203 protein-coding genes (2 of these 203 cut by a window edge) are annotated in these 230,686 nt (G+C 65.4%); 93 read left to right on the top strand and 110 right to left on the bottom strand.

All coding sequences use genetic code 11. From position 1 onward, the window contains the following. From DOM45_RS15400 to acuI, 11 genes are all read left to right on the top strand, one after another. Positions 1–155, top strand: partial view of a Bug family tripartite tricarboxylate transporter substrate binding protein gene (locus DOM45_RS15400; protein WP_110601894.1) — the final stretch only. 793 nt of this gene lie to the left of the window's left edge; the window shows 155 of its 948 coding nt (coding positions 794–948); its start codon lies beyond the left edge, outside the window; it ends in the stop codon at positions 153–155. After that, entirely contained in the window at positions 152–628 is a 477-nt protein-coding gene (locus DOM45_RS15395) for a tripartite tricarboxylate transporter TctB family protein (protein ID WP_110601893.1), read from the top strand. Before DOM45_RS15400 ends, DOM45_RS15395 begins: the two co-directional genes overlap by 4 nt. Positions 629–655: 27 nt before the next feature. Continuing rightward, positions 656–2,137 carry a tripartite tricarboxylate transporter permease gene (locus DOM45_RS15390; RefSeq protein ID WP_110601892.1) on the top strand — a complete coding sequence of 494 codons (1,482 nt, stop codon included), beginning with the start codon at positions 656–658 and terminating at the stop codon, positions 2,135–2,137. A gap of 3 nt (positions 2,138–2,140) precedes the next feature. Then, positions 2,141–2,944 carry an amidohydrolase family protein gene (locus DOM45_RS15385; protein ID WP_110601890.1) on the top strand — a complete coding sequence of 268 codons (804 nt, stop codon included), beginning with the start codon at positions 2,141–2,143 and terminating at the stop codon, positions 2,942–2,944. 531 nt (positions 2,945–3,475) lie between these two features. Next, on the top strand, positions 3,476–4,462 hold the full coding sequence (dctP, locus tag DOM45_RS15380; RefSeq protein WP_110601889.1) for a TRAP transporter substrate-binding protein DctP: 987 nt from the start codon (positions 3,476–3,478) through the stop codon (positions 4,460–4,462). A gap of 17 nt (positions 4,463–4,479) precedes the next feature. Beyond that, the gene (locus DOM45_RS15375; protein WP_157958449.1) at positions 4,480–5,034 is read left to right on the top strand and encodes a TRAP transporter small permease; all 555 of its coding nucleotides are present in this window, start codon (positions 4,480–4,482) and stop codon (positions 5,032–5,034) included. Beyond that, entirely contained in the window at positions 5,034–6,329 is a 1,296-nt protein-coding gene (locus DOM45_RS15370; protein ID WP_110601886.1) for a TRAP transporter large permease, read from the top strand. Before DOM45_RS15375 ends, DOM45_RS15370 begins: the two co-directional genes overlap by 1 nt. A gap of 3 nt (positions 6,330–6,332) precedes the next feature. Then, on the top strand, positions 6,333–7,268 hold the full coding sequence (locus DOM45_RS15365) for an SMP-30/gluconolactonase/LRE family protein (RefSeq protein WP_110601885.1): 936 nt from the start codon (positions 6,333–6,335) through the stop codon (positions 7,266–7,268). Positions 7,269–7,317: 49 nt separating this feature from the next. Continuing rightward, entirely contained in the window at positions 7,318–8,457 is a 1,140-nt protein-coding gene (locus DOM45_RS15360; protein ID WP_110601884.1) for an alpha-hydroxy acid oxidase, read from the top strand. Positions 8,458–8,699: 242 nt separating this feature from the next. Further along, positions 8,700–9,335, top strand: a complete 636-nt coding sequence (acuR, locus tag DOM45_RS15355) for an acrylate utilization transcriptional regulator AcuR (RefSeq protein WP_110601882.1) — start codon at positions 8,700–8,702, stop codon at positions 9,333–9,335. Between the two features lie 62 nt (positions 9,336–9,397). Then, complete coding sequence (gene acuI, locus DOM45_RS15350; protein WP_110601881.1) at positions 9,398–10,387, top strand: acrylyl-CoA reductase (NADPH); 990 nt, start codon at positions 9,398–9,400, stop codon at positions 10,385–10,387. A gap of 224 nt (positions 10,388–10,611) precedes the next feature. Here the strand turns inward: acuI and DOM45_RS15340 are convergent, their stop codons facing one another. From DOM45_RS15340 to DOM45_RS15315, 6 genes are all read right to left on the bottom strand, one after another. Then, positions 10,612–12,063: an aspartate ammonia-lyase gene (locus tag DOM45_RS15340; RefSeq protein ID WP_240612420.1), complete on the bottom strand. Its 1,452-nt coding sequence runs from the start codon at positions 12,061–12,063 to the stop codon at positions 10,612–10,614. Between the two features lie 298 nt (positions 12,064–12,361). Next, a complete protein-coding gene (locus DOM45_RS15335; protein ID WP_110601879.1) occupies positions 12,362–13,126 on the bottom strand; it encodes an SDR family oxidoreductase in 765 nt (254 codons plus the stop codon). 46 nt (positions 13,127–13,172) lie between these two features. Continuing rightward, a complete protein-coding gene (locus tag DOM45_RS15330) occupies positions 13,173–14,003 on the bottom strand; it encodes a carbohydrate ABC transporter permease (protein WP_110601878.1) in 831 nt (276 codons plus the stop codon). Further along, entirely contained in the window at positions 14,000–14,896 is an 897-nt protein-coding gene (locus DOM45_RS15325; RefSeq protein ID WP_240612419.1) for a carbohydrate ABC transporter permease, read from the bottom strand. The genes DOM45_RS15330 and DOM45_RS15325 overlap by 4 nt, the downstream gene beginning before the upstream one ends. Positions 14,897–14,899: 3 nt before the next feature. Next, positions 14,900–16,333: an ABC transporter substrate-binding protein gene (locus DOM45_RS15320; protein ID WP_110601877.1), complete on the bottom strand. Its 1,434-nt coding sequence runs from the start codon at positions 16,331–16,333 to the stop codon at positions 14,900–14,902. Positions 16,334–16,387: 54 nt separating this feature from the next. Then, positions 16,388–17,434: an NAD(P)-dependent alcohol dehydrogenase gene (locus tag DOM45_RS15315; RefSeq protein WP_110601875.1), complete on the bottom strand. Its 1,047-nt coding sequence runs from the start codon at positions 17,432–17,434 to the stop codon at positions 16,388–16,390. A 614-nt stretch (positions 17,435–18,048) separates the two neighbouring features. Between DOM45_RS15315 and DOM45_RS15310 the strand changes: the two genes are divergently transcribed. The 3 genes from DOM45_RS15310 (at position 18,049) to DOM45_RS15300 (ending at position 21,347) form a co-directional block, all read left to right on the top strand. Beyond that, entirely contained in the window at positions 18,049–18,972 is a 924-nt protein-coding gene (locus tag DOM45_RS15310) for a helix-turn-helix domain-containing protein (protein WP_110601874.1), read from the top strand. Between the two features lie 190 nt (positions 18,973–19,162). Next, on the top strand, positions 19,163–20,410 hold the full coding sequence (locus tag DOM45_RS15305) for a CynX/NimT family MFS transporter (RefSeq protein WP_110601873.1): 1,248 nt from the start codon (positions 19,163–19,165) through the stop codon (positions 20,408–20,410). 97 nt (positions 20,411–20,507) lie between these two features. Next, complete coding sequence (locus DOM45_RS15300; protein ID WP_110601871.1) at positions 20,508–21,347, top strand: inositol monophosphatase family protein; 840 nt, start codon at positions 20,508–20,510, stop codon at positions 21,345–21,347. Positions 21,348–21,492: 145 nt separating this feature from the next. On the opposite strand, the gene DOM45_RS15295 is transcribed toward DOM45_RS15300, so the two are convergent. Then, on the bottom strand, positions 21,493–22,566 hold the full coding sequence (locus DOM45_RS15295; protein WP_110601870.1) for an SDR family oxidoreductase: 1,074 nt from the start codon (positions 22,564–22,566) through the stop codon (positions 21,493–21,495). Positions 22,567–22,751: 185 nt separating this feature from the next. Here DOM45_RS15295 and DOM45_RS15290 point away from each other — a divergent pair, with 185 nt between their 5' ends. The 7 genes from DOM45_RS15290 to DOM45_RS15260 all read left to right on the top strand — a co-directional run bounded on the left by DOM45_RS15290 (position 22,752) and on the right by DOM45_RS15260 (position 30,377). Then, positions 22,752–23,708: a LysR family transcriptional regulator gene (locus tag DOM45_RS15290; RefSeq protein ID WP_110602114.1), complete on the top strand. Its 957-nt coding sequence runs from the start codon at positions 22,752–22,754 to the stop codon at positions 23,706–23,708. 42 nt (positions 23,709–23,750) lie between these two features. Next, positions 23,751–24,200, top strand: a complete 450-nt coding sequence (locus DOM45_RS15285; protein WP_110601869.1) for a MarR family winged helix-turn-helix transcriptional regulator — start codon at positions 23,751–23,753, stop codon at positions 24,198–24,200. A gap of 91 nt (positions 24,201–24,291) precedes the next feature. Next, on the top strand, positions 24,292–24,720 hold the full coding sequence (locus DOM45_RS15280; RefSeq protein ID WP_110601867.1) for an organic hydroperoxide resistance protein: 429 nt from the start codon (positions 24,292–24,294) through the stop codon (positions 24,718–24,720). A 258-nt stretch (positions 24,721–24,978) separates the two neighbouring features. Then, positions 24,979–26,370, top strand: coding sequence for a C4-dicarboxylate transporter DcuC (dcuC, locus tag DOM45_RS15275; protein WP_110601865.1), 1,392 nt, complete (start codon positions 24,979–24,981; stop codon positions 26,368–26,370). Positions 26,371–26,407: 37 nt separating this feature from the next. Further along, positions 26,408–27,781, top strand: a complete 1,374-nt coding sequence (locus DOM45_RS15270; protein WP_110601863.1) for a lyase family protein — start codon at positions 26,408–26,410, stop codon at positions 27,779–27,781. A 98-nt stretch (positions 27,782–27,879) separates the two neighbouring features. Further along, on the top strand, positions 27,880–28,848 hold the full coding sequence (locus DOM45_RS15265) for an alpha/beta hydrolase-fold protein (RefSeq protein WP_110601861.1): 969 nt from the start codon (positions 27,880–27,882) through the stop codon (positions 28,846–28,848). A 317-nt stretch (positions 28,849–29,165) separates the two neighbouring features. Further along, the gene (locus DOM45_RS15260; protein ID WP_205909478.1) at positions 29,166–30,377 is read left to right on the top strand and encodes an OprD family porin; all 1,212 of its coding nucleotides are present in this window, start codon (positions 29,166–29,168) and stop codon (positions 30,375–30,377) included. Between the two features lie 39 nt (positions 30,378–30,416). Here DOM45_RS15260 and DOM45_RS15255 read toward each other — a convergent pair whose 3' ends face one another. Both DOM45_RS15255 and DOM45_RS15250 read right to left on the bottom strand, forming a co-directional pair. Beyond that, complete coding sequence (locus DOM45_RS15255) at positions 30,417–31,364, bottom strand: LysR family transcriptional regulator (RefSeq protein ID WP_162302632.1); 948 nt, start codon at positions 31,362–31,364, stop codon at positions 30,417–30,419. Positions 31,365–31,488: 124 nt separating this feature from the next. Beyond that, on the bottom strand, positions 31,489–31,866 hold the full coding sequence (locus DOM45_RS15250; protein ID WP_110601856.1) for an RcnB family protein: 378 nt from the start codon (positions 31,864–31,866) through the stop codon (positions 31,489–31,491). 205 nt (positions 31,867–32,071) lie between these two features. Here DOM45_RS15250 and DOM45_RS15245 point away from each other — a divergent pair, with 205 nt between their 5' ends. The 3 genes from DOM45_RS15245 to nfsA all read left to right on the top strand — a co-directional run bounded on the left by DOM45_RS15245 (position 32,072) and on the right by nfsA (position 34,718). Next, complete coding sequence (locus DOM45_RS15245) at positions 32,072–33,274, top strand: MFS transporter (RefSeq protein WP_110601854.1); 1,203 nt, start codon at positions 32,072–32,074, stop codon at positions 33,272–33,274. 92 nt (positions 33,275–33,366) lie between these two features. Continuing rightward, entirely contained in the window at positions 33,367–33,915 is a 549-nt protein-coding gene (locus DOM45_RS15240) for a DUF924 family protein (RefSeq protein ID WP_110601853.1), read from the top strand. Between the two features lie 80 nt (positions 33,916–33,995). Then, positions 33,996–34,718, top strand: coding sequence for an oxygen-insensitive NADPH nitroreductase (gene nfsA, locus DOM45_RS15235; RefSeq protein ID WP_110601851.1), 723 nt, complete (start codon positions 33,996–33,998; stop codon positions 34,716–34,718). Between the two features lie 13 nt (positions 34,719–34,731). Here the strand turns inward: nfsA and DOM45_RS15230 are convergent, their stop codons facing one another. Next, complete coding sequence (locus DOM45_RS15230; RefSeq protein WP_110601850.1) at positions 34,732–35,334, bottom strand: LysE family translocator; 603 nt, start codon at positions 35,332–35,334, stop codon at positions 34,732–34,734. Continuing rightward, on the bottom strand, positions 35,331–36,086 hold the full coding sequence (locus DOM45_RS15225; protein WP_110601849.1) for an alanyl-tRNA editing protein: 756 nt from the start codon (positions 36,084–36,086) through the stop codon (positions 35,331–35,333). Before DOM45_RS15225 ends, DOM45_RS15230 begins: the two co-directional genes overlap by 4 nt. A gap of 127 nt (positions 36,087–36,213) precedes the next feature. Between DOM45_RS15225 and DOM45_RS15220 the strand changes: the two genes are divergently transcribed. Beyond that, the gene (locus tag DOM45_RS15220; protein WP_110601847.1) at positions 36,214–37,611 is read left to right on the top strand and encodes an aminotransferase-like domain-containing protein; all 1,398 of its coding nucleotides are present in this window, start codon (positions 36,214–36,216) and stop codon (positions 37,609–37,611) included. 32 nt (positions 37,612–37,643) lie between these two features. On the opposite strand, the gene DOM45_RS15215 is transcribed toward DOM45_RS15220, so the two are convergent. Beyond that, positions 37,644–38,108, bottom strand: coding sequence for an Lrp/AsnC family transcriptional regulator (locus tag DOM45_RS15215; protein WP_110601845.1), 465 nt, complete (start codon positions 38,106–38,108; stop codon positions 37,644–37,646). A gap of 143 nt (positions 38,109–38,251) precedes the next feature. Between DOM45_RS15215 and DOM45_RS15210 the strand changes: the two genes are divergently transcribed. From DOM45_RS15210 to DOM45_RS15195, 4 genes are all read left to right on the top strand, one after another. Beyond that, positions 38,252–39,694, top strand: coding sequence for an aminotransferase class V-fold PLP-dependent enzyme (locus DOM45_RS15210; protein ID WP_110601843.1), 1,443 nt, complete (start codon positions 38,252–38,254; stop codon positions 39,692–39,694). Positions 39,695–39,751: 57 nt separating this feature from the next. Further along, on the top strand, positions 39,752–40,324 hold the full coding sequence (locus tag DOM45_RS15205; RefSeq protein WP_110601842.1) for a histidine phosphatase family protein: 573 nt from the start codon (positions 39,752–39,754) through the stop codon (positions 40,322–40,324). 108 nt (positions 40,325–40,432) lie between these two features. Further along, a complete protein-coding gene (locus tag DOM45_RS15200) occupies positions 40,433–41,644 on the top strand; it encodes an ABC transporter substrate-binding protein (protein WP_110601841.1) in 1,212 nt (403 codons plus the stop codon). Between the two features lie 26 nt (positions 41,645–41,670). Next, on the top strand, positions 41,671–43,779 hold the full coding sequence (locus DOM45_RS15195; protein ID WP_240612418.1) for a TonB-dependent siderophore receptor: 2,109 nt from the start codon (positions 41,671–41,673) through the stop codon (positions 43,777–43,779). A gap of 30 nt (positions 43,780–43,809) precedes the next feature. Here the strand turns inward: DOM45_RS15195 and DOM45_RS15190 are convergent, their stop codons facing one another. The 3 genes from DOM45_RS15190 to DOM45_RS15180 all read right to left on the bottom strand — a co-directional run bounded on the left by DOM45_RS15190 (position 43,810) and on the right by DOM45_RS15180 (position 46,917). Beyond that, entirely contained in the window at positions 43,810–44,595 is a 786-nt protein-coding gene (locus DOM45_RS15190) for a carbon-nitrogen hydrolase family protein (protein WP_110601839.1), read from the bottom strand. Beyond that, positions 44,588–45,640: a dihydroorotase gene (gene pyrC / locus DOM45_RS15185; RefSeq protein ID WP_110601837.1), complete on the bottom strand. Its 1,053-nt coding sequence runs from the start codon at positions 45,638–45,640 to the stop codon at positions 44,588–44,590. The genes DOM45_RS15190 and pyrC overlap by 8 nt, the downstream gene beginning before the upstream one ends. A 68-nt stretch (positions 45,641–45,708) precedes the next feature. Further along, the gene (locus tag DOM45_RS15180) at positions 45,709–46,917 is read right to left on the bottom strand and encodes an MFS transporter (protein ID WP_110601835.1); all 1,209 of its coding nucleotides are present in this window, start codon (positions 46,915–46,917) and stop codon (positions 45,709–45,711) included. 173 nt (positions 46,918–47,090) lie between these two features. Here DOM45_RS15180 and gmk point away from each other — a divergent pair, with 173 nt between their 5' ends. The 4 genes from gmk to DOM45_RS15160 all read left to right on the top strand — a co-directional run bounded on the left by gmk (position 47,091) and on the right by DOM45_RS15160 (position 51,199). Beyond that, the gene (gene gmk / locus DOM45_RS15175) at positions 47,091–47,753 is read left to right on the top strand and encodes a guanylate kinase (RefSeq protein ID WP_110601833.1); all 663 of its coding nucleotides are present in this window, start codon (positions 47,091–47,093) and stop codon (positions 47,751–47,753) included. Between the two features lie 193 nt (positions 47,754–47,946). Further along, the gene (gene rpoZ / locus DOM45_RS15170) at positions 47,947–48,204 is read left to right on the top strand and encodes a DNA-directed RNA polymerase subunit omega (RefSeq protein ID WP_075561565.1); all 258 of its coding nucleotides are present in this window, start codon (positions 47,947–47,949) and stop codon (positions 48,202–48,204) included. A gap of 113 nt (positions 48,205–48,317) precedes the next feature. Continuing rightward, positions 48,318–50,480 (top strand): RelA/SpoT family protein, encoded by a 2,163-nt coding sequence (locus tag DOM45_RS15165; RefSeq protein WP_110601830.1) that lies wholly within the window; start codon positions 48,318–48,320, stop codon positions 50,478–50,480. A 329-nt stretch (positions 50,481–50,809) separates the two neighbouring features. Further along, positions 50,810–51,199: a RidA family protein gene (locus tag DOM45_RS15160; RefSeq protein ID WP_110601828.1), complete on the top strand. Its 390-nt coding sequence runs from the start codon at positions 50,810–50,812 to the stop codon at positions 51,197–51,199. A 36-nt stretch (positions 51,200–51,235) separates the two neighbouring features. Here DOM45_RS15160 and DOM45_RS15155 read toward each other — a convergent pair whose 3' ends face one another. Next, positions 51,236–52,204 (bottom strand): AraC family transcriptional regulator, encoded by a 969-nt coding sequence (locus DOM45_RS15155; RefSeq protein ID WP_110601826.1) that lies wholly within the window; start codon positions 52,202–52,204, stop codon positions 51,236–51,238. 484 nt (positions 52,205–52,688) lie between these two features. On the opposite strand from DOM45_RS15155, the gene DOM45_RS15150 reads away from it, so the two are divergent. The 3 genes from DOM45_RS15150 to thpR all read left to right on the top strand — a co-directional run bounded on the left by DOM45_RS15150 (position 52,689) and on the right by thpR (position 57,769). Beyond that, positions 52,689–53,870, top strand: coding sequence for an efflux RND transporter periplasmic adaptor subunit (locus DOM45_RS15150; RefSeq protein WP_110601824.1), 1,182 nt, complete (start codon positions 52,689–52,691; stop codon positions 53,868–53,870). Positions 53,871–53,974: 104 nt separating this feature from the next. Then, the gene (locus tag DOM45_RS15145; RefSeq protein ID WP_110601822.1) at positions 53,975–57,157 is read left to right on the top strand and encodes an efflux RND transporter permease subunit; all 3,183 of its coding nucleotides are present in this window, start codon (positions 53,975–53,977) and stop codon (positions 57,155–57,157) included. An 87-nt stretch (positions 57,158–57,244) separates the two neighbouring features. After that, on the top strand, positions 57,245–57,769 hold the full coding sequence (thpR, locus tag DOM45_RS15140) for an RNA 2',3'-cyclic phosphodiesterase (protein ID WP_157958448.1): 525 nt from the start codon (positions 57,245–57,247) through the stop codon (positions 57,767–57,769). Positions 57,770–57,789: 20 nt separating this feature from the next. Here thpR and DOM45_RS15135 read toward each other — a convergent pair whose 3' ends face one another. From DOM45_RS15135 to DOM45_RS15065, 15 genes are all read right to left on the bottom strand, one after another. Then, on the bottom strand, positions 57,790–58,437 hold the full coding sequence (locus DOM45_RS15135) for a DapH/DapD/GlmU-related protein (protein WP_110601819.1): 648 nt from the start codon (positions 58,435–58,437) through the stop codon (positions 57,790–57,792). A gap of 59 nt (positions 58,438–58,496) precedes the next feature. After that, positions 58,497–59,252 carry a phosphonate metabolism protein PhnP gene (gene phnP, locus DOM45_RS15130; protein ID WP_110601818.1) on the bottom strand — a complete coding sequence of 252 codons (756 nt, stop codon included), beginning with the start codon at positions 59,250–59,252 and terminating at the stop codon, positions 58,497–58,499. Further along, positions 59,249–59,806 (bottom strand): ribose 1,5-bisphosphokinase, encoded by a 558-nt coding sequence (gene phnN, locus DOM45_RS15125; RefSeq protein WP_110601816.1) that lies wholly within the window; start codon positions 59,804–59,806, stop codon positions 59,249–59,251. Before phnN ends, phnP begins: the two co-directional genes overlap by 4 nt. A 228-nt stretch (positions 59,807–60,034) precedes the next feature. Further along, positions 60,035–61,183 carry an alpha-D-ribose 1-methylphosphonate 5-triphosphate diphosphatase gene (locus DOM45_RS15120; protein WP_110601815.1) on the bottom strand — a complete coding sequence of 383 codons (1,149 nt, stop codon included), beginning with the start codon at positions 61,181–61,183 and terminating at the stop codon, positions 60,035–60,037. Beyond that, positions 61,180–61,932 carry a phosphonate C-P lyase system protein PhnL gene (phnL, locus tag DOM45_RS15115; RefSeq protein WP_240612417.1) on the bottom strand — a complete coding sequence of 251 codons (753 nt, stop codon included), beginning with the start codon at positions 61,930–61,932 and terminating at the stop codon, positions 61,180–61,182. The genes DOM45_RS15120 and phnL overlap by 4 nt, the downstream gene beginning before the upstream one ends. A gap of 166 nt (positions 61,933–62,098) precedes the next feature. Beyond that, positions 62,099–62,908: a phosphonate C-P lyase system protein PhnK gene (phnK, locus tag DOM45_RS15110; RefSeq protein ID WP_110601814.1), complete on the bottom strand. Its 810-nt coding sequence runs from the start codon at positions 62,906–62,908 to the stop codon at positions 62,099–62,101. After that, entirely contained in the window at positions 62,905–63,738 is an 834-nt protein-coding gene (locus DOM45_RS15105) for an alpha-D-ribose 1-methylphosphonate 5-phosphate C-P-lyase PhnJ (protein WP_110601812.1), read from the bottom strand. The genes phnK and DOM45_RS15105 overlap by 4 nt, the downstream gene beginning before the upstream one ends. Position 63,739: 1 nt before the next feature. Further along, entirely contained in the window at positions 63,740–64,864 is a 1,125-nt protein-coding gene (locus DOM45_RS15100; protein ID WP_110601811.1) for a carbon-phosphorus lyase complex subunit, read from the bottom strand. Then, positions 64,864–65,520 (bottom strand): phosphonate C-P lyase system protein PhnH, encoded by a 657-nt coding sequence (phnH, locus tag DOM45_RS15095; protein WP_240612416.1) that lies wholly within the window; start codon positions 65,518–65,520, stop codon positions 64,864–64,866. Before phnH ends, DOM45_RS15100 begins: the two co-directional genes overlap by 1 nt. 32 nt (positions 65,521–65,552) lie before the next feature. Further along, positions 65,553–65,993, bottom strand: a complete 441-nt coding sequence (gene phnG, locus DOM45_RS15090; protein ID WP_110601810.1) for a phosphonate C-P lyase system protein PhnG — start codon at positions 65,991–65,993, stop codon at positions 65,553–65,555. After that, a complete protein-coding gene (phnF, locus tag DOM45_RS15085; RefSeq protein ID WP_157958447.1) occupies positions 65,990–66,802 on the bottom strand; it encodes a phosphonate metabolism transcriptional regulator PhnF in 813 nt (270 codons plus the stop codon). The genes phnG and phnF overlap by 4 nt, the downstream gene beginning before the upstream one ends. Positions 66,803–66,980: 178 nt before the next feature. After that, a complete protein-coding gene (gene phnE, locus DOM45_RS15080; protein ID WP_110601807.1) occupies positions 66,981–67,775 on the bottom strand; it encodes a phosphonate ABC transporter, permease protein PhnE in 795 nt (264 codons plus the stop codon). 94 nt (positions 67,776–67,869) lie between these two features. Beyond that, a complete protein-coding gene (gene phnD, locus DOM45_RS15075) occupies positions 67,870–68,913 on the bottom strand; it encodes a phosphonate ABC transporter substrate-binding protein (RefSeq protein WP_110601806.1) in 1,044 nt (347 codons plus the stop codon). A gap of 62 nt (positions 68,914–68,975) precedes the next feature. Further along, entirely contained in the window at positions 68,976–69,800 is an 825-nt protein-coding gene (gene phnC, locus DOM45_RS15070) for a phosphonate ABC transporter ATP-binding protein (protein WP_110601804.1), read from the bottom strand. A 277-nt stretch (positions 69,801–70,077) separates the two neighbouring features. Then, positions 70,078–70,956, bottom strand: coding sequence for an NAD(P)H-binding protein (locus DOM45_RS15065; protein WP_110601803.1), 879 nt, complete (start codon positions 70,954–70,956; stop codon positions 70,078–70,080). 136 nt (positions 70,957–71,092) lie between these two features. On the opposite strand from DOM45_RS15065, the gene DOM45_RS15060 reads away from it, so the two are divergent. Then, entirely contained in the window at positions 71,093–72,013 is a 921-nt protein-coding gene (locus DOM45_RS15060; RefSeq protein ID WP_110601802.1) for a hydrogen peroxide-inducible genes activator, read from the top strand. After that, positions 72,010–74,088 carry an ATP-dependent DNA helicase RecG gene (gene recG, locus DOM45_RS15055; protein WP_110601800.1) on the top strand — a complete coding sequence of 693 codons (2,079 nt, stop codon included), beginning with the start codon at positions 72,010–72,012 and terminating at the stop codon, positions 74,086–74,088. Before DOM45_RS15060 ends, recG begins: the two co-directional genes overlap by 4 nt. 30 nt (positions 74,089–74,118) lie before the next feature. On the opposite strand, the gene DOM45_RS15050 is transcribed toward recG, so the two are convergent. After that, positions 74,119–74,583, bottom strand: coding sequence for an Lrp/AsnC family transcriptional regulator (locus tag DOM45_RS15050; protein WP_110601799.1), 465 nt, complete (start codon positions 74,581–74,583; stop codon positions 74,119–74,121). 168 nt (positions 74,584–74,751) lie between these two features. Here DOM45_RS15050 and DOM45_RS15045 point away from each other — a divergent pair, with 168 nt between their 5' ends. Further along, positions 74,752–75,795 (top strand): zinc-dependent alcohol dehydrogenase family protein, encoded by a 1,044-nt coding sequence (locus DOM45_RS15045; protein ID WP_110601798.1) that lies wholly within the window; start codon positions 74,752–74,754, stop codon positions 75,793–75,795. Positions 75,796–75,900: 105 nt separating this feature from the next. Here DOM45_RS15045 and yccS read toward each other — a convergent pair whose 3' ends face one another. Continuing rightward, complete coding sequence (gene yccS / locus DOM45_RS15040; RefSeq protein ID WP_240612433.1) at positions 75,901–78,123, bottom strand: YccS family putative transporter; 2,223 nt, start codon at positions 78,121–78,123, stop codon at positions 75,901–75,903. Between the two features lie 318 nt (positions 78,124–78,441). On the opposite strand from yccS, the gene DOM45_RS15035 reads away from it, so the two are divergent. Together DOM45_RS15035 and DOM45_RS15030 are read left to right on the top strand one after the other, a co-directional pair. Beyond that, entirely contained in the window at positions 78,442–79,515 is a 1,074-nt protein-coding gene (locus DOM45_RS15035; protein WP_110601795.1) for an Lnb N-terminal periplasmic domain-containing protein, read from the top strand. 15 nt (positions 79,516–79,530) lie between these two features. Further along, positions 79,531–80,415: an oxygenase MpaB family protein gene (locus DOM45_RS15030; RefSeq protein ID WP_110601793.1), complete on the top strand. Its 885-nt coding sequence runs from the start codon at positions 79,531–79,533 to the stop codon at positions 80,413–80,415. On the opposite strand, the gene DOM45_RS15025 is transcribed toward DOM45_RS15030, so the two are convergent. Beyond that, complete coding sequence (locus tag DOM45_RS15025; protein WP_110601792.1) at positions 80,406–81,308, bottom strand: LysR family transcriptional regulator; 903 nt, start codon at positions 81,306–81,308, stop codon at positions 80,406–80,408. The genes DOM45_RS15030 and DOM45_RS15025 overlap by 10 nt on opposite strands. Positions 81,309–81,539: 231 nt before the next feature. Between DOM45_RS15025 and trpB the strand changes: the two genes are divergently transcribed. The 4 genes from trpB to DOM45_RS15005 all read left to right on the top strand — a co-directional run bounded on the left by trpB (position 81,540) and on the right by DOM45_RS15005 (position 85,138). Continuing rightward, complete coding sequence (trpB, locus tag DOM45_RS15020; RefSeq protein WP_240612415.1) at positions 81,540–82,751, top strand: tryptophan synthase subunit beta; 1,212 nt, start codon at positions 81,540–81,542, stop codon at positions 82,749–82,751. After that, the gene (gene trpA, locus DOM45_RS15015; RefSeq protein ID WP_110601789.1) at positions 82,748–83,623 is read left to right on the top strand and encodes a tryptophan synthase subunit alpha; all 876 of its coding nucleotides are present in this window, start codon (positions 82,748–82,750) and stop codon (positions 83,621–83,623) included. Before trpB ends, trpA begins: the two co-directional genes overlap by 4 nt. A 130-nt stretch (positions 83,624–83,753) precedes the next feature. Continuing rightward, the gene (locus DOM45_RS15010) at positions 83,754–84,461 is read left to right on the top strand and encodes a pirin family protein (RefSeq protein ID WP_110601788.1); all 708 of its coding nucleotides are present in this window, start codon (positions 83,754–83,756) and stop codon (positions 84,459–84,461) included. Between the two features lie 77 nt (positions 84,462–84,538). Further along, positions 84,539–85,138: a YceI family protein gene (locus tag DOM45_RS15005; RefSeq protein ID WP_240612414.1), complete on the top strand. Its 600-nt coding sequence runs from the start codon at positions 84,539–84,541 to the stop codon at positions 85,136–85,138. A gap of 106 nt (positions 85,139–85,244) precedes the next feature. On the opposite strand, the gene DOM45_RS15000 is transcribed toward DOM45_RS15005, so the two are convergent. The 3 genes from DOM45_RS15000 to DOM45_RS14990 all read right to left on the bottom strand — a co-directional run bounded on the left by DOM45_RS15000 (position 85,245) and on the right by DOM45_RS14990 (position 87,376). Then, entirely contained in the window at positions 85,245–85,601 is a 357-nt protein-coding gene (locus tag DOM45_RS15000; protein WP_110601786.1) for a hypothetical protein, read from the bottom strand. 128 nt (positions 85,602–85,729) lie between these two features. Then, a complete protein-coding gene (locus DOM45_RS14995) occupies positions 85,730–86,005 on the bottom strand; it encodes an HU family DNA-binding protein (RefSeq protein ID WP_035472794.1) in 276 nt (91 codons plus the stop codon). A 168-nt stretch (positions 86,006–86,173) separates the two neighbouring features. Continuing rightward, entirely contained in the window at positions 86,174–87,376 is a 1,203-nt protein-coding gene (locus DOM45_RS14990) for an NAD(P)/FAD-dependent oxidoreductase (RefSeq protein WP_110601784.1), read from the bottom strand. 221 nt (positions 87,377–87,597) lie between these two features. On the opposite strand from DOM45_RS14990, the gene DOM45_RS14985 reads away from it, so the two are divergent. The 6 genes from DOM45_RS14985 (at position 87,598) to DOM45_RS14960 (ending at position 94,083) form a co-directional block, all read left to right on the top strand. Then, complete coding sequence (locus tag DOM45_RS14985) at positions 87,598–88,080, top strand: chorismate lyase (protein WP_110601782.1); 483 nt, start codon at positions 87,598–87,600, stop codon at positions 88,078–88,080. An 83-nt stretch (positions 88,081–88,163) separates the two neighbouring features. After that, positions 88,164–89,057: a 4-hydroxybenzoate octaprenyltransferase gene (ubiA, locus tag DOM45_RS14980; protein ID WP_110601781.1), complete on the top strand. Its 894-nt coding sequence runs from the start codon at positions 88,164–88,166 to the stop codon at positions 89,055–89,057. Positions 89,058–89,202: 145 nt separating this feature from the next. Beyond that, positions 89,203–89,892, top strand: coding sequence for a phosphate regulon transcriptional regulator PhoB (gene phoB, locus DOM45_RS14975; RefSeq protein WP_110601779.1), 690 nt, complete (start codon positions 89,203–89,205; stop codon positions 89,890–89,892). Positions 89,893–89,900: 8 nt separating this feature from the next. After that, on the top strand, positions 89,901–91,238 hold the full coding sequence (gene phoR / locus DOM45_RS14970; RefSeq protein ID WP_110601778.1) for a phosphate regulon sensor histidine kinase PhoR: 1,338 nt from the start codon (positions 89,901–89,903) through the stop codon (positions 91,236–91,238). Between the two features lie 229 nt (positions 91,239–91,467). Beyond that, positions 91,468–93,138 carry a methyl-accepting chemotaxis protein gene (locus DOM45_RS14965; protein WP_240612413.1) on the top strand — a complete coding sequence of 557 codons (1,671 nt, stop codon included), beginning with the start codon at positions 91,468–91,470 and terminating at the stop codon, positions 93,136–93,138. A 96-nt stretch (positions 93,139–93,234) separates the two neighbouring features. Further along, the gene (locus DOM45_RS14960) at positions 93,235–94,083 is read left to right on the top strand and encodes a M23 family metallopeptidase (protein ID WP_240612412.1); all 849 of its coding nucleotides are present in this window, start codon (positions 93,235–93,237) and stop codon (positions 94,081–94,083) included. 12 nt (positions 94,084–94,095) lie between these two features. On the opposite strand, the gene DOM45_RS14955 is transcribed toward DOM45_RS14960, so the two are convergent. The 10 genes from DOM45_RS14955 to hexR form a co-directional block, all read right to left on the bottom strand. After that, positions 94,096–95,154 (bottom strand): siderophore-interacting protein, encoded by a 1,059-nt coding sequence (locus DOM45_RS14955; RefSeq protein WP_110601774.1) that lies wholly within the window; start codon positions 95,152–95,154, stop codon positions 94,096–94,098. A 176-nt stretch (positions 95,155–95,330) separates the two neighbouring features. Continuing rightward, positions 95,331–95,942: a superoxide dismutase gene (locus DOM45_RS14950; RefSeq protein WP_110601772.1), complete on the bottom strand. Its 612-nt coding sequence runs from the start codon at positions 95,940–95,942 to the stop codon at positions 95,331–95,333. Positions 95,943–96,240: 298 nt separating this feature from the next. Beyond that, the gene (gene cysZ, locus DOM45_RS14945; RefSeq protein WP_110601771.1) at positions 96,241–96,969 is read right to left on the bottom strand and encodes a sulfate transporter CysZ; all 729 of its coding nucleotides are present in this window, start codon (positions 96,967–96,969) and stop codon (positions 96,241–96,243) included. 290 nt (positions 96,970–97,259) lie between these two features. Then, complete coding sequence (gene phoU / locus DOM45_RS14940; protein ID WP_110601770.1) at positions 97,260–97,994, bottom strand: phosphate signaling complex protein PhoU; 735 nt, start codon at positions 97,992–97,994, stop codon at positions 97,260–97,262. Between the two features lie 171 nt (positions 97,995–98,165). Then, positions 98,166–100,406, bottom strand: a complete 2,241-nt coding sequence (gene uvrD / locus DOM45_RS14935; RefSeq protein WP_110601768.1) for a DNA helicase II — start codon at positions 100,404–100,406, stop codon at positions 98,166–98,168. 111 nt (positions 100,407–100,517) lie between these two features. Then, positions 100,518–101,084, bottom strand: a complete 567-nt coding sequence (locus tag DOM45_RS14930; RefSeq protein WP_110601766.1) for a ZapG family protein — start codon at positions 101,082–101,084, stop codon at positions 100,518–100,520. Positions 101,085–101,425: 341 nt separating this feature from the next. Next, positions 101,426–104,809 (bottom strand): error-prone DNA polymerase, encoded by a 3,384-nt coding sequence (locus DOM45_RS14925; protein ID WP_110601765.1) that lies wholly within the window; start codon positions 104,807–104,809, stop codon positions 101,426–101,428. Further along, positions 104,806–106,230 (bottom strand): Y-family DNA polymerase, encoded by a 1,425-nt coding sequence (locus tag DOM45_RS14920; RefSeq protein WP_110601763.1) that lies wholly within the window; start codon positions 106,228–106,230, stop codon positions 104,806–104,808. Before DOM45_RS14920 ends, DOM45_RS14925 begins: the two co-directional genes overlap by 4 nt. 4 nt (positions 106,231–106,234) lie before the next feature. After that, the gene (imuA, locus tag DOM45_RS14915) at positions 106,235–106,846 is read right to left on the bottom strand and encodes a translesion DNA synthesis-associated protein ImuA (protein ID WP_110601761.1); all 612 of its coding nucleotides are present in this window, start codon (positions 106,844–106,846) and stop codon (positions 106,235–106,237) included. Between the two features lie 195 nt (positions 106,847–107,041). Continuing rightward, positions 107,042–107,899, bottom strand: coding sequence for a transcriptional regulator HexR (hexR, locus tag DOM45_RS14910; protein ID WP_110601759.1), 858 nt, complete (start codon positions 107,897–107,899; stop codon positions 107,042–107,044). Positions 107,900–108,115: 216 nt separating this feature from the next. Between hexR and DOM45_RS14905 the strand changes: the two genes are divergently transcribed. Next, entirely contained in the window at positions 108,116–108,304 is a 189-nt protein-coding gene (locus tag DOM45_RS14905) for a PA3496 family putative envelope integrity protein (RefSeq protein WP_110601757.1), read from the top strand. A 132-nt stretch (positions 108,305–108,436) separates the two neighbouring features. Here the strand turns inward: DOM45_RS14905 and DOM45_RS14900 are convergent, their stop codons facing one another. From DOM45_RS14900 to DOM45_RS14880, 5 genes are all read right to left on the bottom strand, one after another. After that, positions 108,437–109,783 carry a sodium-dependent transporter gene (locus DOM45_RS14900; RefSeq protein WP_110601756.1) on the bottom strand — a complete coding sequence of 449 codons (1,347 nt, stop codon included), beginning with the start codon at positions 109,781–109,783 and terminating at the stop codon, positions 108,437–108,439. A 214-nt stretch (positions 109,784–109,997) separates the two neighbouring features. Beyond that, positions 109,998–111,827, bottom strand: a complete 1,830-nt coding sequence (locus DOM45_RS14895) for a protein kinase domain-containing protein (protein ID WP_110601754.1) — start codon at positions 111,825–111,827, stop codon at positions 109,998–110,000. A 9-nt stretch (positions 111,828–111,836) separates the two neighbouring features. After that, positions 111,837–113,552 (bottom strand): dihydrolipoyllysine-residue acetyltransferase, encoded by a 1,716-nt coding sequence (locus DOM45_RS14890; RefSeq protein ID WP_110601752.1) that lies wholly within the window; start codon positions 113,550–113,552, stop codon positions 111,837–111,839. Between the two features lie 8 nt (positions 113,553–113,560). Next, positions 113,561–114,538, bottom strand: coding sequence for an alpha-ketoacid dehydrogenase subunit beta (locus DOM45_RS14885; RefSeq protein WP_110601751.1), 978 nt, complete (start codon positions 114,536–114,538; stop codon positions 113,561–113,563). Beyond that, positions 114,535–115,743: a thiamine pyrophosphate-dependent dehydrogenase E1 component subunit alpha gene (locus tag DOM45_RS14880; RefSeq protein ID WP_110601749.1), complete on the bottom strand. Its 1,209-nt coding sequence runs from the start codon at positions 115,741–115,743 to the stop codon at positions 114,535–114,537. Before DOM45_RS14880 ends, DOM45_RS14885 begins: the two co-directional genes overlap by 4 nt. Before the next feature lie 307 nt (positions 115,744–116,050). Here DOM45_RS14880 and DOM45_RS14875 point away from each other — a divergent pair, with 307 nt between their 5' ends. From DOM45_RS14875 to DOM45_RS14850, 6 genes are all read left to right on the top strand, one after another. Continuing rightward, on the top strand, positions 116,051–117,217 hold the full coding sequence (locus DOM45_RS14875) for an acyl-CoA dehydrogenase family protein (protein ID WP_110601748.1): 1,167 nt from the start codon (positions 116,051–116,053) through the stop codon (positions 117,215–117,217). Further along, positions 117,214–118,044 (top strand): enoyl-CoA hydratase, encoded by an 831-nt coding sequence (locus DOM45_RS14870; RefSeq protein ID WP_110601746.1) that lies wholly within the window; start codon positions 117,214–117,216, stop codon positions 118,042–118,044. Before DOM45_RS14875 ends, DOM45_RS14870 begins: the two co-directional genes overlap by 4 nt. Then, entirely contained in the window at positions 118,041–119,204 is a 1,164-nt protein-coding gene (locus DOM45_RS14865) for an enoyl-CoA hydratase/isomerase family protein (RefSeq protein ID WP_110601744.1), read from the top strand. The genes DOM45_RS14870 and DOM45_RS14865 overlap by 4 nt, the downstream gene beginning before the upstream one ends. After that, the gene (locus DOM45_RS14860; RefSeq protein ID WP_110601743.1) at positions 119,191–119,961 is read left to right on the top strand and encodes an SDR family NAD(P)-dependent oxidoreductase; all 771 of its coding nucleotides are present in this window, start codon (positions 119,191–119,193) and stop codon (positions 119,959–119,961) included. The genes DOM45_RS14865 and DOM45_RS14860 overlap by 14 nt, the downstream gene beginning before the upstream one ends. A gap of 190 nt (positions 119,962–120,151) precedes the next feature. Beyond that, positions 120,152–121,342 carry an acetyl-CoA C-acyltransferase gene (locus tag DOM45_RS14855; RefSeq protein WP_110601742.1) on the top strand — a complete coding sequence of 397 codons (1,191 nt, stop codon included), beginning with the start codon at positions 120,152–120,154 and terminating at the stop codon, positions 121,340–121,342. Positions 121,343–121,397: 55 nt separating this feature from the next. Beyond that, positions 121,398–123,143 (top strand): AMP-binding protein, encoded by a 1,746-nt coding sequence (locus DOM45_RS14850; RefSeq protein ID WP_110601734.1) that lies wholly within the window; start codon positions 121,398–121,400, stop codon positions 123,141–123,143. A gap of 24 nt (positions 123,144–123,167) precedes the next feature. Here DOM45_RS14850 and DOM45_RS14845 read toward each other — a convergent pair whose 3' ends face one another. Next, on the bottom strand, positions 123,168–123,593 hold the full coding sequence (locus DOM45_RS14845) for a hotdog fold thioesterase (RefSeq protein WP_110601732.1): 426 nt from the start codon (positions 123,591–123,593) through the stop codon (positions 123,168–123,170). Positions 123,594–123,898: 305 nt separating this feature from the next. On the opposite strand from DOM45_RS14845, the gene DOM45_RS14840 reads away from it, so the two are divergent. From DOM45_RS14840 to DOM45_RS14805, 8 genes are all read left to right on the top strand, one after another. After that, complete coding sequence (locus tag DOM45_RS14840; RefSeq protein ID WP_110601731.1) at positions 123,899–125,296, top strand: GntP family permease; 1,398 nt, start codon at positions 123,899–123,901, stop codon at positions 125,294–125,296. 4 nt (positions 125,297–125,300) lie between these two features. Continuing rightward, a complete protein-coding gene (locus tag DOM45_RS14835; RefSeq protein ID WP_110601729.1) occupies positions 125,301–126,992 on the top strand; it encodes an acyl-CoA synthetase in 1,692 nt (563 codons plus the stop codon). 31 nt (positions 126,993–127,023) lie between these two features. Then, on the top strand, positions 127,024–127,491 hold the full coding sequence (locus DOM45_RS14830; RefSeq protein WP_110601727.1) for a MaoC family dehydratase: 468 nt from the start codon (positions 127,024–127,026) through the stop codon (positions 127,489–127,491). Positions 127,492–127,638: 147 nt separating this feature from the next. Next, positions 127,639–128,808: an isovaleryl-CoA dehydrogenase gene (locus DOM45_RS14825; protein WP_110601725.1), complete on the top strand. Its 1,170-nt coding sequence runs from the start codon at positions 127,639–127,641 to the stop codon at positions 128,806–128,808. A 9-nt stretch (positions 128,809–128,817) separates the two neighbouring features. Continuing rightward, complete coding sequence (locus DOM45_RS14820) at positions 128,818–130,425, top strand: carboxyl transferase domain-containing protein (protein ID WP_110601723.1); 1,608 nt, start codon at positions 128,818–128,820, stop codon at positions 130,423–130,425. A 4-nt stretch (positions 130,426–130,429) separates the two neighbouring features. Beyond that, entirely contained in the window at positions 130,430–131,260 is an 831-nt protein-coding gene (locus DOM45_RS14815; protein WP_110601721.1) for an enoyl-CoA hydratase-related protein, read from the top strand. Further along, positions 131,257–133,422, top strand: a complete 2,166-nt coding sequence (locus tag DOM45_RS14810; RefSeq protein WP_110601720.1) for an acetyl/propionyl/methylcrotonyl-CoA carboxylase subunit alpha — start codon at positions 131,257–131,259, stop codon at positions 133,420–133,422. The genes DOM45_RS14815 and DOM45_RS14810 overlap by 4 nt, the downstream gene beginning before the upstream one ends. A gap of 1 nt (position 133,423) precedes the next feature. Further along, complete coding sequence (locus DOM45_RS14805; RefSeq protein ID WP_110601718.1) at positions 133,424–134,335, top strand: hydroxymethylglutaryl-CoA lyase; 912 nt, start codon at positions 133,424–133,426, stop codon at positions 134,333–134,335. A gap of 63 nt (positions 134,336–134,398) precedes the next feature. Here DOM45_RS14805 and DOM45_RS14800 read toward each other — a convergent pair whose 3' ends face one another. The 9 genes from DOM45_RS14800 to pdxY form a co-directional block, all read right to left on the bottom strand. Further along, the gene (locus tag DOM45_RS14800; protein ID WP_110601717.1) at positions 134,399–135,094 is read right to left on the bottom strand and encodes a class I SAM-dependent methyltransferase; all 696 of its coding nucleotides are present in this window, start codon (positions 135,092–135,094) and stop codon (positions 134,399–134,401) included. A gap of 173 nt (positions 135,095–135,267) precedes the next feature. Then, positions 135,268–135,813, bottom strand: coding sequence for a hypothetical protein (locus tag DOM45_RS14795; RefSeq protein ID WP_110601716.1), 546 nt, complete (start codon positions 135,811–135,813; stop codon positions 135,268–135,270). Between the two features lie 52 nt (positions 135,814–135,865). Continuing rightward, positions 135,866–136,252, bottom strand: coding sequence for a tautomerase family protein (locus DOM45_RS14790; protein ID WP_110601714.1), 387 nt, complete (start codon positions 136,250–136,252; stop codon positions 135,866–135,868). 221 nt (positions 136,253–136,473) lie between these two features. After that, entirely contained in the window at positions 136,474–137,694 is a 1,221-nt protein-coding gene (locus DOM45_RS20105) for a HEPN domain-containing protein (protein WP_157958446.1), read from the bottom strand. Between the two features lie 194 nt (positions 137,695–137,888). After that, positions 137,889–138,326 (bottom strand): hypothetical protein, encoded by a 438-nt coding sequence (locus tag DOM45_RS20100; RefSeq protein ID WP_157958445.1) that lies wholly within the window; start codon positions 138,324–138,326, stop codon positions 137,889–137,891. 529 nt (positions 138,327–138,855) lie between these two features. Continuing rightward, complete coding sequence (locus DOM45_RS14785) at positions 138,856–139,239, bottom strand: nuclear transport factor 2 family protein (protein ID WP_110601713.1); 384 nt, start codon at positions 139,237–139,239, stop codon at positions 138,856–138,858. Positions 139,240–139,309: 70 nt separating this feature from the next. Beyond that, positions 139,310–139,711, bottom strand: coding sequence for a MerR family transcriptional regulator (locus DOM45_RS14780; RefSeq protein ID WP_110601712.1), 402 nt, complete (start codon positions 139,709–139,711; stop codon positions 139,310–139,312). A 184-nt stretch (positions 139,712–139,895) separates the two neighbouring features. Then, positions 139,896–140,783 (bottom strand): DUF72 domain-containing protein, encoded by an 888-nt coding sequence (locus DOM45_RS14775; protein WP_110601711.1) that lies wholly within the window; start codon positions 140,781–140,783, stop codon positions 139,896–139,898. Further along, positions 140,764–141,636 carry a pyridoxal kinase PdxY gene (gene pdxY / locus DOM45_RS14770; RefSeq protein ID WP_110601709.1) on the bottom strand — a complete coding sequence of 291 codons (873 nt, stop codon included), beginning with the start codon at positions 141,634–141,636 and terminating at the stop codon, positions 140,764–140,766. Before pdxY ends, DOM45_RS14775 begins: the two co-directional genes overlap by 20 nt. 186 nt (positions 141,637–141,822) lie before the next feature. On the opposite strand from pdxY, the gene mltA reads away from it, so the two are divergent. Then, the gene (mltA, locus tag DOM45_RS14765; RefSeq protein WP_110601708.1) at positions 141,823–142,947 is read left to right on the top strand and encodes a murein transglycosylase A; all 1,125 of its coding nucleotides are present in this window, start codon (positions 141,823–141,825) and stop codon (positions 142,945–142,947) included. Positions 142,948–142,993: 46 nt separating this feature from the next. Here the strand turns inward: mltA and DOM45_RS14760 are convergent, their stop codons facing one another. Continuing rightward, entirely contained in the window at positions 142,994–143,563 is a 570-nt protein-coding gene (locus DOM45_RS14760; RefSeq protein ID WP_110715281.1) for an HdeD family acid-resistance protein, read from the bottom strand. Positions 143,564–143,666: 103 nt separating this feature from the next. Between DOM45_RS14760 and DOM45_RS14755 the strand changes: the two genes are divergently transcribed. Then, a complete protein-coding gene (locus tag DOM45_RS14755; protein ID WP_110601706.1) occupies positions 143,667–144,596 on the top strand; it encodes an oxidoreductase in 930 nt (309 codons plus the stop codon). A 4-nt stretch (positions 144,597–144,600) separates the two neighbouring features. On the opposite strand, the gene DOM45_RS14750 is transcribed toward DOM45_RS14755, so the two are convergent. From DOM45_RS14750 to DOM45_RS14725, 6 genes are all read right to left on the bottom strand, one after another. Next, the gene (locus DOM45_RS14750) at positions 144,601–144,795 is read right to left on the bottom strand and encodes an SDR family oxidoreductase (protein WP_240612411.1); all 195 of its coding nucleotides are present in this window, start codon (positions 144,793–144,795) and stop codon (positions 144,601–144,603) included. Between the two features lie 183 nt (positions 144,796–144,978). Next, entirely contained in the window at positions 144,979–146,640 is a 1,662-nt protein-coding gene (locus DOM45_RS14745) for a BCCT family transporter (protein WP_110601704.1), read from the bottom strand. Beyond that, positions 146,637–146,843: a hypothetical protein gene (locus DOM45_RS14740; RefSeq protein WP_110601703.1), complete on the bottom strand. Its 207-nt coding sequence runs from the start codon at positions 146,841–146,843 to the stop codon at positions 146,637–146,639. The genes DOM45_RS14745 and DOM45_RS14740 overlap by 4 nt, the downstream gene beginning before the upstream one ends. Before the next feature lie 202 nt (positions 146,844–147,045). Then, positions 147,046–148,119: an FAD-binding oxidoreductase gene (locus DOM45_RS14735; protein ID WP_110601702.1), complete on the bottom strand. Its 1,074-nt coding sequence runs from the start codon at positions 148,117–148,119 to the stop codon at positions 147,046–147,048. 1 nt (position 148,120) lies between these two features. Continuing rightward, a complete protein-coding gene (locus tag DOM45_RS14730) occupies positions 148,121–149,365 on the bottom strand; it encodes an aromatic ring-hydroxylating oxygenase subunit alpha (protein WP_110601700.1) in 1,245 nt (414 codons plus the stop codon). A gap of 105 nt (positions 149,366–149,470) precedes the next feature. Beyond that, positions 149,471–151,513: an NADH:flavin oxidoreductase gene (locus tag DOM45_RS14725; RefSeq protein ID WP_110601699.1), complete on the bottom strand. Its 2,043-nt coding sequence runs from the start codon at positions 151,511–151,513 to the stop codon at positions 149,471–149,473. 221 nt (positions 151,514–151,734) lie between these two features. On the opposite strand from DOM45_RS14725, the gene DOM45_RS14720 reads away from it, so the two are divergent. The 3 genes from DOM45_RS14720 to DOM45_RS14710 all read left to right on the top strand — a co-directional run bounded on the left by DOM45_RS14720 (position 151,735) and on the right by DOM45_RS14710 (position 154,183). Next, positions 151,735–152,382, top strand: a complete 648-nt coding sequence (locus DOM45_RS14720) for a TetR/AcrR family transcriptional regulator (RefSeq protein ID WP_198651690.1) — start codon at positions 151,735–151,737, stop codon at positions 152,380–152,382. A gap of 113 nt (positions 152,383–152,495) precedes the next feature. Then, positions 152,496–153,245, top strand: a complete 750-nt coding sequence (locus DOM45_RS14715; RefSeq protein WP_110601696.1) for an electron transfer flavoprotein subunit beta/FixA family protein — start codon at positions 152,496–152,498, stop codon at positions 153,243–153,245. Between the two features lie 11 nt (positions 153,246–153,256). Beyond that, the gene (locus tag DOM45_RS14710) at positions 153,257–154,183 is read left to right on the top strand and encodes an electron transfer flavoprotein subunit alpha/FixB family protein (protein ID WP_110601694.1); all 927 of its coding nucleotides are present in this window, start codon (positions 153,257–153,259) and stop codon (positions 154,181–154,183) included. A gap of 194 nt (positions 154,184–154,377) precedes the next feature. On the opposite strand, the gene DOM45_RS14705 is transcribed toward DOM45_RS14710, so the two are convergent. After that, positions 154,378–155,562, bottom strand: coding sequence for an S-(hydroxymethyl)glutathione dehydrogenase/class III alcohol dehydrogenase (locus DOM45_RS14705; RefSeq protein ID WP_110601692.1), 1,185 nt, complete (start codon positions 155,560–155,562; stop codon positions 154,378–154,380). A gap of 254 nt (positions 155,563–155,816) precedes the next feature. On the opposite strand from DOM45_RS14705, the gene DOM45_RS14700 reads away from it, so the two are divergent. After that, positions 155,817–156,902 (top strand): CobW family GTP-binding protein, encoded by a 1,086-nt coding sequence (locus tag DOM45_RS14700; protein ID WP_110601690.1) that lies wholly within the window; start codon positions 155,817–155,819, stop codon positions 156,900–156,902. On the opposite strand, the gene DOM45_RS14695 is transcribed toward DOM45_RS14700, so the two are convergent. The 11 genes from DOM45_RS14695 to kdpA form a co-directional block, all read right to left on the bottom strand. Beyond that, positions 156,895–158,673 (bottom strand): ABC transporter permease subunit, encoded by a 1,779-nt coding sequence (locus tag DOM45_RS14695; RefSeq protein WP_240612410.1) that lies wholly within the window; start codon positions 158,671–158,673, stop codon positions 156,895–156,897. The genes DOM45_RS14700 and DOM45_RS14695 overlap by 8 nt on opposite strands. A gap of 13 nt (positions 158,674–158,686) precedes the next feature. After that, the gene (locus DOM45_RS14690) at positions 158,687–160,300 is read right to left on the bottom strand and encodes an ABC transporter substrate-binding protein (protein ID WP_240612409.1); all 1,614 of its coding nucleotides are present in this window, start codon (positions 160,298–160,300) and stop codon (positions 158,687–158,689) included. Further along, a complete protein-coding gene (locus DOM45_RS14685) occupies positions 160,297–161,109 on the bottom strand; it encodes an ABC transporter ATP-binding protein (protein ID WP_240612408.1) in 813 nt (270 codons plus the stop codon). The genes DOM45_RS14690 and DOM45_RS14685 overlap by 4 nt, the downstream gene beginning before the upstream one ends. Positions 161,110–161,267: 158 nt before the next feature. Continuing rightward, entirely contained in the window at positions 161,268–162,119 is an 852-nt protein-coding gene (locus DOM45_RS14680) for an ATP-binding cassette domain-containing protein (RefSeq protein WP_240612407.1), read from the bottom strand. 194 nt (positions 162,120–162,313) lie between these two features. Further along, positions 162,314–164,143: a glutamine--fructose-6-phosphate transaminase (isomerizing) gene (gene glmS / locus DOM45_RS14675; protein ID WP_110601686.1), complete on the bottom strand. Its 1,830-nt coding sequence runs from the start codon at positions 164,141–164,143 to the stop codon at positions 162,314–162,316. 17 nt (positions 164,144–164,160) lie between these two features. Then, positions 164,161–164,931 carry a DeoR/GlpR family DNA-binding transcription regulator gene (locus DOM45_RS14670; protein WP_110601684.1) on the bottom strand — a complete coding sequence of 257 codons (771 nt, stop codon included), beginning with the start codon at positions 164,929–164,931 and terminating at the stop codon, positions 164,161–164,163. A 242-nt stretch (positions 164,932–165,173) separates the two neighbouring features. Beyond that, positions 165,174–165,878 (bottom strand): response regulator, encoded by a 705-nt coding sequence (locus tag DOM45_RS14665; RefSeq protein WP_110601683.1) that lies wholly within the window; start codon positions 165,876–165,878, stop codon positions 165,174–165,176. A 57-nt stretch (positions 165,879–165,935) separates the two neighbouring features. Next, positions 165,936–168,686, bottom strand: a complete 2,751-nt coding sequence (locus DOM45_RS14660; protein ID WP_240612406.1) for a sensor histidine kinase — start codon at positions 168,684–168,686, stop codon at positions 165,936–165,938. A 70-nt stretch (positions 168,687–168,756) separates the two neighbouring features. Continuing rightward, positions 168,757–169,368, bottom strand: a complete 612-nt coding sequence (kdpC, locus tag DOM45_RS14655) for a potassium-transporting ATPase subunit KdpC (RefSeq protein ID WP_110601680.1) — start codon at positions 169,366–169,368, stop codon at positions 168,757–168,759. Positions 169,369–169,400: 32 nt separating this feature from the next. Then, entirely contained in the window at positions 169,401–171,467 is a 2,067-nt protein-coding gene (kdpB, locus tag DOM45_RS14650) for a potassium-transporting ATPase subunit KdpB (protein WP_280951691.1), read from the bottom strand. Between the two features lie 74 nt (positions 171,468–171,541). After that, positions 171,542–173,236 carry a potassium-transporting ATPase subunit KdpA gene (gene kdpA, locus DOM45_RS14645; RefSeq protein ID WP_110601678.1) on the bottom strand — a complete coding sequence of 565 codons (1,695 nt, stop codon included), beginning with the start codon at positions 173,234–173,236 and terminating at the stop codon, positions 171,542–171,544. Positions 173,237–173,496: 260 nt separating this feature from the next. Between kdpA and argE the strand changes: the two genes are divergently transcribed. Both argE and DOM45_RS14630 read left to right on the top strand, forming a co-directional pair. Beyond that, positions 173,497–174,669, top strand: a complete 1,173-nt coding sequence (argE, locus tag DOM45_RS14635; protein ID WP_110601675.1) for an acetylornithine deacetylase — start codon at positions 173,497–173,499, stop codon at positions 174,667–174,669. Further along, complete coding sequence (locus DOM45_RS14630; protein WP_110601674.1) at positions 174,666–175,778, top strand: DUF1615 domain-containing protein; 1,113 nt, start codon at positions 174,666–174,668, stop codon at positions 175,776–175,778. Before argE ends, DOM45_RS14630 begins: the two co-directional genes overlap by 4 nt. A gap of 215 nt (positions 175,779–175,993) precedes the next feature. Here DOM45_RS14630 and glmU read toward each other — a convergent pair whose 3' ends face one another. From glmU to erpA, 18 genes are all read right to left on the bottom strand, one after another. Then, a complete protein-coding gene (glmU, locus tag DOM45_RS14625) occupies positions 175,994–177,370 on the bottom strand; it encodes a bifunctional UDP-N-acetylglucosamine diphosphorylase/glucosamine-1-phosphate N-acetyltransferase GlmU (protein WP_110601672.1) in 1,377 nt (458 codons plus the stop codon). Positions 177,371–177,531: 161 nt separating this feature from the next. Further along, entirely contained in the window at positions 177,532–177,957 is a 426-nt protein-coding gene (locus tag DOM45_RS14620; protein WP_110601671.1) for a F0F1 ATP synthase subunit epsilon, read from the bottom strand. A gap of 29 nt (positions 177,958–177,986) precedes the next feature. Next, positions 177,987–179,366 (bottom strand): F0F1 ATP synthase subunit beta, encoded by a 1,380-nt coding sequence (atpD, locus tag DOM45_RS14615; RefSeq protein WP_110601669.1) that lies wholly within the window; start codon positions 179,364–179,366, stop codon positions 177,987–177,989. 81 nt (positions 179,367–179,447) lie between these two features. Continuing rightward, positions 179,448–180,338 (bottom strand): F0F1 ATP synthase subunit gamma, encoded by an 891-nt coding sequence (gene atpG / locus DOM45_RS14610; RefSeq protein ID WP_110601668.1) that lies wholly within the window; start codon positions 180,336–180,338, stop codon positions 179,448–179,450. Positions 180,339–180,419: 81 nt separating this feature from the next. After that, complete coding sequence (gene atpA, locus DOM45_RS14605; protein ID WP_110601667.1) at positions 180,420–181,964, bottom strand: F0F1 ATP synthase subunit alpha; 1,545 nt, start codon at positions 181,962–181,964, stop codon at positions 180,420–180,422. A 16-nt stretch (positions 181,965–181,980) separates the two neighbouring features. Next, positions 181,981–182,523: a F0F1 ATP synthase subunit delta gene (locus tag DOM45_RS14600; protein ID WP_110601665.1), complete on the bottom strand. Its 543-nt coding sequence runs from the start codon at positions 182,521–182,523 to the stop codon at positions 181,981–181,983. A gap of 11 nt (positions 182,524–182,534) precedes the next feature. Next, entirely contained in the window at positions 182,535–183,005 is a 471-nt protein-coding gene (locus tag DOM45_RS14595) for a F0F1 ATP synthase subunit B (RefSeq protein ID WP_110601664.1), read from the bottom strand. 67 nt (positions 183,006–183,072) lie between these two features. Then, positions 183,073–183,321 carry a F0F1 ATP synthase subunit C gene (atpE, locus tag DOM45_RS14590; protein WP_011508579.1) on the bottom strand — a complete coding sequence of 83 codons (249 nt, stop codon included), beginning with the start codon at positions 183,319–183,321 and terminating at the stop codon, positions 183,073–183,075. A 74-nt stretch (positions 183,322–183,395) separates the two neighbouring features. After that, on the bottom strand, positions 183,396–184,262 hold the full coding sequence (gene atpB / locus DOM45_RS14585; protein ID WP_110601663.1) for a F0F1 ATP synthase subunit A: 867 nt from the start codon (positions 184,260–184,262) through the stop codon (positions 183,396–183,398). Between the two features lie 3 nt (positions 184,263–184,265). Beyond that, positions 184,266–184,676, bottom strand: a complete 411-nt coding sequence (locus DOM45_RS14580) for a F0F1 ATP synthase subunit I (RefSeq protein ID WP_110601661.1) — start codon at positions 184,674–184,676, stop codon at positions 184,266–184,268. A 234-nt stretch (positions 184,677–184,910) separates the two neighbouring features. Continuing rightward, the gene (locus DOM45_RS14575; protein WP_110601660.1) at positions 184,911–185,825 is read right to left on the bottom strand and encodes a ParB/RepB/Spo0J family partition protein; all 915 of its coding nucleotides are present in this window, start codon (positions 185,823–185,825) and stop codon (positions 184,911–184,913) included. Positions 185,826–185,853: 28 nt separating this feature from the next. Continuing rightward, a complete protein-coding gene (locus tag DOM45_RS14570) occupies positions 185,854–186,621 on the bottom strand; it encodes a ParA family protein (RefSeq protein WP_110601659.1) in 768 nt (255 codons plus the stop codon). A 111-nt stretch (positions 186,622–186,732) separates the two neighbouring features. Continuing rightward, complete coding sequence (gene rsmG / locus DOM45_RS14565) at positions 186,733–187,380, bottom strand: 16S rRNA (guanine(527)-N(7))-methyltransferase RsmG (protein ID WP_110601658.1); 648 nt, start codon at positions 187,378–187,380, stop codon at positions 186,733–186,735. Continuing rightward, positions 187,377–189,272: a tRNA uridine-5-carboxymethylaminomethyl(34) synthesis enzyme MnmG gene (gene mnmG / locus DOM45_RS14560; protein ID WP_110601656.1), complete on the bottom strand. Its 1,896-nt coding sequence runs from the start codon at positions 189,270–189,272 to the stop codon at positions 187,377–187,379. The genes rsmG and mnmG overlap by 4 nt, the downstream gene beginning before the upstream one ends. Before the next feature lie 749 nt (positions 189,273–190,021). Continuing rightward, complete coding sequence (locus tag DOM45_RS14555; RefSeq protein ID WP_110601655.1) at positions 190,022–190,813, bottom strand: amino acid ABC transporter ATP-binding protein; 792 nt, start codon at positions 190,811–190,813, stop codon at positions 190,022–190,024. Next, positions 190,810–191,478, bottom strand: a complete 669-nt coding sequence (locus tag DOM45_RS14550; RefSeq protein WP_110601654.1) for an amino acid ABC transporter permease — start codon at positions 191,476–191,478, stop codon at positions 190,810–190,812. The genes DOM45_RS14555 and DOM45_RS14550 overlap by 4 nt, the downstream gene beginning before the upstream one ends. A 136-nt stretch (positions 191,479–191,614) precedes the next feature. After that, the gene (locus DOM45_RS14545) at positions 191,615–192,376 is read right to left on the bottom strand and encodes a transporter substrate-binding domain-containing protein (protein ID WP_110602105.1); all 762 of its coding nucleotides are present in this window, start codon (positions 192,374–192,376) and stop codon (positions 191,615–191,617) included. A 132-nt stretch (positions 192,377–192,508) separates the two neighbouring features. Beyond that, entirely contained in the window at positions 192,509–192,862 is a 354-nt protein-coding gene (gene erpA / locus DOM45_RS14540; RefSeq protein ID WP_110602104.1) for an iron-sulfur cluster insertion protein ErpA, read from the bottom strand. 260 nt (positions 192,863–193,122) lie between these two features. On the opposite strand from erpA, the gene DOM45_RS14535 reads away from it, so the two are divergent. From DOM45_RS14535 to DOM45_RS14515, 5 genes are all read left to right on the top strand, one after another. Then, positions 193,123–194,877, top strand: a complete 1,755-nt coding sequence (locus DOM45_RS14535; protein ID WP_425353338.1) for a chloride channel protein — start codon at positions 193,123–193,125, stop codon at positions 194,875–194,877. A gap of 132 nt (positions 194,878–195,009) precedes the next feature. Next, positions 195,010–195,837 (top strand): bifunctional hydroxymethylpyrimidine kinase/phosphomethylpyrimidine kinase, encoded by an 828-nt coding sequence (thiD, locus tag DOM45_RS14530; protein WP_110601652.1) that lies wholly within the window; start codon positions 195,010–195,012, stop codon positions 195,835–195,837. A gap of 2 nt (positions 195,838–195,839) precedes the next feature. Then, positions 195,840–196,547 carry a thiamine phosphate synthase gene (gene thiE, locus DOM45_RS14525; RefSeq protein ID WP_110601651.1) on the top strand — a complete coding sequence of 236 codons (708 nt, stop codon included), beginning with the start codon at positions 195,840–195,842 and terminating at the stop codon, positions 196,545–196,547. A gap of 10 nt (positions 196,548–196,557) precedes the next feature. Continuing rightward, positions 196,558–197,847, top strand: a complete 1,290-nt coding sequence (hemL, locus tag DOM45_RS14520) for a glutamate-1-semialdehyde 2,1-aminomutase (RefSeq protein ID WP_110601650.1) — start codon at positions 196,558–196,560, stop codon at positions 197,845–197,847. Positions 197,848–197,878: 31 nt separating this feature from the next. Further along, positions 197,879–199,441 (top strand): bifunctional aminoglycoside phosphotransferase/ATP-binding protein, encoded by a 1,563-nt coding sequence (locus tag DOM45_RS14515; RefSeq protein ID WP_110601648.1) that lies wholly within the window; start codon positions 197,879–197,881, stop codon positions 199,439–199,441. Positions 199,442–199,504: 63 nt separating this feature from the next. Here the strand turns inward: DOM45_RS14515 and DOM45_RS14510 are convergent, their stop codons facing one another. Next, positions 199,505–200,035, bottom strand: coding sequence for a LuxR C-terminal-related transcriptional regulator (locus DOM45_RS14510; protein WP_483435966.1), 531 nt, complete (start codon positions 200,033–200,035; stop codon positions 199,505–199,507). A 579-nt stretch (positions 200,036–200,614) separates the two neighbouring features. On the opposite strand from DOM45_RS14510, the gene rdgB reads away from it, so the two are divergent. The 4 genes from rdgB (at position 200,615) to DOM45_RS14490 (ending at position 204,145) form a co-directional block, all read left to right on the top strand. Continuing rightward, on the top strand, positions 200,615–201,247 hold the full coding sequence (gene rdgB, locus DOM45_RS14505) for an RdgB/HAM1 family non-canonical purine NTP pyrophosphatase (RefSeq protein WP_110601646.1): 633 nt from the start codon (positions 200,615–200,617) through the stop codon (positions 201,245–201,247). Beyond that, positions 201,244–202,416, top strand: a complete 1,173-nt coding sequence (gene hemW / locus DOM45_RS14500; protein ID WP_110601644.1) for a radical SAM family heme chaperone HemW — start codon at positions 201,244–201,246, stop codon at positions 202,414–202,416. The genes rdgB and hemW overlap by 4 nt, the downstream gene beginning before the upstream one ends. A 108-nt stretch (positions 202,417–202,524) precedes the next feature. Then, on the top strand, positions 202,525–203,205 hold the full coding sequence (locus DOM45_RS20410; RefSeq protein WP_110602101.1) for a YiaD family glycine zipper/OmpA-like lipoprotein: 681 nt from the start codon (positions 202,525–202,527) through the stop codon (positions 203,203–203,205). Between the two features lie 88 nt (positions 203,206–203,293). Next, positions 203,294–204,145, top strand: a complete 852-nt coding sequence (locus DOM45_RS14490) for a 23S rRNA (adenine(2030)-N(6))-methyltransferase RlmJ (RefSeq protein WP_110601643.1) — start codon at positions 203,294–203,296, stop codon at positions 204,143–204,145. A 42-nt stretch (positions 204,146–204,187) separates the two neighbouring features. On the opposite strand, the gene ggpS is transcribed toward DOM45_RS14490, so the two are convergent. The 5 genes from ggpS to DOM45_RS20240 form a co-directional block, all read right to left on the bottom strand. Then, a complete protein-coding gene (ggpS, locus tag DOM45_RS14485; protein WP_110601641.1) occupies positions 204,188–206,467 on the bottom strand; it encodes a glucosylglycerol-phosphate synthase in 2,280 nt (759 codons plus the stop codon). A 144-nt stretch (positions 206,468–206,611) separates the two neighbouring features. Further along, complete coding sequence (locus tag DOM45_RS14480) at positions 206,612–207,907, bottom strand: MFS transporter (RefSeq protein WP_110601640.1); 1,296 nt, start codon at positions 207,905–207,907, stop codon at positions 206,612–206,614. Positions 207,908–208,115: 208 nt separating this feature from the next. Then, positions 208,116–209,195, bottom strand: coding sequence for a lipoate-protein ligase LplAB (gene lplAB / locus DOM45_RS14475; protein WP_110601638.1), 1,080 nt, complete (start codon positions 209,193–209,195; stop codon positions 208,116–208,118). 68 nt (positions 209,196–209,263) lie between these two features. Then, complete coding sequence (locus tag DOM45_RS14470; RefSeq protein WP_110601637.1) at positions 209,264–210,163, bottom strand: PhzF family phenazine biosynthesis protein; 900 nt, start codon at positions 210,161–210,163, stop codon at positions 209,264–209,266. Between the two features lie 43 nt (positions 210,164–210,206). Continuing rightward, complete coding sequence (locus tag DOM45_RS20240; RefSeq protein ID WP_205909476.1) at positions 210,207–210,440, bottom strand: DUF1127 domain-containing protein; 234 nt, start codon at positions 210,438–210,440, stop codon at positions 210,207–210,209. Positions 210,441–210,634: 194 nt separating this feature from the next. On the opposite strand from DOM45_RS20240, the gene DOM45_RS14460 reads away from it, so the two are divergent. Continuing rightward, positions 210,635–212,071 (top strand): aminotransferase-like domain-containing protein, encoded by a 1,437-nt coding sequence (locus DOM45_RS14460; RefSeq protein ID WP_205909475.1) that lies wholly within the window; start codon positions 210,635–210,637, stop codon positions 212,069–212,071. 80 nt (positions 212,072–212,151) lie between these two features. On the opposite strand, the gene mnmE is transcribed toward DOM45_RS14460, so the two are convergent. From mnmE to rpmH, 4 genes are all read right to left on the bottom strand, one after another. Further along, entirely contained in the window at positions 212,152–213,543 is a 1,392-nt protein-coding gene (mnmE, locus tag DOM45_RS14455) for a tRNA uridine-5-carboxymethylaminomethyl(34) synthesis GTPase MnmE (RefSeq protein WP_110601634.1), read from the bottom strand. 144 nt (positions 213,544–213,687) lie between these two features. Beyond that, positions 213,688–215,376, bottom strand: coding sequence for a membrane protein insertase YidC (yidC, locus tag DOM45_RS14450; RefSeq protein WP_110601633.1), 1,689 nt, complete (start codon positions 215,374–215,376; stop codon positions 213,688–213,690). A 105-nt stretch (positions 215,377–215,481) separates the two neighbouring features. After that, positions 215,482–215,865, bottom strand: coding sequence for a ribonuclease P protein component (gene rnpA / locus DOM45_RS14445; RefSeq protein ID WP_110601631.1), 384 nt, complete (start codon positions 215,863–215,865; stop codon positions 215,482–215,484). Positions 215,866–215,876: 11 nt separating this feature from the next. Next, on the bottom strand, positions 215,877–216,011 hold the full coding sequence (gene rpmH / locus DOM45_RS14440; RefSeq protein ID WP_019019264.1) for a 50S ribosomal protein L34: 135 nt from the start codon (positions 216,009–216,011) through the stop codon (positions 215,877–215,879). Between the two features lie 605 nt (positions 216,012–216,616). On the opposite strand from rpmH, the gene dnaA reads away from it, so the two are divergent. The 8 genes from dnaA to DOM45_RS14400 all read left to right on the top strand — a co-directional run bounded on the left by dnaA (position 216,617) and on the right by DOM45_RS14400 (position 227,829). Further along, positions 216,617–218,095 carry a chromosomal replication initiator protein DnaA gene (gene dnaA / locus DOM45_RS14435; RefSeq protein WP_110601628.1) on the top strand — a complete coding sequence of 493 codons (1,479 nt, stop codon included), beginning with the start codon at positions 216,617–216,619 and terminating at the stop codon, positions 218,093–218,095. A gap of 166 nt (positions 218,096–218,261) precedes the next feature. Further along, entirely contained in the window at positions 218,262–219,365 is a 1,104-nt protein-coding gene (dnaN, locus tag DOM45_RS14430; protein WP_110601626.1) for a DNA polymerase III subunit beta, read from the top strand. 221 nt (positions 219,366–219,586) lie between these two features. Continuing rightward, positions 219,587–220,672 (top strand): DNA replication/repair protein RecF, encoded by a 1,086-nt coding sequence (gene recF / locus DOM45_RS14425; protein ID WP_110601624.1) that lies wholly within the window; start codon positions 219,587–219,589, stop codon positions 220,670–220,672. 19 nt (positions 220,673–220,691) lie between these two features. Then, on the top strand, positions 220,692–223,106 hold the full coding sequence (gyrB, locus tag DOM45_RS14420; protein ID WP_110601622.1) for a DNA topoisomerase (ATP-hydrolyzing) subunit B: 2,415 nt from the start codon (positions 220,692–220,694) through the stop codon (positions 223,104–223,106). Positions 223,107–223,542: 436 nt separating this feature from the next. Continuing rightward, positions 223,543–224,835: an ABC transporter substrate-binding protein gene (locus tag DOM45_RS14415; protein WP_205909474.1), complete on the top strand. Its 1,293-nt coding sequence runs from the start codon at positions 223,543–223,545 to the stop codon at positions 224,833–224,835. A gap of 54 nt (positions 224,836–224,889) precedes the next feature. Continuing rightward, positions 224,890–225,795 (top strand): carbohydrate ABC transporter permease, encoded by a 906-nt coding sequence (locus tag DOM45_RS14410; protein ID WP_110601620.1) that lies wholly within the window; start codon positions 224,890–224,892, stop codon positions 225,793–225,795. Beyond that, on the top strand, positions 225,792–226,667 hold the full coding sequence (locus DOM45_RS14405) for a carbohydrate ABC transporter permease (protein ID WP_110601618.1): 876 nt from the start codon (positions 225,792–225,794) through the stop codon (positions 226,665–226,667). Before DOM45_RS14410 ends, DOM45_RS14405 begins: the two co-directional genes overlap by 4 nt. 7 nt (positions 226,668–226,674) lie before the next feature. Next, positions 226,675–227,829, top strand: coding sequence for an ABC transporter ATP-binding protein (locus tag DOM45_RS14400; protein ID WP_110601616.1), 1,155 nt, complete (start codon positions 226,675–226,677; stop codon positions 227,827–227,829). A gap of 33 nt (positions 227,830–227,862) precedes the next feature. Here DOM45_RS14400 and DOM45_RS14395 read toward each other — a convergent pair whose 3' ends face one another. Continuing rightward, positions 227,863–229,299 carry an aminotransferase-like domain-containing protein gene (locus DOM45_RS14395; protein WP_110601614.1) on the bottom strand — a complete coding sequence of 479 codons (1,437 nt, stop codon included), beginning with the start codon at positions 229,297–229,299 and terminating at the stop codon, positions 227,863–227,865. Positions 229,300–229,477: 178 nt separating this feature from the next. Between DOM45_RS14395 and DOM45_RS14390 the strand changes: the two genes are divergently transcribed. Beyond that, positions 229,478–230,686, top strand: the 5' portion of a protein-coding gene (locus DOM45_RS14390; RefSeq protein ID WP_110601612.1) for an APC family permease. It continues 213 nt past the right edge of the window; only the first 1,209 of its 1,422 coding nucleotides appear in the window; its start codon is at positions 229,478–229,480; its stop codon lies beyond the right edge, outside the window.

Genomic DNA, 230,686 nt, shown 5'->3' with positions numbered 1-230,686 from the left:
ACGCCTTCACCCAGGCTGCATCATCGGATGCCTTCGCCAAGGTCATGAAAAAGCTGAACCAGCCGGTGCGGCTCATGTCCGGCGAAGCCCTGGAAGCGGTCATCGAGAAAAACCTGACCGACTACCGCGAACTGGCCAGCGAGCTGAAAAGATGAAGCCCGGCATCGAGTCATCTCAAGAGAACGCCGATCGCCGCGTCGGAGTGCAGACGCTGATCACATCGGGGCTGCTGCTCGTCGCCCTGGCTGGACTGTTCACGCTCACTTCCCAGGTCACTGTCTTCGATTTCGGCGACAGCGGCCCGGATGCCCGCTTCTTCCCTCGGCTGGTCCTTGCGCTGCTGGCCCTGACAGCCGGCTTGCGGCTATGGCGCCACCGCCACGCGCTGGAAACCGCGCTGGGTTCGGCCAGAGACTGGAGCCGGACGCTGTTCGCGGTCGTGCTGATCGGCGTCGCCATCGCGGCGATGAACCTGGTCGGCTTTCTCGCCAGCGCCGCGGTGGTCGGCATCCTGCTCTCCTGGCTGCTGGGCGAGCGGCGGCTTTCGCTGAGCGTGGTCCTGCCGCTGGTCGTCGCCGCGCTCGTCACGCTATCTGCCCGTCAGCTCTTGAACCTCCCGCTCCCCTGAATCCAGGCCATTCGAAGAGAACCCGTCATGCTGCTGGACGCCTTCTACGCACTGCTCGATGTGTGGGTCTTGATCGCCGCCGTGGTCGGCGTCATCGCGGGGATCGTGATCGGCGCGATACCCGGACTGGGGCCCACCATGGCCATCGCGCTGCTGATTCCGGTGACATTCACGATGTCGCCGATTCCTGCCCTCATCCTGCTCCTCGGGGTCTACCAGGGAGCGATCTTCGGTGGCTCCATCTCGGCGATACTGCTCAACGTACCGGGCACCCCGTCGTCGGCCGCAACCGCACTGGATGGCCATGCGATGGCGCGCCGGGGCAAGGCGGGCGAGGCGCTGCGCATCGCGCTCTATGCCAGCGTCTTCGGCAATGTCTTCAGCTGTCTCGTGCTGATGCTCCTGGCACAACCGCTGGCCTCCCTCGCCCTCGATTTCGGCCCCGCCCAGATGGCGGCGCTGATGCTCTTCGCGCTCGCCATCATCGTGCTGTTCGGCGGCGGCTCCATCCTCGATTCGGCACTCATGACGCTCGTCGGTATCGCCGCCGGCATCGTGGGGCTGGATCCGATCGAGGGTCTGCCCCGGTTTACCTTCGGCAGTTTCGCCGCCGAGGATGGCTTGCAGCTGATCCCGGTCTTGATCGGCCTGTTCGCGATGTCGGAAGTGCTGCTGCAGGCCTTCGGCGGCCATCGACAATCGCGCCCGCCGACCAAGGTGGGCAGCGTTTCCGGCCATGTCGGAATACTGGCGATGTGGCGGATGCGGGTGACACTACTTGTGTCATCGCTTATTGGCACCTTCGTCGGCATCCTGCCCGGGATCGGCTCGACGGTACCCGCCTTCGTCAGCTACGGCTTCGCGCGCTCGCGCTCGAGACACAAGGAGACCTTCGGGCAGGGCGAGCCAGAGGGGGTCGCGGCTCCCGAGGCGGCCAACAACGCCGTCACTGGCGGGGCGCTGGTGCCGATGCTCTCCCTGGGCATCCCCGGAGACGCGGTCACGGCCGTGATCCTGGGCGCCTTCATGCTGCAGGGACTGACACCCGGGCCGTTCCTGTTCCAGCACCACGGCGTCGAGGTCTACGCGATCTTCGAGGCACTGATCCTGCTGTCGATCCCCTGCGTCCTGTTCGGCCTGATGATGTTCAAGGGCGCCGTTCACGTGATCAAGCTCCAGCCTCGCCACCTGTTTCCGGCCATCGCGATTCTGGCCATCTTCGGTGCGTTTTCCGTCAACAATTCGCTGTTCGACGTTGGCGTCATGCTCGGCGCCGGTGTGATCGGCTTCCTGTTCCGTCGCTGCGGTTTCCCGCTGCCGCCGCTGCTGATCGGACTGATCCTCGGCCCCCCTCTCGAGGAGAGCCTGCGGCAGGCACTACTGACCAGCGGTGGCAGCGTCGATATCTTTCTGGACTCGCCAATCGCCCTGGGGCTTCTGGGTGTCACGGCGCTCTGTGCGCTGGGCGCCTCGTTACAGCGTCTTCGCCATCGACGCCAAGGAAACTGACCCATGCCGAACCACTCGTCGACGCCGCTTCGATGCGACTGCCATATTCATGTCTTCGACCGGGACAAGTCCTACGCCTCCTCGACCTACCAGCCTCCCGGCAAGGGCATCGAGGCGTTCCGCGCCGAGGGCATGGTGCGGGGAATCGGCCGGGCGGTGCTGATACAGGCCTCCATCGATGGTACGGATAATCGCTATCTGGTCGAGACGCTGCGTGCCCAGGCCGGCATCGAGCTGAGGGGCGTGGCGGTCATCGACGAGCAGACCGAGGGCCTCGACGATCTTGCCGCCGCCGGCGTACGCGCTATCCGGGTGCAGGACAGGACCCGTCTGGGTCGGAACGATCTCGACCGGTTGCCGGTGCTCGCTCGACGGGCGGCGACCATGGATTGGCACGTCGAGCTCAATACCGAGCCTGCACGCTATGGCAGGCTGCAGGCACTGATGGCCAGTTTGCCGGCAGACCAGCCCCTGGTACTCGACCACTTGGGTCATGTATCGCCACACGACATCGAGCATCTCGCCGGCCTGAGCCGCCTGCTCGACACCGGCCGCGTCTGGATCAAGCTTGCGCCGACGCGCGTCAGCCAGTCCCCGGATCGCTACGATGATCTCGCCCCACTGGTGCATCACCTGGCAGGGCGCTACCCCGATCGGTGTCTCTGGGGCAGCGACTGGCCCCATGTGATGACGACGCCACCGCTGCCCAGCTCTTCGGCCATGGTCGGATTTCTCGAGCGTGAATTGACCAGCGCTCAATTCGAAGCCTGCTTTTCGAGTAATCCTGCCGCTCTTTATCGATTCTAGGCACTGCCTGAAAAGTACTGTGCTCGCCCATGCGGCGTTAAAAATCGGCTCAAAATAATCATTTACACCCCGTAAACTCCGCGTTTTCGCCGATTTTTGCCTTGCCTGGCCTTCGCTCGTCGACTTTTCAGACAGCACCTAGCGTCGCCGTTCGGATCGATTTCAGCAGCCTGGAATGGCATTCGATCCGACGACGATATCCCGGACATTTCGTCTCGGGCCTGCAGGCATCACGGTTTTCATCGGCCCTGTCGACTCTCGTCTCGAGACCAAAGTTCTATAGACAATTCTCCTTTATAAGCAGCGGTTTAAGTGAAAAATAACTAATCACGACAACCAGAAAAACGCGCTTTAGTGCCATCAGTATTTCATGTTCACTTTGAAAAAGTGGAGGCGTTCAAAGCGAGTCATCTCTCCCTGAAATTCGCCTCGATCACGCTCGCGGCCAGAACCTATTTCCTGACCGCCGCTGGAAACTCGCCACCCGGCTTTCCCTCAAAGAGCGCCGACCGACACCAGGAAGGACAACTCATGAAATCTCTCAAGAATCGCCTGCTATCGAGCTTGATACTGCTGGGACTCACGGCAGCCGGCACGGCCCACGCCACCAATTGGACCGGATACACCTACTCCTCCGTTTCCACCACGGCCGCCGTCAAGGGGATGGAGCGGATCGCCGACCGTGTCGAGAAAGAGACCGACGATGATCTGTCGATCACCCTCCACCTGGGAAAGACCCTGCAGATCGCCTCCAGCGACATCACCCAGGCCACCGGTGATGGCATCGTCGACTTCGCTGCGGACCTCTACTCCTCGGGCAACGTGCCGATCGCCCGCATTCTCAGCCTGCCGCTGCTCATCAACGACGATGAAGAGTGGAACGAGGCCTACGCCGTGATGAAGCCCTACCTGAAAGAGGGGTTCGCGCAACAGGGCGTCACGTATCTCGGCAGCTACCGCTATCCGCAACAGGTCATCTTCACGAGCTTCGAGGTCGATTCACTCGACGATCTCTCGGGCCACAAGATCCGCGTCACCTCGCCGGAGCAGGGCGCCTTCGTCGAGGCTTTCGGCGGGTCGCCGATCACGCTCTCCGGTTCGGAGGTCCCGACGGCGCTGGAGCGCGGCGTCATCGATGGTGTGCTGACCGCCAGCGCCGGCGGGGCGAAGAACTGGCATGAATTCCTGCCCTACAACTACCGCCTGCCGGTCAATTACGCCTTCAGCGCCATCATCGCCAACACCTCGTCTCACGACGACCTCGATCCGGCGACTCGCGACACCCTCGACAAGATCGTCGATGAAGAGACCCGCCAGATCACTCGCGATTTCATCGCGGACGAAAAGGTCCAGAAGCAGAACCAGGCACAGGCGGGCATGACGATCGTCGAGGCGAATCCCGCGGATATTCGCAGGGCGCAGGAGGCCATGGTGCCCTGGTGGCACGAGTGGGCCAAAAAAGCGGGACCTGACCATGAGAAGGCCTTGGCCGAGGTGTTGAAAGCACTCGGTAAGTGAACCCAGGAGTCATGACGATGAGCGAAGCCCATTCGCACGAAATCTCTTCGCAAGCGCCCTCTTCTCGGACGCCGCCCGGGCCGGCATCGGCCGGCTCCGTTTTCGACATCGTGGCGTCTCTCGTCCGAGCGATTGCGGGCGTCGCGCTGGTTGCACTCGTGGCGCTGGTCGCCGCGGAGATCGTTTCGCGCTTCTTCTTCAGCTATTCGCTGCGAATCGTCGAAGAGCTTGCCGGCTATCTCGTCGTCGGGCTGACACTGTTCGGCGCGAGCCTGGCCGTGAGGAAGAACAGTCTGTTCCAGGTCGGTTTTCTGTTCGATGCGCTTCCGCGGTCCCTGCGCCACGGGCTGAACCTGTTCTATCTGGCGCTCTCGTTTGCCGTTTGCAGCGTGTTGATCTGGTACACCGCCCAACTGGTGATGAGTTCCTACCAGCGCGGCAACGTGGCGCCCACCTTCCTGATGACGCCACTCTGGATCCCCCAGCTGGTAATGCCGGTCGGGCTCCTCTTCGTTGCCGTCTTCATCGTCGAGCGCGGGCTGGTCGCCTTGCGCAACGGGGGACGTGACTGATGGATGCGCTCATCGCCTTTGGCGTGCTACTGATTCTGATCGTCGGCGGGTTGTGGGTTCAGTTTGCCGTTGGCGCCGCCTCGCTGATCTATCTCTGGCTGATGAAAGGTGCCGCCGGGTGGAAGGCGCTCGGGCTGGTGAGCTGGGGCGCCGCCAACAGCTTCACCCTGGCGGCGATCCCCCTGTTCATTCTGATGGCGGAAATCCTGCTGGCCAGCGGCCTGAGTGGACGCCTCTACAACGGTATCGCGCCATTCATGAAGCGCCTGCCCGGAGGCTTGCTGCACACCAATATCGTCGGCAGCGGTGTCTTCGCCGCCGTGGCCGGCGGCAGCGCACCGACGGCCGCGGCCATGTCCACCGTCGCCCTGCCGGCGCTGACCGCACGCGGTTACGACCGACGCCTGGTCGCCGGCTCTCTCGCGGCGGGTGGCACGCTGGGGATCCTGATTCCGCCGTCGATCACCATGATCATCTACGCCACCTTCACCGAGACCTCGATTGCCAAGCTGTTCGCGGCGGGCCTGGTGCCCGGTATCCTGCTCGGCGCTTGCTACAGCCTGCTGATCATCGCGCGCGCACTGGCGAAGCCCAACCTCGTTCCCAAGGATACCCAGCAGCGCCAGTTCAAGGATTACCTGCGGGCCGCCTCCGACGTCTTTCCGTTCACGCTGCTGATCGCCTTCGTGCTGGGAAGCATCTATGCCGGTGTCGCCACGCCGACCGAAGCCGGTGCGCTGGGCGTCATCGGCGCAGCGCTGATCTCCGCGCTCTACGGTAAACTCAACGTCGCGATGCTGAAGTCGGCGCTGTCACGCACGCTGACGATGAGCGGCAACGTCCTGTTCATCGTCTTCATCTCCATGCTGTTTGCCTATGCCACCGCGCTCTCCGGCGTGGGAGAGGCGCTGGTCGATCGTGTCGCCGACGCGGGTCTGTCCCAGTTCTCGCTGCTGCTGATCCTGATGGTGGTGTTCGCCATTCTGGGCTGCTTCATGGAAGGGCTCGGCATGATCGCCATCATCGTGCCGGTGATATTCCCCACCCTCATGGCGATGGGTGTCGACCCGGTCTGGTTCGGCGTCTTCGTGGTGATCCTGGTCGAGCTGGGCCAGTTGACGCCGCCGCTCGGGGTCATTCTTTTCGTGGTGGCCAGTTCGGATTCGAAAACCCGGGTCGAGGACGTCGTCATGGGCGTGCTGCCCTTCTTCGCCATCATCCTGGCGTTTCTCGTCCTGCTGATCGGGTTCCCCGATATCGCACTGTGGCTACCCAATCTGACTGCCGGAGGTTGATCCATGGCGTTCCCCCACCCCGATCCCATCCTGATCGAAGCGGACGTCTTCACCACGCTGCCGCCCGCGCTTCGCCAGACCGGGAAGCCTTCGCCCTGGGCCGACAAGAACCGGCGCGGCGCGGCAGTGGACAGTTTCATCGAAGGCCCCTCTTTCGATCTGGCGGGCAATCTCTGGTTCGTCGACATCCCCTTCGGCCGAATCTTTCGTGCCTCCCCCAGGGGTGAAATCGAACTGATCGCGCAGTACGAGGGACAACCCAACGGCTTGAAGATCGATGCCAAGGGTCGGATTTTCATCGCCGATTTTCAGCACGGCATCCTGATGCTCGACCCTGACACGGGCAGTGTCACCACCGCACTGGGAGACGCCGATTCGGAAGGGTTCAAGGGCTGCAACGATCTCCATTTCGGCCCCGACGGCATGCTCTACTTCACCGACCAGGGCCAGACCGGGCTGCAGGACCCCAGTGGCCGCGTTTATCGCTGGGACCCCGACAGCGGCCGACTGGACTGTCTGATCGACAAGGTTCCCAGCCCCAACGGCCTGGTGCTGGACAAGTCCGGCCACACGCTCTATGTCGCCGTCACCCGAGCCAATGCGGTATGGCGACTGCCGATCTCCCGGAGTCAGCGCGTGGTCAAGGCCGGCCTGTTCCTGCAATTCTCCGGTGGCCGCGCCGGCCCGGATGGGCTGGCGCTGACGAGCGACAACGGCGTCGTGGTGTGCCAGACCGGCATGGGGCTGGTCTGGGTTCACGATGCGCTCGGCGTTCCCGTCGCCGTGGTCAGGTCGCCGAAGGGGCTGGGCACCACCAACTGTGCCTTCGGCGGCCCCGAGGGCCGGACGCTCTACATCACGGAGTCGGATTCCGGTTCGATTCTGTGCGCCGAGTTGCCGGTTTCCGGTCTTCCCATGGCTTCAGGCTGGGGGCAGTAGTGCCCGCCCGCATGCCCATAGCCTATCTGTACAGGTCGGTCCCAGCGCGATGATCCTCAATCTCGACGACTATGAAATCGCGGCCCGACGCCGCCTCCCGCGCCCGCTATTCCAATATGTCGCGGGTGCGTCGGAGACTGCCGCGGCACGCGAGGACAACCGCGCCGCGCTCGACGAGCTGAAGCTGGTGCCGAGGGTGCTTCGCGGCGTGGAGGGCCGGACCCTGCGGCAGCGGCTGCTGGGAGAAGAGTGGGCGGCGCCCTTCGGCATTGCGCCGATGGGCATCAGCGCGCTGATGGCGCTTGACGGCGACAACGTCGCCGCGCGAGTTGCCGACCGCGAAGGCATCCCCTACGTTCTGAGCGGTTCGTCTCTTACCCGCCTGGAAGAGGTCATCGAGACCAACCCCCGAGCCTGGTTTCAGGCTTACGTGCCCGGCGAAGAGGATCGGATCGAGGCGCTGGTGGCGCGAGTCGCCGCGGCGGGCTACCGGACCTTGGTCCTAACCGCGGATACGGCCGTGCTGGCCAACCGGGAGAACAACCTGCGTGCCGGCTTCTCCACTCCGCTGCGCTTCACGCCCCGACTGTTGTGGGATTTCGGCATCAAGCCCCGCTGGCTGCTCACCACTTTCCTGCCGACGCTCCGGCGCCGGGGCATGCCACATTTCGAGAACTCCCACGCCCAGCGCGGCGCGCCCATCGTCTCTCGCCAGGCGGCGCGGGACTTCGGTCGCAAGGATCACCTGAACTGGGACCACGTCCGTCGAATTCGAGACCAGTGGAAAGGCAAGCTGGTCGTGAAGGGAGTGCTCTCCCATCTCGATGTCGCGCTAGCCCGAGACATCGGTTGCGACGGCGTCGTGCTGTCCAATCATGGCGGTCGACAGCTCGATCACGCCATCTCCGCGATCCGAGCGCTACCGCGGGCCAAGGCCGAGGCCGGCCACATGGCCATCATGGTCGACGGCGGCATTCGGCGCGGCACGGATGTCGTCAAAGCCTTGGCGCTCGGCGCCGACTTCGTCTTCATCGGGCGTCCCTTTCTCTACGCCTCCACCATCGGGGGCGAAGGGAGTCTGGGCGGCGCGGTTCAGATCATGAAAAACGAGATCTATCGTGACCTGGGTCTGCTGGGCTTACGCTCGACCGGCGAAACGCGTTCTTCTCCCGTGCTGCATCAAACCTGAGAATCACGCCCTCCAACGCCCGATGCTGGATGGTTACCCCTGTCTGCCCGGACCTGGTCTCGGGCAGCCCGCCGTTCAAGCGTCCGGTGACCGGTTTCACGCCAGCGGCCTCCGGGCGAAAGAAGTCCACGCCGGGATCGGCGTGTCTCGATGCGCCGGCACAAGGGAGCCATGGCGAGTCGCCAGATGTCGATGACGATCCGATTTTGATATTTGGAGACGACCGGTCTAAATTGGATTCCATGCAGACGCCAACGACCCCCAGCAAACGCCGCGGCCGCCCACCGAAGGTGGCGCGCACCAACCCGGACACCCGGGACGCCCTGATTCGGTGTGGCGTCGAAGTGCTCACCGAGCAGGGATTCGTCTCGACCGGAATCGATGGCGTGCTGAAACGGGTCGGCGTGCCAAAGGGCTCGTTCTATCACTACTTCGACAGCAAGGAGGCGTTCGGTCACGCCGTGCTGTCACGATACGCCGACTATTTTGCTCGCAAGCTCGACCGCTGGTTGCTCTCTTCCGAATTGCCGCCCCTCGAACGGCTCCGCCGGTTCACCCAGGACGCCCAGGAGGGGATGGCGCGCCACCACTATCGGCGAGGCTGCCTGGTGGGCAATCTGGGCCAGGAAGTCACCCTGTTACCCGCAGGATTCGACGAGCGGCTGGAAGCCATCCTCCAGGACTGGCAACGCCGGGTCGCCGACTGCCTGCGGCTGGCCCAGGCGCACGGCGAACTGGCCGCCGATACGGATTGCGACACCCTCGCCGCTTTCTTCTGGATCGGCTGGGAAGGCGCCGTACAGCGAGCTCGCCTAAAGTGCGAGCCGACCCCCCTGGAGCTCTTCAGCCAGGAGTTCTTCGCTCGATTGCCCCGTTGAGATCGATCTCACCACCGTCAAACGCCCTCTCCGAATCACCGCTCAATGCTCAGGAGGTTCATGTGTTCAACGCCATCGTCGTGCAGCAGACCGAAGCCGATCGTCGGAGCCACGCCGCGCTGACGCAGCTCGACCCCGAATCACTGCCTCCGGGCAATGTCCTGGTGCGTGTCGAATGGAGCACGCTCAACTACAAGGACGCGCTGGCGATCACCGGCAAGGGAGCGGTCGTGCGCCGTTTCCCCATGGTGCCGGGCATCGACCTTGCCGGAGTCGTCGAGCACAGCGAGCATCCCGAGTGGACAGCCGGCGATCGCGTCCTGCTCAACGGCTGGGGCATCGGCGAGGCGCACTGGGGCGGCCTGGCCCAGTACGCTCGCGTCGACGGCGACTGGCTCACCCGGCTGCCGCCCTCGCTGAACACGCATCAGGCGATGGCCATCGGCACCGCCGGCTACACCGCCATGTTGAGCCTGCTGGCGCTGGAGCGCCACGGCCTGACGCCGGATCGCGGCGAGGTACTGGTGACCGGCGCCAACGGCGGCGTCGGCAGCTACGCCATCGCCCTGCTGGCGGCGCGCGGCTACCGCGTCGTCGCGGCGACCGGCCGCCCTCAGGAGTCGGCCTTTCTCGAGCGGCTGGGTGCCGCCGAGATCATCGATCGCAGCGAACTGTCAGGCCCCGGAAAGCCCCTGGCCAAGGCGCAGTGGTTTGCCGCCATCGACTCGGTGGGCAGCCATACCCTGGCCAACGTCTGCGCTCGAACCAGCCCCGACGGCCTGGTCGCCGCCTGCGGCCTCGCCCAGGGCATGGATTTCCCCGCGACAGTGGCCCCCTTCATTCTGCGTGGCGTCAGCCTGCTCGGCATCAACAGCGTCACCCGCCCTGCCGAGGAGCGCCGGCACGCCTGGGCACGACTCGCCGAGGACATCGAGCCCGCCCTGCTCGACGCAATCTCACGCGATATCCGCTTGGGCGAGACCTTGGAGGCGGCCGAACGTCTCCTGGCAGGAACCGTGCGCGGCCGGCTCGTGGTGGACGTCAATGGCTGACTGCCCGAGGGGAACACCGCTACCTCTCCGGCGTCCCCATGGGTCGCTTCGGCAAGCCCGAACAGATCGCCGCCGGTATCGAGTCTTCCTCGCGGAAGACGCCAGCTTCATTACCGGACAGACGCTCTTCATCGACGGCGGCGCCTCGATCGGCAAGGCCGCTTTCTGAAGAACGCCTCGGCCCGGTTTCCCGGGCCGAGGCGTGATCGGACGTCGGTGACGATTCATACCACCAGCGGCGCGAGCCTGGGGGCGATCATGTTCTCCGGGCGCAGGATATCGGCGAGCGAGGCTTCATCCAGCAGGTTCTCCTCCAGCACCAGCTCCAGCACGCCGCGGCCGGAGACCAGCGCCTCGCGGGCGATACGCGTGGCGTTGTCGTAACCGATATGCGGGTTGAGCGCGGTGACCAGCCCGATCGAGCGCTCCACCATCTCGCGGCAGTGGGCCTCGTTGGCGGTGATGCCCTCGATGCAGTGCTCGCGCAGCATGTGCATGGCGCGGGTCAGCAGGCGGATGGAGTCGAACAGCTTGTAGGCGATCAGCGGCTCCATCACGTTCAACTGCAGTTGCCCGCCCTCGGCGGCCATGGTCAGCGCCAGGTCGTTGCCGATCACCTCGAACGCCACCTGGTTGACCGCCTCGGGGATCACCGGATTGACCTTGCCGGGCATGATCGAGCTGCCGGGCTGGCGCGGCGGCAGGTTGATCTCGTTGAAGCCGGCCCGCGGGCCGCTGGAGAGCAGGCGCAGGTCGTTGCAGATCTTGGAGAGCTTCACCGCCAGGCGCTTCAACATGCCCGAGAAGAGCACGAACGCCCCCATGTCGGAGGTGGCCTCGATCAGATCCTGGGCCGGCACCAGCGGCTGGCCGCTGATCGCGCCGAGACGCGCCACCGCCAGACGCTGGTAGCGCGGGTCGGAGTTGATCCCGGTGCCGATGGCGGTGCCACCCAGATTGACCTCGCAAAGCAGGCGCGGAATCTGCGCCTCCAGGTGGCCCAGATCCTCGCCCAGGGTAGTGGCGAAGGCGTTGAACTCCTGGCCCAGCGTCATCGGCACCGCATCCTGCAGCTGGGTGCGGCCCATCTTGAGCACGTCGGCAAAGGCCGCGCCCTTGTCCGCCAGCGCATCGCGCAGCTGTGCCAGGCTGCCCAGCAGCGCATCGTGGCCCAGCAGCAGGCCGAGGCGGATCGCGGTGGGGTAAGCGTCGTTGGTCGACTGCGCCATGTTGACGTGGTTGTTGGGGTGCAGGTGGGCGTAGTCCCCCTTGGCGTGGCCGAGGTGTTCGAGTGCCAGATTGGCGATCACCTCGTTGGCGTTCATGTTGGTCGAGGTGCCAGCCCCGCCCTGGATCATATCGACCACGAACTGATCGTGGTGCTCGCCGGCGATCAGCGTCTGGCAGGCGTGGCGGATCGCCTCCAGCCGGGTGGCGTCGAGATAGCCCAGCTCGTGATTGGCCTCCGCCGCGGCCTGCTTGACCATGGCCAGCGCGATCACCAGCTTGGGGTAATGCGCCAGGGGCACGCCGCTCAGGTGGAAGTTCTCCACCGCGCGCTGGGTCTGGATGCCGTAATAGGCGCTCTGGGGCACGGGCAGCACGCCCAGCAGGTCCTTCTCTTCACGGGTGGGGATCGCGTCGGCGTCAGTGCCGAGATCCGGGGTCGCCATCATGGTGGGTGTCGTCTTCCGTCAGGGGGTTCGAACGGCCTGGGCGCCGGGGTGTCGGCGCCGCTGGGCGTAAGGTAACGCCGCGCCGGGTCGCCTGCCCAATGCCGTTACGTGGTAGTGCATGCGTGGGTGGTATGGCTGGGAGAGCGGCATTACAGCGGCGAAGAAAGGTAGGCGCCTCTTACGAGGCGCGGTGGGCTCGCGCGGACTGGAGCCATGTCGTCCGCGATACGCATGTGCCGGAAGAGCGCCTCACTCTGGAAGCGCGGCCCCTGCCCGCAGGCGGTCATGCGAATCGCCGCTACCAGAGGGTGTAGCCGCCATCCACCACGACGATGGAGCCGGTCATGAAACTCGAAGCGTTGCTGGCCATGTAGACGATGGTGGGGCCGAGCTCGGCGGGTGTGGCCGCACGCTGCATGGGCGCGTCGTCGATCCAGCGCGGCTTGAAGCGGGGATCGTCGACCGGCGCCATCGCGGTCTTGACGTAGCCGGGTGCCAGCGCGTTGACGCGGATGCCGTACGGCGCCCACTCGGCGGCCAGCGACTTGGTCAATTGGTGCACGGCAGCCTTGGAGGCGTTGTAGGCGGGCTGCATCTGCGGACGATTGACGATCATCGCCGAGATCGAGCCGATGTTGATGATCACGCCGCCACGCGACTGCATCCGCCGGCCGGCGGCCTGGGCGCAGTACCACAACCCATGGACGTTGATGTCGAAGATATCGCGCCAGCGTGCGGGGGTGACCTCCAGTGCTGGCGCATGCTGGCAGGCGCCGGCGTTGTTGAGGAAGATATCGACCGGGCCGAGGCCGGCTTCGACCTCGTCGAGCAGGGCGTCCGCCGCCTCGGGTTGGGTAACGTCGACCTCCACGGCCATGGCGCGGTGCCCGGCATCGGTCAGGGCCTTGACCACTTCCAGGCTGCGCGCGTGTCCGCGGGCGGCAATGGCGACCTTCGCGCCGGCCTCGGCCAGGGCGTGGGCGAACGCCTCGCCGAGCCCGCCGTTGCCGCCGGTGACCACGGCGACCTTGCCGCTCAGATCGAACTGCGACATCACGTTCATGCTGGTCTCCTCCCTCTGCTGAAGTGTGGACTCGCCTGCCAGGGCGTCATTTCACGGCGCCCATGGTCAGCCCCTGGACCAGCCAGCGCTTGACCAGCAGCCCGGCGATCGCCATCGGGCAGACCACGATGGTGCCGATCGCCAGCAGCTTGCCCCAGTCGATACCGGTCTGGGTCAGCAGCTGTGCCGCGGCGATGGGGATGGTCTGGGTGCTGGGCCCGGAGAAGGTCTGGGCGAAGGCGTAATCGTTCCAGGCAAAGATGAAGCAAAGGATGGCGGTGGTCACCAGCCCGGGGGTCATCAGCGGCAGCACCACGTAGCGGAACGCCTGGAACTTGGTGGCACCATCGATCATCGCCGCCTCTTCCAGATCGGGCGGCAGGTCGTCGAAGAAGGCGGTCATCAGCCAGATGGCGAAGGGCAGGTTGAAGCTCAGATAGGCGACGATCAGGCCGACGTGGGTATCGAGCAGGTAGAGATAGCGGAACAGCAGGTACAGCGGCACGATCACCGCCGCGATCGGCGCCATGCGGGTACTGATGATCCAGAATGCCAGGTGCTGCTTGCCCTTGATCCGGATCCGCGACAGCCCGAAGCCGGCCATGCAGCCCAGGACCACGGCGATCAACGTCGAGGTGCCGGCGATCAGCAGGCTGTTCGTCAGATAGGGCCAGAGGCTGTTACCGCCGCTGAACAGCGAGACGTAGTGCTCCAGCGTGGGTGTGAAGAAGACCCGTGGCGTATTGGCCGTGATGACACTGTTCGGCTTGAACGAGGAGAGCACCATCCACCCGATCGGCACCAGCGTCCACAGCAGCAACAGCGTCAGCAGGACGAGCTTGACGGTGAGGAAGAACCAGCGCTTGGGAGCGGTCATGAGCGCTTCTCCTGACGCTTGAGTAGCTTCATGAACGCATTGGCGACCAGGATCGAGAACGCCAGCATGGTGATACCCACGGCGGCGGCATAGCCCAGGTCGAAGAATCGAAAGGCGATGTCGTAGAGCCTGATGGGGATGATCTTGGTGGAGTCCGCCGGACCGCCGTTGGTGGTGATGAAGATGATCGCGAAGAAGCGGATCGCGTCCATGGCGCGGATCAGCAGGGCCACCAGCAGAATGTTGGAGATCGATGGCAGGATGATGTAGAGCAATTTCTGGCCATAGTTGGCGCCGTCCATCTCGGCCGCTTCCAGGATATCTTCGGGAACCGAGGCGAGCCCGGCGAGCACGATCAGCGCGACCAGCGGGGTCCACTCCCAGACGTCCATGAGGATGACCGCGACCATCGCCGAGCCGACACTGCCGAGAATGTTGCCGTCGAACAGGCCGGTTTCATTGAGCAGCCAGGCGTACAGGCCGTGGCTGGGGTCGAGCATGAAGCGCCCGAGCAGCCCGACGATCACCGGGGCGATGAACATCGGGATCAACAGCAGCGAGATGATGAGGTTGCTGCCTCGCCTCAGGCTGTAGACCAGCAGCGCCATCACCGTGCCGAGGATCATCTCCAGGCCCACCGTGGCCAGGAAGTAGAACAGGCTGATCAGCCAGCTGGAGCGGATGTCCGGGTCGGTGAACACCCGCTGCCAGTTAGCGAGGCCCGAGAACTCGAAGGTCAGCCCGCCCATCAGGCTGACGTCGTTGAAGCTCATCCAGATGATCGAGAAGAACGGAACCAGCGTGATCAGGGCGAGCAGAAAAAGGGCTGGCGACATCATCGCCAGCTCGAATCCCTGTCGTCGCGCCGAGGGCTTTCCGGTCAGCAGCGCCATGCCTCACGCCCCCACGATGCGATCGATGCGCTGTTTGGCGCTCTGCATGGTTTCCTCGGGGGACATCTGCCCCGCCAGCATCTTGGAGAGTTCGGTGAAGATCACCGTGTCGACCTCGTTCCACTGGGGGATCTTGGGTCGCAGACCGATGTGATCGTCTTGCCATGCGGTGAGCATGGTATCCGCGGTGAGCATGTTTGGCATGTCGGTGGGCGGTTTGCTGGCCGCCTTGACCTCCGGCATGTCGTAGACCGACTGGCGGGTCGGGGTGCCGCCGCCGACCTCGCTCTTCAGCCCCATCAACTGGGTCTGCGGCGAGGTCGCCCAGACCAGGAACAGCCAGGCCGCCTTCTGCTTCTGGGGCGAGGCGTTGGCATTGATGCCGATGCCCGTGCCGCCCCACAGGTTGGCGCTGCGCGCCGGACCCTTGGGCAGCGGGGCATAGCCGATCTTGCCCTTCAGGTCCGAACCTTCCAACGAGCCGGCGAATTCGTGCCACTCCGGCATCATCGCGAACTCGCCGTTCTGGAAGGCGTTGGCGACGCCGGTCCAGTCCCAGCTGGTGCTGCCGGGGTGGGCGACCTTGAGCAGTTTCTGGTAGAAGCGCGCCGCTTCCAGCGAGGCGTCGCTGGTCAACTGGCAGGCGCCGGGGGAGTCGGTGCCGTAAAGGCCGACCTGCTCGCCGTTGGCGAAGTAGCTACCGCCGTAGGCGAACAGCACGTTGGAGAAGTCGCACATCAGCGAATCGTACTGCTGAGCCTGGTGGCCGGTGCCGTACTTGACCTCGCTGGCGTTGCCGTCACTGAACCACGCGGCGATCTGATAGTACTGTTCCCAGGTGGTGTCGTCCGTGGGCATCGGGTCGAAGCCGAGATCCTGCTGCATCTGGTCGCGGTACTTCTCGAACAGATCGCGGCGGTAGATCCAGATCATCGTCGGGCAATCGTAGGGCAGGGCGTACAGGGACTCGTCGTTCTCGAACCGGCCGGCGGCGGTGAGCTGCGAGGGAATGAAGTCCTCGATGCCCTTGGGGACGACCGGCTGCTGGCCGTCCTTGATGAACGTATTGAGATCCACCAGGCCGCGATGGTAGGGCGCCAGCACCTGGTAGGGGTCGGCATAGATCACGTCGAAGGCGCTGCGGCCGGCGCCGAAGTCCAGCGCGACCTTCTGGACCAGGGCGCCCAGCTGCATCTCGGTGATGTTGACGGTGATCCCGGTGAGCTCCTTGAACGCGTCCAGGTTGGCGGCGATCGCAGTCGTCGGCGGAGTGTTCTCGGAGATGAACTGGATGGTGGTGCCGCTGGCCTGTTTCCAGGCTTCGTCGCTGGCCATCCCCTGGGCCAGGGCCATACGCAGCGACCCCGCCCCCATCAACGACAGGCCGGCGAGTCCCCCCATTCCTTTCAGTATGTCGCGACGCTTGAACTGGGTCATTGTTGTTCACCTCTTGGTGGGTTCAGGTCCAGTGTGCTTCCTGGGCTGGCGAGGTCAGGCGTCAAGCGTGATCTGCAACTTGACGTCATCAGGTCGTGCGCTCGCGGCGCGTTCGAACGCGGCGATGCTCTGGTCGAAATCGAAGGTCTCGCTGATCAGCGGCTCGAGGTCGACCTTGCCCGAGGCGATCAAGTCGATCGCCCGGTCATAGACGTTGGCGTAGCGGAACACCGTCTCGATGCGCAGCTCCTTGGCCTGGGCCGAGACGATATCGAAGGTGACCGGCTCCACCGGCATGCCGACCAGCACGATCGTGCCGGCGGGTCGGGCACAGGCCAGCACGTCGTCGTAGACCCGGGGGCTGCCGCTGGCTTCGAACACCACGTCGGCGCCCCACTCCTCGCCGCAGCGCCGGTCGACGGCTTCGCGCAGCGACTCCCGCGAGACGTTGACGGGGGTAATGCCGGCATAGCGCCCGGCGATCGCCAGCTTCTCCTCGACCAGATCGGAGACCAGTACCTCGCTGGCGCCCCCCGCCATCGCCGCCAGGGCGACCATCAGGCCGATCGGCCCGGCGCCGGTGACGACGCAGACGTCCCCCGGCTGCATGCGCGCCTTGATCACTGCCTGCATGCCGATGGCGAACGGCTCGATCATCGCCCCCTCGGCGAAGGAGACCGAATCGGGCAGCGCGAAGGTGAAGGCTGCCGGATGAATGACCTCCGGGGTCAGGCAGCCGTGCACCGGCGGGGTGGCCCAGAAGCGTACGCTGGGGTCGACGTTGTAGACGCCCAGCTTGGATGCGCGCGAGGTGGGATCGGGAATGCCGGGCTCCATGCACACCCGCGTGCCTACCCGCAGGTGGTTGACGTTGCCGCCGACCTCGGTGACCACGCCGGATGCCTCATGACCGAGCACCATCGGCTCTCGAACCACGAAAGGGCCAATCCGGCCATGGGTGTAGTAGTGCACGTCGCTGCCGCATATCCCGACGGTATGTATGCGGACGCGAACATCGTCGGGCCCGAGTCGGTCCGGCAGATCTATCTCGCGTAGCGACAGCTCGCGTTGCTTTTCCAGCACCAGGGCTCTGGCTTTCATGGCGCGTTTCCCGGGAGATATTGGCATGGGTCGAGAGTCGGTCGATGCGCGACCACACCCTCGCTATCGGCGTGGCAATGAACCTACGCCCCGCGCCGGAAAAGCGGCTAGGCTGTAATTTTCGAGGCAGTGATACTTTTTTGCAGACTTTACCGGGTCAATTTGCAACCCGTTGTTTTGTATAGATATTCATGGAGATAAGAAAAAATATTCTGCTTATCCAATAGGCTTGGCAGGACCAAAGTCTACCCTGATACCAAGGTATAAAAGCCCACTGTTTCGCTCTATTCCAGGATATATAGTGGCTCTGGAAAGGAGGACCGGTGCAGTCGCTTTTCGGTAGAGCCTAGACACTGTCTGAAAAATACTGCGCTCGCCCATGCGGCGTTAAAAATCGGCTCACTGGACAACGTTCAGAACGTCCGAAGGACGGCCCGAAGGGCGAGCGGAGCGAGTCACATGCTCACTGACGCCCCGTAAACTGGAGCGCCAGCCCGGTCCGTTTTCGCCGGTTTTTGCCCTAGCTGCGCGCCCCGGTCTGGCCTTCGCTCGTCGACTTTTCAGACAGCACCTAGACCTCATCCAGGCCTGATATAAAGAGGCTCCGATAACTCATGATCGCTGCGCAGCTCAACGATACTCGTCTTGGTGCGCCTGTCTTCGAAAGCGTCACCCAGGACCCGAAATTCAGCTTCTACTGGCACTGCCATGATTTTCCCGCGCCCATTGCCCGCTGGAATTATCATCCAGAGTACGAGCTGCATCTCATCCGTTACTCGGAGGGGCATGCGTTCGTGGGCGATTACATTGGCCGCTTCGGACCCGGCAACCTGGTACTGGTAGGGCCGAACATTCCTCACGCCTGGTTCAGCGACCCCGACGAGGCAAGGCCGGTCATCGAGGGGCGCGATGTCGTGCTCCAGTTCAAGGGCGAATGGCTGGAGCACATGATGGAGCTCTGCCCGGAGCTCAACTGCCTGTCGACGCTGATCGAGGACTCGGCTCTGGGTGTGGAGTTCGAAGGGGAGGAAGCGGCGCGCTGCAGCGAGTTGCTGGTCACCATGGGCGAGCAGGACAATGCCGGCAGGCTGCTCAGCATGCTGGCGATTCTGCGTAGCCTGTCGCAGAGCGATTATCGAACGCTCTCCGGGCGTGGCTATGGCCCCGGTGCCAGCGGTGTCTCCTCAGCGCAGGTCGATGCGGTACTGCGCTATATCCACGACCATTCCCACGAAGAGTTGCGCATGTCGAGACTGGCCGAGCGGTACGGCATGACTCCCTCCACGTTTTCACGCTTCTTCAAGCACGCCACCGGCGACACCTTCGTGGCTTTCCTCAGACGTATTCGTATCGGCCACGCCTGCCGACTACTGCTGGAGGGTGAACACTCCGTTGCCGATATCTGCTTCCAGGTCGGCTACAACAATCTCTCCAATTTCAATCGCCACTTCCGCGAGCAGAAGGGCATGACGCCACGCCAATACCAGCATCAGACGGCCGACCTGGAGCGGCATGTCACGATCTATCCCCTACCATGAAAAATGGGGCAGCTCGGTACACGGAGCGGAAAAGCCCTCCTTGCCGAGGCGTCTTTGAGCTCCCCGCTCCAGAAGTCAAAACCACTACCACCCTCGACTATTGGCGTAGAACCACCCGATATTGAACGCGATCGGCTACCCTTGCTCCCCTGGCTTGCCGCCGTGCAGCAATATCTTTCGATTTCCAAGGATGGTTCTCTTGTCGACTTCCGCGATGCCCCGCCGGAGCGTGCTGACTCTCGTCGCACTGCTGCTGGTAGCGATCAATCTCCGCCCGGCCCTGACCAGCGTCTCGCCGGTGCTCGGCAGCATTGCCGAGGCGCTCGCGCTCTCTCCCAGCTGGCAGGGCATCCTGACCACCCTGCCGGTGCTGTTTCTGGGTCTGGCGGCGCCACTGGCGCCCAAACTGGTGCGTCGCATCGGCCCGGAACGCAGCGTGTTCGCCGCGCTTCTGGTATTGGCGGTGGCGCTGCTGGCGCGGCCCTATGTCGTTACAACGGTCGGCACGGCGGGGCTGTTCCTGGGTACGGCGGTGGCCGGGAGCTGCATCGGCATCATCGGGGTGTTGCTGCCGGGCATCGTCAAGCGGGACTTCCCCCGCCGCGTCAGCATCATGACCGGCCTCTACACCGTGGCGCTCAATCTCGGCGCCTCCGCTGCCGCGGGCACCACCGAGCCGCTGCGTCAGCAGCTCGGCGGCATCTGGCAGGGTGCTTCTCAAGGGGTGTCTCACGGCTCCTGGCAGGGCGCGCTGGCGTTCTGGCTGCTGCCGGCGGTGATCGCTGCCCTGTTCTGGCTGCCGCAGCTCAAGGGCACCAAACCCGTTCGCGTACCCGTCCGTCGGGGCGCGCGCCTGCGTCACGATCCGCTGGCGTGGCAGGTATCGCTGTTCATGGGGCTGCAGTCGTCGCTGGCGTACATCGTGTTCGGCTGGCTGCCGACGATCCTGCAGGATCGAGGGCTGACGGCGGTCACCGCAGGGTTGGCGCTATCGGTGTCGATCCTGCTGCAGGTGATCACGGCGATCCTGGCGCCGTGGATCGGCAGCCGCATGCGCGATCAGCGGGCGGTACTGGTCGGGGTGATGGCGCTCACCCTGGTCGGCCTGCTGGGCTGTCTCTATGCGCCGATCGGTAGCGTATGGCTGTGGATCGTGATCCTGGGGTTGGGCCAGGGCGGCACCTTCAGCATGGCGTTGACCCTGTTGGCGCTGCGCGCGCCGGACGCCATCACCGCGGCCAGCCTCTCGGCGATGGCCCAGGGCATCGGCTATACCCTGGCGGCAATGGGGCCGTTGCTGGTCGGCGTGCTGCACGACTGGAGCGGTGGCTGGAACGTGGTGGGCATTCTGGTGAGCGCGATTGCGCTGGGCGCCCTGGTCATGGCGCTGGGTGCCGGCCGCGATCGCCAGGTGGCCTCGACCCAGGGTGTGGATTGACGACGTGGACTGACGGCGCAAATCGGCACACGCCGACGAACCGGGCCGCTGGAATCGGTTACCCTAGGAACGAGACCCAACGACCCAGGAGATTCGCATGCCCGCCAGAGCCATCAGCCTCGAGCAGCAACAGCAGTTGATCGAGATCGTGCGCGACGCCGCCAAGACCGAGATCCTGCCGCGTTTTCGCAACCTCTCCGAAGAGGCGATCCGCGCGAAGAGCGCGCCGGACGATCTGGTCACCGATGCCGACCAAGGGGCGGAGCGGATGATGACGGCGGCGATTCGCGAGCTGCTGCCGGAGGCGACGGTGATCGGTGAGGAGGCGGTGGCCGACGGCAGCGCCAATCTCGACGATATCGCCGGCGCCGAACTGGCGCTGATCATCGACCCGGTCGACGGCACCTGGAACTTCGCCCGCGGGCTCAACCAGTTCGGCGTGATCCTGGCCGCCACCAGCTTCGGCGAGACGATCTTCGGGCTGCTCTACGACCCCATGGCGGACGACTGGATCGTCGCGCGCCACGGCGAGGGAGCCTGGTTCGGCCGCCCCGACGGCACCCAGCGCCGGCTGCAGGTGTCGGATACCGACAAGTTCGACGAGATGGTCGGCTCGACCTCGATCCGACTGTTCCCCAAGCCGCAGCAGTACCAGCTGGCGGCGACCTTCCCCGACTTCCAGCGCATGATGGCGTTCGGCTGCGCCTGCCACGAGTACCGCACCATGGCGTTCGGCTTCGTCGACTTCATGCTCACCGGCAAGCTGATGCCGTGGGATCACGCCGCGGGACTGATGATCCACGCCGAAGCCGGTGGCTATTCGGCGCTGCTCGATGGCACGCCCTACCAGCCGACGATTCATCAGGGCACGGTGCTGGCGGCCAGCTCGCGGGCGCATTGGGAGCAGTTGCGCGAGAAGTTCAGCTTTCTGGTCTGAACACGCTCCAAGCGTTTTCAACGACGAAGACCGGCGCCGAGAAGGCGCCGGTCTTCTTGCTTTGATCGAAACGGACCCATCGTCGACAACGTCTAGCTGTCGATAAAGACCCGCGGCCGATCAAAAAATGATCACCTAGGCCGGATCAGGGAATGATCTTCTCGGCGCGCAGACGATCGAACAGGTCGAAGAAGGCGCCGCGCGTCTCGCGGAAGTGGTCGAAGCCGAAGTCCCGCGACTTGGTGGTGTCGTTGACGCACTCCTGGTCGCGGCCCAAGTCGGCATCGGTGTGCCACCAGGAGGCGAGCTTGGCGACGTCCGGCTCGACCAGATCGTGCTTCGCGGCGATCTCGCGCCAGATCGATTCGGCACCGGCCATCTGCTTCTCCAGCGGCTGCATCGTCTCCGGATCGTCCGAGGCTTCGGGCCCCTGACTGTCTAGACCAAAATACTCACCGATCTCGCGCCACATCCGGCGCCAGCGGAAGACGTCGCCATTGACGGTATTGAAGGCCTGATTGGCCGCGCCCGGGGTCGCCGCCGCCCACGCCATCTGGCGTGCCAGCACCAGCGCATCGGTCATGTCGGTCAGCGCGTTCCACTGGGTCTGGGAGCCGGGGAAGACGAACGGCCGCCCGGTCTCGCGGCAGATCGAAGCGTAGACCGCCAGCGTCGTGCCCATGTTCATGGCGTTGCCGCGGGCATAACCGATCACGGTGTGCGGGCGATGCACGTTCCAGGCAAAACCCTGGCGCTCGGCGGCCTCGAACAGCACGTCTTCCAGCGCGTAGTAGAAGTTATCGCCGGGGACGCGCGGCTCGGATTCGCGGAACGGCGTCTCGATGCGCCCGCTGCCGTAGGCCTCGAACGAGCCCAGATACTGCTTGGTGCCAGTGACCAGAGAGGCATGCGCGAGCGGCGCCGCTTCGAGCGCGGCGAACAGGTTGCGCATCATCTGACTGTTGGCCTCGACATTGGCGCGCTCGTTGTCGCGACGAATCCAGGTGCAGTAGAAGACGTGGGTGATCGGCAGGCCGGCCAGCGCCTGTTCGGTGGCGGGCTTGTCCAGCAGGTCGGCGGCGACGGGAATCACGCCGCTCTGCTCGGTGGCACGACGTGACAGGCCGTAGACGGTCCAGCCGCTGGCGACCAGATAAGACGCCAGATTGCCGCCGGTGATGCCGGTCGCGCCGACGACGAGTGCAGTTCCTGTACGCATGGTCGATGACCTCCTTTCGAGTCAGGGAATCGAGTCAGGAAGATCCGGGGTGCGCCGGATCGATGAACGCAGTCTGATAGCGCCTGTTCGTTGCTACAATCGAAAGCATCGAAAATCTTTATTGCATGAGGCGCAACTCGATGACGGACAGACCGACAACGCGGCAGGCGCTGGCTCTCGACGCGCTGGATCTCAATGCGCTGCGCGTCTTCGAGCGCGTCGCCGCGACCGGCAGCTTCACCGCCGCCGCCCGGCATTTTCACCGCGCGGTCTCCTCGGTCTCGCGTCAGATTCGCGGGCTGGAAGAGGCGCTCGGCCAGCCGCTGCTCTACCGGCACACCCGCGCCGTCGCGCTCACCGACGCGGGCTGGCGCTACTACGAGGAGATCCGCGAGATTCTGGAGCGGCTAGATCTCGCCACGGAGGCACTGGCCTACCCCGACGCCGAGCCCAGCGGCGTGCTGCGCATCAACGCCCCCGTCGCCTTCGGTCAGCGCCAGATAGTGCCGCTGCTGCATGCCTTCCAGCGCCAACATTCAGGCATCACCGCCGAACTGCAGCTGAGCGACCAGGTCGTCGACCCGGTCAGAGAAGGTCAGGACATCACCTTTCGGGTCGGCGACCTGGCCGACTCCTCGCTGGTGGCGCGCCGCCTGGCAGCGATGAACTACGTGGTGGCCGCCGCACCGAGCTATCTCGAAGCGCACGGTGAACCCCGGACCCCCGAGGCGCTGAGCGATCACAACTGCCTGCTCTACCAAGGCGAGATGGGCCGCCAGCGCTGGTATTTCCAGGCGCCGGACCAGAGCGGCTCGACCCCGTTTGAGGTCAGCGGCAATCTCTACAGCAACGATGCCGAAAGCCTGCTGCGCGCCGCGCTGCTGGGGCAGGGGCTGGTGCTGTTTCCCACCTGGCTGATCGGCGACGCGCTTGCACGCGGGGAACTGGTGCCGCTGCTGGAGGCGTGGCGCGGCGAGGTGATGCCCGGCCGCCGCGATATCCACGTGCTGACCACCGAACGCCGCCTGCGCACGCGCAAGGTGCGCGCCTTTCTCGACTATCTACGCGAATCGCTGGCGCCACGGCCGGCATGGGACCGGTGGCATGAAGGCATAGGCGGCCTTTCGAGCGACCATAGATAAAGCTAATTAGCGATTGAATCGTGCGCGATCTATCTTGGCGGCATGACGACACCCAACGACACCGACAACGCCCTGGCGCTCGAATCGCAGCTCTGCTTCGCGATCTATTCGACGCAACTGGCGATGAACAAGCTCTACCGCGGCCTGCTGCGCGAGCTCGACCTGACCTATCCCCAGTATCTGACCCTGCTGGTGCTATGGCAGCGGGATCGGCAGACGGTGTCGGAGATCGGCGAACAGCTGTACCTGGATTCAGCCACGCTGACGCCACTGCTGAAGCGCCTGGCAGCGGCCGGCCTGGTGACGCGCCAGCGCTCGCGTCAGGATGAACGCCAGGTGGAGATCGCCTTGACCGCCAAGGGTCGTGCGCTGCGGGAGCGGGCCAAGGCCGTCCCGCATGCCGCCGGCTGCGCGGGCCAGTGCACGCCGGAGGAGGCCGCCGAACTGCGCGATGCCCTGCACGGGCTGCGTCGGCGACTCGACACTCAGTGAAGCGTTTGCCCGATTGGCGCAGACCCTTTTTACCCCAATAGATCGTGCACGATTCAATTGCTGACGATCTTTAACCCGAAGGAGCAGTTCCATGTCACTCGATAAAGTCCTCTACCGTGCCGAAGCCACCGTCACTGGCGGCCGCGACGGCCGTGCCACCGCCGCCGACGGTGCCATCGACCTCAAGCTGTCGACACCCAAGGAGCTGGGCGGCGCCGGCGGTGACGGCACCAACCCCGAGCAGCTGTTCGCCGCTGGCTACTCCGCCTGCTTCATCGGTGCGCTCAAGCTGGTCGCCTCGAAAGAGAAGGCCAAGCTGCCCGAAGACACTCGGATTCAGGGTGAAGTCGGCATCGGCCCCAAGGGTGACGGCTTCGGCATCGAAGCCACCCTGACGGTGAAGCTGCCGGGCATGGAGCGCGAGCAGGCCGAAGCGCTGGTGGAGAAGGCCCATCAGGTCTGCCCCTACTCCAACGCCACCCGCGGCAATATCGACGTGACGCTCAACGTCGAGGTCTGAGCCGGTGTCGGCAGCGCCGACGCTCGCCTCACACGGGTGCGCCCATCCCGGCGCCCCGCCCCCTTGGCAAAGGGGGCGGGGCGTCGTGCTTTGGTCGTAACGACCCCTACCGCCACTTTTTAGCAATCCATAAAAACTAGTAAAATCAGAATCTTACAGGGTCATGCAAAAACGCGATGCGGACATAGCAACAACGCAATAGTCTCGCGCCGTCGCCGCTGACTACCGTGTCGACTCCAACCACCAAGGGATTCGATCATGGTCGCGTTTCTCATCGCCATGGCGGTAACGGCTTTCGCCGGCACGCTGGTCATCAAGAAATACCAACCGCAGACCGTGCTGCTGCTGGCCGGCCTGGCCCTGTTCGTCGCCACGGCGCTGTTCTTCCCCGCCCAGTCGATCCTGTTCAAGGAGACCCAGACCAGCGGCTGGGCCGGCTTCGATATCTTCGAGTTCATCCACCAGATCATGTCCTACCGCCTGGCCGGGCTGGGGCTGATCATCATGGCCGCTGGCGGCTTCGCCAAGTACATGGACCATATCGGCGCCACTCAGGCGATGGTCAATATCGGCACCCGGCCGCTGGCCCGGATGCGTGCGCCCTACCTGGTGCTGGCGCTCGGCTATGCGGTGGGCCAGGTGCTCAATATCTTCATCCCCAGCGCGGCGGGGCTGGCCATGCTGCTGCTGGTCACGCTCTACCCGACGCTGGTGCGCCTCGGCGTCAGCAAGGCCTCCGCCGCCGCGATGATCGGCATGACCTCGGTGCTCGACCTGGGGCCGGCCTCCGGCACCGCCAACCTGGCGGCGCATACCGCCAACATGGATGTGGCGATCTACTTCGCCCAGTACCAGATTCCGGCGTCGCTGTTCATCGTGCCGGTGATCTGCGTGCTGACCTATTTCAGCGCCAAGTATTTCGATCGTCGCAGCGGCCACGTGGTCGACCCCGATCCGACCGCCCATGCCATCGCCGATGGCGAGACGGAGGCCCAGCGCGTGCCCGGCTTCTACGCGCTGCTGCCAATCCTGCCGCTGACGCTGATCCTGGTCTTCAGCAAGCTGCTGATCCATCAGATCGAGATCGGCGTGGTGACGGCGATGATCATCGGCGCGGTGCTGGGTCTGTTCTGCGAGATGGTACGCAAGCGTCGCGAGCTGCAGGCGGTGTTCAAGGGCTTCATGACCTTCTTCCAGGGCATGGGCCAGATGTTCTCGTCGATCATCTCGCTGATCATCTGCGCCGAGTTCTTCGCCGCCGGGCTCACCGCCATCGGCGCCATCGACTTCATGATCGGCGCCGCCCAGGGTGCGGGTTTCGGCCTGTTGGGCATGACCCTGGTCACCTGTCTGCTGGTGGCGGTGACCGCGATTCTCACCGGCTCCGGCAACGCGGCGTTCTTCTCCTTCGCCGGCCTGGCCCCCAACGTCGCTGCCGCCACGGCCGCCGGCCCGGTGGCCCTGCTGCTGCCGCTGCAGTTCACCGCCGGGATCGCGCGCTCATTGTCGCCGGTCTCGGGGGTGATCATCGCCGTCAGCGAGGCCGCCGGCTGCTCGCCCATCGATATCGTCAAGCGCACCGCGATTCCGCTGATTGGCGGCCTGGTGGTGCTGTTCGTCTATACCGCGCTGTTCGTCGGCGTCAATTGATCCCCGATCGCCCAGGCACCGGACCAAGGAACCCCACATGAAGACCGACCCGCTTCCCGAGTCGACCGATACTATCTTCTCGCGTGACGCCACCTGGCAGGCGTGGCTGGAGGTCGAGCGTGCGCTGGCCCTGACCCAGGCCGAGCAGGGCATGATCCCTGCCGCCGCCGCCGCCGAGATCGCGCGCTGCGCGACCCTCGACCAGCTCGACCGCGAGGCGCTGGCGGCGGATATCGAACGCACCCTGTCGCCGGTGATGTCGCTGGTGCGGGCGCTGGCCGCGCGCTGCGACGGCGACGCCGGCGGCTATGTCCACCTCGGTGCCACCACCCAGAACATCATCCTCACCGGCAAGATGCAGCAGCTCGCACGCTCGCATCGCTGGCTCAAGGCGCAGCTCGCCGCCCAGCTCGAGTGTCTGGCGGATCTCGCCGAGCGCGGCGCCGAGTGGCCCTGCGTCTCGCGCACCAATCGCCGCCACGCCCTGCCGATCACCTTCGGCTACAAGGTCGCCGGCTGGATCGAGGAGCTGGAGCGCAACGTCGAGCGGCTGGAGGCGGTCGAGTCCCGCGCCTTCGTGCTCACCTTCGGCGGCGCCAGCGGCGCCATGCACAGCTACGGCGACGAGGGGCAGGCACTGGCCCAGGCGCTGGCCGCCCGGCTCGGCCTCGGCGTGTCACGGGTCCACTCCCGCGCCGCCGTCGACGGTCTGGTCGAGTACATCACCACGCTGGGGCTCTACGCCGCCGGCTGCGAGCGTCTGGGCCAGGAGCTCTACACGCTGATGGCCAACGAGTTCGAGGAGGTCAGCGAGAACCAGGGGGAAGATGTGGTCGGCAGCAGCACCATGCCGCACAAGTTCAACCCCAAGTATGCCGTCAACCTGCTGGCCGAGGCCGGCGAGCTGCGCAGCCTGGTGGCACCGGCGCTGGAGACCGCGCGCCCCTCCCACGAGGGCGATGCGGCGTGCAACTTCCGCCTCTACAAGCTGCTCGACCAGGCCGGTGCGCTCGCCTATCGCGTTGCCGCCACCCAGCGCACGCTGCTGACCCGACTGGTCCCCCACCCCGAGCGGATGCGCGAGATCCTGATGGCGAACGCCGCACCGCTGATGTCCGAACACATCATGCTCGAACTGAGCGACGAGATCGGCCGCCAGCGCGCCCATGACCTCGTCCATGACGCCATCGTCGCCAGTCGCGACGGGGCTCGCACCTTTGCCGAGGCGCTGTTCGAGGACGACACCGTGCGCCGCCACTATGGCGACCGGGACGCGCTCGAGCGCGCACTCAGCCCCGAGCACTACACCGGCCAGAGCCGCCAGATCGCGCTGGCGATGGCCGCCTCCGCCCGCGACCTCGCCGCACGCCTGGCTCGGGAACTCACGGAAATACCCGCGTCGGCGCGCTGACAGCCCGGAAAGAGAACCACCCCACCGATGCGCCAAGCGCATCGGTGGCACAACGCCGCATCGACAAGAACGCATCGACAAGAAAAAGAGGAAGGATCATGCCAACAACACCAAGACGCTATCTCGGCCTCCTGCTCGCGCTGGGCGGCCTCGCCCTGTCGCCGCTGGCACAGTCGCAGACGCCCCAGACCGCCCCACCCCTGGCCACGGGCAGCCATGAATCGACCTTCACCCTGCCGCAGAGCCAGCGCCAGATCGAGGTGGCCAGCTACGTGCCCAAGGGGGCCGATGCCAAGACACCGATCGTGTTCGTGCTGACCGGCCTCAAGCGCAACGCCGAGGATTATCGCGATGCCTGGATCAAGGCCGCCGACGAATACGGCTTCACCATCGTGGTGCCACGTTTCTCCCAGCAGGACTATCCCGGCGTCGCCGGCTACAACCTGGGCAATCTGGTCGCGAAAGATGGCCAGCCCAACCCGCCCGAGGCGTGGTCCTACACCGTCATCGACGATCTCTTCAGCGATCTCGAGCAGTCCGGCCAGACCGAGCGCCAGCGCTACTACCTGTTCGGCCACAGCGCCGGCTGCCAGTTCGTCCACCGCATGCTGACCTTCGTGCCTCAGTCGCGAATCCAGGCGGCGATCTGCTCGGCGGCGGGCTGGTGGACGCTGCCCGATACCGACAACGAATGGCCCTACGGACTCAAGGATGCGCCGGTCGCAGTCGATCGTGATGCCCAGCGCCAGCTTGCCGGCCTCGACCTGCTGGTGACGGTCGGCGCCGAGGACACCGATCCCTGGCACAAGTATCTGCGCCGCAGCTATCAGGCGATGGCCCAGGGCAACAACCGGGTCGAGCGCGCCTGGGTCTACTACAAGACCGCCGAGCAGAAGGCCAACCGCTACGGCTTCGACTTCCACTGGGCGTTCCAGACCGTGCCCGGTGTCGGCCACGACAACGCCGGCATCGCACCCTTCGCCGCCAAGCAGTTCGCCGCCTTCGAGCGCGATGGCGCCTTCGATGTCGTGACCCCGGAGACCGCGCCGGAGAGCACGCCTGACTAGGCTTCCGTCCGTCTTTCCGATACTCGCCTTTCGCCCTTTCGATCACTACCCCTCGTCCGCTCAGCGGGCGAGGCAGGGAACCTGCGTCCGCTCGAGGGCCAACGTCGCGCCTCGAGCGGCCGCGCCAGCAGCTCCCGACCATTTCCAGAAGCTCCCCACAACATGAAAAACGACAGGAGTTCACCATGATCACGCCCCGCCACGCCCACACGTCCCGGCGATCCCGACTCGCACGCGCACGCTCGCCTCTGTCGATAACGGCGCCTTTAGCGATGACGACACCTTTATCGATAACGACTTTCGCGGGCGCCTGCACTGTGGCATCGACCCTGGCCCTCGCCACCCCGGCCCAGGCCGATTTCCTGACGGACAGCACCGCCTCGCTGGAACTCAAGAACTACTTCATCACCCGCGACTACCTCGAGGGCAACCGGGACGACAACAAGCGCGAGGAGTGGGCCCAGGGCTTTCTGTTTCGGGCCGACTCCGGCTTCACCGAGGGTCCGATCGGGTTCGGCGTCGACACCATCAGCATGCTGGGCGTGAAGCTCGACTCGAGCCCGTCCCGGGCCGGCACCGGCCTGCTGAAGATCGATGACGATGGGCGTGCCGAGGACGACTACACCAAGTTCGGCGCCACCGCCAAGATCCGCGCCGGCGACAGCGTACTGCGTTACGGCTATCTCGAGCCGAGCCTGCCGTCGCTGCGGCCCAATGCCAGCCGGCTGTTCACGCAGTCGTTCCTCGGCACCCAGATCACCTCCACCGACATCGAGGGCCTGGAGCTGACGGCGGGCCAGCTCAACCGCACCCGCCAGCGCGACGAGACCGAGCACGAGCCGATGGCGCTGAATCGCAAGAGCGGCGCCTACGGCAGGGCCACCAGTAACCGCTTCCAGTTCGTCGGCGGGGAGTACCATCTCGGCAAGCGCGCCCGCCTCGGCTATCACTATGCGCAGCTGGAGGATATCTACCGCCAGCACTATGTGGGGCTGAGCGACGGCATCAATCTCGGGTCGGGGCGGCTGGGCGCCGACATCCGCTATTTCGACGCCAGCGAACAGGGCGCCGCCGAGGCCGGCGAGGTGGACAACCGCGCCGTCAGCACGCGGCTGCGCTATCGGCTGGACGGACACACCTTCAGTGGTGGCTACCAGTCCCAGTTCGGCGATACCCCGTTCACCTACCTGAGCGGCACCAACGTCTACCTGTTCTCCCAGTACCAGATCAGCAACTTCACCGAGACCGGCGAGCGGGTCTGGCACGCCCGCTACGACTACGACTTCAGCGATCTCGGCCTGCCCGGGCTGACCTTCATGCTCCGGTATGCGACCGGCGACCAGGCCAGCGTCCACGGCTTCGACGGCGAGGCGCGGGAGTGGGAGCGGGATGTCGATATCGAGTACATCGTCCAGGGGGGCATGTTCGAGGGGCTGTCGCTGCGCTGGCGCAACGCCTCACGCCGAGCCAACTTCACCCGCGACGCCAACGAGAACCGCATCCTGCTCGGCTATACCTTGAAACTGTAACGTGGCCAACACCGTCACCGCCAAGCCGCTCAGTACGACTCAGGGGAGCAGGGTGACACCGTCACGGAACGCGCGGTCCTGCCGGCCGCGCGCCTCGAGCGTCTCGCGCAAGGTCTCGATGAAGCGCCGTGCGATGGGGCGCTGCCCTGCCGGCGGCAGAATGCAGGCATAGGTCAGCTCAGTGGCAGGCGTGACCGGCCGCATCACCGTGCCGGCCGTCCCTGCGCCCGATCCGACAGCGGCACCGCAACAGGCCAGATCGAGCAGCCCCAGCCCGAAGCCGGCCTCGACGAAGCGCGGCACCAGCTGCGTCGAACCGACCTCCAGCGCGATCCGGGGCTTGCGCCCGACTCCATCGAACAGCCGCTCCAGTCGCTGACGCCAGATCTGCTGCGGCTTGAGGGTGACGAAAGGTGACTCCAGCAGCGCCTCGACCGGCACCCGCTCGAGGGTTGCCAGCGGATGGTCGGCCGGCATCAGCACCTGGGTGGTCGCCTGCAGCAGAGGCTCCACCGCCAGCTCGACGATGGTGTTCTCCACCGGCAGCGACAGCAGGCCGACGTTGTAGCGCCGCGACCCGACCTGGCGCTCGACATCGAACCGGCTGCCGATATCGATCTTGCAGTTGAGCTCGCGGCAGCGCTCGCGCAGGTCGGCGATCGCCGCCGGCAGCAGCGTGGCACCGATGGGGGCGGAGGTGATGATGCGCAACGCCTCGACCGTCTGCTGGCGGATCTCGCCGGCGATGGTGGGAATCTCCTCGACGCCGTTGAGGATATGCTCGGCCTCGCGGTAGAAGCGTTCCCCCTCCTGGGTCAGCAGCAGCTTCTGGTGGGTACGCTCGAACAGCGTCAGCTTGAGTTCCGCCTCCAGCGAGGCGATCAACCGACTGGCGGCGGGCTGGCTCAGGTTGGCCGCCTGCGCCGCCGCCGACAGCGAGCCGTGCAGCACGGTCAATCGGAACAGTCGGAGCGCCTTGAGATTCATGGGAAGTCGACTTTGCCAGGCCATCGGATCGACGAGCCTACCAGAAGCCCAGAGAGAGACACTGCCGCTTTGGTCAAAGCCGGTGACGACGCATCAGGCGGCCAGAACGGGGCGGCAGCCGTGATCAATGGTTCAGAATGATCGCCGTGATCACGCCGGTGGCGACCGCGGCAAGTACGTAATCGCCGTCGATGTTCAGCCAGCGATGCCCGCGTGGCGGTTCTCGCAGATGCCGCGCGTGCCAGTCACGCACCCAGTAGCGGTCGTCGCGGTAGTAGCGATCGGCAATCCGTCCGCCGGGGTGCCACCCCCGCGGCGCCCGGTGGCGCTCCCGGTCGTGGTGATGATGATGAGCCGGCCCGTGGTGGCGGTCATGCTGGCGCGCCTGGCCCGGCGGCCCTCCGGGGCCGTGGCCGGGGCCGCCCCCCGGGTGGGCCTGGGCGATTCCAGCGGTACTCAGCGCGGCGATCAGGACACCGGCAGTGACGATACGGTGTTTCATGGGACTCTCCTCTCATGGCCATCGATGGCGAGATGGCTCCAGCATGAGAGGCCAATAAGAAAACAGTGTTCACGAATTGTGCATTCTGCCTGACTGCCCCGGCGACGCGGGTGTCATGCAAGGGAGTCCAACCGCGAACGGCGGCGAATCTCAATTAGCATGCTAATATCGCAGAACCCTCACCCTTCACCCGGACTTGCCGCCCGTGTCAGCGACCACCTCCCCCTCCGCAGCGCCCACGCCCTGGCCCACCATCGTTCTGCTGGCGATGACCGCCTTCTGCGCCTCCGCCACCCAGCGAATCCTCGATCCGATGCTGCCGCGCCTCGCCGAGGTCTACACCACCACCCTGAGCGCCGCCTCCTGGGCCATCACCGCCTTCGCCATCGTCTACGGCTGCCTGCAGCTGGTGCTGGGCCCCAGCGGTGATCGCTACGGCAAGCTGCGCGTGATCTCGCTGTTCTCGCTGCTCGCCGCCGTGGCCAGCCTGCTCTGTGCGCTGTCGGGGACGCTGGCGACACTGATCGCGGCGCGCATGCTGGCGGGGGTGGGGTGCGCAGCGGTCATCCCGCTGGCGATGGCGTGGATCGGCGACAACGTTCCCTACGAGCAGCGCCAGGCGGTGCTGGCGCGCTTTCTGATCGGCCAGATCTGCGGGCTCGCCTGCGGCCAGACGTTCGGCGGGCTGGCCGCGGAGCAGGATTGGTGGCAGTGGCCGTTTCTGGTCTACACCTTGCTGTTCGCCGCCGCCAGCGGGCTGCTGTGGTACCGCGCCGGGCGCCACGAACGACCCCAGGGGCGCAAGCCGGAGTCGCTCGGCGTGAGCCTGCGCTATGTACTGCAGAAGTCCTGGCCGAGGGTGGTGCTGGTCGCGGTGTTCTGCGAAGGCGCCGCGGTATTCTGCGGTTTCGCCTTCGTCGCCAGTCACCTTCATGTCGTCGGAGGGCTGCCGCTGACCGAGGCCGGACTGATCCTGGCGGTGTTCGCCCTCGGAGGCTTGAGTTTCGCCCTGCTGGCGCGGCGGCTGGTGCCGAAACTCGGCGAGAGCGGGCTGTGCCAGTTGGGCTGCGTGCTGATCGCGATCGCGCTGGCTGCCATCTGCCTGAGACCGACCCCCGGCGTCGGCGTCATCGGCTGCTACCTGTTCGGGCTGGGCTTCTACATGCTCCACAACACGCTGCAGACCACCGCCACCCAGATGGCGCCGGAGCGGCGTGGCGCGGCGGTATCGCTGTTCGCCACCGCCTTCTTCACCGGACAGTCGCTGGGCACCGCCGTCGGCGGCGGGATCATCGCGCTGTCCGGCACCACGCCGACCCTGGCGCTCGCCGCCGTCGCCGTGCTGCCGGTCGGCTTCGGCTTCGCCTGGCAGATCCGTCGGCGCGACCGGGCACTGGTGCCAACCTGACCTCTGCGCTGACCACCGGTTATAGCCCCGGGCCACAGTGCGATAAGCTGCCGGACTCGATGCCACCATCCGCCGGCCCGGAGACCGACTTCATGACCATCGCCACGCCGCAACAGGTTCTCGACTTCTGGTTCGAGACGCTGACCCCCAAGGAGTGGTTCCGCAAGGACGCCGATCTCGACCGCACCATCGCCGAGCGCTTCGGCGACACCCTGGCCGCCGCCGCGCATTGCGAATGCTGGCAGTGGCGCGAGACGCCGGCCGGCCGACTGGCGGAGATCATCGTGCTGGACCAGTTCTCGCGCAACGTTCATCGCGACACCCCGGGCGCCTTTGCCCAGGACCCGCTGGCCCTGGCGCTGGCCCAGGAGCTGATCGCCCGCGGCGAGGATGCCGAGCTGCCCGTCGCGCAGCGCATCTTCGCCTACATGCCGTTCATGCACAGCGAGTCGCTGTCTATCCACGCCCGTGCGGTCGCGCTGTTCGACGTTCCCGGCATGGAGACGCAGCTCGACTACGAGCACCGTCATCGCGAGATCCTCCAGCGCTTCGGGCGCTACCCGCATCGCAACGCCATTCTGGGACGGGAGTCGACGCCAGAGGAGGTCGAGTTCCTGCGCCAGCCGGGGTCGGCCTTCTAGCAAAAAATAAGCAGGCAAACTTTCTTTTCGGACTGCAAACGGGCGATCATGCGGCCCTGACATTCATCCGGAGCCAATCCATGACGCCGACCATCGACCTACTGCGCAGCCATCGCTCGATTCGCGCCTTCACCGACCAATCGATCAGCGATGACCAGCGTGAGGCGATCCTCGCCGCCGCGCAATCCGCCTCGACCTCCAGCTTCCTGCAGTGCTCCTCGATCGTCCGCGTCACCGACACCCGCCTGCGTGACCAGCTCGTCGAACTCACTGGCGGCCAGCCATGGGTCGCGCAGGCGGCGGAGTTCTGGGTGTTCTGCGCCGACTTCAACCGCCACCGGCAGATCTGCCCGGAGGCGCAGCTGGGGCGCGCCGAGCAACTGCTGGTGGGCTGCGTGGATACGGCGCTGATGGCGCAGAACGCCATGGTGGCAGCGGAGTCGCTGGGGCTGGGCGGCGTCTTCATCGGCGGGCTGCGCAACAACATCGCCAGTGTGACCGAGCTGCTGGAACTGCCGAAGTTCGTGCTGCCGCTGTTCGGCTTCTGTATCGGCTGGCCGGAGGCCGAACCCGACCTCAAACCGCGCCTGCCCCAGGCGATGCTGGTCCACGAGAACCGCTACCGGAAGATCGACCCGGCCGTGCTGGCCGATTACGACGATCAGATCACGCGCTACTATCAGCAGCGCGACAGCCAGCAGCGCACCGAGACCTGGAGCGCGATGATCCAGCGGATGATCATCAAGGAGACCCGGCCGTTCATTCTGGACTACCTGCACAGCCAGGGCTGGGCGACGCACTAATCCCGGGCAGACCTCACGTCACGATGAACCCCACGCAGGCTGCCGTGGCGAGCCCCATCGCGCCATTGAAGATCCGCCAGGCGCGCGGCGTCTTGAGCAGCCGGCCGATCGCCATGCCGAAAGCCGCCCAGAAAGAGATGCAGAAGAACGCCACACTCTCCATCACCAGCGCCAGCACCAGAGCGTTGAGGATGAGCAACCCTTCGTGGGGCAGAAAACCCGCCACCAGCGCGATACCCATCACCCACACCTTGGGATTGACGAACTGGAAGGCTGCCGCCTGCCACGCGGTCAGCGGTCGCGCCCCGTCACGAGCGGCAAGGTTCGGTGGTGGGGCACTGGCGATCTTCCACGCCAGATAGAGCAGATAGACCGCGCCCACCACCTTGAGACTCTGCTGGATCAGCGGATAGCGCTCGAACAGCGCACCGAGCCCCAGGGCGACGCTGAGAAAGAGTACGAAACCGCCGGCCATGATGCCGAAAATGTGCGGCAGGGTGCGGCGGTAGCCGTAGAGCGCCCCGGAGGCGGTGAGCATCACGTTGTTGGGCCCTGGGGAGCCGGTCATCGACGCGGCGAAGAGTGTCAGCGATAGCCACCAAGCGAGCGAGGTCATGCTTGCTCCTCCGCGGTCTCGTCCCACACCAGGGTGAAGCGACGGTTGCGGGCGCCGCGATTCTTGATGCTGGCGACCTGAATCGGGCCGATCTCCGCGGTCGAGGCGACGTGGGTGCCGCCACAGGGCTGATAGTCGACGTCGCCGATGCGCACCATGCGGATGGCTCCCGCATCGCGGGGCGGCGCCACCGACATCGTCTTCACCAGCTCGGGGCGGGCGTCGAGTTCCGCCTCGCTGATCCACTCGCTGGTGACCGGATAGTCGGCGGCGATCAGGGCATTGAGCCGCTCGCTCAGCTCGTCCTTGTCGAAGCTGGCCTCGCCCAGATCGAAGTCGAGCCGGCCACGCTCGGCACCGATGCTGCCGCCGGTGACCCCGTGGGGAACGATGACGGAGAGCAGATGCAGCGCGGTGTGCATGCGCATGTGGGCATAGCGCCGCTCCCAGTCGATCTGCTGGGTGACGCTCTGCCCCGCCTCCAGCCCGTGGGCCGGATCGAGCAGATGATGGACCTGCCCGTTGTCGCCCTTGCGCGTGTCGAGCACCCTCAGCGTGCGGCCGTCGGCGGTGATGAACACGCCCTGGTCCCCCGGCTGGCCGCCGCCATGGGGGTAGAACAGTGTGGCATCCGTAATGACCACGCTATTCGCCACCACACCACCCTCGCCAATGGCCCCTGTCGTTGCCAACACGGTCGCCAGGCTCTCGCGGGCGTAAGGGAGTTCGCGAAACGTCAGTGCGGTAGACATCGGACACCTCTCGAGGAAGTCGTTCCTCAGAAATTGAATGGGTACAATTTGTTGACTTTGCGGCCAAAAGACCGAACAATTCGAGCATAAACCGCCTAATTTCCCGGTCAACTCGATTTTTGTCACCATGACAATCTGGATACCCGCTCTACCCGGTCAGGGCCCGCGCTACCGCGAACTGGCCGATGCCATCGCCACCGCCACCGCCAGCGGCGAACTGGTGGCGGGCGCCAAGCTGCCACCGCAACGACGCCTGGCGGATGCCCTCGGCGTCACCGTCGGTACCGTGACTCGCGCCTACGCCCTCGCCGAACAGCGCGGGATCGTCACCGCCCGGGTCGGCAGCGGCACCTATGTGCGCGGCACCGGAGCGCCCCATCCGGCTTTCGATCATGTCCGTCGCGCCGCGCCGGACAGCGGCATCGTCGATCTCAGCCTGTCGCTGCCGCCCCCCCATCCGCAGCGCGAGGCATCGCTGGCGCGGGCGATGCAGTCGATCCAGCACGACCCCGAACTGCTGCGGGCGGCCATCGATTATCAGCCGGAAGCGGGCCTGACCTGGCAGCGGGAAGTCATCGCCGGCTGGCTGACCACACTCGGACGCCCGGTTCCCGCGGACGAGCTGGTGATCAACCAGGGCGGCATGCACGGCATCTTCCTGAGCCTCAGCGCCCTGCTCTCCCCCGGTGAGCGGCTGGCGGCGGAACGGCTGACCTATCCGGGCCTGATCAGCGGATTGCAGCAGCTGTCGCTGAAGAGCGTGGCGATCGCCCACGACGAGGAAGGGATCGACATCGATGCGCTGGCGCGTGCTTTCGAGCAGCAGCCGTTCCGCGCGCTCTATGTCATGCCGGACTGCCACAACCCCACCACCGCGAGGCTGAGCGAGGCACGGCGCCACGCGCTGGTCGCCCTGGCCCGGGAGCGACGGTTCTGGCTGATCGAGGATGACATCCACCCCCAGCTCGATGACGAACCGGTGACACCGCTCTATCGATTGGCCCCCGAGTGCACGGTCACGCTGTTCTCGGTGGCCAAGCTGCTCGGCGGCGGCCTGCGCGTCGGCGCCATGCGCGCGCCACCGGTGCTGCACGGGCGATTGACGGCAGCGCTGCGGGCGCAGAGCTGGATGCCGCCGCCGTTGATGGCCTCGCTGGTCTGCCGCTGGATCGAGAGCGGCGACGCCGATTCACTGCTGCAGTGGCAGCGCGAAGAGCTCGAGTGGCGCTTCGACCGCGCGATGGAGAGGCTGGGCGAGTTCTCCCCGCGCGGGCATCGCGGCGGTTTCTATCTGTGGCTAGCACTGCCGGGCGAGTTGCGTACCAGCCATGTGGTGGACCAGCTCCAGGCCCAAGGGGTCAACGTCAGCACGGCGGAAAGCTTCTGCCTAGGTAGCGTCAGCGCCCCCCAGGCGATTCGTGTCTGCATCAGTGCCGCCGAGAGCCGCGAAGCGCTGGAACACGCCCTGCAGGTCATCGCCACGACGCTGGGCGATCCGGATCCGATGCTGTGGCAGACGGTTTGAAACACTGACCGCAGCCCGGTCGTGAGTCATCGTCACACCGGCAGCGGGCGGCTCTCCGCCAGCGCCTCCATGGCGAAGTAGGAGGTCACGGTGTCGATCTCGAAGCCGTCGATCAGGCGCTGATAGATCAGATCGAAGGCACCGATGTCCCGCGTCACGATCTTGAGCATGTAGTCGTAATCGCCGCCGATACGATAGAAGTCGATCACTTCGGGAATCCCCAGCACATGTTCGCGAAACGCCGCCAGCCAGGTCCGCGAGTGGCTGCGAGTGCGAATCATGGAGAACACCACCAGCCCGAATCCCAGCGCCTGACGGCTCAGCACCAGCCGCCGCGCCTCGATCACGCCCGCCTCTTCGAGCTGCCTGATCCGCCGCCAGCAAGCGTTCTGGGAAAGATTGACGCGCTCCGCCAGCTCACGCTGGGGGAGACCGGGACGCTGCTGCAGCGTGCGCAGGATGGCGAGGTTGAAATGATCCAATTTGGTGTCGTTCATGGTGTCAAAACACTCATGTAATGATTGATTTTCAGGTCATATCGAGAAATTTACCTGTCAACGTCGGGATATCATAGCCGGACGCGCTGGAGGCTCGTGCTCCCCCTCTCCACGCCCTCCTCATCCCACACCAAGGTGCCGCCATGACGACGCTCGCCGATTTTCGCCGCTCCCTGTCCGGACCGGATCTGCTGACCCGGCTGCGGGAAGGTCTGATCGGCAACGACATGCCGTTCGTCACCCCCTTCGGCGAACGGCGGTTGCTCTACGCCGACTACGTCGCCTCCGGCCGTGCGCTGCGCCAGGTCGAGCGCTTCATCAGTGAAGAGGTGCTGCCGTTCTACGCCAACTCGCACACCGAGGCCTCGCACTGCGGGCAGGCCATGACCCGGCTGCGCCAGGAGGCACGGGCGCTGATCGCGCGGGCGCTCAACGCCGAGGATTGCCACGTGGTGTTCAGCGGCAGCGGCGCCACCGCCGGCATCAACCGGATCGTGGCGCTGCTCGATATCGCCGCCCGCGTGCGGCGTGGCGAGCGGGTCAGCGTGCTGGTCGGTCCCTACGAGCACCACTCCAACCTCCTGCCGTGGCGGGAGAGCGGCGCCGTGCTGGTGGAGATTCCCGAGGGCGACGCCGGGGGGCCGGACACCGTGGCGCTGGAGCGGGCGCTGGATACCGTCGCCGGCAGCGACCTGATCGTCGGCGCCTTCTCGGCCGCCTCCAACGTCACCGGGATCGTCAGCGACGTCGACGACATCACCCGGCGCCTCAAACGCCACGGCGCCTTGGCGGTGTGGGATTACGCCGGTGGTGGCCCCTACCTGGCGATGGACATGGCGCCCGCGCCGGACTGCCGCAAGGACGCCATCGTCTTCTCGCCGCACAAGTTCGTCGGCGGCCCCGGGGCTTCCGGCGTCATGGTGGTCCGCGACACGCTCGTTCACCGCCGCACACCGTCGCTGCCCGGCGGCGGCACGGTCAGCTTCGTCTCGCCCTGGACACACCACTACAGCAGCCGTCTCGAGGCCCGCGAGGAGAGCGGCACCCCCAATGTGGTCGGCGACATTCGCGCCGCGCTGGCGCTGCTGGTCAAGGAGGCCATCGGGCTGCCCGAAATCGCTCGGCGCGATGCCGACCTGCGCCGACGCGGGCTCGCCCGCTGGGCAGACGAACCGCGCCTGGAACTGCTCGGCCGCCAGGAGGTGCCAGCGCTGCCGATCTTCTCCTTCCGCGTGCGCGACGCCGACGGCGGCCTGATCCATCACCAGCTCTTCACCCGCATGCTGTCCGACGTCTACGGCATCCAGGCTCGTGGTGGCTGCGCCTGCGCCGGCCCCTACGCCCATCGCCTGCTCGGCATCGATGCCGCGGCCTCCGAAGCGCTGGTCGAGCGGTTGGGCCAGGGCCACGAGCTGGAGAAGCCCGGCTGGATACGGCTGAGCCTGAACGTTCTGCACGACGACGCCCAGGTGGAGCGCATCCTCGACGGCGTTCAGACTCTGGCGCGGGAGGCAGCGGCCTGGGCCCGCCACTACCGCGCCGATCCGGTCACCGCGCGCTTCCGGGTCGACGCCGCCGGGGGATGACAGCCGCACAGGGCCGGGTAAGATGGTCGCTTTGCTGACGCGCTGGAGCCCATCGCCATGTCCACCCTGATCCGTCGCCCCTTCGTCTTTCTGCGCCACGGCCAGAGCACCCGCAATCTCGAACGACGGATCGGCGGCCAGCACGACGTGGCACTGACCCCGCAGGGAGAAGACGAGGCGCGGCGCGCCCGGGCGTTGCTCGGCGATGTCGACTGGTCGCTGACGGTGTCGAGCCCGCTGCAGCGCGCCTATCGTACCGCCGAGCTGGCCCTGGGCCGCGCCCCGGATCGGGTCGTCGACGGGCTGATGGAGCGCCACTGGGGCGAGCTGGAGGGCCAGACGATCCCCGATACCGTTCCCTACCTGAGCACGCCCGTTGGCGGCGAATCCTGGGAGACGTTCGTGGAGCGCATCGCCACCACGCTCAACGGCCTGCTCGAGGAGGCCGACACGCCGCTGATCGTCGGGCATTCGGGGCTGGTTCGCGCCGTGCGCGGGCTGACCCACGGCAGCCCGGCGGGGCCACGCTCGGCCAACGCGATTCCGTTGTGGATCGCTCCCATGGGCAGTACGCAGTGGACGATCGAGCCCCTCGCGAGAGATCACCTGGATTCGGTTCGCCGGTCATAGCCAAGACCTTCGATGCGCCGCCCAAGGTGACATCGCGGCTGGCGCCGCGTTGACCGCGTCATGAATAATAATGATAATGATTATCTTTAATCAAATAGAAGAAGAACGATGCGAGCGCTTTTCGCCAGCCGGCTGGGCCTGGCCATCATCGCGATCGGCTCTGCGCTGCTGTGGTCGACGACCGCACTGGCGGCGGAGCGTACCGACCCGGTCGCGGCCTCCCGCTTCCCCGTCACCTTGACCGACCTGGCCGGCCAGGAGCTCACGCTGCTGGCGCCGCCGCAGCGCATCTTCCTCGACAACCCGCGCCACCTGTTCGCCCTCGCTGCCCTGTTGCCCGATCCCGTCTCGCGGATGAGCGGCTGGCGCGGCTCGCTCGAGAGCTTCGACCCGGTGGCCCAGTCGCGATTGACAGCAGCCTTGCCCGCCCTTGCCGACCTGCCGGCGCCGGCGCCGGGGACGGCGAACAACGCCATGCTGGGCGCCGAAGCGCTGATCACCCTCGATCCGGACCTGATCGTCGCCGATGTCTCGCGCTATCGCGAGCTGCAGACATCGCCGCTGCGGGCGCAGCTGGAGGCGCTACGGATACCGATCCTGTTCGTCGACTTCCGCGAGCATCCGCTGGCGGACACCGCCCCATCGTTGCGTCTGCTGGGCCGCGCCCTGGGCGCGGAATCCCGCGCCACCGCGCTGATCCAGCAGCTCGAGACCGAGCAGGCCGCGGTCGACGACTGTCTCGCTACCGTCACCCGGCGACCCAGCGTGCTGATCGATATCGCCCCCGGGCTCAGGGTCGACTGCTGCCGCAGCAACTTCGACTCCGGCCTCGCCGATCTGGTGGCTTACGCGCGGGGCGACAACATCGCCGCCGGCATGAGCCCCGGCACCGAGAACGTGCTCAATCCTGAAACCATTCTGGCCCGCGACCCCGACGTCATCATCGCCACTGCCGCGCAGTGGCCGAAAGGCGGTTCGGTTCGCGCCGGCTTCGGCGTCGAGGAGAGCGACACCCAGCGCGACATGGCCGATGTCGTGGCCCGTCGCCCGGGTTGGCCGGCGCTGTCGGCGGTCAGCGATGGCGGCTTCCATGCGCTCTGGCACGGCTACCACCAGGGGCCGTTCTCGGTGGTCGCGCTGCAGGCCATCGCCGGCTGGCTGCATCCTCGCCAATGCGCGGCGCTCGACCCCGAAGAGACGCTGGAGTCGCTCTATCGCCGGTTCATGCCGATCGATGCCAGCGGCACCTTCCAGGCGACCTACGCCGGCAACCCGTCTGAGAACGGCAATACCAACGACGGGTCTCGAGACCCGCGATAACGAGATCACCCCCGGGAACCCCCATCATGCGTATCACCCCCAGACTCTGCCGACGCTCCGCGCTGGCGATGGCCGTGCTGTACCTCCCCGCGGCGCAGGCCGCCGAGACCAGCGCCACGACCCTCGACCCGCTGGTCGTCAAGGCGACATCGGCGGCGCCGGTCGACGACGCCTATCGCCCAGGCCCCTCCAGCATGGTCACCGGTCGCGCCACCGACTTCCTGAGCCAGGCGCGCACGGTCGACCAGGTCAGCGCCCGGATGCTCGAGGACATCGGTGCCGATTCGTTGACCGATGCCATGGGCTACGTCAACGGCATCACCCAGGGCAACACCATGGGCGGCACCGAAGCGAGCTTCATCAAGCGCGGGTTCGGCAGCAACAGCGACGGCTCGATCCTGCGCGACGGCATCCGCCAGCCGCGCAATACCTTTCCGCTGTTCACTACCGAACGGATCGAAGTGCTCAAGGGGCCGAGCTCGTTTCGTTACGGCATCCAGGAGCCCGGCGGGGTGGTCAACATCGTCAGCAAGAAGCCGCAATACGCGTGGGCGCGCACCATCAGCGGCAAGGGCACCTCTTTCGGCGGCGGTGATGCCAGCGTCGACGTCACCGGTCCGCTGGGCGACAGCGGCGCGGCGTTCCGGTTCATCGTCGGCCAGCAGGACGAGGATTACTGGCGCGACTTCGGCAGCCACCGGCAGACGGTAGTGGCACCCTCGCTGAGCTGGGAGGACGACGACACCCGGCTGTGGTTCGCCTATGAGTATCGCGATTACGACCTGACCCTGGATCGCGGCACCGCCTTCGTCGACGGCGATCCCGTCGATGTGCCGCGCAAGCGCCGCTTCGACGAGCCGTGGTCGCGGGTCACCGGCCACGATCAGTCGTTCACCGCGCGCTGGGAGCAGGATCTGAGCAGCGCCTGGACCAGCCGCTTGAGCTACGGCTGGAACCGGCGTCAATACGACGACGGCCAGCTCCGGGTGCTGAGCGTCGACGAGGATGGCAACGCCAGGCGGCGCGCCGATGCCAACCACGGCTTCGACCGCCGGGTGATCTATACCGCCGCCGAGCTGCTCGGCGATGTCGAACTGGCCGGCGTTCGCCACGAGATGACCGTCGGCATCGATCACGAGCGCCGCCGCGATTACCTGGCCGACCGTTATCGCGGCGCCACCGACACGATCTCGATCTACCATCCGCATCACGGCGATCTGACGCTGGACGGCGCCACCTATCTCGAAGACAGCAGCCGCCGCCTTCACGAGATCAACACCACCGGCGCCTACTTCGACGACAACCTCCATCTGGGCGAACGCTGGATTCTCGGTCTGGGCGGGCGTTTTCAGCATACCGAACTGTATGGCGGCCGGAGCCGCCCGTTCGTGGTCGAGACCGATACCCAGGACAACATCTTCCTGCCCCACGCCAGCCTGCTCTACAGGCTGACGCCACAGACCTCGCTCTACGCCAGCTATAGCGAATCGTTCGTGCCCAACGAACCCGATGCCGAATCCGGCCAGCGCTTCGACCCGGAGGAGGGTCGCGGCTGGGAAGCGGGGATCAAGCGCAGCTTCCTGGCCGACCGCTTGCAGGCTTCGCTGGCCTACTTCGAGATCACCAAGGAGAACGTCGTCGTCAGCGACAACGACGTCTCGCGGGCCATCGGCAAGAGCCGTTCCAAAGGGATCGAGTTCTCCGCCCAGGGAGAATTGACCGACCGGCTGTCGATTCTCGCCAACTACGCCTATACCGATGCCGCGGTACTCGAGGACGCCGACGGCGGCACGGCGGGCAACGAGCTGCCCAACGTGGCACGGCACACCGCTTCGCTGCTGCTGGCCCGAGAGCTGGGGCTCGATCCCGACTACGGCCGCTGGCGGGTCGGCGGCGGGGTGCGCTACGTCGGCAGTCGCGAGGACGATGCCGACAACAGCTTCAGCCTCGACGACTACACCGTCGCCGACGCCTTCGTCGCCTGGGACAACGGCTGGCTGGGTGACAACACCCATCTGCAGTTGAACGTGAAGAACCTGTTCGATACCACCTACTACCCCTCCAGCATCGGCGACACCCGGGTGGTGGTCGGCGAACCGCTGGAAGTCACATTGCAGGCTAGCGTGACGTTCTAGTGTGGCTGATTCACGTGCCTACCGTGACCGTCAACGCCCCTTGGCGCTCGCAAGATCCAGCCCGACGACCTGTCCGCGCCAGCCATCGCCCTGACGGGTGGCGATGACCAGGGCATCGCCACCATCGGCAGTGCTCAGCGGGCCGGCCGCCGTCCAGAAGCCACTGCAGCCGATCGCCGCCATACCGCCGCTGGTGCCGTTGTGGTTCGCCATGCCGACCAGCATGGCATAGCGCTCGGCAATCTCGGCCAGGCGCCGGGTATCGGCGTCATAGCCGCCCGCGGTGATCAGGGCCCCGGCCAGATAGACGGTCGCGCCCAGCGACGCGCACTCGGCGGCATGCGCAGGGGCGTTGGTATCGGCACAGATGGCGAAGGCCACACGCTCGCCGCCGAGCTCGCAAACCACCTGCGTCTCTCCGACCTCGAAGGCAGCCTCTTCCCCGGGATGCAGATAGCGCTTGGCATAGGTCATGGGCTCGTCACCCTCCGGGCCGACGATCACCACCCCGACCCGCGGCCGGGTTTCACCGTTCAGCGGCACCCCCGCCACCACGTGCATACCGTAGCGTCTGGCCGCTGCGCGCAGCGGGGCCAGACGCTCGCTGCGCGGCGACACGGCCAGTACGGCGGCCAGATCGGGCTCGTATCCGGTCAGGGAGAGCTCGGGAAACACCAGCAGCGAGACACCCTGACGGGCTGCCGCCTCGACCACCGCCAGGTGTCGCGCCAGGTTGGCGTCGAGATCGCCGGCCAGCGCAGACAGCTGCGCCAGGCCGATCACCAGCTCGGATCGCGCCGACGTCGCCTCAGTCATTCAGCGTCGTCTTCCAGGTCAGCGATTCACCGGCCTTGTAGGGTACGAAGGTGTTCTCGCCCTCGCCCACGCTGGGCGCCACCGGGGTCGGCTGGCGGGTCAGGGTGACCGTTCCCTCGTTCAGCGGCAGGCCGTAGAACCGCGGGCCGTTCTCGGAACAGAAGGCTTCGAAGTGCTCGAGCGCGCCCTCCTGCTCGAAGACATCGGCATAGACCGACAGCGCAGCCTCGGCATTGAACACCCCGGCGCAGCCGCAGGACGTCTCCTTGGCGGCGGTGACGTGGGGGGCGGAATCGGTGCCGAGGAAGAAGCGCGGATGGCCGCTGGCCACGGCCTGGCGCAGCGCCTGCTGATGCTCCTGCCGCTTCAGGATCGGCAGGCAGTAGAGATGGGGGCGAATGCCGCCGACCAGCATGTCGTTGCGGTTCTGGGCCAGGTGCTGGGGGGTCAGCGTGGCGCCCAGGAATTCGTCGCCTTCCAGCACGAACTGGGCGGCGTCCCGGGTGGTGATGTGCTCGAACACCACCTTGAGCGCCGGGAACTGGCGGCGAATGTCGGTCATCACCTCGTCGATGAAGACCTTCTCGCGATCGAAGATATCGATCTCGCCACGCGTCACTTCACCATGAACCAGCAGCGGCATGCCGATCCGCTGCATCACTTCCAGTAGCGGGTAGACGTCGGCAATGTGCTTGACGCCGTGCTGGGAGTTGGTGGTGGCGTTAGCCGGGTAGAGCTTGGCGGCGGTGAACAGGCCGTCCGCGTGGCCGCGCTCCAGCGTCTCGCGGGAGACGCTCTCATTGAGATAGCAGGTCATCAGCGGGGTGAAGTCGTGACCGGCGGGAACTGCCGCCATGATCCGCTCACGGTAGGCACTGGCGGCCTCGATGGTGGTCACCGGCGGCACCAGGTTGGGCATCACGATGGCGCGGGCGAAGGTCCGGCTCGTATAGGGCACCACGGTCTGCATGACCTCGCCGTCACGGAAGTGCAAGTGCCAGTCGTCGGGGCGGCGGAGGGTAAGCGTATCGGGCGCGGCGGTCATCGGGGGCTCCTGGCAGTCGGTGAAACGAATCGGCGCTCATGATACCAGAGCGCCGAGAGAGGGGCGGATCAGGGTGATGCCGAGCGCTGCCGTCGGGACGGGCGCAGCAGCAGGCCCAGCGCCACGCAGCAGAGCAGTGCCACCAGCAGCGCGAACAGCAGCCCGGTCAGCTGCAGACTGATGAAGGAGGCGACCACGCCGATACCGATCACGGGCAGCGAGATGGCCACGTAAGCCACGACGAAGAAGGTCGACACCACCGAAGCCTTCTGCGCCGACGGACTTGCCGCCGCGATGGCGCCCAACCCGGCACGGAAGGCGATGCCCTGGCCGATACCGGCGACGACGGGGCCGATGATGAATCCCGTCAGCGTTTTCGCGCCGATACCCCAGGCGATCGACAGCACGCCGATCAGCAGGATGCCGCAGCCGATCGGCAGGCGGCGCGCGGCCGGCAGCCTGCCCTGCAGGATCTGCCCCGCGGTGGAGGCGATGAAGAGCAGTCCGGCCACGAAGCCGATCAGCGCCGGGTTGTGATGGCCAAGCTCCTTGCCGAGAAAAGCCGGCGTCACCGAGGTCGCGAACCCACACACCATGAAACCGGCAAAAGCGGCAATCGCTGCGGGAATGAAAATGCCGCGAACCCCTTCGGGCACGCCGAGCCGCTGCACGCTCAGCCGAATCCGCGCCGGGCGCTCCACCGTCTCGGGCGCCCGCCACAGGCAGAGCACGGCCAGCACGACCAGGGCCAGGTGGACGACGTAGGGAAGGATCAGCGGCATCGGGAACGCCACCACCAGTACCCCGGCCAGCATCGGCCCCAGCCCCAGCCCGCCCATGTTGGCCGCGGTGGCGACCAGCGGGCCGGCCCGCTTCCAGGCCTCGGGCACCAGCTCCATGACCGCGACAGTGGCGGTACCGGTGAAGATGCCGGCCGAGATACCGGACAGCACGCGACCGACCAGGATCATGCCGAGACCGCCGGCATGCCAGAACACCAGGTCGCTCAACGCCGACGCGGCCAGGCCGGCGAACAGCATCGGGCGCCGTCCCAGCTGATCCGACCAGCGTCCGGTCAGCAGCAGCGCGCCCATCACGCCGGCTGCGTAGACCGCGAAGATGATCGTGATCGTCAGCTGGGAGAAACCGAACTGCTGCTGATAGATCGGATAGAGCGGCGTCGGCATGGTGGTGCCGATCATGGTGAGCACGAAGGCGAACGCGGCACCGATGAAGGCGACCGGGCTGCCGGCCGCCGCAGGTTGTGAAGAGGCCATGGAACTCCTTCGGAGTGGAATCGGGTTGGGCATCGTCGAGTGATCTCGAACGCCAGGCGAGACTCGCCGACCTCCACCATTCTAGCGCACGACCGAACCCGTCGGGCCGCCCCAATCGCTTCGATTCATGGCATACTGAGCCGCTTCACGCACTTCCTCACGGCCGTCTCGCCATGTCGCAAAGTACTTCCGCATCGCACGCCACCGCCGCGCCGGCAGTCGGCACGCTCTATATCATTTCCGCGCCATCCGGTGCCGGCAAGACCAGCCTGGTCCGTGCCCTGCTCCAGCGCAACGCGGGCATCGGCGTCTCGGTTTCTCATACCACACGGGCGATGCGCCCCGGCGAGCAGGACGGCGTCAACTACCACTTCGTCGCCCAGCCCGAGTTCGAGGCAATGGTCGAACGCGGTGAGTTCTTCGAGCATGCCTGGGTCTTCGACCGCCACTACGGCACCTCGAGAGTCGAGGTCGAGAAGCGACTCGCGGTGGGCGAGGACGTGATTCTGGAGATCGACTGGCAGGGGGCTCGGCAGGTTCGCGAACAGGCGCCGGATGCCGAGTCGATCTTCATCCTGCCGCCGTCGCGGGAGGCGCTGAGGGAGCGGCTTGCCGGGCGCGGGACCGACGACGAGGCGGTGATCGAACGGCGCATGCGCGATGCGGTCAGCGAGATGTCGCATTTCGACGAGTACGAACATGTCGTCATCAACGACACTTTCGAGCACGCCCTGACCGAGCTCGAGTGCATCGTTCATGCGCGCCGGTCGCGTCTCGACAAGATGCAGGCACGTCATGCGACGCTGCTCCACGAGCTGCTGAACGGCATCGACTGAACCGCCATTGGCGTGCACCTGCCGGTCATGATGCACTCTCGTCACTCGTCGAGGACGCTTGCCACGCGTTGAGGACTCTTGCCACCCGTCGAGGCCTCTTGTCAGACAGCGCGCCACTCCAGTAGACTGCTCGGTCCCGCAGACCCCGCAGTCCGGGGCGCGTTCACCCAATTTGTTTGGCAGGGCTACCCTCATGGCACGAGTGACCGTCGAAGATTGTCTGGACCACATCGAGAACCGTTTCAAGCTGGTGATGATCTCGTCCCAACGCGCCCGCCAGCTCGCGCGCGGCTCCCGCGATGCGCTGCTGCCTTGGGAAAACGACAAGCCGACCGTCATGGCCCTGCGCGAGATCGCCACCGGCCAGATCGGTGACAGCATTCTCGACGAGCCGGTCGAAGCCGCCCCGCCGCGCCCGCGTCCCGAGCCGACCCAGGAATACGACATCTGAGCCACTCTCCCGGCATGGCCGACGGCCCCCGGGCCGTTGTCGCGGTCTCCACGGAGCCGGTTGCCAGACGGGCCATGTAAGACGGGTCGTTAACGAAAAAATAGGCGCGCCGCATGTTCACCATCGATGACCTGGCCGATCGCCTCGGCGGCTATCTCCCCGACGACGAGATTCAGCAGGTCAAACGCGCCTTCTACTACGCCGAACAGGCCCACGACGGCCAGCAGCGTCGTTCCGGCGAGCCCTACGTCACCCATCCCCTCGCCGTCGCCAATATCCTCGCCAACATGCACATGGACCATCAGAGCCTGATGGCCGCCATGCTGCACGATGTCATCGAGGACACCGGCGTCTCCCGGGAAGCGCTGGAAGCGCAGTTCGGCGAGGCCGTGGCAGAGCTGGTCGACGGCGTCTCGAAGCTGACCCAGATCACCTTCGAGGACAAGGCGGTCGCCCAGGCCGAGAACTTCCAGAAGATGGTGATGGCGATGTCCCGGGACATCCGGGTGATCATCGTCAAGCTCGCCGACCGCCTGCACAACATGCGCACGCTGGGTGCACTGCGCCCGGACAAGAAGCGCCGCATCGCCCGCGAAACCCTGGAGATCTACGCCCGCATCGCCGGGCGGCTGGGCATCAACACCATTCGCGTCGAGCTCGAGGACCTCTCGTTCCAGGCGATCCACCCGATGCGCGCCGAGCGCATCAAGCGCGCGGTGGCCAGCGCCCGCGGCAACCGCCGCTCGACCATGCGCCAGATCCAGACCAGCCTGCAGCGCCGGCTCGACGAAGACGACCTCACCGGCAGCGTGGTCGGGCGCCAGAAGCACCTGCTGTCGATCTACCGCAAGATGCACGACCAGCGTAAACCGTTCGCCGAGATCATGGACGTGTTCGGTTTCCGTATCATCACCGACAGCGTCGACAACTGCTATCGCGTGCTGGGCGCGGTGCACAATCTCTACAAGCCGGTGCCGGGGCGCTTCAAGGATTACATCGCCATCCCCAAGGCCAACGGTTACCAGAGCCTGCACACCACGCTGTTCGGCCCCAGCGGCATGCCGATCGAGGTGCAGATCCGTACCCGCGAGATGGAGGCGATGGCCAACAATGGCATCGCCGCGCACTGGCTCTACAAGGCCGGCCAGACCGAACGCCCCATCGCCGCCGGCAGCCATGCCCGGGCCCGCGAATGGGTCCGTGGCCTGCTCGAGATGCAGCGCCACGCCGGCGACTCGCTGGAGTTCATCGAACACGTCAAGAACGACCTGTTCCCGGACGATGTCTACATCTTCACCCCCAAAGGCGACATCATGGAGCTGCCGCAGGGGGCCACGGCGGTCGACTTCGCCTACAGCGTCCACACCGACATCGGCAACAGTTGCATCGCCTGCCGCATCGATCGCCATCTCGCGCCGCTGTCGACCCCGCTGGAGAGCGGCCAGACCCTGGAGATCATCACGGCCCCCGGCGCACGCCCCAATCTCGCCTGGCTCAATTTCGTGATTACCGCCAAGGCACGTTCGGCGATTCGTCATGCGCTGAAGAGCCAGCAGCGCAGCGAAGCGATTCAGCTCGGCCGCCGCCTGCTCAACCGGGCGCTGGGCAGCTTCGAGACCAGCCTGGAGAAGCTGCCGCCGGAACGCCTCCCGGCGCTGCTGGAGGAGCTGGACCTCAAGACCGAGGACGATCTGCTCGAGACCATCGGCCTCGGCACCCGCCTGGCGCACGCCACGGCGCGGCGCCTGGTCGCGCGGGAACTCACCTCGGATGTGGATACCGGGGCGAGCGACGACCCGCTGGAGCGGCTGCTGGAGGATTCGCCTCACAACGGTCCGATCGTGATCAACGGTTCCGAGAGCATGGCGATCAGCTTTGCCCGCTGCTGCCACCCGTTACCGGGAGACCCGGTCATCGGCCACCTCTCCATCGGCAAGGGGATCGTCGTCCACCGTCACGAATGTGGTAACCTCGACGAGTTGCGCGACGATCCCGACAAGCTGGTCTCGTTGACCTGGTCGAAGCAGATCGATCAGGATTTCCCGGTACCGTTGCGGATCGAGGTCGAGACCCGGCGCGGCCTGATCGCCGAACTGGCCAGTCTGATCACCGATGCCGACGCCAATATCGAGCGTATCGGGATCGAGGAGCGCGATGCCAGGCTCTCGATCGTCAACCTGACCATTCTGGTCAAGGGGCGTGTTCATCTGGCGCGAATCATCAAGCGCCTGCGCAATCTGAACCATATCGGCCGCATCGTCCGCGCCCGAAACTAATCGCAGGATCGTTGCCCCGCCGTGGCCAACACGGCGGGGCAACGTTTTTTGCGTCATGGCTCCGGCCATGGACGGCGATATCGCCGAAACGCGGTTTGGATGTCAGGAACGCCGGATGGATCGGCGAGCGGGATGAAGCGCAAGGCGCAAGCACAGACTCGAAGCGAAGCGGACGTCCGACGGACGACCCCGCAGGTTTCGAGTCGACCGAAGCCTATGGATATAGGTGAGGATTTAGATCGGACCGGCACACCGGCACCGCACAACGACGCGAGTCGCCGGGGCCCCCGAGTCCACGCAGACATTGAAACAATGCTGGAGGGTACGCCATGAGCAACAAAGCCGTTATCAACACCGACAACGCCCCGGCCGCCATCGGCCCCTATTCCCAGGCGATCAAGTCGGGCAACACCGTCTATCTCTCGGGTCAGATTCCGCTCGATCCGAAGACCATGGAACTGGTCTCCCAGGAGTTCGAGGCCCAGGCCCGCCAGGTCTTCACCAACCTGTCCGCCGTGTGCCAGGAAGCCGCCGGCTCGCTGCAGGACATCGTCAAGCTCAACCTCTACCTGACCGACCTCGACAACTTCGGCGTGGTCAACCAGGTGATGGAGGAGTTCTTCCAGGCGCCGTTCCCGGCTCGCGCCGCGGTCGGCGTCAAGCAGCTCCCCAAGGGCAGCCAGGTGGAAGCCGAAGCGGTCATGGTCATCGGCGACTGAGTCCGTTGCTCGACCCGCCGGAATCGGGGCGCACCATCAGGCACGCGCGGTCTGCGGTAGTTCGCCGCGCAGCTTGCTCACGTCCGCGCGCGGCGGCACTCCGAAAAGGCGGCTGTATTCGCGGCTGAAATGGGAGGGGCTGCCGTACCCCACGCGGAAGCTGGCAGTGGCCGCCTCCATCCCTTCGGTCAGCATCAGCCTGCGCGCTTCATGGAGCCGCAGCTTCTTCTGGAACTGCACCGGCGACATCCGGGTGACCTGCTTGAAGCTGTGGAACAGCGACGACTCGCTCATGTTCACCATCTCCGCCAGTTCGCGAACGCGCAGCGGCTCGGTGAAGCGATCCTTGAGTGCCGCGATCACCTTCGCGATGCGGTGGGTCTGGGTATCGGCCACCGCGAACTTGCGCATGTGCAGGCCGATCTCGCCGATCAGTGCACGATAGAAGATCTCGCGCCGTACCAGCGGTGCGAGGATGCGAATGTCCTGGGGTGAATCGAGCAGGTTGACCAGCCGCAGCATGGCTTCCACCAGGCCCTTCTCGGCCTGCACGCGACTCAGGCCGCAAGCCGTCTCGGCACACTCCCGCGTCTCCATCTCACCCACGCCCTCCCCCAGCTCCAGTACCAGCGCGGTGATCTCCTGGGCATCGACGGCGAGCTTCAGCCCCAGGTAGGGCCTTTCCGCCGAGGCCTCGGTCACCTTGCCCAGCACCGGCAGATGCACCGCCGACACCATGCAGCTCAGCGGTCCGTAGTCGATCTCCCGATCCCCCAGCCATATACGCTTGCTGCCCTGCGCGATCAGGCAGAGCGAGGGGTCGTAGACCGTCGAACCGAGACAGCTGGTGTGCGAGGAGTTGGCACGCACCAACTCCAGCCCTGGCACCGATGTGGGCGTCAGGCCCTCTTCCGGCGCCCACTTCTGAATCTGACGGGCTAGAGTTTTCGCCAATTGGGCGAGCTCGTCATCTAATGTCTGAAAAACCGGTTGCACGATACTCATGTTCTCACCCCGTATGGATCGCCAATGCTCGATCTTGGATGTATCGCGAGTATATGCCGTCATAACGGTGCTTTTATGACGATTTGAGGACTTATGCAGGATTGGGCAAGACCTTTGAAGAAACGGGCAAGTCAACCGACGATCCCCTAAGACCGGCAGAGGCCAATAGGTATTCTGCTTCGAAGACTGGCGATATTGACAGGATCAGGCAATCAATACGGAGGAAACCGATAACGCCCGCTCGCGGCGCGAACGTACATTGTCAGGCCATGATCCCCCGCCGGCACCTGCCGTCTTGCGAAGGGCGACGGCGCGTTTTGACCGGCGCCACTCGCCTCGTCTTCATCGGTTGATCGACGCCCCTTGCTGCCGGCGCCGTCGGTCGATAACCCCCGACACCGACTCGAAGGCACCCCAGGGCGATCCGCCGTGGAAGGTGGTGCAAGGGATCGATGACCGGGAATGAAACAAGGGAAGCCCAACAATGAACAAGTCCGACCACAAGCGTCTGTCGAAAACGGGTCTGACTCGCGGCCTGGGCGTGATGCTCGTCATCGCGCTGCTGGCCGGCTGCGATGCCCATGGCGAAGCGGACTCCGCCGCCGCGCCACCGCCGCCGGAAGTCGACGTGGCAACGGTGCTGGTGGAACCGATCACATTGCGAGAGACCTTTACCGGCCGCGTGGCATCACCGCAGACCGTGCAGGTCCGGCCACGAGTGAGCGGCTATATCGACGCGGTGGCCTTCGAGGAGGGAGAGCTGGTCGAGGCCGGCGACCTGCTGTTCCGGATCGACCCGCGCCCCTACGAAGCTCGCGTCCAGGCCGCCAAGGCATCGTTGGCACAGGCGCGCAGCCAGCGCCGGCTCACCGAAGTCGAGGCCGGCCGCTCCCGCCAGTTGATCCAGAAACACATGATTTCCCAGGAGCAGCACGACCAGCGCCAGGCGGCGGCGCTCAATGCCCAGGCCCAGGAAGCCGAGGCCGAGGCCGCACTGACCAGTGCCGAACTGGACCTGCAGTACACCCAGGTGATCGCGCCGGTGACGGGCCGTACCGGGCGAGCGATGGTCACCAAGGGCAATCTCGCCAGCGCCGACCAGTCGGTCCTGACCACGCTGGTGTCGGTGGACCCCTTGTACGTCTATTTCGACAGCAACGAAGCCGAAGCCCCCAGTGCCCAGGCACTGCTGACTCAAGGCAAGAGCGCCACGCTGCATATCGGCCTGACCGGCGAGACGGGTTTCCCGCATCCGGCGCAACTGGACTTCGTCGACAACCAGATCAACGCCGATACCGGCACGCTGCGCTATCGCGCCGTGCTGCCCAACCCGGATGGCGCCTTCAGGCCCGGCCAGTTCGCCCGCGTGGAGATGCCCGTCGCCAATCTCGCCAAGGCAACGCTGGTGAATCGCAAGGCCGTGCTCGCCAATCAGGACCGACGCCTGGTCTACGTGGTCGGCGACGACAATACCGTGATGCCCCGTCAGGTACAGCTTGGCCGCGAGGTGGGCGACCTGGTGGTGGTCGAGGAAGGCCTCGAGGCCGGAGAACGGGTGATCGTCAATGGCACCCAGAAGGTGTTCGCACCCGGCATGCCGGTCACGCCGAACCCGATCGCCATGCGGGAAGCGGAGGCGGGCAAAGCGGTTGCCACTCGATCCTGAGGCAGCACTGCACGCCGATCCACTCAACGCTTCCTGAAGCGCTTCTCTCCTCTGAATGACAAGACGCGGCGGGCATCGTCCCCGCCGCCCAGGAGCCTGCTGTCATGAATTTTTCCCGCTTTTTCGTCGACCGGCCGATCTTCGCCGCGGTGCTCTCGATCATCATCTTCGCGGTGGGCCTGATCTCCATTCCCAACCTGCCGATCGGCGAGTATCCGGAAGTGGTGCCGCCCTCGGTGCTGGTCCGCACCACCTACCCGGGCGCCAACCCCAAGGAGATCGCGGAAACCGTGGCGACGCCGCTGGAAGAGGCGATCACCGGCGTCGAGAACATGATGTACTTCAAGTCGGTGGCCGGTTCCGATGGCGTGCTGCAGATGACCATCACCTTCCAGCCCGGCACCGACCCCGAACAGGCGACCGTGCGCGTCCAGAACCGGGTCAGCCAGGCGCTGGCGCGGTTGCCGGAGGCGGTAAGGCGGCAGGGCGTGACCACCCAGAAGCAATCGCCCACCTTCCTGATGGTGGTGCACCTGGTCTCGCCGGATGACAGCTACGATACCCTCTACCTGCGCAACTACGCCCGCCTGCACGTACGCGACCAGCTGGCGAAGATTTCCGGCGTCGGCGAGGCCCAGATGTTCGGCGGCGGCGATTACGCCATGCGCGCCTGGCTGGATCCCGACCGCATTGCCTCCCATGGTCTCACCGCCGGCGACGTGGTCGCCGCCATGCGCGAGCAGAACGTGCAGGTCTCCGCCGGCCAGATCGGCGCCGAGCCGATGCCGCACAGCGATTTTCTCACCCTGATCAACGCCAAGGGCCGCCTGTCCACCGAGCAGGAGTTCGGCAACATCGTGCTCAAGGTCGGTGCCGACGGCCAAGTACTTCGGCTTCGCGATGTCGCACGGCTCGAGATGGGCGCGGGCGACTACACCCTGCGCTCCCGGCTGGACGGCAAGGACGCGGTGGCGATCGGCATCTTCCAGTCTCCCGGCGCCAACGCGCTCCAGATCCGCGACCAGGTGATCCACACCATGGACGAGCTGGCCACCCAGTTCCCGCCGGGGGTGGAGTACCGCACCGTCTATGACACCACGCTGTTCGTCAGCGACTCGATCCGCTCGGTGATCCAGACCCTGCTGGAGGCGATACTGCTGGTGGTGTTGGTGGTGACGCTGTTCCTGCAGACCTGGCGCGCCTCGCTGATTCCGCTGCTGGCGGTGCCGGTCTCGGTGGTGGGCACGTTCTCGGTGCTCTACCTGCTGGGCTACTCGATCAATACCCTGACCCTGTTCGGGCTGGTGCTGGCGATCGGCATCGTGGTGGATGACGCCATCGTGGTGGTGGAGAATGTGGAGCGCAACATCGGCCAGGGACTGGCACCGCGGGCCGCCGCCCACCAGGCGATGCGCGAGGTCTCCGGCCCGATCGTCGCCATCGGCCTGGTGCTGTGCGCGGTATTCGTGCCGATGGCGTTCCTCTCCGGGGTCACCGGCCAGTTCTACCGTCAGTTCGCGGTGACCATCGCCATCTCCACGGTCATCTCGACGATCAACTCGCTGACCCTGTCGCCGGCGCTGGCGGCGATGCTGCTCAGGTCCCACGACGCGCCCAGGGATCGCCTGACCCGGATCATCGACTTCCTGTTTGGCTGGCTGTTCCGGCCGTTCAACCGCTTCTTCAACGCCAGTTCCAATCGTTACCAGGGCGTGGTCGCGGGTAGCCTGCGCCGTCGCGGTGCGGTGTTCGTGATCTACCTGATCCTGCTGGGCACCACCGGTTATCTGTTCAAGCTGGTGCCGCCCGGGTTCATTCCGGTTCAGGACAAGATGTACCTGATCGCCGGCGTCAAGCTCCCCGAAGGGGCCTCGCTGGAGCGCACCGACGAGTTGTTGCGTCAGGTGGTGGATATCGCCATGGAGACCGACGGCGTCGAGCACGCCATCTCGTTCCCCGGTCTCAACGCGCTACAGTTCACCAACACCGCCAACACCGGGCTGGCGTTCCTGACCCTGAAGCCATTCGATCAGCGCACCCGTACCGCGGCAGAGATCAACGCCGAGATCGCCGGCAGGATCGCCGGCCTCAAGGACGGCATCGCCTTCTCGTTCATGCCGCCGCCGATCCTCGGGCTCGGCAACGGCTCCGGCTATCAGCTGTTCATCGAGGACCGCGGCGGGCTCGGCTACGGCCCGCTGCAGGAGGCGGTGACCGCGTTCCAGGGCGCGGTGTTGCAGACCCCGGGCATGTCCTATCCGATCACCAGCTACCAGGCCAACGTGCCCCAGCTCGATGCCGAGGTGGATCGCCTCAAGGCCAAGACCCAGGGCGTGGCGGTGAGCGACCTGTTCGACACCCTGCAGACCTATCTTGGCTCCACCTACGTCAACGATTTCAACAATTTCGGCCGCACCTGGCAGGTCATTGCCCAGGCCGACGCCCCCTACCGCGACAGCGTCGAGGACATCGCCCGGCTGCGTACCCGCAATGCCCAGGGCGAGATGGTGCCGATCGGCTCGATGATCGATATCCACCAGAGCTTCGGCCCCGACCCGGTGCTGCGCTTCAACGGCTATCCGGCGGCGGACCTGGCCGGCGAAGCCGACCCGCGGGTGCTCTCCTCGCCCCAGGCGATGGGCGTGCTGTCCGATATCGGCGAGCGGGTACTGCCGGATGGCATCGACTTCGAGTGGACCGACCTCAGCTATCAGCAGTTCACCCAGGGCAATGCCGCGCTGGTGGTATTCCCGCTGGCGGTACTGCTGGTGTTCCTGGTCCTGGCCGCACTCTACGAGAGCTGGACCCTGCCGCTGGCGGTGATCCTGATCGTGCCGATGTGCCTGCTGTCGGCGCTGGTCGGCGTCAGGATCTCCGGCGGCGACACCAACGTCTTCGTCCAGGTGGGGCTGGTGGTGCTGATCGGGCTGGCCTGCAAGAACGCGATTCTGATCGTCGAATTCGCCCGCGAGCTCGAGTTCCAGGGTCGCAGCGTAGTGGAGGCGGCGCTGGAAGCCTGCCGCCTGCGACTGCGTCCGATCATCATGACCTCGATCACCTTCACCGCGGCGGTGATACCGCTGGCGCTGGGTCACGGCGCCGGTGCCGAGGTGCGCCAGGCGCTGGGTATCGCGGTATTCGCCGGCATGCTCGGGGTGACCCTGTTCGGCCTGTTCCTGACGCCGGTCTTCTATGTCGCGCTGCGCAAGCTGGCCGGCCCGCTGCGCCAGGATCACGGCTCGACGATGGAGGGCGAGGAGCCTCGGCCCCACGACGGCCCCGCCTGAGCGGGAGCCACGCGCATACCGGGAAACCGTTGGCAACGAGGGGAACGATGCGCCACCCTGCAGGCAACGCCATCGGGAGCCGCCATCGTGACCCTTTCTCGCCGACTCTTCTTCGCCCTGTGGCCCGACGACGCCAGTCGTCGGGCGCTGGCCGCCGAGGCCGGACGCCTGGCACCCCGCTGCGGCGGCTACCCGCTACCGGCGCAGAACATGCATGTCACGCTGGCGTTTCTGGGCAGTGTCGACGCCTCGCGGCTGGCGGCGCTGCTCGAGCTGACCCGGGCGTGGCCGGCGCCCCAGGGCGAGTGGACGCTGGATCGACTCGGCCATTTCCCTCAGCCGCGCATCGTCTGGGCCGGCAGCCAGACGCCGGACCCTGCGTTGCTGGCACTCCATGCCGAGCTCTGGCAGGCACTCGCCCGTCACGGTTTCACCGCGCCACAGCGTGACTTCACCCCGCATGTCAGCCTGGTTCGCCAGGCCGACCGCGCGGCCCCGGATTCACGCCTGCCCGCCCCGCTGCGCTGGCGCTTCGACCATCTCGCGCTGGTGGAATCGCAGCTCGGCGACGGCGGCTCGCGCTATCGCACCCTGGCTTGCAGTTCAGGCTGAGATCACGATGACCTATCCAGTTAGCACTCGTGCGCGGTTTCACAACGCTCACAGAACGCGACCACGTCGTCGTCCTGAAAGTCGGAAAGCCTTGCGCTGATCGTCTCGAACGGCCAGTGCCACCAAGCGATGGCTTGCAGTCGGGTGACGATGTCGGGTGGAAAGCGGGATTTGATCGCGCGCGCGGGGACGCCGCCCACCACCGCATACGGGGCCACGTCTTTCGTCACCACGGCGCCTGCCGCCAGCACTGCGCCATTACCGACATGGACACCGGGCAACACCGTGACGCCATGCCCGATCCAAACGTCGTGACCAATCGTCACGCGCTGTTCGCGACGCTGGGCGAAAAAGCCCGCGTCGCGCTGCAGATCGGGATCGTAGTATTCCGGGCAGTAGGTAAAACGGTGCTGGGAAGGTCGCCCCATGGGGTGATTGGGCGCGCCAAGCCGTACATGATTGGCGATGGCGGTGAACTTGCCAATCGAGCAATCGGCCACATGGCAATATTCGCCGAGGTAGGAAAAATCCCCCAGCTCGCTGTATTCCATGTAGGTGTGAGCCAGAATCTCGCACTGTTCGCCGATCGAGCTCTCACGCATTTTCACGCTGTGATCGATGATCGTAGTCGAGAGTTTTGCAGCGCTCGGCGTATTGATAGTCGACATTCGTACCTCTTCCCGTTGGCGGTTTCGTCGAGTTGGAGCGGTCGTCGGCGGCGAAATCTTCAAACCAGAATTTCCAGACCATCTGCCGCGAGTTCGACCCCGACCGGCAGTGGCAAATTGCCTGTCATCATCGAAGCGTCCAGCTCGTGGCTGATATGCGTCAGCCAGGCGCGGGCGGGGTCGAGACGCGCGATGATCTCCAGCGCCATGGCGAGGTTGTTGTGGTTGCGCGGCGCTTGGTACGAATCGGGATGGGTCGCGTCGATCACCACCCCATGCGGGCGCCACTGCTGAAGAAAACGCTCGGTGGCGCCGGGCAGGCCGACGGTGTCGCACAGCCAGGCAATTCGCTGGGCGCCGTCTTCGATCGCATAGCCCAGGGTCGGCTTGCTGTGATTGAGCGGCAGCGGCGTCAGCGTGAGGCCGCCGAGGGTGAGGGGCCGAAACGGCTTGAGGCCGGGGCGGAAGTCGAGAATGCCGGGGTGCTTGTGCAGGTCGGCGCAGCCCTGAGCATCCTTGGGGCCATACACCGGAATCGGCTCACCCCGCCCCCAGCGCAGGTGCAGAAGCCCCTGGACGTGGTCGGCGTGGTAGTGGGTCAGCAGGATCGCGGCCGGGAGCTGACGCTCGCAGCGCGCGGCCAGATCCATGCGGCCGGCGTCGATCAGGATCAGCTCGCCATCGAGCTCGATCTCGCCGGCGCACGGCCCGCGGCGGTGGCAAGTCAGCAGCCGCGCCCGCTGACACGCCGGGCAGTCGCAACCGAAGCAGGGCACCTGGGCGCTGTCGCCGGTGCCGGCGAAACGCAGCTTCATGGCGGCGATGCCGTCGCGGGCGACGCATCGACGAAGGCTTCGAGCGCCTCGATGCTCTGTGCCAGTTCGCCGCCGTTGTCGAGCCGCGGGATGTCGCCCAGGGCCTCCTCGTCGCCGCCCCGCGCCAGCCGCGCCTCGATCTCGGCCGGCGTCTCGCGCCCACGCGCGAGCAGACGCTGGCGCAGCACCTCGGCATCCGCCACCACCAGCAGTGGCACCAGCGACTCACCGAAGCGCGCCCGCGCGAGCGCCAGCGCGCGGCGACTGCCGTTGAGCACCACCGTGTGCCCCGCCGTCAGCCAGGACTCGAGCTCGATGCCGACGCCATAGTTGAGCCCATGCGCGCACCACGCGAGGCAGAACAGCCCCTGCTCCCGGCGCCAGGCGAACTCGGGGGCGCTCAGCTCGACGCAGTTCTCGCCGCTACCGCTGGCCCGAGTGATATAGCGATGCGCCACCAGCACATCCGGGCGGTGCTGGCGCAGTTCGCGCAGCAGGCTGTCCTTGCCGACCCCGCTGGCACCCATGACGTAGATCAAACGACCGTCGCTCATTTCAGCCTCTTTCTATCTACGTATTCCAGATACTCCCGGCCGTGAGATAAATTGCCGGGCGTGATGACCGAGACATCGGCATTTATCCAGGGTCGATCTGAAAATCGACGAGCGCAGTCCAGACAAGGCAAAAATCGGCGAAAGAGCGGAGTTTACGGGGTGTAAATGAGCATCTTGAGCCGATTTTTAACGCCGTATGGACAAGCGCAGGCATTTTCAGACGTACCCTCAGTGAACTTGCTGACCGGCAGACCAAACCCGCTGCACCACCGGATGCCCGTCGATCACGCGTACCCGCAGCAGATCGGCACGCAGCCCCGGTGCCAGACGGCCGCGGTCGGTCAGACCGACCGCCTCGGCCGGAATGCGCGTCGCCGTGGCAACGGCATGGGGCAAGGCGTAGCCGTTCTCCATCGCCGCCACCTTGAACACCGCATCGAGCAGCGCGGCCGGGTAGTAATCCGACGACAGGATATCCAGCACGCCCAGTTCGACCAGCGCGGCGGCGGCGATATTGCCGGAGTGGGAGCCGCCACGAACCACGTTGGGCGCGCCCATCATCACCGCCATGCCAGCCCGGTGGGAGGCCTGTGCCGCCTCGAGGGTGGTCGGGAACTCCGCCACCCGGGTGCCGTACTCGGCGCTTTCGGCAACGTGCTCGACGGTGGCATCGTCATGGCTGGCGATCGCCAGACCGCGCTCGCCGCAGATCGCCGCAATGGCGCGACGATGCTCGGCGCTGTAGCGCTGGCTGTTGTCGATCTGGGACGCCATGAAGGCATTCATGGCCGCGTCGTCGAGCTTGTACTTGCCCTGATAGTAGATGCGATAGGCCTCGAGGCTGGCGAACTGACGCTGACCGGGGGCGTGGTCCATCAGCGATACCAGCCCCAGCATCGGTGATGACGACAGCTCGTGGAAGCGTGCCAGCGTGTTGGGGTGGCTCACCTCGCAGCGCAGATGGAGGCGATGATCGACCCGCGCCAGCCCCGCGTGGGTGATCCGCGCCAGGGCCTGGCACATATCGTCGAGTGAGCCGTGACGCATGCTCTGCTCGTCGACGTCGCCCACCGAGACCGCGTCGAACACCGTGGTGATGCCGCTGGCCGCCATCTGGGCGTCATGGGCCAGCGCGGCCTGGAGCCCCGGCCACTCGACCTTGGGCCGCGGCTGGAAATACTTCTCCATGTTGTCGGTGTGCAGCTCGACCAGCCCCGGCAGCAGGATGTCGCCCTCGCAGTCGATGGCGGCTGCGACCTGACTGGCACCGTGATCGACGGCGGCGATCCGGCCGTCGCGGATCACCAGCGTGCCGTCGACCGTCTCGTCGTCGAGCACCAGTGTGGCGTGGGTCAGGATCTGTTCCCGTGCACTCATGACAGGCTCTCCCGGCAGGGCTGGCTGGCGTTGGACAAGCCGCCCTGGTTGCCATCCAGCGGCAGCAGACGGTCGGCGACGCGCTCGCGCACGTCCTCGTCGTGAAAGATCCCGAGCATGGCGGTACCGCGCGCCTTGGCCTCGCCGATCAGCGCGATCACCACGTCGCGGTTGGCGGCGTCCAGCGAGGCGGTGGGCTCGTCGAGCAGCAGCAGCGGATGCTCGCCGATGAAGCCGCGGGCGATATTGACGCGCTGCTGCTCACCACCGGAGAAGGTCCCGGGGGGCAGTCGCCACAGCCGCTCGGGCAGATTGAGCCGGGCCAGCAGCGTCTCGGCTCGCTGGCGCGAGTCGGCTTCGTCGGCGCCGCGGGCCAGCAGCGGCTCCATCACCACATCGACGGCGGCGACCCGCGGCACCACCCGCAGAAACTGGCTGACATAGCCGATCACGTCGCGGCGCAGGCCATGCCAGGCATAGGTCGGCAGAGTCTCGAGATCGAGGTCGCCATCATCGAAGTGCAGCCGGATCCGGCCCTGATCGATGCGGTAGTCGCCGTAGAGCATCTTCAGCAGCGTGCTCTTGCCGATGCCGCTGCGTCCGGCCAGCACCAGACATTCACCGGCCTGCAGCGTCAGCGAGAGATCGTGCATCACGTCGATCTCGAGCCCGCCCTGGCCGTGAAGCAGGAACTGCTTGTGCAACCCGTTCACCGTGAGGCGAGGTCGGGCGTTCGTCATGGAATGCATCAAAAAGCCCCTTCAATGAGTTTGGGGAGTATCGAAGGCATCGACGAGCAGTCTTCAGCACAAGGCGCCCGGAGCGCAGGATGCGAGACATAACTGGGTGTTAGGCGAGCAAACGAGCACCGCGTAACGCCGTGATGAAGGTGCGCAGTCATGGATTCGATGCTCCTCAAGGGGTGAGCACGGACGACACCAGCAGCTGCGTATATTCGTGCTGCGGGTCGTCGAGAATCTGATCGGTGAGGCCGGTCTCGACCACCTGGCCGCGGCGCATCACCATCAGCCGGTGGGCGAGCAGGCGCGCCACGGCGAGATCGTGGGTCACCAGCACCACCGACAGGCCGAGCTGGCGTACCAGCGTGCGCAGCATGTCGAGCAGCCGCGCCTGTACCGAGACGTCGAGCCCGCCGGTGGGCTCGTCCATGAACACCAGCCGTGGCTGGGTGACCAGAGTGCGGGCGATCTGCAGCCGCTGCTGCATGCCGCCGGAGAAGGTCCGCGGGGCATCGTCGATACGCCCGGGGTCGAGTTCGACCTGGCGCATCCACGTCTGCCCGGTGGCGCGGAGCTGGCCGTAGTGGCGCTGACCCTGGGCCATCAGCCGTTCGCCGATGTTGGCCCCGGCGGACACGCCCATGCGCAGGCCGTCGCGGGGGTTCTGATGCACCAGCCCCCACTCGAGGCGCAGCAGTGCCCGGCGTCGCGCCTCGCCGATGGCGTAGAGATCGAGCTCGGCTTCCTCGGCCCCCGCATCATCCGTCTGACGGCGGTACAGGACCTGTCCGGCATCCGGCGCTTCCAGGCCGGCGAGCACCCGCAGCAGGGTCGACTTGCCGGAGCCGGACTCGCCGACGATGCCCAGCACTTCGCCGGCGTGGAGTTGAAAATCGATCGCCTCGCAGCCCTTGGCCGGGCCGTAGAGTCGGGTGATGCCCTGCACATCCAGCAGGACCGGGCGTTCCAGCACCGGCTTCTTCATGCCACTTCTCCCCGCCGGCTCTGGCAGTAGTCGGTATCGGAGCAGACGAACATCCGCCCGCCCTGGTCGTCGGTGATCACTTCGTCCAGATAGCTGTGATCGCTGCCGCACAGCGCGCAGGCGTGCTCCCAGCGCTGGATCTCGAACGGGTGATCCTCGAAGTCGAGGCTCTCGACCCGGGTGTAGGGCGGAATCGCGTAGAGCCGCTTTTCGCGACCGGCGCCGAACAGCATCAGCGCCGGATTGCCGTCGAGCTTGGGGTTGTCGAACTTGGGGATCGGCGAGGGATCCATCACGTAGCGCCCGTCGACCTTGACCGGGTAGGCGTAGGTGGTCGCGATATGGCCGTAGCGGGCGATGTCCTCGTAGAGCTTGACGTGCATCACGCCGTACTCCTCCAGCGCGTGCATCAGCCGGGTCTCCTGCTCGCTGGGTTCGATGAAGCGCAGCGGCTCGGGGATCGGCACCTGGAACACCAGGATCTGGCCGGCGCGCAGCGGGGTTTCGGGAATCCGGTGGCGGGTCTGGATCACGTCCGCGGCCGTGGTCGCGGTGGTGGTCTCGACCCCGGCGACACGCTGGAAGAAGTGACGGATGCTGACCGCATTGGTGGTGTCGTCGGCGCCCTGGTCGATCACCTTGAGGATGTCGTCGGCGCCGAGAATGCTGGCGGTGAGCTGCACGCCGCCGGTGCCCCAGCCGTAGGGCATCGGCATTTCGCGGCCACCGAACGGCACCTGGTAGCCGGGGATCGCCACTGCCTTGAGCAGCGCGCGGCGGATCATGCGTTTGGTCTGTTCGTCGAGGTAGGCGAAGTTGTATCCGTTCATATCAACGCTCCTCCGGTTGGGGGCTGGCCGTATCGCGAGCACTATCAAGTTCGGCCTGGCGCGCGACATGTTCGCGACGCAGCCGCCTGAGCAGATCCAGCTCGGACTGGAAGTCGACGTAGTGCGGCAGCTTCAGGTGGGAGACGAAGCCGGAGGCGTCGACGCTGTCGGCGTGGGCCAGCACGAACTCCGCCTGCTGCGCCGGGCCACTGATCGGCTCGCCCAGCTCCTCGGCGCGCAGGGCGCGATCGACCAGCGCCATGGCCATGGCCTTGCGCTCGTTGTGGCCGAAGGCGAGGCCGTAGCCCCGGGTGAACTGCGGCGCGGCCTCTCGGCTGCCGCCGAACTGGTTGATCATCTGGCACTCGCTCAGCGCGATCTCGCCGACGCAGATGGTCTCGTCCCACTCCTCGACGTGGATCTCCACTTCCACCTGGCCCAGGCGAATCTCGCCGGCGAACGGATGGTTGCGGCCGTAGCCGCGCTGGGTGGAGTAGCCCAGCGCCAGCAGGTAGCCCTCGTCGCCGCGGGCCAGCATCTGCAGCCGGGCGGCGCGGTCCATCGGGTAATCGGGCGGATCGCGGGTGATATCCATGGGCTCGCTGCCGTCGTCGATCGCCTGCTCCACCAGGCCTTCGTCGTTGAGCAGTTCGAGGATCTGCGGGCATGGCTCGGCGTCGGTGACGTCATCCCGGGTCTCGGCAGGCGGCACCTCGGCACCGGCCAGCTGCAGGAAGTCGAGCAGCCGATGGGTGTAGTCGTAGGTCGGGCCCAGAATCTGACCGCCGGGGATATCCTTGTAGGTGGCGCTGATGCGCCGTTCGATGCGCATGCTGGCTGTGTCGAGCGGCTCACTGACCGCCAGGCGCGGCAGCGTGGTGCGATAGGCGCGCAGCAGGAACACGGCCTCGGTGAGATCGCCGCTGGCCTGCTTGAACGCCAGCGCGGCGAGCTCGGGATCATAGAGCGAGGCTTCGCTCATCACTCGGTCGACGGCCAGCCGCAGCTGATCGCCGATCTGGGCAACCTCGAGTTCCGGACGCTCGCGATCTCCCCGGCGGCGGTCGGCCAGCCAGCGGTGAGCTCTGGCGATCGCCTGCTCGCCTCCCTTGACGGCAACGTACATCAGTTCACCTCCTTGGCATCGGCACGCGTGACGCGGGTGCTGCGTGGCACTGCCGCCAGCCGCGCGCCGCAGCCGAAGATCATGTCCAGCCCCTGGGGGAAGCTGGCACGGTTGGCGGCCAGCCGATCCATCAGCGCCCGGCAGCCGGGAGAGTCGCCGATGTCGAGTGCGCGGGTGGTCTCGATGCCAGGCCCGGAGAGCATTGAGGGCCCGACGTTTGCCAGTTGCTCAACGACGACCAGCAGCGTGGTGCCGCGGTCGGGGTAAGTGTCGCTGCCCAGCGCAAACGGCATCTGTGGATCGAAGGATTCATGGGTCAGCAGCGCAAAATCGGCGCTCGCCGGGTCATCGGTGATGCGCGCTCCGGTGTGGAAGGTCAGCGCCTGGCGCAGGGCCGACGAGTCGAGGTCGGCGGCAATCCACACGCGTGTCTCGAGATCGCAGAGCGTCAGTACCACGCCCCACAGCGCGGCACCGAGGGCGTCACTCGGCGGTGTCTGGGGCGGTGCCGGCACGGCCAGCGTCTCGAGCGTGCCCGGCTCGGACATTGCGCCGAGAATCTGGCGGAACAGGCGCTGGCTGTCGTGGGCGGGGTCTGTCAGTCCGGGCCAGGCGGCACTCAGCGTCTCTCCCGCCACCCTCTCTCTTGTCTCCATCTCTCTTTGCTCCCTCTCTCTCTGCGCCATCGTCACTCTCCCCTGACCAGCGTGAAGAAATCGACCCGGGTGGTGGCAGCAGTGGCCGCATCACGTCGCTGGCGCGCGGCGAGCTCGTCGGCCAGCGGCGCCAGCACCTGGGTCTCGAGGGCCTCCTGCCACGCCGCGTGCTGGGCGACGGCATCGGCCAGCGCGATCAGTTCGGCGTGACGATGATCGCGCCCGCGCACCCAGCCGTGGCCGACAGTGCCGTCATCGAGCGCCATGCTGGCGCGGGTCAGGGTCATCTCGCCCAGGTGGAAAGCGTTGCCGGTGGCGCCGATGCGGCCCTTGAGCATTGCCATGCCGGTCTCCGGCCCGCGCAGGCAGCGGTGGCCGGGCAGTCGGCCCAGCGCGCCCCAGCGGGCTTCGATGTGGTGACGGGAGGAGAGCGCCAGCAGTCGCTGGCGGGCGCCTCGGGAGGTGCGAGTCATGCGTCGTCCTCGTCGGATGGAAAGAGAGCGGAAGGGTCGCTGGCGCCGTCGTGACGGCGGCCCGCGGCTTCCTCGAAATCCCGGCCCGCGGCTTCCTCGAAATCGATGTGATAGGAGAGCCGATCGGCCCGCGCCCGCCCCACGGAGACCTCCACCAGCGCCCCCTCGGCGTCGGTGTTGTCGCTGGTCATCACCAGCAGCGGGGCGTTGAGCGGGCACTGTAGCCAGCGGGTGTCGTCGCGATCGGCGCCGACGGCGTCGATGCGCACCCGCCGCCGATGCAGCTGCAGGCCGTAGTGCTGGGTCAGCAGGGCGCGGGTGGAACCGCCGCGATAGCGCGCCAGCCAGCCAGGCACCCGCTCAGGATCGAACCAGTGGCGCAGGCGCATCAGCGGGGCGTCGTCGACGGTGCGCACGGTATCGACCCGTAGCAGCGGCTCGCTGACAGGCCGTCCGAAGCGCTGGGCGATGGCCTCGGGAGGATTCACGAGCCCCTGCTCGAGGCAGCAGGTCGTCGAGGGCAGCCCGAGGCCGGCCAGGTTCTGGGTCACCTTGCTGCCGGCGCTGACGGCGTAGTCGAGTCGGCGATCGACGACCTGGGTGCCACGCCCCTGATGGCGGGTCACCATGCCGGCGGCGACCAGTTCGTCCAGCGCGCGCCGCACGGTGTGGCGGTTGACCGCGAAGCGCTTGGCGAGCTGTGCCTCGGTCGGCAGCAGATCGCCCGGGGCGTAGTCGGCACGGACCTCGCGGACCAGCACCTCGGCCAGTTCGCGGTAGCGGGGTAGTGTCAAAACTTGTCTAGACATCATCGGATACGCTCAAACCTGGATTGGAATATCCTCCAGGCCGTCTACGAAAAGTCGCCGAGCGACGCCCAGACAAGGCAAAAATTGGCGAAAAAGCGGAGTTTACGTGTGTGTAAATGAGCATTTTGAGCCGATTTTTAACGCGGTATGGGCGAGCGCAGGCAGTTTTCGTCATGGCCTAGATGAAGCGCTTGCGAACACGCTGCGAAACCATGTCCAGCAGCGTCACGGCGACGATGATCACCAGCATGATCGTGGCGGTCTCGGTGTACTGGAAACCGCGCATGGTCTCCCACAGCGACACCCCGATACCGCCACCGCCGACCATGCCAAGCACCGTGGCGGAGCGAATATTGGATTCGAAGCGATAGAGACTGACCGAGATCCACAGCGGCAGTACCTGGGGGATCAGGCCGAAGACGATCTCTTCCAGCCGCCCGGCACCGGTGACGCGGATACCCTCCATCGGCCCGGCATCGGTGGCCTCCACCGCTTCCGAGAAGAGCTTGGCGAGCACACCGGTGGTATGAACGAACAGCGCCATGGTGCCGGCGAAAGGACCGAGCCCGACGGCGACCACGAACAGCATCGCGAACACCAGTTCGTTGATCGCACGGCAGGCGTCCATCAGCCTCCGCACCGGCTGGTTGATCCACCACGGCGCCAGGTTTTCCGACGAGAGCAGGCCGAAGGGGATGGCGAACAGCACCGCCAGCAGCGTGCCCCAGATGGCGATCTGGATGGTGACCAGCATCTGATCGATGTAGTGGTCGAGACGCCCGAAGGTGGGCGGCACGAAGTCGGCGGCCAGGGTCGCCATGTTGCCGGCGTTCTGGAACAGCAGGCTCGGCGCCATCTCGGCGCCCTGCCAGGCCCAGCCCAGCACGACGACGGCAATGGCCCAGCCCAGCAGCGTGGTCCAGCGGCGTCTGCCGGATCGGGCGCGGATGTCGAAGGAAGCGGCGCTTTGCATGTGCGTTGTCCTGACGAAATCGGTGAAGGCCGAGGTGGCGCTATCGCTGGCGGCCGGGCGCTGTCCGCGACCTGCCGCCAGCGAGGGACATGGCCTAATCGACCATCGCCGTGGTGTTGTCGGCGCGCTCGGCCTGGGCGGCGTCGCGGGCTTCCATGCGTTGGTTCAGCGTGTCGAGACGGGCGTCGAGATCCGCCAGTTGCTGCTGCTTGGCATCGGCATCGAGCGAATCATCGGCGGCGACCTGGGCGCGCTGCTTGAACAGCTCGAGCTGACGGATCGGCAGCAGCTGATCGTTGTCGGAAGCGGCGAAGCCGGACCACTGCAGCGGTTCGAGGATCGCTTTCTGCTGTTCGGTATCGCCGTAGCTGAGGAAGAACTGGCGCAGTTCGTCCTTGGTCTGCTGCGGCAGATTGGTGCGCCAGACCAGCGGATCGGACGGGATCAGCGGCGACTTCCAGATCACCTTGAGCTGGGCAGCCTTGTCGGGATGGGTGAGCTCCAGGCGCTCCATGCCCTCGGTATTGAACGTGGCGACATCGACCTGGCCGTTGGCCACGGTCAGCGCATTGGTCTCGTGGCTGGCATTGAGCGTGCGCTTGAACGCCGTGTTGGGATCGACATGATTCTTGGCAAAGACGTAGTAGCCCGGCACCAGATAGCCCGAGGTGGAGTTGGGGTCGCCATTGCCGAAGGTCAGCTTGCTGGCGTTGGCGAGGATCTCCTGAACGTTGTCATAGGGGCTGTCCTTGTTGACGATCATCAGACTCCAGTATCCCGGGTCGCCGTTGGCGGCGACGGTCTGGGCGAAGATCTCGCCGCCGGCGCGATCGACCGCTTCCATCGCCGACTTGTTGCCGTACCAGGCGAGGTCGATCTTGTCGAAACGCATCGCCTGGATCACCGCGGCGTAGTCGGTGGCGAAGAACGGCTCGACCTTGACGCCCAGGGCCTTGGACATGTCATCCAGGAACGGCTGCCACTGGGTCGCCTGGTTGGTGCTCGATTCGGTGGAGATGATGCCGAAGCGCAGCGGCTCGTCGGCGGCCTGGGCGGAACCGACGGCAAGCGTGCCGCCGAGCAGGCCGAGCCCGGCGATCAGCGGCAGGGCCGTGCGGCGCAACAGGGATGAGATCATGGCGTTTCCTCGAGGTGTCGTGGGTGATGGATCGTGGGTCTTGAGTCGAATGCCTGCCCGGATCAGCCCACCGCATGCAGCGGCGGCGCGATCCGGTGGCCGGGCTGACGGGACTCGAGCTCGTCGAGACCGGCGTTCTCGTAGAGCGCCTGCAGGCGAGCATCGGTGAGGCCGGCGATCGGCCCGTCGTAGTAGAGGCGCCCCTGCTTCAATGCGATGGCGCGGCGGCAGTAGCGGCGGGCGACATCGACCTGATGCAGGGTGACGACGATGGTGCGGCCATCCTCGCGATTGATGCGCTGCAGGATCTCCATCACCTCGCGGGCACTACGCGGGTCGAGGGAGGCGATCGGTTCGTCGGCGAAGATCACCTCCGCCTCCTGCACCAGCGCCCGGGCGATGGCGACGCGCTGCATCTGGCCGCCCGACAGCGTGTTGGCACGCTGGTGGGCCAGCCCGACGATGCCGACCCGTTCGAGGGCCTGCAGCGCCTTGTCCCGCTCCTGGTGGGTGAAGCGGCCGGTCAGGGCCCGCCAGCGCGGCATCGCGCCAAGGTGGCCGACCAGCACGTTGGTCATGACGCTCAGCCGGCCGGCGAGGTTGAACTGCTGGAAGATGTAGCCGCAGCGACGGCGCTGTTCGCGGCTGGCCCCGAGCAGACGCCCGTTGCGCTGCACGTCGCGATCCAGCACCCGGACATGGCTGTGCGACTGACGATCGGCGCGTGTCAGGCCGATGAGGTGACGCAGCAGGGTCGACTTGCCCGACCCCGACGGCCCGATCAACGTGACCAGCTCGCCGGCGTGGATCTCGAAACCGATCTCGCGCAGCGCCGCATGGTGACCGAAGGATTTGTCGAGCCGTTCGACGCTAACGATGGCGGTCATACGATTCGTCCCGGAAAGTGTCGGGCCGTGATTCGGACTACGAATCCCTGGCCCCGAAGTGTTGGACACAGTCTGGCGACGTCGTGTGACGGTTATTTATCTAGACAATTAAGAAACGATGACAGCTTGGACGGTGGTACGAGCCACAAAAAAAGCGCCCGGAGGCGCTTTATCAGATATTTCAGCGGATTGAGAAATCGTGTCATCGGATCGACATCGATTCGTCGTCGAAACGTCACAGCCGAGCGACATCACGCGCCGGACTGGCGCCCTGACGTCACGCCTTCTCCTTGGCCGACAGAAAGCCGCCCTGCTGGAGCACGTCTTCGTAACCTTCGCGGAAGGTGGGATAGCGAAACGTGTAGCCGGAATCGAGCAGCTGCCGGTTATTGCAGCGCTTGCTCGAGCGACGCCGCAACGGCGACTGGATCACCTCCGGCGTCTCGACCTTGAGTCGCTTGGCGATCCACGCCATCACTTCGTGCAGCGGCGCGGAGTCGCAGTCGCTGGCCAGGTAGACCGGCTCCAGCGGCTTGCCTTCCAATGACAGCTGAACCAGATGCGCGATGACCCCTGCGCAGTCGTCGCGATGGATACGGTTGGAGTACATCGGCGGGTTCGAGGCCGCGATCCGGCCCTCCTGCACCTGGCGGATCAGCCGATCACGCCCCGGGCCGTAGATACCCGAGAAACGCACCGCCGTGCCGGGCAGATCGTGGGCGAGCAGGGCCTGCTCGGCTTCGCGCATCAGCGTACCGGAGAAACCGTTCGGGTCGGTTTCCGAGGTTTCGTCGACCTCTTCACCACCCTGCTGGGCATAGACACTCGTCGAGGAGACGAAGAGCACTCGCTCCGGCTTTTTCTCGCGGGCCCCGAACGTTTCGAGCACCGCTTTCAGCCCGGTCGGATACGCCGTCTCGTAGGCCGACTCCTCGAACCGATCCGCGGTCACCGCGTAGACGATGATGTCGGCATCCGGCAGTGCCGCCAGCGCCGCTTCGTCAGTGACGTCCAGCGCCACCGCCTCGATGCCGGTTCCCTCCAGCGCGCCGACATTGCGCCGCGCGCCGATCACGCGATGACCGGCAGCGATCAACTGCTTCCCGAGCTGAGTGCCAATATCGCCACAGCCGAGAATTAGCGTTGTTTTCTTCACCTTTCCCTAGCCTCTTGGTAAAACGTCCTTGATGATTCGTCCCTGAGGACGCGCACGCACGAGCGTGACCACGAGAATTGCGTACCGCTGTTCACTTGCCAAATCGCGCTGACAGGGAGCCTTTCGGTCCCAGCCAATGACTCTAACAGAACTCCGCTACATCGTAACCTTGGCCCAGGAGCGTCATTTCGGCCGCGCCGCCGAGCGCTGCTTCGTCTCTCAACCGACGCTGTCGGTGGCCGTCAAGAAACTCGAGGACGAACTCGGCATCGCGCTGTTCGAGCGCTCCAAGTCCACCGTTCAGGTCACACCGCTGGGCGAGCGAATCGTCGAGCAGGCCCACCGCGTGCTGGAGCAGGCCACATTGATCCGGGAGATGGCCAGCGAAGGCAAGGATCAATTGATCAGCCCGCTGCGCATCGGCGCCATCTATACCATTGGCCCTTACCTGTTCCCGCACCTGATCCCGGCACTGTCGCGCATCGCCCCGCAGATGCCGTTGTATATCGAGGAGAGTTTCACCGGCGTGCTGCGGCGCAAGCTGCGCAGCGGCGAGTTGGACGCGATCTTCGTGGCGCTACCGTTCAACGAGCCCGACGTGGTCACCAAGACGCTCTACGAGGAGCCGTTCGAGGTGCTGCTGCCCGCCGGCCATCCGTGGACGGAAAAAGCGGCGATCGACAAGGAGGACCTGCTTACCGAGCGCCTGCTGCTGCTCGGCGAGGGCCACTGTTTCCGCGACCAGATCCTCGAGGCGTGCCCGGCGATCAGCGCCCAGCTCAACAATCCCGAGAACACCCTGATTGCGGAGGGCGGCTCGCTGGAGACCATTCGTCACATGGTCGCCTCCGGTCTGGGCATCACGGTACTGCCCAAATTGGCGATCGGTACCAGCCACTACGAAGGCGGGCTGCTGGAAAGCCGGCCGTTCAAGGGCGATGTGCCGATGCGCAGCGTCGCCCTGGCCTGGCGTGCCAGCTTCCCGCGGCCCAAGGCGATCGATGCCCTGATCCAGGCGATCGATAAAATCCAGGGTAGCGACGTCGAGGCGGCATGAGCCTCGACACGCCAGTCACCGAGCTCTCCGGCGTCGGCGAGGCCCTGGCCGGCAAGCTGGCCAGGCTGGGCATCGAGCAGGTCGCCGACCTGCTGTTCCACCTGCCGCTGCGCTATCAGGATCGGACCCGGATCACCCCGATCGGCACCCTGCGTGCCGGCACCGAGGCGGTGGTCGAGGGCGAGGTGAGCGCCGCAGAGGTGGTTCGCGGTCGCCGGCGCAGCCTGCTGGTGCGGCTCAAGGATGGCTCCGGCATCCTCAGCCTGCGCTTCTTCCACTTCTCGCCGGCCCAGCAGCAGCAGTTCGTCAAGGGCGTCCAGGTGCGCTGCTTCGGCGAGGCCCGCGCCGGCAGCACCGGACTCGAGATCTATCATCCGGAATATCGCCTGATCCAGTCCGACGCCACGCCGGTGGACGAACATCTCACGCCGATCTACCCGGCCACCGAGGGCCTGGCACAACCGCGCCTGCGGGCGCTGATCCAGCAGGCGCTGAAGCGCCTGGCAGAGGCGCCGGAGGCGCTGCCGGAGTGGATTCCGGCGACGCTGCGCCAGCGCTTTCGCCTGCCGGGATTGATCGAATCGCTGCGCTATCTCCATGAACCGCCGCCCGACGCCCCCCAGGAGCGTCTGGCCGATGGTCGCCATCCGGCCCAGCGGCGGCTAGCGCTGGAGGAGCTGCTGGCGCACCAGTTGAGCCTGCGCCAGGTGCGGCTGCGCATTCAGGCCGATGGCGCCCCCCCGCTGGCCGCCGCCAGCAACCTGCAGGCGCGCTTTCTGACCCAGCTGCCGTTCTCGCTGACCCAGGCCCAGCGTCGCGTGCTCGAGGAGATCGGCCGTGACCTGGAGCGGGAGGTGCCGATGCTGCGGCTGGTCCAGGGCGATGTCGGCTCGGGCAAGACCGTGGTCGCGGCGATGGCGGTGCTGAACGCCATCGCCGGCGACTGCCAGGCGGCGGTGATGGCACCCACCGAGATCCTCGCCGAGCAGCACTTCCGCCAGTTCCGCGCCTGGCTCGAACCGCTGGGCATCGAGGTGGGCTGGCTGGCCGGCAAGCTCAAGGGCAAGGCGCGCCTGGATACCAAGGCGGCCATCGCCGACGGTCGCGTGCAGGTCGCCGTCGGCACCCACGCGCTGTTCCAGGATGACGTGACTTTCCATCGGCTGGGGCTGGCGGTGATCGACGAGCAGCACCGCTTCGGCGTCCACCAGCGCCTGGCGCTGCGCCAGAAGGGCGAGTCCGGCGGCCTGACCCCGCACCAGTTGATCATGACCGCCACGCCGATCCCGCGCACCCTGGCGATGAGCGCCTACGCCGATCTCGATCTCTCGGTGATCGACGAGCTGCCGCCGGGCCGCACCCCGGTGCATACCGTGGCCGTGCCCGACGAGCGGCGTCCGGAAGTGATCCAGCGGATCCGCAACGCCTGTGCCGAAGGGCGTCAGGCCTACTGGGTCTGCACCCTGATCGAGGAGTCGGAGGCGCTCACCTGCCAGGCGGCGGAAGTGACCCGCGACACCCTGGTCGAAGCGCTGCCGGAACTCAACGTCGGGCTGGTCCACGGGCGCATGAAGGCGCAGGAGAAGGGCGAGGTGATGGACGCCTTCAAGAGCGGCGAGCTCGACCTGCTGGTGGCGACCACGGTGATCGAGGTCGGCGTCGACGTGCCCAACGCCAGCCTGATGATCATCGAGAACCCGGAGCGGCTGGGGCTCTCCCAGCTGCATCAGCTGCGGGGCCGGGTCGGCCGCGGGCGCGTCGACAGCTACTGCGTGCTGCTCTATCACCCGCCGCTGTCGAACCACTCCCGCCAGCGGCTCGGCATCCTGCGCGACACCACCGACGGCTTCAAGGTCGCCGAGAAGGATCTCGAACTGCGCGGCCCCGGCGAAGTGCTCGGCACCCGCCAGACCGGCCTGGCGCAGATGAAGATCGCCGACCTGGAGCGCGACCGCGATCTGCTCGATACCGTCACCGCGCTGGCCCAGGCGCTGCTGGAAGAAGCCCCCGACGCCGCGACGCCGCTGATCCGCCGCTGGCTCGGCGATGAAGCCGGGCGCTACGGGCAGGTATAACGCGGCCAACGCCGCGTCGGCACGGGCATCTCAGCCCAGCGGCAGCCGGTTGGTCGACTTCACCTCGCGCAGCGACAGGCTGGAGCGGATATTGGTCACCCCCGGCAGCCGTCGCAGCTCGCGCTCCACGAACCGGCTGTAGTCGTCCAGGTCCTTGGCCACGATGATCAGCAGGAAGTCGTCATCGCCGGTGGTGTTGTGGCAGGCGAGGATATTGGGACTGGCGTTGATGATCCGCTCGAACGCCGCCACCGAGCCGGCGTGGTGCTCCGAGCAGTTGAGCTGGACGAAGGCCAGCACCCCCAGCCCCAGCCGCTTGCGATCCAGGTTGGCCTGATAGCCGGTGATCAGCTTCTCCTCCTCCAGCCGCTTGAGCCGCCGCCAGCACGGCGTCTCGCTCAGCGCCAGGGCTTCGGCCAGCTTGGCGTTGGTCATGCGGCCATCCTGCTGGAGCAGATCCAGCAGGCGAAGGTTGATGTCATCCAGCGGCTTCAAGGGAAGATCCTTCTCTATTCTGGCGATTCGCTAAAACAAGCTTGCCACCAGGCGGCAAAACGGAGCAAGAAGGCAAAGATATTTCGGCCATCTGAGGTAGCCTGTCTCCTACAATCAGCCATTCGTCACGCCGCTTCCCGCCAACCCTCCAGCGCATGAGTCATCGCCATGAAAGCCGTGGTCTTCGAAAGCTTCCAGACACCCCCCAGCATCCAGACCGTTCCCGATCCCTCCCCCGCGCCCCACGGCGTGGTGGTGCGGGTGGAAGCATCGGGGCTGTGCCGCAGCGACTGGCACGCCTGGATGGGGCACGACAGTGACATCGTGCTGCCCCACGTCCCCGGGCACGAGCTGGCCGGCACCATCGTCGCGGTGGGCAAGGATGTCACCCGCTGGCAGCCGGGGGCTCGGGTCACCGTGCCCTTCGTCAGCGGCTGCGGCGCCTGCCACGAGTGCCGCAGCGGCCATCAGCAGGTGTGCCACCACCAGGTGCAGCCCGGTTTCACCCAGTGGGGCTCCTACGCCGAGTACACCAGCCTGCAGCATGCCGATCTCAACCTGGTCGCGCTGCCAGAGAGCATGGATTTCGCCACCGCCGCGGGTCTCGGCTGTCGTTTCGCCACCGCCTTCCGCGCGGTGGTCGATCAGGGCCGGGTCAGCGGCGGGCAGTGGGTCAGTGTCTACGGCTGCGGCGGGGTCGGTCTCTCGGCGATCATGATCGCCAGCGCCCTGGGCGCCCAGGTGGTGGCGGTGGATATCGACGACGCCAAGCTGCGCCTGGCCCAGGCGCTCGGCGCCACGGTGACGCTGAATGCCACGCAGTGTGCGGATGTCGTCGAGGCGGTACGCGAGCTGAGCCAGGGCGGTGCCCATGTCTCGTTGGATGCGCTGGGTAGCCAGCTCACCTGCCAGAACTCGATCCTGAGCCTGCGCACCCGCGGCAAGCACGTGCAGGTGGGGCTGATGGCGGGTGACCAGCAGTCGCCGCCGCTGCCCATGCATCGAGTGATTGCCGAGGAGCTGGAGATTCTGGGCAGCCACGGTATGCAGGCGCACCGCTACGGCGCCATGCTCGAGATGGTCCGCCACGGCCGGCTCGACCCGGCGCGTCTGGTCGGCCAGCGCATCAGCCTGACCGAAGCGCCGGCGGCGCTGATGGCGATGGATTCGTTCCAGGGCGTGGGGGCCACGGTGATCACCGACTTCCGCTAGGCCTGCTGGAAGAAGCCTCCCGCCGATCCACTGCTGGTTGGGCGACGAGGCCGGCAGGGATGGGCAGTTCCAGACCTCGAGGCACGGGCCACGGCGCCCAGCGTCTCAGCTCGCCCCGACCGCCTTCTCGTCGTGCGCGGTCTGCGTCTGGGTCTCGATCAGGCGCGTCGCGGCTTCGCTCATCGGCACCAGCTGGCGGCTGATATGGGCGAGCTGCGCCTGGATCAGGCGACGCTCGTCGTCGCCGTCATCCTGGGCACTGGTCGGCTCCTGCTCGAAGATGGCGACGAGGTCGTTCTGTTCGGTCTTGAAGTCGGGTATCGCCTCGCGGGCGCTCAGCCCGGCGGCGATGGCATCGAAACCATCGGCAAGCCGGCGCGCGGCGACATAGGTGTCGGTATCGCTCTCGCTCGCCGCCAGCGCGCCACGATGAGCCCCCAGCGCGGAGAGATAGCCCAGCAACGTGTGCGAGACGACGAGGAAGCGGAAACCTTCGTCGGCATCCTTCTTGCGGTAGTGCCCGGGCTCCTGGAGCATGTTGGCGAGCACGGTCGAGAGCGCGGCATCGGCGTTGTGAGCGTTGCGCCGGGCCAGGCGATAGGCGAGGTCATCCTGCTTGCCGGCTTCGTACTGATGAACGATCTCGCGCAGATAGGCACTGCTGCCGGTGAGCGCCGCGCCGGCCACCTTGTGGAGCCGGCGTCCCTGCCAGTCGGGCAGGATGAAGAAGACCGCGAGCCCCGAGATCAGCGCGCCGATGAGCGTGTCGATCAGCCGCGGCATGATCAGGTCGAAACCGTCGCCGACCTGGTTGAAGCTCGCCAGCACCAGCGTGGTGATGGCGGCGGTCGCGATCACGTAGTGCTGCTCGCGGTTGGCGAAGAAGACGACACCGGCGACGATGGCGATCAGCGACTGCATCAGCGGATCGGGAAACAGGCTGATCAGCGCCCAGCCGACCACCAACCCCACCACCGTGCCGATGATGCGCTGGCGCAGGAAGCGCCGCGTGGCACCGAAGTTGGGCCGGCACACGAACAGCGTGGTGAGCAGAATCCAGAAGCCCTGGGTCGGATGAACCAGGTGCAGCACGCCGTAGCCGACCAGCAGCGCGATCGACAGGCGCAGCGCATGGCGGAAGGTCGGCGAACCCGAGGTCAGGTTGAGGCGTACCCGCTCCCAGGCGTCCTTGAAGCTGCGGGGCGAGCGATTGAACAGGCTCGCATCCTTCTGGTCGGCGACGGCGTCGGGGTTGTGGGCACTGGAGAGCTGATCCTCGAGCGTGGCCAGATTGCGCGCCAGCGCCTGCAGCGAGCGTAGCAGCGGCGTCCACGCCGGGTTGCGCTGGGCGCGCAGGTAGACGATCGAGGCGCGCAGGTCCTCGAGAGCCTGCTCGCTCAGGCTGTGGTCGAACGGTTGACGCAGCAGCAGCGCCTTGCCGAGCCGTTTGCAGGCTCGCCCCTGCTGGTCGAGCAGACGCTGGCAGCGGAACAGCACGTCGTGGTGGAAGAAGGTCTCGGCCAGCGCCGAATAGGGGTAGTGCGAAGCGCTGATTCGTTCGTGGATGTCCTGGGCGATGAAGTAGAGCCGCAGGTAGCGATTGAGCTTGCGGCTGCCACGCTGGCCTTCGAGACGCCGGAAGATCATCTCCTTGGCCTGGTTGAGCGCCATCACCACCCGCCCGTTCTGGCGCGCCAGCGCCACGCGCCGGGCCTCCACGTCGAGCCCGCGCAGCGGCTCGAACAGCGTCGCCTTGATGATCAGGTACTCGCCCAGCTCACGGTAGAGCTGGGCCATGCTCTGCTTGACCGGCTGGCGCGAGAAGAGCAGGCACCAGATGACCGAGATCAGGCCATACCAGGCCGCGCCGCCGACCAGCAGCAGCGGCTGATGCCAGAAATTGCCATCGGTGGTACCGCCGTGCTGCTCGATGTTGATCATCGAGTAGACGGAGAGAATCAGCGTGGCGGAAGCGATGGTGGCATAGCGCTGCTCGATGGCACCGAGCATGATCAGCACGAACGCGGACAGCGCGAGCCCCGGTGCGAAAAGCCACGGCCAGGGGAACAGCAGCTCCACCGAGGTGGAGGCGACGAAGAAGCAGATCAGCGTGACCAGCAGGGCCCGGACCCGGCCTTCCCAGTTGTCGTCGGTCTCGGAGAGGGCGCTGGCAATGATGCCCAGAAACAGCGGGATGGCGAGCGCGATCTGATCGAGAGTCCAGCTCAGCGCGATGGCACCGCTGAAAGCGAGGAAGACACGAAGGCTGTAGGCGAACTTGTCGAGCGTCCAGAGACGGCGCAGCGAGTGGGACAGCGAATCGGAAATCTCGGCTTCTCCAGGGTCGTGGCTCTCGAGGCACGATAGCCTGTCGGACAAGAAGTTGACAGGCGTCTTGGGTCGAAGAGCCGAAACGAACTCAAGTGCTTGGTAGCCGTTATCGGCATGCGAACCCGGCATCACGCATTAGACTTTAGTATAACGCCGCTACCCCGATTCACCACAGCTCCGACAGCGCTTTATTCCCTCGCGCTTGTCCGGCACCATCGCCCCTTTCCGCCACCGTGTCCGCAGGAGGTGCCGCTCGCGCCCGCACTCTCCGTTGGGCATTGGCGGTCTCCGTACGCCACCGTCTCATGGAGCGCCATGGCCCTCTCCGTTCGTCCGACTCGCCGCCCGCTTCGCATCCTCGGCCACAGCGTGCGCGCCATCGCCTTGATCGCCACCATCGGCTGGGGCGCTCTCGCAATCCACTTCGAGCTGCCCGGCTCGCCCGGCGTGGTGATGTCGACCCTTGCCGTCTGGTGCCTGATCGGCGGCGTCGCCTTGCTGGCGCCGCTCTGGCAACGCGCGCGGCCGCACCTCGCGCTGGCGGCACGCTGCAGCTTCGTCATCGCGCTGATCACCCTCGTTGCCTGGTGGCAGGGTTTGACTCCCCGCAGCGACCGCGACTGGGCCCCCGACGTCGCCCGTCAGCTCTCCTACGAGCGCGAGGGCGATCGGGTGACGCTACATGACGTTCGCGATTTCGAGTGGCATACGCCGGAGACCGCGACACCGCATTGGGAGACCCGCGAGTACGATCTGTCGCAGCTCGACCGTGTCGACATGATCGTCTCCTACTGGATGGGACCGGCAATCGCCCACACCCTGGTCAGCTTCGGCTTCGACGATGGCCGGCACCTGACCTTCTCGGTGGAGATCCGTCGCGAGCGCGATGAAGCGTTCTCGATCAGCGGCGGTTTCTTCAAGCAGTTCGAGGTCAACCTGATCGCCGCCGACGAGAACGATATTCTGCGCCTGCGCAGCAACGTCAGAGGCGAAGACGTCTATCTCTACAACGTGGGGCTGTCGCCGGCCGCCCGGCGCGAGCTGTTTTTGGCCTATCTCGACGAAGCCGACAGGCTGCGCGCGGACCCCGCGTTCTACAACACCCTGACCAGCAACTGCACCACCATCGTCTTCGACATGGTCGACAAGATCGTGCCGGGCCTGCCCAGGGATATCCGGCTGATTCTCTCCGGCTATCTGCCGGCGTACGTCTACGATATCGGTGGGCTGGACAGCAGCCATTCGCTCGAATTCCTGCGCCAGCGGGGCCATATCAATCCGCGCGCCCGGCAGATCCCGTACAATGCGGGGAGCGAGGCCTTTTCCCGCGCCATCCGCGATGGCGTCCCCGTCGCCGACGGCGAGACCGTTCATGCGTCACCGCCCTGACCCGAACCCAATGCCATGACTTCCCTGCGCGACGCCATCGAAAAGCGCATCAGCCACCTGACCGGCCGCACGCTGGGCGGGGTCGACTACACCGAGCCCAAGGGCGATCCCGGCCTGTTCGGTCCGGATACCGTCGCTTGGCAGATCCACGGCGAGTTCACGCCAATGATGTGTGGCGGTATCAGCGCGCTGCTGCTGCAGACGCTGCACCCGCTGGCCCTGGCCGGCATCTGGGATCACTCCAACTTCCGCCAGGACATGATCGGCCGGCTGCGCCGTACCAGCCAGTTCATCGCCGTCACCACCTTCGGTGCCCGCGATGACGCCGAGCGGGTCATCGAGCGGGTGCGCCGGGTTCACGATGGCGTCCACGGTCACGCCGCCGACGGCACGCCCTACGCCGCCAACGATCCCGAGCTGCTGGTGTGGGTCCACGTGGCCGAGACGAGTCGTTTCCTGGCCGCCCACATGCGTTATCGCAATCCCCGGCTCAGCCTCGAGAACCAGGATCGCTACTTCGATGAAACCGCACGCGTCGCCGAGGCACTGGGCGCGCGCCACGTGCCCCGATCGCGCGCGGCGATCGACGCCTATCTGGAACGTCAGCGTCGGTATCTCGTCTGCGACACACGGACCCGCGACGTGACCGACGTGCTGCTGCACGCCTTGCCGCCCAACCCGATCTTCCGGTCGGCCGGGACGCTGTTCATGCGCGCCGGCATCGATCTGCTGCCCTCCTGGGCGGCGACACTGCTCAGCCTCGAGATGTCGCGACTCGAGCGCCACGCGGTTCGCGGCGGCATCCGCGCCATCGCCCCGGTAATGCGCTGGGCGGTGCGCAACGGCTCCTATCGCCGGGCCCTGGAACGGATGCAGGCGAGGGAGCAGGCTCAGCGCTGAACGCCGGTCAGCTCGCGGCGCAACCATTCGGCGAGGCGCTCACCGCGCCGGGTATCGATGCCGGGCGCCAGCCACAGCCCCAGCGACGCATCGGTCTCGATCGCCGGCCACGGCGCCATCAGCCGCCCCTGGTTCAACTCGCTCGCCACCAGCAACTCGGGCGCGATGGCGACGCCCAGGCCGGCCAGCGCAGCCTCCAGCAGATAGTAGAGATGCTCGAAACTGCGCCCCCTGGCGCGCGCGTCGGCCAGCGTCGCGTCATCGACGCCCATGGCCGCTGCCCACTGGGGCCAGGCTTGCGGCCGCGACGCCGTATCCAGCAGCGTGAGCCGCTCGAGCATTGCCCTGGCCGACCCCTTCGCTGCCGTCGTCCAGATCGCCGGTGTCGCGACCGCGACGATGCGCTCCGACATCAGTTCGAACACCGGCATGTCATCAAACCAGGGCGGCGCGGCGAAACGCAGCGTGGCATCGACATCCTCGCGACGCGGGTCGAGTTCGTTTTCGCTGGAGACCACCCGCAGGCGCAGCTCGGGCAGGTCGGCATTGAGCCGGTCGAGCCGCGGGATCAACCAGCGTGCCAGCAGGCTGCCGGGACAGGCCAGCGTGAACGGCGCCTCGTCGAGATGGCGGGTCAACGCCGAGCAGCCCTCGCTCAAGCGTGAGAAAGCCTCACCCACGGCGGGGTATAGCAGACGACCGTGACTCGTCGGCACGAGCCCGCGCCCAGCCTTCTCGAACAGTTCGACGCCAAAGTGTTCTCCCAGCGTTCGCAACTGGCGACTCACCGCACCATGCGTGACATGAAGCTCCTCGGCGGCGGCACTGACGCTGCCCAGGCGGGCGGTGGCCTCGAACGCGCGCAACGCATTGAGAGACGGTAACGTGGTCATCGCAGGCCCCTCATTAGGTGATTTTTTCTCACATTACGCGGAGAGTTTATCGATTTTTTCCCTCTCGCCGCCAGCCTAGTCTGGGGGCATCGAATCGATGACCGGATCTGAACGATGAACTCGACATTGAAGACTCTCCCCGACCACAACGGCTTTTTTGTACCCGCCACCCCTGGCGGCCACCCTTCGGGCCGTCGCCGGCGCGACGTCAAAAATTTTCCCCGGGAATTTTTGGGTGGCAGCGCGGACGATGGCCACGACACGCCGTCGAACCTGGGCTACGGCGGGCGCTATGTCGCCGAGACGCTGATGCCGCTGATCGGCGAGATCGAAGCCGCCTATGACGAGGCCCGCCTCGATCCCGCCTTCCAGGCCAGGCTGGAGGAGCTCCAGCGCGACTATGTGGGGCGCGCCACTCCGCTCTATTTCGCCGAGCGTCTGACCGAACACTTCGGCGGTGCGCGGATCTACCTGAAGCGTGAGGATCTCAATCACACCGGCGCGCACAAGATCAACAACGCCCTGGGTCAGGCGCTGCTGGCGCAGCGCATGGGCCGCCAACGGCTGATCGCGGAGACCGGGGCCGGCATGCACGGCGTGGCCGTCGCCACGATCGCCGCGCGGCTCGGCCTGGGTTGCGTAATCTACATGGGGGCGACCGATATCGAGCGCCAGCAGCCCAACGTTCAGCGCATGCGCCTGCTCGGCGCCGAGATCGTGCCGGTCCACAGTGGCACGGCGACGCTCAAGGACGCCATGAACGAGGCGCTGCGCGACTGGGTCGCCAACGTCGACCACACCTTCTACATCATCGGCACGGTGGCGGGGCCTGCGCCTTATCCGCGCATGGTGCGGGATTTCCAGACGGTGATCGGTCTCGAGACACGCGAGCAGCTGCTGACGGCGCAGGGTCGTCTGCCGGACACGCTGGTCGCCTGCGTCGGCGGCGGCTCCAACGCCATGGGACTGTTCCATGCCTTTCTCGACGACGCGGCGGTTGCCATGGTCGGCGTGGAGGCCGCCGGGGAAGGGCTGGAGAGCGGCCGCCACGCCGCCAGTCTCAACGGCGGCGCGCCCGGCATCCTGCACGGCAATCGTACCTATCTGCTGCAGGACGACGACGGCCAGATTCGCGACGCGCACTCGATCTCCGCGGGACTCGACTATCCCGGCATCGGCCCCGAGCACGCCTACCTTCACGACAGCGGCCGGGCAAGCTATGTCGCGGTCACCGACGAGGAGGCGCTCGAGGCCGTCGCGCTCTGCTGCCGGCTGGAAGGGATCGTGCCGGCACTGGAATCGGCCCACGCGCTCCATCATGCCGGGCGGCTGGCCGCCAGGCAGGAAGCGGACCAGATCATCGTGGTCTGCCTGAGCGGTCGCGGCGACAAGGACATGGACACCATCACCCGTCACCTGATGCCCGAGGAGGCCGAATCATGAACGCACCGTCATCGACGATCGACACGCAGCAGACCGAGACCCCGCGCCCTGTCTCTCCCCTGACCGATTCACGCCTGGCGCGCCGTTTCGCGGCGCTGAGTGTCGAGAATCGCGCCGCGCTGGTGACCTACGTGATGGCCGGCGACCCCGATCCCGTCACCAGCGGCGATCTGCTCGCCCGGCTGCCGGCCGCGGGCGCCGACATCATCGAACTGGGGATGCCGTTCAGCGACCCGATGGCCGACGGCGTGGCCATCCAACGTGCCGGACAGCGGGCCCTGGCGAATGGCCAGACCCTGGCGCGAACCCTGGAGATGGTGCGCGATTTTCGCCAGCGCGACGAGGAGACGCCGATCGTGCTGATGGGTTATCTCAATCCGCTCCAGCGCTTCGGCGAGGATCGCTTCCTGCAAGCGGCAGCGGAGGCCGGTGTGGATGGACTGATCCTGGTCGACCTGCCGCCGGAGCACGGCGCCGCGCTGACGGCCAGGGCACGCGACCTGGGTCTGGCGCGAATCCCGCTGGTGGCGCCGACGACACCGCCCGAGCGACTGCCGGCCCTGCTGGCGCAGGGTGACGGCTTCGTCTATCGCATCGCCTTCAACGGCGTGACCGGCAGTCGGCGACTCGATATCGCGGCGGAGCTGGGTCGCGCGCTCGACGATCTCAAGCGGCAGTCACCGTTGCCTGTCGCCGTCGGCTTTGGCGTGCGCGACGGCGACACGGCCGCCGCCATTGCCAGGGTCACCGACGCGGTGGTCGTCGGTAGCGCGCTGATCGAGCGACTCGCCGAGTCAGGTCCGGAGGGTGCGCTGGCGTTGATCCGGGAACTGGCCGATTCGATCCAAGGTGCGCGAATCGACGAATCCTGAGTGCGCGCAATCGTTCGATTTTGCGCATCGATACATGCATAAAAACGCGCTTTTGTTCGATTAATTGATCGATAAACTGTCTCCATCGCGCCGCGGCTGACGCTCGGCGCCCGCAACCAGGAGACACTCCATGTTGACGATCAGACACGCTGGCGAGCGCGGTTACGCCGATCACGGCTGGCTCAAGAGCTATCACTCTTTCTCGTTCGCCGGCTACCACGATCCGAAACACGTCCACTTCAGCGTACTGCGGGTCATCAACGAAGATCGCGTGGCGCCCGGTCAAGGCTTTGGCCGGCACGGCCATCAGGACATGGAGATCTTCTCCTATGTCCTGAGCGGCGAGCTGGGTCATCGGGACACCCTGGGCAACGGCTCCTCGATCGGCCCCGGCCGGGTGCAGATCATGACCACGGGAAGTGGCGTCGAGCACAGCGAGTTCAACCACTCGACCAGCGAACCGGTCCACTTCCTGCAGATCTGGCTGTTCCCGCGAGAGCGCGGCCTGACCCCGCACTACGCCGAGAAGGATTTCACGGATGCCGACAAGCGTGGCCGGCTGTGCCTGATTCTCTCGCCTGACGGTCGCGACGGTTCGCTCACCCTGCAGCAGGATGCCTTCATCTACGCGTCGCTGCTCGACGCCGACGAGCGTGTCGAGCTGGCACTGGCCGATGGCCGTCAGAGCTACGTCCATGTGGTGCGCGGCAAGGTGAGCGTCAACGGCCAGGCGCTCGAGGGCGGCGATGCGCTGATGCTGGTGGAAGAGCCAGGCGTGACCCTGGAACACGGCGAGGATGCCGAAGTGCTGGTATTCGATCTGCCGACGATATCCTGATCTGAATCGTGGCGGCCACCTACGGGTGTCCGCCATTCGAACAGCGTGAAAGACCACCCAACTCGAGGAAGTTACCGATGATGTCGAACAAGATCGTCCTGGCTACGGCCCTGCTGGCGTCGACGGCAAGCGTCAGCGCGATGGCAGATACCACGACGTACCAGATGGATCCCACGCATACCAGCGTCGTGGCTTCCTGGAGCCACTTCGGGTTCTCCCACCCGACGGCCACGTTCTCGGACGTGACCGGCACCATTCAGTTCGACGAGGACGACGTCGCCAATTCCCGTGTCGAGGTGACCATTCCGGTCAAGACCGTGGACACCAAGGTGCCGGCGCTCAACGAGGAGTTCCTGGGCAGCGAGTACTTCGACGTTGCGCAGTATCCCGACGCCACGTTCAAGAGTACCGAGATCGAATCGATGGGCGAAGATAGGTACGACGTGCATGGCGACCTGACCCTCAAGGGCGTGACCAAGCCGGTCGTGCTGCACGCCACGCTCAATGGCGTTGGCGAGCATCCGATGGCGAAGGTGCCGGCGCTGGGCTTCGACGCCGAGACGACCCTTCAGCGCAGCGATTTCGGCCTGGATCAGTATGTGCCCAATGTCAGCGATGACATCACCATTCGCCTGTCGAGCGAAGCCGAAGCCGCCAAGCCGTCCACCGCACAGTAAAGACGGGATGCCGGCCGGCATTCCCGCCGGCCGATAACAAGCGCCCCTGGCAGTTCATCACTGCCAGGGGCGCTGCGGTTCAGGGCCGGCGCATACTCAGGATCGGCTAGAGATGCTTGAGCAGTCCCTGCAGTCGTTCCAGATCGCGGGAGTCGCCCACCAGCCGCAGGCGGCCATCGAACAGCCCCTCTCGGAAGGCGCGCTGAGACGGTTTACGGAGAAAGCGAGTCGCGCTGTCGGCGTCACGAAAGCGCAGCTCCAGCGCCAGATCCACCGGCAGGCCGGGAGCGCTCTGGATTGCCTGGGGCGTCATGCGATAGTGCCGAGCAATCGACAGGTCCTCGGTGGCCACACCCCAGTCGAACCGACGGAGCTTTTCCAGCGTGTCGCGGAATGCCGCCTTGCGCGAACGCGCGCGTTTGAGCATCACGCCAAGCCACCAGAGCATCAACTTGAGCTTCATGCCACCTCGCACGACCGATCAACAGGACAGGGAATGTATCGAAGAATGCCGACCCGCCGGTATCGGGACGGATCGGCTATCGCTGCGCTCATTGGCGGATGAGCGACTCGGGAATTCGAAACCCGAACTTACTTGCTGACGGCGTCCTTGAGAGCCTTGCCGGGCTTGAAGGCCACGGTCTTGCTGGCCGGGATGTTCAGCGGCTTGCCAGTCTGCGGGTTCTTACCCGTCCGTGCGGCACGCTCGCGAACCGTAAATGAACCAAAACCGATCAAGGTGACATCGCTACCTTTGGAAACCGTCCCGGTGATTTCGTCGAGAATGACGTTCAGCACCTGACTGGCCTTGTCCTTCGAAAGATCCGCACGCTCGGCAATCGCCGCAGCGAGTTCTGGCTTACGCATAGAGCCCTCCTAGTTTGGCTATGGCGTCACCTGAAACGCCTCGCATCTAAAACGAGTTGTTGTTCTCGATGAGGGGAATGCCCTCCGAACGCATAATAAGCCGCTCGGGGCGCGGTTTGTCCAGCATCAGGTGACGATTCATGGCTGATACAACCGTAGCCACCGAGGCTAGCCTAGCAACGGGGGGGCAGCTCGCGCCAGTTCGACTTTACGACGAACGCAGCGCCCGGTCAGCGCGAAGCCCAGCAACCGCCCTGTCTGATCCTCGGCCAGGGCGCTGAAATCGCTGGCCTCTCCCTCGATCCGCCAGTGGTGCGGGGGTTCACGCGGTGGCAGCGCGACAACCGGTAGCAGCGGTGTCTTGACCACCACCGGCCAGGCGCCGTAGCTCGCCTCGGTCGGGGTGCCGGTCAGCGTTGCCGCCAGCGCCTTGACCGCGGCCTGCAGTGGCTGAACGTACATGGCGCTCACTCCGCCGGCCGGGGCGCCGAGCCCGTCGACACAGGCCACGTCACCCAGCGCGAAGATATCCGGCGCACTGGTCGCGAGCCGGCGGTCGGTCAGGATACCGGCCGGCGACACCGCCAGCCCTGCGGCCTCGGCCAGGCCGGTACGCGGGCGCAGCCCCGTCGCGACCAGCACCAGATCCGCTGCCAGCACTTCGCCATCGTCGAGTGCCAGCGTCATACCGTCGCCATCGTCGTGAAGCGCTGTCACCTGACGTTCGAAATAGCCGCTAATACCGGCTTCGGCGAAGGCCTCGCCGAGTGCCCGCCCCAACGGTGGTGGCAGCAGGCGTGGCAGCGGCGTCGGCTCGGGCGCGACCAGCGCGATCCGGTGGCCTCCTGCATGGAGATCATTGGCGAACTCGCAACCCACCAGCCCGGCGCCGATGATGGCGATGCGGGCCTGCTGGCCGGGATGACGATCCAGCACCCCGCGCAAGCGACGATAGTCATCGAGATCGTTGATCTGAAAGACCCGGTCGCGTAGCGAAGACGCCACCTCGAACGGCTGCCGGGGGGCGGCGCCGGTCGCCAGCACCAGCTGGCCGTAGGGTAGCGTCTCGGCACCGATCACCAGCCGGTGGCCGACGGGGTCGATGGCATCGACGGGCGTCCGGGTACGGACCCGCGCCTTCAGCGTCGCGGCCAGGCCCACCGCATCGTGCATGGCCAGCGATTGTGGCGTCTGCCGCTTGGCGAAGGCGCTGGAGAGCAGCGGCTTGGTGTACTCGTCGCCGCTGTCGGCACTGATCAGGGTGATCGGCCGCTCACCATCACGGCTCCGAACGGCTCGGGCCAGGCCCACGCCGGCCATCCCGGTGCCGATGATCGTCAGGGGCGCGCTGGAGGGATCGGATTGACTCATTGCGGGGCTCGTCGGTCGGTCGTCTCGAGGCCTCATGTTACACTACGCCGCCTTCGACCCGCGCCGTCCCGGTAGTCCCTGACCGTTCCACGGCGCTTTCCTGATGCGTCCTGATGGAGTCGCTTCGCGTGCCCTCAGCTTGTTACTGCCATGCACTGTCGCCCGCCGAACGATCCTGGCGATGGATTCGCTGGGCTCCCGCCGTCACCCGCCGACCTTGCATGAGCGCCGCCTGGTGGCAGTGGGTGGGCTCTACCGATTCGCTCACCGCCCGGTTGGTCGCGGCCTCCAGGCGCCCCTTCCGGGTCAGGCTGGAACACCAGGGCGTCGAACGACCGCGCCGCGACGAGGCGCTTGCCTTGGGGCTGGCGCCTACCGACCTCGCCTGGATACGCGAGGTCACGCTGATGAGCGGCGAGCGACCGTGGGTGGCGGCGCGCTCGGTCGCTCCACTGGATCGTACCGGTTGTCGGCGCCTGCGCACGCTGGGCGAGCGTTCGCTGGGGAGTTGGCTATTCGCGCAGCCCGATCTGCAACGCGACCCGATCGAGGTGGCGCGAGTCTCCGCGGACGCAGAGGGCGTGTGGCTGCGGCGATCACGTTTCCGCCACGGCAGCATTCAACTGCTGGTGCAGGAGTGCTTCCTGCATGAAATGGCGGAGGACCTGGGCCTGGCTCTCCCGGAACGACGACCGACGGCCTGAACGACGGCTCCCACCTCGAAGCGAGGCCGCAGTTACAGTAAAGTCGTTGCCGATTCAGAGGCCTTGCCGTTTCGGAGATTCGTATGCCCAGCGCCGGTTCCCCTTCCACGCCCCGCGGCCTCGCCCGCCTGCCGGACTTCCTGCGCCTGACCCGGCTCGACAAGCCGATCGGCACCTGGCTGCTGATGTGGCCGACGCTGTGGGCACTGTGGCTCGCCGCCGGCGGCCTGCCGGATCGCGCCAACCTGATCATCTTCGTGCTCGGCGTCTATCTGATGCGCGCCGCCGGCTGCGTGGTCAACGACTACGCCGATCGCAAGATCGACGGCCACGTCAAGCGCACCCGGGAGCGCCCGCTGGCCACCGGACGCATCCGCGAGCGCGAGGCCAAGATCCTGTTCGCGGCGCTGGTGGCGGCGGCCTTCGTGCTGGTCTGCTTCACCAACCTGGCCACGGTCCTGCTCTCCTTCGTCGGGGTGGCGCTGGCCGCGCTCTACCCCTTCATGAAGCGCTACACCCACCTGCCCCAGGTGGTGCTGGGGCTGGCGTTCTCGTGGAGCATCCCGATGGCGTTCATGGCGGTGAGTCGCAGCGTGCCGCTGGAGGCGTGGCTGCTGCTGCTGGCCAACCTGGCCTGGACCGTGGCCTACGACACCCAGTACGCCATGGTCGACCGCGACGACGACATCAAGATCGGGGTGAAATCCACCGCGCGCCTGTTCGGCCGCGCCGACAAGCTGATCATCGGTCTGCTGCAGCTGCTGACCCTGGCGTTGCTGGCCTGGGTCGGAGCGCGGCTGGCACTGGGCGGTTTCTTCTGGCTGGGGCTGGCCGCGATGGCGGCGACCTTCGTCTACCAGCAGTGGCTGATCCGGGAGCGCGAGCGCGGCCCCTGCTTCCAGGCCTTCCTCAACAACTTCTGGTCGGGACTCTTGCTGTTCGCCGGACTGGTGCTGGCGCTGTGGCCGCCGGCCTGAAAGGCGCGATTGTCGTAGCTGTCATATCGATGTCATATTTTCACGATGTAATCGTCACCGTTCTGTCACGGCCGGTCGCTACGCCCGATGGCGTCATCGACGCCACGCAACAAAGCGAACCGGCGGCTCACTCGAGGCACTGCGCATGAGCTCCAAGACCGTACTCATCGTTGACGACGAAGCGTCCATTCGCGAAATGATCGCCGTTGCCCTGGAAATGGCCGATTATCGTGTGCTGGAAGCCGACAACGCCCAGACCGGCCACGCCATGGCGCTGGACCAGAAACCCGACCTGATGCTGCTCGACTGGATGATGCCCGGCACCAGCGGCATCGAGCTCGCGCGTCGCCTGAAGCGCGAGGAGGCTACCGCCGAGATGCCGATCATCCTGCTCACCGCCAAGGGTGAAGAGGACAACAAGGTCCAGGGGCTGGAGGCGGGCGCCGATGACTACATCACCAAGCCCTTTTCGCCGCGCGAGCTGGTGGCCCGACTCAAGGCGGTACTGCGCCGGGCCACGCCGCCGGGTATCGAGGAGGCGGTCGAGGTCGAGGGGCTGCGGCTCGACCCCTCCAGCCACCGCGTCACCTCCCATGGTGGCGCCCTGGAGATCGGCCCGACCGAGTATCGTCTGCTGCAGTTCTTCATGACCCACCAGGAACGTGCCTACACCCGCAGCCAGTTGCTGGATCAGGTCTGGGGCGGCAACGTCTACGTGGAAGAGCGTACCGTCGATGTGCATATCCGCCGGCTGCGCAAATCCCTCGGCGAAGCGCACCAGCATCTGGTCCAGACCGTGCGCGGCACCGGCTACCGCTTTTCGGTCAGGGAGTAAGTCAGGACGTGCGCTACTGGATCAACGAACTGTGGCGCCTCGGCTACATGCTGTTCGGGCTCGGCGCCATGGGACTGTTGCTCGGCGAGCTGGGCGACGACCTGCTCGCCGGGCTGGGCTGGGGTCTAGCGGCCGGCCTGGGGCTCTATGTCTTCCTGCACCTGCGCCACGTGCGCATGCTCTATGTCTGGCTGCTGAAGAATCCCCGCGAGGCGCCACCACCCGGCACCGGAGTCTGGGGCGACCTGTTCGATCGCCTGTATCACTATCAGAAAGCCCAGACCCAGCTGCAGCAACGACTGCGCGATATCCTGCGGCGCATCCAGGACTCCTGCGAGGCGATGCGCGACAGCGTGGTGATGCTGGATCCCAATGGCGACCTGGAGTGGTGGAACAGCGCCGCCGGCGACATGCTCGGCCTGCAGCCCGATCACGACCGCGGTCAGCCGATCACCAACTTCCTGCGCGATCCCCGTTTCATCGCCTACTTCGAGACGGGCGACTACCGCGAGCCGCTGCTGATTCCCTCCCCGGTCCAGGCCAATCGTACCCTGCAGTTCCATCTCACCCTGTTCGGCGACAACGAACGCCTGCTGATGGCGCGGGACGTGTCCCGGCTGCATCAGCTGGAGATGATGCGCCGCGACTTCGTCGCCAACGTCTCCCATGAGCTGCGCACGCCGCTGACGGTGCTGGCCGGTTATCTCGAAACCTACTCGGACCACGCCGACCAGCTGCCGACACGCTGGCAGCGAGGCTTCTCGCAGATGCAGGCGCAGACCACGCGCATGCAGAATCTGGTCGAGGATCTGCTGCTGCTCTCCCGGCTCGAGATCGATAGCCCCGACGACGACCGCGATACGCTGGACGTGACGACGCTGCTAGGCGAGATCGTCGCCGATGCCCGGGAGTTGAGCGCCCAACGCCACCAGTTGTCGATAGAAGCCGACGAGTCGCGGCGACTGCTGGCGAACACCAAGGAGATACGCAGCGCCGTCTCCAACCTGGTCTTCAACGCCGTTCGCTACACACCGGAAGGCAGCACCATCACCCTGCGCTGGAAGCCCTGGCATGACGGCGCCGCCATCGAAGTGGAAGACAACGGCGAGGGTTTCGATCCCATCCATATCCCGCGACTGACCGAGCGCTTCTATCGCGTCGACAAGGGTCGCAGCGCCGCCACCGGCGGCACGGGGCTGGGCCTGGCCATCGTCAAGCACGTGCTGCTGCGCCACGACGCCAGCCTGGAAATCGTCAGCCGCCCGGGGCTCGGCGCGCGCTTCCGCTGCGTGTTTCCCGCTGCCCGACTGGTCGAGCCTGACACAGGGTCGGCGCCGTCCCCCTGAACGACGCCGTCGCTGCCCACGGCGGGCCCTCCTCCCTCCAGGCCGGCATGGCCGCCGAATCGCGTCGGGCAACGTCGGCGCACCCCAATCCGGCCCGATCACGCGCATCGCGGCGAAATCGCACGAATCGATCTCAACCTTGATTAGAGCCTGCCGATAAAGTGAGCGGATTATTAGTTTAATCCTCCATATGAATCGACAGATACCTCGGAAAGGAACGGTTTTCGCGATGACGATGCGGCAAAAACTCTGGATCACGGTAGGACTGATGTGGTTCGGCATGCTGGTGCTGGTGGGCTGGATGGCCCTGGAGAAGCGCGATACCTTGATGGCCGAGCGCGTCAGCAGTCTCAAGAGCTTCGTGGCCAGCGCCCAGACACTGGTCGAGCGCTATGTCCAACGCGCCAACGATGGCGAGTTCTCCGAACAAGCCGCCAAGGACTTCGCCCGCAGGAACCTATCGGCGCTGGATCTCGACGGCAGCTATGTCTACGCCTTCGACAGCGATATTCATCTGGTCTATCACCCCAAGCGCGAAATCGGCACGGACATGAGCGGTTTCCGCGACGACAACGGCATCTATTTCTATCGCGAGCTCAAGGCGCTGGCGGACTCCCCCGACGACGGCACCCTGGAGTACACCTCCACCAACGCCGATGGCCAGGACATATCGCGCCTCAACTACGTGCGCTACGTCCCCGAGTGGGACTGGTATCTCGCCGCCAACGTCTATATCAGCGACATCCAGCAGGCGTTCTGGGCCGGCGTGTTGAAGATGAGCCTGATCGCCGGTGCCATCGGCATCATCATCACGCTGATCATGGGCTGGATCATCCGCAACGTGCTGGGCGACCTGGGGGGCGACCCGCGCCAGGCGCGAAACGCGATCCGGGGCATGGCCGAGGGCGATCTCACCACCGCGCTGAAGATCGGCGCCGGCGACCGCCACAGCCTGCTCGCGGCCATCGAGGGCATGCGGATTCACTTGGCCGAATCGATGACCAACGTTCGCCACGCCTCGACCACCATCACCGTCGGCGTGGGCCAGATCCACAGCGGCAACCAGGACCTGGCGGCGCGAACCGAGCAGCAGGCGGCCTCCGTCGGCGAGACGGCCTCCAGCATGGAGGAGCTGACCCAGACCGTGCGTCAGAATGCCGACAACGCCCGCCAGGCGAGCGGCCTGGCCGGTGAGGCCCGCGCCACCGCTGCGGAGGGCGGCGAGATGATGGATCAGGTCGTCTCGACCATGCAGGGCATCACCGACAGCTCGCGCCGGGTCACCGAGATCGTCGGCGTGATCGACTCGATCGCCTTCCAGACCAATATCCTGGCGCTCAACGCCTCGGTGGAAGCCGCCCGGGCCGGCGAGCAGGGTCGGGGGTTCGCGGTCGTCGCCAATGAAGTCCGCACTCTGGCCAGCCGCAGCGCCGAGGCCTCCCGCGAGATCCGCGAACTGATCGACGCCTCGAATCGCAGGATCGACGCCGGTTCCGAGATCGTCGGGCAGGCCGGCGGGACCATTCGTCGTGCCGTGGATTCGGTGGCCCGCATGACCGATCTGATCGAGGAGATCTCGATCGCTTCCGGCGAACAGTCCAACGGTATCGACCAGGTCAACGAGGCCGTCGTGCAGATGGATCACGTCACCCAGCAGAACGCCTCGCTGGTACAGCAGGCATCGGCCGCCGCCGCCACGCTCAATGCGCAGGTGGCGACGCTGGAGCGGGCACTGGCCGGGTTCAAGATTCCCGATGTCGAATACGACGAGAGGGTATCGCGCTATCGCTCGCCGTCACCCTCGACCCCGGCGCCGATATTGGCGGCGGCCTCCTCGCCGGGAGGCAAGACCGCGACACGCTCGGCACCGAGCGATAACGACGATTGGGAGTCGTTCTAGAGAGCCCTCTCGACCCGGCCCTGTCTCCCATCCGCCTGTCTTCCGCCACTGGCTCGGGTTATGGTGGCGGCATCCCGCGATACGGAGTGCCGACAGGTGATATCGATCCCTCCTCTCTGGTGGTGCCGACGACTCGGCGCCACCGTCTTCGTGCTGCTGCTGTCGAGTGTCATGGTCGAAACACGCGCCGATGCGGTGCCTATCACCTTCCCCGACAGCGTCCAGCAGGGCTCGATGGTGATCGGACGCGTGCCGCCCGGCAGCCAGGTCACCGTGGCGGGACACGATCTCCGGGTTACCGGCTACGGCACCGTGGTCTTCGGTGTCGGCCGCGATGCCAGCGGTCGTCAGACAGTGTCGATCATCACGCCGGATGGTCGTCAGCAGAGTGCGGCGGTCGCGATCACGCCCCGGGACTGGCCGATCGAGCGCATCGACGGCGTGCCGCCCAGGACCGTCTCGCCGCCGCCGGAGATCGCCGCCCGCATCGCCCGCGAGCAGGCCGCCGTCAGCGCCGAGCGCAAGCGCAACGACGACCGGGTGGGGTTCGCCCAGACCTTCGTCTGGCCGGTGGAGGGGCGCATCAGCGGGCGTTTCGGCAACCAGCGCATCTACAACGGCACGCCGGGATCGGCGCACTCGGGCATGGACATCGCCGCCGCCGAGGGCACGCCGATCAAGGCCCCGGCGAGCGGCGTGATCACCTTCGCCGACGATCTCTATCTGACCGGCGGTACGGTGCTGCTCGACCACGGTTACGGCATCAGCTCCAATTTCCTGCATCTGTCGCGGATCGACGTGAAGGTCGGCGATCGCGTCGAGCAGGGCGACGTGATCGGTGCGGTGGGGGCGACCGGGCGCGCCACCGGGCCCCACCTGCACTGGGGCATGAACTGGTTCGATACCCGCATCGACCCGCTGTTGGTACTGGAGCGAGGCCGTTAGTCACGAACGCAGCTAGGCGCTTTCCCGTTTCCAGTAGCCCGTGACCAGATGCTGCCCCTTCTGCAGCCCGAACTCCTGCTTGAGCCGCTTCCTCAGGCGCTGGCTGACATCGGCTTCACCGGCGAACCAGACGAACAGATCGTCGCGGGTATCGGACATCGCCTCGACCACCGCCGAGGCAAGCTGCTCGCTCGGCGCGTGACCGCGACAGCGGTACCGCCAGCTGATGCGGCAGTGATCGGCGACCGGCAGCTCCAGCTCATCCACCGGCGATTCGACCTCCAGCCACGCCTCGACCTGCGCGCTCGCCGGCAGTGTCTCCAGCAACCGCGCGATGGCGGGAATGGCCGTCTCGTCGCCGGCCAGCAGGTAGTGGGATGCGTCGGCGACGCCCCGGCCGTAGGGACCGGCCATGCCACAGATGTCGCCCGGTTTGGCTCGGCGGGCGAAATCGCCTCCCGGCCCCGGGGCTTCGTGTAGCAGGAAATCGATCTCCACCTCGCCGCTGGCGACGTCCAGGCGGCGAATGGTGTAGTAGCGAATCTCGGCCCGTCGATCTTCCGGCGGCCATTGGGTACCGCCTTCCGCGGTGGGTCGGGGCCACTGGGGGCGATCGATGCCGACCGGGGGGAAATGCAGCCGCACGTGCCACTCTTGCGGATGATCGAAGCGCGCCAGGTTTTCGCCACTCAGGGTCAAACGACGGATGCTGGGGCTGAGCTCCTCGACCCGGGTCACCCGCATCTCGCGAAAATTGGCGAAGGTCGGTGCCGCCACCACGTCGCCATGCCAGTGCAGTGGCAGGGCGTTCTCGCCAGCGAACAGCGAGACGTAGTGCTCGATAATGCCGCGCAGCGTCTCCAACCCATCTCTCGCGTCGGCTTCGGCCTCGAGGTGAAGGCCGACCCGGCTCACCGAGAAGCGTGCTTCGCCACCCGGCAGATCGATCGCCACCTGGCGCTCGTCGCTGCGGTAGGCCACATCGTACTCATCCAGAAACGATATCAGGCGCAATCGAAAATCATTCACATCGGTAAGCGTCAGTGTGGCGTCGCAGCGTTGTGCAGTCATGGTATCGGATCGTCGCGAGGGTGGATCGATGAGCGGAGCCGGCAGGACGCCAGCGCGATCAGCGTATCAGAAAAGGCGCTACGGGGGGAATCCTTGCCGAGGCGGGTACCAACGCAGGATGCCCCCGAAACGGGGGCATCCTTGAACGGCCTGACATCGGAATATCGACCCGATGATCAGGCAGTCGCTTCGGCGTAGCGACGGTTGACTTCGTCCCAGTTGATGACGTCGAAGAACGCCGCGATATAGTCCGGACGCTTGTTCTGGTACTTCAGATAGTAGGCGTGTTCCCAGACGTCCAGTCCCAGGATCGGCGTCAGGCCTTCCATCAGCGGGCTATCCTGGTTGAGGGTGTTGATGACCTTGAGCTTCTTCTCGGGCGTCACCACCAGCCATGCCCAGCCACTGCCGAAACGGCCGGCTGCCGCCTTCTTGAACTCTTCCTTGAAGGTCTCGTAGCCGCCCAGCTCGCTGCTGATGGCCTCGCCCACCTTGCCGGTCGGCTCGCCACCGCCATCCTTGGACATCACGGTCCAGAACAGGGAGTGGTTGGCATGACCGCCGCCGTTGTTGATGACGGCCTGGCGCTTGTCCTGCGGCACCTTGTCGATATCGGCCATCAGCTTGTCGACCGGCACCTCCTCGAGACCCGTGCCTTCCAGCGCGGCGTTGAGGTTGTTGACGTAAGTCTGATGGTGACGAGTGTGGTGGATCTCCATCGTCATCGCGTCGATCTTGGGTTCCAGCGCGTCATAAGCGTAGGGTAGCGACGGTAAGCTATGAGCCATGATCAAAACTCCCTTTCATGAGGAGGCATTGCCCGACGTGGGCGCCTCTCGGGTGAATCAAAATAGTGAGCAACGCGTCGCGGTGTCAAGCGAGCCCGATCTTCGCACAGCGTTGCTACGATGAAATATCACATTGATTTCAAAAGATTTTCCGAAGCCTTGGCAAAGCTGACTTCACTGCTTCGGCAAATCTCCCTGCCGTACCAGTCTAGATGGCGTGCTCCAAGGCGGCTTTCAACCCCATTTGCCATTTTTCTTGTCGACCCAGGCTTCGTTGGTGCGCGCCAGTCGTGCGCCATCAGCGGGTGGCCGGCACCATGGAGCGGTAGTAGCGATCCCATAGCATGACGCCACCGGCAACACCGCCGGGCAACAGAATCAGATTGAGCACCGGCACCCAGGTCGCCACCGACATGCAAGCGCCGTAGGTCAACGTCGGCCACCAGCGCCCGCGCAGCCGACGACGCATGTCGGTGAAGCTGACCTGATTGTTGTCCATCGGGTAATCGAGATACTGGACGGCCATCATCCAGGCCGAGAACGCCGCCCACAGAAAGGGGGTGATCAGGTTCAGCCCCGGCACGAACCCCAGCAGGAACAGCACCGCCATGCGCGGCAGGATATAGCCCAGCTTGACCAGTTCCCGCCCCAGCGCATCGACGCCGGTCTTGATCCAGCCGCGCTCGTCGCTGGGCGGCCGCCCGGTGACCCGGGTTTCCACCTTTTCGGCCAGGAAGCCGTAGAACGGCGCCGCGATCAGGTTGGAGACCAGGGTGAAAGTGAAGAAGACGATCAGCGCCAGGGCAACCACCAGCAGCGGCCAGATAAGCCACTCGAGCCAGGTCAGCCAGCCCGGCACCTGGCGCATGCCGTAGTCGAGCCAGCCGCCGAAGTTGCCGATCAGATAGTAGATGGTGCCGCCATACAGCAGCAGGTTGACCAGAATCGGACCGATCACGAAGCGGCGCAGCCCGGGTTCGAACACCAGGCGCGTGCCTTGGATAATCGCTTGAAGGGGATAGATCATGCTGAATCCGTCGACCAGACAAAGTGTTGCGTGATCGACACGCTAACACACTCCCTGCGGCGCGGCGTCAATCCTGACCCCGCATGCTCACCAGCCGGCGAGCGACGGGCACCAAGCAAGTCTGAAAACCCCGCCCCTTGCCCATACGGCGTCAACGCTCGACTGGGCGCACCAATCCGGCCCTCTCTGGCGCCGATCCTGCGCTGCGCCCACGGATGAGGCGGGAAGCACATCGAACTGCAGGGTATGGGCCCAGGACCGGCCTGCGCCCGTCGGCTTTTCAGCCAGACCTAGCGCTTGTCGCTTCGGCCCAGGGCTTCCCGATCGAGCTCGTCCACCGAGGTATGGCGGATGTCGCGCCCCTTCACCAGATAGATGACGTGCTCGGCGAGGTTGTCGGCGTGATCGCCGATACGCTCGAGCGCGCGCAGCACCGTCATGACGCTGAGCACGCCACCGATGGAGCGAGGGTCTTCCATCATGAAGGTCGCCAGCGATCGCATGGCCGTGGTGTACTCGCTATCCACCGACGCGTCTTCCTGAACCACCTTCAACGCCAGTTCGGTATCGAAGCGGGCGAAGGCGGTCAGCGAATCACGCAACATGCTGCGCACGTGTTCGCTGATGTGACGAATCTCCACGCTGCCCTGGGGGATACGCCCCGACTCGATCAGATCGATGGCGTTGCGCGCGATCTTGTTGGCTTCGTCGCCCATCCGCTCGAGATCATTGGTAGCCCGAATGACCGCGATCACCAGGCGCAGATCGGAAGCTGCCGGCTGGCGACGCGCCAGAATCCGCACGCACTCCTCGTCGATCTTGAGCTGCATGTCGTTGACGCTGGTGTCGTTGTCGCGCACCCGGATCGCCAGTTGGCTGTCGCCATCCAACAGTGCATCCAGCGCTTCCTGGAGCTGCTTCTCGACCAGCCCTCCCATGGCCATCAATTGGGTCTTGATGGTCTCGAGATCCTGATTGTACTGCTGCGAGATGTGCTGACTGTGGGTATCGCTGGTGATATCCATGCGTGACTCCGACGGCTTGTCTTGGGGGCGTTGACGTATCTGGCACTGTGACTGGGCAGTCGAGCCTGCCAGCAAGGATCTGTCTTCGATGGCCTGAACGCGACAGGCGTAGAGACACCTATAGCCGCGATCATCGCACGGAATTGTTGCAACTTCGTGACGATGACGGATTCACAGCGGGGTCAGTTTGGCGAATCCCAGTACCAGCCACTTGTCGCCCTCGCCCTCGAAACTCACATGCACCCGAGCCCGAGCCCCTTCGCCCTCGGCATCGAGTATCACGCCCTCGCCGAACAGCGGATGGCTGACGCGCTGGCCGAGCGACAGCGATGGCAGATCGTCGCCGCCTTCAACGCCCTGCTGACGCGCCGGCCCCACGTTGGGCCGGGAGGTCACCGGTCGCGATACCTGGCCGCGCAGGCGCACCTCCTCGAGCAGCTCCTCGGGGACTTCCCGCAAGAACCGCGAGGGTCGCGCCATGGTCTCGCGCCCATGCAGGCGGCGAATCTCGGCGTAGGTGAGATAGAGCTTGCGCATGGCACGGGTCATGCCCACGTAGCAGAGCCGGCGCTCCTCCTCGAGCCGCCCCGGCTCCTCCAGCGACATCTTGTGCGGGAACAGGCCCTCCTCGATGCCGGCGACGAACACCACCGGGAACTCCAGCCCCTTGGCCGAGTGCAGCGTCATCATCTGGACGCAATCCTCGAACTCGTCGGCTTCGTGATCGCCGGCATTGAGTGCCGCCTCGGCCAGGAACGGCTCCAGCGCCGCGGCGCCTTCGCCCACCTCCTGCAGGTCGATCGGATTGGCCTGGGCGCTCTGCGAGAACGCTCGGGCCGCGTTGATCAGCTCCTCGAGGTTCTCGACCCGCGCCTGGCCTTTCTCGCCCTTCTCGCTGCGGTGATGCTCGATCAGTCCGGAGACCTGAATGACGTGATCGATGATCTCGTAGAGCGCCATGCCGGCGGTGTCGTTGTCGAGGCGCTCGATCAGCTCGGCGAAGGCGTTGATCGCGTTCCCGGCGCGGCCCTTGAGCGTGCCGTCGCTCAGGCTGTCGTGCAGTGCCTGCCACAGCGACACGTTGGTGTCGCGGGCGCGGCCACGCAGGATCTCCACCGTGCGCGTACCGATCCCGCGGGGCGGCACGTTGATCACCCGCTCCAGCGAGGCGTCGTCCTCGCGATTGAGCAGCAGGCGCAGATAGGCCAGCGCGTTCTTGATCTCGAGCCGTTCATAGAAGCGCTGGCCACCGTAGATGCGATACGGCACGCCGCTGCGGATCAGCGCCTCCTCGATCACCCGCGACTGGGCGTTGGAGCGGTAGAGAATCGCCATCTCGCGGCGCGCGAAGCCGTTGCGGCCCTGCTCGCCGATGGTATCGACGATGAAGCGCGCCTCGTCGAGATCGTTGAAGCCGGCATAGACCGAGATCTTCTCGCCGGTCTCGCCATCGGTCCACAGCTCCTTCCCCATGCGCCCGCTGTTCTGGCTGATCAGCGCATTGGCGGCATCCAGAATCACGCTGGTGGAGCGGTAGTTCTGCTCCAGGCGCACGGTCCGGGTATTGGCGAACTCGCTCTCGAAACGACGGATGTTCTCGACCTTGGCCCCGCGCCAGCCGTAGATCGACTGATCGTCGTCGCCGACCACGATCATGGCCGCACGATCGGCATCGCTCCCCCCATTGCCATCGGCGCCGGCCAGCAGCTTGAGCCAGGCGTACTGCAGGGTATTGGTATCCTGGAACTCGTCGACCAGGATATGGCCGAAGCGTTCGCGATAGTGCTTGAGCAGCGCCGGCGTGTCGCGCAGCAGCTCCAGGCTGCGCAGCAGCAGCTCGCCGAAGTCGACCAGTCCGCCCCGCTCGCAGGTCAGTTGATAGAGCTCGTAGAGCTCGACCATCTTGGCCATGTAGGGATCGCCGTGGGTCGCCACCTGCTGCGGGCGCAGTCCCTCCTCCTTGCAGCCGCCGATGAAATACTGCACCTGCTTGGGCGGATAGCGCTCGTCGTCGACGTTGTGATCCCGCAGCAGGCGCTTGACCAACCGCAGCTGGTCGTCGCTGTCGATGATCTGGAAATGCTGGGGCAACCGCGCGTCATGCCAGTGCGTGCGCAGCAGGCGATGAGCAATGGAGTGGAAGGTACCGACCCACATGTTGCGCAGCGACGCGCCCTGCAGCGCCTCGAGACGCGTGCGCATCTCGCGGGCCGCCTTGTTGGTGAAGGTCACCGCCAGAATCGCGTAGGGGGAGACGCCCTCCACCTGCATCAACCAGGCGATGCGATGCACCAGAACCCGGGTCTTGCCCGAACCGGCACCGGCCAGCACCAGCATATTGCCGGGCGGCGCGGCGACGGCCTCGCGCTGGTTGGCGTTGAGGGAGTCGATTAGTGCCGAGACATCATCCATTGGGAACCGTGCGGGGCCTGCTGCTGGAAATAGAGAAGAGCGCGCCAGCTTAACATAGCCGACCCGCTCCACCTGACATGACGCCCGCCACGGCTGAGTGGCGCGGGGCGATCAGCGCTTCTGCGATGTGGCGGCGTCTTCGGCGGCAGCCCGGATCGCCGCATCCTGGGGACGCGCGGGCGCAGACGACGCTCCGGCTCCGGCATCACCGGTCGCCGAGGAGGAGGCGGAAGATTTCGCCGCCGCGCCGGAGGCCGTGGGAGCCGTCGCAGACGACGCTTCCCGGGGAGTCGGCGAAGCCGCCGACGCCTTCTCCTTGTCGGCACTCGGCGTATCTGCCGCCTCGCCGCCGGCAGGCCGGTCCTGGGTGATCGCCTCGGGCTTGGGCGGCGGCTCGATCACCGTCTCGTGGTGCATGTCGGCGAGCTTCTCGGCGCCCTTGGCGACGTGGTGATACATCTCGCGATAATCCTCGACCATACGGGTCATGGTCGCGGAGACCTGTTCGAAATGCTCGCGGACGTCCTCCTTGTAGGCGGTGTGTTCGCGGTTGAGTTCGCGCATCGGTTCGGTGTTGTGGCCCCCCATCTTGGTACCCAGCCAGTAACCGACCAATACGCCAACGGCGCCCACCGCCACGACGATCGCGATCCAGGGCCCTACGCCAATGCTCTCCATAAATCAGCCGCCTCTTATTGAAAGACAATTCCAGTGTATGAAAGACAAATACCATCGGTCCTTGCCGCACCACGATTGAAGACAGATCGCACGGCGGGATGGTTCAATACCCAACCTTATCTCAGCACCTAACCATAGTTCAGCCTCGCTCGGCCAGCCGCTCGCGACTCGCCGGCTCCCATTTCGGTTTACGCTCACTATCGCGCCAAGGCGGCCTGAAGCCGGTCGTGACGTTTTACGCTTGCCTTTCGCTCATAGCTCGTAGCTCGTAGCTCGTAGCTCGTAGCTCGTAGCTCGTAGCTCGTAGCTCGTAGCTCGTAGCTCGTAGCTCGTAGCTCGGATCAGTGAAAATCCCGGCTGCGCGTACTCAACCCCTCCAGCAGACCGGTGAGGTCGGTCAGGTGCCGGGCGATCACATGACGGACGCCCTCCTGGCTCTCCAGCTTGCCGGTCACCCGCAGCAGGCGGGATTCGAGCAGGATACGGCGATAGCGCTCGGCGAGCCGCGGCCAGACCACGACATTGACCATGCCGAACTCGTCCTCGAGGGTGAGGAAGGTGACGCCCTTGGCCGAGCCCGGGCGCTGGCGCCCGACCACCAGCCCGGCCACGTTGACGCCGATATCGCCGGGCAGCGTGGCCAGGCGGCGTGAATCCACCACGCCACCGAGGCCACGGGAGCCTCCCGAGCGGCAGCGCTGGCGTAGTAGCGCCAGCGGGTGCGGCCCCAGGGTGGTGCCGAGCGTGGCGTAATCCGCCTTGATGGCCTCGCCGATCTCGATGGCCGGCAGCGCGAGGGGCTCCTCTTCGCTATCGACTTCGGAAAACAGTGGCAGCGACGCCTCGATTCCGGCCGCGGCCCAGCGCGCCCGATGGCGATCACCCGCCAGCCCTTCCAGCGCGCCGGCATCGGCGAGCCGTGACAAGACCGCCCGCTTGACCCCGGACCTCGCCGCCAGGCGCTCGACGCTGTCGCAGCCGGACGTGTCGCGCGCCGCCAGCAGGCGTTGGCCGTCGCTCTCGGCCAAGCCCTTGATCATGTGAAGCCCGAGCCGGATCGCCAGCGCGCCGGTGGTCGCGGGGGTGCTCTCGTCCGCCGGCTCCAGCGTGCTCTCCCACTGGCTCTGGCGGATGTCGACCGGGCGCACCTCGACGCCGTGGCGACGGGCGTCCTGCAGTACCTGATCGGGCGAGTAGAAGCCCATCGGCCAGCTGTTGATCAGGGCGCAGGCGAAGATCGCCTGCTCGTGACACTTGAACCAGCAGCTGGCATAGGTGAGCAGGGCGAAGCTGGCGGCGTGGGATTCGGGAAAGCCGTAGCTGCCGAAGCCCTTGATCTGCTCGAAGATGCGCTCGGCGAACTCTCTGGCGTAGCCCCGCTCCAGCATGCCGTCGACGATCCGTTGGCGATGGGGTTCGAGCCCGCCGTGGCGCTTCCAGGCGGCCATCGAACGACGCAGCTGGTCGGCCTCGCCAGGACTGTAGCCCGCGGCCTCCACCGCCAGCGCCATCACCTGCTCCTGAAACAGCGGTACGCCCAGGGTACGCGCGAAGACCTGCTCGAACGCCTGCGAGGGGTAGGTGATCGGCTCCTCGCCGCTGCGCCGCTTGAGGTAGGGGTGCACCATGTCACCCTGGATCGGCCCGGGGCGCACGATCGCCACCTCGATCACCAGATCGTAGAACTTGGCCGGCCTGAGCCGGGGCAGCATCGCCATCTGCGCGCGGGATTCGATCTGGAACACGCCCAGGGTGTCGGCGCGCTGGATCATGGCGTAGGTCTCGTTGCACTCCTTGGGAATCGTCGCCAGCTCGTAGTCGAGTCCGCGATGCCGGCGTAGCAGATCCAGGCTTCGTCGCAGCACCGTCAGCATGCCCAGCGAGAGCACGTCGACCTTGAGCAGGCCGACCAGGTCGAGATCGTCCTTGTCCCACTGGATCACGGTGCGTTCCGGCATGGCGGCGTTTTCCACCGGCACCAGCGTCTGCAGCGGCGCATCCGAGATCACGAAGCCCCCCGGATGTTGGGAGAGATGGCGTGGAAAACCGATGAGCGTGCCGGCCAGCACCAGCAGCCGCTGCAGCGCTGGTTCGTCGGGCTCGAACCCCTGCTCGCGCAGCCGCGCCGGATCAGGAATGTGATCGGTCCAGCGCCCGGCACAGCGGGCGAGTCGATCGATCCGCTCCGGCGCGAAACCCAGTGCCCGCCCGATATCCCGAATCGCGCCGGCGGCATGGTAATGGCTGACCACGGCGGTCAGCGCCGCCCGATGCCGCCCGTAGCGGCGAAAGACGTACTGGATCACCTCCTCCCGCCGTTCATGTTCGAAATCGACATCGATATCCGGTGGCTCGTCGCGCTCGCGGGAGATGAAACGCTCGAACAGCAGCGCCGTGCGTGACGGATCGATCTCGGTAATCCCCAGCGCGAAACAGACCGCCGAGTTGGCCGCCGAGCCGCGCCCCTGGCACAGGATGTGCTGGCGCCGCGCGAAGTCGACGATGTCGTGCACGGTCAGGAAGTAGTGCTCGTAGCCGAGCTCTTCGATCAGCGCGAGTTCGTGGTCGATCTGCCCTGCCGTCTCCTCGGGCACCCCATCCGGCCATCGCCGCCGGCACCCTTCAGCGGTCAGTTCGCGCAGCCATTCGGCCGGGGTCTTGCCGTCCGGCACCACCTCGTGGGGGTAGGTGTACTCGAGCTCGCCGAGATCGAAGCGGCAGCGCGACGCCAGTGTGACGCTTGCGGCCATCAGCGCGGCGGGGTAGATCGCGGACAGCGCGTCACGCGTGCGCAGATGGCGCTCGCCATTGGGGAACAGGGTATCGCCGGCCTCGAACACGCTCTGGTGGTGGCGAATGGCGGTGAGACAATCCTGCAGCGCCCGCCGGCCACGGGCGTGCATATGAACGTCTCCCGTCGCCACTGCCGGAATGCCCAGCGACTCGGCCAGGGCCTGCAACTGGGCCAGACGCGCCGCGTTGTCGCAGCCCTGCTCGAAGCCGTAGTGCAGCTCCATCGCCAGCCACAGCCGGTCGCGAAAGATATTGGCCAGCCGCTTCCCGACATCGGGATCCGGTACCGCGCCGGGAATCCACAGCGCGAACAGCCCGTCACCGCCATCGAGTCCCTCGAGATCCGATGCAAGCAGCCGGTACTCGCCCTTGGGAGCACGGCCACGAACGCGGGTAATCAATCCGCAGAGCGCTTCGTAACCCCGCCGATTCTCCACCAGCAGCACCAGCTTGATACCGCACTCGGTACGAAACTCGGCCCCGACGATCAGGTCGATGCCGTACTCACGCGCCGCCTGCCAGCCGCGCACGATGCCCGCCAGCGTGGCTTCGTCGGTGATCGCCAGGGCCCGATAGCCGTGCCGCGCCGCCCGCTCGAACAGTTCATCCGCAGTGGAAGCCCCGCGCTGGAAGCTGAACGCGGAAAGGCAGTGCAGCTCGGCGTAGGCGTTGGCCTCGTGTACCGGGGCCTCATAGGCGCCCGCAGTCGCGCCGATGCTACAGGCGCCCGCACCCGCGCCGATCCTACAGGCGCCCGCACCCGCGCCTATCGGCTCACGGGCGTCCGAATCCGCGTCGATCCTACAGGCGCCCGAATCTGCGCCTACCGACTCACGGACGTCCGAAGCGGCAGCGTCGGGCCGCGATAAGGTGGCAGCGTCGGGCCGCGATAAGGCGGCAGCGTCGGGCCGCAGGGGAAAGAGCTCGTTCATCCGAACCATCCGTGCAGATACCAGCCCTGCCGTCCCGGCTCGCACCAGACCCAGGCGTGGCGACCATCCACCCACTGGGCCAGATAGTAGTCGCGTCGAATGTCGCCACCGTCCCACCAGCCGCTTTCTATTCGCTCCGGCCCCGCCAGCAGTTGCACCACGTCGCCATCGCAGCGCTGCGGCGCAGGCACTAGCCAGCCGGGACGAGGCGGGCCGGCGCTGGCGTCACGCGCCCGTGGCCCGAGTCCGTTCAGCACCGCCTTCTCCGGCCGATACTCGCGATGTTCGACCAGCGGCCGGAGTGCCGACTCCCCCAATCGCGCCACCAGCCGCTGGTGCAGCGCCGCCCAGGCCTGGGCCTGGCGCGCCGGCCCCTCCAGCAACTCGCGTCTTGTCGGGGCATAGTCGGAGAGCCGAGGTGCGAAGAGCGTCAAGGCCATCACCGGGCCGACGAGGCGCACACGCTCCAGATGCGCTCGGGTCAGCTCGAGCAGGGTCTCGGGGTCACGCTGTACCGACAACAGACCGATCTCGACGGTCTGCGGCGGGCCGTCCTCCAGTTCGAACGTGACCCGGAATCGCTCGACCCCGGCGTCCTGGCCGATCAAAAACAGGCTCAGTTCCTGCAGCAGACGCTTGAGCGGAAAGGCCAGGCCGGCAATGGCATGCACTGGCTGATCGAACGCGAAGGTGCGGGAAAACCGCGGCGTCGGGCGGTGGTAATCCAGCGCCAGCGGCCACTCTCCCCGCAGTTCGCCCAGGTGGCGCATCAGGCGGCCCCCGAAACGTCGGGCCAGGGCGCTGCGCGGCAGGGCGAACAGCTCGCCCAGACGCTGGAAGCCACTGCGGGTCAGGGTCTGCACGATGTCACGATCGGCATCGAGGCTCGCCAGCCCGGCCCGATCGAGACGCAGGCCTGCCAACGCCGCTTCCAGCCCGCTCTCGTCCACCGCCAGGCCATCATGGACATTGACCAGCACCCGCGCCGCCGCCGGATTGGGGGCGATCACCAGTCGATGCGAAAAGCCGAGCTCGCCGAGTTCCGCGCGCAGACGCGCCTCCAGCCGTGGCCAGGGGCCGAGCAGATCGAGACTGCTGGCGATTTCGAATACCAGCGCATGGGGATAGTGAAGGCTGACCTGAGCGCTGAAGCCATAGGCCCAGGCGGCCAGACGTCGGCGCCAGCGTTCGACGGATTCGGCATCGAACGGCGCGGTTTCCAGGCTGTCACAGAGCGCTTCGGCGAAGCCCAGCGCCTGTCCGGGCCTGACGCCTCGCTCGCGGGCCGCGCGATTGGCAGCACGGATGCATTGACGCGGTGGCGGCCCGTCGATCAGTGCGAACGGAGCGCCGGGATCGGGGCGGCGACGCAGCGCGCCCTCCAGCGCCAGACGCGGGAACAGCAGGCAGACCCAACGCATGCGGTCACGTCCCGCCGCCGAAGGCGATCCGACGCGAGGAGACCAAGCCGCCGCGACACTTGAGGACTTCCAGCTCGGCGTGCCGGTGCAACCGCAACCGCAGTGGCGCCGGTGAGGCCTCGGCCACTTTCACCAAAGGACGATGCACGAAGGCCAGCGTATTCCCGCTGGCCGCCGCCACCTGCAACCGGCGCATGAGACGGCTATCGGCCTGCGGCAGCCAGGCCATGACGGCCCCGCAGCAGCCGGCGCGCAGACACTGCTCCGCCGCCCATAACGCCTCGCGACCCTGCACTTCGAGCCAGTGGCACTGCCCGAGCGCCACACCCGCCTGCCGCCACGCGGCCGGGTAGGGTGCCCCCGGTGGCGAAATCAGCACGATCGGCCTGCCTTGCCGTGTCATCCGCGAGAGCACGGGCCACAGCAGGGCCAGCTCGCCGTTGCCGGCGCCGCTCGACAGCAGCTCGCTGACCGCGGCCGGTGGCCAGCCACCGCCCGGCAGGAGCGCATCGAGCTCGGCGTGCCCGCTGGCAATCGCCTCGCCGTGGTCGCTAGCAGTACCGGTCTGGGCACGCCAGACCTGGCGGCTGTCGAGCAGGGTCTCCAGGCTGCTCATCGGCCGGCCTCCGTGGCGAGGGGTGGCAGCGGTAGCCATCGAAAACAGCAGGAAGCGAGTGACGACATGGCAGTGCTCGGGAGAGTTGAATCGTTGCCATCAGTGTCACTCAGAACACGGGTACTGTCTATATATACAGTATAAAGGGTGTAAAAAAACGCCACCTCGAGCGACGTTCCCCGAAATGCGAGCGGCTCAGGAGACGCTGTTGGAAACCCTCAGCGATCCCAGGCTGCGCTTGATCGCCTTGAGCTGATCGCTGATCTGCGGACCACGATTCTTGGCCACGCCCACGGCGAGCACGTCGATGGTCAACAGGTGGGCGATGCGCGAGGTCATGGGGATGTAGACCTCGGTGTCCTCCTGCACGTCGACCGGCAGTGTCAGGGTCACCTCGCGCGCCAGTGGCGAATCGCTGGGGCACAGGCCGATCACGGTAGCACCGGCCTTGACCGCCGTCTTCGCGCTGGCGATCAGCGCCCGGGTGCGGCCGGTCTGGGAGATCGCCACCACCACGTCGCCCGCCTTCATGGTGGCAGCGGACATGGCCTGCATGTGGGGATCGGCATAGGCCGACGTTTGGATCTGGAGACGGAAGAACTTGTGCTGGGCATCGGCGGCGACGATACCCGAAGCGCCGTAACCGTAGAACTCGACCCGGTTGGCGACTGCCAGCGCGGCGATTGCCTTGCCCAGCGCCTCATTGTCGAGACGATCGCGGACCTGTTCGAGGGTCTCGATGGTGCTGTCGAAGATGCCATGGGAGAACTCGGCCACGCTATCGCCGTCGTTCATGGTGAACTGGGCGTACTGGCTTCCCTTGGCCATCATCTGCGCCAGCTTCAGCTTGAACTCCTGGAATCCGGCCATGCCCATGGCGCGACAGAAGCGCACTACCGTGGGCTCGCTGACCTGCGCCTCGCTGGCCAGGTCGGTGATCCGCATCAGGATCACCTCTTCCGGATTGCGCAGCACGAAGCGCGCCACCTTCTGCTCGGAACGGCGCAGACGATCCATGTGAACGCGCAATTCATCGAACAGCGAACGACTCATGGCTGGCCCTCGGATGGCGACATCAAGCGGTCTCGTGTCTCTGGATTTCGATCAGGAGTTCGCGGCCTAGTATGCCCGACTCGGGCTGGCGGGAATACGCCGACACGGCGCGTTGGAAGCATGAAAAAAGTGAACCGTCATTATCTTGTAAAGTTGAGTATAGTATGCATGTCGGGCGAAAACCGACGGTTCCGAGGATGCCAGGAGATTCGATCAATGAAGGACATCGAACATCTTCACACCCTGAAGAGCGAAATTTTCGATATTTTCATGACGTTGGAGGTCAATGAGCACGAGCAGCGCAAGCGCAAGGCAGCCGTGCGATACCTCAAGGCCCGGCGCGGCATCGAGCAGCGTCTGGAGAAGCGCCAGCTAGCGGAAGAGATCGCCGAGCTGCCCGAGTAGCGTCCAGTCGGTCGGAGACAGCTACCCAACGATCAGTGGCCGTCCCCCGAGGGCAACGGCCACTGCCTGCCTCGCCGGGATCCCCTCCGGCGCGGAAATTCCCGTCACGCCCCGAGACGTGACGGCGGTTCACTACAGGCTGTTGAAGAACACCACGATCACGCCGATCGGTGCGACATAGCGTGATACGTAGTGCCATACGACCCGTCCTTTCGGCCCCAGCCCCAGCTCCCGCTTGACGTCTTCGCTATCCAGGAACCAGGCGGTGAAGACGATGGCAGCCAGCCCCGTCAGCGGCAGCATCAGCTTGCTGGTAAGGGCATCGAGCAGGTCGAAGACGTTGAAGCCGAACGGCTGGAAGCCGGACCAGAGGTTGAACGCCAGCAGCGCCGCGATGCCCAGCGTCCAGGTTGCCAGGGCGGCGACGAACGCCGAACCCAGGCGGGACAGCGGCGTGCGCTCCTCCAGGAACTCGGTGACCGGCTCCAGCAGCGAGATCGCCGAGGTGATCGCGGCCACCGTGAGCAGGGCGAAGAAGATCGTGCCGAACGCCAGCCCCCAGGGCATGTCGATGAATGCCAGCGGCAGGGTGACGAACAGCAGCCCCGGGCCGGCGCTCGGGTCCAGGCCATTGGCGAACACCACCGGGAAGATCGCCATGCCGGCGCCGAGCGCGATCACCGTATCCAGGATCACCACGGTACGCGCGGTCTTGATCAGATCGACCTCCTGCCCCAGGTAGGAGCCGTAGGCCATCATGATCCCCATCCCCAGCGACAGGGTGAAGAAGGCGTGACCCAGCGCCGCGAGAATGACGCCGCCGTTCAACTTGCTCCAGTCGGGGGAGAACATGAACTCGGCCGCCTGACCAAAGCCCGAGGTGGACATGCCGAAGCCGATCAGCACGACCAGCGCCACGATCAGCAGCGGCATCAGCCACTTGGCCGCACGCTCCAGGCCACCCTTGACGCCACCGGCGACGATGCCGAAGGTCAACAGCATGAACAGCGTGTGCCAGAACAGCAGCGTGCCCGGCTGGCCCAGCAGAGTGGTGAAGTAATCACCCACGCTGACACCGCTGGACTGACCGAGGTCGCCGGTCAGCGTGCTCCAGGTGTAGTTGAGCGACCAGCCGCCGACGACGCTGTAGAACGAGAGGATCAGAAACGAGCCAAGGACGCCGGCGATCCCCACCAGCACCCAGTCCGGCGATTTCTTCGCGTCACGGCTGACCGTCTGCATGGTGTTGATCGGATTGGACTGTCCGCGCCGGCCCAGCAGCCACTCGGAGACCAGGATCGGCAGCCCGATCAGCGCGATGCAGACCAGATAGACGAGCACGAACACGGCGCCGCCGCTGTCGCCCACCATGTAGGGAAACTTCCAGATGTTGCCGAGCCCCACGGCCGAACCGGTCGCCGCCAGGACGAAGGCCGTGCGGGAGGACCACTGCGCATGGGTATGGGATTGTTTGGCCATGAATTCACCATCGAGTAATGCTGTTGTCGGAAACCCGCAGCGCCCCGTGACGGCGCCAGGCACGCGGACAGGCTTCTCTTGTCGGCGCGGATTATAACGGCTCGAACCCGTTTCTTCCCTTTTTCCTCCCTGTAACCGTCCAAAATCGGTGTAAAGCGTCCCGAAACCGCAACGATTTCGCAGAATGCACCATGCAAGCCGCCTGGCGGACGACTCATCCTCTCGCGCTATCGGGGCTATCGGGAAGCCGCGCTCGATGCGTGAAATGTCGCGTGTTCTTGTAGGGCATCTTCATGTAGCCGGAAACCCCCAGGCCGTCGATCTGCGGCACCGCCGCCAGCAGCGTCTCCAGACAGTCGCGGAACTCCTCCTCGCGGGCCGGATCGAGCAGGCGGTAGTAGCTGTGGATCTTCAGATGGGTCGCCAACGCCTCGAAGATGATCATGCCGGTGTGATGGATGGCATTGAGCCGCGACAGCGCCTCGATCATCACCGGCGGCAGGCGCAGGAACTCCTCGGGATCCGGACCATCCTCGAAGTAGGAGTGCTCGCGGCTGGCATCTTCCAGCTCCGGCGTGGGGCTGACCTCGTAGAGGATCGCGCAAGCGGCGTCGGGCACGAACGGCCGGGAGGCATCGTCACGGTCGACGTGCAGGGTGCGCCGGGCGTTGAACAGGCAAGCCTTGAACACCCCGTCGCGGCGACGGATCGCCCGGGCGAGATTGACCATGTTGTTCACCGCCGCGACGAAGGCGGTCCGGAGCGACGGCTCGTTGAGGCTCAGCGTCGTGTCGAACTCGACGCCGGCGTCGCTCCAGCGCACCGCCAGTCCGCCCACCACCGGATACTTGCCCAGCCGCCCCACCGCGACCAGGAAGGCCTTCTCGAGATCGCCCATGCCCTGCATGAAGTGCTTGTAGTAGCGATCGAGCTGGATATCGTTGATGGCGCTCAGGGTATCGTCGCGCGCGTCATCCTGACGATGGTCATCACGCAGGAAAGCCTTGCGCGAGCTGTAGACCACCGTCTCGATCTCCTGCTCCAGCGAACGTACCCATACCGGGACCAGCGGGATCTCCGGTGACTCCGGTGGCTCACGGATGATCGTCCGGGCGATCCGCGGCATGTGCTGGAGAAAATAGTCGCCGGCCCGACGCCGCAGTCCGGGGTCCTCGCTCAGCATCGCATCCAGTACCCGGGCGAACTCGATCGGCAACCCCAGCGAGGTGGCCGGGATCGTCTCGCGGCCGAAGCGGCTGGACTGCGCGGTGGCAAGTGCATAGAGGGTCGCGGCGACGCCCTGTTCGTCGAAGCGCGGCGACGACAGCGCGCCCTCGAGCTGCTCCTCGCCGATATAGTAGACATCACCCATGCGGGCGTTGGTGTGCTGTAGATCGTCGGACATCAGCGCCATCACGTTGCGCGACAGGAACTGGCCCTCGGCATCGAGCTGGGCGAAGACCGACGAGCCCCAGTCGATCAACGCGATCTGCTCGGTTCGCGCGTCGAACATCAGGTTCGAGGGTTTGATATCCCCGTGTACCACCAGACGTCCCTCGGCGGATTCGCGCCGCAGCGTGCGCAGGATATCCGCCAGCTGCGCCGCGATCTTGATCACCAGACGCGGCGGCAGGCGGCCGTGGCGCAGCGAAAACTCCTCCAGGTTGATGCCCGGGGCGCGCTGCATCACCAGCATCGCCTGATGGCGCAGGGCGCGATAGGCGATCAGGCGGGGAACGCGGGGATGATCCACCTGTTCGAGCATGAACGCCTCCTCCTCCAGGCGCTCATGGAACGCCTGGGGCAGGTTCTGGCGCGTGAACTTGAACACGTGGCTGGCGCCGGCGCCATCGATACCCGCGAAGACGAACCCGTAGGCGCCCTTGCCAACCAGCTCCACCTCCCGGTAGCCGACCTGGGCGAGCTGGTGGCGGCAGCGCTCGATCCACTCGCGCAGTTGCCGTGCCTGGCTCTGGCTGAGCAGGTAGACCGACTGCTCCTCGGGGATATAGAACTGCTGAATTCCCGTCGGCTCGAGGCTCATGGGGTCGCCTCAGCGCAGCTCGGTGAGCATGCTCTCCGGTGCTTCGAGATAGCCCTTCCAGCGGTTGCAGAAGCGCGCCATGGTGCCGCCGTCGAGCACGCGGTGATCGCCGGACCAGGTCACGGTCATGATCGAACGCGCCACCACCCGCCCCTCGGCATCGAAACGCGGCAGCCGCTGCACCCGGCCGAGGGCGACGATCGCCACCTCCGGCGCGTTGATGATCGGCATGGCATAGGTGCCGCCGAGCACGCCGATGTTGGAAATACTGATGGTACCGCCCTTGAGATCCGCCGGCGCGACCCGGCCCTCCCGCGCGGCGCGGGTCAGGCGCTCGACCTCGGCCGCCACCTGGCGCAGGCTCAGCCCCTCCACATGCTTGACGTTGGGCACCAACAGGCCGCTCTGGCTATCCACCGCCATGCCGATATGGCAGCCATCCTGATAGTGGATCGCCTCGGCGGCGGCATCGAAGCGGCAGTTGAGCAGCGGAAACTCGCTCACCGCCAGCGCCAGCGCCTTCATCAGCAGCGGCATCAGCGTCAATCGCTCGCCGCGCGCCTCGAAATCGTTTTTCAGGCGCTCCCGCAGCGCCAGCAGCTCGGTGACATCGAACTCGTCGCCGTAGGCGAAGTGGGGAATGCTCGCCGCGGCCTCGCTCATCCGCCGCGCCATCACCGCACGAATCCCCTTGAGCGGCTCGACCCGATCCCCCACCACTGTCTCGCCAGCGGTCGGGGGTTGGCTCTGGGCCTTTTTCTGGCTCCAGGTCTGGGTCTGATTCTGGTCGTCGCGCTCGGCCGTGGGCTGCGCTGTGTCGGCGGCGCTGTCACGGCGCTGCTGGAACGCCAGCACGTCCTCCTTGAGCACCCGGCCATCCTTGCCGCTACCGGGAATTTCCTCGAGACGCACGCCGAGCTCGCGCACCCGCCGGCGGACCGCCGGGCTGGCGGGAATCCGCCGCCGGCCGTTGTCGTCCCGCATCGAGCGAGCGGCTGACGACGACCCGGCTCCGCTCTGGGCGGCATGAGCCGCGGCCGTCCCGGCCTCGGCGTGCGTTTCACGTGGAACAGCGCCGGTGGCCGCCGGGGTGTCACCGGACGGGGCGGCGTCATCGCCGGCTTGCGGAATGTACGCGAACAGCGGCGAGTGCACCTTGGCAACCTCGTCGAGCTGGCAGTACCGGCGCACCAGCCGGCCCGCCTCCGGCGCGGTGATCTCCATCACCGCCTTGTCGGTGCTGACCTCGACGACCGGCTGGTCCTCGGCGATCTCGTCGCCCTCCTCGACGCGCCAGGCCACCACCTCGCATTCGACGATGCCTTCGCCCAGGTCGGGCAGGATGAAATCCTTCGATCTCGCCGGTTTCGCCCCCCCTTCGTCCGGCCCGGGCGGTTGTGGGTTCTCGTCCTCGGGAGTGGCGGCAGCCGGCTGGGATGGCCGAGCATCGTGATGGGGCCGGGTGTCGGCGCCGGATCGGGCGCCATCGGCAACGCTTTCGATGGCGAACAGCGGCGCATGGACCCGTGCCGTCTCCCCTTCGCGGACATAGAGCCGCGTGACGCGGCCGGCCTCGGGGGCGGGAATCTCCACCAGCGCCTTGTCGGTGGTCACCTCGGCGACGGGCTGGTCCTCGGCGATGGTATCGCCCTCGCTGACCAGCCATTTCACCACTTCGCACTCGACGATACCCTCGCCGATGTCGGGCAGCAGGAAATCGCTCATCTCACCTCCTAGAAGTCCATCGTGCGGTGGATGGCATCGAGCACCTTCAACGGCCCCGGCATGTACTCTTTCTCGAGCGTCAGCGGGAATGGCGTGTCGAGTCCCGCCACGCGCTCGATCGGCGACTCCAGATAGAGGAAGCAGCGGCTCTGGATGGTGGCGGCGATCTCGGCGGCGAATCCCCCGGTCAACGGCGCCTCGTGACTGACGATCAATCTCCCGGTCTTGAGTACCGACTCGACCACGGTATCGATATCCCACGGTACGATGGTGCGCAGGTCGATGATTTCACAAGAGATACCCGCTTCCTCCGCCATCTCCGCCGCCTGCTCGACCACCTCCAGCTGGGCGCCCCAGGCCAGCAGCGTGATGTCGTTGCCTTCCTTGACCACCTCGGCCTGACGCAGCGGCAGCTCGTAGTCGTCGTCGGGCACCTCGCCCACCGATGCGCGATAGAGCCGCTTGGGCTCGAAGAAGATGACCGGATCGGGTGAGCGGATCGATGCCAGCAGCAGCCCCTTGGCCTGGTGCGGATTGCGCGGTACGACCACGGTCAGCCCTGGGGTATGGGCGAAGTAGGCCTCCGGCGATTGCGAATGGTAGTGACCACCGGCAATGCCGCCGCCGTAGGGCGCGCGCACGGTCAGCCCGCCGACATCGAACAGATTGCCGGAACGATAGCGAAACTTGGCGGTTTCGTTCACCAGTTGATCGAAAGCGGGGAAGATGTAGTCGGCGAACTGGATCTCGGCCACCGGCACCGAGCCCTGGGCCGCCAGGCCGTTGGCGAAACCGACGATACCCTGTTCCACCAGCGGGGTATTGAAGCAGCGATCGCGGCCGTACTTCTCCTGCAGGTGGCTGGTGGCACGGAATACGCCGCCGAAGACACCGACGTCCTCGCCAAAGCAGAGCACGCGCTCATCGGCGGCCATGGCGGTATCCAGCGCATTGTTGACGGCCTGGAGCAGATTCATCCGGCTCATGCCTGGCCCTCCGTCTCGGTGTCGCCATCTAGCCAAGGGGCGCTTCGGGGATAGGCCTCGGGATGACGTCCGATATGGGCCTTCAACGTCGCGAGCTGTTCGCGCAGCAGTGCCGGTGTCTCGGCATAGACATCGCTGACCAGCGTTTCCAGCGCCGGCGGACGGCGCTTCTCCGCCTGTTTCATGGTTTCCAGCACCTCACGGCGCAGCGACTCGGTCAGCTCGCGCTCCTCGTCCTCGTTCCACCAGCCACGCTCGATCAGCCAGCGCTGCATTCGGCGCAGGGGATCCTTCTTGTGCCACGCCTCCTCTTCCTTCTTGCTGCGGTAGCCGGAGGGGTCGTCGGAGGAGGAGTGCGCCGCCAGGCGATAGGTCATCGCCTCGATCAGTACCGGTTCGTTCTCCTCCACCGCCAGCCGCCGGGCCTCGCGGGTCGCCTCGTAGACCGCCAGCACGTCATTGCCGTCGACCCGGATCGACTGCATGCGATAGCCGAAGGCGCGCGCGGCGACACCGTCGCCGGCGAACTGCTCGGTGACCGGGGTGGAGATGGCGTAGCCGTTGTTGCGGCACAGGAAGATCACCGGCACCTTGTGCACCGATGCCATGTTGAGCGCCGCGTGGAAATCCCCCTCGGAGGCGGCGCCCTCGCCGAATATCGTCAGCGTACAGTGGCCCTGGCCGGCCAGCTTCTGGCCATAGGCGTAGCCGGTGGCCTGGGGAATCTGGGTCGCCAGCGGCGAAGAGATCGTCAGGTAGTGAAGGTCTCGCGAGCCGTAGTGGATCGGCATCTGGCGACCGTGGGCGGTGTCGCGCTCGTTGCCGAACAGTTGATCCATGAACTCGTCGGTGGTGAAGCCGCGGTAGGCCAGCGCCCCCTGCTCGCGGTACTGGGCCATGATCATGTCGGCATCGGCCAGCGCCGCCGTGCTGCCGATCACTGCCGCTTCCTCGCCGGTGCACTGCATGTAGAAGCTGAGCCGACCCTGGCGCTGGGCCGCCATCATGCGCTCGTCGAGCACCCGGGTGTAGAGCATGGCACGGTAGATGCGCCGTGCGGTGGTCTCGTCGAGAGAGGTCGCCCCGGCTCCGGCATAGAGCGTGCCATCGGGCTTGAGCAGGGTGAACACGGGGATCTGGATGTCGTCGCCGTTGGCAAAAACCGGCTTGTGGACGGGTTTCGCCGTGGATCGGGTCTTTTTCATCTGACATGTCCTGAGATCGATGACCAGGAGTCGAGCCGCCTCGTGAGCCGCCCTTTCCCATGAGCCGACAGGTCGGGAAACGACCGGTTTCGACAGCCGCCTCAACATGTGACCTTGACGTCAATGTCAACTTGTCGCCATCCGACCTTGGTCTTTCAGCACTAGGTCCTATTGTCCTGCTCGACAGAGCGTCGCTAGAACAGAGAGCCATGCCGCGCCCGACCTACCCGGTCAGCCGCGTGCGCCCTCTCGCGATGAGGGGTTTCCCGACGAGAGGCTTTTCCCAGACGAGGAGTGTCGACCGCTCATGGACTTCGAACTCGACGCCGACCAGCAGGCCTACCGGGATGCGGCACGCCAGTTCGCCCAGCGCGAACTGGCGCCCAACGCCGCCGAATGGGACGCCAACAGCGTCTTTCCGGTGGATATCCTGCGCCAGGCCGGAGACCTCGGCTTCTGCGGTCTCTACACCCCGGAAGCCGCCGGCGGACTGGGCCTGAGCCGCCTCGATGCGACCCTGGTCATCGAGGAGCTGGCCCAGGGCTGCACCTCCACCACCGCCTTTCTGACCATTCACAACATGGTCAACTGGATCCTCGCCAGCTACGCCACCGAGGCCCTGCGCGAGGCCTGGCTGCCCGCCATGCTGAGCGGCGAGAAGCTCGGCTCCTACTGCCTCACCGAGCCCAACGCCGGCTCCGATGCCGCCTCGTTGCGCACCCGGGCGCGTCGCAATGGCGATGCCTACGTGATCGACGGCAACAAGATGTTCATCTCCGGTGCCGGCGACACCCATCTGCTGGTGGTGATGGCCCGCACCGGGGCGCCGGACAGCGGCGCCGGCGGCATCTCCGCCTTCGCCGTGCCGGCGGACACGCCGGGCATCGGCTACGGCAAGAAAGAGGCGAAGATGGGCTGGAACAGCCAGTCCACCCGGGCGATCAGCTTCGACGGCGTGCGCGTGCCGGCGGACCACCGCCTCGGCGAAGAGGGTGAAGGTTTCCGAATCGCCATGCGCGCCCTCGATGGCGGGCGCATCAATATCGCCACCTGCTCGGTGGGCACCGCCCAGGCCGCGCTCACCACCGCCCACCGCTACCTGAACGAGCGCGAACAGTTCGGGCGGGCGCTGGCCAGCTTCCAGGCGCTGCAGTTCAAGCTCGCCGACATGGCCACCCAGCTCGTCGCGGCGCGCCAGATGGTGCGTCTGGCGGCGAGCAAGCTCGATCGCGGCGACCCCGACGCCACGCTCTACTGCGCCATGGCCAAGCGCTTCGCCACCGACCAGGGCTTCGCCATCTGCAACGAGGCCCTGCAGCTACACGGCGGCTACGGCTACCTGCGCGACTACCCGCTGGAGCGTCATGTTCGCGACTGCCGGGTGCACCAGATTCTCGAGGGCACCAACGAGATCATGCGCCTGGTGATTGCCCGCCGCCTGCTCGACAAGGACGACCTGGAGACCCTGATATGAGCGATCACCCCGCCGACGGCCTGCGCCTGGAGCGCCGCGGCGCCATCGCCGTGCTGACCATCGACAACCCGCCCGCCAACACCTGGCACGAAGGCTCGCTGGCGGTACTCGCCGACCATCTCGACGCGCTGGCGGCCGAGCCCCAGCCACCGGCGCTGGTCATCACCGGTGCCGGCGACAAGTTCTTCTCCGCCGGGGCCGACCTCAAGCGCTTCACCGAGGGCAAGGCCACCGCGCTGGAGATGGCGACCCGCTTCGGCCGCGCCTTCGAGACCCTGAGCGCCTACCCTGGGGTCACCATCGCCGCGATCAACGGCTACGCCATGGGCGGTGGGCTGGAGTGCGCGCTGGCCTGCGATATCCGTATCGCCGAACGCCAGGCCAAGCTGGCGCTGCCCGAAGCCAAGGTGGGGCTGCTGCCCTGCGCCGGCGGCACCCAGCACCTGCCGTGGCTGGTCGGCGAAGGCTGGGCCAAGCGCATCATCCTATGCGGAGAGCGCATCGACGCCGAGCGCGCGCTGGGTATCGGCCTGGTCGAGGAGCTGGTCGATGCCGGCCAGGCGCTGCCCACCGCGCTGGCCCTGGCCGAGCAGAGCGGCGGTCAGAGCCCGGACGCGCTGGCGCGCTGCAAGCGCCTGATCATGAACGCCCGCGACCACGGGCTGCCCCACGGCTACCGCATGGAGCGCGAGCTGTTCATGGAGCTGTTCGACACCGCCGCCCCAAGGGAAGGCATCGGCGCCTTTCTCGACAAGCGCCCGCCACGCTGGCGCGAGGACCCGCCCCCGGGCGCCGGCGATGACACCCGCGACGGAGATCAGGCATGAGCGCGCCGGTACAATTCGACACCCTGGCCACCGCCGACGGCCACCGCCTCGGGCGCATCACCCTCGATGCCCCCAAGAGCCTCAACGCGCTGTCGCTCGCGATGATCGATGCCATCCAGACGCAGATCGACGCCTGGGCCGATGACGCCGAGATGGTCGCACTGTGGCTGGAGGGTGCCGGCGACAAGGCGTTCTGCGCCGGCGGCGACGTGGTCGCCCTCTATCGCGCCATCGCCGAAAGCCACACCGGCCGTGACCCCGAGGCCGCGGATGGTGCCGTGGCGCGCTACTTCACCCATGAGTATCGTCTCGACCACGCCCTCCACACCTATCCCAAGCCGATCGTCGCCTGGGGCGACGGCATCGTCATGGGCGGCGGCATGGGGCTGCTGGCCGGCGCCTCGCATCGGGTGGTGACACCGCGCTCGATGCTGGCAATGCCGGAGATCACCATTGGCCTCTACCCGGACGTGGGCGCGAGCTGGTTCCTGAACCGCATGCCGGGAGCCAGCGGCACCTTCCTCGGCCTGACCGGTGCCCGCCTCAACGCCAGCGACGCCCTGTTCGTCGGTCTCGCCGACCGCCTGATCGCCGCCGAACGCCGCGACGCGGTGATCGACGACCTGCTCAATGCCGACTGGTCGCGGCCGCGCCCGGCCCTCGAACGGGTGCTGCGCACCCACGCCGCCGCGAGCCGCGAGCTCGCCCCGCCCGCCGAGGTCGCACCGCGCCAGGAGGCGATCGCCGCGCTGACCGACGCCGACAGCGACGAAGCGCTGATCGCCGCGATCACCGCCGCCAGCGACAGCGACGACGCCTGGATCGCCCGTGCCGCGCGCAGCCTGGCCGCCGGCTCACCGCTCTCGGCGCGGCTGATCCTGCGCCAGCTGGCGCGCTGCCGGCGCGTCTCGCTGGCCGAAGCGCTGCGCAGCGAGCTCGATCTGTCGCTGGCCTGCGCCACCCACGGCGATATCGCCGAGGGGGTGCGCGCGCTGCTGATCGACAAGGACAAGACTCCCCGATGGCAACACCGGCACGGCGAGGTACCCGACGCCGATATCGCAGCCTGCTTCGTTTCCCCGTGGGATCGCGATGGTCATCCCCTGCGCGATCTCGACGATCGAGCTGTCGACGAGGAACCGACTCATGCAACTGACTGAACGCACCTTCATCGTCACCGGCGGCGGCTCCGGCCTGGGCGCCGCCACGGCGAAGATGCTCGTCGACAACGGCGCTAACGTGGTGCTGGTCGATCAGGACATCGAAGCGGCCCGCCGCCTTGCGAAAGCGCTTGGCACCCGCACGCTGGCGCTGCAGGCCGACGTCACCCGCGAAGCCGACGGCGAGCGGGCGATCGCCGAGACGCTCGAACGCTTCGGCGCCCTCCACGGGCTGATCAACTGCGCCGGGGTGGCGCCGGCAGAGAAGATCCACGGCAAGCGCGGCGTACACGGCCTCGACAGCTTCCGCCGGGTGGTCGACATCAATTTGATCGGCACCTTCAACATGCTGCGTCTGGCGGTGGCGGCAATGCAGGAGAACCCGGCGACGGAGGACGACGGCGAGCGCGGGGTAGTGATCAACACCGCCTCGGTGGCGGCCTACGAGGGCCAGATCGGCCAGGCCGCCTACGCCGCCTCCAAGGCCGGCGTGGTCGGCCTGACCCTCCCCGCCGCCCGCGAACTGGCCAGCTCGGGCATCCGGGTGATGGCGATCGCCCCCGGCATCTTCGACACCGCCATGATGCAGGGAATGCCCGAGGAGGTGCGCGAGAGCCTCAACGCCAAGGTGCCGTTCCCGCCGCGCATGGGCCACGCCGAGGAGTACGCCGCGCTGGCCTGCCAGATCCTCGAGAACCGCTATCTCAATGGCGAGGTGATACGTCTGGATGGCGCCATCCGCATGAGTGCGCGATGAAAAGCGACTGAGAGGGTGTTTACAAATTCGACGAGCGAAGGCAAGACAAGGCGAAATCGGCCGAAAAAGCGGAGTTTACAAAGGGGTAAATGAGTATTTTGAGGTCGATTTCAACGCCGTATTGTCGAGCGCAGGCATTTTGTAAACACCCTCTGAGTATCGATCCCTCACCAGCATGGGAGAGCCGACTATGAACACCCCCGACCCGATCGTCATCGTCGGCGCCAAGCGCACGCCGATGGGCGCCTTCCAGGGCGCCCTGGGCGGGCTTGCCTGCCCGCAGCTGGGCGCAGCGGCGATTCGCGGCGCCCTCGAACAGGCCAGGCTGGCACCAGACAGCCTCGACGAGCTGATCATGGGCTGCGTGCTCCCCGCCGGGCAGGGCCAGGCGCCGGCGCGCCAGGCGGCACTCGGCGCGGGCCTGGCCGAGTCGACGCCCTGCACCACCGTCAACAAGATGTGCGGCTCCGGCATGAAGGCGGTGATGCAGGCGTTCGATACCCTGTCGCTGGGTCACGCCGCCCACGCCATCGCCGGCGGCATGGAGAGCATGAGCAACGCCCCCTATCTGCTGCCCAAGGCGCGCGCCGGGCTGCGCATGGGGCATGCCCAGGTGCTCGACCACATGTTCCTCGACGGGCTCGAGGACGCCTACGAGCCGGGGCGGCTGATGGGCACCTATGCCGAGGATTGCGCCCAGGCCTTCGGCTTCAGCCGCGAAGCCCAGGATGCCTATGCCATCGCCTCGCTGACCCGCGCCCGCCAGGCGATCGAAAGTGGCGTCTTCGCTGGGGAGATTGTCGCCCTCGACGCCCCCGTCGGCCGCGACACCCGCCGGGTCGATCAGGACGAACAGCCGCACAAGGCCAATCTCGAGCGCATCCCCCAGCTCAAGCCCGCCTTTCGCGAGGGCGGCAGCGTCACCGCCGCCAACTCGAGTTCGATCTCCGACGGCGCCGCGGCGCTGGTACTGATGCGCCAGCGCGAGGCCGAGCGCCAGGGGCTGACCCCGCTGGCGCGCCTGCACGGCCACGCCAGCCACGCCATGCGCCCGGGCGACTTCCCGGTGGCGCCGATCCATGCCGTGCGCAAACTATACGAACGGCTCGGCTGGTCGCGGGAGAGCGTCGATCTCTACGAGATCAACGAAGCCTTCGCCGTGGTGGCGATGGCGGCCATGCGCGAGCTCGATCTCGACCACGAGCGGGTCAACGTGCACGGCGGCGCCTGCGCCCTGGGCCATCCGATCGGCGCCTCCGGCGCGCGCATTGTGGTCACGCTGCTCAACGCGCTCACCCATCATGGGATGACCCGGGGCGTCGCGGCGATCTGTATCGGCGGCGGCGAGGCCACGGCGGTAGGCATCGAACGGCTGCGCTAGGCGCGGCCTGAGAAGCGCAGTCGTTCAGGACAACGACAAGAATAGAGGAAGAGAGATGCACAGCCACGACTCGGGCGCCTCGGCGCATGCTCAAGTCCCAGCGCCCAGCTACGTCAGCGGCACCAGCGAGCAGCCACTGCTGGGCCTGACCATCGGCAACTGTCTCGACGCCGCCGCTAGCGACTGCCCCGACCGCGAGGCGCTGGTGAGCTGCCACCAGAACCTGCGCTACACCTACGCCGAACTGCGCGCGGAGGCCGACCGCATCGCCCGTGCCCTGCTGGCGATGGGGGTGGAGCGTGGCGACCGGGTCGGTATCTGGTCACTCAACTGTGCGGAGTGGGCGCTCACCCAGCTGGCAAGCGCCAAGATCGGCGCGATCCTGGTCAATCTCAACCCGGCCTACCGCGCACGCGAGCTGGAGCACGCGCTGCTGCAGTCGGGGCTCTCGGTACTGGTACTGCAGGGCGCCCACCGCGCCGGTGGTGAGATCCGCTCCCACTACGTCGATATCCTCTGTCAGCTCGCCCCGGAACTGCGCGACGCCCCTGCCCCCCACAACGAGCAGCGCCGGCTCGACTGCGCCAGCCTGCCCCAGCTCAGGCAGGTGGTATGTCTCGACCCCGAGCTCGCCACCCCGGGCATGTGGCACTGGGAGGAGCTGCACGCCCTTGCCGAGCCAGTACCCACCGAACGGCTGGCGGCACTGCAGGCCGAACTGCAGTTCGACGACCCGATCAATATCCAGTACACCTCCGGCACCACCGGCGCGCCCAAAGGGGTGACGCTGACCCACCACAATATCCTCAACAACGGCTACTTCGTCGGCGCCGGCATGAACCTGCAGCCCGCGGAACGTGTGGTGATCCCGGTGCCGCTCTACCACTGCTTCGGCATGGTGATGGGCAACCTGGCGTGTCTCACCCACCGCGCCACCGCGATCTACCCCAACGCCGCCTTCGACCCGGCAGCCACCCTGCGTGCGGTGGAAGCGGAACGCGCCGACGCTCTCTACGGTGTGCCCACCATGTTCATCGCCGAGCTCGAACACCCCGAGTTCGCCAACTTCGATCTCTCCAGCCTGCGCACCGGCATCATGGCCGGCTCCAACTGCCCGGTGGAGGTGATGAAGAGGGTGATCGAGCGCATGCACATGGAAGAGGTCACCATCGCCTACGGCATGACCGAAACCAGCCCGGTAAGCCTGCAGACGCGCACCGACGCGCCGCTGGAGAGGCGCGTGGCCACCGTCGGCACCATTCACCCCCACCTGGAGGTGAAGATCATCGACCCGGCCAGCGGCCAGGTGCTCCCGCGCGGCACCAGCGGCGAACTCTGCACCCGCGGCTACAGCGTGATGCAGGGCTACTGGGACAACGACGCCGCCACCCGCCAGGCGATCGACACCCACGGCTGGATGCACAGCGGCGATCTGGCGATGATGGACGATGCGGGCTATGTGGCGATCACCGGGCGCATCAAGGACATGATCATCCGCGGCGGCGAGAACCTCTATCCGCGCGAGATCGAGGAGTTTCTCTACACCCACCCGGCGATCTCCGATGCCCAGGTGTTCGGCGTGCCGGACGACCACTACGGCGAGGCGGTGGCGGTCTGGATTCGCCTGGTGGAGGGCGCAGAGCTCGACGCCGAGGGCGTGCGCGCCTACTGTCGCGAGCGCATCGCCCACCACAAGATCCCGCGCTACGTGAAGTTCGTCGACGATTTCCCGATGACCGTCAGCGGCAAGGTGCAGAAATTCCGTATGCGCCAGGCGATGAGCGACGAACTGGCGCCCTGATACCGCCTGTCGAGGCGGCCCCTATCAGGCCGCCTTGACCACCGCCATGGTCAACCGCGACATGCACACCAGCCGGCCACGCTCGTCCTCGATGCGGATCTCCCAAAGCTGAGTGGTGCTGCCCAGATGCAGTGGCCGGGCACACCCCTCGACCCAGCCTTCACGCACCGCGCGCACGTGGTTGGCGTTGATCTCCATCCCCACCGCCATCTTGCTTTCGTCGGCCAGACACAGGTTCGCCGCAATGCTGCCCAGCGTCTCCGCCAGCACCACCGAGGCACCGCCGTGGAGCAGACCGTAGGGCTGATGGGTGCGCGCATCCACCGGCATACGACCGCGCAGGCAGTCGTCACCCAGCTCGGTGAACTCGATCCCGATATGCGCCACCAGCGTCTGCTGGCACTGGGTGGCGAGGGCTTCCAGGGAAGCGGGACGTTTCCAGATCGACATGACAGGGATCTCCGGTGAAGACAGCGAAGGAGGCCGACGCCTCCCTCTTTAGGCTAGTTCTCGTATTAACACGTTGACGTTAACGTTAATCAATACCTATCGTCATCTCGTCCCATGGGGTCCCGAAGCGGGCAGGCGTGCTTATTCACACCCTTACCGGGACTTACCCACTACTTATCCACAGCAAACCTCGTTGTCAGCAACGCTCAACCATAACAACGCCCTTTCACAACAACGTCCATCCACAACAACAAGGCTCTCGCTACCCGTCATGGTGCCGGAGCTCCGACCAAGGCCATCGACCCATGAGCACACTGGCTATCGTTGTCTCGCTGATCCTGCTGATCGTCCTCGCCTATCGCGGCATCACTGTGCTGCTGCTGGCACCGCTGATGGCGTCGCTGGCGGTACTGCTGTCCGGGGAAGCCGGGCTGCTGCTGCCGATCTATACCAGCACCTTCATGAGTGCGCTCGGCGGTTATCTGATCAAGTTCTTCCCGCTGTTCATTCTCGGCGCCCTGTTTGGCCAGCTGATGGCCGACTCCGGTGCGGCGCATGCCATCGCCAACTGGATCATCAAGCGCCTCGGCACCCGCCACGTGGTGCTGACCGTGGTGCTGGCCTGCGCCATTCTCACCTACGGCGGCGTGTCGCTGTTCGTGGTGGCGTTCGCGGTCTTCCCCATCGGTGCGGCGCTGTTCCGCGAGACCGGCACGCCCAAGCGGCTGATCCCCGGTGCCATCGCCCTGGGCTCGTTCACCTTCACCATGACCGCGCTCCCCGGCACGCCAGCGATCCAGAACGCGATCCCGATTCCGTTCTTCCACACCACCAGCTTCGCCGCGCCCGGGCTCGGCATCATCGCCGGGGCGATGATGCTGGGGCTGGGTACCTGGTGGCTGCAGTCTCGGGCGAGCCGGGCGACGCGCCGGGGCGAGGGCTACGGCCACCACCCCGACGAGCAGATCGAACCCCTCGAGACCGCGGCCGGCGTGCCCGAGATCGGCACCCTGGCCGCCTTCACCCCGCTGGTGATGGTGATCGGCCTCAACGCCCTGCTGACCTACGCCATCCTGCCCGGTCTCGACTTCTCCGGCCTGCCGGAGGCGCGCTTCGGCACCCTCGACCCCGGCGCCATGCTCGGGCTGTGGGCGATCATCATCGCGCTGCTGGTGTCGTGCGCCTGGCTGGTCGTCAGCCGCTGGCGCCACTGGGCGGATCTCAAGGGCACCATCAACAAGGGCTGCTTCGGCTCGATGCTGCCGGTGTTCAACACCGCCTCCGAGGTCGGCTACGGCGCGGTGATCGCCAGCCTCGCCGGTTTCGTGGTCATCCGCGATGCGGTGCTGAGCCTGGCACCGGGCAATCCGCTGATCTCCGAGGCGGTGTCGATGAACGTGCTGGCGGCGGTCACCGGCTCCTCCTCCGGCGGCATGAGCATCGCCCTCAGCGTGCTCGGCGACGACTACCTGCGCATGGCCAATGCGGTCGGTCTCAACCCCGAGCTGATGCACCGGGTCGCCACCATCGCCGCCGGCGGTATGGACACCCTGCCCCACTCCGGCGCGGTGATCACGCTGCTGGCGATCTGCGGCCTCACCCATCGCCAGGCCTATCCCAACATCGCCATGGTCACCATCGTGGTGCCGATGATCACGCTGGTCGCGGTGATCACCCTGGGCACCCTGTTCGGGAGTTTCTGAGCCGATGAATACCCCCGACGCCAGCGCCCTGCTGCCAGCGGAGAGCGATTACGACCGCCTCCACGCCAACTTCGCGTGGGAGGTGCCGGCGCGCTTCAACATCGCCAGTGTCTGCTGCGACCGCTGGGCGGAGGACCCAGAGCGCCTGGCGATGATCGAGATCGGTGACGATGGCAGCGCCCGCGAGATCACCTTCGCCGAGCTCCAGCGCGGTGCCAACCGGCTGGCCAACAGCCTGGTCGCCCAGGGCGTGCAGCCTGGCGACCGGGTCGGGGTGCTGCTGCCCCAGCGCCACGAGACCGCGCTGGTGCATCTGGCCTGCTTCAAGCTGGGGGCGATTTCGGTGCCGCTGTTCAGCCTGTTCGGCCCCGAGGCGCTGCTCCACCGGCTCGCCGACTGCGGCATGCGCGCCATCGTCAGCGATGCCCGCGGCCTGGCGACGCTCGACGAGATCCGCCTCCAGCTACCCGCGCTGCAGGCGATCTACACCGTCGATGGCGTGCCCGAAGCGGGTCGGCCGACCGCTGACGCGCTCGACTTCCACGCCGCGCTGGCCACTGCCAGCGAGGTTTTCTTCACCCGCGATACCCATCCCGACGAGCCGGCGCTGATCATCTACACCTCCGGTACCACCGGCAGCCCCAAGGGCGCGGTGCACGGCCACCGGGTGCTGCTGGGGCATCTGCCGGGGGTGGAGATGTCCCATAACCTGCTGCCTCAGCCCGGCGACCGCCTGTGGACGCCGGCCGACTGGGCCTGGATCGGCGGCCTGCTCGACGTGCTGCTGCCGGCGCTCTACCACGCGGTGCCGATCGTCGCCCACCGCATGCTCAAGTTCTCGCCGGAGGCGGCATTCGCGCTGATCGAACGCCACCGCGTGCGCAACCTGTTCCTGCCGCCGACCGCGCTCAAGCTGATGCGTCGAGTCGAGCAGCCGCAACGCCGCTGGCAGCTCGACGTGCGCAGCGTCGCCAGCGGTGGCGAGTCGCTGGGGGAGGCGCTGCTGGCGTGGGGGAAAGAGACCTTCGGGCTCACCATCAACGAGTTCTACGGCCAGACCGAGTGCAACATGGTGCTCTCGGCCTGCGCGGCGCTCGGCGTGCACCGCCCGGGGGCGATCGGCAAGGCGGTACCGGGGCACGAGCTGGCGATCGTCGACGCCGAGGGTAGGCGGCTCGCCGATGGCGAAACCGGGCATATCGCGGTACGCGCGCCGGACCCGGTGATGTTTCTGCACTACTGGCAGAAGCCGGAGGCGACCGCGGCCAAGTTCGCCGGCGAGTGGCTGCTGACCGGCGACATGGGCCGGCGCGATGCCGAGGGCTACTTCAGCTTTCTCAGCCGCGATGACGACGTCATCACCAGTGCCGGCTACCGCATCGGCCCCGCGCCGATCGAGAACTGCCTGCTGGGCCATCCGGCGGTGCGCATGGCCGCCGTGGTAGGCAAGCCTGACGAGCTGCGCACCGAGATCGTCGCCGCCTACGTGGTGCTCGCCGAAGGCTGGGACGCTTCCCCGGCGCTGGTGGAGACGCTGCAGCAGCACGTGCGCTCGCGCCTGGCGGCCCATGAGTACCCGCGCGAGATCCACTTCGTCGACGAATTCCCGATGACCGCCACCGGCAAGATCGTGCGCAAGGCGCTGCGAACGCTGGATCGCGACGAGAGAACGCTGGATCGCGACGAGACCCTATGAACACGCCTCTTACGAGCCCTGGAGTGATCGCATGAACTTTGTCGGCAACGCTTTCGACGAGATCGCCGTCGATGACACCTTCGGCCAGACCCTGACCATCACCGAGGCGCATATCGTCCAGGCCTGTGGCCTGTTCGGCGACTTCAACCCGCTGCACAGCAACGACGCCTTCGCCCAGCAGACGCGCTTCGGCCAGCGCATCCTGCACGGGCCGATGACCTCGGCCTACATGACCGCCTCCATCGGCATGTACTTCTATGCCACCGCAGTCGCCTATCTGGCGCACGACTGCCGCTTTCTGGCCCCGGTCCTCGCCGGTGACACCCTGACCACCGAGTGGCGCATCGCCGAGCTGATCGCCAAGCCCCACCACCAGGGCGGCATCGCGGTGCTGGCGGGGCACTGCCGCAACCAGCGCGACGAGATCGTCGCCGAGGCCGACGGCAAGATCCTGCTGCTGGATCGGGCGGCGGTGCCGGAGGAGGCTCGACGATCCTAGATCTTTCTTGAAGAGCCTAGACCATGGTCGAGGGGCTCTGGCCCTATCTAAATATTGACGTTAACGTCAACGTATAAAGCCGAGAGCGCCTGCGAGCCATGGCCCGCGACCCCGCGTTCCTGCCTATCGACAGCGGAGGATCATCCGATGCACGCCCCCTACACCGAGCTCGATTTCGGCCTCGACGACGAGTTGAACATGCTGCGCGAGCAGGTCAACGCCTTCGCCCGCGACGAGATCGCCCACCGCGCGGCCCAGATCGACCACGACAACGCCTTCCCCGCGGACCTGTGGCAGAAGTTCGGCGATATGGGGCTGCTCGGCATCACCGTGGCCGAAGAAGATGGCGGCAGCGGCATGGGCTATCTGGCCCACTGCATCGCCATGGAGGAGATCTCCCGGGCCAGCGCCTCGGTGGGGCTCTCCTACGGCGCCCATGCCAATCTCTGCGTCAACCAGATCAAGCTCAACGCCACGGACGAGCAGAAGGCCAAGTACCTGCCCGGGCTGATCAGCGGCGAGCACGTCGGGGCGCTGGCGATGTCCGAGCCCGGCGCCGGCTCGGACGTGGTCTCGATGAGTCTGCACGCCGACAGACACGGCGATCACTACGTGCTCAACGGCAACAAGATGTGGATCACCAACGGCCCCGACGCCGACGTGCTGGTGGTCTACGCCAAGACCGACCCCGAGGCGGGCGCCAAGGGCATCACCGCCTTTCTGATCGAGAAGGGGTTCGCCGGTTTCTCCACCGCGCAGAAGCTCGACAAGCTGGGCATGCGCGGCTCCAACACCTGCGAGCTGGTGTTCGAGGATTGCCAGGTACCGGCGGAGAACGTGCTGGGCGAGGAGAATCGCGGCGTGCGCGTGCTGATGAGCGGGCTCGACTACGAGCGCACGGTGCTCGCCGCCGGCCCGATCGGGATCATGCAGGCGTGTCTGGACGTGGTGGTGCCCTACGTCCACGAGCGCAAGCAGTTCGGTCAGGCGATCGGCGAGTTCCAGCTGATCCAGGGCAAGCTCGCCGACATGTACACCACGCTCAACGCCTGCCGCGCCTATCTCTACGCCGTGGCCGGCGCCTGCGACCGCGGCCGAACCAGCCGCAAGGATGCGGCCGGGGTGATCCTCTACTGCGCCGAGAAGGCGACCCAGATGGCGCTGGATGCCATCCAGCTGCTCGGCGGCAACGGCTATATCAACGAGTACCCCACCGGGCGGCTGCTGCGCGACGCCAAGCTCTACGAGATCGGCGCCGGCACCAGCGAGATTCGGCGGATGTTGATTGGCCGGGAACTGTTCTCCGAATCGGCGTAGGAGGGTCGCATGGCCATACTGACTAGCCAGATCAACCCCCGCGCCGAGGCCTTCCAGGCCAATGCCCAGGCGCTGCGGGCGGAGGTCGACAAGCTCCACGCGCTGAGCGCCGAGATCGCCCGGGGCGGCGGCGACAAGGCCCGCGCCCGGCACGAGTCCCGCGGCAAGCTGTTCGTGCGCGAGCGCATCGACCAGCTGCTCGACGAGGGCGCGGCCTTTCTCGAGATCGGCGCGCTGGCGGCCCACGAGGTCTACGACGCCCCGGTGCCCGCCGCCGGCGTGGTCGCCGGCATCGGCCGGGTCAGCGGCGTGGAGTGCGTGATCGTCGCCAACGACGCCACGGTCAAGGGCGGCACCTACTTCCCGCTGACGGTGAAGAAACACCTGCGCGCCCAGGAGATCGCCCGCAAGCACCGCCTGCCCTGCCTCTATCTGGTCGACTCCGGCGGCGCCTACCTGCCGGAGCAGGACGAGGTCTTCCCCGACCACGACGACTTCGGCCGCATCTTCTACAACCAGGCCACGCTCTCCGCCGCGGGCATCCCGCAGATCGCGGTGGTGATGGGCTCATGCACCGCCGGCGGCGCCTACGTGCCGGCGATGGCCGATGAATCGATCATCGTGCGCAACCAGGGCACTATCTTCCTCGGCGGGCCGCCGCTGGTGAAGGCCGCCACCGGTGAGACCATCAGCGCCGAGGACCTCGGAGGCGCGGACGTGCACGCACGTATCAGCGGTGTGGTCGACCATTACGCCGAGAACGACGCCCATGCGCTGCAGCTCGCCCGCCGCGCGGTCTCCCGGCTCAACTGGCGCAAGCGCGGCGAACTGGCGCTGCGCGAATCCCGCCCGCCGCGGCTCGACCCTTCGGAGCTCTACGGCATCGTCGGCACCGACCTGCGCAAGCCGTACGACGTGCGCGAGGTGATCGGGCGGCTGGTGGACGACTCCGACTTCGACGAGTTCAAGCGCTATTACGGCGACACCCTGGTCACCGGCTTCGCCCACTGGTGCGGCCACCCGGTGGGTATCGTCGCCAACAACGGGGTGCTGTTCTCGGAGTCCGCACAGAAGGGTGCGCACTTCATCGAACTCTGCGCCCAGCGCCAGATCCCGCTGATCTTTCTGCAGAACATCACCGGCTTCATGGTTGGCTCCAAGTACGAACAGGAAGGCATCGCCAAGCACGGCGCCAAGCTGGTCACCGCCGTGGCCTGCGCCAAGGTGCCCAAGTTCACCGTGCTGATCGGCGGCAGCTTCGGCGCCGGCAACTACGGCATGTGCGGCCGCGCCTATGACCCCAACCTGATGTTCATGTGGCCCAACGCGCGCATCTCGGTGATGGGCGGCGAACAGGCGGCCAACGTGCTGGCGCAGGTGAAACGGGAGCAGATGGAGCGCGACGGCAACGACTGGCCGGAAGACGAGGAAGCCGCCTTCAAGGCGCCGATCCGCGAACAGTACGAGCGCCAGGGCCACCCCTACTACGCCAGCGCCAGGCTGTGGGACGACGGCGTGATCGACCCGTTGCAGACCCGCGATGTGATCGGCCTGGCGCTCTCCGCCGCAATGAACGCAGAGATCGAAGAGACGCGTTTCGGCGTCTTCAGGATGTGATGCCATGACGACTTCACAGCACGCCCAACTGGATATCGACTCTCGCGGCGTCGCGCGGCTGACGCTGGACCGCCCCGCGGTGCACAACGCCTTCGACGACGCCTTGATCGCCGCGCTCAACGCCCATCTCGAACAGCTCCACGCCCTGGCTGCGAGCGGCGAGGTGCGGGTGGTGGTGCTCGGCTCCCACGGCAAGCACTTCTCCGCCGGGGCGGATCTCGCCTGGATGAAGCGCATGGTCGACTACAGCGTCGACGACAATCTGGCCGACTCGCGCCAGCTCTCGCGCCTGATGCACGGGCTGGACACCCTGCCCTGCCCCACGCTCTGCCGGGTACAGGGCGCGGCCTACGGCGGCGCGGTGGGGCTGGCCGCCTGCTGCGATCTGGTGATCGCATCAATGGCGGCGCGCTTCTGCCTCTCCGAGGTCAAGATCGGCCTCTCGCCGGCGGTGGTCGGGCCCTATGTCCAGCGCGCCATCGGCGCCCGCCAGATGCGCCGCTACGCGCTGACCGCCGAGGTGATCGATGCCACCACCGCCCGCGAACTGGGGCTGGTGCACCAGGTGGTGGCTGGCGACGCGCTGGATGAAGAGATCGACCGCCAGATCGACACCCTGCTCGCTGCCTCCCCCCAGGCCCAGCGCGCCACCAAGGCGCTGCTCGCGCAGATCGCCCGCGAACCGGAGAGCGACGCCACCCGCGAGGCCGCCTGCCGCACCATCAGCGAGCTGCGGGTCAGCGCCGAAGGCCAGGAGGGGCTGGCCGCTTTCTTCGACAAACGCCCGCCCGCCTGGCTCGCAGCCAGGGGCGGCGACAAGGAGCCGTGCTCATGAGTCTCGCCACTGCGCCCCGTCCGCTGCGCGCCGTGCTGATCGCCAACCGCGGCGAGATCGCCTGCCGGGTGATCCGCACCGCGCGGCGCCTCGGCCTGCGCACCATCGCGGTCTATTCGGATGCCGACGCCCGCGCCCGCCACGTGCGCGAGGCCGACGAAGCGATCCGCCTCGGCCCGCCGGCGGCCGGCGAGAGCTATCTCGCCATCGACAAGGTCATCCAGGCTGCCCAGCGCAGCGGCGCCGACGCCATCCACCCGGGCTACGGCTTTCTCTCCGAGAACGCCGAGTTCGTCGCCGCCTGCGACGCTGCCGAAATCATCTTCATCGGACCACCGGCTAGCGCCATCGCCGCCATGGGCGACAAGGCCGCGGCCAAGGCGCGCATGGCCCAGGCCGGCGTACCGCTGGTGCCCGGCTATCACGGCGAAGCGCAGGACGACGCCCTGCTGCGGAAAGAGGCCGGCAAGATCGGCTACCCGGTGCTGCTCAAGGCCAGCGCCGGTGGCGGCGGCAAGGGCATGCGGGTGGTCGAGTCCGAACGCGAGTTTCAGGCGGCGCTCGACGGCTGCCGCCGCGAATCCCGCGCCGCCTTCGGCGATGAGCGCATGCTGATCGAGAAGTATCTGACCCAGCCGCGCCATGTCGAAGTGCAGGTGTTCTGCGACAGCCTCGGCGCCGGCGTCTACCTGTTCGAACGCGACTGCAGCGTGCAGCGGCGCCACCAGAAGGTGCTCGAAGAGGCCCCCGCGCCGCATCTGCCCGAGGCACTGCGCCGCGAGATGGGCGAGGCCGCGGTGCGCGCCGCCCAGGAGATCGGCTATGTCGGCGCCGGCACGGTGGAGTTCCTGCTGGATGCCGCCGCCGAAACCGCTCAGGGGAGCGGCTCGCCGTTCTACTTCATGGAGATGAACACCCGGCTGCAGGTCGAGCACCCGGTCACCGAGATGATCAGCGGCGAGGACCTGGTCGAGTGGCAGCTACGGGTCGCCGCCGGCCTGGCGCTGCCCAAGGCGCAAAACGAGCTGACGCTCACCGGCCACGCCATCGAAGCGCGGCTCTACGCCGAAGACCCGGACAACGACTTCCTCCCCGCCACCGGCAAGCTGCTGCGCTTTGCGCTGCCGCTGGCGAGCGCCGATTCGCACGGCCGAGTCCGCCTGGATAGCGGCGTCGAGGCCGGCGACACGGTGACCATGCACTATGACCCGATGCTGGCCAAGCTGATCGTCCACGGCGAGGATCGCGGCCAGGCCCTGGCCGAGATGGCCCGCGCCCTGGCCGCGCTGGATATCAGCGGCGTGACCACCAATCGCCGCTTCCTGCAGCGTCTGGTGACTCACCCGGACTTCATCGCCGCCAGGCTGGATACTCGCTTCATCGAGCACCATCACGACGATCTGTTCGCCGCGCCCCAGGCCACCGATGCCGATATCGCCCGCGCGGCCCTGGTTGCTATAGATCAGCTTACGAGAGATCAGCTCGCCAGGAGCCACATCGACGGAGCGCCGCGCACAGACGACCCCTGGCAGCGTCGCGACGGCTGGCGGCTCAACGCACCACGCCGGCTACGTCTCGCTTTCCAGGAGACCGACGGCAGCAGCACGTACGAGGTGATCGCCACCCAGGCGCTGACTCAGGGTCTGGCGCAGGAGCCAGCACAGGCGACCTGGCAGCTTCAGGTGCAGCGCGACGGCGAGGAGACGAGCCGGCTCGCCGAGCAGTGCCAGCGCCTCGACAGCGACACCCTGGCGCTCACCCTGGATGGCCATCGCCAGCGCCTCTTCGCCCGGCTCGACCCAACCAGCGAGGGCGACGCCATCGTGCTCACCGCCGCTGGCCAAGAGTCGCGCCTGATCTGGCGCCGCGCCGACCGTGCCGACCATCTGCCCCAAGAGGCCGAAGCCAAGCTGACCGCGCCGATGCACGGTACCGTGGTGGCGCTGCTGGTCGAACCCGGACAGACAGTGGAGAAAGGCACGCCGCTGGTAGTGGTAGAAGCGATGAAGATGGAGCACACCCTGAGCGCCCCCGCCGACGGCGCGGTGGAAGCCTTCCATGTCGCGGTGGGGGACGCTGTGGCGCAGGGGGATGAGCTGCTCGCGTTCACCAATGCCGAGGCGATGACCAACGCCGGCGCCGACACGAGCGGGGACAACTGAGATGGGGATGCCGAAGCACGTCAGTATCGTCGAAGTCGGCCCGCGCGACGGACTACAGAACGAAGCCGAGCCCATCGCCACCGCCGCCAAGCTGGAACTGATCGAGCGGCTCGGCGCGGCGGGGCTAAAACGGATCGAAGCGGCGAGTTTCGTCTCGCCCAAATGGGTGCCGCAGATGGCGGATCACCGCGAGGTGATGACCGGCATTCGCCGCCGGCCGGGAGTGGTCTACTCCGCGCTCACGCCCAATCTCAAAGGGCTGGAAGCCGCGCTGGAGTGCGGCGTCGAAGAGGTCGCCGTTTTCGCAGCGGCGAGCGAAGCGTTCTCGCACAAGAACATCAACTGCTCGATTGCCGAATCGCTAACACGCTTCGAACCGGTGGTCGAACGCGCCCGGGAAGCCGGCGTGCGCGTGCGCGGCTATATCTCCTGCGTGCTCGGCTGCCCCTACGAAGGCAACATCGACCCACAGCGGGTCGCCGAGGTCTCCCGGGCGCTTTATGAGATGGGCTGCTATGAAATCTCGCTGGGCGACACCATCGGCGTCGGCACCCCGCTCGAGGCCAAGCGCCTGCTCGACGCCGTGGGCCGGGATATCCCCAGGGACAAGCTCGCCGCCCACTTCCACGATACCTACGGCCAGGCGCTGGCCAACCTCTACGCCGTGCTCGAAGAAGGCATCGGCGTGATCGACAGCGCCATCGCCGGGCTCGGCGGCTGCCCCTACGCCAAGGGCGCCACCGGCAACGTCGCCACGGAAGACGTGATCTATTTGCTCAACGGCCTCGGCATCGACAGCGGCGTGGATCTGGATAACTTGGCAGAGACAGGGGTGTGGATAACACAGACCATCGGCAAGCCGAATCGGTCGAAGGTGGGGGTGGCGCTGGCGGCGAAGCGAACCTCTTCATAATGGAACCCCCTAGCCAACTCACGGGCTTGCAGGAATCGCTTCCAAGGATAGAGGGGTATTCACTCAAGCCCGGCGGGAAAGCCATGCATGGATCAACCCCGCCTGGAAAAACGGCACCGGAAGTTCGAAACCGCCTGCCTCGATGATCGAGGCAATCCGCGCTGGCGGTAGCACACCGACATCATGCGCATAGGCATGGCGCATCCGCGCCATCATCTCTTCGGAGACATCGGCCGCGGACATCATGTTCATCCACGCGTGAAGCAGTACGTCATATTCGGGTGACGCGATGTCTGACGCCAGGTCGGCGCTTGCGAGAATGCCACCCGACTTGAGTTTCGCGGCAATGCCACGGAAGAAACCGGAGCGCTCGTCGGGATTCGTGATGAACTGCGAGACGAGCAGGCAGGTCGCGGCATCGTGTAGCTCGGCGGTGGGTAGTGACTCCAGATACCCCTCATGGAAGGTGCAGCGAGACGTCACACCTTCCTTCTCGGCCCTTTCCCGACAGACGTCGAGCATACGCCCCGACGGCTCCACGGCCGTAAAACGCCAACCAGGATGCTGTGAGGCGAGATAGAACAGCTCATCGCCCGTCCCCACCCCGACACAGAGAATTCGTGCCTCCGCCGGCAAATCCGCGAACAATGACCCCAGCAACAGATGCAGGCAATTCCGAATCGGTGACGTCTTGGCCCACTGCTGGTCGTAGCTTGCCGCCTGCTGGTCGAACAGTGCCTTGATCTCGTCCTGGTTCATCTTATTCCCCGCAGTTAATCTTGATGCTGACAATCGGCCAACGTACGCGACTGTCCGATTGATAACGAATGATGGGTTTGCCGGGGTGCGGATAACACAGCCCCTCGGCAGGCCAAATCGGTCCAAGGTAGGCGTGGCGTTGGCGGCGCGCTAGTCATCATGTTTCAACCGCTCTAGGCTCCGCGATATAGCTGGGATTGCAGCGCCAAACACAACTCGACATAGGTGCGCGCCGCCTCTTTCGTCGGTTCCAGATCGCGAGCCACCTCGCGACGCAAACGCCACAGCTCGTGATACAGCGTCACCTGTGGCTGATCGATCAGACCTGCCCGTACGAGCAGTTCCGGCAGCCGAGCCGCTGATACCTCGCCCGGGCCACTTTCGCCGCCTTCCTGTGACGACAGCGACGCGCGGGCCGCACGCTCCAGTCGAGTCCACGCCTCCAATATCGCCGTACGGGGATGGCGCTCGGCCAGCTCGGTGAGAAACGTCTCCTCTTCACCAGCACGCACACCAACGACGTCACTGGGACCCGGCGACAGCGAGCGCAACTGCTCAAGGTCGTGCTCGAACTCAGCCTCGATGGGCCCGGCACGCAGCTTCTTGATGAAGGATCCAAACTGCAGAATTTGGTCGCGGAAGAGAAGCGCGAGAATGAGGGCGAACACCGGCCAGGCCAGCGACCTGACAAGGCTCGAAATGAACGTCAGCCAATCCATCGTCAGTACTCGGTTGGTTCCACGTGCATGAGTCTAGGCAATAGCTGCCACGTCAGACATTCACCGAATATTGTAGATCACGCGCTTCATCTCCGGTCATGCCACGAAATCCCCAGCAATGAGCGGGCTGCTCCTTGAGCGTGATCTCGATATCGATGGGCGATATGCCGATCTCGGCTTCTATCTGGCGGAAAAGCGCCTTGATCAGAGCCTTCTGCGTCTCCTTGGACCGCCCTTGCATCATATTGATTTCGATAACCGTGTAAGCCGACGTTCTATCGTCAGGGAAATAGAAATCCTCTGCATCCAGCGGTACAAACCGATGGGCACGCTTGCCCTCCGGCATCCCGAGAACCTCCTGCATGCAGCCATGAATGACATTCGAAAGCTGCGCCTTGATAGGGTTAATGTGCTCCTTTATGCCATACACGAAGATCATGTAAGCCTCCAAAGAATGTGCATCTAATAAATTGACCTGCAAAGGGCCTAATTAGTAGAAATACTGAAAAGCTAACGCCGCATTAAGGTGTGAGCAACGCTACCACGAAACTTAACCTAGCCACCATAAACACTGAACTCAACGATGGAATGAAAAATGCCATGCGTTGGGAATCACTCTTAAACGCTTTGTTAGATGAATGCGCACACCCATATTAACAGTTAGTGAAAACAATCGCCTTCATACTTTTTCTTGCGTAAAAGCAATTGAAAGTCGTCCGGTTTTTTCAAGGCCAACTTAACTGTAACCGCGATTAGACGTAAAATTGTCAAAGCAACAAACTCCCTAACCACGCGAAGTTTTTTAGGAGATACTGAGTTTGTACCTGTGTGAGCAATTTTAGAACGTTCTGAATAGAGCTCTTTTACTTTTTTTTCTACATTTATACGCTCATCTACAGTATTTCCGTGCAAAAATGCACATTGTTCAGCGATACTGGACATAACTGAAGCTGTTATAACACCTTTTTCATCCAGTTTTAGTAAGGCTTCTAATGCTATTACAGCCTTTAAATAGGCACTTGCTTTATTTGTATCCATATAAGACTCACCTAACCATTCAATAGCACTTGCCATTTTTCTATCAAATGAAGTTGTAGGTGTAAGTGCTATTCTTACCAAGCTATCATAGAAATCTGTGTATTCCCTTGGTAGTAAACTGTTGAGAGTTGAAACATCAAGACTAGATATAAAACCATTATTCTTCTCATCACCAGATATAACTCCCCCATCGAAGTTAATTACTGCATCTTGGTAAGGTTTAAAGTTAACTCGAAGTACACCAACGGAATAATCCATATATTTTTCATTTAGCAAGAACGCAAGCAACAACTCAAATTTATTAAACATGCTATTTGATAACTCTAGGGCTTTCCAATGGTCTTTTGCATCAATTAAGCATTCTATAGCTACAAGATCATAATCTTGGTTATATTTGTGTTTCACTTCGAATTCTGAATCAAACAATGAACTAACTTGTTCCTTATGCCTAGGAAGATCATATATTGTAAGATTTTCAAATTCCATGGGATCAGTTGAATCACTTAAATTAACACCATGAACAACCTTGATAACCTTATGTTTTTTCATTTCTAAACTATTAATTATCCTGACAAACTCCTCAATTCTTAAATTATAATCAATGTCATTATCATTTTTACGCGAAATCAACACTCTTCTTATAGTAATTAATACAAATTCCTGAGATAAGCCTTCAGCAACTTTTAACTGCATAAAACGGTCTAAAGCATCTTCAAATTGTTCTTGGTCATCAATAGTCATACATTTTGCATCAGTTGCATTGAATTCAAACTCAGATTTTCCTTCTAAGTAGTTTCGCGATAATTTACACAAACGAAATATATTAAGAGCTCTAGTTTTCATTTCATACATACTCAATTTAAACAACAAGATACTACTTAAGAATACTTTCCTATCACAATCACTCAAAGAACAGATTAAAATAATTGACAGTTCTCAATGCTTCCTAAATCATCTAACGCCCCGCTAAACGGCGAGCGTTAGCGAGTCCGGTGGAGGCTGCGCCTTTTGCAGCCGGAACGAATTTGAGCGGTTTGTTATGCCTTTTCACGATTTTTCTTTAGCCGCCTTGACGCTGAACATACTTCATTAACTAGCTTTGCCCCAGATGTACTGAGCAGATAAGCCGATTTATCTATTTCTGCCATTGACTTAGTGCCATCAGCCATTGCGTGAGTTAAATCGTTGCGATCTTCTTTCCATTGATGGATACGATCCATAAGAGGGTCGTTGAAGTAAGCAACCAGTAGCGGATCATTCGGCTTTCGCTGCCGAATTTCCTGCATCTTTTTACCTAGCATCCGAATTGGGCGATGGTTAGCGTAAGTAGCGCCACCCGACTGCCTAAGAGCAGATAGAAGCCGGTCTTCTAGAACCGTATATGCAAACCAACATGCTTCGAGATAAAACCCTTGTTCGTGGGCAGACTTCATTCTGCTCATAAGCTCTTTGTAGTGGTTGTTTTTCTCACTCAAACCCGGAAACTCCTTTTAGGCATAACAGGTATTAGGTAGCGCGCTCTTTTTTTCTTGAACGAGCGCGCATATTCAACAACCTTATGTAGCTTGGCCTTTCGCATCTAACGCATTGATTTTTAATCAACACTCAGAATAATTAGGCGTGATTTGCAGAATTCACGTGCTCGCGCGTTTTGCTCAATCTGATATCGCTGTTCATAGATACAGTCATGTGGCGCTGGGTCGTTCGGCAGGCTTTACTGATACACGCCACGCTACCGCCAGCCATGGAGGATGACGGTGCTTCCCATCATCCCAGCGCGGCTGTCCCTTGTTAGCTTGTGGCTCTGTAAGCCATTTCTTTTGCTGTTATACGCACAGTAACCAAGCATTACATTAGAAACAACGCCACGAAAGCATTAATCAGTCGTGGCGTCAGGTGGAGGGCGCTGTTGTGTCGAAAACCGAAGATTATTTAAGAGGGGGAAGGGTCACTGGCCACTTTCCGTGACAAGAATGGCCAGATTGAAGCGCTAGCCGTAGGTACTCAGTACATCGGATTTCCGTTCTTGGTTTCATCTGGAATTCTCTGGATGGAATCCCAATGCTCTACGATCTTGCCGTTGTCGTCGAAGCGGAAAAAATCCATCGTGACGTACTCATCGCCGCCGGGCCAGGTCTGGTGCGTGTGTAGGGATACCAGATCGGCTTCGGCCACCGCGCGCACGAACTCGATTTCCTTCCCGGGATACTGCTCAGCCATTGCCGTGAAGTAATCGACGAACGCTTGCTTTCCATTACCGACCACCGGGTTGTGCTGAATGTAGTCAGCGCCGACGTACGTTTCGACGGCAAGGGTAGGGTCGCCGAGATAAGCCGTGCGATAGAAGGCGATCGCATTGCGCTTGTTGGCTTCCAGGTCATGTTGCATGCCGTTGCTCCGTGCAGTTTGACTACCATTGAAGGAGCCGCAGAGCAGAACCGTGTGTACCAACCAGCGCTCAGTGACCCTGTTCCGCCGCCTTCAACTCTCCCAATGCACCTTTGCACCGTTCTTCGACCTGATCCAGCTCGCGCTGCATGATGCGGATGTCTTCGAGCTGGCGTTCGAGATTGGCGCGTTTGTCGGCGAGGATCTCGAGCAGGCGCTCGAGTTGTCGGATGCTGCCGTCGTGACGGGTGTCGTAAAGGTCGAGCACTTCGCGAATCTCGATCAACGAGAAACCGAGACGCTTGCCGCGCAGGGCGAGCTTGAGGCGAACGCGGTCCTTCTCGTGGTAGACGCGGGTCTTGCCGCGCCGCTCGGGGGAGAGCAGGCCCTCCTGCTCGTAGAAGCGGATGGTGCGGGTGGTCACATCGAAGTGTTGCGCGAGTTCGCCAATGGCATAGGTCTGGCCGGACACGGCGTTATTCTCTTGTATGATTTTCTCTACCCTAGCGTTAATTGACCTTTACGTGAAGATCAACGTTAAGCGGAGCAGCCCCCACGCATCGGCACCGCGGACAGGCGGTCACTGACCCTGCGTGATGGGCGACATGGGGTCGACGAAGCGTGCTCGAGTTATCAACAGCCTGTTTCAGATTTGTCTAAAACAGCGAATTCTGTCGCTCGCCCGGGAACTCGGCCAGCGACGGCAATTCGATCCGTTCGGCGATACGACTGTAGAACTTTCGTGCCAGTTCCGGCGCCTGGCGGTTGTCCGGTGTATGCACAAAGAGAAAAGGGGTTTTCCCCTGTTTTATCCACAGGGTGAGGCGTTCTATCCACGGTTCGAAACGGGCCAGGTTAATGGCTTCGTCGAAGTGCCCGATAAATCGAATAACGGGATTGACCGCCGTGCAGAGCACGTGTAATGGGACTTTCGGCTTTTCGCCCTGCGCCTTGGCGAGCCGGTTGTCAAGCCCTGGGGGTGTGGCAAAGAGCGCGCGCACGTCGAGCATGACCCGATTGGCGTCTTGACTTATCAACAAGCGGTTGAATGCCTGTTCTGGTGCCCCCTTGTGGAAAAAATCACTGTGCCGGACCTCGACCGCGCAGGGTATCTCCCGTGGCCAGTGAGTGAGTAATCGCTCGAGGGTCGGCAGCTCGCCCTGGCCGAAATCTCTGGGTAGCTGGACCATGATCGGCCCTAGACGATCTTTCAACGGTGAGAGGCGCTCGATGAAGCGTTCGAACTCATTGTCGATGTCGCGCAGGCGCTTGCCATGGGTCAGCTGGCTGGGCAGCTTGAAGCAGAAACGAAAGGTCTCGGGCGCCTGCTCGGCCCAGGCCGCGACCGTCTCCGCCTTGGGAATGCCGCTGTAGAAGGTGGTGTTGCCCTCCACGGCGTTGAACACGCTGGCGTAGTCGCGCAGCTCCACGTCGCCGTGGCCGGGTAGCAGGCTGCCTTGCCAGTCGGTGTTGGCCCACATCGCCATGCCCAGGTAGAGCGGGGGTTCATGGGTCGTGGCGAGGTTATCTGAGACGTTCGGCATGAAGAGTGACGGTCGGTGAAACGATATCCTGCTGCGCGGCGATCATCGCCAGCTCGCGGGTGCCGGCGCGGCGGGTGTGTTCGAACAGCATCTGCACCGCGGCGGCGGTCTGCTCCAGGGCGCGAGCGGGGCCTTCTTCGGTAAGCCCGGCGCGCAGGCTGTGGGCGAGGAACATCGCGGCAGTGAAGTCGCCGGCACCGTTGGGCGCGATGGCGAAGTCGACCTTGGGCGTGGCGATCCGCCAGCTGCCACTGGGGGCGTCCACCAGCATGCCGATGTGTCGCTGGTCGTCACCCTCGACTTCCAGCGAGGTGATCAACACCACCCTGGGGCCCTTGGCGCGTAGTGCGGCGGCGGCGGCAAGGGCGTCTTCCAGGGTGTTCACTTCCCGCCCGGCCAGGAAGGCGAGCTCGAACTGGTTGGGGGTGACGATATCGGCGCGGGCGATGGCGTGGTCGCGCATCCACTCGGGGATCCCTTCGCGGACGAAGAAGCCGCGCCCGACGTCGCCCATCACCGGATCGCAGCAGTAGAGCGCCTGCGGATTGGCCTGCTTGACCCGGTCGACGCTATCCAGCACGGCGCGACCGATGCCTTCGTCGCCCATGTAGCCGGAAAGCAGGGCGTCGACATCGTCGAGCCCGACCAGCGATTCGACCCCATCCAGCACGTTCCTGAGATGGTCCGGGCTGAAGACATCGCCGGTAAAGGCGCCATAGCCCGTGTGGTTGGAGAACTGGACGGTGTTGATGGCGGTGACTTCCAGCCCCAGCCGCTGCAGCGGAAACACGGCGGCACGGTTGCCGACGTAGCCATAGGCGACGTGGCTCTGAATGGAGATGACATGGGTCATGAGACGGTCCTGCCGCGAGAGCAAAGCGCACAGTGTAATGCGATGGGGAAGGAACTTGCAGCGGCTGTCTTTGGTCGATACCTCGCTCGACGCCATCGAGCGGCGGCGATATGCTCGCTCCAGCTTTTATCCATCGTCCCGTTTATCCGCCTTCGTCTGTGCATCGTGTTCAAGGATCGAATCTGCATGCTTTCAAGCGCCCCGCGCCAGCGCGCATCGTCACTCCGCTTCTCCTGGCTGCTGGCCGCTCTCTTTTTCGCCCTGCTGGTGGCGGGCTGCTCCAGCGGTCCGGTCATGACCCCGGCACCAAGCGGTAGCCCGGAGGCGCGGGTCGAACAGCCGGCGCGCAAGACCACCTGGCACCACCTGCCGGGCTGGAACCGGGACCAACCGATGGCGGCATGGAGCGCATTCCGGGAGAGCTGCAAGCGGCTCGAGCGCAAGCCGACATGGAAGAGCGTCTGCCACGATGCCCGGTCGGTCGATCCGCTCAATGCGCTGGCGATCCAGAACTTCTTCGAGAGCCGTTTCGTGCCGTATCGCGTGACCAATAGCGACGGCAGCGCGACCGGCCTGATCACCGGCTACTACGAGCCGATCCTGCGCGGCTCCCGCGTGCGCGGCGGGCCCTACCAAACGCCGCTCTACCAGTACCCGAAATACTGGAAGCGACATACCCACGTCGGCCCGACCCGCGCCGAACTGATGCGCAGCGGCGATCTCGATGGCACCGAACTGGTGTGGGTCGACGACCCGGTGGAGGCGGCCTACCTGCAGATTCAGGGCTCCGGCCGCGTCGAAATGACCGACGGCACCACCATGCGGGTGGCCTACGCCGGCACCAACAACCAGCCGTTCCGCTCCTTCGCCAAGCGCCTGATCGACCGGGGCGAGATCACGCCCGCCCAGGCCACGCTGCCCGGCGTGCGCGACTGGGCCCGCCGCCACCCGGGCCAGGTGGAGGAAATGCTCAACGTCAATCCACGCATGGTGTTCTTCCGCGAGCTCAAGGGCAGCGAAGCGCTGGCCGATACCAGCGGCCCGGTGGGCGCGCTGGGGGTGCCGCTCACCTCCGAGCGCAGCATCGCGGTCGACCCCGACGAGATCCCGCTCGGCGCGCCGGTGTTCCTCTCCACTACCCAGCCGCTCTCCAACCAGCCGCTGCAGCGCCTGATGGTGGCTCAGGACACCGGCAGCGCGGTCAAGGGCGCGGTGCGCGCCGACTTCTACTGGGGCCACGGCGACGCCGCCGGCGAGGCCGCCAGCCGGATGAAACAGCGGGGCGAGATGTGGGTGCTGATGCCCAAATGAGAGAGCGCCCAATCGCTTGGGCGCTCTCTGGACATTGCGGCCCTCGCTAGCGAGGGCCGGCGAACATCTTGCGCACCCGCAATGCCGCGATCACCTGGATGACGCCGTAGACCAGCGCGACGATCCCGATCCACAGCGCAGTGGCCACCAGGCCGCTGAGCGGGCTGACGACGAGCAGGATGCCCAGCAGCAACGCCAGCACCCCACTGAGAACGGTCCATCCCTCGCCGGGCGCGGCCCAGCCCTGGCCGGCCACCGGGCGGCGAATGCGCAGCCCCAGCAGCAGGCGATAGACGCCGGCGATGATCAGCCAGATACCCACCAGCACCAGCAGCGCGCTGGCCATGGAGAGCGGATCGAAAATCGCGAGCAGGCCGAACAGTATCGACAGCACGCCGTAGCCGATCAGCCATCCCTTGCCCGCGCCTCGATAGGCCGTCGCCGTCATGAACAGCGTGGAGACGCCTTCCGCCAGTGCCATGATGCCCATGATCCAGGTCAACGCCGCGATGGCGGCCAGCGGCTGAAACACCGCGATCAGGCCGAATACGATGGCGATGACGCCGAACGCCATCAGGATCCACCAGCTACGTCCGATGAGACTTCTCGTTGCCATTGACGACTCCCATTGATATCCCTGTTCGAGGAAACCTGAACGCTGCACCGACTCCATCGTTCAATACCGATCTTTAACATAGACCTTCACGGGAGTGACTTCGATGACCGAATCCGCCCCGGCGGCAGCGCCGCTGGCCATCGTCACCGGCGCCACCGCCGGACTCGGACTGGAGACTGCCAAGGGCCTGGCAGCGAACGGGTATCGCGTCATCGTCGCCGGGCGCAATGCCGACAAGGGCAAGCTCGCCTGCCACGCGGTGCGTGCCCATCAGCCCGGCGCAGAGGTTCGCTTCGAGTGGCTCGATCTCGACAGTCTCGCGTCGGTGCGCCAGTTCGCCGCGCGCCTGCGCGAGCGCGAAACCGAGCTGCACCGGCTGATCAACAACGCCGGCATCATGGCGCTGCCCAAGCGCGAGCGCACCGAGGACGGCTTCGAGCGCCAGTTCGGGGTCAACTATCTCGGCCACTTCCTGCTCACCAGCCTGCTGCTGCCGCTGCTGGTCGCCGCCTCGTCGGGGGATTCCGCACCTGCCCGCGTCGTCCAGCTCTCGAGCCTGGCGCATCGCGGCGGGAAGATCGCTTTCGATGATCTGAATGGCGAGCGCGACTACGACCCGTGGCGCGCCTACCGGCAATCGAAGCTCGCCATGCTGCTGTTCGCCCAGGCGCTGCAGCGGCAGAGCGACCGGCACGGCTGGGGGTTGTTGAGCGTCGCCGCCCATCCCGGGCTCTCCCGCACGGCGCTGTTCGATGCCGGCGTGAAGAGTCGCGCCCTGATCGGCCAGGCGTTCAAGCTGGTGATGCCGCTGATCAGCCAAACCGCCGACCAGGGCGCCAGGCCCACGCTTCACGCCGCGCTCGCCGACGACGTGGGCCCCGGCGACTACTTCGGCCCCGACGGCTTCAGCGAGACCCGCGGCGCACCCAAGCGCGCCCATCGCAGCACCGCGGCCAGGGACCAGGCGGTGGAAGATCGGCTGTGGACGGTGTCGTGTGAATTGACCGGGGCGGCGTGGTCATCGGATGGTTGAAGATTCACGCCACGGGAATGGTACCGCCGTCGACGACGAACTCGGACCCGGTGATGCTCGCCGCCCTGGATGACGCCAGGAAAGCGATGAGATTGGCCACTTCCCCGGGCGAGGAGGGCCGCCCCAGCGGAATGCCCCCGAGCGACTGCATGATGATCTCCTTGCCGCCCTCGTAGTCGGTGCCCGCCTCCTCGGCCAATCACTCGGCGGACTGCTGCTCTCCTACTACACCAACCTACCTGCATCCTCCTGCATCCTCCTGCATCGCCGCGCTGAGCTTCGGGCTCTATGCGTTGAGCCGGCTGCCCATCCGCGCCCTGCGTGCGTGAATCGAGCAGCGTCGACGGCAGGAGCACCACCGACGCTGGTTCACGGTGCGTCGTCAGCTCGCGGGGGCGCGCGCCGCCCTGTGCTGACGTGGCTCAGTCATCAATCCCCTGACGATCCCGTAGCAGGCGATCACCAGCACGATGGTGAAGGGTAGCCCTGTCGATACGGCCGCCGCCTGCAGTCCGCCGAGCCCGCCGCCCAGCAGCAGGGCGATGGCGATGGCGCCCTCGATCAGACACCAGAACACGCGCTGCGAGGTGGGCGCATCGACCTTGCCGCCGGCCGTGATGGAGTCGATCACCAGCGAGCCGGAGTCCGAGGAGGTGACGAAGAACACGATAACCAACACGATACCCAGCACCGAGGTGATGGTGGAGAGCGGGAGCTGGTCCAGCATCACGAACAGCTTGAGTTCGAGCGCGGCGTTCTGCACGCCCTGGAAGCCATCGACCAGTTGCTGATGGATGGCAGTCTCGCCGAAGGCGGTCATCCACAGAATCGACACCAGAGTCGGCACCAGCATTACCGAGATCAGGAACTCACGCACGGTGCGACCGCGGCTGACACGCGCGATGAACATGCCGACGAACGGTGACCAGGAGATCCACCAGGCCCAGTAGACCGCCGTCCAGCCCTGACTGTAGCCCTCGTCCTCACGCCCGAACGGCATCGACAGCGCTGGCACGTGCTCGAGATAGGAGGCGATGTTGGTGAAGAAGTCGGTGGCGATCATCCGCGTCGGGCCGACGATCAAGACGAACAGCAGCAGCAGGAACGCCAGCCCCATATTGATCATCGACAGCCGCTGCACGCCCTTGTCCAGCCCCGAGAGCACCGAGATCAGGGCGATACCGGTAATGGCGAAGATCAGCAGGGTCATGGTGGTGTTGGTATTGGGGATGCCGAATAGATAGTGAAGACCCGCCGAGGCCTGCGCGGCCCCGAAGCCCAGCGAGGTCGCCAGCCCGAACAGCGTCGAGAACACCGCCAGGATATCGATGCAGTGACCCGGCCAGCCCCAGATACGCTCACCCAGGATGGGGTAGAAGACGGCACGCATGGTCAGCGGCAACCCCTTGTTGAAGGAGAACAGCGCCAGGGCCAGCGCCACCAGGCTGTACGCCGCCCAGGGATGCAGCCCCCAGTGATAGATGGTCGCGGCCATGCCCAGTGACAGCGCGGCCGCCTCGTCGCCCTTCGCCCCACCGAGCGGCGCATAGGCACTGCCGTTCAGCGAACTGTCGAAATGAGACATCGGCTCGGAGACGCCGTAGAACACCAGCCCGATCCCCATCCCGGCGGCAAACAGCATCGCGAACCAGCCGAAGTAGCTGTAGTCGGGTTTGGCATCGGGGCCACCCAGGCGAACCCGCCCTAGCGGCGAGAAGATCAGGCCGAGACACACCAGCACGAAGATATCGGCGCCCAGCAGGAAGACCCAGCTCAGGTTACCCGTGAGCCAGTCACGCACGCCGTTGAGCACCGGCTCGACCTCGTTCTGGAACGCCAGCACCAGGAACACGAAAGCCAGGATCACCAGCGACGAGACGGTAAAGACCTTGCCATGCAGATCGACATTGATCCCGAAGGCTCGGGTCGAGACGTTGTCCTGACCGATGACATAGTCGGTATTGATCGGCGTCGTCTCCCCCTCGGGGCTACGAATTCCCTCGCGGCTTCCCGGCTGCGCCGCGTCGTTAGGCTGCTTGGTCATGTCAGGCTCCTCCCGGCAGCGGTCAGCTCGGTACCGTCGACCGCATCACGGCAATACCGACGGGCGGCCATCGACATGACGGCCCGTCGCCGCGGAGGCGCGGCCGTTGCGTTGATACAGACGGCATCGAGATCGACACGGTTCAGGCAGCCGGCACTGACGACAGCGCTGGCGGGAGGCGCCGAAAAGATGACAGCGTTCATAGGATCACTCCTGAGCAAAATCCGTTGTTTGGTTATCTCGTTTTGCTTCATCGACACTTGTTATCGGTTTTTTAAGCCAAGCCATCCGGTGATCTTGTCGCTGCCCTCGATGTTGCACGAAAACGGCATTCGCTCGTCGACTTTTCGTACAGAACCCAAAGCATGCGCAATGGGCAACGCTCGCCGAGCGAGCCCCGGCAGATCAGGCATCGATCACCACCGCGCCACGGGGGTGAGAGCAGCACGCCAGCACATAGCCGGCCTCGATGTCTGCGTCGGTGATGCCGCCGTTGTGCACCATGTGCACGTCTCCCGCCAGCTTCTTGACCTTGCACGAGCCACAGACCCCGAAGGTGCAGCCAGAGGGGATCGACACACCCGCGGCTTTGGCCGCGCCGAGCAGGGTGTCAGTCTCGCTGCAGCGATGTGTCACCGCCGAGCGCGAGAACGCTATCTCGGCGCGGCTCTCTTCGTCGAGCACCACGCTGTCGGGCACGTCGCTGGTCTCGGGCAGCGGCGCGTCGAAGCTCTCCTGGTGATAGTGATTCTCGAGATCGAAGCCGAGCCCTACCAGCGCATCGCGCACCGCCTGCATGAACGGCTCGGGACCGCAGCAGAAGACTTCGCGCTCGAGGTAGTCCGGCGCCATCAGCCCCAGCATCAGCTGGTTGAAGAACCCCTGATAGCCGGTCCAGGGGGTATAGCGGTCGGTCTGCTCGACCACCCAGCGCAGCTCGATACCGGTGACGCGCGAGGCGATGTGTTCGAGGCGCTCGCGGAAGATGATCTCCGAGGGGCGCCGCGCGCAGTTGACGAAGACAATGTCGGGATCGCGACCCTGATCGTAGAGATAGGTGGTCATCGACATCATCGGCGTGATGCCCGAGCCGGCCGAGAGGAACAGGTACTTCCTGGCTGGGGCATTGTCCAGCGAGAAGCGGCCCACCGGCCCGATCGCCTTCACGCGCATGCCCGGCTGCAGGTGATCGAGCATCCAGCGCGTCCCTATCGAGCCGCTCTGCGCCTTGACCGTGATGGTCAGCGACATCGGCCGCGAGGGCGACGAGGAGATGGTGTAGGTGCGATGAACGACGCCCTCGGCGGTCGGCAGCGCCAGGGTCAGGAACTGGCCCGGTAGAAAGCTGAACAGCCCGCCCGAGGGCGCCTGGAAGCAGAAGGTGGCCACATTGGGCGCCTCAGGCAGTACCGAGACGCATTCGAGTGTTTCGCTGTCGTGCCAGAACGTCGGCGGCGCTCCAAGGGCGAGTGCACTCATCTCAGACCTCCACCGCCCGCAGGCGCGTGCCGCTCACCGGTATGGCAAGCGCCTCGCAGTACCACTCGACGAACTGCTCCACCCCGTTTTCCTGGATCTGGGAGTAGGGCCCCGGCTCGTAGCCGAGCGAGAGGATGCCGAGCTGGTTGTTCTCGACCACCTGACGATCCTCGTCGTTGGTGCGCAGCCACACTTCGGTCAGCCGATCGAGATCGTAGTCGACCCCCTCCACGGCATCCTTGTGCACCAGCCAGGTGGTGGTGACTTCGGTCTCGGTGGCACTGATCGGGTTGACGCGGAAGGTCAGCGAATGGTCCGGCAGATAGTGCGACCACATCGACGGATAGTGGAATTTCAGCAGCGTACCCGGTTCGGCCAGCCCCACGCGCCCCAGTGGACGCGTCACCGCGGGCTTGCCGTCCAGGGTGTAGCTGACCGCGCCCTCCTCCAGCGGCATCCGTGCCAGCCGGTACTGACCGCTGTCGGCAATCTGGAATCTGGAGGGTATACCCGCAGCCTCGCAGCGCTCGAAGTGCTGGGCGAGGCGCTCGGGTGTGGAGCCGTCCGGCAGTACGCCGGCGACGGCCGGATCGGGGGAGAAGGAGCGGCACAGCGACGGGTGGTTGACGCCGCAGTGGTAGCACTCGCGATTGTTCTCCCACACCAGTTTCCAGTTGCCCTTCTCGACGATGGTCGAGACATGCGCCACCTTGGCCTGATCGAGGTCATGGATCTGCAGATAAGGCGCTGCGAGCGCCGCGTAGGCTTCGAAGTCCGGGGCCTGCCGTGCCAGGCAGATGAACACCAGCCCGCACAGTTCACGACAGTGGATCGGCTTGAGGGCGTGCGCCTCGGGGTCGAAGTCGGCCGGCATGTCGCGCGCCCAGAGCAGGCGGCCATCGAGTTCGTAGGTCCACTGATGGTAGGGGCAGACCAGCTTGGCCAGATGGCCGTCGCCGGGTTGGCACAGCACCGACCCGCGATGGCGGCAGGTGTTGTGAAAGGCGCGGATGACACCGTCCTGACCGCGCACGATCAGCACCCCGGCCCCGGCAACGCGCAGGCTGACATAGCCGCCCGGCTTGGTCAGTTGGCACGCCGGCAGGGCGAAGAGCCACTGCCGCTGGAAGATGCGTTCGAGATCGGCGTGAAAGATCTCGTCGTCGGTGTAGAAGGGCTGCTCGAGCGAGTGGCCGGCGCGGCGCCGGGCGAGCAGCTCGTCCAGTTCGGAAGTCGATATAGGCATGGTGGAAAACCCTCGTGTTGGCTCCGTCGAGCCCCTGACATAGGTTTGGTGCAGGCGTTTTGAACCTCGAGCCGCGACTGCAGCAGCCATCCTGGCCGGCGCCGCTTACAGATCCTTGACCAGACGCAGTGCGTCATAGATCGCCGCATGGGTGTTGCGATGCGAGATCGCATCGCCGATACGGAACAGTTGGAAGCCCTCGGCCGCGTCCGCCGGCTTCACGATCGGCTGCGGGTCACCCACGATCAGCTTGTCGTAGTCCACCGCGCCCTGATTGCTCGACAGCGGCTTGAGCGACTCGTAGAGATCCTCCATCGGCAGGGTGCCGAAGTTGACCACCACCTGATCGACGCGGCGCTCCTTGCCCACACGGGTGTAATCGCTCTCCACCGAAGCCACCAGCTCGTCGCCCTCGCGGCGCAGCGCGACCAGCCGGAAGGTCGGCGTGAAGGTGGTATCGAGCACCTGCAGCGAGCGCATGTAGGGCACCAGGTTCATCCCCATCACCTCGGGCGCCAGCGCGCGGTCGGCGGTCATGTACTCGACCCGGGCCCCGCTCCTGGCGATGATCTCGGCGGCCTGCAGCGCGGTGTGATCCCCGGCTTCGTCGTAGACCAGCACATTGCGCCCCGGCTTGACGTGCCCCGAGAGAATGTCCCAGCCAGTCACCGCCAGTTCGTTGCCCTGGGCCAGCGCCTGCTCGTTGGGCAGCCCGCCGGTGGCGACGATGACCACGTCCGGCGACTCGGCGGCCACCTCGTCCTGCTCGGCGAAGACGTTGAAGTGGAAGGTGACGCCCAGCGCCTGGCAGCGCTCGTAGCGCCAGTCGATGATGCCCATCATCTCGCGCCGACGCTCGCTCTGGGCGGTGAGGCGAATCTGTCCGCCCGGAGCGTCGGCGGCCTCGAACACCACCACCTCGTGGCCGCGCTCGGCGGCGACCCGGGCCGCTTCCATCCCCCCGGGGCCGGTTCCCACCACCACCACTTTGCGCCGCGTCACGGCCGGCGCAATGGTGTGCGGCATGCTCGTCTCGCGCCCGGTAGCCGGGTTGTGGATACAGTAGGCGGCACCGCCCTGATAGATGCGATCGAGACAGTAGTTGGCACCGACACAGGGTCGGATCTCCTCCTCGCGCCCCTCGATCACCTTGCGCATCAAGTGGGGGTCGGCCATGTGCGCGCGGGTCATGCCGATCATGTCGACCTTGCCCGAGGCGATGGCGTACCGCGCGGTGGCGACGTCCTGGATCTTGGCCCCGTGAAAGGTGGGGAAGTCGATCTCACGCTTGATGTCGCCGGCCAGGTCGAGATGCGGTGCGCTGGGCATGCCCTGGATGGGGATGACGTCGGTGAGGCCGGCATCGGTGTCGATGTGCCCCTTGACCACGTTGAGAAAGTCGATCAGTCCACTGTGCTTGAGCCGGCGCGAGATCTCCATGCCGTCATTGGCGTCGAGGCCACCGGGCAGACACTCGTCGCCGGTATAGCGCACGCCCAGCAGGAAGTCGTCGCCGACCCGGGCACGAATCGCCGAAAGCACCTCGAAGGTGAAGCGCAGGCGATTGTCCAGGCTGCCGCCGTAGGGGCCGTCGAGTTCGTTGGTCAGGGGCGACCAGAACTGATCCATGAGATGGCCATAGGCCTGGATCTCGAGCCCGTCGAGCCCCGCGGCATGCATGCGCTCGGCAGCATCGACATAGTCTTGGATCACCCGCTCGATATCCCACGGCTCGGCCTTCTTGGGATAGGCCCGGTGGGCGACCTCGCGGTGATGGGACGCCGATAGCACCGGCAGCCAGTCGCCCTTGTCCCAACGCGTGCGCCGACCCAGATGGGTGAGCTGGATCATCACCGCGGTGCCGTGCTCGTGGCAGGCGTCGCTCAGCTCGCGCATCCACGGCACCACCTCGTCCTGATAAGCAAGGATGTTGTTGAACACCGGCGGGCTATCGCGGGATACCGCCGCCGAGCCGGCGGTCATGGTCAGTGCCACACCGGCCTTGGCGCGCTCGGCGTGGTAGGCGCGATAGCGCGCCTTGGGCATGCCGTCTTCGGGATAGGCGGGCTCGTGGGAGGTCAGCATGACGCGGTTCTTGAGTGTCAGGTTCTTGAGCGTCAGCGGCTGCAGCAGGGGATCGTTCTTCACGGTCAGGCACCCTTGTTGTCGTGGGGTTGACACCACGCTAGCGCTCGCTGTACACCAGTGTCAACTGAGAATACAGTTGTGTACACGGATGTCGACGTCTGATGTTCAGGAAATGCCGAAAGCGGTGTTCACGCCGGGGCCAAGGTGCTCGTGGCGATCTAAAACACCGGCCTCCGGCCTGCTACGCTCAGCGTCCTGCCCATCGCCACCAAGGACTCATCGTGAAAGACGAACTCGCCAATAATCGCAAGGCCTGGGTCGATGCGGCCTACACGCTGCTGATCGGCGCCGGGGTCGGTGCGGTCAAGATCGTGCCGCTGGCCAAGCAGTTGAAGACCTCGCGGACCAGCTTCTACTGGCTGTTCAAGGATCGCGAGGAGATCCTGGAGGCGCTGCTGGCGCGCTGGGAGGCGCAGAACACGCAGGCCGTCATCACCCAGAGCGAGCGCTACGCGGCGACGATCGTCGAGGCCACGCTCAACGTCTTCGACTGCTGGTTCGACCCGGCGATCTTCGACTCCGAGTTCGAGTACGCCGTGCGCAGCTGGAGCCTGCAGGACCCGGCGGTGGCCACCCGCGTCCAACGGGCCGACAGCGCACGCCTGGGCGCGCTGAAAGCGATGTTCGCGCGCTTCGGTTATCCCGAGCTGGAGGCCGATACCCGGGCGCGTACCGTCTATCTGCTACAGATCGGCTACATCTCCATGCATATCCAGGAGAGCAAGGACACGCGCATCACCCGAATCGCCGAATACGTGCGCATCTTTACCGGTCAGCCCTGCACCGAGAGCGATATCGCGCGCTTTGCCGACCGTCATCGCGCGCGCTTTCGCACGTCGGCGACCCCAGCGGCGAAGAGCGCCACATGAGTTTCCCGAAGGTCGACCAGTTCGACACCCGGCGGGCCGTACCTTGGGACGCCGCACCTTAGGACATAGCCGCCGGTATCTGCTGATTCCCATCCCACTCGAGAGGTATACGCATGAAGGTCCTCGTCGGCGTCAAACGGGTCATCGATTACAACGTCAAGGTACGGGTGCGCCCGGATCACAGCGATGTCGATCTGACCAACACCAAGATGGCCATGAATCCGTTCTGCGAGATCGCGGTGGAGGAGGCGCTGCGACTCAAGGAGCGTGGCGTGGCCAGCGAGATCGTGGCTGTCAGCATCGGCCCCAAGGCGGCTCAGGAGCAGCTGCGCACGGCGCTGGCGCTGGGCGCCGACCGCGCCATCCACATCGAGAGCGAGGAGAGGCTGGATTCTCTCGAGGTCGCCCAGGTGCTGGCCCGGCTCGTCGCCGAGGAGCAGCCGGGGCTGGTGATCCTGGGCAAGCAGGCGATCGACAGCGACAACAATCAGACCGGGCAGATGCTCGCCGCCCTCACCGGCATGGGCCAGGGCACCTTCGCCTCGCGCCTGGAGGTGACGGATGAGGAAGTCCAGGTAACGCGCGAGGTCGACGGCGGCCTGCGCACGCTGGCCTTGCGCCTGCCGGCGGTGATCACCACCGATCTGCGTCTCAACGAGCCGCGTCACGCGCGCCTGCCCGACATCATGAAAGCCAAGAAGAAGCCCATCGATAGCCGTGGGATCGACACCGTCGGCCTCGCCGCCAGCGGCTATCTGCGCCTCGAGCGGGTCGAAACCCCGGCGGCACGACAGGGCGGCAGCAAGGTCGCCTCGGTCGATGAGCTGGTCGACAAACTCAAACACGAAGCCAAAGTCCTGTGACAGGAGAGTCCATGAGCACACTGATCGTGGTAGAGCATCGGGATGGCGCCCTGACCGCCTCCACGACCCACGTGGTCGCCGCGGCCCGCGCCCTGGGCACAGAGGTCGACCTGCTGGTGGCCGGTGAGGGGATCGACGCCGTGGCCGCTGCCGCCGCCCGTCTCGACGGCGTGCGTGCGGTTCTCACGGCGGATCATGCGGTCTATGCCCACCAGTTGGCGGAGCCGATGGCGGCGCTGATCGTCGCCTGCGTGGACGACTACAGTCACCTCCTCGCAGCCGCCTCCAGCAGCGGCAAGGACATCCTGCCGCGGGTTGCCGCGCTCAAGGGCGTGCCGCAGATATCCGACATCATCGCCATCGAGGCGCCCGACACCTTCAAGCGGCCCATCTATGCCGGTAGCGCCATCGCCACGCTGAGCAACCACGCCCCGCTCAAGGTGATGAGCGTGCGCACCAGCGCTTTCGATGCCGTGGCAGAGACTGGCAGCGCCGAGATCCGCGCGCTCGGTATCGTGGTCGACAACACGCTGTCCACCTTCGTCGGCGACGAACTCGCCACCAGCCACGGGCCGGAACTCGGCAGCGCACGGGTGATCGTGTCCGGCGGGCGTGGCCTCGGCAGTGGCGAGAACTTCAAGCTGCTCGACGGCGTCGCGGCCAAGCTCGGGGCGGCCATCGGTGCCTCGCGCGCCGCAGTGGACGCAGGCTATGCCGCCAACGACCTGCAGGTGGGCCAGACCGGCAAGGTGGTGGCGCCGGATCTCTATATTGCCGTGGGCATCAGCGGCGCGATCCAGCATCTCGCCGGGATGAAGGACTCCAAGGTGATCGTGGCGATCAACCAGGACGAGGAGGCGCCGATCTTCGGCGTCGCCGACTACGGGCTGGTGGGTGACCTGTTCGAAGTGATACCGGCCCTCGAGAGCCGGCTGTAGATCTGGCGCCTCCAGCGCTTGCGTGTTTTGACCTGTTGCGGCTCAAGCGAGGCGCGCCTCATACCGCCTGGCGAAAGCGCATCACCGGTAGTGGCTCGTCGGGCAAAAACAGAAGGCCCACGTAGGCAACGACAACGCCCGACTCTGACGAGCCGGGCGTCCCTGCGACCTCGGGCGGAGCGGAAGCGCCGCGATCAGGCGGGCTCGGGGGTCTTCTGGTTGTCGCCGAGGGTCACCCCGGGCAGATCCCCGGTCATCGTCTCCTGCGGCTGGTAGTGGATCACCGAGCGGATCGCCTCACCGCGGTGGAGCAGATCGAACGCCGTGTTGATGCGATCGTGGGTCATGTTGTGGGTGATGTAGGGGTCGACGTCGAAGCGCCCCGACAGCCACTCGTCGACCATGCCCGGCAGCTCCGAGCGCCCCAGCACGCCACCGAAGGCGCTGCCGCGCCAGACCCGCCCGGTGACCAGCTGGAACGGGCGCGTGGCGATCTCCTCACCGGCGCCGGCGACGCCGATGATGATGCTCTCGCCCCAGCCCTTGTGGCAGCACTCCAGCGCCGCGCGCATCAGGTGCACGTTGCCGACACACTCGAAGGAGAAGTCGACACCGCCGTTGGTCATGTCGATGATCACTTCGTGCAGCGGCTCGGGGTGCTCATTCGGATTCAGGCACTCGGTGGCGCCCAGCGACTCGGCCAGGGCGAACTTGGCCGGATTGACGTCGATCCCGATGATCCGCCCCGCGCCCTGCAGCTTGGCGCCCTGGATCACCGCCATGCCCACCGCGCCGAGGCCGAAGACCGCGACGGTATCCCCCGGCTGCACCTTGGCGGTGTTGCGCACCGCGCCGATGCCGGTGGGCACCGCACAGCCCATCACGCACGCCTTGGACAGCGGCGCCTCGGGGTTGATCTTGGCCACCGCGATCTCCGGCAGCACGGTGTACTCGCTGAAGGTGCTGGTGCCCATGTAGTGGCGCAGCATCTTACCCTTGTAGGAGAAGCGGCTGGTGCCGTCCGGCATCAGCCCCTGCCCCTGGGTCTTGCGAATCGTCTGGCACAGGTTGGTCTTGCCGGACCGGATATAGGGGCAGTTGGGGTCTTCCGGAGTATAGAGCGGGATGATGTGATCGCCCGGCGCGACCGAGGTCACGCCCTTGCCGATCTCCTCGACGATACCCACGCCCTCGTGCCCCAGCACGCAGGGGAAGAGCCCTTCGGGATCGCGCCCCGAGAGCGTGAACATGTCGGTGTGGCAGAGGCTGGTGGTGACGATTCGGACCAGCACCTCGCCCGCCTTGGGCCCTTCGAGATCGATCTCTTCGATCTCCAGTGGGCGATTCGGCTCCCAGGCAATGGCGGCGCGCGTTTTCATGAGGACCTCCGTCAACGGAAAAGTGAGGCAAGGTCGCAGTGACCCTGAGTCGTGACTGTGAATAGCGACGTTGAGTCGAGACTTGGCGTAGTGGCCTTGAGGGCATCACGCCGGCGGGCCGACACGCTACACTCGTGACGATACCGGCATGTTCAATTTAAGATACGTTATAACATAACATTTAGATCACGCTATCGGTTTCCGACAGAAAGCTTTCCACCGACGACACTCATCCGCCCTCTGGTCCGCCTGCCATGCCCAAGACCGCGACGACCCCGATCCCCGTCACCCTGCTGACCGGCTTTCTCGGCAGCGGCAAGACCACCCTGCTCAATCGTCTGGTCCGCCAGCCCGACATGGACCGCACCCTGGTGATCATCAACGAGTTCGGCGAGATCGGGCTCGATCACCGCCTGTTCAGCACCACCGACGAGACCGAGGTGGTGGCGCTGGAGAGCGGCTGCCTGTGCTGCACCATCCGCGGCGACCTCGCCCGCACGCTGCGCGATGTGCCCTGGCGCTACGCCCGGGAGGGCCGGCGCCAGTTCGATCGGGTGGTGATCGAGACCACCGGCCTGGCCGATCCGGCGCCGATTCTGCACACCCTGATGACCGAGCCCAGGCTGGTCGGTCAGTACCGGCTCGACGGCATCGTCACCACCGTCGATGCCGTCCACGGCAGCGCCACCCTCGACCACCACCCGGAAGCGCTCAAGCAGGCCGCGGTGGCCGACCGCCTGCTGCTGACCAAGGCCGATCTGGCGCCTCTAGAGGCGCTGGCGGCACTCGCCCGGCGGTTGGCCGAGATCAATCCGGGGGCCGGCCAGCGCCATGTCGTCCAGGGCGAGATTGAAGCCGCCGCCTTGACCGGGCTGGGGCTGATGGGGGCAGACGGCACCCGCCCCGATCTCGCCCGCTGGCTCGACGCCTACGCCCAGCCACCGAGTCTGGCCGGGCTGGCCTTCAGCACCGGCCCCGCGGCTGCCGGGTCACTGCTCGCCCCGGCGGGCAGCGACACTCCCGGGCAAGACCCCAACCGCCACGACGACCGCATTCGCGCCCACTGCTTCACCCTGGACGCACCGATCGAACTCGGCCGCTTCGAAGCCTGGCTCGAGCTGATGACGGCGCTGATGGGCGAGAACATGCTGCGCATCAAGGGCATCCTCAACCTCGCCGGGCGCGAGCGCCCCACCGTGATCCACGGCGTGCAGCACATCTTCCACCCGCCGGTGGAGCTCGACGCCTGGCCCGATGACGACCGCCGCTCGCGGCTGGTATTCATCACCCGGGACATCCCGCGCGAATCGCTGGAGAGCGTGCTGGTGGCAGTCACGTAGAAACGCCCCGCGAACGCCACCGCGGCAGCGACCCGGCACTGGAGAGCGAGACCGCCAGAATCGACATCAGCACCAGCGCCAGCGCGGGCACCAGCACCGCCCAGGGCGCGCGTTCGAGATAGGGCAGGCTCTCGGCCAGCAGCAGCCCCCACTCCGGTGCCGGTGGCCGCGGCCCCAGCCCGAGAAAGCCCAGCGCCGCCAGCGCCAGTGCGGTGCCCGGCAGGCGCAGCATGGCGTGGCGGAACACCGGGCCGACCACCGCCGGCAGCAGATAGCGGGTGAGCAGCCGCAGCCGCCCCACCCCGAGCATCGGGGTGATGCGCACATGCGGCTGGCCCAGCGTCTCGGCCACCAGCGCCGCGGTATGGGCCGCCAGTGGCGCCCAGCTGACCAGGGTGACCGCGATCACCGCGCCGCTGGCGCTCGGCCCCAGCAGGCCGGCGACGATCAGCCCGGCGATCACCGGCGGGGTGGCATTGGTGATCTCGATCGGCCCCGCGGCGAGGCGCGGCATCAGTCCGATCGTCACCCCGAGCAGAAAGCTGATGCCCACCGCCAGCAGCGCCATGCCCATGGTCGAGAGCGCGCCATGACTCACCCGCGCCAGAATGTCGCGACCGATCCCGTCGGCCCCCAGCGGCAGCGCCAGGCTCGGCGGCTGCAGCCGCAGATAGGCCGAACTCAGCGGGTCGCGCCCCAGCCCGGCGACGATGATCAGCGCGAGCGCTAACGCCGCCAGGGCAGGTACCAGCCAGCGCCAGCGCCCGGGCTGGGGTGGCGTCACTGCCACCGGCACCGCGCCGGCACGCAGCGTACGCCCCAGCAGCAACGTCCGGCACAGATTGGCGCTCCCGCCGAGTACGATGGCGATGACGATCAGTATGAGAATACCGGTCTGCAGCGCCGGCAGATCCTGCGCCGAGGCGGCCCCCAGGGTGGCCCGCCCCAGCCCGGGAATGGAGAACACCTGCTCCACCGCGATCGCGCCGCCGGTCAGCCCCACCATCACCAGCCCCACCTGCGGCAGCAGGCTGGGCAGGGTGCGCTGGATCGCCGCCAGGGCGATACGCCGGCGCGCAAAGCCGGCCACGTGCCAGGTCACTACCCAGCGCTCGGAGAACGCCGCCGTCAGCGCATCGCTGAACAGCCGCCCCAGCAATCCGCCGCCGGGCAGGCCGAGGGCCACCGCCGGCAGGATCAGATGGCGCCAGTCACCCCAGCCATAGGGCGGCAACCAGCGTAGCCAGGCGGCAAAGATCACCAGCAAGAGCGCCGCGAGCAGAAACTCCGGCAGCGCGGTGAGCGTCGCCCCCAGCGCACCGGAGGTCGGCGTCGCCTCGCCGGCTAGCCCGCGCTTGAGCGTCGGCAGGCAGATCAGCAGGGTGACCACCAGCGCCACGCCCAGCGCTGCCACCATCAGCGTCAGCGAGACCTGCGCTGCCTGTAACATGCCCGGCAGCACCGGCGTGCCGGAGATCCACGACACCCCGGCATCGCCCCGGAACAGCCCGCTCAGCCAGTGCCCCAGCTTCTCGAACGGCCCCATGGCGAGGCCGAGCTGGGCACGGATGGCGTCCAGCGCCTCCGCGCTCGGGTTCTGATCGCCGGCCCGGGCGCGCAGAATGCTGAGCGCCGGGTCGCGCCCGGAGAGCCACGGCAGCAGCCCCACCAGTACCACCACGCCGGCCAGCGTCACCAGCCGCGACAGCGTCGGCAGCAGGCGCTGCCACGCCTCCCAGTGCCATGCCACCCCGGTAGACCGCGGGGTCACACTCGCTGGCTCACTAGCGGGCATCGGCAGTCTGGCGGAAGTGGGTGTGCTCGTCGATCAACTCACGCTCGCGCGGATCGCGCAGCGCCCCGACCACATCGGTGGCCTCGCCCTGGATCACTCGCTCGTGGAGCATGGGTACCGCGGCGTCCGTTTCCAGGATCGCCGCCTCGGCCGCGATAATCGCCTGGCGACGCTCGGGCCCCGGCGGCAGATCGCCGGCCTTAGCCAGCGCCGCATCGATCGCCGGGTCGCACAGTTGGGCGATGTTGAACGAGCCCGCGCAGGAGAAGTCGCTGACCATGTAGGCGACCGGATCGCCGGAGTCGAGCAGGGTCGCCCGCGACAGGATGAAGGCGTCGAACTTGCCCGCCAGCATGTCGGATTCGATATGCGCGTACTGGCGTACCTCCTGCTGGACGTCGAAACCCACCGCCTCCAGCTGCTGTTCGAGCAGTACGGCCACTTCCGGCAGCTCGGCACGGTCGGTGAAGGTGGCCAGGGTGATGCGTGTCCCGTCCGGCTCGGCAGCCGCGGTGCGCTGGGTCAGCGGCTGACGCAGCTCGCTCGCCCAGGCCAGCGCCGGGCCCAGCAGCCCCTCGGCGACGTCAGCGCGACCTTCGTAGACGGTACGCACGAGGGCACCACGATCCAGTGCCTCACGCGCCGCGGCACGCAGGGTCGGGTCCTGGAACGGCCCGGAGGCGGTATTGAGATAGAGGGTGTTGGTGCGCGGCATCGGCACTTCATGAATCAGCGATGGGTCGATCAGCGCCACCTGCGACACCGGCACCGCCTCGACCACATCCGCCGTGCCGGTGCGCAGCGCAGCGCCACGGGCGGTGCCATCGGGCACGTAGTCGGCATCGATGCCGGAGAGTTCGGCACGCTCGCCCCAGTAGCCGTCGTAACGCTCGAGGGTGGCGCTCTGGGTGCCATTGATCTCGGTGAGCACGAAGGGCCCGGTACCCGCACGGATGGGATCAACGTGACCCGCCTGGGCGTAGGCTCTCGCCGCCATGATCGCCAACTGCGGGCTGGAGAGCCGGTTAGGCACCAGCGGGTCGGTATCCGCGGTGCGCACGATGACCGCATTCTCGCCGTCGGCCTCGATGCGCATCTCGACCCCATCGAGAATGCGCGGTTTGGGCACGGCGTTGGTCGCGGCGGTGAGCGAGGCGACCACCTGCTCGACGGTCAGCGCGCTGCCGTCATGGAAGGTCACGTCCGGGCGGATGGTGAAGCGCCAGGTCTGGGGGTCGAGCTGCTCCCATTCGGTGGCCAGAAACGGCTGCGGATCGCCGTCGGCATCGAGCCGAATCAGCGTCTCGGCGGTGCGCCAGCGCGACAGCTTGAAGGCGTCGTCGGTGAGCGGATTGAGCCCGGAGCGGGGCGGCTGCAGCATGGCGACGCGGAGTCGCCGATCCTGCGTCTGCGTCTTCCCGGGGGCATCGTCGCGCGCCGCCGAGGTCTCCTCATCCTGCCCGCAGCCGGCGAGAAGAGAGAACGACAGCACCATCAGCGGCAGCGTCAGGGCGCGACTCAGCAGGCTGATCGGGTGGCGTGTGATCGAGGCGCGCCGGGGCGTCGCGGCGGTGCCGAAAGTCGCAGTGGCAGGGAAGGTCACGAGGGGATCTCCTGGGTCGTGGGGTGGCGCCCGGCGGCCTCCGAGGGCGGAACGGGCATGGACAAGGCGGTGGAAAAAGTCGTGGCGGCGCGCAGCAGCGCTGCGGTGTGCGCCTGGGCGGGCTGGCGGAACAGTGCCGCGGTGGGGCGATCTTCGATGATCGCACCGGCATCGAGGATCAGCGTGCGCTGGCACAGCCGACACACCACCGAAAGATCGTGGGAGATCAGCAGCAGGGCGATGCCGGCGTCGTGGTTGAGCGACTTGAGCACCTGGGTGACCTTGGCCTGCACCGGCAGGTCGAGCCCGCTCAGCGGCTCGTCCGCCAGCAGCAGCCGGGGCCGCACCGCGATCGCCCGGGCGATCGCCACGCGCTGCGCCTGCCCGCCCGAGAGCGACTCGGGGCGGCGCTCGAGAAAGCTGCCATCCAGCCCCACCTGCGCCAGCGCCTCGCTCACCCGCCGCTGGTGATCGCCATCGATGTCCAGATGCACCAGCGGCTCGCGCACCAGCTCGCGGACCCGCATGCGCGGGTCGAGGGAGGCAGCAGGGTCCTGCGGGATGTACTGCACCACCCGGCGGTACCAGCGCAGCGCGCGCACCGAGCCGGGCCGAATGCGCCGGCCCTGGCACCAGATCTCGCCGCTGTCGGCACGTGCCAGCCCCAGCATCAGATTGAGCAGCGTCGACTTGCCCGCCCCGGAGACCCCGGCGAGACCGATCAACTCTTCCGGGCGGATGGCGAAATCCACCGCCTTCAGGATCGGCTGCCGCTCGCGCCGCCAACCCCAGCGACGCGGCCCCGCCACCCAGCGGCTCAGCCCGCTGACGCGCAGAAGGGAGCCATCAGCGTTTAAACAAGAGCCGTCAGCGTTTAGAGAAGCGCCGTCAGCGTTTGGAGAAAAGCCATCGGCGTCCGGCCGGGCGACATTGGCGCCTCGCTCCGGGTGGCAATCGTCGAGGAGACTCATCGCGCCCCCACCGCAGCAGCGCCGGAGGTGGAGTAGGCGTCAGTTGCCGCCAGCATCTCGGGCGTTATCTCGGCGCTGCGCATCGCAGCCACCAGCTCGCGGGTGAAGCGCTGCCGGGGTGACGCGACCAGATCCGCCAGCGGGCCACTCTCGATCATCCGCCCCTGCTCCAGAATCACCGCACGCTGACACAGCCGGCTGGCCGCCCCCATGTCGTGGGAGATGAACAGCAGCGCAGGCTTCCCGGCGCCACCGGTGGTCTCATGCAGCAGCGTCAGCACCTCCGCCTGGGTCAGCGCATCGAGCGCCGTGGTCGGCTCGTCGGCCACGATCAGTGAAGGCTTGCAGGCCAGCGCCAGCGCCACGCAGACCCGCTGGCGCTGGCCACCGGAGAGTTCGGCGGGCGAGCGCGTCAACAGCTCGGTGGCCGCCGTGAGGCGCATGCGCGTCAGCAGCTCGGCGGCAGCGGCCCGCGCCGCCCGCCGCGACAGCCCGTGGAAGCGCACGAAAGGCTCGCTCAACTGGGCGCCCACGCTCACCAGCGGGTTCAGGGCCGCCTGGGTGTTCTGGAACACCATGCCGATGCGCAGCGCTCGCGGGCGCTGCGTCGCCGCCACACCAGCGACCTCATGTGCGCCGAGGCGAATGCTGCCGCCGACGCTCGCCGTGGAGGGGGTGATACCGAGGATCGCCGCCGCGGTGAGCGACTTGCCCGAACCCGAGGGGCCGATCAGGCAGACGCGCTCACCGGCGCCGACGGTGAAGTCGAGACCAGCCACCACGCGCTGCGTGCCGATATGCACCGACAGATTGTCCACCCGCAACACGGGCTCACTGGGCTCGGGCACCACGCCACGCTCCTGCTGGAAAGGCCGAGAAGCGCGAAGTTATAACATAACGATTCAGAGATGTGCTATCGCCGTCTGAGCGGCTTGCGAGGTCGGTATGTGCGGGGGAGACATTGGGCTGTCTGGCGTCAGGGACGATTCGAGGCAACGGCTGGCACGACGGGCCCCGCTGGGGCCCGTCGCGTCGGCGCGCTCTACTCCACCGTCACGCTCTTGGCCAGGTTGCGCGGCTGATCCACGTCGGTGCCCTTGAGCACGGCGACATGGTAGGAGAGCAGCTGCAGCGGCAGGGTGTAGAGAATCGGCGCGAGCACTTCGTCGATCTGCGGCAGGTGCAGCACGCGCAGGTCGGCGGCGGCGGTCAGCCCCACGCCTTCGTCGGCGAAGACGAAGAGTTCGCCGCCGCGGGCGCGCACCTCCTGCAGGTTGGACTTGAGCTTCTCCAGCAGCTCGTCGTTGGGCGCCACCGCGATCACCGGCATGTCGGCGTCGACCAGCGCCAGCGGGCCGTGCTTGAGCTCCCCCGCCGGATAGGCCTCGGCGTGGATGTAGGAGATCTCCTTGAGCTTGAGCGCGCCCTCCAGGGCGATCGGGAACTGGGTGCCCCGGCCCAGGAACAGCGCATGATGCTTCTCGGCGAACGCCTCCGACAGCTCGGCGATGGGGCCATCCATCTCCAGCGCCTGTTCGAGCAGCGCCGGCAGCCCGCGCAAGGCCTGCACCAGCGCCGTCTCGCGGGCATCGCCGCGCTCGCGGCGCAGCGCCAGGGTCAGCAGCAACAGCGCCACCAGCTGGGTGGTGAACGCCTTGGTCGAGGCGACGCCGATCTCCGGGCCGGCCTGGGTCATCAGCGCCAGATCCGACTCGCGGGTCAACGAGCTGCCCGGCACGTTGCAGATCGCCAAAGCGCCAAGATAGCCGGCCGCACGCCCCTTGGCATAGCGCAGCGCCGCCAGGGTGTCGGCGGTCTCGCCGGACTGGGAGAGGGTGACGAAGAGGGTATTCTCCGGCACCACCACCTCGCGGTAGCGATACTCCGAAGCGACTTCGACCGTGGTCGGGATACCGGCAAGCTTCTCCAGCCAGTAACGCGCCACCAGGCCGGCGTGATAGCTGGTGCCGCAGGCGACGATATGGATCTGCCTGACGCGCGCGAACAGCGCCTTGGCGTCGACCCCGAAGCTGCTCTCCAGCACCCGACTACCGCTGAGACGCCCTTCCAGGGTGGCGGCGACCACCGCCGGTTGCTCATGGATCTCCTTGAGCATGAAGTGGCGATACTCGCCGCGGCTGGCGGCGCTATCGCCATGCTCGAAGGTGTGCACCGCCCGCTCGGCCGGTTCGCCGTCGGCGAAGATCTCGATGCCGTGGGCATCCGACAGGCGCACCACGTCGCCCTCCTGCAGATAGACGAAGCGGTCGGTGACCTGCAGCAGCGCCAGGGTGTCGGAGGCGAGGAAGTGCTCGTCGATCCCTACGCCGACCACCAGCGGGCTGCCCTTGCGCGCGCCGACGATCTCGCGCGGCGCCTCCACGTGCATCACGGCCAGCGCGTAGGCGCCGTCGATCCGGGCCAGGGTCGCCTGCACCGCGGCGAGCAGATCGCCGTGGGCGTCGAAGGTGCGTTCGAGCAGATGCGCCACCACTTCGGTGTCGGTCTCGGACTCGAACACCACGCCCTCGGCCTCAAGCTCGCGCTTGAGCGGTTCGTAGTTCTCGATGATGCCGTTGTGCACCAGCGCCAGGCGCCCGGCGATATGGGGATGGGCGTTGGCCTCGGAGGGCTTTCCATGGGTCGCCCAGCGGGTGTGGGCGATACCGATATGCCCCTTGAGGTCACCATCGGCGAGCTTCTCCTCCAGCGCCGCGACCTTGCCCAGCGCACGCAGGCGCGCCAGCGCGCCTGCGCTATCCAGCACGGCCATGCCGGCACTGTCGTAGCCGCGGTACTCGAGCCGCTTGAGTCCTTCCAGCAGGATGCCCTGCACGTTGCGCGCTGCCAGCGCGGCGACGATTCCACACATGTTCGATGTCCTCGAAGCTATTGGGGCGCGTCGGCGACCACCAGCGTCACGTCCTGGGCCTCGATGGCGGCGGCATCCGCCGCCTCGAGACGCCAGTCGGTCACCAGGGTGTCGATACGGGCCCAGGGGAGTTCCAGATTGGGGATGCGGCGGCCGAGCTTGTCGGCCTCGACCATCACCACCACCTCGCGGGCGACCTCCGCCATCACGCGGGTGAGGCCGAAGAGCTCGTTGTAGGTGGTGGTACCGCGGTCGAGATCGATGCCGTCGGCACCGACGAAGAGCTGATCGAAGTCATAGGCGCGCAGCACCTGTTCGGCGACCTGACCCTGAAAGGATTCGGAGTGCGGGTCCCAGGTGCCACCGGTCATCAGCAGCGCCGGCTCGGGTTCGAGCTCGCGCAGGGCACCGGCCACGGCGAGCGAATTGGTCATCACCACCAGTCCGCGCAGGCCGCCGAGCTCACCGATCAGCGCCGCCGTGGTGGTGCCGCTGTCGACGATGATGCGGTTGTGCTCGCGGATACGGGCACGGGCGGCCCGGGCGATGGCGCGCTTGTGGGGCGAGAGCACCTGCGCCGGTTCGGCCAGCATCTCCTGGGGCAGCGGCGCCGCCCCGCCGTAGCGGCGCAGCAGCAGGCCGCTGCTCTCCAGCGAGGAGAGATCCTTGCGCACCGTGACCTCGGAGATGCCAAAACGCGACGCCAGCACCTCGACCGGCGTTTCGCCATGGGCGTTGACGTAGGCAAGGATGGCGTGACGTCGCTGGGCGGTATCGCGTTTCGGCATGGCGTGAGTTTCGAAATCCGCTTTTAAGTTTCGATTCGAAAGATAATGGATTCGAATCAAAACCCAATCGCGCCATCGGGTCAAGTCTCGATGCTCGGCGCCGGCGCGAAATGGCGACGAATGAACGACCGCGAACGGAACAGCGAGAGCGTGCCAGGCTGGAAGAAGCGGGTGTGGACAACACAGCGCACGGGTCACGCTGCCCTCCGGCTGTGGATAGATTGACTCGACGCGCCTTCGCCTCAGCGCAACAGCAGGCGATAACCGATCCCGGCCTCGGTCTGGATCAGCGCGGGAGCATCCGGGTCGTCGCCGAGCTTCTGGCGCAGGCGGCTGATGACGATACGCAGATAGTGAGTGTCATGGACATGTACCGGCCCCCAGATATCCGACAGCAGTTGGTGCTGGGTGATAACCCGATCGGGCTGGCGGGCGAGCGCGGCCAGCACGCTGAACTCTCGCGGCGTGAGGTGAATGCTCTCGCCGTGTCGGGTGACCCGGCGCCCGGCCAGATCGATGATCACGTCGCCGAGGCTGAGCCCTTCGCCGGCGGTGCCGGGCGTGGCCTTGCGCAGCGCTGCCCGCACCCGTGCCAGCAGCTCCTGCACCCCGAACGGCTTGGTGATGTAATCATTGGCCCCGGCATCCAGTGCGGCGACTTTCTCCGCTTCGCTGGCTCGCACCGAGACCACGATTACCGGCACCTCGCTCTGCGCCCGCAGGGCGTCCAGCACCTCCATACCATCCATGTCGGGCAGCCCGAGATCGAGCAGCACCAGATCCGGACGCTGGCGGTTGAATGCCGCCATTCCGGCGTTGCCATGCTCCGTTTCGACGACCTCGAACCCTTGCGAGGTCAGGCTGATGCGCAGAAAGCGCCGGATCTGACGCTCGTCCTCGATCAGCAGAATGCGCGGACCGCGCTGGCCGGGCGTCGAATCACTCATGGCTCAAGCCCCGTGGGTGGTTGCTGCATGCGCTGCCTTCTCTTTGTGGGTGGGAGGTCAGATCCCGTTTTCGCTGGCATCCTCGACGCCACCTCCGACTGTCGCTTCCTCCGCTGGCGGCGTCCAGACCGGCAGCAGGATCCGGATCGTGGTGCCCTGGCCCCACGCCGCCGGGCCGGCGCTGATCTCGCCGCCATGGGCACCAATCATGCCACGACAGATGGCCAGCCCCAGGCCGCTGCCCTGGGGGCCGCGATCTCCCTCGCCACCGCTGAAGAACATGTCGAAGATGCGCTCGCGCAGCGCTTCCGGAATGCCCGGCCCCTGGTCGCTGACCTGGATCGCGATGCGATCGGCCTCCCGCTCCCCGGTGATGCGCAGCCGTCCACCCGGCGGCGAGAAGCGGGCCGCGTTCTCGATGACGTTGATCAGCGCCTGTTCGATCAGCGCGGGGTGCACGTAGAGCAGCGGCAGGTCGGCGGCGATGTGGCGCTCGATCTCGAGCGTTTCGACCACCGAGCCGAGACGCTTCAGCGCCGAGGCGACGATGTCCGACAGCGCTACCCAGTCCCGCTCGAGCTTGAGCCCACCGTGGCCGAGTCGGGTCATGTCGAGCAGGTTCTGAATGTAACGGTTGAGCCGCTCGCTCTCGCCGAGGATGCCATCCAGCAGCTCCTCCCGGTCGCCCTCACCGAGCTGCGACCAGAGCTCCCGCAGCGAGCTGGCCGAACCGATGATCGAGGCCAGCGGCGTGCGCAGATCGTGGGAGACCGATGAGAGCAGCGCCGAGCGCAGGCGTTCGTTCTCCTCCGCCAGCCGGGCAGCGCCGAGATCGGCGACCAGTCGAGTGCGCGCCAGCGCGCTGGCCAGTTGATTGATCAGGCTGTCGATCAGCGCCTCTTCGGCGACACCGAGAGGCTGCTGGCGATCGCCCAGCGCCAGCCCCAGCACGCCGCGGGTGGCACCGCTCCCGCCCACCGGCAGGAATCGCCAGCGCTGGGCGCTGAGGGTCTGGGTCCCGTGCCCGCTCGGCTTGCCGTGCTGATGGGTCCAGCGGGCGGCCTGGAGCGCGGCGGGCTCGAGGGCGAGGCTGCCCGGATAGGCGGCGGTGGCGCGAGGCGCCTCGGCCGGATCGTCACTCTCGACGAATACGCAGGGTAGCGCCAGCGAATCGGCCAGTGCCTTGAGCGCGATGTCGCGAACGCGATCATGATCGGCGGCCCCCGCCAGCGCACGTGAGATCGACAGCATCTCCTGGATCTGATGACGACTCTGGCGCAGCGCACCGAGCTGTCGACGCACTTTGCCCGCCAGTTGGCCCGCCACCACGGCCACCAGCAGAAAGATCACCAGTGTCAGGATCTGGTCCTGCTGGATCATCGCCAGGGTGAAGCGTGGCTCGGTGAACAGGAAGTTGTAGGTCAGGGCGCTGAACGCCACCGTCAGCATCGCCGCCCGGGTACCGGCACGCAGCGCGCTCGCCAGCACGGCGGTCAGGAAGATCAGCGACAGGTTGGCCAGCTGTACCTGAGTCGAGAGCAGCTGTGCCGCCAGCGCCGCCAGCGCGGTCGTCGCGATCGGCCACAGCCATTCGCGGGCCTGCGGCCACTGCCAGCGTGGCCGGGAGCGCCGGGCGGGGCTGTCGTCGTCGGCCAGCACGATCAGATCGAACGGTGGGCGTCGCGCCAGCAACCGCTCCACCAGCGGGCGCCGCCATCCGCTCGCGGGCCAGCCGATCTCGCTCGATGTTCGCCCCGCACGGCGATTCGCACCGCCACGCCCGATCATCAGCGCGGTGATGTTGTGGCGCGCGGCATGATCGAGCAGCTCCGCCATCGGATCGTCGCCGCTCAGGGTCTCCCAACTGCCGCCGAGCTGCTCGGCCTGCTGACGCAGGTTGCTCGACTCGCTCTCGGTGGCCGGGTCGGCGTCCCGCAACGGCGTCAGTTGCACCACCTGCCACGGTGCCTGATGGCGCTGTGCCCAGCGGCTGGCGGCGCGCAGCAGGACGTGATCGACCCGGCGGCCTTCGACGACGACCAGCAGTCGCGCCCGTACCGGCCATGGGCCGGCGACGCCGCTGGCGTCCATCACCTGACGAACGTCGGCGTCCAGCCGTTCCGACATCACTCGCAGCGCCAGCTCGCGCAGCGCCGTGAGGTTGCCCGGCGAGAAGTAGTGCTCCAGCGCGGCGCGCGCCTGTTCGGGAACGTAGACCTTGCCCTGCTTGAGCCGCTCGATCAGTTCCAGCGGGGTGAGGTCGATCAGCGATACGTCCCGGGCCCGGGCGATCAGGCGATCGGGCACGGTCTCGCGCATGCGGATGCCGGTGATCCGGGCAACATCGTCGTTGAGACTCTCGACGTGCTGGACGTTGAGCGTGGTCCAGACCTCGATCCCCGCCTCCAGCAGCTCCTCGATATCCTGCCAGCGCCGGGCGTGGCGCCCACCGGGGATATTGCGGTGGGCCAGTTCGTCGACCAGCAGGATCGCCGGGTGCCGAGCCAGCGCCCCATCGAGGTCGAATTCAGGAAAGGTGCGACCATGGCGTTCCCTGGGCGTCAGCGCCAGATTCGGCAGGCCGTCGCAGAGCCGCTCGGTCTCCTCGCGACCGTGGGCCTCGATCACTCCCAGCACGATGTCGTCCCCGGCGTCGAAGCGCTCCCGAGCGGTGCGCAGCATGGCGCTGGTCTTGCCAACGCCGGGGGCGGCGCCGAAAAAGATCCGCAGCGCGCCACCGGCGCGGGTCCGGGTGGTATCCAGCAGCGCGTCCGGGTCGGGGCGGCGCATGGCAAGAGGCTCATTCACGGCACGATCTCCCTCGGTCACTCGCCCGTCCGGGACACTCCGGCGGGCACTCGATGTCTCGCGAATGGCATCACTCGCGCCCGTCCAGCGCCAGATTGAGCGCCAGCACGTTGACTCTCGGCTCGCCAAGGTCCCCGCGGTCACTATAGCGCTCGACCAGCGCCGTGACAGCCGATGGCGCCAGGCCTCGCACCCTCGCGATACGCGCGACCTGGATGGCCGCCGCCTCGGGGCTGATGTGCGGGTCGACCCCGGAACCCGAAGCGGTCAGCAGATCCGCCGGTATCCGCCCCGGCGGGACCCCATCACGGGCGGTGATTCGCCGGGCGTCGGCCTCGGCACGTTGCCGCAATGCCGGGTTGCTCGGCGCCAGATTGGAGCCGGCGACAGCATCGGCGGCGTAGTCCACCGCCGAGGGGCGACCCTGAAAATAGCGGTCGCCGGTGAATCGCTGGCCGATCAGGGCGGAGCCGACGACCCGGCCTTCCCGGTCGCTCAGCAGGCTGCCGTTAGCCTGGTGGGGAAACGCCAGCTGCCCCAGGCCGACGACGACCAGCGGATAGAGAAGACCGAGCAGCCCGGCCATGAGCAGGGTGAAGCGAAGCGCCGTCGCTGCGCCGCCGGCGTTGTCGCGGCGGGCGCTGCCGAGGCGGGTACTGTTCAGAAACGAGGCGAATGACATGTCGAGAACCTCCTTTGGCAAGGGACGATCGGCTAGACGAACAGCCCGACGACCAGATCGATCAGCTTGATCGCGGGGAACGGCAGCAGCAGGCCGCCGAGACCGTAGATCAGCAGGTTGCGCCGCAGCATGGCGCTGGCGCTCGTGGCACGGACCCGCACCCCGCGCAGGGCGAACGGAATCAACGCGGGAATCACCAGGGCGTTGAAGATCACCGCCGACAGCACGGCGGAGGCCGGCGAGTGCAGGTCGAGCACGTCGAGCCCACCCAATGCCGGCACGCTGGCGGCGAAGATCGCCGGCAGGATGACGAAGTACTTGGCGACATCGTTGGCCAGCGAGAAGGTGGTGAGCGCGCCACGGGTGATCAGCAGCTGCTTGCCGATCTCCACCGCCTCGAGCAGCTTGCCGGGGTCGGAGTCGAGGTCGACCATGTTGGCCGCCTCCCGCGCTGCCTGGGTGCCGGAGTTCATCGCCAGGCCCAGGTCCGCCTGGGCCAGCGCCGGGGCGTCGTTGGTGCCGTCGCCCATCATCGCCACCAGCCGACCGGCGGCCTGTTCCTCACGGATCAGTTCGAGCTTGCGCTCCGGCGTTGCCTCGGCAATGTAGTCGTCGACCCCGGCCTCGGCGGCGATCGCCGAGGCGGTGATCGGGTTGTCGCCGGTGATCATCACCGTCTTCACCCCCATCTCGCGCAGCTGCATGAAGCGCTCGGCGATGCCTGGCTTGATCACGTCCGACAGCGCGATCACGCCCAGCAGCACGTTGTCCTCGGCCACCGCCAGCGGCGTGGCGCCGTGGCGCGAGATCCGTTCGACCAGCGCCTCGTAATCGTCCGGTAGCCGCCCGCCGGCTTCCTGCACCTGGCGCGCAATGGCATTGGGCGCGCCCTTGCGCCAGCGTCGGCCGTCGGCGAAATCGAGGCCGGAAACCCGGCTGGTGGCGGAAAACGGCACCACCTCGGCATCTTCGACAGGCGTAAGTGACGCGCCCTGTTCGTCCGCCAGCGAAGCGCCCTGTTCCCGCGCCAGCACGACGATGGAGCGCCCCTCCGGCGTCGGGTCCTCGAGCGAGCAGATACCGGCGACCTCGCGCAGCCGCTTCATGTCGATTCCGTGGCACGGTGCGAACTCGGTGGCGCGACGATCGCCCAGGGTGATGGTGCCGGTCTTGTCGAGCAGCAGGGTGTCGATGCTGCCGGCGATCTCCACCGCCTTGCCGGACTTGGCGATGAGATTGGCGCGCATGGCCCGCTCCATCCCGGCGATACCGATGGCCGGTAAGAGCCCGCCGATGGTGGTGGGTATCAGGCAGACCAGCAGTGCCACCAGCATCACCGTCGAGGTCTCGATCCCCACGAATCGCGCCATCGGCACCAGCGTGACCACGACGATCAGGAACACCAGCGTCAGCGTGGAGAGCAGCACCGACAGCGCCAGCTCGCTCGGCGTCTTCTGGCGGCTGGCGCCCTCCACCAGGGCGATCATGCGATCGAGCAGCGACTCGCCGGGGTCGACGCTGACCTCGACGATCAGCTCGTCGGAGAGCAGCTTGGTCCCGGCACTGACGCCGCTGTTGTCGGTACCCGCCTCGCGCAGGACCGGCGCGGATTCGCCGGTGACGGCGGACTCGTTGATCGAACCGGCACCCTGGACGATCTCGCCATCGGCGGGGATCAGTTCGCCGGCCGATACGCGGACACGATCGCCGCGGCGCAGTTGGTCGGCGGCAACCGTCTCCTCACCGCTGTGGGTCAGCCGTCGTGCCTTCAATTCACCGCGGGTGGCGCGCAGGCTGCCGGCGTGGGCCTTGCCACGGGCCTCGGCCATCGCCTCGGCGGCGTTGGCGAACAGCACCGTGGCCAGCAGGATCAGCGTCACGCTCAAAGCGAAACCACCCTGGCCGTTGGCCTCGGCAAAGGCGAGGGTGGTGTAGAGCGCGCAGATCAGCGTGCCGATGGCGACCACCGCCATCACGGGGTTGCGCGCCAGGCTGGTCGGATTCAGGCGCTTGAAGGACTCCACCAGCAGGAGCAGCGGCTGCACCTGCAGGGTCGTTGCCGCGGCACGGGGTCGGCGTCTGGTCAGGTCACGCTTCACAGGGCTCTCCCTATCGCTCCCGCTGTCTCTTCCCGTTCGGGAACGGGAAACGAAGGTACTGTCGTCGATGGGCTTCATGGGGCGAGTACCAGTTGTTCGGCGATCGGTCCCAGCACCAGGGCGGGCAGGAAACCGAGCAGATTGACGATGACGATGACACCGGCGCTGAGTCCGACGAAGGCGCCGCTCTCCATGACCAGGCTGCCACGCCCTTGCGGTGCCGTGCGCTTGCCCGCCAGCCAGCCGGCCACCGCCAGCGGCACCAGCATCGGCAGGAAGCGGCCGACCGCCAGCGCCACCACGCAGGTCAGGTTCCACCACGGCGTCGCGTCGCCGAGCCCTTCGAAGCCGGAGCCGTTGTTGGCGAACGCCGAGGTGAATTCGTAGAGCACCTGGGAGAGGCCGTGGAAGCCGGGATTGGAGTTTCCGGTCAGGCCGGGGAAGGTCACGGTGATCGCGCTCAGGCCGAGAATGATCAGGGGCTGGGCCAGGATCGCAAGCGAGATCCAGCGCATCTCGCGGGTCTCCAGTGGCTTGCCGAACAGTTCCGGGGCGCGGCCGATCATCAGCGAGCCAATGAATGCCGCCAGCATCAGGTAGAGCAGATAGCCGATCAGGCCCACGCCGATGCCGCCGAAGGTGACGTTGACGAACATGTCCATCAGCAGCCCCAGGCCACCAAGCGGGTTGAAGCTGTCGTGCATGGCGTTGACGGAGCCGTTGGAGGTCTGGGTCGTCCAGCTGCCCCAGAGCGCGGAGAGGTCGCTGCCGAAGCGCAGCTCCTTGCCCTCGAGATTGGGGCTGTCGGCGACGACGAGCCCGGCCAGGGCGGCGTTGGGCAGTCGCTCCGACACCACGATCAGGCTGGTGGTGATCAGCGAGAACGCGATCATCACCGCGCCGATCCCCATCATCAGCCGGCGCCGGCCGCTGATGACGCCCACCGCGATCAGCGACGCCACCGGTATCAGCATCAGTGCGATCGTCTCGATCAGGTTCGACAGCCCGGTCGGATTCTCCAGCGGCACGGTCGAGTTGGGGCCGTACCAGCCACCGCCGTTGGTGCCGAGCTGCTTGATCGCCACCATCGGTGCCACCGGGCCGCGCGGTATCACCTGGGTCGCGCCGCCATCGAGCATCATCACCCGCTCGGCGCCCTGGTACGTCGCCGGCACGCCCTGCCACACCAGAATCAGGGCCACAACCAGTGATAGCGGCAGCAGCACCCGCATCACGATCCGCGTGAGGTCGACGTAGTAGTTACCCACCCCGCCCCCGGCGTCGGTGGCGGCCGGGCGCCGCAGCAGCGTCCGGGTGATGGCGAGCAGCACCGCCAGCCCCGTCGCAGGAGTCAGGAACTGCAGCGTGACGATGGCCAGGGTCTGGCTCAGGTAGGAGAGCTGGGCCTGGCCCGAATAGTGCTGCTGGTTGGTGTTGGTGGCGAACGAGACGGCGGTGTGCAGCGCCGTATCCCAGTTCATGCCGGGGATCCCGTCGGGGTTGAGCGGCAGGAACCCCTGGCCCATGAAGACCAGCCAAGCCAGCGCGACCAACAGCAGATGAAGCTTCAACACCGCCAGCAGATAGGCCGACCAGGACATCGAGGCGCGGCGATCGACACCGGCCAGGCGCATCAGGACCGACTCCACCGGCCCGAAGAGACGATCCATCACGCTGGGGCGGTCCGTATCCAGCGCGCGGCCCATATAGAGCCCGAGCGGCAGCGCCAGCCCGATCAGCAGGGCGTAGCAGAGCATCATTGCATTCATGGCTAGAATCGCTCCGGCCAGCAGAGCGTCGCCAGCAGGTAGACGGCGGTCGCGAGGGCGACCGCCAGCATCAGGTAGGACATGGCTCACCTCCTCGTTCGAGAGAGATCCAGTGTCGAGTCGAAGGGCGTAAAAATTCGATGAGGAAAGTCGGCGCAAGGCATCAAGAAAACGTAAAAATGCCAAGCCAGGTGGCACAACGAACCGGCGAGCGGCATCATCGACTACCGATGACCACCGACTTCACAAGGACAAGCGCCATGTCGACCTCTTTGAACAGCCAAGCGCTCCTCGAGAAGCTGATCGGCTTCGCCACCGTCAGCCGCGATTCCAACCTTGCCCTGATCGAGTTCGTGCGCGATTACCTCGCCGAGCAGGGCGTCGATAGCGAACTGATCCACAACGAGGACGGCAGCAAGGCGAATCTGTGGGCGACGATCGGCCCCACCGATCGCGGCGGCGTGGTGCTCTCCGGACACACCGACGTGGTGCCGGTGGATGGCCAGCCATGGACCGTACCGGCCTTCGAGATGACCGAACGGGACGGCAAGCTCTACGGTCGCGGATCGACCGACATGAAGGGTTATATCGCTTGCGTGCTGGCGGCGGTGCCGAGCTTCAAGGCGGCCGACCTCGAGACGCCGATTCATCTGGCGTTCTCCTACGACGAAGAGGTGGGCTGCCTTGGCGTGCGTTCGATCATCTCGATGCTGGAGGAGAGGCCGCATCGGCCGATCGCCTGCATCATCGGCGAGCCGACCGAGCTCAAGCCGGTGCTGGGTCACAAGGGCAAACTCGGCGTGCGCTGCCAGGTGAAGGGCGCGCCCTGCCACTCCGCCTATGCACCGGAAGGGGTCAACGCCATCGAGACCGCGGCGAAGATGATCACCAAGCTCACCGAGATCGGTGAACGACTGGCCGACCCGGCCCATCACGACGAGCGCTTCTACCCGCCCTTCTCGACCGTGCAGACCGGTGTGATCGAGGGCGGCCGGGCGCTCAACATCGTGCCCTCGGAGTGCCGCTTCGACTGGGAAGTGCGCTCGCTGCCAGGCTTCGATGCCGGTGAGGTCGAGCGCGAGATGCGCGACTACGCCGATACCGAGTTGCTCCCGCGCATGCACGCCGTCGAGCCCGACACCGACATCCGCTTCGAGCCGCTGCAGGCCTATCCGGGGCTGACCACCGAGGCGTCGAGCGACGTGGCGCGACTGATCGCCACCCTGGCGGATCGCGATGACTTCGGCACGGTCGCCTACGGCACCGAGGGCGGACTGTTCCACGAGGCCGGCATTCCCACCGTGGTGTGCGGCCCCGGCTGCATGGATCAGGGCCACAAGCCGGACGAGTTCATCGCCATCGAGCAGCTCGAACGCTGCGACGCGATGCTGCAGCGGCTGGTGAAGCATCTCGGCGCACGAGGAGATTCATGATTCCCGGGCGACTCCGCTGGGCACCCGCCCTTGGCCTGACACTGCTGGTCGGCTGCAGCACCCAGCCACCGCAGCCCGGCTTCGAGCAGCGCCCGGCAGCGGTAAAAACCGAGCTGGTCGGCCTGATACCGGCCTCGACCGAGGACCGCGACGGCTGGGCGACGGACATCACCGCCGCCTTCTCGGCCCAGAACCTGCCCGCGACGAAGGACAACCTCTGCGCCACGCTGGCGGTGATCGAGCAGGAATCGACCTACGACGCCGATCCCAGCGTGCCCAATCTATCCGTCATCGCCCGCCAGGAGATCGAGCGCCGGGCCAGCGCGCTACATATCCCCGGTTTCCTGGTGACTGCCGGGTTGAACCTCGAATCGCCCACCGGCGAGAGCTACAGCGAGCGCCTCGATCACATCACCACCGAGCGCGAGATGAGCGAGATCTTCGAGGATTTCATCGACATGGCGCCGCTCGGCCGGGAGCTGTTCGGCAGCCTCAACCCGGTGCACACCGGCGGTCCGATGCAGGTCAGCGTCGACTTCGCCGAAAAGCACGCCGACAACTACCCCTACCCGATCGACGGCTCGATCCGTCACGAGGTGTTCACCCGGCGCGGCGGACTCTACTTCGGCATCGCCCACCTGCTCGGCTATCCGGCCAACTACGACGAGCCGATCTACCGTTTCGCCGACTTCAACGCCGGCTGGTACGCCAGCCGCAACGCCGCCTTCCAGGCCGCCGTCACCCAGCTTTCCGGGATTCCGCTCGCCCTCGATGGCGACCTGATCATCCCCGGCTCACGCCAGGCCGGGCAGACCGAGCTGGCGGTACGCACCTTGAAGCGTCAGTTGGATATGGACGACGGTGAAATCCGCGATGCGCTGGAGAAAGAGGATTCCCTCGATTTCGAACGGACCGCGCTCTACGAAAAGGTCTATTCGCTGGCGCTACAGCAGGAAGGTCAGCCCATCCCCTACGCGCGCCTGCCGGGGATCAAGCTCGAAAGTCCCAAGATCACCCGCAACCTCACCACCGCCTGGTTCGCCAAGCGGGTCGACGACCGCTGGCAGCAGTGCATGGCCCGCGCTCGGTCGACGGATGCGAAGGGGTAGACGCCAAGGGATGGCCAATGCCGATTTAGAACGCCTTTCCAACCGGTGGATGACGTGAGCTTATCCGGCGGCAGGGCGTCGCGAGGGCGCTGTGAACCCTTCCCTGGGCGCTACCTTTGCCATCCATGGCAAAGGACCCTCGCTTTGCCCTGCCCCCGGCGCCCATCATCAGAGGGTTTGTAAACATCCTCTTGGAACATCGGCCAGACGCAGCATCAAGACTTCGGCGTCTTCACCGGGCGCTGCCAGCCGGGCTTGGCCACCTGACGGCTGCGGGCCAGCGCCAGCTCGTCATCTTTCACTTCGCGGGTGATGGTGGAGCCCGCGGCGATGGTGGCGCCGTTGCCGATGGTGACCGGCGCAACCAACGAACTGTTGGAGCCGACGAACACGGCTTCGCCGATCCGGGTGAGATGCTTGTTGGCGCCGTCGTAATTGCAGGTGATGGTGCCGGCGCCGACATTGGTGTCGCGGCCGATCTCGGCATCCCCCAGATAGCTGAGATGGCCCGCCTTGACGCCTTCGCCCAGGCTGGCGTTCTTGGTCTCGACGAAGTTGCCGACATGGGCACGCGCGCCGAGCCGGGTGCCGGGGCGCAGCCGGGCGAAGGGCCCGCAATCGCTCTCCTCCCCCATCTCGGCGCCTTCCAGATGGCTGTTGGCCTTCACTACGGCGCCGCGACGCAGCACGCTGTCCTTGATCACGCAGTTGGGGCCGATGACGACGTCATCCTCCAGGATCACCTGGCCTTCGAGGATCACGTTGACGTCGATCTGGATATCGCGCCCGACGGTGACGTCGCCACGTAGATCGAAGCGTTCGGGATCGGCCAGCCCCACGCCCGCCGCCATCAGACGATCGGCCTGACGCCGCTGGAAGGCCCGCTCCAGCGAGGCGAGCTGGCGACGGTCGTTGACGCCCTCGACCTCCACCGGCGAACCCGGCTGGCTGGCGGTGACCTCGACGCCGTCGGCGGCGGCCATGGCGATCACGTCGGTCAGGTAGTACTCGCCCTGGGCGTTCTCGGCGGAAAGCTCGGGCAGCCAGCGCCGGAGCTGGGCGGCGGTCATCGCCATGATGCCGGTATTGCACTCGCGGATGGCGCGCTGCTGGTTGTCGGCATCCTTGTGCTCGACGATGGCGACGACCGAACCCTTGCCGTCACGCACGATGCGGCCGTAACCGGTCGGGTCGTCGAGTGTCACCGTCAACAGTGCCATGTGACGCTCGTCGACGCCCTCGAGCAGTGTCTCGAGGGTTCTGGCCTGGATCAGCGGCACGTCGCCGTAGAGCACCAGCACCTTGCCGTCGCCGAGGCTATCCAGCGCCTGCGCCACGGCGTGCCCGGTGCCCTTCTGCTCGGCCTGCTCGCAGAAGGCGAGCTCGCGGTCCGCAGGCGTCGACAACGCCTGGCGCACCATCTCGCCGCCATGACCGACGACCACGTGCAGCCGCGCTTGCTCCAGCCCCGATGCCGTGTCGACGACGTGCTGAACCAGGGAACGCCCCGCCAGCTTGTGCAACACCTTCGGCGTCTTCGAGCGCATGCGGGAGCCCTGGCCGGCGGCCAGTATCACGACGTCGAGAGTCATGGCGTTCTTCCTTCTGATCAATGAAAACCGGGCGTCATTCTAGCGTGTCGGAGGCAGCCTGACAGAATCCGATCGTCTGGCCTCCAGGCATGAAAAAGGCGACTCCAGGGAGTCGCCTTCGGGTACTGCCATCAGCACATGCTGCCTGGGCGCCTGGCGCGTCAGCCGCGACCGCCCTTGCGGCGCAGCTGTTGCAGCGTGCGCAGCTGAGCGGAGGCTTCGGCCAGTTCGGCGGAGGCTCGTGCGTAGTCGAGCTCGCTCTGTTTCTCGTTGAGCGAGGCCAGCGCATGTTGCCGCGCCTGCTCGGCTTCCGCCTCATCGAGATCGCTGGCTCGGGTGGCGGTATCCGCCAGCACCGAGACCACATCCGGCTGCACTTCGAGGAAGCCGCCGGTGACGTAGTAGAGCTCTTCTTCGCCGTTCTCCTGGATCACGCGCACTGGACCGGGCTTGAGCTCGGTCAGCAGCGGCGCGTGACCGCGCAGGATACCCAGATCGCCGGCCACGCCGGCAGCAATGAGCTGCTCGACGTTGCCCGAGAAGATCTCCTTCTCGGCACTGACGATGTCACACTGAAATGTGGCCATAGCGATTTATCTCCCGGGTGTCTGCAGGCTTACTTCATGCTCTTGGCTTTCTCGACGGCTTCGTCGATGGTGCCGACCATGTAGAACGCCTGTTCGGGCATGTCGTCGTAGTCGCCGTTGAGGATGCCCTGGAAGCCACGGATGGTTTCCTGCAGCGACACGTACTTGCCCGGTGCACCGGTGAAGACCTCGGCGACGAAGAACGGCTGCGACAGGAAGCGCTGGATCTTACGCGCCCGGGCCACGGCCAGCTTGTCTTCGTCGGAGAGCTCGTCCATCCCCAGGATGGCGATGATGTCCTTGAGCTCCTTGTAGCGCTGGAGCACGTTCTGGACACCGCGAGCGGTATTGTAGTGCTCTTCGCCGACCACCAGCGGATCGAGCTGGCGAGACGTGGAGTCGAGCGGATCGACGGCCGGGTAGATACCCAGTTCGGCGATGGAGCGCGACAGCGTCACGGTGGAATCCAGGTGGGCGAAGGTGGTGGCCGGCGACGGGTCGGTCAAGTCATCCGCCGGCACGTAGACGGCCTGGACGGAGGTGATCGAGCCGGTCTTGGTCGAGGTGATACGCTCCTGCAGGGCGCCCATCTCTTCGGCCAGGGTCGGCTGATAGCCCACCGCCGACGGCATACGACCCAGCAGTGCCGACACTTCGGTACCGGCCAGGGTGTAGCGGTAGATGTTGTCGACGAACAGCAGTACGTCGCGACCTTCGTCACGGAAGTTCTCGGCGATGGTCAGGCCGGTCAGGGCGACGCGCAGACGGTTGCCCGGGGGCTCGTTCATCTGGCCGTAGACCAGCGCGACCTTGTCGAGAACGTTGGACTCGTCCATCTCGTGGTAGAAGTCGTTACCTTCACGCGTACGCTCACCGACACCGGCGAACACGGAGTAGCCGCTGTGCTCGGTGGCGATGTTACGGATCAGCTCCATCATGTTGACGGTCTTGCCGACACCGGCGCCGCCGAACAGGCCGACCTTGCCGCCCTTGGCGAACGGGCAGACCAGGTCGATGACCTTGATGCCGGTCTCCAGCAGATCGCTGGAGGCGGCCTGATCCGCGTAGCCGGGGGCCTGGCGGTGGATCGGCATGCGCTTGGCATCCGAACCGATGTCGCCGGCCTCGTCGATCGGCTCACCCAGCACGTTCATGATGCGACCCAGCGTCTCGGTACCCACCGGTACGGAGATCGGGGCACCGGTGTTGACCACTTCGATGCCGCGCTGGAGACCTTCGCTGGAGCCCATGACGATGGCGCGAACCACGCCGTCGCCGAGCTGCTGCTGCACTTCGAGAACGGCCTCTTTACCCGAGACCGTCAGCGCGTCGTAGACCTTGGGAACGTCGTCCCGCGGGAATTCTACGTCAACCACCGCGCCTATGATTTGTACGATACGTCCGCTCATAGTGGTTCCTCGTAAACCTGCAAATGAAACCTGTTGGGCCAAGCCGTACTCGAGATCGCCGTCACGCAGACGGCGATGTCGTCATACCGCCGCGGCACCACCGACGATTTCCGAAATTTCCTGGGTAATGGCCGCCTGACGCGCCTTGTTGTACACCAGTTGAAGATCGTCAATCAGATCGCCGGCGTTGTCGGTCGCGTTCTTCATCGCGATCATGCGCGCGGCCTGCTCACAAGCCGCGTTCTCCACCACGGCCTGGTACACCTGGGATTCGACGTAGCGAACCAGCAGGTGATCGAGCAGGGTCTTGGCATCCGGCTCATACAGGTAGTCCCAGCTTTTGTGCGTGTCGCCGGAACCGGGTTGTTCTTCCCCACCGTTTTCGTCACCGACCGCCTCGAGGGGCAGCAACTGACGCACGACGGGTTTCTGGCTCATGGTGTTGACGAATTCGTTGTACACCACGTAGAGCCGATCCAGACTGCCTTCATCGAAGGCATCGAGCATCACCTTGACGCTACCGACCAGATCCTGGGCTTCCGGCGCATCACCAAGACCTTTCTTGGCTGCCAGCAGGTTGCCGCCGCGCTTGCGGAAGAAACCACCGGCCTTGCTGCCGATCGCCGCGAAATCGGCGCCCACGCCCTTCTGGTCCCAGTCCCGTGCGTGCTTGACCACCGCCTTGAACATGTTGACGTTCAAGCCGCCGGCGAGCCCGCGATCACTGGAAACGACGATATAACCGACGCGCTTGACGTCGCGTTCGATCATGTAGTCGTGACGGTATTCCGGATTGGCCTTGGCGACGTGGCCGACCACCCGGCGGATCAGTTTGGCATAGGGCTGGCTAGCCGCCATGCGCTCCTGAGCCCGACGCATTTTCGACGCAGCGACCATTTCCATGGCGCTGGTGATTTTCTGCGTGTTCTTGATGCTCCCAATCTGGGACTTGATCTCTTTTCCAGCTGCCATCTCGGATCACCCTGATTCATGCCGCTCAGTCGGGCGGGCCGGCCCGCTCTCGTCCGTGGACGAGAAGGCGGGCCATGCCACTTACCAGGTCTGAGTGGACTTGAACGACTCGAGACCCGACTTGAGACCCTTCTGAATCTCGTCGTCGTAGCCGCCGCTCTGGTTGATCTTGTCGAGCAGATCGGCGTGCTCGGACTTCATGTAGTCGTGCAGGGCACGCTCGAAATCCAGCACCTTGTCGACCGCGACGTCGTCCAGGAAGCCTTCGTTGGCGGCGTACAGCGTGACGCCCATCTCGGCCACCGACAACGGCGAGTACTGCTTCTGCTTCATCAGTTCGGTGACGCGCTGACCGTGCTCGAGCTGCTTGCGGGTCGCTTCGTCGAGATCGGACGCGAACTGCGAGAACGCGGCCAGCTCGCGATACTGGGCGAGGGCCAGACGCACACCGCCGCCGAGCTTCTTGATGATCTTGGTCTGGGCCGAACCGCCGACACGCGATACCGACAGACCGGCGTTGATGGCCGGACGGATACCGGAGTTGAACAGCCCCGTCTCGAGGAAGATCTGGCCGTCGGTGATCGAGATCACGTTGGTGGGAACGAACGCGGAGACGTCGCCGCCCTGGGTCTCGATGATCGGCAGCGCGGTCAAGGAACCGGTCTTGCCTTTCACTTCACCGTTGGTGAACTTCTCGACGTACTCGGCGTTGACGCGCGCGGCGCGCTCGAGCAGACGCGAGTGGAGGTAGAAGACGTCACCCGGATAGGCTTCACGACCCGGCGGACGACGCAGCAGCAGCGAGATCTGACGATAGGCGACGGCCTGCTTGGAGAGGTCGTCGTAGACGATCATCGCGTCTTCGCCGCGGTCGCGGAAGTACTCGCCCATGGTGCAGCCGGCGTAAGGCGCCAGGTACTGCATGGCGGCCGGATCGGCGGCGCCGGCGGCGACCACGATGGTGTGATCCATGGCGCCGTGCTGTTCGAGCTTGCGCACCACGTTGGCGATGGTCGACTGCTTCTGACCGATGGCCACGTAGATACAGGTGATCCCCGTACCCTTCTGGTTGATGATCGCGTCGATCGCCACCGCGGATTTACCGATCTGGCGATCGCCGATGATCAGCTCGCGCTGGCCACGACCGATCGGCACCATGGCGTCGATCGACTTGAGGCCGGTCTGCACCGGCTGGTCGACCGACTGGCGGGTGATGACGCCCGGCGCAACCTTCTCGATCGCGTCGGTCATCTTGGCGTCGATGTCGCCCTTGCCATCGATCGGGTTGCCCAGTGCGTCGACCACGCGGCCGATCAGTTCGCGACCGACCGGCACTTCGAGGATACGACCGGTACACTGCGCGGTCATGCCCTCTTCGAGCTCGAGGTAGTCGCCCAGGACCACGGCGCCGACGCTGTCGCGCTCGAGGTTGAGCGCCATGCCGAAGACGCTACCGGGGAATTCGATCATTTCGCCCAGCATCGCGTCGGCCAGGCCGTGGATGCGGACGATGCCGTCAGCGACGCTGACGACGGTGCCCTGATTACGGGCCTCGGAGGCGACATCCAGCTTTTCGATACGCTGCTTGATGATGTCGCTGATCTCGGAAGGATTCAGTTGCTGCATGCCATGTCCCTCGAACTCAGGCGGTGAGCGCTTCGCGCAGACGTTGCAATCGACCGCGTACCGAACCGTCGATGACGGTGTCGCCGGTACGCAGGATCACGCCGCCTAGCAGCTCGCGGTCCACCTGAGTGGTAATGGAGATTTCACGATTAAGGCGCTTCTTCAGAGCCTCGGCGAGCACGTTCTGCTGCGCATCGTCCAGTTCGAAGGCGGAGACGATGGTGACATCGACCCGCTTCTCTTCCTGGGCGCGCAGCGCCTCGAACTCGTCAAAGATGTCGGGCAACGCAGCCAGGCGCCCCTTTTCGCCGACGAGGCGCAGGAAGTTGCCCACGCTCTCGTCGAAGGGCTGGTCTTCGCAGACTTCCAGCAGCAGCCGGGTCTTGTCCTCGAAGGTCAGCCGCGGGTTGCCGAGTATGCGTTCACGGACATCGGTGTCACCGGCCGCCTGGGCGACCAGTGACAGACTCTGGGACCACGCTTGGAGCGCCTTGTTATCGCGCGCGAACTCGAACGCCGCCTTGGCGTAGGGTCGAGCGACGGTAGACGATTCAGCCATGGTGCGCCTCCTTAGAGCTCGGCAGCGAGCTTGTCGACGAGCTCACGATGCTTGGCTTCGTCGATGGAGGACTCCAGGATACGCTCGGCGCCGGCCACGGCCAGCAGCGATACCTGGGCACGCAGCTCTTCCTTCGCGCGATTGATCTCCTGATCGATTTCGCTGCGAGCGCTCTCGATGATGCGCTCGCCTTCGGCCCGCGCGTTGTCACGGGCTTCTTCGACGATCTGATTGGCCCGCTTGTTGGCCTGTTCCAGGATCTGCTGCGCCTGCTCCTTGCTCTCCCGCAGTGTCTCTTCGGCTTTTTCCTGAGCCAGTTCGAGATCACGGGTCGCACGGCTGGCTGCATCCAGACCATCGGCAATCTTCTTCTGTCGTTCCTGCAGCGCCTGCATGACCGGCGGCCATACATACTTCATGCAGAACCAGACGAAGACGGCAAAGGCAATGGCCTGACCAATCAGTGTAAGGTTCAGATTCACGCCAGCACCTCTCGCGTCACGGGTTTGGGGTTAGGGTCACCGGGGCCTCGAGGGCCTTGAGGCGACGTTAACCGACAAACGGATTGGCGAAGGTGAAGAACAGAGCGATACCGACACCGATCATGGTCACGGCGTCGAGCAGGCCGGCGACGATGAACATCTTGACCTGCAGCTGCGGGATCATTTCCGGCTGACGCGCGGCGCCTTCCAGAAACTTGCCGCCGAGGATGCCGAAGCCGATAGCGGTGCCGAGGGCACCCAGGCCGATCAGCAGGGAAACGGCAATCGCGGTCATGCCCAGAACTTGTGCTTCCATGGTTCTCTCCAGTTTCAGTCGAGTCTTGCTCAGTCGAGTTTTGCTAAGGGTCAGGGGTTAACGGGAAACGCTACTCAATGCTGCTCTTCCGTCGCCATGCTGAGATAGACGATGGTGAGCATCATGAAGATGAAGGCCTGCAGCGTGATGATCAGGATGTGGAACACCGCCCACGGGAAGTGCAGCGGCAGCTGCCACAAGCCGACCATGGCTATCAGGATGAAGATCAGTTCGCCGGCGTAGAGGTTACCGAACAGTCGTAACGCCAGCGAGATCGGTTTGGCCAACAAGGTAACGAGTTCAAGCAGTAAATTGACCGGGATCAACAGGATCTGGGCGAAGATATTGGACGTACTGAAAGGGTGCAACGTCAGTTCGGCGACGAAACCGGACAGGCCCTTGGCACGGATGGAGTAGAAAATGATCAGCGCGAAGACGGAGAGCGACATGCCGAGCGTGGCGTTGACGTCGGTGGTGGGCACGACCTTGAAATAGACGTGGGCCGGGTCGGCACCGAACCAGGCGCCGATCTTCTGCGCCAGCATCGGCAGGAAGTCCACCGGCACCAGGTCCATGATGTTCATCAGGAAGATCCAGCAGAAGATCGTCAGCGACAGCGGCGCGATCAGGCGGCTCTTGCCGTGGAAGGTCTCGCGCACGGAGCTGTCGACGAACTCCACCATCATCTCGACGAAGTTCTGCAGCCCGGTGGGCACCCCGGTGGAAGCGCGCTTGGCGACCAGGCGGAACAGGTACAGGAACAGCACCCCGAGGCCGATCGACCACAGCATGGTATCGACGTGGATGGCCCAGAATCCCATGGCCTTGGCCTCGGCAGCGGAATGAGCCATCGACCAGCCGTTTTCCGGATGCAGACCATAGGTCATGTTCTGCAAATGGTGCTGGATGTACTCCGTACTCGTCATGTTGTTGCCAGCCATGGTTCAGCCTCGAGATTGAATGTGTGACGGGCGGCGCAGGAGCCAGGGCCCCAACCAGTGCGCCAGCAGCGTCACAACATAAGCGCCAAAGAAGAAAGCGGGGTTTGAGGGGGGCACGGCCACGAACACCAGCGTGAACAGTGCCGCCGTCAAACCGAACTTGCCGGCCTCGGCGTGGTAGAAACTCTTGACGATGTATCTCGCCTGCGCCGCCCCCTGATAGCGAAAGGCGCGCCAGGCGAAGAAGGCGTTGGGCATGGCGGCAACGAGACCACCGGTCAAAGCGGAAAACGCCGTCCCGCGGTCCCAGAACCCCCAACCGATGAGGACCAGCCCCATCACCACGCCGCACTGTAACAGGATCAACCCCGCGATTCGCGGTCTGGGAAGCTTGGCCGGTGCCGCTGGTTGCATGGCGTCGGTCTCGCCGTTGAGTCCTGGGATGAAAGTGACATTTCCGCGTGCGCTGTCTGCGTTCGGCGTCAGCCTGGCAAATCTCGGCGGATTATAGAGAAGCGGTCATGCCGCTTCAACCGAACCTGCACCGATCTGAGGCGTCTCCTCGAGCAAACGATCACGAAAAGTGCGTAAATTCCGTTAACGCGCTAAATGTTTTGACGGCTCGAGACGCCGGAGGCCGATGCGGATTCAGCGGATGTGCCCGAGTATGCCATCCAGCTCATCGAGGCTGGTGTAACGGATGGTGACTCGTCCCTTGCCGGAACTGTTGTGGTGAATCTTGACCGGCGCGCCCAGCAGGTCGGCGAGACGATTCTCGAGCCGGCCGACGTCCGCCGGCGGCTTCTTGGCATCGGCCTTGGTCTGGCCACTGGCGATCTGTTTGACCAGGGCCTCGGTCTGGCGCACGGTGAGTTCGCGAGCCACGACTTCGTGGGCCGCATGGCGCTGCTTGGCGGCCGGCAGGCTCAGCAGGGCACGGGCGTGGCCCATGTCCAGATCGCCACGTTCGAGCAGCGTCAGCACCTGCGGATCCAGCGCCAGCAGGCGAAGGAGATTGGCAACCTGGGCCCGCGACCGACCGACCGCATCGGCCACCTGCTGCTGGGTCAATTCGAACTCGTCGAGCAGACGCTTGAGCGCCATCGACTCCTCGACCGGGTTGAGGTTCTCGCGCTGAATGTTCTCGATCAGCGCGAGCGCCAGGGCGACCTCGTCGCTGACCTCGCGAATGACCGCGGGGATGGTCTCGAGCTCGGCCAGTTGCGACGCTCGCCAGCGGCGCTCGCCGGCGATGATCTCGTAACGCTCTGCGCCAATTTGTCGCACCACGATCGGCTGCATGACACCCTGGGCGCGGATCGAATCGGCCAGCTCTTCCAACGCCTCGGGCTGGATATCGCGCCGCGGCTGATACTTGCCGCGGGTCAGCTGTCGCAACGGCAGGCGCTCGAGCCGCTCCTCGGACGCATCGAACTCCGGCGGCGCCTGGGCTGGCGAGGGCTTGTCGGAGCCCGACTCCGGCGACAGGCTGTCGCGGCGACGGGCACTGGAACCGATCAAGGCATCGAGACCGCGGCCCAGCGGGCGTTTGCGCGTCGTCATGGGGTATTCCTCGCAGCAGTCATCGTCATTACAGCGCCAGCCGGCGAATCAGTTCCTTGGCCAGGACGCGGTGCGCCTGGCTGCCACGCGAGAGCCGCGCGTACTTGGTGACGGGCACGCCGTGGCTGGGCGCTTCCGCCACCCGCACGTTGCGCGGGATGGTGGTCTTGAGTAGAGAATCGCCGAAATACTGGCCGAGCTGCTTGCTGACGTCGCGGGTCAGGCTGTTGCGCGGGTCGTACATGGTTCGCACGATGCCGAAGATCTCGAGGGTGGGATTCACGCTCTCCTGGATCTGCTCGACGGTGTCGAGCAGCGCCGACAGTCCCTCCAGCGCATAGAATTCGCACTGGACCGGGATCAATACACCGTGAGCGGCGGTGAGCGCATTGACCGTCAGCATGTTGAGGGACGGGGGACAGTCGATCATCACCACGTCGTAGTCGGCGGCAACGCTCTGGATCGCGGTCTGAAGCACCCGTTCGCGGCCATCGCGATCGAGCAGATCGACCTCGGCGGCGGTCAGGTCACCGTTGCCCGGCAGCAGTGCGTAGCCGGCCACCGCGCAGTCGACGATCACCTCGGCGGCACTCTTGTCGCCGAGCAGCACATCGAGGACGCTGCCGTCGAGGTCGTGCTTGTCGACGCCGCTGCCCATGGTGGCATGGCCCTGAGGGTCGAGATCGATCAGCAACACGCGTCGATCGAGGGCCGCCAGGCAAGCCGCCAGATTGACCGCGGTCGTCGTCTTGCCCACGCCGCCCTTCTGGTTGGTCAATGCAATGATTCTGGTCACTGGCGACTCCCTTCGTCGAGACTGATCCTGTGGATCGCGAGCGATCCGCTGGCGCTGATCCGGCCCGGCGTCGACGACGCCGGTGTTCCTCACGTCTGGCCCATGACGAGCCTACTGGCGATGGCCCGACTGCTCGTCCCGCCCGAGGCGGAGCAGCTGGCGTTCGACGTCGTCCACGCCGGGCACCGCCAGGGCAAGCTGCTCGCGTACCACGACGTGGGGCGGCAACGATTCGAGTTCCCGGGGTTCCAGGCCACCTTTCATCGCCAGCCACTCGCCGCCTTGGGCCAGCAACGGCTCGGTAAGCCCGATGAAATCCCCCAGTGCGGCGAAGGCACGCGAGATGACCTGGTCGAACGTGGCGTCGAAGGATTCGACCCGAACCTGCTCGCAGCGCACGTTCGCTAGCCCCAGTTCCATCACCGCCTGGCGCTGAAAACGGACTTTCTTGCCGTTACTGTCCAGTAGCGTGACCTGGAGGCCGGGATCCAGAATCGCCAATACCAGTCCCGGAAAACCCGGTCCCGAGCCGACGTCCAGCAAGTTGGTGCCACCCACGGCGAAAGCGACGCTGGCGCTATCCAGCAGATGACGGCTGACCATCGCCTCGGGCGAGCGTACTGCGGTGAGGTTATAGGCGCGATTCCACTTGTGCAACAGCGCGAGCAGCGCCAGCAATCGCTGACGCTGACCGGCGTCGCAAGGGACCTTCAGCGCCGCCAGTCCCTCATCGAGAATCCGTTCACAGCTCGGGGTCATGCGCTCAAGGCCCGGCTGTCGTCGATCAATCGCCGCTTCTTGAGATGGATCAGCAGAATCGACACCGCGGCCGGCGTGACGCCGGAGATGCGCCCGGCCTGGCCCAGGGTCTGCGGGCGCGCCTGTTCGAGCTTCTGGCGAATCTCGTTGGAGAGGCCCTCGACCCTGGCATAGTCCAGCGAGTCGGGCAGCGGCGTCGCTTCGTGGCGACGCAGGCGATCGATCTCGTCCTGTTGCCGCGCGATGTAGCCCTCGTACTTGGCCTCGATCTCCACCTGCTCGGCGACCGGCTCGTCGCTGACGGCCTCGCCCTTGAGCGAGGCGACATCGGCGTAGCCGAGCTCGGGGCGCTTGAGCAGATCCATCAGGCTGTATTCACGCGCCAGCGGCTGGCCGAGCTTTTCGGCGACACGCTGACCGGCGTCGGTCTTCGGCTGGATCCACGTCGCACGCAGGCGAGCACTCTCGTTCTCGATCTTGTCGCGCTTGGTCTCGAAGGCGGACCAGCGGTGATCGTCGACCAGCCCCAGTTCGCGACCGGTGGCGGTGAGGCGCAGGTCGGCGTTGTCCTCACGCAGCAGCAGACGATACTCGGCCCGCGAGGTGAACATCCGATAGGGCTCCTGGGTGCCCATGGTGATCAGGTCGTCGACCAGCACCCCGAGATAGGCCTCATCGCGACGCGGCCACCAGACCGATTCGCCCAGCGCTCGGCGAGCGGCGTTGAGTCCCGCCAGCAGCCCCTGGGCGCCGGCTTCCTCGTAACCCGTGGTGCCGTTGATCTGGCCGGCAAAGAACAGGTTGTGGATAAATTTGGTTTCCAGCGAGTGCTTGAGATCCCGCGGATCGAAGAAATCGTACTCGATCGCATAACCCGGCCGCGTGATATGCGCGTTCTCCAGCCCTTCGATCGAGCGCACCACCTGCAGCTGGACATCGAATGGCAGTGACGTGGAGATCCCGTTGGGATAGAGCTCGTGGGTATCCAGGCCCTCCGGTTCGACGAAGACCTGATGGCTGGTCTTGTCGGCGAAGCGGTGGACCTTGTCCTCGATCGACGGGCAGTAACGCGGGCCCACGCCCTCGATCACGCCGGAGTACATCGGCGAACGATCGAGATTGGCGAAGATGATCTCGTGGGTACGCTCGTTGGTGTGGGCGATGTGGCAGTCGACCTGACGCGGGTGCTGCTCGCGGTTGCCCAGGTAGGACATCACCGGCAGCGGCGTGTCGCCGGGCTGGCGCTCGAGCCTGGAGAAATCGACGCTCTTGGCATCGATCCGCGGTGGCGTGCCGGTCTTCAGCCGATCGACCCGGAACGGGAGCGCTCGCAGCCGCTGGGCCAGCGCATTGGCCGGCGGATCGCCGGCGCGGCCACCGGCATGGTGATCCAGACCGATATGGATCACACCGCCCAGGAAGGTTCCGGTACACAGCACCACGGTATCCGCCATGAAGCGAATGCCGGTCTGGGTGGTGACGCCGACGACGGTCTCGTTTTCCACAACCAGATCGTCGACGCCCTGCTGGAACAGCGTGAGATTGGGCTGATTTTCCAGCATGCCGCGAATGGCGGCCTTGTAGCGGACGCGATCGGCCTGGGCTCGGGTGGCCCGAACCGCCGGGCCCTTGCGTGAGTTGAGCACGCGAAACTGGATGCCGGCCAGGTCGGTAGCCTGGGCCATGGCCCCACCCAGGGCATCGATCTCCTTGACCAGATGGCTTTTGCCGATCCCGCCGATGGCGGGATTGCAGGACATCTGGCCCAGGGTCTCGATGTTGTGCGTCAGCAGCAGCGTACGGGCACCACTTCGTGCCGACGCCAGCGCGGCTTCGGTTCCGGCATGGCCACCGCCGATCACGATGACCTGAAAACGGTCGGGATACTCCACGGTTTACCTCACGAGGTGCCCGCAGCGCTTTGGCTCGAGCGGGCACCCGACGATGAATGGATCACGAAATCGGCCAGGCCGATTTTACCGTCCTGTTCACGACGGCGATGGCACGGCCCCGGGGGGTTCGATGGCCACGAAAGCCGCCCAGTATAAACCTCCTGTGGGTAACCGTCAGGGGTTTTCCACATCGGGATCGAGGCGATCCGTCAGTCATCAGATTCATTATTAAAAAAATGAAAAATATATAAAGAAGTTCTGTAGTGATAGTGACTATTGGTGTGGACACTTTTCGTGGATAAGTAAAAAATCACCAATAGAATCATATTCTTGGATTGTTATTCGATTGTTTGAAAAGCTCTGGCGAGCCTGCTGACAAGGGCGCTGATTCCTGTGGACAGCTTCGCCTCTTGTACACAGGCGCGACCGCGCACGGGTTATCCACCGCTGCATACGGTAGCTGTTACCGCGACGGTCAACAAACCCCCGATCACGCCAGAGCGGCTGAGGCGTCAGGGCTGGAGACGAATCGACGAAAAAATTGTCCACAGGCGAAAAATACGCCCCGGGATAACTCACGAGCGATGAAATCCGGGTCACGCCACCGTTTTTCCGGCTCCGACGATCTCGATCGCACGACGGCCAGAACCGGTCTGGACGAATCAATGAAAGGGAAGAGAGGGAGAGGGTGTAGGGGGTGGGCGGCACGGAGGAGATCCATCCGTGCCTGCTATTTGAGAAACCGATCGCTAGTGCTTGAGCACGCGGGAGAGGAACGCCTGGGTGCGCTCGTGGCGGGGCTGATCGAACAGCTGGTCGGGTGGACCCTGTTCGACGATCTGGCCGCCGTGGACGAATACCACGCGATCGGCGACCTCGCGGGCGAAGCCCATCTCGTGGGTGACGATCATCATGGTCATGCCGTCGTTGACCAGTTCCCGCATGGCATCCAGCACTTCACCGATCATCTCCGGATCCAGCGCCGAGGTCGGCTCGTCGAACAGCATCAGACGAGGTTCCATGGCCAACGCCCGGGCCAGCGCCACGCGCTGTTGCTGCCCCCCGGAGAGTTTAGTCGGATGCTTGTCGGCCTGATCCGAGATGCCGACCCGCTCCAGCAGCCTGTCGGCGATGGCATCGGCCTGCCGCCGGGTCATGCCGCGGACCTTGCGGGGCGCCAGGGTGACGTTGTCGCGGATCGACAGGTGCGGGAACAGGTTGAACTGCTGGAACACCATCCCGACCTCGGTACGGACTGCCTGGAGCGACTTGCCGCTGGCGCCATTGGGCAGCAGCGTCTTGCCGTCGACCTCGATACGACCGGACTGGAAGGGCTCGAGGCCATTGACGCAGCGGATCAGCGTCGATTTTCCCGAACCACTGGCACCGATGATCACCACGACCTCGCCCTGGGCCACGCTCAGGTCGATGTCCTGCATCACGTGCAGACGGCCGAAGTGCTTGTTGACCCCTTCGAGACGCACGATCGGCGACGATCCGGACGATCGAGCGGTCGCTTGCCGGTTTGCGCTATCGTTCATCCCACTAACCCCTTGCGTTCGAGCAGACTCAGAGCCAACGACAGACTCAGGGTAATCGCCAAGTAGAGCAGGGCGATCATGAAATAGACCTCCAGCGCGGTGAAGGTATTGGCGATATAGACCTGGCCCTGGCGGACCAGCTCACCCACACCGATGACCGAGAACAGCGACGTGTCTTTAATGCTGACGATGCCCTGGTTGCCGAGCGCGGGAATCATCCGGCGCAGCGCCTGGGGCCAGATCACGTAGCGGAAGGTCTGGGGCGGGGAGAGCCCCAGCGACAGCCCGGCCTCGCGCTGGCCCCGTTCGATCGACTGCACGCCGCCGCGCACGATCTCGGAGATATAGGCGCCGGCGTTGAGGGCGATGGCCGCGATCCCGGCGGTCAGCGCGTCGATGGGGCCACCGAGTAGCGTCGGCAGGCCATAGAAGATGAACAGGACCTGGACCAGCACCGGGGTGCCGCGAAACACCTCCACGTAGACCACGGCGGGCCAGCGTATCCAGCGGGAAGGGCCGATTCGCATCAATCCGAAGACGATGCCGATGACGAAGCCGATGGCGAGGCCGGCGAAGGAGATGAGCAGGGTGTAGGGCAAGCCCTTGAGCAGGAACGGCAGCGAATCGATTGCCGCCTGCCAGTCGAACTGGAAGTTGAATTCCACGAGGTTCTCCGTTGGCAACGATGAGATCTCTCATCGCGTCACGACGAGAGATCTCCGGCCACTCTGGGAGTGGCATTCTCCACAAACCATCCGGGGGCCGACGCCATTGGCGCGGCCCCCGGTCAGGCGGGCGAGGTCACTCGGATTCCGGTGCTTCGCCGAACCACTTCTTGTGGATCTCGTCGTAGGTGCCGTCCTCGTGCATGGCCTCGAGAGCCTCATTGGCCGGCTCGACCCAGTCGCTCCCCTTGGCGAAGGCGATACCGTACTGCTGGCCCTCGTAGAGCGGACCGACCGTCTTGACCTTGCCCTCGCCCTTGGTCTGGGCGAAATAGCCCACGTTGGGCGCGTCGTAGAAGACCGCATCGGCGCTGCCACCCATCAGGGCCATGTACATGTCGGAGCTGCCCGGATAGGGCGTGATCTCGGCGCTATCGCCCAGTTTTTCCTGCAGGTAGTCGTAGCTGGTGGAGCCGATCTTGGTGGCGATGCGCTTGCCTTCCAGGTCGTCCAGCGAGCCGACGTCGCTGCCATCGGCAACCAGGATGCGCAGGCCGGAGTCGTAGTAAGGATCGCTGAAATCGACGATCTGCTGGCGCTCGTCGGTGATGGTGATGCCGGCGATGGCCAGATCGACGTTGCCGGTTTGCACGGCGGGGATGATGCCGTTGAAATCCATGGTGTTGAGATCGACGTCGAAGCCTGCGCGATCGGCGATCTCGTGAAGGATGTCCATATCGAAACCGACCATCTCGCCGCTCTCCTGATCCATCATCTCGAATGGGACGAAGCTGGGGTCGGTGACGGCCTTGAGCGTGGTGTCCTGAGCCGAAGCCAGACCGGAAACGCTCAGGGAGAGTGCGACGGCGGGGATGGCGAGCCAGTGGCTCGGCGTCATGTTGTTTTTCATAAGTTCCTCAAGTCATTGTTCGATCGGGACAATCGATGACTACCTTGAGGAAGATTGTTACTGAAGGTCAAGTCGACCTAGGCCGCAGCCAGGGACGGTGGACCGTCCGTCACTGCCGGTTCAGACGGAAAACGAGGCCCCGCAGCCGCAGGTGGACTGGGCGTTGGGGTTCTTGATGACGAATCGGGCGCCAGCGAGCCCCTCCTCGAAATCCACCGTCGAACCCACCAGATACTGGTAGGAGAGAGGATCCACCACCAGGCTGACGTCGCCGTTGTCGATGACGGTATCGTCCTCGGCCGTCTTGTCGCCGAGATCGAATCCATACTGGAACCCCGAACAGCCTCCGCCCGTGACATAGACCCGCAGCTTCAGCTCGGGGTTGTTCTCTTCGGCGACCAGGGCTCTGACTCGCCTGGCGGCGGCATCGGTGAAGAACATCGGGGTTGGAGCGAAGGACTCCACTGTACTCATCGTCACGCTCCCGTTGGTGCCGGCCGTGACCGGGCTGTCGATAATGACGTAGGGCGGCGGGGCCGCCATCACACCTCCATTATCGTTAATACCGAGTAAAAGGGTCAACTTTAGTGTCGAGGGCACTCACCGCCGACCATCAAGGATCGGTGTATGATGTCAGTTACGTAACGCTCGCACGATGTGACCGCCCACCCTGGCAGGTATCGCGCACCAAAGACGAGCGATCGAGATCGGGCAAGGAGGAGAGTTTGTCACGCGTGCCGCGGTTCGTCCCACGACGTCCCAGCCTCGAACGTTTCCGACGCCAGTTGGCGAGCGTCGATGCCATGCCCCAACTCTGCCTGCTGGGGATTTTCGCCGGCATTCTGACGGGTTCCGTGATGGTCGTTTTCCGACTGTTGCTGGAGTTCGGTGCCCTGTTGTTCATGCCCGGTGACGATCCCGAAGCCTTCGAGACGCTGCCGCCGACGTTTCGCGCGGTGCTGCCGCTGATCGCGGTCACCTTGATCGGACTCTGGCTGTGGCCGCAGCCTAGCCGGGCGCTGAAGATGGGGATCGGCCATGTCATCGAGCGCCTTGCCTATCACCAGGGCAAGATGCCGCTGCGCAACTGGATCAACCAGTGGTGGGTCGGGGTGATCTCGGTCATCGGCGGGCTGTCGGCCGGCCGCGAGGGGCCGGCGATCCACCTCGGCTCCGCGGCCTCGAGCTGGATCGGCTCGCGGCTGCGGCTGCCGCACAACAGCCTGCGCGTGCTGGTGGCCTGCGGCACCGCAGCGGGCATTTCCGCGTCGTTCAACACGCCCATCGCCGGCGTCATCTTCGCCATGGAAGTGGTGATGATGGAGTACACCATCGCCGGCTTCATGCCGGTGATACTCGCCGCCACCATGGGCGCGCTGGTGTCGTGGGCGGTCTACGGCTCGGAGCCGGCGTTCAGCGTGCCGCCGCTGCAGCTCAATTCGTTGCTGGATCTGCCCTGGATCGTGCTGACCGCGCTGGTCGTCGGTTTGCTGGCCGGTGGCTTCGTGCGCCTGGCCCAGGGGCATCCATCGATCTCCCGGGTACCCTTCGCCCTGCGGCTGGCTGCCATCGGTCTGCTCACCGGAGCCGTGGCATGGTGGTACCCGCAGGTGCAGGGGATCGGCTACGACAGTCTCGAGCAGATGCTCAACGGGCCGATGGCGCTGGACGTGCTGCTGGTGCTGGCGGTGGTCAAGCTGGCGCTGACCGGACTCTGCATGGCGGGCGGCGTGCCGGTGGGCGTGATCGGGCCGATGCTGGTTTCCGGTGCAGCGGTCGGCGCGGTGATGGGCATGGTCGGCGGGGCGCTGCTGCCGAGCGTGGTCACCACGCCCAATCTCTACGCGGTACTGGGCATGGCGGCGATGATGGCGGCGGCGCTCCAGGCCCCGCTGGCAGCCCTGTTGGCGCTGCTGGAACTGACCCGCAACTCATCGATCATGCTGCCGGGCATGCTGGCGGTAGTGGTCGCCGTTCTCACCGCACGCCAGCTCTGCCGCTGTCAGGGATTCTTCCTCTCCAGCCTGACCCAGCAGGGGCTCCATCCGCTGCAGCAGCCGTTGATGCAGGCGTTGTCGCGGGTTGCCGTACCGGCGGTGATGGAGCGCAATCTGGTCCGTACGCCGAGAGTCATCGATCATGACAGGGCCAAGGCGCTGCTCGATTCCAAGCCGACCTGGCTGGTGATCGTCCAGGACAACAAGGACAAGCCGCCACTGGCGATGAAGGCTGCTCACCTGGCGCGGGTGCTGCACGATGAGGAGTGGCTCGCGGAGCACGAGAGTATCGATCTCGAGGAGGTGCCGGGGCAGCGTCTCGATCTGGCGCCGGTTCACCTGGAGGCGACGCTCTCCGAGGCTTACGACACGCTCAACGAATCCGGTGTCGACGCGCTCTATGTCGAGCACACCACGGCGCCGATGATTCGCAAGATTTCCGGTATCATCACTCGCGAGGCGATCGAGAACTATTATCGACGTAAACGTTGATAGGATGAACGCGCCTGGTGTCGAGACTCAGGACACACCGAAGCGATCGATGAGGAGAGCTCCCATGCGAGAGATGAACGGCCATCTCGCCACACGCTCCCTGGCGGTGACGAGCGTCCCGGGGGGGACGTCATGATTCGCTACGAAGACAAGCCCGTGGTCATGGTGCTGGCGGGCCACGATCCCAGCGGCGGCGCGGGACTGGTCGCGGATGCCGAGGCCGTGCGCGGCTGCGGTGGCTGGCCGGTGACCGTGCCCACCGCCATGACCGTCCAGTCGACCCGCGACGTGGTCAGCGTCGAATCGTGCAGCGGCGATTTCATTCGTCGTGCGGCCCGGGTGCTGTTCGACGACTTCCGTATCGCGGCGATCAAGGTGGGGTTGATCCCCGATCTCGAGGTGCTGGAAGCGGTGATCGACGTCGCCCGGATGAGCCCCGGCACGCCGCTGATCGTCGACCCGGTCCTGCGCAGTGGCCGCGGTTCCGAATTATCCACACCCGCTCTGATCGAGCCGATTCGCCATCGCCTGCTACCCCTTGTGGATATCTTGACACCCAACCGTCGCGAACTGGCGCTGCTCTCCACGATCGAAGACGCCGATGAAGTGGCTCGGGTGGTCGAGGTGATGTCGCTGGGCTGCGCCGCGGTGCTGGTGACCGGTACCGATCCCCTGGGGCAGGAGTCGACGCAGGCCCACGTGGTTCACACCTTGCATACGCCCGAACTCAACCGACAGTGGCAGTGGCCGCGCCTGCCCGCCGACTATCACGGCTCCGGCTGCACGCTGGCGTCGGCGTTGGCGACCCGGCTGGCCGCCGGCGAGGGGCTCGCAGCGGCCTGCGCCCAGGCGCAGCGGTTCACCTGGGATACGCTGGACAACGGTCTGGCGCTGGGTCAGGGCCAGTATCTACCGGACCGGGTCTGGCGTGCGCCGGACTTCGATGCCACGCTGGAGTGATGATGTCGACGCGCCCGCCTTCATCGACCCTGAATGGACTCTACGCGATCACCGACAGCCAGCTGTTGCCGGACGATCGCACGCTGCTCACGGCCTGCGAATCGGCGCTGAGCGAGGGGATCGCGTTGCTGCAGTACCGTGACAAGTCCGCGGATACCGCGCGGCGTTGGCGGCAGGGCGATGCCTTGGCCGCACTGTGCGAGCGCCATGCGGTGCCGCTGATCGTCAACGACGATCTGGAACTGGCGCTGCGACTGCAGCAGCGCTGGGGGGATATCGTCGGACTGCACGTCGGTCAGGACGACGTCTCGCTGGCAACCGCCAGGCAACGGCTGGGCGACCGAGCCATCGTCGGTGCCACCTGCCATGACTCCCCGGTCCTGGCGCGCCAGGCAGCCGAGTCCGGTGCCAGCTATCTGGCGTTCGGACGCTTCTTCGCCTCGCGCACCAAGCCGGAGGCCGCGCCGGCGTCGCTATCGATACTCGAGGAGGTGGCTCATCTGGGGTTGCCCCGGGTCGCCATCGGTGGCATCGACGCTCGCACCGCCCCCGAGGCACGACAGGCCGGTGCCGAGCTCCTGGCTGTGGTTCATGCCGTCTTCGGTAGGCCGGATATCGCGCGGGCGGTGCGCGAACTCAAACTCCAGATGGGCGATGGCGCTTCGCCGAATACCAGGATCGGCCGTCATTCTGTAATCGATCAACGCTAGAGAGAACACCATGACCACATCCGCCGAGCTCTTCGAGCGTGCCTGCCGCCACATTCCCGGCGGCGTAAACTCTCCGGTAAGAGCCTTCAAGGGCATGTCCCAGCCGCCGGTCTTCATCGAGCGCGCTCAGGGAGCCTATCTGTTCGACGTCGAGGGCAAGCGTTATATCGACTACGTGGGCTCCTGGGGGCCGATGATCACCGGACATGCCGATCCCGAGGTGCTCAACGCCGTCCGCGAACGGCTCGACAGCGGGCTCTCGTTCGGGACGCCGACCGCGATCGAGACCACTATGGCCGACCTGATCTGCGAGATCATTCCCTCCATCGACATGGTGCGCATGGTCAACTCCGGCACCGAGGCGACCATGTCGGCGATCCGGCTGGCGCGGGGATATACCGGCCGCGACAAGATCGTCAAGTTCGAGGGCAACTACCATGGCCACTCGGACTCGCTGCTGGTGAAAGCCGGTTCCGGTGCCTTGACCCACGGCGAGCCCAGTTCGCCCGGCGTGCCGGCGTCACTGGCCGAGCACACCCTGACGCTCTCTTACAATGACATCGAAGCCGTGCACGAATGCTTCGAGGCCATGGGCGAACAGATCGCCTGCATCATCGTCGAGCCGGTGGCCGGCAACATGAACTGCATACCGCCGCAGCCCGGTTTCCTGGAAGCCCTGCGCGAGGTGTGCGACAGCCACGGCAGCGTATTGATCTTCGATGAGGTGATGACCGGTTTCCGGGTGGCCCTGGGCGGTGCCCAGGCGCACTACGCAATCACGCCGGATCTGACCTGCCTCGGCAAGATCGTCGGCGGTGGCATGCCGGTCGGCGCCTTCGGTGGCAAGCGCGACATCATGGAACAGATATCGCCGCTGGGTCCGGTCTATCAGGCCGGTACGCTATCGGGGAATCCGCTGGCGATGGCGGCCGGTATCACCCTGCTCGAGAAAGTGCGCCAGCCGGGCTTCCACGAGGCGCTGTCCACCCGGGTCGAGACGCTCTGCGACGGGCTCGAGACACGTGCCCGCGATGCCGGTATCGAGATGATCACCCAGCGTGCCGGCGGCATGTTCGGCCTGTTCTTCACCGCCCAACAGCGGGTCGACAATTTTGGCCAGACCATGGCGTGCGATGCCCAGGCGTTCCGCGACTTCTTCTCGCACATGCTCGAGTCCGGCGTCTACCTGGCTCCGTCGGCATTCGAGGCCGGGTTCATGTCTAGCGCTCACACCCATGACCATATTCAGACGACCTTGATGGCCAGCGAGCGTGCCTTCGCCGCCATGCGTCAACAATGAGTCACGAACGCCACTGACAGGGAGACGACGCATGAGCCGAACGCTGATACAGGCGCTCAAGGAGAGTGATTGTTTCGATCATCCGATCGGCGCCGTCGAAGTGTTCGAAACCCCCATCTCCTGGGTGGTATCGACCGGCGATTACGCCTACAAGATCAAGAAGTCGCTGGATTACGGCAGTTTTCTCGATTTCTCGACGCTGGAGAAGCGCCGGCGCCTCTGCGAGCAGGAGGTCGCGCTGAATCGTCGCGTGGCGCCGGCGCTCTACCTTGGCTGCGTGGCCATCTCGGGCACCGAGGAGGCACCCCGGGTCAACGACGACAGCGCGCCGATCGAGTACGCGGTCAAGATGCGTCAGTTCAGCACCCGCCATCTGCTGAGCTCGCTGCAGGCCAGCGGAGAGCTGTCGGCGGAGTTGATCGACGATCTCATCGACCAGTTGGTGGCGCTTCACGAATCCGCTCCCAGCGCCTCGGGGGACAATCCTTTGGGGTCGCCGCCGAGCATTCACGAGATGCTGGTCGGCGAGTTCGACGTGATCGAGCCGCTGCTGGAATCGCCTGGCGATCGCGAGCAGCTAGCCAACGTCAAGACGTTGACGCTCGAGAGCTTCGCGCGTCTGGAACCCATTCTGGCATCGCGCTGGAGAGAGGGCTTCATTCGCGAGAGCCATGGTGACATCCATCTCGGCAATGCGGTGCGGTTCGAGGGCAAGGCGATCCTGTTCAACGGCATCGAGTTCAACGATCGTCTGCGCTGGTGCGACGTGGCCTGCGAGCTCGCCTTCCTGATCATGGATCTGGAAGCCCGTGGCGAGCGGGAGTTCGCCCATTATGCGCTCAACCGGTACCTCGAGCTGTCCGGCGACTACCAGGCGGTACGGCTGCTCAACTTCTACAAGCGTTATCGAGCCCTGCTCAGAGCCCGGATCGAACTGGTGCGGGACCACGATGCCGGGGTGATGGACGATCTGCCCGGTGGCGAGCCGATAGAGGTCTTCCGCCGTTATCTGACGATGGCCCAGGAGTACAGCGAATTCCGCTTTCCCTACCTGATCCTGGCGGTCGGCGTCTCCGGCAGTGGCAAGAGCCGGTTCACCGAGGAGATCGTGCGACGGCTGGGCGGGGTGCGGATACGCTCCGATGTCGAGCGCAAGCGGCTTTTCGACTTCACCGCGGCACCCGACGATGCGAAAGCCGTCTACAGCGAGACAGCGACCGACCAGACCTATCGTCGCCTGGCCGAACTGACGGGCACGGTACTCGAAGCCGGATTGCCGGCTTGCATCGATGCCACCTGCCTGCTGCTGGAACAGCGCAAGCGGCTACGTTTCGAAGCCGAGAAGCGTGGTCTGCCGGTACTGATCGTCAGTTTCGAGGCCGACCGGGCGACCTTGCGGGCCCGTATCGTCAAACGCGCCAGGCGTAGCGGAGAGCCGTCCGAGCGGAGTCTTTCGATTCTGGAGCGTCAACTTCAGCGTTTCGAGCCATTCGCGAGTGACGAGACGACCCACCTGGTGCATCTCGATACCACCGCGCCGGATGCCAACCTGACGCTAGCTTCTCTGATCCAGGAGCGGATGCGGCTAAACTGAGAGGGCCGGGAAGCCGTGTTTCACTGGCTTCCCGGCTGAGTGACTGGCGGTTACCTGGCGGCTTCAGCGACGCCCGTTGGCATAGCGCGAGGCCATGACCGGAATCGTCCCCAGGTTCTGCCGTGCCCAGTTGGTCGCCTGGATGCGGTTGTGAACGTTGATCTTGCGGAAGAGGTTGTAGAGGTGCGACTTGACCGTATGCTCGCTCACGAACAGCTTTTCCGCGATCTCCGTATTGCTCGCACCGGAAACCAGCAGCGTGACGATCTCCAGTTCCCTTCGTGTCAGACCGCACACGGGCCGGTAGGTGTTGACCTGCTGGCGACGATAGAAATCGATCAACATCGCCGAGAGTGGCCGGGAGATCCAGAGCTCTCCGCCGAGAAGCTTGATGATCCCCTTGCAGATGAGCTCGAGGCTGTCCTGGCGATAGAAGACGCCGCGGAGGTGGATGCCGATCAGCAGCTCCATGACCTGCTTGTTGTCGCGGACATTGAAAGCCGACAGGATGATGGCATCGCTCTCTTCGGCTCTGGTGTTCCAGGCCAGCAGGTCTTTCTCCTGGACGTGATCTCCATCCAGTAGTACGAGCACTCTGCTGCCTTCGGGTACCGGGAAACGATCCTGGGGACTGAGTGCCGAGACTCGGCAACCCGTTTTCTGATGTATGTAATCCAGAAATAGTACGGACTGTGAATTACAATCTGTAACAAGAACGATGTCGGTGTGTTCGGTGTTCATGGTCTGATCCCTTCGAAGGATTTTAATTAGTGTTTTACGCTTTTTCGCTGTGACCCTTGGCTGAGCAACCTACTGCGGCTCCGTGATTGTTGGAGCTCAATAGTGTTAATAAAACCCATGCGTTGTAAATATAGGGTATTGAGGTTTTCAAAAATTGACACGAAGGCGGCGATTAAGCGGCGCTTAATTTCTCTAATTAAATGATTTTAATCAATGGCTTATCTGCCATATTTCCACAAACTTTTTAAAAAACAATGTTTCCTTTTCGAGAAAAAACACGCTCGCGCTCACGAGGACCCGGAAGCCTCGGCAGGCGAATTACTGAGGTTTCTCATCCCGATATGATGAGTGACTGATGGCTTCCCGGCCCAGGTATCCTATGCCTCGAATGCCACGCCCCGTAGAATGAACGTTTTGTCAGGAATCCCCTCCATGAACCCGTCCATAGAGAATCTGGTCGTCGCCAGTGGCAACCCTGGAAAGCTGGTTGAATTTCAACAGCTTCTCGCTCCCTTGGGACTGCAGGTCCAGCCGCAGTCGGACTTCGGCGTCAACGACGTCGAGGAGACCGGATTGACGTTCGTCGAAAATGCCATCCTCAAGGCGCGGGCCGCCGCCCGTGCCAGTGGCCTGCCGGCGCTGGCCGACGACTCCGGTCTGGCGGTCGATGCCCTCGCCGGCGCGCCAGGCATCTACTCGGCGCGCTATGCCGGGGACACCGGAAGCGGCGAGTCCCGGGACAGCGCCAACAACGCCAAGCTGCTGGAGGCGCTCAAGGAGATCCCCGAAGGGGAACGAACGGCACGATACTGGTGCGTGCTGGTCTACCTGCGCCATGCGGATGACCCGGTACCGCTGATTGTCCAGTGCGACTGGCCTGGCGATATCCTGGCCTACCCGCGTGGCGAGGGGGGGTTCGGTTACGATCCGCTGTTCTGGGTTCCCGAACGGGGCATGAGCGTCGCCGAGCTGAGCGCCGAGGAGAAGAATCGGCTGAGCCACCGGGGACGAGCGCTGCAGGCATTGCTGGCGCAGCTCAGGGAATCGGAAAAGCACCGGGAATGATGGATCTACCACCGCTGGCGCTATACATCCACGTACCCTGGTGCGTGCGCAAGTGCCCCTATTGCGACTTCAATTCGCACGGCGTGGGTCGAGGCGCCGAGCTGCCGGAACGTCGGTACGTCGATGCCTTGCTAGCCGATCTCGAGCAGGAGCTGGTGGCGGTGCAGGGTCGCGAGATCGTCAGCATCTTCATCGGCGGCGGGACGCCGAGCCTGTTCTCCCCCGCGGCCTACCAGCGTCTGTTCGACGGTCTGCGTCAGCGTCTCGTCTTTGCCCCGGACATCGAGATCACGCTGGAGGCCAACCCGGGGACGGTGGAGCAGGCGCGCTTCGAGGGATATCGGCGCGCGGGGATCAATCGGCTCTCCATCGGCGTCCAGAGTTTTGCCGCCGATCAACTCGAGGCACTGGGACGCATCCACAGCGGCGGGGAAGCGAAGCGCGCGATGTCCAGCGCCCGGGAGGCGGGCTTCGACAACGTCAACCTCGATCTGATGCACGGCCTGCCGGGGCAGACGCTGGCGACCGCGCTGGGGGATATCGAGCAGGCGTTGGCGCTGGAGCCGACACATCTGTCCTGGTACCAACTGACGCTGGAACCCAACACCGAATTCTTCTCCCATCCGCCGCCGCTGCCCGATGAGGAGAGGCTCTGGGATATCCAGGATGCGGGGCACGATCTGCTCGAGTCGGCCGGCTTCTCGCGCTACGAGATTTCCGCCTACGCCCGGCCCGGGCGACAGGCGCGTCACAATCTCAACTACTGGCGCTTCGGCGACTATCTGGGTATCGGTGCCGGGGCCCACGGCAAGTTGTCCTCTATCGACCCGGCGGGGCAGTGGCGGATCGAGCGGCGCTGGAAGACTCGGCAGCCGGAAGCCTATCTTCGCCGCATGAACGACCCGCGGGGGTTCAGGGCGGGAAGTCAGCACGTGGATAATCAGGCCTTGCCGCTGGAATTCCTGATGAACGCCCTGCGCCTGACCGAAGGCGTCGATGCCGAGGATTGGCAAAACCATACCGGGCGACCGCTGTCTGAACTGACGCCTCGCCTGGACGCGGCGCGACACAAGGGTCTGCTGACGACTTCGCCATCACGTCTGCAAGCGACCCCGCAAGGCCTGTTATTCTTGAACGATCTGCTCGCGCTGTTCGACGAGGAGGCTTAGCTCTCCCCGCCGGCGAAGGCCGGGCAGTGATGGATTCATCGTCACGCACCTCACGACAGGGGGAAGCGTGACGGTCGGCAAGCAAGGAGCTCTCCAAGCATGAAGATGATGAAAAAGACGTTCTGGTTGTCCATTCCGGTTGCCGTGGCGGTCGGGGTGGCAGGCTGCGCCTCCAACGGTGCCGACACCCAGCAGCAGCAAGGCGGCGGCAACTCCAATACCTGGGGTGGCGCTGGCATCGGTGCGGTGGCGGGTGCCGTCGTCGGGGCGCTCACCGGTGATGGCGGCAGCAGCACGCGGGACCGTGCCTTGATCGGTGCGGCAGCGGGCGCGGCGATCGGCAGTGGCGTCGGTGCTTACATGGATTCCCAGGAGAAGGAACTGCGCAATCGCCTGGACGGCACGGGCATCGGTGTCGAGCGTAACGGCAATGACCTGATCCTCAACATGCCGAGCAGCGTGACGTTCGAAGTCGATTCCAGCGACCTTCAGACACCGGCCCGGCAGGCCCTCAACGACGTCAACGCGGTGCTGCGTTCCTACCCGGAAACCCGGATCAACGTGGCCGGCTACACCGACAGCACCGGCTCGGACAGCTACAACCAGAAGCTTTCCGAGCGCCGCGCGCAGTCGGTGGCGACCTATCTCGAGCAGGGTGGTGTCGAAGCCGGTCGGATCAATGCAGTCGGCTACGGCGAGAAAAACCCGATCGCCAGCAACGAGACCGATGCCGGGCGCGCCCAGAATCGTCGCGTCGAAATCACTTTGACGCCGACCCGGCAGTCCTGAGACGACCCGCCGTCACGAGACGGTCGACGTATCGATCTCGAATCCGGGCGTGGCCAAGTGCCGCGCCCTTTTTGATGGACAGACGCACATGCTTGCCTACCAGCACGCCTATCACGCCGGCAATTTTGCCGATGTTCACAAGCACCTCGGCCTGAGGCGACTCATCTCGGCGATGACGCGAAAATCCTCCGCCATCAGCTTCGTCGATACCCATGCGGGCCGCGGTCTCTACCCGTTGGCTGCGGCAGAAACGCAGAAGCTCGGCGAGTTTCGTGACGGTGTCGAGCGACTGTGGCAGAAGCGTCGCAGCTTTGCCGTCGAGTCGCCCGTCGGGGAGTGGCTGGCCTCGTTGGCGACACTGCAGTCCGGGACCGAACTGAGTCGCTACCCCGGCTCTCCCTGGTGGCTGGGCTCGATGCTGCGCCCCCAGGACCGGCTGACGCTGTTCGAGCTGCACCCGGGCGAGCACCGCCACCTGTCGGATCAGACGGTATCGCCCCACGCCGGCGTGCAGCGCCGACACGCGGATGGCCTCAAGGGGCTGGTCAAGCTGGTGCCGGTCTCCACGCCGCGGCTGTGCGTGCTGATCGATCCCAGCTACGAGAAAAAAGATGAGTACGAAGAGGTCGCCGAAACGCTGATCCAGGTCGTGCGAAAGGTGCGGCATGCGGTGGTGTTGATCTGGTATCCGCTGCTGCCGGCCGGACGCCATCGACTGCTGCTGGACACGCTGCGACAGGCCGGCATACCCAAGCTGTGGCGCAGCGAGTTGAAAATCCGTGAGCCGGCTGCCGAGCGTGGCATGTACGGCAGCGGGCTGCTGATGCTCAATCCGCCCTGGCAGCTCGACATCGAGCTCGACCAGGCCTTCACCACGCTGGCATCGGTACTGGCCGATGACGCCAGGCACCAGGGCCAATGGTGGACCGGCGAGGCGTGACGGCGCCGCCCGGCGCCGTCATCCTGCTGCTTTCGTAACCCGTCAGACCAGGTCGTTGGTCGGGTTGGACGGGCTTTCGGTGCCTTCGGGTTCCTGGCCCTGGATGGCGGCGATGAATTCGTCGCCCCAGCGTCGGATGTCGTTGTACTCGACGATGTCGTTCAACTGGCGCAGGCGTGCCTCCGCTTCCGCGCGAGGCAGGTTGAGCCCCAGGTAGCAGGTTCGAGCGAGATCGTGGAGGTCGTGGGGGTTGGTCAGGATCGCGCCCTTCAACTCCGCTGCCGCGCCGGCGAATTCCGACAGCACCAGCACGCCGCAGCCCTGGGTCATGCCTTGGGTGGCGGCGAACTCCTTGGCGACCAGATTGAGGCCGTCACGCAGCGGTGTTATCCACATCACGTCGGCCATGGCGTACCAGGCGACGACCTCCTCGAACGGGAACCCGCGGAAGTAAAATTGAACCGGCGTCCAGCCGACGTCGGCGAACCGGCCATTGATATGACCGATGGTCTGCTCGATCTGGGTCTGGAGCTCGTTGTAGATGGTCATCTCGCGGGCGGCGGGCACGCAGATGCTGACCAGGGTGACCTTGCCGCGCAGCTCGGGGTTCTCGTCGAGCAGGAGTTCATAGGCCTGGAGCTTCTCAAGAATGCCTTTGGTGTAATCGAGCCGTTCGACCGACAGGATCAGTTTGACGCCCTCGAACTCCTGGCGCAGTTCGGCCATGCGCGAACTAGCACCCTCCTGGTCGAGCGCATTCCTGATCCGGTTGAGATCCAGTCCCACCGGATGCGCGCCGAGCCTCACCACCCGAGAGCCGGTATCGACCGCCGTGGTCATGGTCTCGAGTCCCACCGCGCAGCCGTAGGTCAGGAATCGCGGCGCGCAGCTCTGGCGGGACAGCGTGGTCAGCGGGACGACGCCGCGGGCGACATCGACGAAGTTCTCGACCTGGCGCGGGATGTGAAAGGCGACATAGTCGCACTGCAGCAGGCTGCCGATGATCTCGCGGCGCCATGGCAGCACGTTGAAGACATCCGCCGAAGGGAAATAGGTGTGGTGGAAGAAGGCGATGCGCAGATCCGGGCGCATCTCGCGAAGATAGGCCGGCACCATCCACAGGTTGTAGTCGTGAATCCAGATCAGTGCATTCTCGGCGGCCTCTTCGGCGGTGCGTTCGGCGAAAGCGCGGTTCACCTCGCAGTAGACTTCCCAGTCGTCCTCGCGGAAGTGCGCGCGCTCCCAGAAGGTGTGCAAGGTCGGCCAGAACGCCTCCTTGGAGAAGCGTTTGTAGAAAGTGTCGACCTGCACCTTGGTCAGCGGAACGCGGGCAGCCGTCAGCAGCGGATACTGCTTGGCATCGACGCTGGTGTGGGTGACGAATTTTTCTTCGTCCTCCTCCTCGTAGATCGACCACGCGATCCACGAACCGCGCTGGTCGGCGAAGAAGCTCAGCAGCGTCGGGATGATGCCGTTGGGCGAGGTCGGACGGCGGCGCTGGATCTTGCCATCGACCCGATACTCTTCGTAAGGCAGGCGGTGGTAGACCATCACCAGCTCGGCCTTGCCGGTCTGGGTTTCGTCGCGACGGTTCTCCGCCGCCACGCCATGGGCACCGAGAAAGCCGAAGTGGGCAAACGCTTCGATGATGCCGGCACAGCCGGCGTTCTCGGCGTGCATCACCCGCGTCTGGTTCTGGGTCTGCTCGAGCAGCTTGGGTTCGGATCCCCCGACGCAGACAGATTTGAAACCGGCGGTGAGCATGGCGAGGTCGTTCATGGTATCGCCGGCCACCAGCACTTCTTCCTCGTCGATTTCGAGCCATTCGACCAGTTTCTGCAGGCTACTGCCCTTGTTGACCCCTTTTGGCAGGAAGTCGAGATAGCGCTCGGCCGAGTAGAGCATCTCGCAGTCCAGTTCTCGGGCGAGGGCGACCAGGGCCTCGTCCGTGGCGCGCTCGGGCGGGCAGTAGTAGGAACAGCGTCGCAGCTGCGGTTCGTCCTGGCGCACCACATCGGGAAAGCGCTGCATGGCGCTGGCGATCCGGGATTCGCCGGGCCAGCGGGAATCGATCTCGTTCTGCAGCGGCTGGATCGGCTGCAGGCTGTCACCCAGATAGAGGCTGGCGCCGACATCGGCGACGATATAGTCCGGCTGAGGCAGCGTCGGGTCGGACAGCAGCGGCAGGATCGCTTCCAGACTGCGACCACTGATGTAGGCGAGCTTGATGTCCGGATGCGCGGCGATGGTCTGGTAAAGGCTCAGGCGGGCTTCGGAGTCGCCGCCCAGAAAGGTGCCGTCGAGATCGGTTGCAAGTAGCATGTTTTCCTCCTGTCCGGCCTCAAGGGACCGGAACGATTTTCCCTGCGCGAGCGGCTCATGCGTTCGTCGAGTGGCTGTGGCGCAGAGGCCGTTGCCGTTTCGGCGCAGCCGTGCATGAAACGGCGACAGCCCCTGGGTTCGGGATCAGGCCTTGCCGGCCATCTCGACGATTCGCTGGCGTTCGTGCTCTTCGTAGAAACTGGGGTCGGCGAACAGATCCCTCTGCACGTCGTCGTACATCATCTCCAGGGCTTGGCTGCTGGTGGGTGTCATGGGTTCGAAATGGGCCGTATCACCGCTGACCAGCACCGAGACGCGACGTCGGCGGTAGATGGCGTAGCCAGCGAGCATCGCCAGGACGGCGGCGATGTAGAGCGGTAATCCCTGGTTGCCGACGTTATGCATGATCACTCCGGCCAGAATCGGGGCGACGGCACTGCCGGCACCTTGTACGACCAGCATATCAGCTGAACCGGCGACGATTTCGTCGGGATGCAACTGATCGACCAACTGGGCAACGGCAATCGGGTAGATCGAGAACGATAGACCGCCCCAGACGAAATATAGTCCGAGCAGCGTCATCTGGTTGGGGGCGAACGGCATGGCGATCGCCGCGACGGCGGCCAGAATCACGACGTAGGTCATGACCCGGGGGCGGTCATGAGTATCGGAAAATCGACCGATGGGTATCTGCAGCAGTGCGCCGCCGAGAATGGCGCAACTCATCACCACGCCGACCCCGGCCACGTCGAAGCCGACGCCGCGCGCATACACCGGTGTCATCGTCCAGAAAGCTCCCATCGCCAGCCCGGACATCATCGAGGCGGCAACGGCCAGCGGTGCGAATTTCAGCAGCGCCTTGAGGCTGCTTTTCGGGCGAGCACTCATGACCGGCTGGCTGCGTTTGGTGATCGTGATCGGCAATAGCGCCCAACTGATCAGGATCGACGCCAGCGCGAACAGCAGGAAGCCGTCCGGGGTATCCAGGCGCAGGATCTGCTGGGCGATGGCCAGCGCCCCCAGGTTGACCACCATGTAGATCGCAAAGACCCGCCCTCGCTGGTGGCTGGAGGCCTGGCTGTTCAACCAGCTCTCGATCACCGTCATCAGGGTGATGAAGGAGAGGCCGTAGATCACCCTGAGACCCAGCCAGACCCAAGGGTTGATGAAGATCAGGTGAAGCAGCGCGGACGAGGCGCAGAGGCCGGCACAGAACGCGAAGGTACGGATGTGGCCCATGCGTTTGATCAGCCGGCCGCTGATCCAGGTACCGCCAATGAAGCCGATGAAGTAACCGGACATGATGATCCCGATCAGGCTGGTCGAGAATCCCTCATCGGCGCCACGCAGTGTCAACAGGGTGTTGATCAGGCCATTGCCGAGCAGCAGTAGCGCTACGCTCCCCAACAACGCCCGAATGGGTCGCAGTAACGACCACATAGCCTTCTCCTTGCCATCGCTCGATTCAATCCATGCAGTAAGCGTGCCGAAGGGGATGGCGATCGCAAAAATCGCCTTTATTATAAGATGATATTATTGACTCGTGGTCGTAACCATAGCCGATGTTATTCGGTGCCGTGCACTCGCAGGGTGCATATCGGCTGACCCGATTCAGCTTAGCAGCTGTAAGTGAAACTGCCGTGTTGCGTCAGGGAACGCGTCGCAACCAGGCCTCGCTCGAGAACTTGTCGTTGGCCAGGGCATGTGCCCGTTCCAGCTCGCCCTCGGTGAGAGACGTTGGCATCAGGGTAAAGCGTGCGGCGAACGAGTCGATCATGCGCTGGATGATCGTCTCGCGCTCGAGCCCGGTCTGGCGCCTGAGGGGATCGACGCGCTTGCCGGCACTGGCGGTGCCCTTGTCGGAGAGTTTCTCGCGCCCGATCCGCAGCACGCGGGTCAGTTTGTCGGCGTCGATGTCGTAGGCCATGGTGACGTGATGGAGCACGGCGCCATTGATGCGCTTCTGCGCGGCGCCGGCGATCTTGCCGCCCGGGGAAGTGATGTCGTTGATCGGCACGTACCAGGCCTTGATGCCCATGTCGCCCAGGGCCTGGATCACCCAGTCGTCGAGAAAGGCGTAGCTTTCGACGAAGGTCAGCCCCTGGACGAGGGTTTCCGGCACGATCAGCGACCAGGTGATGGTGTTGCCCGGCTCGACGAACATGGCGCCGCCGCCGCTGATGCGCCTGACCACCTCGATGCCCTCGGCCGCCGCCGCATCGCTGTCGACCTCGTTGGCCAGCGACTGGAACACGCCGATGATGATGGCGGCGCGATCCCACTCCCAGACCCGCAGCGTCGGGCCGCGGCGGCCTTCGGCCACCTCGCGGGTCAGCACTTCGTCCAGCGCCATGTGCAGCAGCGGTGGCTCCGGCGCGCGGTGGATCAGGCCGAACTGGTGGTCCCGCCAATCCGAGGTCCGGGAGAGCGCGCGTCGTATCACGGTGGCGATGGCCGGCACGGAGAGTCCGATCATCTCGGTCTGCGGTGGCAGCGCGGCTCGAATCGTCGCGATCAGGGTGTTGGCGTCGGCATCGACCGATGCGCCCTCGAGGGCGCGGTCGATTGCTTCCAGCGCGTCGTCGGGCTCGAGGAAGAAATCCCCGGACAGCTGTACCGATGCCAGTCGCCCGTCGCGGACCGTGACATCCGCCACCAGCAGTTTCCCGCCCGGTACCTTGTATTCGCCGTGGTAAGTCCCTGCGTCACCGTTGACCGCTTCCGACATCGTCTCGCCTCGCCCTGAACGTTCGCACTGCCGCCAGTATAGCGCTCGCTGGCGCGGGAGAATGTCGCTCAGAGATAGAGAGTCCCCTCGCCGATGATGACGGATTCGCCTTCGATATGAATGATGTCTCCGTGGGTCCCATGTTCGACCTGGCCGTAGATATGGCTTGGGCGATCCATCTCGACGCCCTGTATCACGTGCCAGTCCAGCGTTCGATCGAAGGACTCCTGGCGGGAGAGATAACCGATCAGAGGCGCTGCGGCGCTACCCGTGGCGGGATCTTCGGGAATCCCCATCGAGGGTGCGAACATGCGTGTGCGCAGCTGCCGTGCCGACTGGCGAACATAGAGATAGAGATCGCGGTCAGCGGGATTCGGGAACACGGCTTGAAGTCGGGCGCCGTTGACCTGGGCCTGGCGGAGACTGTCGAGGTCGGCTATCTCGATCAAATTGAATCGTATCCCGCAGGACGCCGCCACGGGTCGTGAGGCAATGGCGCTCGTCGGCAGGCCGAGTGATTCTGCTGCCATCTCGATCGTGAGAGGAGACTCGGTGATCTTGAGCGGCATCGCCGTGGTCAGGCGCGCACGGTTGCCCATGAAGCGGATTGGCACATCACCAACGCCTTCCCTCAACAGCAGGGGGCGCTCACCATCGTGCCACCCCAGCGCTCTCAGCAAGCAAGCGGTACCCACGGTGGGGTGTCCTGCAAAAGGAATTTCTCCCCCGGGAGTGAATATCCGAATGCTGACGTTATCGATCTGCTGGCGATCGGTAATGAATACGGTTTCCGAAAGATTGAGTTCCTTGGCGATGCGCTTCATGGCATCGCCATCTAGGTCGGCAGCATCGGGGAATACCGCCGGTGGATTGCCGGCGAAAGGGGTATCGGTGAAGACATCCAGCAGAAGGTAGCGATGGGGCTGGCGTTTTCCGACCGGCATCTGAGTTCGTAACGCTTGGCTCATGTCCTCTCCTTGTCGTGGATGAACCTCTTCTCGGGGTTGGAGACTAGCGCCAGAAGGCTTGACGTACCTCTCTATCGGCCTGGGCTCGCGTCAATCCGATATCCGCCAGCTGCCGCGCATCCAGTTGGGCCAATTGCTGGCGGGTACGCCAGCGCATCCAGGGCCCGGGGCGGTAGACGCCTCGGGTGTCCTGGGTGCAGGGCTTCTGACTTGTGCTCGACGCGGCTCTCCAGCGGAAGAAAGCCGGAAACAGCGGAGAAAACAGGGCAAGGCGCATGGGACGACTCCCGGTATCTGAATGTGGGGTCCAGATTAAGGCGAAGGAGGTAGTGCCATACAGATCCAGAAAAATGCTATATAAAAGATACAGAAGCCCGATGAAGCCATCTGTATGCCGGACTTTGGCCTCATCTGTATCGTGAAGTGACGGCAACGAGCATACACAATGAGGCCATGGTCTCCGGAGGTCCCATGCATCGCTACGAACGACTGGCCGATCATCTGCGCGAGCGTATCCAGAAGGGCTATTACCGGCCCGCCGACCGGTTGCCCTCGGTGCGCGCCCTGGCGCAGGCACATGGGGTCAGCCTCTCTACCGTGCAGCACGCCTACCACCAGTTGGAAGACGCCCAACTGATCGAGGCGCGGCCCAAGTCGGGCTATTTCGTCTCGCTACAGCGGGAGCGGCCGCTGCCGCCACCGGCCGGACGAACGGCGCAGCGGCCGGTGGAAGTCTCGCAGTGGGAACAGGTGCGCGAGGGCACCTGCGTGCTGCCGGATGCCAGCATGCACAACCTGGGCCGAGGGATGCCGGACATCGATGCGCCGACGCTCAAGCCGCTGCTCCGGGCGCTGTCCCGTGTCATCCGGCGCCAGGATCTGATCGGGCTCAACTACGATACGCTGCATGGCCGCCCCGAACTGCGTGAACAGATCGCGCGCCTCGCGGTCGGCCACGGTTGCCGGCTGCACCCCGACGACATCGTGGTCACCACCGGCTGTCACGAGGCGATCTCGATCGCCATGCGTGCGGTGTGCGAACCCGGCGGCATCATCGCGGTGGATTCGCCGAGCTTCTATGGCGCCCTGCAGTCGATTCGCGCCTACGGCATGAAGGCGATGGAGATTCCCACCGACCCCGAAACCGGGATCAGCCTGGAGGCGCTGGAGCTGGCCCTGGAGCAGTGGCCGATTCGTGCCATCCAGGTGACGCCGACCTGCAACAACCCGCTCGGTTATACGCTGTCGCTCGAGCGCAAGCGGGCGCTCTACGCCCTGGCGCAGCGCTTCGACGTGGCGATCATCGAAGACGACGTCTATGGCGATCTCAGCTACGCCTTCCCACGCCCGGCGACGATCAAGTCCTTCGACGAGGAGGGGCGGGTGCTGCTGTGCAGTTCGTTTTCCAAGACCCTGGCCCCGGGGCTGCGGCTCGGCTGGATCGCGCCCGGCCGCTATCACGAGCGGGCGCTGCACATGAAGTACGTCGGTACCGGCGCTACCGCCACCCACGGCCAGATGGCGGTGGCCGAGTTCATCCGCGAGGGGCACCACGATCCCCACCTGCGCCGGATGCGGGCCCAGTATCAGCGCAACCGCAATCTGATGCTGGACGTGATCGCCGACGCCTTTCCGGCCTCGACCCGGGTCAGCTATCCGGCCGGGGGCTTCATGCTATGGCTGCAGTGCGAGGGAGATATCGACACCGTCGCGCTCAACGAGCGGCTGATGGCGGAGGAGATTCGTATCGCCCCCGGCGTGATGTTCTCCGCCACCGGCAAGTATCGCCACTGCCTGCGCCTCAACCACGCCGTGTTCGATGCCGCGATCGCCCGGGCGGTGGCGCGGGTAGGTGAGATGGTGGGCGAGCCGGCGAGCGAGGGGTGCCGGCCCAGGCGTCTGGCCTGAGGCACTGGCGAAAATCCCGGTAAGCCTATTCGGCTCAAAAGATGAGCCGTATATCACCTCTAATCGGCTCACTTGCCGTTTTACTTGCCGATGCAGAAGCTGCCGAAGATCTCGCCGAGCAGATCGTCGGCGGTGAACTCGCCGGTGATCTCGTTGAGCGACTGCTGGGCGTCGCGCAGGTCCTCGGCGAGCAGCTCGCCGGCGGCGGCGCCCTCGAGCTGGGCCGTGCCGCTGGCCAGTGCCTGGGCCGCTCGGTCGAGCGCATCGAGATGACGGCGGCGGGCGGAGAAGCGGCCTTCGGTGGTGGCATCGAATCCCATCACCGCCTTGAGGTGGGTCTTGAGGTTATCCACACCGGCGCCGGTCTCCGCCGATATCCGGATCACCGGAGGCGTTGTGGATAGGTCGAAATCGCTGCCCTCGCCGCTCTCGTCGATCTTGTTGCGCACCAGCGTCAGCCGCTCGGGGTGGGGCAGGCGTGCGACGAACTCGGGCCAGATCGCCTGAGGGTCGGTCTCTTGCGTGGTGCGGGCGTCGACCAGCAGCAGTACGCGGTCAGCCTTCTCGATCTCGGTCCAGGCGCGGGCGACGCCGATCTGCTCCACCGCATCCGGGGTGTCGCGCAGGCCGGCGGTGTCGATCACGTGCAGTGGCATGCCGTCGAGATGAATATGCTCGCGCAGCACGTCGCGAGTGGTGCCCTCGATCTCGGTGACGATGGCGCTGTCGCGCTCGGTGAGACGGTTGAGCAGGCTCGATTTGCCGGCGTTGGGTCGCCCGGCGATCACCACGCTCATGCCCTCGCGCATCAATGCACCCTGGTTGGCGGCGGCACGGACGGTTTCCAGCGTCTGGCGCAGGGCTGCCAGCCTGGCGGCGACCACGCCGTCGGCGAGGAAGTCGATCTCCTCCTCGGGGAAGTCGATGGCGGCCTCGACGTAGAGACGCAGTTGAATCAGCTCGCTGACCAGTTGCGAGACGCGGCTGGAGAATTCGCCCTGCAGCGAGCGCAGGGCGTTCTCCGCGGCGGCGCGGGAGCTGGCGTCGATCAGGTCGGCGATCGCCTCGGCCTGAGCCAGATCGAGCTTGTCGTTGAGGAAGGCGCGCTCGGAGAACTCGCCGGGCCGGGCCAGCCGCGCACCGAGCGCCACGCAGCGCTCCAGCAGCATGTCCATCAGTACCGGACCGCCATGGCCCTGGAGCTCGAGCACGTCCTCGCCGGTGAACGAGTTCGGGCCGGGGAAGTAGAGGGCGATGCCTTCGTCGATGACGCTACCCTCACCGTGGAACGGCCCGTAGTGGGCGTATCGCGGGGTCGGATGATGCCCGAGAATGCGCTCCGCCAGGGCCTCTGCCGACGGCCCCGAAATACGGATGATGCCGACGCCGCCGCGCCCGGGGGGCGTAGCCAGGGCCGCGATGGTGTCCTGGCGGTAAAGCGGCGCGTGGGCAGAGGGGGACGGCGCGTTCATGAGCTTCTCCGAGAATCGATATCGTAGCTGGCCTGGCGGGCATTGTCCGAGGGCTCTCGGTGGAATGCCAGTGCGGAAAAGCCAGAGCCTGAAACGCCAGACCCCCGCCGGGGCGGGGGTCTGGTGGTGCGGGGGAGAGCCGTGTCAGCCTTTGGCTTTCACGGCCTTGCCGTTGCCGGCATCCTCCTTGAGCACCTTGTTGGTGATGAACCACTGCTGCAGGATCGAGATCGAGTTGTTGACGATCCAGTAGATCACCAGACCGGCCGGGAACCACAGGAAGAAGAAGGTGAAGACCACCGGCAGCATCTTCATGATCTTCGCCTGCATCGGGTCCGGCGGGGTCGGGTTCAGGAACTGCTGCAGCAGCATGGTGGCGCCCATGATGATCGGCAGGATGAAGTAGGGGTCCTTGGCCGAGAGATCATGGATCCACAGGATGAAGGGCGCGTGGCGCAGCTCCACCGACTCCATCAGCATCCAGTAGAGCGCGATGAACACCGGCATCTGGATCACCATCGGCAGGCAGCCTCCCAGAGGATTGATCTTCTCCTTCTGGTAGAACTTCATCATCTCCTGCGACATCTTCTGGCGATCGTCGCCGTACTGCTCCTTGAGCCGCTTCATCTCCGGGCCCATCTTGCGCATCCGGGCCATCGACTTGTAGGCCTTGGCCGCCAGCGGGAAGAGCACGATCTTGACGCAGACGGTCAGCAGGACGATGGACCAGCCCCAGTTGCCGATCAGGCCATGGATCTTCTCCAGCAGCCAGAACAGCGGGTTGGCCAGGAACCAGAGCCAGCCGAAATCGACGGTCAGCTCCAGGTTCGGTGCCACCGCCTCGAGGCGATCCTGCACCTTCGGGCCGACGAACAGGGTGGCAGCGAGCGTCGCCTTCTGGCCGGGCTCGAGGGTCTGGTTGGGTCCGGCGAAGGCGGCGACGGTACGATCGCGATTGTCGACGCTGCCGTAATAGAGGTTCTGCTGATCCGGGTTGGGCACCCAGGCGGAGGTGAAGTAGTGCTGGATCATCGCGACCCAGCCACCTTTCACGTCGCGGTTCTGGAAGTTGCCCTTGCGGATGTCGTCGAAGTCGACCTTGCTGTACTTCTCGTCCGGCGAGGAGAACGCGGCGCCCAGGAACGAGTGCATGCCGACGCCCTGGCCGCTGGTCGGGTCGGCGCTCTGGTCGCGGGCGAGCTGGCCGATGAAGCGGGCGGTGACCGGCTGCTGGCTCTCGTTGTCGATCAGGTATTCGACCTTGATCGCGTAGCTGTCGCGGTCGATCACGAAGCGCTTGATGATATCGACGCCGTTGACGCTGCCATGCAGGTCGACGTTGATCGAGTCTTCACCTTGGCTGAGCTTGTAGCTGTTCTGGTCGGCGGTGAACGGGATCCGGCCGGAGTGGCCCTCGATCTGCAGCCCCGACTTGGCCACGTAGCTGCGCACGTTGTTGTCGCTGAGCAGAACGAAGGGGGTATCGGAGTCGAGCGCCTGGTCATGACCGAACAGCGCGGCGTAGACGATATCGCCGCCGTTGGGATTGATACGCAGGTCCAGCACGTCGCTCTGGACCTGGATCAGGTTGCTGCCTTTGGCCGGATCGGCGTCGGCGGGCATGTCGTCCTGAATCGGCTTGGCTTTACCGTTGCTGCCCGTCGGCGCAGACAGGGCGCTGCCCTCGCCGTCATTGCCGTTACCCGATGAGGCCGCCATCTCCGGCGCCGGGTTGTTCACGACGTGCTGACCGTAGTCCTGATTCCACTGCATGATCAGCAGGTAGGCCAGCACGGCCAACGGAATCACGAAAAGGAGTCGTTTCAAATCCATATAGGGGTCTGCCCGGTAAGGGAATGGGTCGGTGGGCGCCGGGCATCGGCGATCGACCGGCGAGGTTCGCCGGTGCTCCCCGGCCTTCGGCGCGGGGATGTCCGATCAGGAAGACGAAACGTCTTGACGCATCTGGCGAGCGGACTTCTCCAGGCGTCGCCACATGCCATTGAGCTGGCGGGCGACGCTGGCGTTGTCCAGCTCATGTACCCCTCGTCGCGCGAGTATGACGATATCCACTGCCGGTAAACGATGCTGTTGATGGCGAATGGATTCGCGCACGAGGCGCTTGAGGCGATTGCGGTCGACGGCACGGCGCACGTTCTTCTTGCTGAAGATCAACCCGATCCGTGGATGGCCCAGAGCGTTGGGTCGGGCCAACGCCAGCAATCCTTTACCATGGACCTTGTAGGGAGCGTGGTCGAAGACGTGCTTGTAGTCCCCGGCATTCAGCAACCGCAACTGCCGGGGAAAACGCTGATCGGACACCCGGCGTCCGATCAGGCGCTCAGGCGTTTACGGCCTTTGGCACGGCGACGGGCAATGACCTGACGGCCGTTCTTGGTGGCCATGCGGGCGCGGAAACCGTGGACGCGCTTACGCTTCAGAACGCTGGGCTGGAAGGTGCGTTTCATAGTTGCTAATTCCCAATTAGTTGATTTCTAAAGAAAACTGGTTGAAGCGGGACGCCCGGCGCATTCGCGGGAAGCGGGCTCACTCGACTCAAGAGCGGGAATTCTAGTGAATCCGCGGTTCGGGTGCAATTTTTCCGTGAATTATCCACACCCCGTTGTGAGTGGATCGCCAGCCGTTACGCCCCGAACGGGAGACCCGTGGCGTGAGTGGCCATCGACGATTGTCGTGGCGATGCCGGTAATCGGCTCGGGATGCGAGATCGAAGTTGCTCGAGGGTGTCAATCACACCATGTGGTTAACGACGGGGATAACCTTTGTGGATAACCTTATAAAATCAATATTTATCATTGGTTTAATGGCTTTTTTTGGGTTGTGGGGAAGTTGCGAACGAGCCGTGCATAGGGTGAGGATCGCCGGCGTGTGGCAAGACCGTCCACACCGCCTTGTCCACGCGGATTACCCTGGACATCCACAGTATTGCCAGCGGTGACGGGCGAGTTATCCACAGTTGTTGGAAAGTCGACTTCGTGTGGATAACCTGGCAGGCCGACGCTACAATGTGCGGCCGTTTTTTCTATTCTCTCTCAACGTTCGGTGAGGTCGTGTGTCTGTCGCTCTCTGGCAACAATGTCTGAACTCGCTGCAGGATGAATTGAGCTCTCAGCAATTCAATACCTGGATTCGTCCTCTGCAGGCCGAGGACGGCGAAGTGGACGAACTCTGTCTGTTGGCCCCCAACCGATTCGTCCGTGATTGGGTCAGCGACAAGTACCTGAAGCGGATCAACGAACTGTTGCGCGAGGTTGCCTCCAGCAGCAAGCCTCCCAAGGTCCACCTGACGGTGGGGAGCCGGCGGGCCGCGGCGGTGTCGCCGCGGGATCTTGGCGCGCCGGTTTCCGCCCCGAGTCGTCAGCCTCAGCGATCCACGGCGCCGGGGATTCAGACGAGCCCGCGCTCCAACGAGGCGGCCGAGGAGAAGCAGCTCGATCGAACCCGTGAACGCGAAGAGAGTGGACGCCGGGGCAGCGAACGCCAGGTCCAGGTCGAGGGTAGCCTCAAGCACGGCAGCGGACTCAATCCCAATTTCACCTTCGAAACCTTCGTCGAGGGCAAGTCGAACCAGCTGGCGCGGGCCGCCTCGCGCCAGGTATCCGAGAACCCCGGCGGGGCCTACAATCCGCTGTTCCTCTACGGCGGCGTGGGTCTGGGCAAGACCCACCTGATGCATGCGGTGGGCAACCACCTCGCGGGTCTCAGAGACAACGCCAAGGTGGTCTATCTCCACTCCGAGCGCTTCGTCGCCGACATGGTCAAGGCGCTGCAGCTCAACGCGATCAATGATTTCAAGCGTTTCTATCGCAGCGTCGATGCGCTGCTGATCGACGATATCCAGTTCTTTGCCGGCAAGGAGCGCTCCCAGGAGGAGTTCTTCCACACCTTCAACGCCTTGCTGGAAGGCGGACAGCAGATGATCCTGACCTCGGATCGCTATCCCAAGGAGATCAGCGGCGTCGAGGAGCGCCTGAAATCGCGCTTCGGCTGGGGGTTGACGGTGGCGATCGAGCCGCCGGAACTCGAGACCCGGGTGGCGATCCTGATGAAGAAGGCGGATCAGGCCGAGGTCGATCTGCCCCACGATGCGGCGTTCTTCATTGCCCAGAAAATCCGTTCCAACGTGCGCGAGCTGGAGGGGGCGCTGAAGAAGGTGATTGCCGACTCCCACTTCATGGGCAAGCCGATCACCCAGGATTTCATCCGCGAGTCGCTCAAGGATCTGCTGGCACTGCAGGACAAGCAGGTCGGGATCGAGAACATCCAGCGCACGGTGGCGGAATACTACAAGATCAAGCTGGCCGATCTGCTCTCCAAGCGCCGCTCGCGTTCGGTGGCGCGGCCGCGCCAGGTGGCGATGGCGCTGGCCAAGGAGCTGACCAACCACAGCTTGCCCGAGATCGGCGATGCCTTCGGTGGCCGCGACCACACGACGGTGCTGCACGCCTGTCGCAAGGTGGTGGCGCTGAAGGAGGAGAGCGCGGACATCCGCGAGGACTACAAGAATCTGATGCGACTGCTGACCAGTTGAGGCGGCGCGTGACGAATTCCCTGGCCGCGGGGATTGCTAGCGACGACCGGCACGGCAAGAATGAGACGGCGCGGCCCGACGGTCTGCTCGTCCGTCCCATGATGCAAAGCGATCCACCGGTTACCGGATTCAACTTCAGGCTTATTGAACCAACAACGGAGCCCCAATGAAATTTTCCATCTCTCGCGAAGCCCTGCTGCGCCCGCTGACGCTGGTGGCCGGGGTGGTCGAGCGCCGCCAGACCCTGCCGGTGCTCTCCAATGTGCTGATCGAAGTCCAGAACGAACAACTGGCATTGACCGGTACCGATCTCGAGGTGGAATTGATCGGCCGTGCCACGCCGGCGCTGGTGGACGAGCCAGGGTCCGTCACGGTGCCGGCGCGCAAGCTGATGGATATCTGCAAGTCGCTGCCGGACCAGTCCGACATCAGCTTCTCGCTGGAGGACGGCCGTGTCGTGCTGCGCGCCGGGCGTTCGCGCTTCACGCTCTCCACGCTGCCGGTGGCCGAGTTCCCCAACATCGAAGATGGCCAGAACGACACCACCCTGTCGCTGCCGCGGGGCACGCTGAAATACCTGATCGACTCGACCTCGTTCGCCATGGCCCAGCAGGACGTGCGCTACTACCTCAACGGCATGCTGCTCGAACTGGCCGACCATCTGGTGCGCACGGTCGCCACCGACGGCCACCGTCTGGCGGTCTGCGAACGCAGCGCCGAGATCGAGATGGAGGCACCGCGCAAGCTGATCGTGCCGCGCAAGGGCGTGCTGGAGCTGACGCGTCTGCTCGACGGCAGCGACGAGCCGGTCGAGCTGATGCTGGGCTCCAACCACATCCGCGCCAACACCGGTGAATTCACCTTCACCTCGAAGCTGGTCGATGGCAAGTTCCCCGATTACGACCGGGTCATTCCCAAGGGCGGCGACAAGGTGTTCATCGCCGAGCGCGGCGAGCTGCGCCAGAACCTGGCGCGTACGGCGATCCTCTCCAACGAGAAGTACCGCGGCGTGCGCCTCCACCTCGAGGAGAACAACCTCAAGGTGATGGCCAACAATCCCGAGCAGGAAGAGGCCGAGGAGAACGTCAGCATCGAGTACTCGGGCGACGCGCTGGAGATCGGCTTCAACGTCGGTTATCTGATCGACGTGCTCAACGTGCTGGATGCCGACCGCATGCAGATGACGCTGTCGGACGCCAACAGCTCGGCCTTGATGGAAGAGCCGGGTGGTGGGGATGCGCGCTACGTCGTCATGCCGATGCGCCTTTGACGAGCGGTAATGGCTGCGCGCGCGAATCGCGTTGTTGCACGCCGCCCGTCAAGCTCGCCTAACCCCGTTGTTATGTCTCGCTTTTCGGGCGGCCTGCGCCGCGCGCTTCATCGCGCTCGCCGATTACCCGTCAGCGTCGGTGTGGCCGATCATCTCTCGCCAACGTCTTCCGCGGTGGTCGGGCGTTTCCTCTTGTCTCTTGCCATGAGTTGTCACGTGCCATGCCGCTCGATCGGTTGAGTTTTCACGGCCTGCGCAATCTGGGTGCGCTCGAGATGGCGCCCGGGCCGCACATCAATCTGATCACCGGGCCCAACGGCAGCGGCAAGACCTCGCTGCTGGAGGGCATCCACGTGCTGGGGATGGCGCGGTCGTTCCGGACCCAGAAGCTCAAGGCGCTGATCGACCACGACGCCGATGAGGTGACGCTGTTCGGGCGGCTGGCCGGCGATCCGCCACTGCCGGTCGGGGTACGTCGCCGCCGCGATGGCACCGAGCTCGAGCTGCGGATCAATGGCGAACGCGCCTCGCGCATCACCCAGTTGGCCGAGGCGCTGCCGCTGCAGTTGATCAACCCCGACGCCTTCCGTCTTCTCGAAGGCTCGCCGGCCGCCCGACGCGAGTTCCTCGATTGGGGCGTGTTTCACGCCGAGCGGGAGTTTCTGGACAGCTGGAAGCGGGTCAGAAGGGCCTTGAAACATCGGAATGCCCTGCTCAGACATGATAGAATCGACGTCCAGTCGATCCATGTCTGGGAGCGTGAACTCGCCCACTGGAGCGAGCGTCTGGACGGGCTGCGCGCGAGTTACATGACGCGCTTCCTGCCGGTGTTCGAAGAGACCCTGGCGGCGCTGTTGCCACTGCCGGATCTGACGCTGCGCTACTCGCGGGGTTGGGATCGGCAGCGGGCCCTGCTGGAGGTATTCGAGGCCGGGCGCGACACCGATCGCCAGATGGGCTTTACCCAGCAGGGGCCGCAGCGTGCCGACCTGCGTATTCGCGTCGGCCGCCATCCCGCGGTGGAGGTACTGTCGCGCGGTCAGCAGAAACTGGTGGTCAGCGCCATGAAACTGGCCCAGGGGCGCCTGCTAGAGCAGTTGACGGGAGGCACCTGCCTTTACCTGATCGACGACCTGCCAGCGGAGCTCGACGGTGATCATCGGCGGATCTTCTGCCAATGGTTGGAGCGGCTCAACTGCCAGGTCTTCATCACCAGCGTCGATCGCGCGGCGCTGGCCGACGTCTGGCAGCCACAAACGGATGTCGTGGCATCGACACTGGCCGGCGGGCGGCTGCATTCGGAATGATTTCACCATGGAGTGAGCAATGAGCGAACAGGCCTACGATTCATCGAGCATCAAGGTCCTCAAGGGATTGGACGCGGTGCGCAAGCGTCCCGGCATGTACATCGGCGATACCGATGACGGTACCGGGCTGCACCACATGGTGTTCGAGATCGTCGACAACTCCATCGACGAAGCGCTGGCCGGTCATTGCAGCGAGATCCGGATCGTCATCCATCCGGACGAGTCGGTGACCGTCTCCGACGACGGCCGTGGCATTCCCACCGATATCCACGCCGAAGGCGTCTCCGCGGCCGAGGTCATCATGACCGTGCTCCACGCCGGCGGTAAGTTCGACGACAACTCCTACAAGGTGTCCGGTGGCCTGCACGGCGTGGGGGTCTCGGTGGTCAACGCGCTTTCGGAGCAGCTCAAGCTGACCATCTGGCGCAACAACCAGGTCCACGAACAGATCTATCACCATGGTGTGCCGCAGGCGCCGCTCGCCATCGTCGGCGAGACCGAGAAGTCCGGTACCCAGATCAGCTTCAAGCCGTCCAGCGATACCTTCGCCAATATCGAGTTTCATTACGACATCCTCGCCAAGCGTCTGCGCGAGCTGTCGTTCCTCAACTCCGGCGTCGCCATTCGCCTGGTCGACGAGCGCGACGGCCGCGAGGAGCTGTTCCACTACGAAGGCGGCCTGCGTGCCTTCGTCGACCACCTCAACACCAATCGCACCGCGATCAACCCGGTCTTCCACTTCGAGATCCAGCGTGAAGACGGTATCGCCGTGGAAGTGGCGATGCAGTGGAACGACACCTTCACCGAGAACGTGTTCTGCTACACCAACAACATTCCGCAGCGTGACGGCGGCACCCACATGGCGGGCTTCCGCGCGGCGCTGACGCGCACCCTCAACAGTTACATCGAAGCGGAAGAGATCCAGAAGAAGGCCAAGGTGGCGACCGCCGGCGACGACGCCCGTGAAGGTCTCACCGCGATCATCTCGGTCAAGGTGCCGGATCCCAAGTTCTCGTCGCAGACCAAGGACAAGCTGGTCTCTTCCGAGGTCAAGACCGCGGTCGACCAGGAGCTGAGCCGTCAATTCTCCGACTACCTGATCGAGCATCCCAACGAGGCCAAGGCGATCGTCAGCAAGATGATCGATGCCGCCCGTGCCCGGGAAGCCGCGCGCAAGGCCCGCGACATGACCCGGCGCAAGGGGGCGCTGGATATCGCCGGGCTGCCCGGCAAACTGGCCGACTGCCAGGAGAAGGACCCCGCTCTCTCCGAACTCTACCTGGTGGAGGGCGACTCCGCCGGCGGCAGCGCCAAGCAGGGTCGCGATCGGCGTACCCAGGCGATCCTGCCGCTCAAGGGCAAGATCCTCAACGTCGAGAAGGCGCGCTTCGACAAGATGCTCTCGTCCGCCGAGGTGGGCACGCTGATCACCGCACTGGGCTGCGGCATCGGGCGCGAGGAGTTCAATCCGGACAAGCTGCGCTACCACTCGATCATCATCATGACCGATGCCGACGTCGACGGCTCGCACATCCGTACGCTGCTGCTGACGTTCTTCTTCCGCCAGATGCCGGAGCTGATCGAGCGTGGCCACGTCTTCATCGCCCAGCCGCCGCTCTACAAGATCAAGCGCGGCAAGCAGGAGATGTACCTGAAGGACGAGCAGGCGATGACCGACTACCTCACGACCACGGCGCTGGACGGCGGGCGGCTCTACGTCAACGCGGACTCGCCGGGCATCGCGGGCGAGAACCTGGAAGCGCTGGTCAACCAGTATCGTGACGTGATGAAGCGCATCGACCGGCTGTCACGGGTCTATCCCAATGCCGTGCTGCGCAAGATGGTCCACGCGGTCAAGCTCGACGAAACCAATCTCGACGACCGCAACACCATGCAGAACTGGATCGACGAGCTCCAGGTGGCGATGGACTCGCTGATCGCCCACGAGGGCGGTCCGCGCTATACCTTCCAACTGCAGGAAGACACCGAGCGCGGCCTGTGGATGCCGAGCGTGGCGCTGACGGCTCACGGCGTGACCACGGATTATGTCTGGGGTATCGACTTCTTCCGCAGCGCCGACTATCGCGCGCTGGCCACCCTGGGCGAGACCCTCGATGGCCTGATCGAAGAGGGCGCCTATATCGCCCGTGGCGAGCGCCAGAAGCCGATCGGCAACTTCTACGATGCGCTCGAGTGGCTGATGCTGGAAGCGCAACGCGGGCTCAGCATCCAGCGCTACAAGGGGCTGGGGGAGATGAACCCGGATCAGCTGTGGGAGACCACCATGGATCCGGGCTCACGACGCATGCTGCGGGTCTCCATCGAGGATGCCGTCGCCGCCGACCAGATGTTCAATACCCTGATGGGCGACGAGGTCGAGCCGCGTCGTGATTTCATCGAGCGCTTCGCGCTGGTGGCCAATCTGGACATCTAGGGGCCCGTCCCTTCCGGTTGCGCGTCGAATCCGCCCAGGCTTCGTTGCGTGACAAGGCCCTAGCACCGGGTCCGCCAGCGCGGGCCCGTCGAACCAGCGGCTCATCCCTCGGGATGGGCCTTTTTTTTGCCTGTCGTTGGCGCGGCAGCCCGCCTTGTCGAAGTCAATCGGCCGTGACCTCGGCCCCGCGATATAGCGCATTGGTCGATGCGACTTTGGGTGGAGGGGCCGAGCCCGTCTGGCCGGAAAGCGCACCACCATGCGCGGTGGCGTCGGCCACGGGCACCCGACGCGACCGGGCGTGCATCCATGGTTGTATTGTTAGGCAAAAGCGGTTGGGCAATAGTCGCGATCACCCCACCAAGGCATCGAATAAAGTGGGCCGTTTCGTAAAAGAACGAGATACCGCTCCCCAACAAGAAGAGGAATCGAAGGGATGCACGCCAATCGAAACAAGATCGTCATGAACTGCCTGGGACTGGCTTTGCTGCCATTCGCGTTTGCGCTGCCGACGAGTGCAGTGGCTGCCGATACCGCCACCAACGGCGAGGTCGAGGTGCTCAACTGGTGGACCTCGGGTAGCGAGGCCAAGGCGCTGGGCGCGCTCAAGGATGGGCTGTCGGAGCAGGGAATCGGCTGGAAGAACATGCCGGTAGCGGGCGGCGCCGGCACCAACGCCATGGCCGTGCTGCGCTCGCGGATCACCTCTGGCAACCCGCCGACGGCGGCCCAGGTGCTCGGCTACGATGCCCAGGACTGGGCCAAGCGCGACGCCTTGAGCTCCCTCGACGAGGTCGCCAAGGCGGGCAACTGGGACGAGGTCTTCCCGCAGCCGTTGCAGCAGTTCGCCAAGTACGAGGGCCACTGGATCGGTGCGCCGTTCGAGATCCATTCGACCAACTGGGTCTGGGCCAACAAGTCGCTGATGGATGAGCTGGATATCGAGCAGCCCAAGACCTGGGACGACTTCATCGCGTCGCTGAAGAAGGCCAAGGACGCGGGCTACACCGGCCTGGCCTACGGCGGCCAGCCATGGCAGGACACCACGGTGTTCGAGAACGTGGTGCTGGCTACCGGTGGCGCCGACTTCTATCGCAAGGCGATGATCGACCTCGATCCCGAGGCGCTCGATTCCGACACCATGGCCCAGTCGTTCGACCACCTGCGCGAGCTGCTGCAGTACAAGGACGACAACTCGCCCGGCCGTGACTGGAATCTGGCCACGGCGATGGTGATCAACGGCAAGGCGCTCTACCAGATCATGGGCGACTGGGCGAAAGGGGAGTTCCTCAACGCCAATCTCGCGCCGGGCAAGGACTTCATGTGCTTCCGCACCCCGGGCACCCAGGACGCCGTTACCTTCAACAGCGACCTGATGATCATGTTCGATACCGATGATGCTCAGCAGCAGCAGATGCAGCAGACCATGGCCACGATCATCGGCTCGCCCGAGTTCCAGATCGCCTTTAGCCAGATCAAGGGCTCGGTGCCGGCGCGCATGGACCTCTCCGCCGACAAGCTGGACGCCTGCGCCCAGCGCGGTTACGAGCAGGTCAAGGCCGCGGCCAAGAACCACACGCTGATGGGCAGCATGGCGCACGGCTATGCCGCACCGGCATCGGTCAAGAACGCCGTTTTCGACATCATCTCCTCGTTCGTCAACAGCGACATGCCCAGCGATGTCGCCGCCGAGCAGCTGGCGATGGCGGTGCAGGGCGCAACGTCCTGATGATCGGCCCCGCCGCCAGGCGGGGCGTCTCGTTCACGAGCCGAGAGTGATGTGATGTCCAATGCTTCTTCGGAGCGGGACGATAGCGCGCGGGAGCGACTGCAGCGCTGGCTACCCAAGCTGGTGCTGTCGCCCTCCTGCGTCCTGGTCCTGTTCTTCGTCTATGGCTTCATCGCCTGGACCAGCTACATCTCGTTCAGCGACTCCGGCATGATGCCGGACTACACCTGGGTCGGGTTGCACCAGTGGTCGCGGTTGTGGACCTCCTGGACCTGGGGGATCGCGCTGCACAACATCTGGGTCTTCGGGCTGCTCTATATCGTCAGCTGTATCGTGCTGGGCCTGATACTGGCGATTCTGCTCGATCAGCGAATCCGGGCCGAAGGCGTGCTGCGCACCATCTATCTCTACCCGATGGCGCTCTCGTTCATCGTCACCGGTACCGCCTGGCAGTGGTTTCTCAACCCCGGACTGGGGCTGGAGAAAACCATGCACGACCTGGGCTGGCAGAGCTTCAGCTTCAACTGGCTGATCGATTCCAACATGGCGATCTACACCGTGGTGATCGCCGCGGTCTGGCAGGCCACCGGCTTCGTTATGGCGATGTTCCTGGCGGGGTTGCGCGGCATCGACGGCGAGATGATCAAGGCCGCCCAGATCGACGGCGCCCCGGCCTGGAAGATCTATGCCCGCATCATCATTCCCCAGCTGCGACCGGTTTTCCTGAGCGCAGTCGTGGTACTGGCGCATCTGGCGATCAAGAGCTTCGACCTGATCGTGGCGATGACCGGCGGCGGGCCGGGCAATGCCACCGCGGTGCCGGCGACCTTCATGTACTCCTACGCCTTTTCGCGTAACGAAATGGGTATCGCCGCGGCCAGCGCGGTGTTCATGCTGGCGGTGATCGCCGCGCTGATCATCCCCTATCTCTACTCCGAGCTGCGGGAGCCCCGATCATGAGTGCCGCTTCCTTCACTGCACGCCGGGGTCTGGCGACCCGGGCGGTGCTCTACGCGATCCTGGCGCTGTTTGCGGTCGTCTATCTGATGCCTCTCTACGTGATGCTGACCACGTCGTTCAAGACGCTGGAGGAGATCCATCAGGGCAACATGTTGGCGCTGCCCGGGGAATGGACCCTGGACCCCTGGCGCGAGGCCTGGGGCAGCGCCTGCATCGGTCTCGAGTGCAACGGCGTGCACGGCTACTTCTTCAACAGCATCAAGATCGTGGTGCCGGCAGTGTTGATCTCCGGGCTGCTGGGCGCGTTCAACGGCTACGTGCTGACCAAGTGGAAGTTTCGCGGCCACAAGATCGTGTTCGGCCTGATGCTGTTCAGCTGCTTCATTCCGTTCCAGATCATCCTGCTGCCGATGGCCCGGGTGCTGGGCATTCTGCATCTGGCCAACAGTACCGGTGGGTTGGTGCTGGTCCACATCGTCTATGGCATCGGGTTCACCACCCTGTTCTTCCGCAACTTCTACGCCAGCTTTCCGGACGAGCTGGTGCGGGCGGCGCAGCTAGACGGTGCCGGTTTCTTCACCATCTTCTTCCGAATCCTGCTGCCGGCCTCGGTACCGATCATCGTGGTCACCATCATCTGGCAGTTCACCAACGTCTGGAACGACTTCCTGTTCGGCGTCTCGTTCGCTTCCGGCGACAGCGCGCCGATCACGGTGGCACTCAACAATCTGGTCAACAGCTCCACCGGGGTGAAGGCCTACAACGTCAACATGGCGGCAGCGATGGTGGCGGCGGTGCCGACGCTCATCGTCTATATCCTCGCGGGCAAGTATTTCCTGCGCGGGTTGATGTCGGGATCGGTCAAGGGCTGAGGATCACATGAGCTTTCTGCATATCAACAATGTTCACAAGCGCTTCGGCGAGACCCATGTCCTGAAGGGCATCGACATCGCGATCGAGCAGGGCGACTTCCTGGTCCTGGTGGGGCCATCGGGCTGCGGCAAGTCGACGCTGCTGAACATGATCGCCGGACTCGACTCGATCAGCGAGGGCGAACTGCTGCTCGACGGCCGCCGCATCAACGACGTCCACCCCTCCCGGCGCGATATCGCCATGGTCTTCCAGTCCTATGCGCTCTACCCGAGCATGACCGTGGCCGGCAACATCGGCTTCGGGCTGGAGATGCGCAAGGTCCCGCGCAAGCAGCGCCGTGAAGCGATCGACCGGGTCGCCAAGCTGCTGCAGATCGAGAACCTGCTCGACCGCAAGCCGGGCCAGCTCTCCGGTGGCCAGCGCCAGCGGGTGGCGATGGGGCGGGCGCTGGTGCGCGATCCGCAGCTGTTCCTGTTCGACGAGCCGTTGTCGAACCTGGATGCCAAGCTGCGCGTCGACATGCGCACCGAGATCAAGCAGCTGCACCAGCGCCTGGGCACCACGATCGTCTACGTCACCCACGACCAGATCGAGGCGATGACGCTGGCCTCCCGGATCGCGGTCATGCGTGGCGGCGAGCTGCAGCAACTGGGAACGCCGCAGGCGGTCTACGACGACCCCAACAACCTGTTCGTCGCCGGTTTCATGGGCTCGCCGTCGATGAACCTGGTCAAGGCGCGGATCGTCGAGCAGGATGGGCTGCCGGTTGCCCAGGTGGCGACGGACGCGTCCACCCTGACACTGCCTGTCGTGCGCGACCGTAATGCACTGCGTGACTGGTGCGACCGCGACGTCATCCTGGGGCTGCGGCCCGAGGCGATCACCGACCCGGCCAGTGCCAATCATCGCGAGGGCAACATCCACGAGGCGGAGCTGCCGGTCGCGCTGGTCGAGCCGACCGGGGCGGATCTCTATGTGGTGACGACGCTGGGTGGAACCCACGTCAACGCCCGCATGCGCCCCGGCACACCGTTACGCCCGGGCGAGCGAACCCGGTTCGCCTTCGATGTCTCGCGCATGGTGGTGTTCGACCCCGAGTCCGAGCGGCGTATTCGCGACGAGCGCGTCACCGAGACCACCCCGATCGGGGAGACGGCCTGACAGGAGCAGGAGGGCAGCGGCGCCGGGAGTCGCTCAGCGCTGCTGGGCGACGAACTCGCGGATGCCCTCGGCCAGGCGCCGGCCCTGGCGCTCCAGGGCTTCGCCTTCGACCATGCCGACACCGAGTATCAGCCCGCGTCGAGGGTCGCCCGGTCCGCAGACCCGGCTCAACGGCCGGGTGACCAGGTGGTGCCGGTTCAGCAGATGTTGCGACAGGCGCTCGTCGTCGAGCGTGGGCGAGAGCGCCAGACTCAAGCTGATATTGCCGGCCGGTGGCGAGAGATTGGCGACCCCGGGAACGTCGGCCAGCAGCTCGTGCAGCCGTTGCTGGCGCTCCAGGTACTCCTGCGCCATGCGTCGACACCAGCGGTCGAGATCGCCGTCGTCGATGAACGTGGCCAGCACCGCCTGGTCCAGCAGGCGCCCTTCGCGAAAGACGCCGGTGCGTACCCGGTTGATCGCGGTGCTCAGCCCCCTCGGCACGATCAGGTATCCCAGACGCAGGCCCGGAAACATCAGCTTGGAAAAGGATCCGACCAGGATCTGGTTGCCGTGCTCGGGATCGAAGGCCAGCTCGTGGTGACCGCCGTCGCCGAACTCGTAGTCGTCCTCCAGAATCCAGTCCGGTTCGAGAGCATCGATCAATCCATGTTTGTGAGTGCTTACTGATGACACCCCCAACGGATAATGGTGGGCGCCGGTGAAGTAGAGCAGTCTGGGGTGTGGCCGAGGCAGCGAACCGACATACCCGTGACGCGGCTCCCAGATGGCGTGATCTATCTCGAGGCCGGCGGCCTGGAAGACGTTGCGCGCGCCCCAGTAGAACGGCGAGTCCATGACCGCACGATCGCCATGGTCGGCCAGCGTCAGGGCGCATAGCTGCAAGCCATGATGGGCGCCCTCGGTGATGACGATCTGGTCCAGTCCGCAGTCGATGCCCCGCCACCGGGCGAGGTAGCCGGCGATGGCACGTTTCAAGGGGCCGTAGCCGCCGGATGCGTAGGCGAGCAGCAGCGTGTTGTGGGGTACGGTGATCCGCGAGTAGAGCTGTCGCCAGCGGGCAATGGGGAAGTGCGCGATATCCGGAACGCCCGGCACGAAGGCGCCGCTCTGCAGCGGGCTGGCCCCCACGTCATTCAGCAGATCACCGGCGCGGCGGGAGATCGGCCCGATGTCGGCAACCCGTTGCTCTCGCAGGGGTGAGTGCTTGCATACCCAGGTGCCCTTGCCGTGGTCGGTCACCAGGTGACCCTGGCGGATCAGACTCTCGACGACGCCGGCCAGCGTGTTGCGGGCCATGCCGAGCGCGCCACACAGCGTGCGATGCCCGGGCAGCCGCTGGCCGTTCTGCCACCGCTGCTCGATGAGCGTCAGCAGGGTCTGCTCGAGACGGCAGTACTTGGTCAGGTGGTCGGGCTGGGCCAGGTAGCCTTGCCGGATGCGGTCCAGCGCCTGACGACGGTCGTCCATGGCCTACCTCACGAGAGACGCGGAAACGTCCGCGGATTATGCGGGGAGAGCCCCATGTGGTCCACCGCCGTCGGGAAGTGGTCTAGTCCCGCTTGCCCAGCGGAGTGATAGCGTGGCGTCAGGGCCGAGTCCCGCGGCGGGATCCGGCCTATCAAAAACAACCTGAAGAGACCCCCTCATGTCGAATGCTCCTCAACCCGCGGAGCTCGTGCGAGTCCTCGCACGAGCGGATGTCCTGGCCCTGGCTTTCGGCGCCATGATCGGCTGGGGCTGGATAGTCCTGACCGGTAGCGCCATTCTCGATGGCGGTAGCGTGGGTGCGATACTCGCTTTCGTCATCGGCGGCATTGCGGTGCTGCTGGTAGGGCTGACCTATGCCGAGTTGGCGTCGGCGATGCCGCAGGTCGGCGGCGAGCACGTCTACAGCTATCGCGCGCTGGGCCACTTCGCCTCGTTCGTCTGCACCTGGAGCATCGTGCTGGGGTACGTCAGCGTGGCGTCGTTCGAGGCGGTGGCGCTGCCGACGGTCGTCGAGCACCTGTTCCCCGGCTACGCCGTCGGCGACCTGTGGACCATCGCCGGCTGGGACGTCAAGGCGACCTGGGTCGCGGTGGGCGTACTCGGTTCGCTGGCGATGATGGCCGTCAACTACGTGGGGATCTCCACTGCGGCGCTGCTGCAGAAGGTCGTCACCGGGCTGATCCTGGTGGCGGGCGTGATGTTCGTGACCGGATCGCTGTTCACCGGCGACGGCGGCAACATGCAGCCGCTGTTCGCCAGCGGCGAGCACGGCGCCTTCGGCGGCATCGTGGCGGTACTGGTGCTGGTCCCGTTCCTGTTCGTCGGCTTCGACGTGATTCCCCAGGCGGCCGAGGAGATCAACCTGCCATTCCGCGATATCGGCAAGGTGCTGGTGCTCTCGGTCATCATGGCGGTGTGCTGGTACACCCTGATCATTCTCGGCACCAGCCTGATGCTCGACAACGAGACGCTCCAGGGGAGCTCGCTCAGCGTCCCGGACGCGATGACGGCGGTGTTCGACGGGGACTGGGCCGGCAATCTGATGGTGCTGGCGGGGATCGCCGGGATCATCACCAGCTGGAATGCGTTCTACATCGGTGGATCGCGGGCGATCTACGCCCTGGCGCACTCCGGCATGCTGCCCGCCTTCCTGGGCAAGCTGCATCCACGCTACAAGACCCCGACCAACGCCATCATCCTGATCGGCGTGCTCTCTACCGCGGCGCCGTTCTTCGGGCGTCCGGCGCTGGTATGGCTGGTCGATGCCGGCGGCCTGGGCATCGTGCTCGCCTATCTGTTCGTGGCGCTATCGTTCGTCATCCTGCGCTATCGCGAGCCTGACATGCCGCGTCCCTATCATGTCGGT

The organism is Salinicola lusitanus, assembly GCF_003206045.1.
GTDB classification, from domain to species: Bacteria; Pseudomonadota; Gammaproteobacteria; order Pseudomonadales; family Halomonadaceae; genus Salinicola; species Salinicola lusitanus.
Note: the sequence above shows the minus strand (reverse complement) of the source record. Positions and strands in the feature narration are given on the sequence as shown.

Coding starts and splice junctions, on each gene's coding strand:
- DOM45_RS15395 (WP_110601893.1), top strand. CDS start 152: ATGAAGCCCGGCATCGAGTCATCTCAAGAGAACGCCGATCGCCGCGTC.
- DOM45_RS15390 (WP_110601892.1), top strand. CDS start 656: ATGCTGCTGGACGCCTTCTACGCACTGCTCGATGTGTGGGTCTTGATC.
- DOM45_RS15385 (WP_110601890.1), top strand. CDS start 2,141: ATGCCGAACCACTCGTCGACGCCGCTTCGATGCGACTGCCATATTCAT.
- dctP (WP_110601889.1), top strand. CDS start 3,476: ATGAAATCTCTCAAGAATCGCCTGCTATCGAGCTTGATACTGCTGGGA.
- DOM45_RS15375 (WP_157958449.1), top strand. CDS start 4,480: ATGAGCGAAGCCCATTCGCACGAAATCTCTTCGCAAGCGCCCTCTTCT.
- DOM45_RS15370 (WP_110601886.1), top strand. CDS start 5,034: ATGGATGCGCTCATCGCCTTTGGCGTGCTACTGATTCTGATCGTCGGC.
- DOM45_RS15365 (WP_110601885.1), top strand. CDS start 6,333: ATGGCGTTCCCCCACCCCGATCCCATCCTGATCGAAGCGGACGTCTTC.
- DOM45_RS15360 (WP_110601884.1), top strand. CDS start 7,318: ATGATCCTCAATCTCGACGACTATGAAATCGCGGCCCGACGCCGCCTC.
- acuR (WP_110601882.1), top strand. CDS start 8,700: ATGCAGACGCCAACGACCCCCAGCAAACGCCGCGGCCGCCCACCGAAG.
- DOM45_RS15340 (WP_240612420.1), bottom strand. CDS start 12,063: ATGATGGCGACCCCGGATCTCGGCACTGACGCCGACGCGATCCCCACC.
- DOM45_RS15335 (WP_110601879.1), bottom strand. CDS start 13,126: ATGAACGTGATGTCGCAGTTCGATCTGAGCGGCAAGGTCGCCGTGGTC.
- DOM45_RS15330 (WP_110601878.1), bottom strand. CDS start 14,003: ATGACCGCTCCCAAGCGCTGGTTCTTCCTCACCGTCAAGCTCGTCCTG.
- DOM45_RS15325 (WP_240612419.1), bottom strand. CDS start 14,896: ATGGCGCTGCTGACCGGAAAGCCCTCGGCGCGACGACAGGGATTCGAG.
- DOM45_RS15320 (WP_110601877.1), bottom strand. CDS start 16,333: ATGACCCAGTTCAAGCGTCGCGACATACTGAAAGGAATGGGGGGACTC.
- DOM45_RS15315 (WP_110601875.1), bottom strand. CDS start 17,434: ATGAAAGCCAGAGCCCTGGTGCTGGAAAAGCAACGCGAGCTGTCGCTA.
- DOM45_RS15310 (WP_110601874.1), top strand. CDS start 18,049: ATGATCGCTGCGCAGCTCAACGATACTCGTCTTGGTGCGCCTGTCTTC.
- DOM45_RS15305 (WP_110601873.1), top strand. CDS start 19,163: ATGGTTCTCTTGTCGACTTCCGCGATGCCCCGCCGGAGCGTGCTGACT.
- DOM45_RS15300 (WP_110601871.1), top strand. CDS start 20,508: ATGCCCGCCAGAGCCATCAGCCTCGAGCAGCAACAGCAGTTGATCGAG.
- DOM45_RS15295 (WP_110601870.1), bottom strand. CDS start 22,566: ATGCGTACAGGAACTGCACTCGTCGTCGGCGCGACCGGCATCACCGGC.
- DOM45_RS15285 (WP_110601869.1), top strand. CDS start 23,751: ATGACGACACCCAACGACACCGACAACGCCCTGGCGCTCGAATCGCAG.
- DOM45_RS15280 (WP_110601867.1), top strand. CDS start 24,292: ATGTCACTCGATAAAGTCCTCTACCGTGCCGAAGCCACCGTCACTGGC.
- dcuC (WP_110601865.1), top strand. CDS start 24,979: ATGGTCGCGTTTCTCATCGCCATGGCGGTAACGGCTTTCGCCGGCACG.
- DOM45_RS15270 (WP_110601863.1), top strand. CDS start 26,408: ATGAAGACCGACCCGCTTCCCGAGTCGACCGATACTATCTTCTCGCGT.
- DOM45_RS15265 (WP_110601861.1), top strand. CDS start 27,880: ATGCCAACAACACCAAGACGCTATCTCGGCCTCCTGCTCGCGCTGGGC.
- DOM45_RS15255 (WP_162302632.1), bottom strand. CDS start 31,364: ATGAATCTCAAGGCGCTCCGACTGTTCCGATTGACCGTGCTGCACGGC.
- DOM45_RS15250 (WP_110601856.1), bottom strand. CDS start 31,866: ATGAAACACCGTATCGTCACTGCCGGTGTCCTGATCGCCGCGCTGAGT.
- DOM45_RS15240 (WP_110601853.1), top strand. CDS start 33,367: ATGACCATCGCCACGCCGCAACAGGTTCTCGACTTCTGGTTCGAGACG.
- nfsA (WP_110601851.1), top strand. CDS start 33,996: ATGACGCCGACCATCGACCTACTGCGCAGCCATCGCTCGATTCGCGCC.
- DOM45_RS15230 (WP_110601850.1), bottom strand. CDS start 35,334: ATGACCTCGCTCGCTTGGTGGCTATCGCTGACACTCTTCGCCGCGTCG.
- DOM45_RS15225 (WP_110601849.1), bottom strand. CDS start 36,086: ATGTCTACCGCACTGACGTTTCGCGAACTCCCTTACGCCCGCGAGAGC.
- DOM45_RS15220 (WP_110601847.1), top strand. CDS start 36,214: ATGACAATCTGGATACCCGCTCTACCCGGTCAGGGCCCGCGCTACCGC.
- DOM45_RS15215 (WP_110601845.1), bottom strand. CDS start 38,108: ATGAACGACACCAAATTGGATCATTTCAACCTCGCCATCCTGCGCACG.
- DOM45_RS15210 (WP_110601843.1), top strand. CDS start 38,252: ATGACGACGCTCGCCGATTTTCGCCGCTCCCTGTCCGGACCGGATCTG.
- DOM45_RS15205 (WP_110601842.1), top strand. CDS start 39,752: ATGTCCACCCTGATCCGTCGCCCCTTCGTCTTTCTGCGCCACGGCCAG.
- DOM45_RS15200 (WP_110601841.1), top strand. CDS start 40,433: ATGCGAGCGCTTTTCGCCAGCCGGCTGGGCCTGGCCATCATCGCGATC.
- DOM45_RS15195 (WP_240612418.1), top strand. CDS start 41,671: ATGCGTATCACCCCCAGACTCTGCCGACGCTCCGCGCTGGCGATGGCC.
- DOM45_RS15190 (WP_110601839.1), bottom strand. CDS start 44,595: ATGACTGAGGCGACGTCGGCGCGATCCGAGCTGGTGATCGGCCTGGCG.
- pyrC (WP_110601837.1), bottom strand. CDS start 45,640: ATGACCGCCGCGCCCGATACGCTTACCCTCCGCCGCCCCGACGACTGG.
- DOM45_RS15180 (WP_110601835.1), bottom strand. CDS start 46,917: ATGGCCTCTTCACAACCTGCGGCGGCCGGCAGCCCGGTCGCCTTCATC.
- gmk (WP_110601833.1), top strand. CDS start 47,091: ATGTCGCAAAGTACTTCCGCATCGCACGCCACCGCCGCGCCGGCAGTC.
- rpoZ (WP_075561565.1), top strand. CDS start 47,947: ATGGCACGAGTGACCGTCGAAGATTGTCTGGACCACATCGAGAACCGT.
- DOM45_RS15165 (WP_110601830.1), top strand. CDS start 48,318: ATGTTCACCATCGATGACCTGGCCGATCGCCTCGGCGGCTATCTCCCC.
- DOM45_RS15160 (WP_110601828.1), top strand. CDS start 50,810: ATGAGCAACAAAGCCGTTATCAACACCGACAACGCCCCGGCCGCCATC.
- DOM45_RS15155 (WP_110601826.1), bottom strand. CDS start 52,204: ATGAGTATCGTGCAACCGGTTTTTCAGACATTAGATGACGAGCTCGCC.
- DOM45_RS15150 (WP_110601824.1), top strand. CDS start 52,689: ATGAACAAGTCCGACCACAAGCGTCTGTCGAAAACGGGTCTGACTCGC.
- DOM45_RS15145 (WP_110601822.1), top strand. CDS start 53,975: ATGAATTTTTCCCGCTTTTTCGTCGACCGGCCGATCTTCGCCGCGGTG.
- DOM45_RS15135 (WP_110601819.1), bottom strand. CDS start 58,437: ATGTCGACTATCAATACGCCGAGCGCTGCAAAACTCTCGACTACGATC.
- phnP (WP_110601818.1), bottom strand. CDS start 59,252: ATGAAGCTGCGTTTCGCCGGCACCGGCGACAGCGCCCAGGTGCCCTGC.
- phnN (WP_110601816.1), bottom strand. CDS start 59,806: ATGAGCGACGGTCGTTTGATCTACGTCATGGGTGCCAGCGGGGTCGGC.
- DOM45_RS15120 (WP_110601815.1), bottom strand. CDS start 61,183: ATGAGTGCACGGGAACAGATCCTGACCCACGCCACACTGGTGCTCGAC.
- phnL (WP_240612417.1), bottom strand. CDS start 61,932: ATGCATTCCATGACGAACGCCCGACCTCGCCTCACGGTGAACGGGTTG.
- phnK (WP_110601814.1), bottom strand. CDS start 62,908: ATGAAGAAGCCGGTGCTGGAACGCCCGGTCCTGCTGGATGTGCAGGGC.
- DOM45_RS15105 (WP_110601812.1), bottom strand. CDS start 63,738: ATGAACGGATACAACTTCGCCTACCTCGACGAACAGACCAAACGCATG.
- DOM45_RS15100 (WP_110601811.1), bottom strand. CDS start 64,864: ATGTACGTTGCCGTCAAGGGAGGCGAGCAGGCGATCGCCAGAGCTCAC.
- phnH (WP_240612416.1), bottom strand. CDS start 65,520: ATGGAGACAAGAGAGAGGGTGGCGGGAGAGACGCTGAGTGCCGCCTGG.
- phnG (WP_110601810.1), bottom strand. CDS start 65,993: ATGACTCGCACCTCCCGAGGCGCCCGCCAGCGACTGCTGGCGCTCTCC.
- phnF (WP_157958447.1), bottom strand. CDS start 66,802: ATGTCTAGACAAGTTTTGACACTACCCCGCTACCGCGAACTGGCCGAG.
- phnE (WP_110601807.1), bottom strand. CDS start 67,775: ATGCAAAGCGCCGCTTCCTTCGACATCCGCGCCCGATCCGGCAGACGC.
- phnD (WP_110601806.1), bottom strand. CDS start 68,913: ATGATCTCATCCCTGTTGCGCCGCACGGCCCTGCCGCTGATCGCCGGG.
- phnC (WP_110601804.1), bottom strand. CDS start 69,800: ATGACCGCCATCGTTAGCGTCGAACGGCTCGACAAATCCTTCGGTCAC.
- DOM45_RS15060 (WP_110601802.1), top strand. CDS start 71,093: ATGACTCTAACAGAACTCCGCTACATCGTAACCTTGGCCCAGGAGCGT.
- recG (WP_110601800.1), top strand. CDS start 72,010: ATGAGCCTCGACACGCCAGTCACCGAGCTCTCCGGCGTCGGCGAGGCC.
- DOM45_RS15045 (WP_110601798.1), top strand. CDS start 74,752: ATGAAAGCCGTGGTCTTCGAAAGCTTCCAGACACCCCCCAGCATCCAG.
- DOM45_RS15035 (WP_110601795.1), top strand. CDS start 78,442: ATGGCCCTCTCCGTTCGTCCGACTCGCCGCCCGCTTCGCATCCTCGGC.
- DOM45_RS15030 (WP_110601793.1), top strand. CDS start 79,531: ATGACTTCCCTGCGCGACGCCATCGAAAAGCGCATCAGCCACCTGACC.
- DOM45_RS15025 (WP_110601792.1), bottom strand. CDS start 81,308: ATGACCACGTTACCGTCTCTCAATGCGTTGCGCGCGTTCGAGGCCACC.
- trpA (WP_110601789.1), top strand. CDS start 82,748: ATGAACGCACCGTCATCGACGATCGACACGCAGCAGACCGAGACCCCG.
- DOM45_RS15010 (WP_110601788.1), top strand. CDS start 83,754: ATGTTGACGATCAGACACGCTGGCGAGCGCGGTTACGCCGATCACGGC.
- DOM45_RS15005 (WP_240612414.1), top strand. CDS start 84,539: ATGATGTCGAACAAGATCGTCCTGGCTACGGCCCTGCTGGCGTCGACG.
- DOM45_RS15000 (WP_110601786.1), bottom strand. CDS start 85,601: ATGAAGCTCAAGTTGATGCTCTGGTGGCTTGGCGTGATGCTCAAACGC.
- DOM45_RS14995 (WP_035472794.1), bottom strand. CDS start 86,005: ATGCGTAAGCCAGAACTCGCTGCGGCGATTGCCGAGCGTGCGGATCTT.
- DOM45_RS14990 (WP_110601784.1), bottom strand. CDS start 87,376: ATGAGTCAATCCGATCCCTCCAGCGCGCCCCTGACGATCATCGGCACC.
- DOM45_RS14985 (WP_110601782.1), top strand. CDS start 87,598: ATGAGCGCCGCCTGGTGGCAGTGGGTGGGCTCTACCGATTCGCTCACC.
- ubiA (WP_110601781.1), top strand. CDS start 88,164: ATGCCCAGCGCCGGTTCCCCTTCCACGCCCCGCGGCCTCGCCCGCCTG.
- phoB (WP_110601779.1), top strand. CDS start 89,203: ATGAGCTCCAAGACCGTACTCATCGTTGACGACGAAGCGTCCATTCGC.
- DOM45_RS14965 (WP_240612413.1), top strand. CDS start 91,468: ATGACGATGCGGCAAAAACTCTGGATCACGGTAGGACTGATGTGGTTC.
- DOM45_RS14955 (WP_110601774.1), bottom strand. CDS start 95,154: ATGACTGCACAACGCTGCGACGCCACACTGACGCTTACCGATGTGAAT.
- DOM45_RS14950 (WP_110601772.1), bottom strand. CDS start 95,942: ATGGCTCATAGCTTACCGTCGCTACCCTACGCTTATGACGCGCTGGAA.
- cysZ (WP_110601771.1), bottom strand. CDS start 96,969: ATGATCTATCCCCTTCAAGCGATTATCCAAGGCACGCGCCTGGTGTTC.
- phoU (WP_110601770.1), bottom strand. CDS start 97,994: ATGGATATCACCAGCGATACCCACAGTCAGCACATCTCGCAGCAGTAC.
- uvrD (WP_110601768.1), bottom strand. CDS start 100,406: ATGGATGATGTCTCGGCACTAATCGACTCCCTCAACGCCAACCAGCGC.
- DOM45_RS14930 (WP_110601766.1), bottom strand. CDS start 101,084: ATGGAGAGCATTGGCGTAGGGCCCTGGATCGCGATCGTCGTGGCGGTG.
- DOM45_RS14925 (WP_110601765.1), bottom strand. CDS start 104,809: ATGAACGAGCTCTTTCCCCTGCGGCCCGACGCTGCCGCCTTATCGCGG.
- DOM45_RS14920 (WP_110601763.1), bottom strand. CDS start 106,230: ATGCGTTGGGTCTGCCTGCTGTTCCCGCGTCTGGCGCTGGAGGGCGCG.
- imuA (WP_110601761.1), bottom strand. CDS start 106,846: ATGAGCAGCCTGGAGACCCTGCTCGACAGCCGCCAGGTCTGGCGTGCC.
- hexR (WP_110601759.1), bottom strand. CDS start 107,899: ATGAGTCGTTCGCTGTTCGATGAATTGCGCGTTCACATGGATCGTCTG.
- DOM45_RS14905 (WP_110601757.1), top strand. CDS start 108,116: ATGAAGGACATCGAACATCTTCACACCCTGAAGAGCGAAATTTTCGAT.
- DOM45_RS14900 (WP_110601756.1), bottom strand. CDS start 109,783: ATGGCCAAACAATCCCATACCCATGCGCAGTGGTCCTCCCGCACGGCC.
- DOM45_RS14895 (WP_110601754.1), bottom strand. CDS start 111,827: ATGAGCCTCGAGCCGACGGGAATTCAGCAGTTCTATATCCCCGAGGAG.
- DOM45_RS14890 (WP_110601752.1), bottom strand. CDS start 113,552: ATGAGCGATTTCCTGCTGCCCGACATCGGCGAGGGTATCGTCGAGTGC.
- DOM45_RS14885 (WP_110601751.1), bottom strand. CDS start 114,538: ATGAGCCGGATGAATCTGCTCCAGGCCGTCAACAATGCGCTGGATACC.
- DOM45_RS14880 (WP_110601749.1), bottom strand. CDS start 115,743: ATGAAAAAGACCCGATCCACGGCGAAACCCGTCCACAAGCCGGTTTTT.
- DOM45_RS14875 (WP_110601748.1), top strand. CDS start 116,051: ATGGACTTCGAACTCGACGCCGACCAGCAGGCCTACCGGGATGCGGCA.
- DOM45_RS14870 (WP_110601746.1), top strand. CDS start 117,214: ATGAGCGATCACCCCGCCGACGGCCTGCGCCTGGAGCGCCGCGGCGCC.
- DOM45_RS14865 (WP_110601744.1), top strand. CDS start 118,041: ATGAGCGCGCCGGTACAATTCGACACCCTGGCCACCGCCGACGGCCAC.
- DOM45_RS14860 (WP_110601743.1), top strand. CDS start 119,191: ATGCAACTGACTGAACGCACCTTCATCGTCACCGGCGGCGGCTCCGGC.
- DOM45_RS14855 (WP_110601742.1), top strand. CDS start 120,152: ATGAACACCCCCGACCCGATCGTCATCGTCGGCGCCAAGCGCACGCCG.
- DOM45_RS14850 (WP_110601734.1), top strand. CDS start 121,398: ATGCACAGCCACGACTCGGGCGCCTCGGCGCATGCTCAAGTCCCAGCG.
- DOM45_RS14845 (WP_110601732.1), bottom strand. CDS start 123,593: ATGTCGATCTGGAAACGTCCCGCTTCCCTGGAAGCCCTCGCCACCCAG.
- DOM45_RS14840 (WP_110601731.1), top strand. CDS start 123,899: ATGAGCACACTGGCTATCGTTGTCTCGCTGATCCTGCTGATCGTCCTC.
- DOM45_RS14835 (WP_110601729.1), top strand. CDS start 125,301: ATGAATACCCCCGACGCCAGCGCCCTGCTGCCAGCGGAGAGCGATTAC.
- DOM45_RS14830 (WP_110601727.1), top strand. CDS start 127,024: ATGAACTTTGTCGGCAACGCTTTCGACGAGATCGCCGTCGATGACACC.
- DOM45_RS14825 (WP_110601725.1), top strand. CDS start 127,639: ATGCACGCCCCCTACACCGAGCTCGATTTCGGCCTCGACGACGAGTTG.
- DOM45_RS14820 (WP_110601723.1), top strand. CDS start 128,818: ATGGCCATACTGACTAGCCAGATCAACCCCCGCGCCGAGGCCTTCCAG.
- DOM45_RS14815 (WP_110601721.1), top strand. CDS start 130,430: ATGACGACTTCACAGCACGCCCAACTGGATATCGACTCTCGCGGCGTC.
- DOM45_RS14810 (WP_110601720.1), top strand. CDS start 131,257: ATGAGTCTCGCCACTGCGCCCCGTCCGCTGCGCGCCGTGCTGATCGCC.
- DOM45_RS14805 (WP_110601718.1), top strand. CDS start 133,424: ATGGGGATGCCGAAGCACGTCAGTATCGTCGAAGTCGGCCCGCGCGAC.
- DOM45_RS14800 (WP_110601717.1), bottom strand. CDS start 135,094: ATGAACCAGGACGAGATCAAGGCACTGTTCGACCAGCAGGCGGCAAGC.
- DOM45_RS14795 (WP_110601716.1), bottom strand. CDS start 135,813: ATGGATTGGCTGACGTTCATTTCGAGCCTTGTCAGGTCGCTGGCCTGG.
- DOM45_RS14790 (WP_110601714.1), bottom strand. CDS start 136,252: ATGATCTTCGTGTATGGCATAAAGGAGCACATTAACCCTATCAAGGCG.
- DOM45_RS20105 (WP_157958446.1), bottom strand. CDS start 137,694: ATGAAAACTAGAGCTCTTAATATATTTCGTTTGTGTAAATTATCGCGA.
- DOM45_RS14785 (WP_110601713.1), bottom strand. CDS start 139,239: ATGCAACATGACCTGGAAGCCAACAAGCGCAATGCGATCGCCTTCTAT.
- DOM45_RS14775 (WP_110601711.1), bottom strand. CDS start 140,783: ATGCCGAACGTCTCAGATAACCTCGCCACGACCCATGAACCCCCGCTC.
- pdxY (WP_110601709.1), bottom strand. CDS start 141,636: ATGACCCATGTCATCTCCATTCAGAGCCACGTCGCCTATGGCTACGTC.
- mltA (WP_110601708.1), top strand. CDS start 141,823: ATGCTTTCAAGCGCCCCGCGCCAGCGCGCATCGTCACTCCGCTTCTCC.
- DOM45_RS14760 (WP_110715281.1), bottom strand. CDS start 143,563: ATGGCAACGAGAAGTCTCATCGGACGTAGCTGGTGGATCCTGATGGCG.
- DOM45_RS14755 (WP_110601706.1), top strand. CDS start 143,667: ATGACCGAATCCGCCCCGGCGGCAGCGCCGCTGGCCATCGTCACCGGC.
- DOM45_RS14745 (WP_110601704.1), bottom strand. CDS start 146,640: ATGACCAAGCAGCCTAACGACGCGGCGCAGCCGGGAAGCCGCGAGGGA.
- DOM45_RS14740 (WP_110601703.1), bottom strand. CDS start 146,843: ATGAACGCTGTCATCTTTTCGGCGCCTCCCGCCAGCGCTGTCGTCAGT.
- DOM45_RS14735 (WP_110601702.1), bottom strand. CDS start 148,119: ATGAGTGCACTCGCCCTTGGAGCGCCGCCGACGTTCTGGCACGACAGC.
- DOM45_RS14730 (WP_110601700.1), bottom strand. CDS start 149,365: ATGCCTATATCGACTTCCGAACTGGACGAGCTGCTCGCCCGGCGCCGC.
- DOM45_RS14715 (WP_110601696.1), top strand. CDS start 152,496: ATGAAGGTCCTCGTCGGCGTCAAACGGGTCATCGATTACAACGTCAAG.
- DOM45_RS14710 (WP_110601694.1), top strand. CDS start 153,257: ATGAGCACACTGATCGTGGTAGAGCATCGGGATGGCGCCCTGACCGCC.
- DOM45_RS14705 (WP_110601692.1), bottom strand. CDS start 155,562: ATGAAAACGCGCGCCGCCATTGCCTGGGAGCCGAATCGCCCACTGGAG.
- DOM45_RS14700 (WP_110601690.1), top strand. CDS start 155,817: ATGCCCAAGACCGCGACGACCCCGATCCCCGTCACCCTGCTGACCGGC.
- glmS (WP_110601686.1), bottom strand. CDS start 164,143: ATGTGTGGAATCGTCGCCGCGCTGGCAGCGCGCAACGTGCAGGGCATC.
- DOM45_RS14670 (WP_110601684.1), bottom strand. CDS start 164,931: ATGCCGAAACGCGATACCGCCCAGCGACGTCACGCCATCCTTGCCTAC.
- DOM45_RS14665 (WP_110601683.1), bottom strand. CDS start 165,878: ATGAGTGATTCGACGCCCGGCCAGCGCGGTCCGCGCATTCTGCTGATC.
- kdpC (WP_110601680.1), bottom strand. CDS start 169,368: ATGTCATTCGCCTCGTTTCTGAACAGTACCCGCCTCGGCAGCGCCCGC.
- kdpA (WP_110601678.1), bottom strand. CDS start 173,236: ATGAATGCAATGATGCTCTGCTACGCCCTGCTGATCGGGCTGGCGCTG.
- argE (WP_110601675.1), top strand. CDS start 173,497: ATGTCGACCTCTTTGAACAGCCAAGCGCTCCTCGAGAAGCTGATCGGC.
- DOM45_RS14630 (WP_110601674.1), top strand. CDS start 174,666: ATGATTCCCGGGCGACTCCGCTGGGCACCCGCCCTTGGCCTGACACTG.
- glmU (WP_110601672.1), bottom strand. CDS start 177,370: ATGACTCTCGACGTCGTGATACTGGCCGCCGGCCAGGGCTCCCGCATG.
- DOM45_RS14620 (WP_110601671.1), bottom strand. CDS start 177,957: ATGGCCACATTTCAGTGTGACATCGTCAGTGCCGAGAAGGAGATCTTC.
- atpD (WP_110601669.1), bottom strand. CDS start 179,366: ATGAGCGGACGTATCGTACAAATCATAGGCGCGGTGGTTGACGTAGAA.
- atpG (WP_110601668.1), bottom strand. CDS start 180,338: ATGGCAGCTGGAAAAGAGATCAAGTCCCAGATTGGGAGCATCAAGAAC.
- atpA (WP_110601667.1), bottom strand. CDS start 181,964: ATGCAGCAACTGAATCCTTCCGAGATCAGCGACATCATCAAGCAGCGT.
- DOM45_RS14600 (WP_110601665.1), bottom strand. CDS start 182,523: ATGGCTGAATCGTCTACCGTCGCTCGACCCTACGCCAAGGCGGCGTTC.
- atpE (WP_011508579.1), bottom strand. CDS start 183,321: ATGGAAGCACAAGTTCTGGGCATGACCGCGATTGCCGTTTCCCTGCTG.
- atpB (WP_110601663.1), bottom strand. CDS start 184,262: ATGGCTGGCAACAACATGACGAGTACGGAGTACATCCAGCACCATTTG.
- DOM45_RS14580 (WP_110601661.1), bottom strand. CDS start 184,676: ATGCAACCAGCGGCACCGGCCAAGCTTCCCAGACCGCGAATCGCGGGG.
- DOM45_RS14575 (WP_110601660.1), bottom strand. CDS start 185,825: ATGACGACGCGCAAACGCCCGCTGGGCCGCGGTCTCGATGCCTTGATC.
- rsmG (WP_110601658.1), bottom strand. CDS start 187,380: ATGACCCCGAGCTGTGAACGGATTCTCGATGAGGGACTGGCGGCGCTG.
- DOM45_RS14555 (WP_110601655.1), bottom strand. CDS start 190,813: ATGAACGATAGCGCAAACCGGCAAGCGACCGCTCGATCGTCCGGATCG.
- DOM45_RS14545 (WP_110602105.1), bottom strand. CDS start 192,376: ATGACGCCGAGCCACTGGCTCGCCATCCCCGCCGTCGCACTCTCCCTG.
- erpA (WP_110602104.1), bottom strand. CDS start 192,862: ATGAGTACAGTGGAGTCCTTCGCTCCAACCCCGATGTTCTTCACCGAT.
- thiD (WP_110601652.1), top strand. CDS start 195,010: ATGATTCGCTACGAAGACAAGCCCGTGGTCATGGTGCTGGCGGGCCAC.
- thiE (WP_110601651.1), top strand. CDS start 195,840: ATGTCGACGCGCCCGCCTTCATCGACCCTGAATGGACTCTACGCGATC.
- hemL (WP_110601650.1), top strand. CDS start 196,558: ATGACCACATCCGCCGAGCTCTTCGAGCGTGCCTGCCGCCACATTCCC.
- DOM45_RS14515 (WP_110601648.1), top strand. CDS start 197,879: ATGAGCCGAACGCTGATACAGGCGCTCAAGGAGAGTGATTGTTTCGAT.
- rdgB (WP_110601646.1), top strand. CDS start 200,615: ATGAACCCGTCCATAGAGAATCTGGTCGTCGCCAGTGGCAACCCTGGA.
- hemW (WP_110601644.1), top strand. CDS start 201,244: ATGATGGATCTACCACCGCTGGCGCTATACATCCACGTACCCTGGTGC.
- DOM45_RS20410 (WP_110602101.1), top strand. CDS start 202,525: ATGAAAAAGACGTTCTGGTTGTCCATTCCGGTTGCCGTGGCGGTCGGG.
- DOM45_RS14490 (WP_110601643.1), top strand. CDS start 203,294: ATGCTTGCCTACCAGCACGCCTATCACGCCGGCAATTTTGCCGATGTT.
- ggpS (WP_110601641.1), bottom strand. CDS start 206,467: ATGCTACTTGCAACCGATCTCGACGGCACCTTTCTGGGCGGCGACTCC.
- DOM45_RS14480 (WP_110601640.1), bottom strand. CDS start 207,907: ATGTGGTCGTTACTGCGACCCATTCGGGCGTTGTTGGGGAGCGTAGCG.
- lplAB (WP_110601638.1), bottom strand. CDS start 209,195: ATGTCGGAAGCGGTCAACGGTGACGCAGGGACTTACCACGGCGAATAC.
- DOM45_RS14470 (WP_110601637.1), bottom strand. CDS start 210,163: ATGAGCCAAGCGTTACGAACTCAGATGCCGGTCGGAAAACGCCAGCCC.
- DOM45_RS20240 (WP_205909476.1), bottom strand. CDS start 210,440: ATGCGCCTTGCCCTGTTTTCTCCGCTGTTTCCGGCTTTCTTCCGCTGG.
- DOM45_RS14460 (WP_205909475.1), top strand. CDS start 210,635: ATGCATCGCTACGAACGACTGGCCGATCATCTGCGCGAGCGTATCCAG.
- mnmE (WP_110601634.1), bottom strand. CDS start 213,543: ATGAACGCGCCGTCCCCCTCTGCCCACGCGCCGCTTTACCGCCAGGAC.
- yidC (WP_110601633.1), bottom strand. CDS start 215,376: ATGGATTTGAAACGACTCCTTTTCGTGATTCCGTTGGCCGTGCTGGCC.
- rpmH (WP_019019264.1), bottom strand. CDS start 216,011: ATGAAACGCACCTTCCAGCCCAGCGTTCTGAAGCGTAAGCGCGTCCAC.
- dnaN (WP_110601626.1), top strand. CDS start 218,262: ATGAAATTTTCCATCTCTCGCGAAGCCCTGCTGCGCCCGCTGACGCTG.
- recF (WP_110601624.1), top strand. CDS start 219,587: ATGCCGCTCGATCGGTTGAGTTTTCACGGCCTGCGCAATCTGGGTGCG.
- gyrB (WP_110601622.1), top strand. CDS start 220,692: ATGAGCGAACAGGCCTACGATTCATCGAGCATCAAGGTCCTCAAGGGA.
- DOM45_RS14415 (WP_205909474.1), top strand. CDS start 223,543: ATGCACGCCAATCGAAACAAGATCGTCATGAACTGCCTGGGACTGGCT.
- DOM45_RS14410 (WP_110601620.1), top strand. CDS start 224,890: ATGTCCAATGCTTCTTCGGAGCGGGACGATAGCGCGCGGGAGCGACTG.
- DOM45_RS14405 (WP_110601618.1), top strand. CDS start 225,792: ATGAGTGCCGCTTCCTTCACTGCACGCCGGGGTCTGGCGACCCGGGCG.
- DOM45_RS14400 (WP_110601616.1), top strand. CDS start 226,675: ATGAGCTTTCTGCATATCAACAATGTTCACAAGCGCTTCGGCGAGACC.
- DOM45_RS14395 (WP_110601614.1), bottom strand. CDS start 229,299: ATGGACGACCGTCGTCAGGCGCTGGACCGCATCCGGCAAGGCTACCTG.